This is a genomic window from Nonomuraea sp. NPDC050547, from assembly GCF_044457345.1.
In the GTDB taxonomy this organism is placed as follows: domain Bacteria; phylum Actinomycetota; class Actinomycetes; order Streptosporangiales; family Streptosporangiaceae; genus Nonomuraea.
Genome location: NZ_JBITGW010000010.1, coordinates 1 through 225,441, shown reverse-complemented (window position 1 = coordinate 225,441; position 225,441 = coordinate 1). Strand labels below are relative to the sequence as shown.

The window sequence follows — 225,441 nt, the reverse complement described above, 5'->3', positions numbered from 1 at the left end:
TCAAGCTGGGGGCCAAGATCCCGCTCAAGGCCGGCAACGGCGTGCGGGCCGCCTACGACGGCACCGGCGGCCTCGAGTTCGCCGACGGCACCGCGCTGCCCGCCTTCCCCCGCGCCGCGCTGGCCAACCGCTCCGAATACCAGCTGGCCAGCAAGTTCGCCAAGGACGTGAACCCGGCCGGCCCGCTGCCGGAGTACCCGCGGCCGCAACTCGTCCGCGAGCGCTGGCGCAGCCTCAACGGCCCCTGGCAGTTCGCCGCCGCCGAGGCGGGCGAGCAGCCGCCGGTCGGCAAGAACCTGGCCGAGCGGATCACCGTGCCCTTCCCGGTCGAGTCGGCGCTGTCCGGCATCGGCAGGACCGAGGACCGCATGTGGTACCGCAGGACCTTCGAGGTCCCGAACGGCTGGCGCGGCGAGCGGGTCATCCTCCACCTCGACGCCGTGGACTGGGAGTCCACCGTCTACGTCAACGGCACGCGCCTGGCCACCCACCGCGGCGGCTACGACCGCTTCACCGTCGACGTGACCGACGCCCTCAAGCGCCGGGGCCCCCAGGAACTGATCGTCGGCGTCTACGACCCCACCGACAAGGGCAACTACCCCACCGGCAAGCAGCGCCTGACCCCGGGCAGCATCTGGTACACGCCCAGCTCGGGCATCTGGCAGACCGTCTGGATGGAGCCCGCGCCGCGCAACCGGATCCTGTCGGTCGACTCCGTGCCCGACCTCAAGGGCCAGAGGCTGAAGGTGACCGTCAACGCCGGCCTCGCCGGCACGCGGGTCAGCCTGGTGGCGCGGGACGGCTCGAAGGTCGTCGGCCGCGTGAGCGGGCGCTCGGGCACCGAGCTGAGCCTGCCGGTTCCCCAGCCCAAGGCGTGGACCCCGGACACCCCCTTCCTGTACGACCTGTCCGTCTCGACCGGCGACGACGGCGTGCGCTCCTACTTCGGCATGCGGGAGATCTCGATCGGCCAGGTCGCCGGCAAGACCCGGATGCTGCTGAACGGCCGGCCCGTCTTCCAGCTCGGCCCGCTCGATCAGGGTTTCTGGCCCGACGGCCTCTACACCGCCCCCACGGACGCCGCGCTGCGCTACGACCTGGAGGTCACCAAGCAGGCCGGGTTCAACACGGTGCGCAAACACGTCAAGGTCGAGTCCGACCGCTGGTACCACCACGCCGACAAGCTCGGCCTGCTCGTCTGGCAGGACATGCCCTCGACCTCGGGCAACACCAACCAGGCCCAGTTCGAGACCGAGTTCCGGCGCATCGTCGACCAGCACCGCTCCAGCCCCTCGATCGTCATGTGGGTGCCGTTCAACGAGAGCTGGGGCCAGTACGAGGTGGCCAGGGTCGCCGACCTGGTCAAGAGCTGGGACCCCTCGCGCCTGGTCGACAACCAGAGCGGCGTCAACTGCTGCGGCGCCCAGGACGGCGGCAACGGCGACGTCATCGACTGGCACATGTACCCGGGCCCCGCACCGGTCTCGCCGCCGAGCGCGACCAGGGCCTCGGTCCTCGGCGAGTACGGCGGGCTCGGCCTGCTCGTCATCGGCCACACCTGGTCGGGCGGCGGCTGGGGCTACCGCGTCGAACCCGACGCCGAGACCCTCACCACCCGCTACGTCGAGATGGACCAGACGCTGCGGCGGCTGCACGCCTGCGAGGGCCTCAGCGCCGCGATCTACACCCAGACCACGGACGTGGAGGTGGAGCTCAACGGGCTCATGACCTACGACCGGGCGGTCATCAAGCCCGACCTCGCCAGGGTCCGGGCCGCCAACCGGGCGCTCGTCGACGAGATCTCGCCCGCCTGCTAGGAAAGGAACCACCATGTCCCGCACCGCGATCCTGGCGATGGCCGTCCTCGTGACCGTGGCCGGCTGTGCCAAGGGCGAGGAACCGCAGACGGCGGCCGCGCCGTCCTCCACGGCCGGTCAGCAGGTCGTCAAGACGCCCACCGGCACCGCCGAAGGACCGACCTGCACCCTGGAACGCTTCGGCGGCGCCGCCTTCGACCTGAAGAGCGCCACGGTCGGCTTCTCCCAGTCGGAGAAGGAGGCCAACCCGTTCCGCATCGCCGAGACCAAGTCGATCAAGGACGAGGCGGCGAAGGTCGGCATCACCAACCTGAAGGTGACCAACGCCCAGTCGCAGTTCTCCAAGCAGATCACCGACGTGGAGCAGCTCATCGCGCAGGGCGCCAAGCTCCTGGTGATCGCGCCCCTGAACTCCGACGGCTGGGAGCCGGTGCTGCAGCAGGCGGCGGCCAAGAAGGTCCCGATCATCACGGTCGACCGGAAGATCAACGCCAAGGCCTGCACCGACTACCTGACCTTCATCGGCTCGGACTTCTACGAGCAGGGCAAGCGGGCCGCCGACAAGATGATCGAGGCGGTCGGCGGCAAGGGCAAGGTGGCCATCCTGCTCGGCGCGCCCGGCAACAACGTCACCACCGAGCGCACCAACGGCTTCAAGGACCGGGTCAAGGAGAAGGCCCCCGGCATCACGATCAGCTTCGAGCAGACCGGCGAGTTCGCGCGGGAGAAGGGCCAGCAGGTCACCGAGCAGCTCATCCAGTCCAACCCCGACATCAACGGCATCTACGCGGAGAACGACGAGATGGCGCTCGGCGCCGTGACCGCGCTGAAGGGCGCGGGCAAGCAGCCGGGCGACATCAAGATCGTCTCCATCGACGGGACCAGGAGCGCGGTCCAGGCCATCGTCGACGGCTGGCTGCACTCGGTGATCGAGTCGAACCCCCGCTTCGGCCCGCTCGCCTTCGAGACCGCCGCGAAGTTCCTCGGCGGCGAGGGCATCGCCGAGAAAGTGATCATCTCCGATCGCGAATACGACCAGGCCAACGCCAAGGACTCGCTCGGTGAAGCGTACTGAACCCATGCTGGAAGCTCGGGGGATCACTAAACGCTTTCCCGGCGTGGTGGCGCTCGACGACGTGCATCTCGCCCTCGGGGCCGGCGAGGTGCACGCCCTCGTGGGCGAGAACGGCGCCGGCAAGTCCACCCTCATCAAGGTCTTCACCGGCGTCTACCGGCCCGACGGCGGCGAACTGCGCTACAACGGAGCACCGGCCGGCTTCGCCTCCCCCCTGGAGGCGCAGCGGGCCGGGATCTCCACCATCTACCAGGAGGTCAACCTCGTCCCGATGATGAGCGTCGCGCGCAACCTCCTGCTCGGCCGCGAGCCCCGCGGCCGGCTGGGGGTGATCGACACCGCCAGGCTGTACGGCCACGCCCGCGCCGTCCTGCGCGGTTTCGGCCTCGACACCGACGTCAGGCGCCCGCTGCGCAGCCTCGGCGTCGGCGCCCAGCAGATGGTCGCCCTGGCCAGGGCGGTCTCCGTCGACGCCAAGGTGGTCATCATGGACGAGCCCACCTCGTCGCTGGAGCCGCGCGAGGTCGAGACGCTGTTCGGCGTCATCGGCCGGCTGCGCGCGTCCGGCATCGCCGTCATCTACGTCAGCCACCGCCTCGACGAGCTCTACCGGGTCTGCGACAACGTGACCGTGCTGCGCGACGGCCGCGTGGCGCACACCGGGCCGCTGGCGGGCCTGGACCGGCTCAAGCTCATCTCCCTCATGCTCGGCCGCGACCTGGCCGAGGTGAAGAGCGGCGGGCTCACCCGCTTCAACCGCGACCAGGGCGCCGTGAACGGCACGCCCGTCGTCGAGGCCCGCGGGCTGACCCGGCGGCACGTGCTGTCCGACGTCACCGTCTCGGTCCGGCCCGGCGAAGTGGTCGGGCTCGGCGGGCTGCTGGGCGCCGGCCGTACGGAAACCGCGAAGGCCATCGTCGGCGCGCTGCCCCTGGACGGCGGGCAGGTGCTCGTGGCGGGGGCGCCGCTGCCCCGCGGCGGGACCAAGGCGGCGATCGGCGCCGGCGTGAGCATGCTGCCCGAGGACCGCAAGGCCGAGGGCATCATCCCCGGCCTGTCGGTACGCGACAACATCGCGCTGGCCGCCCTGCCCTCGCTGGCCCGCGCGGGCGTCGTGTCCGACTCCCGGATCGACCGGGTGGTGGAGATCTTCATGCGGCGGCTGCGGATCAAGGCGTCCTCGCCGCACCAGGCCGTGTCGGAGCTGTCGGGCGGCAACCAGCAGAAGGTGCTGCTGGCCCGGTGGCTGGCGGTGCGGCCGAAGGTCCTGCTCCTGGACGAGCCCACCCGCGGCGTCGACGTCGGCGCCAAGGCGGAGGTGCAGGCCCTCATCGACGAGCTCGCCCGGGAGGGCCTGGGCGTGCTGCTCATCTCCTCGGACCTGGAGGAACTGGTCGAGGGCGCCGACCGGATCCTCGTCCTGCGCGAGGGCGCGGTGGTCGGCGAACTGTCCGGCGAGAACGTGACCGAGGAGAAGATCATGGCGGCCATCGCGGAGCGCGCCGATGACTAGGTGGATCCGCGACTACGGCGTCTACGCCGCGGTGCTCGCGCTGCTGCTGTTCAACGTGCTGTTCACGCCGTACTTCCTCGACGCGGCCAACTTCCGCACCCAGCTCGTCCAGGTCTCCCCCATCGTGATCATCTCGCTGGGCATGGCGCTGGTGATCGGCACGAAGGGCATCGACCTGTCCGTGGGCTCGGTGATGGCGATGGCCGCCGCCCTGACCGCCCTCTATCTGGGGTACGGCGCGGCGGCCGCCCTCGTGGTCGCGCTGGCCGGCGGCGCCGTCGCGGGCGCGGCGGGCGGCACGCTCGTCGCCTACGTGGGCATCCAGCCGATCGTGGCGACCCTGGCCCTGCTCGTCGGCGTCCGCGGGCTGGCCAACGTGCTCGTGCCGCAGCTGGTCGAGTTCCGCAATCCCGACCTCATCGCCCTCGGCAGCAGCTCGCTGTTCGGCGTCCCGCTCATCGTGATCATCGCCGCCGTGCTGACGCTCGTCGTGGCCTTCCTGGTGCGCAGGACCACGTTCGGGCGGCAGGTGGTGGCGATCGGCGGCAACCGGGCCGCCTCGGAGCTGTCCGGGCTGCCGGTGAAACGGGTCCTCGTGCTCGTCTATGTGATCTCCGGGCTGCTCGCGGCGCTGGCCGGGGTGCTGGCGACCGCCCGGCTGCAGGCCAGCGACCCCACCTCGCTCGGGATGTTCATCGAACTGTCGGCGATCACCGCGGTCGTCGTGGGCGGCACGCCCTTGTCGGGCGGGCGGATCAGGGTCGCCAGCACCGTGATGGGCGCCCTGCTGATGCAGTTGCTGTCGGCCACGCTCATCAAGCACAACCTGCCCCAGTCGTGGACGCAGATGGTCCAGGCGGTCATCATCCTCGCCGCCGTGTATGTGACGAGGGAGCGTGTCAGGCGATGACGACCGTCACCCGCAGGGAAGAGATAGGCCGGGTGCTCCAGCAGCACGGCGCGCTGATGGTGCTCGGGGTGCTGATCGTCGTCGGCACGCTGGCCTTCGACTCCTTCGCCACCGTGGGCAACGCCGCCAGCGTCGTGGTCTCCTCCTCGTTCCTGGCCGTCGTCGCGATCGGCATGACCTTCGTGATCATCGGCGGCGGCATCGACCTGTCCGTCGGTTCGCTGTTCGTGCTCGGCGGGGTGCTCGCCGCCGCCGGCTCACGGTACGGCTTCGCCGCCGCGCTGCTCCTGCCGCTGGCCGTCTGCGGCCTGGTCGGCCTGGTCCAGGGCCTGATCATCGCCAGAACCGGCCTCGCGCCCTTCATCGTCACGCTGGCCGGCCTGCTCGGCGTACGCGGGCTCATGCTGGCCATCTCCGACGAGGGCGCCACCACCTACCTGGTCTCCGATCCGGCGTTCGCGGCGCTCGGCCAGGGTGAGCTGCTCGGGCTCACCTATCCGGTCTACGTCACGGTCGTGCTCGTGCTGGCGGCGATGGTGCTGCTGCAGCGGACCGGGTTCGGGCAGAACGTCTACGCCATCGGCGGCAACGAGCAGGCGGCGGCGCTCATGGGGGTGCCCGTCGCCCGGACGAAGGTCCTGGTGTATCTGATGTCCGGGCTGCTGGCGGGCCTGGCGGGGGCGCTCAACGCCGCCCGGCTGTCATCCGGCGTGACCATTCTCGGCATCGGCATGGAACTCGACGCCATCGCCGCGGTGGTCATCGGCGGGACGCTGCTGACGGGCGGGGCCGGTGGCGTCACCGGGACGGTGGCCGGGGTGCTGCTGCTCGGTGTGATCCAGAGCCTGATCAACCAGGTCGGCAACCTCACCTCCTCCTTCCAGCAGGTGGTCAGCGGGGCGTTCCTGGCGCTGGTCGTGGTCGCGCAGCGGCTGCTCAGCAGGGCGCAGCGGCTGAACTGACGTTTGACCTGGAGTGAACTCCAGGTCCTAGCGTCGGAGCATGACGACACGGCAACGCAAGATCGGCTCAGGTTTCGGCGCCACGAGCACCACCGGCGATGTCCTGCGCGGAATCGACCTCGGCGGGCGGCTCGCGATCGTCACCGGCGGCGCCTCCGGCCTCGGCCTGGAGACGACCCGGGCCCTCGCGGAGGCGGGGGCGCACGTCGTCGCCCTCGCGCGGCGGCCCGAGGAGGCCGAGGAAGCGGTCAAGGGCATCGACGGCGTGGAGGTCGGGGAGCTGGACCTCGCCGACCTGGACAGCGTGCGCGGCTTCGCCGAGCGGTTCCTGGCCTCGGGCCGCGCGGTCAATCTGATGGTCAACAACGCCGGGGTGATGGCCTGCCCGCCGGCGCGCGTCGGTCCCGGGTGGGAGGCCCAGTTCGCCATCAATCACCTCGGCCACTACGCGCTGGTCAACCTGCTCTGGCCGGCGATCGCGGACGGCGCGGCCCGGGTGGTGTCCCTGTCCTCCAGGGGCCACCAGCTCTCCGGCATCCGCTGGCCCGACGTGCACTTCACCGGCGGCTACGACAAGTGGCAGGCCTACGGCCAGGCCAAGACCGCCAACGCGCTGTTCGCCGTGCACCTGGACGCGCTCGGCGAGGACGCGGGCGTGCGCGCCTTCTCGGTGCACCCCGGCGTCGTCGCCACCTCACTGGCCCGCCACATCCCCAGGGAGGAGATGATCGCCAACGGCTGGATGGACGAGGAGGGCGCCATCGACCCCTCCGCGTTCAAGACCGTCGCGCAGGGCGCGGCGACCCAGGTGTGGGCGGCCACCTCCCCCAGCCTGGCCGGGATGGGCGGCCTGTACTGCGAGGACGGCGACGTCGCCCCGCCCGCTCCGCCCGCCCCGGCCGACGGCGCGCTGACCGAGGGCGTGCGCGAGCACGCGTGCGACCCGGACCAGGCGGCCCGCCTCTGGGCGCTCTCGGCCGGACTCACCGGCCTCGACGCCTTCGCCTGATCGACGATCCTCACTGAGAGCGTGCGCCGCCTTGACGGGAAGGCTTGCAATATCCCACACATTTGGTAGGAAAAAGGGGGTACAGCCTAAGGAGCGACCATGCCCCTGCCGGACTTCCTCGTCATCGGCGCCCCCAAGACCGGGACGACCGCCCTGCACGCCGCGCTCCAGCGCCACCCGGACCTCTTCCTGTCCGCGGTCAAGGAGCCCAAGCACTTCCTCACCGGCGGTCCGCCGCCCACGCAGGGCGGTCCCGGCGACGCCGCGACCTACCGCGAGCACGTGTGGCGGCGCCAGGACTACGAGGCGCTGTTCGCCGGGGCGCCGCCGGGCGCGCTGCGCGGGGAGGCGACGCCGTTCTATCTCTATGACCTGGCCGCGCAGCGGCGCATCCACGCGGCCCTCCCCCAGGCCCGGCTCATCGCGATCCTGCGCGATCCGGTCGAGCGGGCGCATTCCAACTGGGTCCACCTGTGGTCGGCGGGGCTGGAACCGCTCGACGACGTCGTACACGCGTGCGCCGACGAGCCGCGGCGGATCGCGGCGGGCTGGGCGCACTTCTGGCACTACACCGGTCTGGGCAGGTACGGCGAGCAGCTCGCCCACCTGTTCACCTTGTTCCCGCGCGAGCAGGTGCTGACCTTCCGCTACCGTGACCTGCTCGACCGCCCGGCCGAGACACTCGACCGGATCTGCGCCTTCCTCGGCGTCGCCGAGGGCCTGCTCACCGAGGTGCCCAGGGAGAACGTCACCGCCCACCCCGGCCGGCGCCCCTCGTTGCTGTCGGCGTTCCGGCGGCGGCTGCGCGGCGAGCTGGCCGACCGCGTCGAGACCCGGCTGCAGCGCGACGGCCTGGCCCGGCGGCCGCTGACGTGGGAGCAGCGCCGTGAGCTGATCACCTACTTCGCCGCCGACATCCTGCTCCTGCAGCAGGTCACCGGCGAGGACTTCAGCGACTGGCTCGGTCCCAAGGAACGCTCCGGCGGGCTGGTCGGCCCACGCCCGCCGGGCCAGCGCCAGGCCAGGAACGGCCGCCCCGCCTGATCGGCCGGGCCTGGCCGATCAGGCGGCGCGGCCGATCAGCGGAGTTCCGTGCGGAGCTCGTGGGCGCCGTCCGGCCTCGTGTACTCGTAGTACAGCCGGGTGCCGCCCCCGGGCAGGTCGAGGATGTCCAGGTAGCGCAGGCCGCCCCCGTGGTGCGGGGAGGCCGCGGCGGGTTGCGTGCCGACCGGCGTCATCGAGGCGGGCTCGTCGCCCCGCGCGACCCCGGTCCGCTCCTCGTAGTTCTCCGTCGCGCTGGCCCGGCCGTCGTAGAAGGCCACGACCCCCTCGCCCTCGAAGCGGACGGCGCTGACGCGCACCCCGCGGGCGTCCCAGAGGCCGGGGCGGCCGCTCAGCGCCGTTCCGTGCCAGGTCCAGTCGAGGCCGTCGGCACTGGTGGCGTAGTCGGTGACCATCTGGTCGGCCTCGTCGGGGTCGGCCAGCGGATGGCAGGAGGCCCACAGGTGCCATTGGCCGCCCCGCCGTACGATGACCGGGTCCTTCACGCCCGTCTTCGGGTCGCCCGGCAGGACGGTACGCCGCGCGGCCGGGTCGAACCCGGACGGGTCGGCGGCTTCGAGCACCTCCACCCGCCAGTGCTTGGTGCCGGGGGTCGCGCAGCTCAGGTAGAGCCGCCAGCGTCCCTCGGGGGTGCGGACCAGGGCGGGCCGTTCCAGCGACTCGGCGGCCATCCGCTCGCGCGTGATCGTCACCAGCGGCTCGAAGCGCTCGCCGTCGGCGGAGCGGGCGACCACGATCGCGTAGCCCCGCCCCTCTCCCACGGGACGGCGCAGCCGGTAGGCGAGGTAGATCAGGCCGTCACCGGCCACCGCGCTGGGCGCGCCCGCCCAGTACCCCTCGCCGGACACCGGGGGGCCGATCGCCACCACCGATCGGCCGGGGTCGGGAAGCATTTCCTGGATATCGATCGACATGGACATGACAGTAGGGCCCGGTCCCAGGCTGCACATGGGGCTTCACCTTCACTTGGAATATTCATGTATTTCCTATTTATTTTATAGGGAATACGGCGGGCGTGTCACGGCCCCGCCGGGCGAACGAGGCCGCTCTCGTAGGCGAAGACCACGACCTGGGTACGGTCGCGCAGCCCCAGCTTCACCAGGACCCGGCTGAGGTGCGTCTTCACGGTGGCCTCCGCCAGGCACAGGGCGGCGGCGACCTCGGCGTTGGACAGCCCGCGCGCCACCTGGACCAATACCTCCCGTTCGCGGGAGGTGAGTTCGGCCAGCCGTTCGTCCTGCTCGGGAGCGCCCGGCATGAGCTGCGGCGCGAACCTCTCCAGCAGGCGGCGCGTGACGCGCGGCGACACCGCGGCCTCGCCCGCCGCGACGTTGCGGATCGCGGTCAGCAGGTCCTCGGGGCGCGTGTTCTTCGGCAGGAAGCCCGCCGCCCCGGCCTTCAGCCCGGCGAAGGCGTACTCGTCCAGGTCGAACGTGGTCAGGATGAGCACGCGCGCCCCCGGGGTGTCCCTCGCGATCCTGCGGGTGGCCTCGATACCGTCGACGCCGGGCATGCGCACGTCCATCAGCACGACGTCGGGGCGCAGCCGCCTGGCCAGCCGCGCGGCCTCCTCGCCGTCGCCCGCCTCGCCCGCCACCACCATGTCCGGCTCGGCCTCGAACACCATGCGGAACGCCATGCGCAGCAACGACTCGTCATCGGCCAGCAACAGCCGGATCGTCATGCCGCGCCCCTGCCCGCCAGGCCGGCCGCGAGGTCGAGCCGCGCCGACACCCGCCATCCCCCGCCGGGCACCGGCCCGGCCTCGAAGCTCCCGCCGTAGGCGGCGACCCGTTCCCGCATCCCGGCCAGCCCCCGCCGGTCGCCGGCTCCGGGCGCCCTCCCGGCCGCGGCCCCCGGCGCCCGGCCGGTGGGCGCGTCGTTGGTGATCTCGACGGTGGCCTGCCCCGGTGTCAGGGCGAGCGTGACCACGGCCGTCGCGCCCGGGGCGTGCCCGAGGACGTTCGTCAGCGCCTCCTGGGCGAGCCGGTAGACGGTGAGCTGGGCGGCGGCCGGGATCGCGGCGGGGTCGCCGCTCATCTCCAGGCGGGTCGGCAGCCCGGCCGCGCGCATCCTGCCGGCGAGGGCGTCGAGCTGGGCGATCCCCGGCGCCGGGTGCAGCGGCTCGGCCACCTCGCCGAGGGCGCGGCGCATGTCGGCCAGGGCCTGCCGCCCGGTGTCGGCGATCTGGTCGACGGCGGCGTCCGCGCGCTCGGGAGCGCGCCGGCGCACGTACGCGGCGCTGTCGGCCAGCGCCACCATGACCGACAGGTTGTGCGTGACGATGTCGTGCAGGTCGCGGGTCATGCGGGCGCGCTCCTCCGCGACGGCGAGCCGGGCGCGCCGCTCGCGGTCGTGCTCCAGCGACAGCACGTACGCCCGCCGTTCCCGCGCCCACAACCCCGTCGTGAGGGCGGCGGCGACCAGTGCCGTCAGAGCCGCGGCCGTGAACGGGAACTGGCCGGGCGGCGCCCACCGGGCCGCGGCCAGCAGCGCTCCGGCCTCCAGCGTCACCCCGGCCGCCGCCGTCCACCACCAGGTGCCGCGCGCGGCGACGGTGTAGAGCGCGACCAGCAAGGACACGTCGGCGGGCAACTGCACCCCGGCCACCCACTGAACGGCCGCGGCCACCGCGATCGCGAAGAACACCGTCACCGGCGCCCGCCGCCGCCACACCAGCGGCGCCACCAGGGCGACCTGCAGCGGGACCAGCTCCGCCCGGGCCGTCACCTGGCCCGGCCCGAGCGTGACCACGAAGATCGCAGCCGCCAGCAGCCCGTCGACCGGCAGGGACGAGCGTCGGGCGAGTGCCATGAGAGCGGCCGGTTTCATGGCGTTCACCCTAGTTGTCCTGCGGGTTCGCTCCCCATCCTCCTCCGGGATGAACATCCGGGCGGGTCATCCAGAAGTCGCAGGCGGGGATCAGCCGTTCGCCGCTGGGCCCGGCCCGCGCCCCGCTGCGAGCCTGTCGGGACGTTTCCGATGAGGAGTCCGCATGACCTTCACCATGATCCCCGCGGCGCTCGCCGCGCTGACGCTCGCCACCTCCGCCGCCTCAGGCGCGCAGCCCGTGACGGTGGACCTGCCCGCGCCGGGCGGGCCGTACCGCGTGGGAACCGTCGCGGTGCGGCTGGTCGACAGCTCGCGTCCCGATCCGCTGGTCCGCTCGAAGCCCTACCGGGAGCTGATGGTCAGCCTGTGGTACCCGGCCAAGGAGAGCGGCGCGCCCGTCGCCCCGCACATGGCGCCCCTCGCCGCGGCCGACTGGGACCGTCACTCCGCCCCGCCCATGGGCATCAAGGCGGGCGCCGTGAACTGGGCCGCCACGGCCACCCACGCGCGCACCGGCGCACCCGTGGATCCCCGGGCGGGCAAGCTGCCCGTGGTGCTGTTCGGCTCAGGGGACGGCGGCCCGCGCACCCTCGGCACCACGCTGGTGCAGGACCTGGCCTCGCGCGGCTACCTGGTCGTCACCGTGGACCACACCTACGAGGCCGACCAGGTGGAGTTCCCCGGCGGGCGGGTCGTGCGGGCGCTGCCCCTGCCGTCGAAGCTGACGCCGCGCGTGATCGCCAAGCTGCTGGCGCGCCACTCGCAGGCGCGGCTGGCGGACATGCGGTTCGTCCTCGGCCGGGTCGCCGCGCTGGCCGGCGGTGGAAAGCTGGGGACCGAGGCGCGGCTGCCCGACGGCCTGCGCGGGGCGCCGGACCTGTCGCGGGTGGGGGCGCTCGGGCAGTCGCTCGGCGGGTCGGTGGCCGCGCAGCTCGTCCACGACGACCGGCGGGTGGACGCGGGGGTGAACCTCGACGGCGGCTACGTCGGCCGGGTGGCCACGACGGGGGTCGGCCGGCCGTTCCTGCAGCTCGCGGCCGAGGCGCACACCCGGGAGAACGAACCGAGCTGGAAGTCCTTCTGGCGGGCCTCGACCGGCTGGAAGCGGGAGCTGCGCTTCGCGGGGGCCGCGCACGGCTCCTTCACCGATCTGCAGGCGATGCTGCCGAAGATCGCCGAGACGGTGCCGAAGGTTCCGGTCGCCGACTTCGTGGGCACCATCGACCCCCGGCGGTCGGTCGCGGCGCAGCGGGCGTACGTGGCGGCCTTCTTCGACCTGCACCTGAAGAACCGGCCCACCCGGCTGTTCGACGCGCCCAGCCCCCAGCACCCCGACGTGTCGATCATCCCCTGACCCCGTGCCGGTCCGGCCGGGAGAGAACTTCCCGGCCGGACCGGCGCCACGCGGAGGTCAGCGGATGCGGCGGGCCGCTCTGCCGCCCAGATGCAGGAAGGAGATCTCGCCCGCGTCGTCGCGCAGGAACCGGCCCACGGCCCGCTGCGGGTCGGCGGCGAGCGTCACGTCGTCACCGCCCTCGACCAGGGCCAGCGCCATGTCGGGCATCCCCTCCACCCCGGCCGCCACCAGCTCGGGCGTCAGCACGAACCGGGCCACCAGGTTCTCGTCCACCTCGAAGACCCACTGGCCGGCGTCATAGCCGCCGGCGTACTCGGGGGCGGGCTCGCGCAGCGTCAGCCGTACCTCGTCGTGCTTGGCGTCGAGCAGGTGCTCCAGGCACCAGTCGGTCACCCGCTTGCCCAGGACCTTGCCCGGCCCGGAGTTGGTGAGCGTGGTGACGGCGAAGCCGCGCTCGGGGGCCAGGACGAACGTGGACAGCTGCACGTTGCCGATGTTGCCGCCGTGGGTGACCAGGCGGACGCCGCCCTGCTCCTCCAGCAGCCACGGCAGGCCGACCCCGGACCACGGCACGCCGACGGCGACGTGCTCGGAGCGCATCAGCTCCCTGGTGGCGGCGTTGACCGGCCGTTCGCCGCCCAGGCCCAGGTGGAAGGCGGCGTAGCGGAGCTGGTCGCGGACCGACGAGGCGAGACCGCCCTCGGCCATGGCGTCGCGGAACAGGCCCCAGGTGTGCGAGACGTGCGCGCCGTCCTCGCGCACGACGTGGCCGACGGCGTGCGGGCGGGTGGCGGCGACCCAGGGGAAGAAGAAGCTGTCGCGCATGCCCAGCGGCTGGAGCACGACCCGCTCGACGACGCTCTCGTACGGCTCGCCGCACACGACCTCGATGACGCGCCCGAGCAGCCGGAACCCGGCGTTGCTGTAGGAGGCGAGCGTGCCGGGGGCGAAGAGCTGGGGCAGCCGCTCGTAGACCTTGATCGCCTCGGCCAGCGCGTCGTCGCCCCAGCTCTGGCCGTCGTCGATGTCGCCGAGGAACCCGCCGGTGTGGGTGAGCAGGTGCCGGATGGTCACCTCCTGCGCGGCGGTCTCGTCGGCGAGCCGGAACTCGGGCAGGTACGTGCGTACCCGCCCGTCGAGGTCGAGCCGGCCCTCCTCGATGAGATGCATGATCACGGTCGCGGTGACCGTCTTGGTGGTCGACCCGATCTGGAACAACGTGTCGGCCGTCACGGGCGCCGGCGCGTCGACGCTGGTGACGCCGGTGGTGAGCACGTGTTCCGCGCCGTCGAACAGCACGCCCACGGCGGCTCCGGGGACGTGCAGGGAAGTCGCCTCGCTGTCGAGCAGGCTCTGCAGGTGGGTGAGGTCAGCCATTCGCTCATCCTGCTGCCCGGCCTCGGCCCGGGGCTTCGTCGCCACGCACCATTTCCGCCCGGCCGTTCGTGCGGCAGCGGTCCCTTGTGCTCCGGCCACAAACGAACCCGCCGCCTTGTCGCCGCGTCACCTTGGCCTGGGGTGGCACGGGCGGCGATAGTCGTGCCGTGCGCCACAACCCTGACTACCTGCTCGACGACCACACCCGCATCCGCGCGCTGATCCGCGAGAACCCGTGGGCGACGCTGGTCAGCGACGGTCTGACCGCCTCTCACCTGCCCGTCCTGCTGGAGGACGGCCCCGGATTGTCGGTGGTGAGCCATCTCGGCCGCCCCGACGACGAGCTGCACCGGCTCGGCGAACGCGAGGCGCTGCTGATCGTCGCGGGCCCCAACGGCTACATCTCCCCCGGCTGGTACGGCACCGGCCCGGCCGTGCCCACCTGGAACTACCTGGCCGTCCACCTCTACGGCCGCCCCGAGGTCCTGAGCCCGGAGGAGACCTTCCAGGTCCTGGTGGACACGGTGGACCGGTTCGAGCACGTGCTGCCCGAGCCGTACCGGATGGACGAGTCCTACGCGCGCAGGATCGCGCCCGGCGTCGCGGGATTCCGGCTGCGGGCCGAACGCGTCGAGGGCAAGGCGAAGCTCAGCCAGGACAAGTCACCGGAGATCGCACACAACATCATCCGCGCGCTCGACGCGGACCCCTCATACGCCAATCCCGCGCTCGCGCGCGAGATGCGCGAGGTCTGGACCCTGGAGGAGACTCGATGACCACCACGACGACCCTGCTGCGCGGCGCGCGGACCGGCCCCACCGGCCCTCTTCGCGACGTGCTCGTCTCCGGAGGACGCGTCGCGACCATCGCCGAGCGCCTCCCGGCCGAGCCCGGCTGGGAGGTGGTGGAACTGGCCGGCCGTACCGTGCTGCCGGGGCTGTGGGACCACCACGTGCACTTCGACCAGTGGATCATGGCCAGGCAGCGGCTGGACCTGTCGGGCGCGGGCTCGGCCGCCGAGGCGGTCGCCCTCGTGGCGGAGCGCCTGCGCACCCGGCCGCCGGAGCCCGGTCTGCCCCTGGTGGGCTACGGCTTCCGCGACGCCCTCTGGCCGGACCCGCCGCACCGCGACCTCCTGGACGCCGCCGCGCCGGAGGCGGCGCACGTGCCCGTGATCCTGATGAGCGGCGACCTGCACTGCTGCTGGATCAACTCGGCGGCCGCGGAGCGTTACGGCTGGTCGGAGCATCCGACCGGGATCCTGCGCGAGTCGGAGTGGCAGGCCATCCAGCAGGACATCACCAACGTCCCCGCTCCCCTGCTGGACGGCTGGGCCGAGGTGGCCACCGCCGAGGCGGCGGCCCGTGGCGTCGTCGGCGTGGTCGAGCTGGAGGCGCCCTGGCGGCTGGACGCCTGGACGCGGCGGGTGCGGGCGGGCAACCGGGCGCTGCGCGTGGTGTGCGGGGTCTGGCCGGCGTTGCTGGAGGAGGCGGTGGCGCGCGGGCTGCGTACCGGGGAGGTGATCGACGGGACCGGCGGCCTGGTCGAGATGGGCCCGTTCAAGGTGATCACCGATGGTTCGCTCAACACCCGCACCGCCTACTGCCACGACCCCTACCCCGGTCTTGAGAACGGCGCGCACCCGCACGGCATGCTGCTCGTGCCGCCGGACGAGCTGGTGCCGATGATGGAGAAGGCGTGGGCGGCCGGGCTGCGTCCGGCGGTGCACGCGATCGGCGACTGGGCCAACAACCTGGCGCTCGACGCCTTCGAGCGGGTGGGCGCGCAGGGGGCGATCGAGCACGCGCAGCTCCTGGACGACGCCGACCTCGGCCGGTTCGCCGCGCTGGGCGTGGTGGCCAGCGTGCAGCCCGAGCACGCCATGGACGATCGCGACGTGGCCGACCGCATCTGGGCCGGGCGCACCGGCCGGGCGTTCGCGTTCGGCGCGCTGCTGGCCGCCGGTGCGCGGCTCGCGCTGGGCTCGGACGCGCCGGTCTCGCCGCTGGACCCGTGGATCACGATGGCCGCGGCGGTGGACCGCGGCCGGGACGGCAGGCAGCCCTGGCACCCCGAGCAGGCGATCCCGATCGAGGCGGCCATCGCGGCCTCGACCAGGACCGGCCGGGCGAGCCTGGAGGCGGGCGACGAGGCCGACCTCGTGGTGACGGGCGCCGACCCGTTCACCGCCTCGGGCACGGACCTGCGCGCCATGCCCGTGGCCGCGACGATGCTCGGCGGCCGATGGACCTGGCGTGAGGCCGTCTGACCTTGCCGGGCAACCACGGCCCGTGACGGCGTACGCCCGCCGTCACGGGCCTTCTAGGCGTTGAGCAGCCGGACCCGGCACGCCAGTTGCAGGGCGAAGCGGGTGTCCGGGTCGGCCAGGTCGGCGCCGAGCGCCTCGGTGATCCACCGGATCCGGTAGGCGACCGCGTTCGGGTGCAGGTGCAGCGTCTCGGCGGTGCGTGTGGGCGAGCTCTGCGCGTCCAGGTAGGCCGACAGCGTCGTGACGCCGACCTTGGCCCGCGCCGCCCCCATGGCGTCCAGCGGGCCCAGCATCTCGGCCAGCAGGTCACGGCTCAGCGGCGAGGACGACAGCCCCGCCAGGATCCTGCGCAGGCCGGTGGCGTCGGTCTCGGCCAGCGTTCCGTGACGGCCCGCCGCTCGCGCCGAGTCCGCCGCCACACGCGCCTCCGCGGCCGACTGCCGCAGCCCGTCGGGCCCCGCCTGCGGGGTGCCGATCCCGCCGGTGATGACGACGTCGCCCCGCCCGGTCAGCGCCTCGATCAGCCGCTGCACCTCGGCTCGCGCCCGGCGGTGCAGATCGGTCCCGGCCGGCCCGGTGCAGACGACCACCAGGTCGCCGCCGAGCGTGGCCACGTGCCAGTCGCCCGGCTTGGAGTGGAGCACCTGCAGCGCCGACAGCTCCGCCTCGTCGAGCAGCTGACGGGCCCGGTCCAGCGACGCCTCGCCGCGGGCGGCGGCGTCCTCGAGCTTGAGCCAGGCGGCCACGTGCGTCTGCTCCACCGGAAGGTCGAGCTGGAAGGCCTGCTCCACCAGCTGCGGCAGCTGGGCCCGGTCGCACAGCACGATCTGCACGATCAGCCCGGCGCGGGTGAGCGCGGGCGCGAAGCGGCGGTTGAGTTCACGCTGCCGCAGCCGTGAGACGAGCGCGGCGATCGCCGGGAGGGCGACCCTGGTCGCGTCGTCGTCCAGATCGGCCACCACGCGGGCGACCGCCTGCCTGCCCACCACGACCGCGCCCGGATCGGACTCGCCGACCGGCATGGTCTCGTCCAGGCGCACCCGGCAGCCCAGCGCCTCCGCCGCGTGGCCGAGCAGCGTCCGCACCGCCTCGGCGCCGCCCTCCTCCGCCGCCTGCTGCGCGAGCCGGATGGCGCTCTCCGCGCGCGCGAGCGCGTCCGACGCGCCGCCCCTGACGAAGCGGTCGATGTCCAGCAGGAGCCCGGCCCCGTCGCGGGCCCTGTCCGGGGCGAGCACGGGCAGCTGCGCCCGGTCGGCCAGCCGCGTGGCGGTGATCGGCAGCCGCATCGGCGCCGCGAACACCAGCCCGGTCAGCCCCCGCGAGGTCGCCTGCCGGATCGCCACGTCGATCTCGTACCCGGAGATGGACTCCGCGCCCAGGACCACGATCAGGCTGTCGGCCGGAACCCGCTCGATGGCGGCCAGCGTGTCGGCGCCCGCGACGTGCCGGATGGGCACCTCCGCCGCGGGCCCGGCGATCAGCGTGAGCCCGAACCTTGACTGGCGGCGCAACATCTCGGCGATCGTCTGTGGCATGGCCACAGATTAGGGCGGAACCTTGTGATTGCGCCATATGGGATGCGGAGGGGCCGGTGGCCATACTCGTCCCATGCAGCTGACCGAGAGTGACCTTCCAGCGCTGGCGCGTGGCTGCGCCGTCTTGGGGACCGGTGGCGGCGGCTCGGTGGAGACCGCCATCCCCAGCGCCCTGCAGGCGCTGCGCGAGCACGGCCCCGTCCCGCTGGTACCGCTGGCCGACCTCGACGACGACGCGCTCATCGTCCCGATGTCCAGCATCGGCGCCCCGACCGTCGGGCACGAGATGCTCGCCAGCGCCGAACAGCCCAAGCGGCTGCGCGAGGAGGTCGAGCGCATCGCCGGGCGCCCGATCTCCGCGATCATGGCCGGCGAGATCGGCGGCAGCAACGGCGTCGAGCCGCTCGCCTGGGCGGCGCAACTCGGCCTGCCGATGCTCGACGCCGACGGCATGGGCCGCGCCTTCCCCGAACTTCAGATGGTCTCCATGCACGTGGCGGGCCTGACCTCCGACCTGGTGATCCTGGCCGACGTCGTCGGCAACGTGGCCGCGCTGCGCCCGATCGACGCGATCTGGTCCGAACGGCAGGCCAGGGCGCTGTGCGTGGCCAGCGGCGCGAGCACGATGATGGCCAACTACCTGATGTCCGGGGCCCAGGCCAGGGGCGCGGTCATCGAGGGCAGCGTCTCGGCCGCGCTCGACATCGGGCGCGCCACCATCGGCCAGGCCGACCCGGTCGCCGCCCTCACCGAACGGCTGGCCGCCCGCCGCCTGCTCGACGGCAAGATCGTCGAGGTCGAGCGGAACACCGGCGGCGGCTTCGTCCGCGGCGCCGTCGTCGTCGACGGCACCGGCTCGTACGCGGGCCGCATGGTGCGCATCGAGATCCAGAACGAGAACCTCGTCGTCTTCGAGTCCGGCGAGGTGCTGGCCAGCGTCCCCGACCTGATCACCGTGGTCGACACCCAGACCGCCGAGGCGGTCTCGACCGAGACGCTGCGCTACGGCCAGCGGGTCAGCGTCCTGGCCTGGGCCTGCGACCCGCTCTGGCGTACCCCGGGGGGCATGGCCGTCGTGGGCCCGCGCGCCTTCGGCTACCACATCGACTACAGACCTGTTGAGGAGCACGTGCATGTCGGCTGATCCCAAGCGCGATCTGAAGATCGGCATCGACGTCGGCGGCACGAACACCGACGCCGTCGTGCTCGACCGGTCGGACGCCATCGTGGCCAGGACCAAGCAGCCGACCACGCGGGACGTCACCGACGGCATCCGCAGCGCGCTGGCGGTGGTGCTCGGCGAGCTCGGCGAGCGCGAGCGGCAGGTGGGCCGGATCATGCTCGGCACCACCCACGCCACCAACGCCGTCCTGCAGCGCCGGGGGCTGAGCCGGGTGGCGGTGATCCGTCTCGGGGCGCCCGCCGCCACCGCCGTGGCGCCGCTGACGACCTGGCCGGCGGATCTGCGCGAGGCGGTCGAGGCGGGGTCGGTGATGCTGGGCGGCGGCCACTTCGTCGACGGCTGGCCGATCGCCCCGCTCGACCGCGACGGCATCCGCCGCTTCCTGGGATCGGTGGCGGACCGGACGGAGGCGGTGGCGGTCACCGGCATCTTCAGCCCGGCCTCCGGCGAGCAGGAGCAGCACGTCGCCGAGATCGTCCGCGAGGAGCTCGGCGCCGACGTGGCGCTGTCGCTCAGCCACGAGATCGGCTCGCTCGGCCTGCTGGAGCGGGAGAACGCGACCGTGCTGAACGCCGCGCTCTACCGCGCGGCGGGCGAGGTGACCCGGGCCCTGGACGCGGTGCTCGCCGAGCGCGGCCTGGACGCGGCGGCCTTCTTCGCCCAGAACGACGGCACGCTGATGGCCCTGGAGTACGCCTCCCGCTACCCGGTGCTGACCATCGGTTCCGGCCCGGCCAACTCGATCAGGGGCGCGGCGTTCCTGTCCGGGGTGGACGAGGCCATCGTGGTCGACGTCGGCGGCACCTCCACCGACCTCGGCGTGCTGGTACGCGGCTTCCCCCGCGAGTCGTCGTTCGCCACCGACATCGGCGGCGTGCGCACCAACTTCCGCATGCCGGACATCCTCAGCGTGGCCGTCGGCGGCGGCACCATCGTCGGCGGCACCCCCGAGGAGCCGGTCGTCGGGCCGGTCTCGGTCGGCTTCCGCATCACCTCCGAAGGACTGTCCTTCGGCGGAGGCACACCGACGCTGAGCGACGCCGGATCCCTGGCGGGCCGGGTCGCGCTGGGCGACGGGCTCCGGCCCCCGGCGCGTACCCGGGCCCTGCTGGACTCCGCGCTGCGGGTGGCCGACGCGGTCATCAGCGACGCGGTGGACCAGATGTCGCTGGGCCGGCGCGACCGGCCCGTCGTCGCGGTCGGCGGGGGCGCGTTCCTCGTGCCGGACGTCGTGACCGGCGCCGCCAAGGTGCTGCGTCCCGACAACGCCGACGTGGCCAATGCCGTGGGCGCGGCCATCGCCCTGGTCAGCGGCCGGTGGGAAACGCTGGCCCCGGCCGGCGAAGGCCGTAAGCAGGCCATCGAAGAGGCAAGTGAGAAGGCGGTCCACCGGGCCGTCCAGGCGGGGGCCGACCCCGCCACGGTGCAGGTGGTCGAGATCACCGAGACACCCCTGTCGTACCTGCACGAGCCGGCGGTCCGCGTCAACGTCAAGGCCGCGGGCCGGCTGGGCTGGTTGTGAACCGGACTTTAGGGATCGAGCTTTAGGGATCGGAAAGGAATGCCATGTCCAAATCTCGTCGCCGGCGTGCGGCTCAGGTGTGGTGTGCCGTAACAGTGCTGGCCGCGGTGGCCACCGGGTGCGGCGCGGACACCAAGCCCGCGGCGTCATCCCCCGCCACCAGCGGCATCCTGAGCGTCGGCGTCACCGCCTCACTGGGCCGGATGACCTCGCTCAACCCCCTGGCCGACAACCTCTACGGTTCGTGGATCGCCCGGCAGCTGATCTATCCCGCGCTCGTCCAGCTCAACGGCACCAAGCTGGAGCCGTCATGGGCGAGCAAGTGGGACGTCTCCGAGGGCGGCCGCGTCTACACCTTCCACCTGCAGCCCGGCACCTGGTCCGACGGCAAGCCCCTCACCGCGCACGACGCCGCATGGACGGCGAACTTCGAGCTGAAGCACGCCAGTGACGCAGCCGGTCTGGTCTCCTTCGCCCTCGAAGGGGTGAAGAGCGTCAAGGCCACCGACGACAAGACCTTGGTCGTCACCTACGCCGAGGCGATGCCCGAGAGCGTGCTGACCCTGCTGGCCAACTTCCACGTGCTGCCCAAGCACGTCTACGAGCCGCACGCGGGGGGCGACGGCTCGAAGATCCTGGCCTTCCGCCCCGAGGACAAGCTCCCCGCGGTCTCGGGCGGGCCGTTCACGGTGACCGAGTTCGCCGGCGACGGCACCACGATCTTCGAGCCCAACAAGGGCTACTTCGGCACCCCGCCGAAGGTCGGCGCCGTCGGCCTGCAGGTCTTCCAGAACGACGAGGGCCTGGCCCAGGCCCTGCGCGCCGGGACCGTCGCCTGGGGCTACGGCGGCGGCTCCGCGGTGGCCGCCTCGGTCAAGGGCGCCGCGGGCCTGAAGGTGGCCGCCTCCCCCTCCCAGGAGGTCGCCATGCTCAACGTCAACACCAACCCCAAGAAGCGGGACAACCCCGAGCTGAAGCAGGTCCAGGTCCGCGAGGCGATGTCCCTCGCGCTCGACCGCGCCGAGCTCGTCGAGGTCGTGCTCAACGGGTACGGCAGGCCCGGCCGCAGCGTCCTGGCCCCCTTCCAGGACGAGTGGATCCCCAAGGACCTGCAGGCCGACCCGCACGACCCGGCCAAGGCCAACGGCATCCTCGACGGTCTCGGCTACAAGCGCGGCGCCGACGGCATCCGCGTGACCCCGGCCGGCGACCGCATGTCCTACTCCGTCGTGGTCTGGAAGGAGATCAGCCGCGTGGCCGAGATCCTGCAGAAGAACCTGGCGGAGGTCGGCATCGAGCTGAAGCCGGACATCGCCGCCGACTACACGGCCGCGGTCACCAAGCCCGACGGCAAGTACCTGGACTTCGACCTGGCCTACTCCTACTGGACGCTCTCCCCCGATCCGGGCGGCACGCTGAGGGTCTACAGCTGCGACAGCTGGGGCAGCGTCAACTTCGCCGGATTCTGTGACAAGGACTACGACACGCTGCTCACCAAGCAGCGCGGCATGCTCGACCCGGCCGAGCGGACCGCGGCCGTCGGCACGCTGCAGAAGACGCTCCTGCGCGACACGCGGGCCGTCCTGCCGCTCTACCACGCCGAGACCGTGCACGTCGTACGCCAGGACTGGGCCGGCATCGAGACCCAGCGCTTCGGACCGGGTCTCTGGACCCAGATCCACCGCGTGTCATGAACCGGGGCGGTTACCTGGTCCGGCGCCTCGCCTCGGCCCTCGCCACCGTCGCGGCGGCGGCTGTGATCAACTTCGTGCTCTTCCGGGCCGCGCCGGGCGACGCGGCCACGCAGTACCAGATGTGCCGGACCTGCAGCGCCGAGTTCCGCGACTACCTGCGCGCGGAGCTCGGCCTGGACCGGCCGCTGCTGGAGCAGTTCTGGCTGTACGTCTCCGCGCTGCTGCGCGGGGACCTCGGCCACTCCTTCCAGACGCGGCGGCCGGTGTGGGACGAGCTGGCGGGGCCGCTGGCCAACACGCTGCCGATGGTGGGGCTGGGGCTGGCCTTCGGGCTCGCGCTCGGCCTGGTCATCGGAGTCGTCGCCGCCTGGCGGCGGGGCACGGCGGCCGACTGGGCGCCGCTGTCGGCCTCGATGTTCCTGTCGGTGCTGCCCATCCAGTGGATCGGGCTGATGTTGCTGCTGCTGTTCGGCGGCGCGCTGCCGACCGGCGGCATCTCCGACCCGTACCTGCGCTTCAGCGATCCGTCGTGGTGGCAGGTGCTGGGCGACCGGCTGGAGCACCTGGCGCTGCCGTCGCTGGCGATCGGGCTGGCGTGGTGCGGCTCGTGGGCGCTGATCGCGCGCTCGGCGCTGGTCGGGTCGCTCGGCGAGGACTACATCCTCACCGCGCGCGCCAAGGGCCTGACGAGCTGGCGGATCGTGCGCCGCTACGCGCTGCCGAACTCGCTGCTGCCGATCACCACGCTGATCTTCCTCACGTTCGGCTACATCGTGGCCGGGTCGTTGCTGGTGGAGACCGTGTTCTCCTATCCGGGCATCGGGCTGGCCCTCTACCAGGCGGTCCAGAACCGCGACTACGCCGTGCTCCAGGGCGGGTTCCTGCTCCTGACGGCGGCGATCGTGGTCGCGAACCTGCTGGCCGACCTGCTCTATCTCAAGCTCGATCCGAGGATCAGGACATGAACGTGCTGCGCAGGTATCCGGGCGGCGCGCTCGGGGCGGCCATGCTCGCCGCGATCGTCGTCCTGGCCGTGCTCGCCCCGTGGATCGCGCCCTACGCGAGCCACGAGAAGGTCGGCGCGGTCTACCAGCCGCCCTCGGCGGCGCATCCGCTCGGCCTGGACGACGCCGGCGTCGACATGGTGACGCTCCTGCTGTGGGGCGCCCGCACGTCGCTGCTGGTCGGGTTCGCCGCCGCGCTCATCGCCGTCGTGGTCGGCGGCGCGATCGGCCTGGCCGCGGGGTACGCGGGCGGGCGCACCGACGCCGTGCTGATGCGGCTGACCGACTACATGCTGGTGATCCCCGACATCCCGCTGCTGCTGATCGTCGCGGCGGTGTGGGGGCGCAGCATGACCGGCGTCGTGGCCATCATCGGGCTGCTGTCGTGGCCCCGGCTGGCGCGGGTGGTGCGCGCGGAGGCGCTGAGCGTGCGCGAACGCGCGTACGTGAAACGGGCGCTGACCATCGGCGCGGGGAACCTGCGGATCGTGGCGACCCACGTGCTCCCGCACGTCGTGCCGCTGCTGCTGACGCTGGCGATCTTCGCGGTGGGCAACGCCATCCTGGTCGAGACGGCCATCGCCTTCCTCGGCCTCGGCGACCCGTCGGCCCTGTCCTGGGGGCGGCTCATCCAGAACGCCTTCGCCGGGCAGGCCGTCTCCCGCGACGCCTGGTGGGCGATCGTGCCGCCCGGTCTGGCGGTCGGCTGCCTGATCCTGGCGTGCACGCTGATCGGCCGGGCGCTGGAGGACCACCTCAACCCCCGGCTGCGCGCCGGGCACCTGTCGGTGCGGACCTTCCGCCTGGCTCCGGTTCCGTCGGGAGGTGAGCGCTGATGTCCGCTCCGCTGCTGGAGGTCCGCGACCTGCACGTCTGGTTCGACCTGCCCCGGGGCAGGGTGCACGCGCTGCGCGGCCTGGACGTCACGGTCGGCGCGGGCGAGGGCCTGGGCCTGGTCGGCGAGTCGGGCTGCGGCAAGACGACCGCGATCCTGGCCATGATGGGACTGCTGCCGCCGTCGGCCACGGTCGCCGGGCAGGTCCTGCTCAACGGCGAGAACATCCTGGCCAGGGGCGAGGCGAGCGTACGCCGGCACCGCTGGACCGACCTGGCCATGGTCTTCCAGGGCGCCATGAACGCCTTCAGCCCGGTCGCCACCGTCGGCGCCCAGATCGCCGAGCCGATGCGCCTGCATCGTGTGGCCGAGGGCAAGCAGGCCACGCTCCGCGTACGCGAGCTGCTGGAACTCGTCGGCATCCACCCCGACAAGGCGAGCCGCTACCCGCACGAGTTCTCCGGCGGCATGCGCCAGCGCGCGGCCATCGCGATGGCGCTGGCCTGTGAGCCGAAGGTGCTGCTCGCCGACGAGCCCACCACCGCCCTGGACGTGATCGTGCAGGCCCAGGTGCTCGACCTGCTGGACCGGCTGCGCACGGAGCTGGGGCTGGCGGTCGTCCTGGTCACCCACGACCTGCCCGTGGTCGGCCGCGTGTGCGGGCGGGCCGCGGTCATGTACGCGGGCCGGGTGGCCGAGAACGCCGACATCGGCGACCTGCACCTGCGCCCCGGCCACCCCTACAGCCGCGCGCTGTTCTCCGGCGGCGCCATCGCCGGAGCGCCCCCGCGCCTGGACGAGGAGTGGCCGGGCTGCGCGTTCGCGCCGCGCTGCGAGCACGCCGAGGACCGCTGCCGCACCCAGGCGCCGCGGCTGGTCCCGCTCGGCGCGCGACAGTCCAGCGCCTGCCATCTCGCCGCATCGATCGCCGGAGGTACGGCATGAGCCTGCTCGAAGTCGACGGCCTGGCCACGCACTTCCGCCTGCGCGGACGGCCGCGCCGGGTGGTGCGCGCGGTGGACGGCGTCTCCTTCACCGTCGGGCCCGGGGAACTGCTGGCCCTGGTGGGCGAGTCCGGGTCGGGCAAGACGACCACCGCCCAGTCGGTGCTGCGGATGGCCGATCCCACCGCGGGCACGGTCAGGTTCGCCGGCCAGGACATCACCGGCCTGAGCAGGCGCCGGCTCAAGCCGGTGCGCCGCCGCATGCAGGTCGTCTTCCAGGACCCCTACGAGTCGCTGGATCCGCGCTTCCGCATCGGCCGCTCGGTGGCCGAGCCGCTGGCCGTCCACGGCGTCGGCACCCGCGCCGAGCGCCGCGACCTGGTCCTGGCCGCCCTCGAACGCGCCGGCCTGTCACCGGCCGCCGCCTTCGCCGACCGCTTCCCGCACGAGCTGTCCGGCGGCCAGCGGCAGCGGGCGGCCATCGCCGCCGCCCTGGTCCTGGAGCCCGACCTGCTCGTCGCCGACGAGCCCGTCTCGATGCTCGACGTGTCGGTACGCGCCGGCGTGCTGGCGTTGTTCGACGAGCTGCGGGCCGCCGGCCTGGGCATCCTGATGATCACGCACGACCTGTCCACCACAGCCGCGCACGCCGACCGGATCGCGGTCATGTACCTGGGCCGCATCGTCGAGGAAGGACCCGCGGCCGAGGTCATCGCCAACCCGGTCCACCCCTACACGCGCGCGCTGGTCGCCGCCGTCCCCCGTGCGGGCGAGGAACGCCGCCCGATCCCCATCAAGGCCGGTGAGCCGCCGGACCCGGCCGCCATCCCCGCCGGGTGCCGCTTCCATCCGCGCTGCCCGCTCGCGCGGGAGGAGTGCCGCCGCGACGATCCGGCCCTGGCCGTGGTCTCCGGCGCGCATCGTGCCGCGTGCCCGGTGAACCTGCCGCCTGCCGTACCGACCGAGGAGGAGCAGTGCGCCCCGTCCCGTCCCCGATGAACCCGCCTTCCGTCCTCGCCGCCGACGTCGACGAGATCGTGGTGTCCGCGCTGGCCCGCCACCGGGTTCCCGGCTGCTCGGTCGCGATCGCGCACGGCGGGCGGCACTGGACCGGCGCGTACGGCCTGGCCAGGACCGACCCCGAGCAGCCGTTCCTGCCGCAGACGCGGATCCCGGTCGCCTCGATGACCAAGCCGTTCACCGCCACGGCGGTCCTGGCGCTGGCCGAGGCCGGCGCCGTCGACCTGGATCAGCCGGTACGCCGCTACCTGCCCGGTTTCCGCGTCGCCGACGGGTCCGCCACCGCGTCGGCGACGGTGCGGCACCTGCTCACCCATCTGACGGGCTGGCTGGGCGACGAGCCCGAGTTCGTCACCGACCGGGGGGACGGCGCGCTGGCCGCGCAGGTGGCCGCCTTCTCCGCGCTGCCGCAGTTCCTGCCGCCCGGCACGACCTTCTCCTACTGCAACACCGGCCTGGACGTGGCCGGGCGGCTGGTCGAGGTGGTGAGCGGGCAGAGCTACGAGTCGTTCGTCGAGGACCGCGTCCTGACGCCGCTCGGCATGACCGGCTCGACCTTCTTCGCCGAACGCGTGGTCTCCCAGCCCGCCGCCGCCGGCCACACCCGCGAGGACGACGGCGCCCCGCACCCGGTCCAGGACGCGTGGCTGCTGCCCCGCGGCGTCAACCCCTCCGGCGGCCTGATCTCCACGGCCGGCGACCAGCTGCTCTGGATGCGCTGGTGGCTGGGCGAGCTGGACGTGGCCGGGCCGCTGTCTCCGGAGACACGCGCGGCGATGATCTCCGACCCGGTGCCCGTGCGGGCGGGACAGGCCGCGACCGGGCTCGGCTGGCACCTCGACTACCTGCCGCGCGGTGCGACGCGGGTGAGCGCCGTCTACCACGAGGGCAGCCTGCACGGCACCGCGACCGTCTGCCGTTTCGTGCCCGAGGCCGGCCTCGCGGTGGTGGTGCTCACCAACGCCGACGACGGGCAGCTGGCCTACCGGGAGATTGGCGACGCGCTCCTGGCCGAGCTGGCCGGGATCGGCAAGCCGGACCGGAAGGTCTTCCGGGACACCGGTGAGCAGGATCTCGCCCCCTACGCGGGCGCCTACAGCACCCCCGAGCGGCAGGACATGTCCTCGCGCGTCGAGGTCACCGTCCGGCCGGGCACCCTGGGCCTGCGGGTGACGACCGTCCACTACGACCGGCCGCTGGAGATGGGCGCGGGCCGGGTCGAGGCCGACGAGTTCGCGCTCCTGGACGGCCCGTGGCGCGACGAGCCCCTCGCGTTCCTGCGCGAACCCACCGGCGAGCTGCTCGGGCTCCGCATCGCCGGCCGTGTCTTTCTCTACCAAGGAGGTACCGCGTGAAGCGCCGCCTGACGCTCGACGACCTGTGGGACTTCGCGATCCCCAGCTCCCCCGCCCTGTCCCCCGACGGCTCGCGCGTCGTCTACGCGCTGCGCACCGCCGAGCGCGAGCCCGACCGCAACGTGCGCGCGCTGTGGATCGTCGAGACCGCCGGTACGGCGGGGCCGCGCCGGCTGACCCACGGCCCGTCCGACGGCGCGCCGGCCTGGTCGCCGGACGGCTCCCGGCTGGCGTTCCTGCGCGAGGGGCAGCTGTTCACGCTGCGCCTCGACGGCGGCGAGCCGGAGCGGCTCACCGACCTGCCGCTCGGCGCCGGAGCGCCCCGCTGGAGCCCGGACGGCGAACGGATCGCCTTCTCCGCGGCGGTACGCGTGGCCGAATCCTGGCCGGGCGGCCCCATGGTCATCGACCGGCTCGGCTACAAGGCCGACGGCGCCGGGCTGCGCGCCACCGTCCGCCGCCAGGTGCACGTTCTCGACGTGGGCACCGGCGAGGTGCGCCAGGTCACCTCCGGCGACTGGGACGCCGGCGAGCCCGCCTGGTCACCGGACGGGACCCGGCTGGCCTACACCTCGGGGGCCGGGGACAACGCCGACCTGACGCTGACGGCGGCGCCGTACGTGGTGGACCTCGACGGCGGGCGGCCGCGGCCGGTCGGCGACGAGAAGGGCTGGTTCGGCGGCGTCCACTGGTACCCGGACGGCTCCGCGCTGCTGGCGGTCGGCCTGCCCGAGGTGCGCATCGGGCACACGCGGCTGGTGAAGCTCCCCCTGGACGGCGGCCCGCCCGTCGACCTGACCCGGGACCTGGATCGCAACGTGATGCCGGGCGGCCCGGAGTGGCCGGGCGGCGCCCCGCGCTTCACCCGCGACGGCGCGCACGTGCTCTTCTGCGCCCGCGAGCGCGGCAGCACCCTGCTGTACCGGGTGCCCGCGGACGGCGGACGTCCTGAGCCGGTCCTGACCGGCAGCGTCTCCGGGCTGAGCACCTCACCCGGCGACGTGACCGCGGTCGTCACCGTCACCACGCGCTCCCACGGCGAGATCGCGCTGGCCGACCTGGAGACCGGGCAGGTGCGCGAGCTGACCGCGCACACCGCGAGCGCGCTGCCGGACGTGGAGTTCATCCAGCCGCAGGAGCGGGAGTTCACGATCGGCGACGGGAGCACCGTCCACGGCTGGATCCTGCGCGAGCCCGGCGCCACCGGCGCGGGACCGCTCCTGCTGGACGCGCACGGCGGCCCGCACCTGGCCTGGGCGCCCCACCTCGAACCCGCCCACCCCTACCACCAGCTGCTGGCCGCCCAGGGCTGGACCGTACTCCTGCTCAACCCGCGCGCCAGCGACGGCTACGGCGAGGACTTCTACGCCGCCAGCGTCGGCCACTGGGGCCGAGGCGACGAACGCGACTTCCTCGACCCCGTGGAGCAGTTGGTCGACGAGGGCGTGGCCGACCCCGACCGGCTGACGATCTGCGGCTACAGCTACGGCGGCTTCACCACCTGCCACCTGACCACGCGTACCGACCGCTTCGCCGCCGCCGTGGCCGGCGGGCCGGTGACGAACCTGCTCAGCATGTCCGGCAGCTCCGACGACAGCCACGTCTTCGCCGCGCTGGAGTTCGGCGGCGACGTCTACTCCGGGGGCGAGCTCCTGCGGGCGCAGTCGCCCATCGAGCGCGTACGGCACGTGCGCACCCCGACCCTGCTCGTGCACGCGATCAACGACGACCGCTGCCCGGTGGGCCAGTCGGAGGAATGGTTCACGGCGCTGCGCACACTCGGCGTCCCCACCGAAATGGTCCTCTACCCGGACGAGTCCCACCAGTTCCTGGTCGACGGCCGCCCCTCGAACCGGGTCGACTACAGCCGCCAGATCGTCCGCTGGCTCACCACCCACGTCCACTGACCCTTCAGGCCCGGCGGAGACGTACGCCAGGTGCGTCCGTTCTCGTTCGCCGAGCTCAGCCGGGCCGGGCGCGCACGCCGATGAGGCCGACCGCCCGCCCGGCACCGCCTCCCCCGCGACCCCCCGCGTCAGCCCGCTCGCGAGGTGCCGCCCCGGTCATTCGGCCGGTTGGCTCGACTCCGGTGTGGGCTCGTCGGTGGGCTGCTGGGTGCCCTGTCCGCTGACCATGACGTAGGTGGCGTCACCCTTGAGGTTCTGGTGGATCACCAGGGTCGCCGAGCCGCTCGATCCGGTGCTCGCCGGAGCGAACCACACCTTGAGCGTGCACTCGTCATCGGCGTCGAGAGCCTGGCCGGCGCAGGCGTTGTCGTGCTGGAAATCGCCGGGGTTGTCGCCCTCGAACTCGATGCCGGCGATTTTCAGCGTGGCCGTTCCCGTGCTCAGCACGCGCACTTCCTGCGCGCAGTCGCCGCCCTCGCAGGAAAAGGTCAGGGATTTCGGAGTCACGGCGATTCCAGGGGCTTTTTTCGGACCGCCTGGAACGCTCTCCCGAATCGTTTCGCGTTGCGTTTCCGAGCTTCCCCCGTCGCCGGAGGCCCAGGGCAGCGGCACCTGACGGGACGTGATCAGTGCGCCGGTGATCGTCGCCGCGGCGGCGATCAATGCCGCGGCGATCGCCACACCTCGGGTCGACATGATGCCCCTCCGAACGTCGCCACGAATCCGGCGGATTCAGTTTTCCGTCGTCGGCGGCGCGACGTCCGCAGGTTTGCCCGGCCGCGCCTCGATCGCATTCTCGCTTTTCGCCGGGGCCCGCGAATGAGTAGGCCCTACTCATTCCGCCGGGGACGCGCTTCGCGGTGGCGGGCGAACCACGCGCGCGACGACGGCGGCACGAAGAGCAGGACGATGACGGCGGCGCCGGCCAGCGCCATGACGGACGCGCCCGCGAGCACGGCGGGCGGCGCGCCCGTGCCCGTCAGCGCGTCGGCCAGCGTGGTGCCCCCGTAGAGGACGACGAAGGCGCCGAAGAAGGCGGCCAGGACGCGGGGGCCACGCCATCCCGGCCACAGCCCGCGCGCGATCGCCGCGCCGAGGAGGCCGAAGGCCCCCGGCAGTACGGCGCTGCGCGGCAGGCCGCCCGCGATCAGGAGGGCGCCGGTGCCGAGGAGCAGCGCGGCGACGACGCCGACGGCGACCACCGCGCCGATCACGGGCGCCGGGGGCATGGGTTCGCTCGTGACACCAACATGGCCGGGACGGGCAGGGGTGAAACCTGTTTCATGACCTGCTCCAGAACGAATGTTTACTCATGGAGTTGATCTTGTTAGTATCGGGTTTCTTATCGGTGATGATGGATTTTGACACCATAGACAGAATCCTCGGCGCGCCGCCCGCATATCCGGCATGGCGGGTGGCGCATATGGCCGCGAAGGCGGGGATATTGGCGACCTGGTTGTCCTCGGCGCAGGCCCGGGACATCGAGCTCACCGGCGCGGCGACGGCCTATCTGGAACGGGCCCGCCGCCGGGTCGCCGAGCTGGCCAGAGTGGGTGAGGAGCAGGCGGCGGCGCACGGGCTGACCGTGCTCAAAGGGCGCAGGATCGCCGTTCACATGCCCGGATGGATGCTGCGCCAATCCGGGGACGCCGACCTGGTCGCGCCCGACGAGGAGGCGCTGTGGCGCTGCGTCCTGGACCTGTCGGCGCGTTACGGCGCCCTCCCGCAGGGTGTCAGTGTCATGGACGGAGAATTCGGACGGCATATCTGCGTGGCCATGAAGTGGCCGGCCGAGGAGCCACATCTCGACAAACCGATGGGCGCCGACGTCTCCACCTGTGCGTTCACCGGCGACCTGAAGGGAGTTCCGGTAAGGGCCGTTCCACCTGAACACGATGATTTATGCGGGCTGTTCGCCGTGGCCGAGGAAAGGTTCCAGCGCAAATTCCGAATTAAGGACCTCCTCGACTTTTCCGTGCTCGCCGGCCTCGCCGAGCGACGCCTGGGCGACGCGCTGGTGAGCGTGGTCCGCGAGCACGCCGAGGCGCTCGCGCTCGCCCCCGAGCTGCGCGCGCTCATCAAGAAGACCGGCCCCTGGTCACCCCTCTCGCCGCGCTGGCGCGCGACCCTGGACGAACTGGGACCACCGGCCAAGGCCGAGAAGGCGCGCAGGCGGCCCGGCCGGGCGGGGGTCGCGCGGGTGCGGTACGGCTTCCCGCTGGACACCGTGCCGAGCCGCGCGATGAGGGCCACCGTCCACCGCGGGCCGGGCGGCGACGTGGCCACCACCCCGCTCGGCAGCTGCCTGCTCGTCGAGACCCCCGTGCTCACCGAGGACGTCGTGGCCGAAGCCCTCGGCCACGCACGGACACTCGCAGCAGAAGGAGGTGAATCCCATGCGTCACATCGTGACCGCTGAATTCAAGATCATGACCACCGGCACGGTCAAGCCCGGCAAGTAGCGCAACGGCGGGACGCTCCTCGGGCCGCTGGGGAGCGACCGCTCATCGTCACCCCTGGAGATCACGCATGACGGCAGGCTCCTACCCCTTCGGCCCACCCGACCTGCTGCGCCTGCACCCCCGTTTCGCGCAGTTGCGCGAAAGCGAGCCGCTCTCGCGGGTCCGGATGCCCTACGGCCGCGAAGGCTGGCTCGCGACCCGCTACGAGGACGTGCGCGCGATCATCTCCGACCCCCGCTTCAGCCGGGCGCGGGCGGCCGGCGCCGACGTGCCGCGCATGACGCCCCTGCCCGGTGGGGCCGGCTCCATGGCGATGATGGACGCCCCCGAGCACACCCGGATGCGCCGCCTGGTCTCCAAGGCGTTCTCCCTGCGGCGGATCGAGGAGCTGAGGCCCTCGGTGACCGCCCGCGCCGAGACGCTCCTGCGCGACCTGCGCCCACCCGCCGACCTCATGCGGGACTTCGGCGCGCCGCTGGCGCTGATGACGATCTGCGACATGCTCGGCGTCCCGTACGGCGAGCGCGACCGGTTCGGCGGCTGGGCGGAGGTCGTGGTGACCACCACCGCCTACACCGCCGAGGAGGTCGAGCGCGTCCTGGGCGAGTTCGCCCAATACCTGCTGGAACTGGTCGAGCGGCGGCGCGCCGTACCGAGGGACGACCTGCTGAGCGCGCTCGTGCACGCCCGCGACAGCGAGCGGCGGCTCAGCGAGCAGGAGCTGGTCACCTTCCTCGGCAGCTCGCTGACCACCGGCCAGGACAACGTGGCCAAGCAGGTCGGCAACATGGCCTACACGCTGCTGACCGAGCCCGGCCTCTACCGGAGCCTGGTCGAACGGCCCGGGGCGATCCCGGGGGCGGTCGAGGAACTGCTGCGCTACCTGGTCATCAGCCCCGGTCTCGGCATCGCCAGGATCGCCACCGAGGACGTCGAGATCGGCGGGCGGACCATCCGCGAGGGCGAGGCGGTGCTCGTCTCCTTCGCCTCGGCCAACCGCGACCCCGGCGCCTTCCCCGATCCCGATCAGATCGACGTGGAGCGCGAGGGCAGCGCGCACCTGACGTTCGGGCCGGGGCTGCACCACTGCCTGGCCGCCTCGCTGGTGCGGATGGAACTGCAGGAGGCGGTGCGGGCGCTCGTGCGCGGCTGTCCCGGTCTGCGGCTGGCCGTACCGGAGGAGGAGGTCGAGTGGCTGACCACGGCGATCACGATCGGACCGGTGCGGCTGCCGGTGCGGTGGTGAGCCTCTGGCGGCACGCCGACTTCGTGCGGCTGTGGTCGGCGAACACCGTCAGCCAGCTCGGCAGCCGCGCCGGCGCGATCGCCGTCCCGCTGGTGGCGGTCACCGCGCTGGCGGCCACGCCCCTGGAGATGGGGCTGCTCAACGCCGCGGGCACGGTCGGCGCGCTGCTGTTCGGGCTGCCCGCGGGCGCGTGGGTGGACCGGATGCGACGCCGGCGCGTCCTGCTCACCGCCGACGTCACGCGGGCGCTGCTGCTCCTGTCGATCCCCCTCGGGTACGCCGCCGGGGTGCTCACCGTCTGGCAGCTTCTGGCCGTCGCCCTGCTGGTGAGCATCGGGACGATCTTCTTCGACGTGGCCCATCTGGCGTACGTGCCGGCACTGGTCGAGCGCGAGCGGCTCATCGAGGCCAACGCCAAGCTGCAGGCCAGCTACTCCGTCGCGGTGGTGACCGGGCCCAGCCTCGGCGGCCTGATCGCCGGGCTGGCCGGCGCGGCCGCCACGGTGTCGGTCACCGCGGTGACGTTCCTGGCCTCGGCCGGGCTGCTGCGCCGTATCCGCACGCCCGACCCCGCGCCGGCGGGGGCGAGCAAGCGGGGGACGCCGGCCGACATCGGCGAGGGGCTGCGCTTCCTGCTGCGCGACCCGGCGCTGCGCGCGATCGGCTTCTGCACCGGCAGCGTCAACCTGTTCATGTCGATGGTCGCCGCGCTGCTGGTGCTGTTCCTGACGCGCGAGCTGGGGCTTTCGCCGGTGATGACCGGTCTGGTGGCCGCCGCGTCCGGCGCGGGCGGGGTGCTCGCGGCCGTGACCGTCAAGCGGTGGACGCGCGCGTTCGGCCCCACCCGCACGATCGTGCTGTCGCTGCTGCTCACCGAGCCGCTCGGCGTGCTGATGGCGCTGTCCTCGCGCGGCTGGGGGGTCGCGCTGTTCGTCTGCGGCTGGTTCGCCTGCGGGTACGGCGGGACGCTCTACAACATCGTCCAGGTCAGCTACCGCCAGAGCGCCTGCCCGGATCATCTGCTCGGCCGGGTGCAGGCGGCCAACCGGTTCCTGGCCTTCGCCATGGCCCCGGCCGGCGGGCTGCTGGGCGGCGCGCTGGGCACGTGGCTGGGCGTGCGGCCCACCATCCTGATCGGCGTCCTGGGCGCGGTCGCCTCGACGCTGTGGCTGATCCTGTCGCCGCTGCGGCGGGCGAGCGGCGCGCCGTCGGCCGCCTGAGACGGCTCACACGGCCGCGTCGCCGCCGTCCAGGACCAGGTCGGCGCCGGTCATCCAGGACGACTCGTCCGAGGCCAGGAAGACGGCGGCGCCGGCGAAGTCGGCCGGGCGTCCTGGCCGGCCCAGCGGGATGTCCTTGCTGCGCTCGTGCCACAGGTCGGGGTCGTCACGCCACTGCGGGGAGTTGGCCTTGGTGGCGGTCAGGCCGGGAGAGATCGTGTTGACCCGGATGCCGTACCGCGCCAGCTCGTACGCGGTGCTGCGCGTCAGCATCGACAGCCCGGCCTTGCTGGACTGGTAGTGGGCCATCGCGCTGACCGCCTTGAAGGCGCTGATCGAGCTGATGTTGATGACGCTGCCCGGTGCGCCCTCCTCGCGCAGCCGCGCGGCGAAGGCCTGGGTGGCGAAGAACGGGAAGCGCAGGTTGACCGCCATCACCCGCTCGTACTCCTCCGGCGTGAGGTCCAGGAACCCGGTCCTGGTCATCGTGGCGGCGTTGTTCACCAGGACGTCGGCGACCCCCAGCGCGCGGCCCGCCGCCTCCATCAGCTTCCGGACGCCGTCGGGGTCGGCGCCGTCCAGCAGCATGTAGTGCGCCCGCACGCCGTACCCGCGCAGCTCGGCGAGGGTGTCACGGGCCGCGTCCTCGTCGCGCAGGGCGGTGAGGAACACCTCGCAGCCCTCGCGGGCGAAGGCCACGGCGATGGCCCGCCCGATGCCGTTGGCGCCGCCGGTGACGATGGCCCGCCGCCCCTTCAACCTGTCCATGTGCCCGCCCATCCGCTGTAGAAGATCGTTTGACGACACCCTAGCCGTCCGGAACCCCGACAACAAGAATTGTCTTGACAAAAGTTTTTGTCGGCGAAATGCTCGGGGACATGAACAGAACCCTTCTGATGTGCGGCGTCCTGGCCGGTCCCCTCTACGTCCTGGTCTCCCTGGCCCAGGCCCTCACCCGCGAGCCGTTCGACCTCACCCGCCACGCCGCCAGCCTGCTGAGCAACGGCGACCTCGGCTGGATCCAGATCGCCAACTTCGTGATCACGGGGGTGCTCGTCATCGCCTTCTCGTACGCGCTCGAGCGGCCCTGGGCCCCCTGGCTCATCCGCGCCTACGGCCTCGGCCTCATCGGCGCCGGAGCGTTCGCCGCCGACCCCGCGCTCGGCTTCCCCGCCGGCACCCCCGACGGCCCGCCCGCCGCCATCACCTGGCACGGCATGCTGCACTTCGTCGCGGGCGGCGTCGGCTTCCTGTGCATGATCGCCGCCTGCCTGCTCCACGCCCGCCGCCACGCCGCCGAACGCCGGACCGGCTGGGCCCTCTTCTCCGCGCTGACCGGCGTGCTGTTCCTCGCCGCCTTCGCCGGCATCGCCTCCGGCAACTCCTCCGCCCTGGTCAACGTGGCCTTCGCGCTGGCCGTGGTGCTGTCGTGGTCCTGGATCGCCGCCACCGGCCTGCGCTTCCTGCGCGAGGCCCGGTGAGCCCCGCCGCGCCACCGGCACGGCGGGGCTCCGGGGGTCAGACCGAGTACCTGCAGAGCAGCGCCTGGCTCACCCCCTGGGAGTAGCCGATGAAGTTCCACGTCGGGTGGAAGTACACGCAGGCCTGGCTCGGGTTGCCCGCCCCCGTGAAGACCAGGCCCGGCGTGCCGAAGCGGTAGCAGTTCAGCCAGCCGTTGTAGAAGCCGATGCCCGAGGTGGGGTTGACCTGGGCGGCGCAGTACCCGCCAAGGGTCAGCGGGCTGAAGACGTCCTCGACGACGGCGGTGGCGTGGGCCTGGGCGGGGGCGGCGGACAGGGCGAGAAGCGCTGCGGAGGCGAGCACGGCGAGACGACGGAGCATGGAACCTCCATGTACCAGGGGGATGGTGCTTGATCGCAGTATTAAATAGGAAACTTTCCTATGCAATAGAGGATTTTCCGGATGCACCGGCGCCTCGGCACGACCTCGACCAGAATGGGACACCGGGCGTTCACGGACGGTGTCTACTCTCGGGTTTCGACACCCCCGGCCAGGAAAGGGTCACACCGATGAAGAGACGCAACTTCCTGCGTGCCTCGGTTCTCGGCGCCGGCGCCATGGCGCTGCCCTTCACCCTCTGGGAAGGCACGGCGCTGGCCGCGCCCGCCCAGAACGCGCCCAGCCCCTACGGCCCGCTGGGCTCCGCGGACGCCAACGGCATCCTGCTGCCCGCCGGCTTCACCGGCCAGGTGATCGCCCGCTCCGGCCAGACGGTCCCCGGTACGTCCTTGACCTGGCACAACGCCCCCGACGGCGGCGCCTGCTTCGCCGACGGCGCGGGCTGGATCTACGTCTCCAACTCCGAGATCAACCCCGGCGGCGGCGCGTCGGCCATCCGCTTCACCTCCTCCGGAGCCGTGCAGTCGGCCCAGCGCATCCTCACCGGCACCCGGCAGAACTGCGCGGGCGGCAAGACGCCGTGGAACACCTGGCTGTCGTGCGAGGAGGTGAGCCGCGGGTTCGTCTACGAGACCTATCCCTTCGGCGGCGCCGCCGTACAGCGGGCCGCCATGGGGCGGTTCAAGCACGAGGCCGCCGCCGCCGACCCGGTCCGCCGGGTGATCTACCTGACCGAGGACGAGAGCAACGGCAGGTTCTACCGCTTCGTCCCCTCGACCTGGGGCGACCTGTCCGGCGGCACCCTGCAGGTGCTCGTCGCCGGCTCTTCCACCTCGGGCTCCTTCAGCTGGGCGAACGTCCCCGACCCCGACGGCTCCCCCACCGCCACCCGCAGCCAGGTCTCCGGCTCCAAGTCCTTCAACGGCGGCGAAGGCTGCCACTACGCCGACGACACCGTCTGGTTCACCACCAAGGGCGACAACCGGCTCTGGCAGCTCAACCTGGCGAACAACACCTACGAGCTGGCCTACGACGACAGCCTGGTCAGCCCCGGCAGCCCGCCCCTGACCGGCGTCGACAACGTGACCGGCTCGACCGGCGGCGACCTGTACGTGGCCGAGGACGGCGGCAACATGGAGATCTGCATGATCACCCCGAACGACCAGATCTCGGTGTTCCTGCGCATCAGCGGCCAGGGCTCGTCGGAGATCACCGGCCCGGCGTTCAACCCCGCGGGCGACCGCCTGTACTTCTCCTCCCAGCGCGGCACCAGCGGCTCCTCCTCCGGCGGCATCACCTACTGCGTGACCGGCCCGTTCCGCCCCTGACCCGTCTTCGGCGCTCACCCGGACGATGACGCGGCCGATGTGCCGGCCGAACGGCACATCGGCCGCGCCGGTCGAACGGCAAGCCGCGGCGGTCGATCCGCCGCAACTGCCCGCTCCTGCCCGCGACCCCTTCAGAGCCCTTCCGCGCCGCGGGTTCAGTCGTCCATGGCCTCGGACAGGGCGGGGTCCAGAGTTTCGAGCCGTTCGCGCAGGTAGAGCGGCACTCCGGTGAGCCGCAACTCGGTACGCTGCCGCAGCGTGACCAGGGCGGCCAGCCCGTCGGAGTCCCACGGACCGGCCTCGGTCAGGTCCAGCACGAGGCTCGGCAGGCTCCGCGCCCGCTCCAGCAGTTCCAGCGCCGCGCCGTGGTCGAACAGGCCGGACAGGCGCAGCACCGCGCGTCCGTGGTCATGCTCCGGCAGGATCGTCGCGGGACGCTCGGCGGCCTCGCCGGGAAGCGCCATGGCGATGGTGGTGTGCGTTCCGCCGGGGCCCGTGGACACCGTCTGCTCGTCAGCCAGCGTGCGCACGATCCAGAGCCCGTGGCCGTGCCTGCGGGGCCACGGCTCGCCGGGCAGGTCGTCCTCGCCCCGGCCGGGGTCGCCGACCCGGCACCACACCATCCCGTCCCGTGCCCAGAGCGTCACCGTGCCGTGCCCGGATCCGTGGCGCACGGCGTTCATGGCCAGTTCGTGCACGGCGATGACCAGGTCGGCGGCGCGGCCGTGCGGCAGCCCCACGTCGGTGGCGTGCGCCTCCACACTGGCTCTGAGCGCGTAGAGGGAGCCGCCGTCGAAATCCATCGCGAGCAGGATCTCACCGCCGCCGGGCGGATCGACGGCGGGATCGGTGCGGGGCGGCCGCTCCGCACCGGTGGGCGGGTCCAGGGGCTGGTCACCGTTCATCGGCGGTTTCCACCGTAGCACCGGCGATGTCCGAAGCGCCGAGCAGCACGAAGCGCGCGGTGATCGCCGGATGGCAGCGCAGCACCACCTTGCGGTCCGGGCAGATGCTGCGCGCGCAGTCGAGGATCATCCGCGTGCAGGCGACGTCGATGAAGGTCAGCTCGGCCATGTTGACGGTGACGTCGGCGTCGCCGCGGATGACCTCCGCCAGCGCCAGGGCCAGGGACTCCCCCGCCGTGGAGTCGATCTGCCCGGCCAGCCGGATGCCCGGCGGCGCGTACTGCCGGCAGATGCGCAGCAGCGGATCGTCGTGGTAGGTGGCGGCGGCGACCGAGCGTGTGTGGAAGGCCGACACCGACGCGAGCGTGACCGGGTCGAAGCGCTCGCGGTCGTACTGGCACAGCACCGACACGCGGGTGCCCGCCAGCGTCTCGGCGATCTGCCGCTCGAAGGCGGGCAGCTGCTCGACGCCCTGGATCGGGCTCAGCGCCCAGCCCATGTCGATCGCCACGCGCAGGCCGCGATGCGCCCGCTCGGCCTCGTCGCGCTGGGCGCGCAGCCACCGCATGGCGTCCTCCAGCGCGAACTGCCGGCCGGACAGCAGCCCGTCCTGCCAGGCCACGATCCGCATCCGCCCGCTCTCGCCGGTGTGCCGGACCGCGAGGCCGCGCCGGTCGAGCTCGGCGCGGGCCGCCTGCGGCTCCTCGCTCAGCCACACCACCCGCAGCCCTTCCGCCAGCCCGTCGCGGATGTAGGCGGCGGTCAGGTCGAGGTACTCCTCGCGCTCGCCGAACGTGAGGCACGCGTGGTCGTCCAGTGTCAGATCCGTGATCTGCGAGTCCGCGTCTATCGACCCCACCCACTCCTGTCGGGGCGCGTGCCGCGCATGCCACGCGGACGTGCCGGGCTCAGCCTAGGGCAAGGCCGGACCGGGGCCCGTCACGCCGGGCCCCGGTCCGGTGGCGGGAGGTGCGGTCACCAGCGGTCGGTGCCGTCAGGCTCCCCCTCCACGTCGCCGTCCGCCTCGATGCGCTCCTTGCGCACCTGGCCGGAGACGGTCTCGTCCTCGGTGACCTCCTCCTTGGCCAGCCGTACCCGCTCGACCGGGACGGCCTCGGTGTCCACGACGGCCCGCTCGGCGTGCAGCGTGACCTCGTGCTCGGCCTCGGTGATGTCCTGGCCGCGCATCGCCGCGTCGCGATTGGCCTCGGTGATGGGCTCGCGCTCGACGCGGACCTCCTCGTGGCTGACCGGCACGGTCACCTGCTCCTCCTGGGTGACGACGTACTTGCGCAGCCGGGCGTGGCCGCTCTCGTAGCGCTCGGTGCCCACCCGCAGGTGCTCCTCCGAGCGGGTCATCGCGTCCTCGGACGCCATGTCCGTGTGGGCGTCCACGTCGGAGCGGGCGCCCATGTCCGTGCGGGCGGCTGTGTCGGTGCGGGCGTCGGGGCTGCCGGGCTGCCCGGGTACGAGCGGCGGGCGCCGGCCGTCGCCCCACTCGACGCCGTAGTGGCGGTAGAGCTCGCGTTCCTCCCCCTCTGACAACCGGCCGCCGGCCTCGACGTCGACCCTCGGCGCGTCCTTGATCTGGTCCTTGCCGAATCCCGCTTCGACCCGGTCACCGATCATTCTGACCGCGCGCAGCGGTACGAACGACTCGTGCATGCCGAACCACCCGGTCTTGACCGTGAGCCACTCCGGGTCTCCGGACGTGTCGTCCACATAGATGGTCTTCACCTCCCCCACGCGGTCGCCGTCGCTGTCGTAGAGCGTGTGTCCGATCAGGTCGTGGATCTGCTCTTGCGTAATCACGTGAGAAACCCCCGATTCGCTTTTCTGGTTCGCTGCCCGCAGCCGGGGGGCCTATCGGGGGTTGCCCGAATGCCGAACCAACCCTTACCGGGGCTCACATCACGCGAACCGGGCGAACGGCCCCCCACAGCGCCGACCGCGGCACTCTCGCCCCAGGCGTCTCACATACCTGGTCAGGAGGCCGGCATGACCGTCGCTTGCACCAGGCGCCGATTGCATGGAAAGCGGCCGAATGTGGATCTACCCCGCCCCCCGGAGGACGGCGGCGCGCGCAGTTGCGCCCGGTGACTTGACCTGACCCCTTCCCAGCATTCATGATAATCCCGACCGATATAGCAGGAAAAGCGGGAAAGGCGGATGCGGTGCGATCACTCATCCTGCTGGGCCTGGTCGGCCTGGCCGCGCAGCTCGTCGACGGCAGCCTGGGCATGGCCTACGGCGTCACCTCCACCACATTGCTGCTGGCCATCGGCACCAACGCCGCCGCCGCGTCAGCGACCGTCCACCTGGCCGAGATCGGTACCACGCTGGCCTCCGGCATCTCTCACTGGCGCTTCGGCAACGTCGACTGGAAGGTCGTCGCCAAGATCGGCATCCCGGGCGCGATCGGCGCCTTCGCCGGAGCCACGTTCCTGTCGAGCCTGTCCACCGAGCTCGCCGCCCCGATCATGTCGGTCATCCTGCTGACGCTCGGCGTCTACATCCTCATCCGCTTCACCGCGTTCGGCCTGCCGCGCGGCAACCTGGGCAAGCCGCTGCGCAAGCGCTTCCTCGGCCCGCTCGGCCTGGTCGCCGGGTTCGTGGACGCCACCGGCGGCGGCGGCTGGGGACCCGTCGGCACCCCCGCGATCCTGGCCAGCGGCCGCATCCCGCCGCGCAAGGTGATCGGCTCGATCGACGCCAGCGAGTTCCTGGTCGCCATCGCGGCCAGCATCGGCTTCCTGGTCGGCATCGGCTCGGAGAACATCAACTTCGCCTGGGTCGGCGTCCTGCTGCTCGGCGGCGTGATCGCCGCACCCATCGCCGCCTGGCTGGTGCGCCACATCCCGCCGCGCATCCTGGGCTCGGCGGTCGGCGGTGTGATCATCCTGACGAACGTGCGTACCCTGCTGCGCAGCGACTGGATCGACGCGCCCGGCAACGTCCAGGCCATCGCCTACGTCCTCATCGCGCTGCTCTGGGTCGGCGCCATCGTCTACTCGGTACGCGAGTACCGCCGCGACAAGGCGAACGAGTCGGTGGAAGCCGTCGACTCCGAGCTGGACCGGCAGGAGGAGCCCACCCCGGCCTGAGCCGCCCGTGAATCGCCTGCGATGCCCCCGGCCGCGAGCCGGGGGCATCGCGCTTTTCCGAAGGAGTGTCCCCTTGAGAGCAGCTCACCGCCGCGGGGAACGCTGATGCGGATCTCCGCCAGAACCCAGTACGCGCTGCGCGCCATGTGCGCCCTGGCCACCGCCCCGGCCCCGGTGCACGCCCACCAGATCGCCGCCGGCCAGGACATCCCGCGCCGCTTCTGCGACAGCATCCTGCTGCACCTGCGCCGGGCCGGGCTCATCCGCAGCCGGCGCGGCCCCGAGGGCGGCTACTGGCTGGCCCGCCCGGCCGGGGACATCACTCTGGCCGACGTGATCGCCGTGACGGAGGGGGCCGAGCCGCCCGCCGCCCGCTTCCCCGGCGCCGCCGCCCCGCTGGCCGAGGTGTGGAAGCGGCTGGACGGCTACGAGGCGGCGCTGCTGGGCGAGGTCACGCTGGCCGACGTCACCACGCGGCCTTCCCGCTCCTGACGTACGGCCGGATCTTGACGAAGTACACCACCGCGCCCCAGGCCAGGGCCAGCAGCAGGAAGATCAGCGCGATCCGGCCGTTGCCCGACGCCGCCGACTCGCTCCTGGCGACGTACTCGGCGGCGGTGTAGACGGGCTTGCCGTCGACCACGGCCCCGACCGCGTGGATCCGGTTGGTCCCGTCGGGGTAGCGGGTGGCCGAGGTGAAGGCCTCCTCGGCGTCCTCGAGGATCTCCAGGCGTACGCGCATGCCCGCCGTGACCCCGCCCGCCGGAGTCGTGTCCAACCGGAACGAGACGTTCTGCGGGCGGCCGGTCAGCGTGAGCAGGTAGTCGACGCGGGTGGACTGGCGGTTGCCGGTGCCGGTCTGGGTCCTGGAGACGTCGAAGGCGGCGACGGTTCCCTCGATCACGTTGACCTCGGCCATGGTGAAGTCCGGTTCGCTCTTGCCGCCCCTGTCGTTGAAGAAGATCGCGAAGCCCAGCAGGACCAGAGCGGGCATGACCCACCGGATGATCGCTTTCACCGGCTGACTATCTCACATCCGCGAACATCCGCTCGATCCCATCCAAAGCGATCGTCAGCTTGCCGGCGAACCACTCCTCATGGCCGGGACCGGCGGCCCGGGTGATGACCTCCAGCACCCGGGGGTCGAAGTTGCCGGTCCAGGCGCGCGGCGGCTCGCGGTCGCCCTCCAACGCGCCGGCCAGCATGAAGTCCCGCGACAGGACGGTGTTGCAGGCCAGGTCCAGGACGAAGTCGACGGCGAGCGTGGCCTTGTCCGGCGACAGCCCCTGCTTGATCAGGTCGAGGCACAGCCGGTTGAACGCGACGATGAGCTCGTCGTTGGCCAGCAGGCGCCTGCCCGCCGCCATCATGAGGCCCGGGTTGTCGCGCAGGATGCCCCAGACCGTCCAGGCGGCGCCTTCCAGCAGGTCGCGCCAGTGCGCGCCCCCGGCCGGCCAGGCGGCCTGCCTGATCAGCAGCGTCACGCCGGTGTCGACGAGGTCGTCCTGGCCGCCGATGTGACGGTAGAGGGTCGCCTGGTTGACCCCGAGCCGCTGGGCGATCGCGCTCACGGACAGCTCGACGAACCCGTGCTCGACGACGGCCCTGGCCACGGCCTCCCGGTCGACCACCCGGGGGCGGCCGCCCTTTCTGGTCGGTTCGCGCATGGGTCCAGTATGGCGGTTTTGCGAATGCCGTTGCAAAACAGCGTGAGCCGCCACTACGGTAAGGCTTACCTAAGTCCTCCGAGGAGTGCCATGGCGCGGCTACGCGTGCTCTACCTGAGCGTCTTCATCATCTTCCTGGGCCAGCAGACCCTGAACCCGCTGATCGCGCCGCTGGCCCGCGAGGTCGGCCTGGCCGACTGGCAGGTCGGCGTCATGATCAGCACCTCGGCCGTCGTCGTCGTGCTCACCAGCCAGTTCTGGGGCCGCAAGTCCGCCCAGTGGGGCCGCAAGCCGGTGCTGGTCGGCGCCCTGACCGGGGCAACGGCGGCGATGCTGGCCTTCGCCGTCCTCGCGCACCTCGGGATCGCCGCGCTGCTCTCGGGCGCGCTGCTGTTCGGCCTGTTCGTGCTGACCAGGGGGGTGCTGTTCGGCGTCGCGTTCGCCGCGGTGCCGCCCACCGCCCAGGCGTACGCCGCCGACGCCACCGAGACCGAGCGCGACCGCCTGGCCGCGATGGCGGCGATCGGGGCCGCCCAGGGCATCGCGATGATCGCGGGAGCGGGCGTGGGCGGGCTGCTCGGCGGCTTCGGGATGCTGACCCCGCTCTACGCCGTCCCGCTGATCCTCGCGGTGGGCGCCGTGCTCGTCGCGGTGCTGGTCAAGCCGCAGGACGCCCGCGAGCTCGTGGCCGCGCCGCCCCGCGTGCGCCCGCTGGACCGGCGGGTGTGGCCGTACCTGCTGACAGGGTTCGGGATGTTCACCGCGCTCGGTTTCGTGCAGATCCTCATCGGCTTCCTGCTCCAGGACCGCAACGGCCTGTCGGCCACCCAGACCGCGGGCGCCACGGGCGGCACCCTGCTCGCGGCGGGGGTCGGCATGCTGCTCGCGCAGGTGGTCATCGTGCCCAGGGTCGGCTGGCCCGCGCGGCGGCTGATGCGCGCCGGCGCCCTGGTCGCGCTGGGCGGCCTGGTGCTGCTGCTGCCGGACCTCGGCCTGCCGGTGTTCGTCGCGGCCGTGCTGATCATCGGACTCGGGCTCGGGCTGGCCATCCCCGGCTACACGGCGGGCCCGACGTTCGCGATGACGAAGGAGGAGCAGGGCGGCCTGGCCGGGGTGGTGGCCGCGAACAACGCGCTCACGTTCGTCCTCGCGCCCACCCTCGCCACCTCCCTGTACGCGCTGTCGCCCCTGGTCCCGCTCGTCACCGCCGTCGCCATCATGGGCCTGGTGATCGTGCTGCTCTACACCCACCCGCTCCTGCGGCGGGACGGCGCCCGGCCCGAGCGGCCCGCCGAGGCGCGGCAGGGATAGGGTGGCTGGCCGACGACCGGGAGTGAGGGGACACGGTGGCTCGGACCAGGCCGGCGGGACAGCGGCGCGCGCAGTTGCTCGACGCGGCGGAGGCGCTCGTGCTCAGGGCCGGAGTCGAGTCGCTGACGGTCGATGACGTCACCGCCGGGGCCGGAGTCGCGAAGGGCACCTTCTACCTGCACTTCTCCAGCAAGGACGACCTGGTCGGCGCGCTCAGGGACCGGTACGTGGAGCGGTTCGCCGCCCGGCAGATCCAGATCGCGGGCTCGGCGGACGGGGTCGAGCGGGTCGAGCGGTGGATGCTGGCCGGCATCGCGGAGTATCTCGGCGACCTCCGGCTGCACGACGTGCTGTTCCACAGCTCCGCCCGGCCGGAGCGGCCCGGACCCAACCCGGCCGTCGACGCGATCGTCGCGCTGCTGGCCGAGGCCGGCGTGGCCGTGCCCGATCCGGGGGCGACGGCGATCGTGCTCTACCACGTGATGCACGGCAGTGCCGACCACGTCTACCACTTCCCCGCCGACCGGGACCGGCTGATGGCCGAGGCCGCGCGCCTGTGCCGCGCCCTCGTCACGATCTAGGCCTTCACCGGCGCGACGCGCGGGGGCGAGGTGTCCGCTGTTGGCCAGGTGACGGTGGTTGACGGACGGTCCGGACGGGAAAAGGTCGCTGGGTGGGCTTCCCCGGTCCCGGATCGGGTGCTCCAGCAGGCCGCCGTCATCGCTGGGTCCACCGACGGTCTCGTCCTGCCTGGAGGTATCTATGCTCCGTCATCCGTTACCGGTGCTCGCCGGCGTGGTCGCGCTGGTGTCGGCGGTGCTGGCCGCGCCCGCCCACGCCGCCTTCCCCGGCGGCAACGGCCCCATCTACTTCGTCGACCAGACGACCGACCCGGACAAGGAGATCTACCGGATCGACCCGGACGGCGGCGGCCTGACCAAGCTCACCGACAACGACGTCGCCGACTCCAACGCCGCGGCCAACGCCGACAACACGCGCGTGGCCTTCACCCGCTTCGCCGACGGCTCCCACCGGCTCTGGACGATGAACCCGGACGGCACCGGGCAGACCCAGGTGGACACCGGCGGCCCCGTCGTGGACGCGCCCGTCGACTGGTCGCCGGACGGCACGAAGATCATCTACCGGGCGGGCGACAGCACCCTGACCGTGGTCGGCCCGGACGGCTCCGGCCGTACCTCGCTCGGCGTGTTCGGCGACGCCCCCGCGTGGTCGCCGAACGGCGACAGGATCGCCTTCCGCGACCCCACCCGCAACATCTCCGTCATGAACGCCGACGGCTCCGGCGAGACCCAGCTCACCGGCTACAGCGGCAACGACGGCGCCGGACTACCCGACTGGTCGCCCGACGGCACCAAGATCACCTACGGCTGGACGCGCTTCGCGCCCAACCGCGCCCAGATCCACGTGATGAACGCCGACGGCAGCGGCCAGGCCAACCTCTCCAACGACGCCACCTTCAGCAGCGCGCCCCGCTGGTCGCCCGACGGCACCAAGATCGCCTACACCTCCGACAACGACCTGTTCACCATGAACACCGACGGCACCGGCAAGAGCGCGCTGGCCGTCATCCCCGGCTTCCAGTTCACGATCGACTGGGCCCCGGCCGGCGCCACCGACGTGGCCGTGGACCTGGCCGCGCAACCGCGCCTCGGCCTGCTCGTCCCCTACCTGAGCTACCGCATGACCGCGCGCAACGCCGGTCCCGGCCCGCTCACCTCGGCCACGCTGACCGCGACGCTGCCGCCCGGCAGGACCGCCACCAACCTCTCCCCCGGCTGCACGTCGGTCCCCGGCACCGTCACCTGCGCCTACACCGCGCTCTCGGCCGGCGCCTCGGCGAGCGCCACCTTCCGGCTCCCGCTCGGCCTGCTCAGCCTCGGCAACGTGACCGTCACCGCGACCCGCACCGCCTCGTCCCCCGCCGACCCCAACCCGGCCAACGACAGCGACGACGCCCCCTGCACCGTCGTCACCGTCCTGCTCGCCACCTGCGCCTGACCCCTTTGTCTCCGGTACGGCTCCCGCGCGCGGGAGCCGTCAAGGGGCGTCGCGCTGGATCCGGGCGCCGATCTGGACCCGGGAGGAGATGGCGAGCTTGGTGAGGATGTTCTCCATGTGGGTGTCCACGGTGCGTTTGGCGATGCCGAGCCGTTCGGCGATCTGCCGGTTGGTCAGGCCCTGGGACACCAGCCGGGCGATCTCGTACTCGCGTTTGGTCAGCGGCTCCGGCACGCTCCGCCCGGGTGCCGGCGGGTCGGTTTCGGCGAGGATGCCGGCCAGGGTGCGTTCGAGGCCGACCTCGTGGCCGATGCGGCGCTGGGCGTCGAAGGCCTCCTCGCCCAGCGCGTCCCTGCACTGCTGCTCCATGATCTCCCTGATGAGCGTGTGCTGGGGGCCGAACATGGAGATGCCGCTGACGGTGCGCGCGTCCTCGACGGAGCCGATCAGGCGCGCGGCCGCTTCCGGTGTGCCGAGGTTGAGCAGGCAGCCGCCGTAGAACTCCAGGGCGAGGGCGATGCCGAGCATGTCGTCGAGGTCGTGCTTGACACGCAGGGCCTCGCGCAGCCGCAGCAGGCCCGCCGACGGTTCCCCGCTGAGCATGAGCGTCATGCCCCACACCGCCTCGGCGTAGGAGCGGGCCCACAGCTCACCGGCCTCCGCCCCCGCCGTCACGACCGCGGCGGCCTGCTCGACGGCACCGTCGAAGTCGCCCTGCAGGGCGGCGACCACCGCGATGAACACCGGCCCGAGCGGGACGAGGACGTCGCGGGTGTCCAGGCGCGCGTGGATCGCGCTGCCTTCCTCCAGCCGGGTACGCGCCTCGGCCAGCTGACCGGCGAACAGGCCGGCGATGCCGTCGACCAGGGCGATGTAGCCCTTGAGCGGCTCGTCGCCGGTCGACTCGGCGAGGGCGGCCGCCCGGTCGAGCAGCGGCCGGGCCGCGTCGGCCTCGTCGTGCATGACGATGAACAGCGCGTGCATCGTCAGGCCCTCGCCGGAGGCGGTGGTGCCGGGGAAGGCCCGCCCGGCCCAGTAGCGGGCCTCGCCGATGAGCCCGTGCATCGCGATGAGCCGGGCGACGGTGAGGAACACCTCCTCGTGCCGGCCGCCGCGCAGCAGGTGGTCGCAGGCCTCGCGGATCTGGTGCTGCTCCCGTGCGTACCAGTCCAGCCAGCCCACCTGCGCGCCGGTCGGCAGGTCGCGCCGGGCCCGTGCGGCGTTCTCGACCAGCCAGCCGGCGATCCTGGTGCGCAGCGTGTCGCGCTCGCCGCGCCGTTCGAGCTCGCGGGCGCCGAACTCCCTGACGGTGTCCAGCAGACGGAAGCGGGCGTCGTCCTGGCTGCCGGTGCGCAGCACGATGGACTGGTCGACGAGGCTGGACAGCGTCGCGACGACGTCGTGGCGCGGCAGGTGCTCGTCGGCGCAGACGCGTTCGACGATGTCGAGGTCGAAGTCGCCGGTCAGCGCGGACAGCCGGGCCCACAGGAGCTTCTCCCGGGGCGAGCACAGCTCGAAGCTCCAGCCGATCGTGGCGTCGAGGGTCTGGTGGCGGCCGCGGCGGCCGCGCCTGCCGGGCACCTCCAGGATCCGGTGGTCGAGCCTGGCCAGGATCTGCTCGGCCGACAGGGTGCGTACGTGGGCGGCGGCCAGTTCGAGGGCGAGCGGGATGCCGTCGAGGCGCTCGCAGAGCCGGTGCACGGGCTGCAGGTTGGTGGTGGTCAGCCGCCAGTCGTGGGCGACGGCGGTGGCGCGGTCGGCGAACAGCCTGGCCGCCTCCGACAGCTCGGGCTCGTCGTCGGCCGCGGGAGGCACGCAGGTCAGCGGGCCGATGCCGAGGACGTGCTCGCCGGGGATGTTCAGCGGGATGCGGGTGGTGGTCAGGATGGTCAGGCGGGGGGCGGCGCGCAGGAGGCTCTCGGTGAGGTCGGCGCAGGCGTCGACCAGGTGCTCGCAGGTGTCGAGGATCAGGAGCAGGTGCCGGCCGGCCAGGTACTCGACCAGGATCGTGCCGGGGGCGCCGACATTCTGCGCGCTCAGGCCCAGCGACTCGCAGACCGTGGCGGCGATCAGGTCGGCCTCGTGCAGGGCGCCGAGGTCGATGAAGCAGATGCCGTCGGCGTAGTTGTCGGCCGTCTGCGCGACCGCCTGGATCGCCAGCCGCGTTTTGCCGACTCCACCCGGTCCGGCCAGCGTAATCAGCCGGGATTGACCGAACAGTCGCAGAATCTCGCGCAGCTCGGCATTTCTGCCGATGAAGCTCGTGAATTCCGCAGGCAGCCGCCCCATTCGCCGCTCTGTCGCCGAAATCATCACTCCGGGATCGTAACCGGCCGGTCACGGGCCGGATAGGGTATCGAACAGCTCCGAATGGGAACGCCGAATTTCCCGATGAACCTTCAGTGAATCGCCCGGTGAACGTCGCCTTTGGTTGACATATCTGTATTTTTCGGGATATCGGCGATTAATCCTGATAGTTTTCTGGGCGCATGGGGGCAATTCTTACCCGGGGGAGAAGAATGTGGCGCCTGGTCGCGGCTACTGCCGTGCTCATGGCGCTCGGCTACGGCACGGTCGCCGGGGACGACGACCTTTTCCCTTTCGGGCCGATGGTGCAGTACGCGTTCAGCATCCCGCCCGACGGCGAGATCAGATCGCTGATCATGGAGGCCGACACCGCCGCGGGCACGCGCGTGGAGATCCCGATCGAGCCGTATTACGTCGGCATCCGCCGCGCCGAGCTCGAAGGCCAGCTCGGACGCTACGTGGCCGAACCGTCGCTGCTGCAGGAACTGGCCGCCAACCACGCCAGGATCCGCCCGGAGGACCCGCGGCTGACCAGGATCTACGTGATCACCAAGGTCATCACGCTGAAGGACCGGCGCCCGGCGTCGACGCACCACGTGGAGAGGGTGACATGGCAGGTCCGCTGACCAGGTGGTGGTTCCCGCAGGAGCCGCTGCGGCGGGTCCGTCTCCTGGGGGTCATCGTCTATCTGTTCCTGCCGGTGGACATGATGCTGTTCACCGGCGGGGTGTGGGGGCACGCGCACGGCTCGTCCATCTACCGGCCGGTCCTGGTGGCGCGCCTGCTCCACCTGCCCGGGGCCGGTACGGCGCTGGTGTACACGCTGTTCGCGCTCGTCGTGCTCGCCGCGCTCACCGCCGCCGCCGGCCGGCTGCCGAGAGTGGCGGGCTACGTGGCCGCGCTCGGCTACACCTACTGGGCCGTGCTCGCGATGTCGTACGGCAAGGTCGACCACGACCACCTGGCCCTGATCGTCACCCTGTTCGTCCTGCCCACCGTGGGGCGTACCGCCGGGGCGCCGCGGAGCGGGCAGGCGGCGGGGTGGGCGTTGCGGTGCGTGCAGATCGCCGTCGTGGCCACCTATTTCCTGTCCGCCTACGCGAAGATCCGGCACGGCGGGTGGGAGTGGCCCAACGGCGCCACCTTCCAGTGGGCGGTCACCCGGCGCGGCACGTTCTTCGGGCACTTCGTGGCGGGCATACCCGGCGCGCTGCTCATCGGCCAGTGGGTGGTGCTGCTGGCCGAGACGGCCTCACCGATCCTGCTGTTCCTGCGCGGCAGGGCGCTGTACGCCGGGGTGGGGTTCTTTCTCGCCTTCCACTTCTTCACCTGGGCGGCCATCACGATCCACTTCCTGCCGCACGTGATCTGCCTGGCCGCGTTCCTACCTCTTGAGCGGATCTTCCAGCGCGCACGCCGCGGTGCCGCCGGGCAGCCGGTGCCGGTTGCCCGCGACAAGGCGGTAGACACCATGGGCTAGCCAGCGGATCGGCGGCAGCCGCAGGATCGCGCCGAGCGGGCTCCAGGGCAGGCCCGCGTGGAGGAGGAGCTTGGCCACCGCCTGGGCACCGCCGTACACGCCGGTTCCGGACACCCACAGCAGCTCGTAGCGCGCCCGCTCCTCCGTCACGCCGAGGGCGGCCAGGTCGGCCGCCTGCCAGGAGGTGATCCGCGGCCGGACGCGCATGCGCCGCTCGATGAAGCGCACGCACGTCGTGCAGAACCCGCAGTCTCCGTCGTAGACGAGCACGGCTGTCATGGATCCAACCTAACCCGTGCCGGACCGGGCGCGGCACAGGCGGGCGGCGTCAAGGAGGTCCTGGGTGTAGGGGTGGGCGGGGGCGGTGATGATCTGGTCGGTGGGGCCGCACTCCACGATGGCGCCCTGGTACATGACGGCGATGTGGTCGCTGACGTACCGGACGACGGCCAGGTTGTGGGAGATGAACAGCATCGTGAGCTTCAACTCCTGGCGCAGGTCCCTGATCGTGTTGAGGATCGCGCCCTGCACCGAGACGTCGAGGGCGGAGGTGATCTCGTCGGCGATGACGACCTTGGGGCGGCCGGCGAGGGCGCGGGCCAGCGCGACGCGCTGACGCTGGCCGCCCGACAGCTGGCCGGGCAGCATGGACGCGCGGCCGGGGTCGAGGCTGACCCGCGCGAGCAGGTCGGCGACGGCGGCGCGCCTGGCCGCGGCACCCTTGCGGGCCTCGCGTGGCATGGGCTCGGCGATGGACTCGCCGATGGTCATCCGGGGGTTGAGCGCGGAGTAGGGGTCCTGGAAGACCATTTGTAGCGGGCGCCGGCGGGTGGAGGTCACGTCGGCGCCGTCCAGGAGGACGCGGCCGGAGGTGATCGGCGACAGGCCGACAGCGGCACGGGCGAGGGTGGACTTGCCGGAGCCGGACTCGCCGACCAGGCCGACGGTCGTGCCGGACGGCACCGCGAGCGTGACCCCGTGCACGGCGCGGGCGGCGCCGAAGTGGACGGTCACGTCGTCGAAGAGCAGGTCACTCATGGGGCGGCTCCGGGTTCCAGCAGGCGAGGAAGTGGCCGGGCGCCGTCCGGGCCAGGGCGGGATCCTCGTGTACGCACCGCTCGGCGGCGAGGGCGCAGCGCGGCGCGAAGGCGCAGCCCGCCGGGACCTCGTGCGGGCTGGGCGGGCGGCCGGGGATGGTCGCCAGCGGCTGGTCCAGGTCAGTGTCCAGGTCGGGGACGGTGGCGAGCAGGGCCCGGGTGTAGGGGTGGCGCGGAGTGGCGGTGACGGGCAGATCCTCGACCACGCGGCCGGCGTACATGACCAGCAGCCGCGAGCAGGTCTTCCTGACCACGGAGATGTCGTGGCTGATCAGCAGTACGGCGGCGCCGTCCGCCCGGATGCGCGACAGCAGGCGGAGCACCTCGCGCTGGACCCTGACGTCCAGGGCGGTGGTGGGTTCGTCGGCCACGACCAGGCGCGGCCGCGCCATCAGCCCCATGCCGATCATCGCGCGCTGCCGCATTCCGCCGGAGAACTCGTGCGGGTACTGGCGGGCGCGCCGTTCCGGCTCTCCCACGTGGACGGCGCGCAGCCGGTCGACGGCGCGTTCCATGGCGGCCCGCCGCGACAGCCCCTGGTGGGCCTCGGCCACCTCGGCGAGCTGGCGGCCGATCCGCTGGGCCGGGTTGAAGGAGGTCATCGGGTCCTGGAAGACCATGGACAGGGAGGGGCCGAGGAGCGTACGCAACTCTCCCGGGCGGGCCGACAGCAGGGGGACGCCGAGGAAGTCGAGGCGGCTCGCCCGCACCACGCCGGGCGCCTCGATCAGGTTGGAGACGGCCAGCGCGGTCAGGCTCTTGCCGGAGCCCGACTCCCCCACGATGCCGACCGCCTCACCGGGGGCGATGGTGAAGCTGACGCCGCGGACGGGGGTGACGCCGGGGAAGGCGACCTCGAGGTTCTCGGCCACGAGCAGTTCGTCCTCGCCGCGGGCGGTCTTCGCCGGGGCGGGCGGCGGCCGTTTCCGAACCCGGGTCCTGGGCACGCGGATGCCGATCACGGCGGCGGCCGTCTCGCCGAAGAGGTTGAACGCCAGCCCGATGACCACGACGGCGATCCCGGGCGCCAGGGCGGCGGCGGGGTTGGTGTAGATGCGGTCGAGTCCTTCGCCGAGCAGCCGGCCCCAGTCGTATGCGGGCGCCTGTACGCCGATGCCGAGGAAGGAGAGGCCGGCGAAGGCGAGCAGGGCGGCGCCGGCGCCGATGGTGGCGTTGACGACGAGGGGTTCGCCGATGTTCGGCAGGATGTGCCGGGTCATGAGCCGGATCCTGCCGACCCCGGCCACCTTGGCGGCCGAGACGAAGTCGCGGCCGGAGACGGAGGCGGCCAGGGTCTGGGTGAGGCGGGCGAAGGCCGGGGCGCCGGCCAGGCCGATGGCGAGCACGGCGCCCTTGACGCCGACCCCGAAGATGACGGCGAGGAACAGGGCGAGCAGGAGGGCGGGGAAGGCGACGGCGATGTCGACGGCGGCGGTGACCAGGCGTCCGGCCCGCCGGGGCAGTACCGACGGCGCCAGACCCAGGATCACGCCGGCGACCAGGCCGATGGCGGTGGAGGCGAGCGCGAGCGAGACCGACAGCCGGGTGGCGACGACGACGCGCAGGAACAGGTCGCGGCCCAGGGAGTCGGTGCCCAGCAGGTGGCCGGCGGAGGGGCCCTGTTTGATGGCGGTGGTGTCGGTGAGCTCCGCGGCCTCGCCCCAGAGGATGGGCGCGAGGACGGCGAGCGCGCCGACGAGGACCAGCAGGACGGCCGAGCAGGCTCCGATCGGGGTGCGGACGGCGGCGAGCCATTTGCGGGCCATCAGCCCTCCTTGATCGCGGATCGGGGGTCGAGCGCCGCGAGGAGCACGTCGACCAGCAGGTTCACCAGCAGCACTCCGGCCCCGTAGACGAGGACGACGCCCTGGACCATCGGGTAGTCCTTGCTCAGGATCGACTCGACGATCGTGGAGCCCATCCCCGGCCAGGCGAAGACGTTCTCCACGAGCACGGTGCCGACGACCATCCCGGTCAGCGTGAGTCCGGCGACGGTGAGGGTGGCGGTGAGCGCGTTCGGCAGCGCGTGCCGGAGGTAGACCAGGCGGGCGGTCAGGCGCTTGGCGCGGGCCGTACGGATGTAGTCGTCGCCCAGGACCGACAGCAGCTCGACCCGCACGATCCTGGCCAGGATGGCCGCGGGCGCGATCGCGAGGGCGAGCACGGGCAGGACGTAGGAGATGAGCCCGTCCCGCCCGGCCACGGGAAACCACGGCAACTGTACGGCGAAGGCGTAGACGAGCCCCACGGCCAGCAGAAACTCGGGGATGGCGGCAAGGAAGACACTGGCGGAGGTGAAGGCCAGCTCCCCCGCACGGCGCCGCCCGCCCCTGGTGAGGACGGCCATGACGAGGCCGGCGGGGATGGCCGCCGCCAGTACCAGGGCGAACGCGGGCAGCGCGAGCTTGACGGTCTCGGGCAGCCGCTCGCCGATGGTCTGGGTCACGGGCATGTTGCTCACCATCGACGTGCCGAGGTCGCCGGTCACCAGGCCGCGCAGGAAGTCCAGGTACTGGGCCCAGAGCGGGTCGTCCAGGCCGAGGGCGGCGCGCCGTTCGCGGATGAGCTCGACCGGCGCGGTCAGCCCGAGCGCGCCGCGCACCGGGTCGCCGGGAATGAGGTGGATCATGAGGAACGCGGCGGTGACGAGGACCCAGAGCGAGACGGCGAACCGGCGGGTCCTGCGCAGCGCGAACGCCACCCAGGGGCTCCTCACCGCAGCACCCTGATGCTGGTCGGGATCGGCTGCTGCAGCCAGCCCTCCGTCGCGGCCTTGGCCTTGTGGAAGTAGTAGGGCTGCTGGGCGATGGAGATCGGGACGACGTCGGCCGCCTTGAACAGGGCCCGCTCGGCCTCGTTCCACAGCGCGCAGCCCGCGGCGCCGGTGGTGGCGGCGGCCTTGGCGGCCAGCCTGACGAAGTCGGGATTGTCGATGCCGGCGAAGTTCTGGCCCTTGGGCGGGACCTCGCCGGAGGCCCAGGGCAGGATGTGGCTGGGCAGGTCGAACTTGAACCCGGCCCAATAGGCGTCGAAGTCGCCGCTCTCGAACATGGTCCTGGACAGCGCCGCCGGATCGTCGGCGGTGAGCTTCACGGTGACGCCGACCGCCTGCCAGCGTTTGGCCACGAGTTCGGTGGCGGCCACGCTGCCCTCGCCCTCGCTGGGGCTGTAGTGCAGGTCCATGAGGAGCTTCCTGCCGTTCTTGGCGCGTGTGCCGTCGGCGCCCTTGGCCCATCCGGCCTGGTCGAGCAGGGTGGCGGCGCGGCCGGGATCGGCGGCGGGCAGGTGGCCGGTCGCGGAGTCGGCGGCGCACGGCTGGGCGAGGTTGGCCACCAGGCTGCCCGCCCGTCTGCCGGTGCCGGTGGTGGAGACCCTCGTCAGTTCGTCGAGGTCGAGGGCGGCGGTGAGCGCCTGGCGGACGAGCGGGTCGGCGCCGGGGCGGCCGTCGCGCTGGTTGTACCAGAGCTCGCCGAGGATGGTCGACACGTCGTAGCGTTCCAGTTTGCGGGCCTGGAGACGGTCGCGGTCGGGTCCGCCGACGCCGGCCATGTTGATCTCGCCGGACAGCAGCAGGTTGGCGCGGGTGGTCTCGTTCGGGATGACCTTGACCACGATCGTGGCGGGGGTGCCGGGGGCGTCGTTGGCGGCGCCGTCCGGGCCCCAGGTGTTGCCGTCGCGGCGGGTGAAGGTGTAGTGGTCGCCGCGGACGACCTTGGTGAGGACGAAGGGGCCGCTGCCGGCCGAGGTCGTCTCCAGGAGTTTGGGGTTGTCCAGGCCCCTGTCGCAGACGATGGGCACGCGGCCCAGTGTCTCGGCCAGGAGGGCGAAGGGCTTCTTCATCGTCACCTTCACCGTTCCCGCGGCGTCGTCGGCGCTGACCTCGAAGGGCGTGGCCGGCACCAGCAGGCCGTACATCGGCGACTGGTTCTTCGGGTCCTTGAGGAAGCCGAAGACCCGTGCGACGGTCCTCGGGGTGAGCGGGGATCCGTCGGAGCAGGTGATGCCCTTCCTCAGCGTGAAGGTGGCGGTCTGGGCGTCGGCCTTCCAGGAGGTCGCCAGCCCGGAGACGACCGTCCCCTCCGGGGTGACATTGACGAGCGCGTCGTAGGCCAGGCTGCCCATCTCCCCGAGCGGGAGCAGGTTGCGGTAGGGGTCGAGGATGCCCTGGTCGGCGGGGATGGCGAAGGTGAAGGTGCCGTCCTTGGCCAAGGTGTGCCCGCCGCCGCCCGGCGGTGACGCACCGGCGCAACCGGTGGCCAGGGCGGTGGAGACAAGGAGGATGAGCGGTTTGCGCATGGGTGGTTCCAATCGGCCGGCGTCCCCCGGTCTGAGCTGGTTGCGGCTCAGTTTCATACAGGGGAGGCCGCCGTCCTAACGACAGCAGTCGCAAGAATGAACCCGGCGCTTCGGCAGATTGTCGGAAGTCTCAGAGGTGGTGGCGCAGGCCCATCAGGCGGGCGATCTTCAGTCCGAGGTGGAGGGCCAGGCGGTCCTCGCCGTTGGCCAGGTGCGCGCCGGTGTACTCCTCGATCCGCTGCAGCCGGTAGTACAGCGTGGTGCGGTGCACGTACAGCTGCTCGGCGGCGGTCTGCACGTCGCCCGCGTGGTCGAGGAAGGCTTCGAGGGTGTCGGCGAGCTGTTCGCCCTTGGCCCCGGCGTCCAGCAGACGCCGCAGGCCCGGCGGGAGCGCCTGGGGAGTGAGCTCGTCGAGCGGAATGCGCACCAGCAGGCCGTAGACGCCCAGCCGGTCGAAGCCGGCGACCCGGCCGAACCCCTCCACCAGGCGGGTGACCCGGGCGGCCCGCCGGGCCTGGCCGTAGGACTGGAAGAAGGCCGACAGCTCGGTCACGGGCTCGCCGATCCCGGCGGCCACGTCGGCGCCCGACAGGTCGCGGTCGAGGTGGTCGAGGAGCTCTTCCGCGAGGTGGCGTTTGGCGTCACCACTGACCAGCGGGTCCTTGTCCGACAGCAGGAGCAGCCCGTGATCGCGGCGGACCAGGCTGATGTGGCGGCGGTCGGACAGGCGGCCGCTGACGCGTTCGAGCCAGCCCTCCAGCGTGGAGCGCTCGGTGTCGGTCAGCGCCTGCTCGCCGGCGTGGACGGTGACGACCATGGCCACGACGGGCTCGGCGGCCACGAAGAGGTCGGCGTCGATCAGCTCCTCCGCGGTGTGCTCGCGCAGCCGGGCGTCGTCGGCCACGACCAGGGCGCGCACGAGTTCCCTGGCCCGGCTCCGGTACAGCTCCTGGGCGAGCTGGTCGCGCTGGATGACGATGGCGATCGTGTCGAGCGTGGCCAGCACGCTGCCGAGCTCCTCCTCCGACAGCGGGCCGTCGCCTTCCAGGACCCAGATGAACCCCAGAAGCGCGCCCTCCTGCCGGATCGGCACGCACAGCCGCTGGATCGTGGCGCCGATCTCGGGCGCCACCGGCGGGCGGAAGGGCCCCGGCGCGGAGCGGGCGCCGGCGCCGAACGTCCACTCCAGCGCCCCGTCCGGGACGTCGCGCCGGAAGATGGACTGCTCGCGCAGCCGGTCGATCTCGCCGTACTCGTGCGAGGAGAAGGCCAGTTGCCGCAGCCGCCGGTCATCGACCGTGACGTTGCGCTGCAGCCGCCGGCCCAAGCCGTCCACGAGACGCTGCAACTCGCTGGTCACAGCGGTGAGCCTATAACCCGAAACACCACTGTCAGCCGGAAGTACGCTCATTTCCGCACGATACGCGCACCGGCCCCCCGTTTCCTCCGCGCCAGGACGAAGCCCGCGTGGCCCGCTTTCGACGGCTGTCCAAGCAACCGCCGCCCGTCGCAACCGGGCCCCGCTCTTTCCTGCGTCCGTCCGTCGAGCGGCGGGCCCGCGCGAGCCGACGATGGGCGGCATGACTCACAGGTTCCTGGCCAGCGGTTCGACATCGGGTCAGCCCGTCGCCTGCGCCGACCTCACCTCGATCGCCCACGGGGCCGGCTCGATGGCCGGGGTCGGGGCGGCGCTCGGCCCGGCTCTGGAGGAGGTGCGCGCACAGTTCTTCACCGCGATGGCGGGCGATCCGGGCGCGATCGTGGCGGTGGTGACCCGGCCGCCGCGTCCCGACGCCGACGACGGGCTGCTGTTCGTGGCGGCGGACGGGCCGCTCGGCGGATGCGGAGAGGCGTCGATGTTCGCCGGGGCGGTACGCTCCCCCGGCGACGGGGCCACGGTCGTCTTCGACACGGCGGGCGGGCTGATCCGCGCCACCGACCGGGGTGACGGCACGGTGACGCTGCGCATGCCGCCTGCGGCCCGGCCGCCGGGCACGTACGTGGTCGAGGTGGGCGGGCGGCCGTACACGGTGCGGGCGGTGAGCGTCGCGGGCAACTCCTTCCTCGCGCTGCCCGCCGCCGCGGCGGGCCTGGACCTCGACCGCCCGGACGAGCTGGCGGGGCCCGGCGACGCGTTCCTGCGCGAGGCGGGCGCGGCGCTGGCCGCGCGGACCGGTGCGCGGCCCGGCCTGCTGTTGCTGACCGAGCCCGTCGTGGACGGCGCCACCCGCAGCGCGGTCGTCTGGGGCGAGCGCATCGTCAACGTCGGCCCGTGCGGCACCGGCACCTGCGCCCGTCTCGTCCTCGCGCTCACCGACGGAGAGCTGGCCGAGGGCGAGACACTACGTCACTTCAGCCCGTACGGCAGCGCCTTCGAGGCCCGGCTGGACCGGGCCTCCGGCTGGGGCATCCTGCTGCGCGGCCGGGTGGACCTCAGCCGTTGACCGCCTCGAACACCCGCAGGAAGTTCTCCCCGATGATGCCGCGGACCTGGTCGTCGTCGTAGCCGCGCGAGACCAGGCCGCGGGTGAGGTTGACCAGGTCGCGGTAGTCGCGGAAGCCGTCCAGCGTCCTGGTCACCTTGTCGATGCCGTGCTCGGGCCGGAACCCGAAGTCGGCCTGCCTGCCGCCGAAGGCGGCCTCCATCACGTGATGGGGCAGCGCCAGCGGCCAGTCCGTGCCGATGGCCACGTGCTCCCAGCCGACGAGGTCGCTGATGTGGTCGACGTGGTCGAGGAACAGCTCGATGGTCGGGTCCGGGTCGTCCGGCGCGGCCAGGAAGAACGGCACGACGTAGACGCCGATCACCCCGCCCGTCCCCGCGATCGCGCGCAGTTCCTCGTCGCTCTTGGCCCGGTCGTGGGCGAAGACGGCGTTGGCGGAGGTGTGGGTGGCGATGACCGGCTTGCGGGAGGCGGCGCAGGCGTCGAGGGTGGTCTGGCGGCCCGAGTGCGCGGTGTCGACGATCACGCCGACGTCGTCGCAGCGGCGCACGAACTGGAGCCCGAAGTGGCTCAGCCCGGAGTCATAGCGCTCGGTGCAGCCGGCGCCGATGAAGTTCATGCTGTTGTAGGCGCAGTCGACGGTGTTGAGCACGCCCAGGTCGTGGGCGATGTCGATGAGGTCGAGGTCTCCTGGGGCGAGCATGTTCGTCTGGACCAGGCCCCAGACCGCCTGGCCGCCGGCGGCGTGCGCGGCCCGGATGTCGCCCGCCGTCCGGGCGCGGCGCATCCACGGGAAGGCCTCCAGCGCCCGGGCGGCCAGGTGCGCGGCGTCCAGGATCGACGCCTTGTCCCTGAGCACGTAGCCGCCGGTGGCAGGGGCGGTGACCCCGGAGGCGTCCATCAGTTCCTTGTACCTCGGGAACTGCCCGGCCAGTGCCTTCTTCTCCAGGAAGAAGGCGACGGTGAATAGGTCGTCGGAGCCGAGCGCGTCCAGCTCGGCGATGAGCTCGGCGGTCCAGACGTCGGGTGAGCAGGGGCCCTGGTAGAGCAGGTCGACGACGACGCCGTCGCGGTGCAGCCGCCGTGCCCGCTCCTCCTGCTCCGGCGTCAGGCCGAAGTCGAAGCGGCCGTACACGTGTTCCTCAGAGGCCATCACGCCTCCACTCCACCAAGGCCGGCCGGGGTTCGATGCCCGGCTTCAGCCGCGGGTCGGGGACCAGGGTGGTCGCGGACACCCGCAGGAGCACCTCGCCCGCCCACACGTCCAGGTCGTAGTCGCCGGCCCGGTCCATCGGCGGGCCGGTGCGCACCTTGGCCGAGCACTCCAGCAGCGGCACCGCCAGCACACGCGTGCTGTTCAGCTCGGCGTCGGTCAGCGGGCGCAGCTCCGGGATGCGGCCCGGCGCGATCCGCTCCACCAGCGCGTGCATCGCCTCCAGCTTCTCCTGCCGCTCCAGCACCTCGTGGGCGGCGCCGAGCACCACCACGGAGCGGTAGTTCATGGAGTTCTCCATCACCGAGCGGCCAAGCACCAGCGAGTCGACCACCGTCGCCTCGACGCAGATGGGCTCGCCCAGCATGCGCCCCAGCATCCGGTTGCGCTGGGAGCCGTGGAAGTAGAGCAGGTCACCGACGCGCGTGTGCAGGGTCGGCAGCACGTACGGCTGCCCGCCGTCGGCGAAGGCGACCCGGCACATCAGCGCGTCGTCGAGGATCCGCCGCACCAACGCCGGATCGTAGGATCCCCGATCCGCCTTGCGCCGGACCCGTACTCTCGGGCTCGCCGGTCCGGGAACCTCGTCGTTGCTCGTCACGGGCCTTCCTTTCTCCATCAGTGACCTGCCGCGCTACCGAGCCGGCGCGGATCGGCGACTCCGTGCAAGGTGCCGTCCTCGTCGATGGCGACGGCCTGGCAGCTGCCCATCTCCACCTCCCACGGCGAGACGCGGGTGACGCCGATCCCCCGCCGTTCCACCTCGGCGATGACGTCCTCGCCGATCGTGGCCTCCACCATCGGCCGCCTGCTCGGGTACATCGACGCGCCGAACATCGGCCGCAGCACCGACTCCCCGGGCGACATGCCGTGTTGCAGCACGTTCGCCGAGTTCTGGAAGACGTTCTGCAGCGCGGAGATGCTCGGCGAGGCCGCCGCGTACACCGGCCGCCCGTCGCGCAGGGCCAGCAGGGACGTCGACCAGCCGTCCGGGATCGGCACCACCGGGTCCGCGCACAGGAACATCGGGCGCGGCACGATCACCCCGTCCACGGTCAGCCCGGCGCCGAACGGGGTCGAGGTCGCCGAATGCGTGCCGTGCGCGATCATGCCACGCTCGTCGACGGCGACGATGGCGTTGGTGCCCAGGTTCATGGCCTCGAACGGCCTCGGCTCCCCCTTGAGCACCTGGGGCAGCAGGCGTTCCGCCGTCTCGGGTGAGACCGCCCCGGCCAGGTCGGCGGGCTCGCGTACGCGGTAGCCCGCCGAGACGTCGGCCAGGCCGTGGTGCCAGGCCTCCTCGACGATGCGCATCCGCGTGTACAGGTCGTCGGTGCCGGCCAGCTCCGACAGGCTGAGCAGGAGGGCGTACAGCGGGCCGCTGGTGTGCAGCTCCAGCCCGCCGGCCACCGGCAGCGGTGTCAGGTCGCCCTCGGTGACCGTGCTTCCGGCCATGTCGTCGAGCGTGATCCGGCCGCCGGCCCCTCTGGCCGTCTCCACGTACCTCCTGGCGAACTCGCCCTCGTAGATGTAGCCGGGCCCCTGCTCGGCGAGCCGCTCGATGGTGCGGGCCAGCGCGGGCTGACGCAGCACCTCGCCCACCCGGAAGAGCCGGCCACCCGGGAACCAGATGTCGCGCCCGGCCTCGAAGCGGCCCGCCGCCCGCCGGAACTCGAAGGCCCATCCCCACAGGAGCTCGTCGGCCACGAACCCCTCGCGTGCCGCCACCTGCGCGTCGCCGAACAGGTCCGCCCACGGCAGCCGGCCCCACCGCGACCACGCCGCGTGCGCGGCGCCGGGCCATCCGGGGGCCACCACGGTCCGGCCCGACAGGCGGGCCGCCTCGTCCAGGTCGCCGTCCTCGGCCGCCGGGATCGTGCCCAGATGTCCGAGGAAGCGGCTGCGGCCGTCGGCCGGGTCGAAGACCGAGATGAACATCGTGCCCGCGAGCGTCGTCATCGTGGGCTCGACCACCGTCTGCACGGCCGCCGCCGCCAAGTAGGCGTCGACGGCGCTGCCGCCTCTTCGCAGCGCCGCCAGGCCCGCCCGCGTCGCCGCCGGATGCGACGTCGAGATCATCCCATGACGGCCCGTGGCGGAGATGTGCTCCGGATCGGGTAGCGCGGGACGCGCCGGAACCCCACTCATCTGGTCTCCTCCTCAAGCTCGGTGCTGTCCGAGTCTGATTCGGCCGCGGTGCGGTTCCGATGGACGGTGGTCGGAAATCAGGCCCGCGATCTGCTACACCTGCCGATGCCGCCCCCGGCGGGCGTCCGCGTAGCCTCGGCCGAAATCCCACCGGCCGAGGAGATTCCCCCATGGACGCCATGGCCCTGCACCGGCAAGCCACCGTCGCCGACACCCACAACGACCTGATCCTCCTCGTCGACCACCACGACCGGCGCGGCGAGCGGGACCACTTCGCCGAGTACTGGCTGCCCCAGTTGCGGGCCGGTGGGGTGAACGTCCAGGTGCTGCCCATCTGCGTCGAGGAGCAGTTCCAGTCGGAGGGGGCACTGCGCCGTACCCTGTTGCTGATCGAGCGGATCCACGAACTCGCCGAGGAGCACCACGACGAGGTCGCCGTCTGCCTGACCGGCGCCGACGTCGACGCGGCGGTCGCCGCGGGCAGGATCGCGCTGATCATCGCGCTGGAGGGCGCGCACGCCATCGGCCAGGACCCGCGGCTGATCAACGCCCTGGCCAGGACCGGGGTACGCGTCGTCTCCCTGGCCCACTACGGCCGCACCTTCCTGGCCGACGGCAGCGGCCTGGACGACAGCTCCGGCAGCAGGCTGACCCCGCAGGGCGTCGACGTGCTGCGCGAGATGGAACGGCTCGGCGTCGTCTTCGACATCAGCCACCTCGGCGTCAACGGCGTGGACGAGGTGCTGGACGTGCTCACGCGCCCGTTCCTGGCCACCCACTCCGCCTGCCTGGAGATCACCAAGATTCATCGCAACCTCGGCGACTCCCAGCTGCGGGCCATCGCCGCACGCGGCGGCGTCATCAGCGTCGCGGCGGCGATCCCCATGTTCATCGACCCCGCCGACTCCAGCGCCGAGCGGGTCGTCGACCACATCGAACACCTGGTGAACGTGGCCGGCGCCGACCACGTCGGCCTCGGCCCCGACTTCATCGAGGACTACTTCCGGCAGGTCTTCGGCGGCTGGCCCGCGCAGACGCCCGGCGTCCGGGACGGCTTCGCCCCCGCCGAGATCGAACGCCCCGCCGACCTGCCCAAGATCACCGAGACGATGGTGCGCCGGGGCTTCGCCGAGGCCGACATCAGGAAGATCCTCGGCGAGAACGTCCTGCGGGTCCTGCGCGAGGTGATGGGGCGCCCGCTCTGATCGGGGTCAGCGCGCGCCGTTCATGCCGGTGTGGTCCTCGTCGACGATGTCGGCCGCGGAGATCACGATACGCGGGTCGGGGGTCTTGACCACGCTCTCGTCCTTGTCCTCGTAGTCGAACAGGCTCAGGACGTGGCGCATCGCCTCCGTCCTGGCGCGCTTCTTGTCGTTGCTCTTGATCACCGTCCAGGGCGCGACCTCGGTGTCGGTGTGCAGGAACATGTCCTCCTTGGCGGCTGTGTACTCGTTCCACCGGTCCAGCGACTCCAGGTCCATGGGCGAGAGCTTCCACTGCCGGACCGGGTCGACCTGCCGGATGATGAACCGGGTGCGCTGCTCGGCGCGCGAGACCGAGAACCACAGCTTGACCAGGTGAATCCCCGACTCGACCAGCATCCGCTCGAACAACGGCGCCTGCTCGACGAACTCGAGGTACTGCTCGTCCGTGCAGAACCCCATCACCCGCTCCACCCCGGCGCGGTTGTACCAGGAGCGGTCGAACAGCACGATCTCCCCCGCGGAGGGCAGGTGGGCGACGTAGCGCTGGAAGTACCACTGGGTCCGCTCGCGCTCGCTCGGCTTCTCCAGGGCGACGACCGTGGCGCCGCGCGGGTTGAGGTGCTCGGTGAACCTCTTGATCGTGCCGCCCTTGCCCGCGGCGTCGCGCCCCTCGAACAGGATCACCAGCCGCCCGCCGGTGTGCTTGATCCAGTACTGGAGCTTGAGCAGCTCGATCTGCAGCAGCCGCTTGTCGTGGTCGTAGCGCGCGCGGTCCATCCGCTCGGCGTACGGATAGTGCTCGCGCCAGGTGGACACCGCCTGGCCGTCGGGGCGGATCAGGACCGGGTCGTCGTCGTCGGAGCTGTCCACGCTCAGCCCGGGGGTGATCGCCAGCAGATGGCTGTCCTCGGCGGCGGCCTGCGGATCGACGACTCCTTCTCCGGCGGCCTCAGTGTTTCCCATGACACCCAGGTACCCGCGCACGCCCAAGACCTTCCGGCGAACCAGGCGAACGTTGGGCAAACACCGCTCAGGCCTCGCGGGGTGGCGCGGGCACCTCGCTGTAGTCGACCTCCGGCAGCTTGGTGATGGCCCCGGCCCCCACGCGCACGTGGACCACGCCCTCGCCTTGGGCTCCGGCGCCGGGCGGCACCGCCAGGAAGCCCTCCCAGTGGTCCGTCCCGCGCCGCCAGGCCAGCAGGAACGCCGGGTCACCGCCCTTGACCAGCACCATCGGCGGCATCCGCAACGGCCGCGGCTCCGTCTCGCCGGGGCCGGGGCGCGGCACGGCCGAGTAGTCGACGCGGGGCAGGTTGTTCAGCTCCCCGGCCGGCGCCCAGCGGTAGTTGAGCCCGTGCACCGGTTCGCCGCGTACGTCGACCCGCGACTGCGGGACGGCCAGCCGGGCCTCCCAGTGGTCCGTGCCGCGTCGCCAGGCGAGCAGGAACGCGGGAGTCTTGCCCTGGTAAAGAACCATCGGCGGCATCTGGAGCGGTTCGACAGCATCCACACCCGGAGAGTAGCCGGGCCCGGCGACAAAAATGACCCCCTCCCGGGGGTCAGGCCGCGCAGGTGGAGCCCAGCTTGGAGACCCCGCCGGTCGGCTTGGGCCTCTTGGTGACTCCGGCCGAGGGCGACGGCGTGGCCGTGCTCGTGGACGACGGTGTGGGCCGGGTCGTGGTGCCGCCGGTGGTGGCGGTCCGTACGGCCCTGCGGATGCGCGGGAAGTCCGGGTAGGCCGGGTTGTAGGCGGGCGGCACGAAGTTCATCGTCGAGACCCGGCCCGACTTGACCCGGTCGGCCAGCGGGACGAGCTCGCCCAGCAGGTCGCGGGGGATGTCGGTGACGAACGTGCTCTTGGCCGCGCGGGCCAGCGCGTTGAACTTCAGCAGCACGTTGGCCGGCTGGAGCTGGCTGAGCATCGCGTTCATGACGCACTGCTGGCGCTTCATCCGGGTGCTGTTGTCGCCTCCGGCGCAGGTGCTGCCGGGGTGGTCGCGGGCCCTGCCGTACCAGAGGGCCTGCTCGCCGTTGAGCTTGTGGGTGCCGGCCTTGACCACGCCGCCGTCGCTGCGGCCGACGCCGTAGCAGATGTCGCGCTCGACGTTGATGGTGACGCCGCCCAGCGCGTCGATCAGCCGGGCCACGCCCCACATGTTGACCATCATGTAGTAGTCGACCTTGAGGCCGAGGATCTGGCCGAGCGCGCCCTTGAGCGCGTCTCCGGCGCGGGTGCGGGCGTGGCCGGCGACCTCCGGGTGGGCGTCGGCGTACGCCCACACGCTGTTGAGCAGGTCGGCGCTGCCCCGGCCCTGGCCGGGGGGCAGCCAGAAGTTCTTGGGCGGCGGGAACCGCTTGGCCATGGCGCTTCCCGGCGGGAACGGGGCGTTCTCCATCTCCCTGGGCAGCGCGAACAGGACCGAGTTCCCGGTCTTCACGTCGATGCTGACGACGTTGATGCTGTCGGTCCTGATGCCCACGCCCTGCCGGGAGGCGGCGCCGTCGCCGCCGAGCAGGGCGATGTTGAGGCGCCGGCGCCCGTCGAAGGGGTCCTTGGGGTCGATCGGCTTGGTGGCGGTCTCCTTGAACACCTCGCCGATCGCCTCGTTGGAGGTGCGCGCGGTCGCCGCCACGAAGGTGAACGGCACCGCCACCGCCACGGCCAGCACCCCGGCGACCGCCCCGGTGGCGGCCTGCGCCCGGCGCGGCAGGCTGCCCGGCCGCATCGCCACGTACGAGGCGACCACCACGGCCGACCAGGCCAGTCCCCCGGCCACGCAGCCGACGATCAGGGCGGTCAGCAGCGACGGGTCCGCCACCAGTCCGGCGAGCTGCTTGCCGTTGACCAGGACGACCGTCGTCAGCGTCGCGAGCAGCAGGACGTAGAGTGCGAGGATCACGATTCCGGTGCGCCGCCTGCCGGCGCGCAGGTGCGCGGCGCCGGGCACGAGGACGGACAGCAGCGTCCAGCCGATCACTGACAGAATGCTCGACTTGCCCACGCCGCCTCGGCTTCCCCGACAAAAGCGCTTCCCCGACAAAAGCACAGATATGGGCAAATAACGTAGCAGGGGTTTCACCCTCTACGAGACGACGGTTCCGGCTCCTTCCCGCCCGAGGGTGGAGGCACGGGGGTGCAGGCCGACCGGGATGAGGCGGGGGCCGGCGGGCTCACCGTTCTCGATGCGGCGGACGAGCAGGTCGACGGCCTCCCTGGCGGTGCGGGCGGGGTCGAGGTCGACGGCGGTGAGCGGCGGTTCGCTGGTGCGGGCGAGGTGGCTGTCGACGCCGACCGAGACGAGCAGGTCGCCGGGCACGCGTACGCCGCGTTCGCGCGCCGCGCGCAGCAGCCCGGTCGCCAGCCATTGCGGCGGCGCGTAGACCGCGTCGGGACGCAGGTCGAGCAGCGCGTTCGCGGCCTCGGCGGCGCTGCCCGGGAGCTTGTCGGGCTTGGCGAGCACGAGCAGCGGATCGCGCCCGCGCGCCCGCGACCACTCGGCGTAGGCGCGTTCCGCGTCGGTGAACCACGACCACTCGATGTCGACGGAGAGCATCGCGACGCGCTCGGCCCCGGCCTCGGCGAGGTGGTCGAGCACCGCCGTGGTGCTGGCCACGCTGTCGGCCGCCACCCACCACGGGTCCCCGGGGCGGGCGATGTCCCTGCCGATGGTGACCACCGGCACGTTGAGCTGGTGGAACATGGCCACCCGCGGATCCTGCGGCACGGGGTCCACGACGATCCCGCCGTCGATGCTGAACCTGCGCAGGTCGCCGAGCTCGCGCAGCGGGGGCAGTTGCAGCAGGGCCTGGTCGCGGTCGAAGGCGGCTTCCACGCAGTTCATGGTGAGGGAGAGGTAGAAGTCCACGGCGAGGATGTGGTGGCTGTTGGTGGTGTCCACGCCGACCGGCAGCAGCAGCGCGATCGTGTCGGTGCGCCCGGAGCGCAGGCTCTTGGCGTTGCTGTTGGGCCGGTAGCCGAGCCGCCCGGCCACCTCCGCCACCTTGGCCCGCGTCGCGGCGTCGACCCTTCCCTTGTTGTTGAGCACGTGGGAGACCGTCGTCTCCGACACACCCGCCGCCTCGGCGACGTCACGGATCCTCGGGCGTGCCCTTGAGGTCTTCATGGGGCCACCTTAAGCCCTTCTGCCAAATCGATTTGTCATCGGCCCTTGTGATGCCAAATCGATTTGGCCTAGAGTCCCCGTCATGCATCAGTTGGAACGAGCGGCCAGGCGTCTCGACGAGCTGTGCGAGGCCCAGGATTTCGTCACGGGCTGGTCGCTCATCGGCCTCGACGAGAGCGCGGGGGCCGCCTCACGGCACGGGTCCCGGCTGTTCCCCGCGGCCAGCACCCGCAAGGTCGCGGTCATGATGACGGTCCTGCGCGCGGTCCACCGGGGCGAGCTGGACCTGGAGGACCGCGTCGTCATCGACGGGCGCTACCGCGACCGCGTGTTCACCGGCCTTCTGCAACACCTGGACGCCGGGCTGTCCCTGTCGCTGCGCGACACGGTCACCCTCATGATCATCCTCAGCGACAACCTGTCCACCGCGCACGTCCTGGACCGGATCGGGCTCGACGCGGTCAACCAATGGTGCGAGACGGCCGGGCTCACCGCCACCCGCCACCGGCACGCGCTCATCCCCCCGCTCGCGCCCGACCATCCGGTGGAGGCGACGAACACGACGACGCCGGACGACCAGGCGCGCCTGCTGGAGCTCATCGCGCGCGGCGCCGCCGGGGAGGAGGCGGCCGCCGAACGCCTCGGGTGCCCGCCCGGCCTGTGCGCGTTCGCGCTCGACGTACTGCGCCGCCAGCAGTTCAGGGACGCGCTGCCGGCGCTGCTGCCGTACGGCACGCCGGTCGCGCACAAAAGCGGCGCCGGCTGGCGGGACGTCAGCGACGCCGGTGTCTTCTTCGCGGGCGGGGAGCCCCGCTACGTCCTGGCGGTCTACACCGACGAGGTACCCGCGATCCTGCCCGGCGGGCTGCCGGGAGTCGCGGGGGCACGGGGCCACATTGCCAATCTCAGCCGTGCGTGCTGGGAGGAGTTGCATCCGTAAGGAGGCTCAGATGTCACGTCTGACCGGCCGCGTCGCAGCGGCCTCCCTGGCCGTGCTCACCGCCTGCGCCCTTGGCGCGGGATGTGCGCGCGGCGGCGGGGAACCCGCCCGCTCCACCGCGGGCGGCGGCGGGGTCCTGCGCTTCGCCTACACCGCCTTCCCCTCGACCCTCGACCCGCACAAGGCCTCCACCGCCTGGGACGAGCTCTACCTCTTCCCCATCTACGACCGCCTGGTCACGGTCGCCCCCGACGGCCGGATCGGCCCCATGGTGGCCGAGTCCTGGAGCCGCAAGGGCAAGAAGACGACCTTCACGCTCCGCTCCGGCGCCCGCTTCCACGACGGGAGCGCCCTGGACGCCGAGGCCGTGCGGGCGAACCTGGAGCGCGCCAGGAACGCCCAGGGCTCCACGGCCAAGGCGCTGCTCAAGATGATCACCGAGGTCGCGGTCGCGGACGGCAAGGTGACCGTCTCCTTCACCGGCGCCGAGAGCGCCCTGCTGAACGCCCTCGCCCATCGCGGCGGCGCGCTCATCAGCCCCGCGGCCTTCGACAAGCCGGATCTGGACCGGGCCCCGGTGGGCTCGGGCCCGTACCGCGTCACCGCCTACCGGCGCGACGACCGCGTGGTCTACCAGCCGTTCACCGGCTACTACGACCCCGCCGCCCAGCGCATGAAGGGCCTGGAGATGTCGTTCGTCAACGAGGACGACACCCGGCTGAACGGCGTGCGCTCCGGCCAGTACGACGCCACGCTCATCCGCCCGGAACAGGTGGACACCGCCCGCGAGTCCGGGCTGAAGGTGAACGAGTTCCTGACCGGGCTGGTCTACCAGATCAACATCAACACCGCCCGCTCCAAGTTCGGCGACCCCCGCGTACGGCAGGCGCTCAACCACGCCGTCGACCGCCGCACCATCGCCGAGAAGCTCCTGCTGAACTCCTGCCTGCCCACCGTGCAGCCCGCCCCCGCCGGACACTGGGCGCACGAGGCGGCCCTCGACGGCGCCTACCCCTACGACCCGGACAAGGCCAGGAGGCTGCTGGCCGAGGCGGGCCTGGCCGGCGGTTTCTCCTTCACCGCGCTGGTGTGGAACAACACCGCGTACGTGCAGGTGGGCGAGGCCGTACAGGATCAGTTCAAGCAGGTCGGCGTCGACATGAAGCTGCGGCCGATGAGCGCCGACCAGTCCATCGACCTCTACCAGAACCGCGGCGAGGCCGACGCCCTGCTCAGCCAGATCGGCGCCGCCGCACCCGACCCCGGCCTCATCACCCAGCAGGACTACCTGAAGGGCGGGCTCAACAACCCGGGCGACCTGAGCGTCGCGCGCATCGAGGAGCTCGCCGAGCGGGCGCGGGCGGCGACCGAGCCCGCCGAGCGGGAGAGCGGCTACCGGGAGATCGTCAAGCTCGCGTCGGAGCACGCCTACAACGTCCCCATCTGCAATCGCAAGCTGTACTTCGCCACCAACGACAAGGTGCGCGACTTCGAGCGGCTGCTGACCGGATACGACGACATCCGCGTCGTCGGCATGGGCTGAGCCGTCATGCCCGTCTTCCTGCTCAAGCGGCTCGCCGGCGCGGCGGTGGTGCTGTTCGTGGTCTCGATCATCACCTTCGGCCTGTCGCTGCTGGTGCCCGGCGATCCGGCCATCCACATCGCCGGTGAGCACGCCACGCGCGAGGAGATCGCCGCCGTCCGCGCCGGGATGGGGCTCGACCAGCCGGTGGCCGTGCGGTACGTGAGCTGGGCCGCGGCGGCGCTCTCCGGCGACCTCGGCACCTCGCTGTACAACTCGCAGCCGGTCACCGAGATCCTCGCCGAGCGGCTGCCGGTGACGCTCTCGCTGGCCCTCGCCGCGATGGCCGTCGCCGTGCTGATCTCCGTCCCGCTGGGCACGCTGGCGGCGCTGCGGCCCGGCGGCCGGCTCGACCGGGCCATCTCCTCCGGCACCGCGCTGGCCGTGGCGACGCCGTCGTTCTGGCTGGGGCTGCTGCTGATCCTCGCCCTCGCGATCACCTATCCGCTCTTCCCCGCCACGGGCTACCGGCCGATCGGCGACGGGTTCGGCGCGTTCTCCGCGCATCTGGCGCTGCCCGCGCTGACGCTGGGGCTGGCCGCCGCGGTCGAGCCGACCCGCCAGCTCCGGGCGGCGCTGGCCGACGTGCTGGAGACCGACTACGTGCGGACGGCGCGGGCCAAGGGCCTGCTCGCGGTCACCGTGCTGCGCAAGCACGCGCTGCGCAACGCGGCCGTGCCGTACGTGACGGTGATCGGGCTGGAGACGGGCCAGCTGCTCGGCGGCGCGGTCGTGGTGGAGACGGTGTTCGGGCTGCCGGGCCTCGGAACGCTGGCCGAGTCCACCGTGACCCGCCAGGACCTGCCCGTGCTGCAGGGCATCGTGATCGCGAGCACGCTGGTCGTGGTCGCCGCCAACCTCGCGGTCGACCTCGCCTACCGCTGGCTCACCCCCGGGGAGGCGGCATGACCGTGTGGCGGCGCCTGTCCGGGCGCGCGGACGTCATGCTCGCCGTGGCCGCGCTGGCGGTGTTCGTGCTGGTCGCCGTGGCCGCGCCGTTCATCGCCCCCTACGATCCGGTCGACCAGGACCTGCTGCGCCGGCTGGAGGGGCCGAGCGCCGCGCACTGGCTCGGCACCGACGAGTCCGGCCGCGACGTGCTCAGCAGGCTCATGTACGGCACTCGCGTCTCGCTGGGCGCCTCCCTGCTGGCCGTCACCGTGGCCGCGGTGGGCGGAGTGCCCCTGGGCCTGCTCGCCGGCTACCTGGGAGGCGGCTTCGACCTGGTCGTCTCCCGCGTGGCCGACGCGGTGCTGTCGATCCCCGGCCTGGTGCTGGCCATCGCCATCGCCACCGCGCTCGGGCCCAGCCTCACCAACGCGATGCTGGCCGTCGGCGTGGTCTACGCGCCGGGCTTCTACCGGGTGGTCAGGGGCTCGGCGCTGGCCGTACGCGGCCAGACCTACGTCCAGGCGGCCATCGTCGGCGGATGCTCGACGCCGCGGATCATCCTGCGGCACGTGCTGCCCAACGTGAGCACGCCGCTCATCGTCAAGGTCTTCCTCACCTTCGGCTACGCCATCCTCGCCGAGGCCGGCCTGAGCTTCCTCGGCCTCGGCGTGCAGCCGCCGCTGGCCAGCTGGGGCTCGATGCTCAAGCGGGCGGTACGCCACCTGGAACAGGCGCCGCTGCTGGTCATCCTGCCCGGCGTGGTCATCCTCGTGGCGGTGCTGGCGTTCAACACAGTCGGCGACGGCCTGCGCGACGCGCTGGCCCGCCGGGATCGGGAGCACGTATGAGCACGCTGCTGGAGGTCGAGGGCCTGTCCATCGCCGCGCGCTCGGGCGGCGGGAGCGTCCCGCTGGTGCGCGAGGTGTCCTTCCGGCTGGAGGCGGGCGAGGCGGCCGGGCTCGTCGGCGAGTCGGGGTCCGGCAAGTCGATGACCGCGCTCGCGCTGCTCGGCCTGCTGCCGCGCGGCGTCACCGTCACCGCAGGCTCGGTCCGCCTGGACGGGACCGACCTCCTCTCCGCCGATCCCCGGACGCTGGCCGGCATCCGCGGCCGCCGGATCGCCATGGTCTTCCAGGACCCGATGGCCAGCCTCAACCCCGCGATCACGGTGGGCGAGCAGGTCGCCGAGGTGCTCCGGCGCCACCTCGGCCTCGCGCGGGGGCCGGCGGCGCGGCGGGCGGTCGAACTGCTCGGTGCGGTGGGCATCAAGGAGCCCGGCCGGCGCGCCGCCGAGTACCCGCACACCTTCAGCGGCGGCATGCGACAGCGCGTGATGATCGCCATGGCGGTGGCCTGCGAGCCGGCCGTCCTGATCGCCGACGAGCCGACCACCGCGCTGGACGTGACCGTGCAGGCCCGCATCCTCGACCTGCTGGTCCGCATGCAGGAAGAACTCGGCATGGCGCTGCTGCTGGTCACCCACGACCTCGGCGTGGTGGCGGGCACCTGTCACCGCCTCGCGGTGATGTACGCGGGCTGCCTCGTCGAGGAGGGCGAGGTGGGCGAGGTGTTCGACGCGCCGCGCCACCCGTACACCGCGGCGCTGCTGGCGGCCGCGCCGGAGAACGCCATGCACGGCCGCCCGCCCGAGGCCATCCCCGGGGTGGTGCCGGCGCCGGGCGCGCTCCCGTCCGGCTGCGCGTTCAGCCCGCGCTGCGCGCACACCAGGCCCGGGGTCTGCGACGGAACACCCGTCGAGGTCGAGGTCACCGGGTCCCGGCGGGTGCGCTGCGCCCGCAGCCGGGAGCTCACGCTGGCGGGGGTGCGCCGATGAGTGTTCTTGAAGCTCGGGGGCTGGTCAAGGCGTTCCGGGGCAAGCCCGCTGTGCGGGAGGTCTCGTTCGCGGTGGCGGCGGGCGAGACGCTCGCGATCGTCGGCGAGAGCGGGTCGGGCAAGTCCACCACGGCCCGCATGCTGGCCGGCCTGCTGCGGCCGGACCGCGGCCAGGTCCTGCTGGACGGCGCCGACCTGGCCCGGCTGCGCGGCCGCGCGCTGCGGGCCAGGCGCCGCGACCTGCAGATGGTCTTCCAGGACCCGCTCGGCTCGCTGAACCCGATGATGCGGGTCGGCGCGAGCATCGCCGAGCCGCTGCTCCTGCACACCGGCCTCGACGCGGCCGGTCGCCGCGAGCGGGTGGCCGGCCTGCTCACTCAGGTGGGGCTGCGCCCCGAGCACGCCGAACGGCTGCCGCGGGAGTTCTCCGGCGGCCAGCGGCAACGGCTGGCCATCGCCCGCGCGATCGCCTGCCGCCCGCGCGCGCTGATCTGCGACGAGCCGGTCTCCGCCCTCGACGTCTCCACCCAGGCGCAGATCCTCGGCCTGCTGGCCGAGCTGCGCGCGAGCACCGGCTTCGGCTGCGTGTTCATCTCCCACGACCTCGCCGTGGTCCGGCTCATCGCCGACCGGATCGGCGTGATGTGCGGCGGGGAGCTGGTCGAGCTCGGCCCGGCCGAGCAGATCTACTCCGACCCCCGCCACGACTACACCCGCGAGCTGGTCTCGGCCGTGCCCTCGTTGCACGCCAGGCGCAGCCCCGTCAGGAAGGAGGTGGGCGGGTGAGCACTCCCGTCCGGCTGATCGAGGTCGAGGTTCCCGGCGACGGCCGGGCCGCCGGCCAGGCGTACGGCGAGGCCGTACGCGATCTGGTGCGGCGCCACCACGAGATGATCGTCCGCGACCTGGACCCGGCCGCCGCCCGCGGGCACGCGCTGGCCGTCCGTGAGGTCACCGCCGCGGTCGCGCCGGAGCTGGCCGCCGAGGTGGACGGCGTGGGCGAGGGCGCCGGCCTGAGCGCGGCCGACGGCTGGATCCTGCAACTGCGCGCCGAGCTGACCGGCTGGAACACCGCCGCGCCCGAATGCAGCTCGCTGGCGCTGGTCGGCCCGTCGCGTCCCGGCGGGCCGATCGCCGCGCAGAACGCCGACCTGCCGCCGGAGACCGCTCCCCTGTTCGTCGCGCTGCGCCGCCGGCCCGCCGGCGGACCGGCGCTGCTCACCGTCACCCCCGCCGGGCAGCTCGGCCACCACGGCATGAACGAGGCCGGCGTCGCCGTCTTCGGCAACTTCCTGCGTACCGCCCAGTGGGGCACCGGCGTGCCGCGCTACCTGCTCACCCGGCTGGCGCTCGGCCAGACCGACCGGCACGGCGCCGCGCGGGCGGTCACCGCCGTGCCGCGCACCGGGCCGCGCAACCTGCTCATCGCCGACGACGACGGCGCGCTGGACATCGAGACCACGCCGTCGGGCGTGGGCCGGCTCGAACCGGCCGGGGGCACGCTCCTGCACACCAACCACTTCCTCACCGAGCGCGCCGAGGAGGAGAACGCGCCGCCGTCGTGGCTGCGCAACTCCACGGCCCGGCTGGAACGGCTGCGCGCCCTGCTGGCCGAGGCCGGCCCGCACGCCGGCCCCCGGGAGCTGGCCGCGGTCCTCGCCGACCGCGACGGAGCGCCGGACGCCCTGTGCCACCACGCCGCCGACGCGCCCGGCATCGACATCGCGACCGTGATCTCCACGATCGCCGAGATCCGCGCCCGGCGGCTGCACGTCTGCGCCGGACCACCCGACCAGGGCGCCTATGCCGTCTACGACCTGAAGGAGAACCGGTGAGCGAACTGGCCTATCTGCCGGCCACCGACGCGCTGGCGAGGTTCGCGGCCCGCGAGCTGTCGCCCGTCGAACTGCTGGAGGCCGTCCTCGCGCGGGCCGAGCGAGCCGAGCCGCAGGTGAACGCGTTCGCCGAGCGGTGGTTCGAGCAGGCCATGGAGCAGGCCGGGCAGGCCGCGGACCGCTACCTGCGCGGAACCGCCAGGCCGCTGGAAGGACTGCCCGTGGCGCTGAAGGAGGAGCAGCCCATCGCCGGGCGCCCCCTGCGCGACGGCTCGCTGCTGCTGCGCGACAACGTCGCCGACGTCACGCACCCCATCGTCGATCGCATCGTCGCCGCCGGCGGCATCGTGCACGCGCGCACCACCACGCCGGAGTTCTGCGCGGCCGGGTTCACCCACAGCGACCTGTGGGGCGTCACCCGCAACCCGTGGAGCCTGGAGCACTCCAGCGGCGGCTCCTCCGGCGGCTCCGGCGCCGCGCTCGCGGCGGGGACGGCGGTGCTCGCGACCGGTTCCGACATCGGCGGCTCGATCCGCATCCCCGCCTCCTTCAACGGGGTCGTCGGGTACAAGCCGCCTTATGGCCGGGTGCCCGCGCTGCCGCCGTACAACCTCGATCATTACTGCCACGACGGGCCCATGGCCAGGACCGTCGCCGACTGCGCGCTGCTGCAGAACGTGATCGCCGGCCAGGACCCGCGCGACCACGTCTCGCTGCCCGCGCCGCCGCCGATCCCGCCCTACTCGGGATCGCTGGCGGGGCGGCGCGTGGCCGTCTGCGTCCGGCTGGGGGACTACGCCGTCGAACCCGAGGTGGTCGCCGCCACCTGGGACGCCGCGCGCGCCCTCACCGAGGCGGGAGCCGTCGTCGAGGAGGTCGAACTGCCCTGGACGCGGGCCGAGATCATGCGCGCGGCGTGGGCCCACTACGGGGCGATCTTCGGTCCCATCGTGGCCGAGGAGGTGGCCGCCCACGGCGACGGCCTCACCCGCTACGCCCGCGACTTCATGGAGCGCAGCCTGAAGGCGGCCGCCGAGACCGGCTTCTACGGCGCGCTGAAGATCGAGGCGCGCGTGCACGAGGACCTGGCCGCGATCTTCCGGCGCTTCGACGCGCTCCTGTGCCCCGCCTCCGGCACGCCCGCGCTCCTGGCCGGGGAGGACTACCTCGGCACGCCGCTCGTGGTCGACGGGGTCGTCCTGGACCACAACCTGGAGGCGCCGCTCACGGTGCCGTTCAACCTCGCCAGCCGGTGCCCGGTGCTCAGCGTGCCCTCCGGCCGCTCGGAGCTGGGGGTTCCCACCGGGGTGCAGGTGGTCGGCCGGCCGTACGACGACGCCACGGTGTTCGAGGTCGGCGCGGCCGTGACCGCCGCCCTGCCCTGGTACGCGGACGCGGCGTGGAGGCCGCAGCTGTGACCGCGCCCCGCCGCCACGGCATCGAGCTGAGCTACTACGACCTCGGGTACACCCCCTTCTTCGCCTGCGCGGCCGACCAGCGCTTCTCCTACTGCCTGTACGTGCCGGAGGACTACGACGAGGCCGGTGAGCGGCGCTACGACCTCGTGGTCGTCGTCCACGGCACCGACCGCACCGCGGCCGAGTACCGCGACCGGTTCGCCGCGTTCTGCCGGGAGCACGGCTGCGTCGTGCTGGCGCCGCTCTTCCCCGCCGGCATCGGGCGGCGCGACGAGCTGCACGACTACAAGTTCCTGGACCACGGCGGCATCCGGTTCGACCGGGTGCTGCTGTCGATGGTGGACGAGGTGGCCGCCAAGTACCGCGTGGACGGCTCCCGGATGCTGATGCACGGCTTCTCCGGCGGCGGCCAGTTCGCGCACCGCTTCTTCTATCTGCACCCCCGGCGGCTGCGCGCGGTGTCGATCGGCGCGCCCGGCCTGGTCACGCTGCTCGACCCGCGGTGGCCGTGGTGGGCGGGCACGAAGGACTTCACCCGGCGTTTCGGCGCCGGGCCCGACCTGGAGGCGATGCGCGAGGTGGCCGTGCAGATGGTCATCGGCGCGGAGGACACCGACACCTGGGAGATCACCGTGACCGAGCGGGACGAGCTGTGGGTGCGGGGAGCCGACGCCGCCGGGCCGACCCGGATCGACCGGCTGAACAGCCTGCACCGCGGCTTCGCGGAGGCGGGCATCGACGCCCGGCTCGACGTCGTGCCGGGGGCGGCGCACAACGGATACCAGGTGCTGCCCGCCGTACAGGACTTCTTCGGTGAGACGATGGGAGACGGGCCGTGCCGTTCCTGGTGAAGCTGGGGGTTCTCGAGCTGACCGTGGGGGTCCTGACGGGCTGGTTCATGGTCTACATCACCCGCACCCCGCGTGCCGAACGGCTGCGCCGCGGCCTGCGCGACCCCCGCCGGATCCGGCAGGGCCACATCGAACTGCTCATGATGGGCACGATCCTCATCGCGCTCGGCGCCGCCGTCCCCGACCCGCCCGCGGTGGCCCTGGCGCTCATCGCGTTCTTCTCCTGGCTCGCCCCGCTCTCCTTCTTCCCCGCCGCCGTCCGCCCCGACCTGGCCGACAGCCGGGGCATGCGCTGGGTGGACACGATCACCTTCCTCGGCCTGTCCACCGGGTACGTGGTGCTCGCCGTGGCCGTCCTCCTGCGCTGACGCGTCTCCACGCGCTTTCGGAACGGCGCCGGGGTCGCCCGCGGCTCCACGATCCCCTGCTGATCGCCGGTACGGCGGAGCCGCTTCCCCGGCCATGGGCGGCTCCGCCGTGGCGGATGGTTCTCAGTGGGCGTCGGCGAGGACGCGGTCCAGGGTGCGGCGGCCCATCTCGCTCATCCCCGGGTTGCTGTCCAGGTAGTACCAGACCAGGCCGATCGCCTGGATGAAGGCCCACGCCCTGCCCCGCGCCCACTCCAGGTCGCCGCCGCCGACCCGCTCGCGCAGCACCGCCCGCGGCCCGGACTCCAGCAGGTGCCAGGCGCCCACGAGGTCGAGGGCGGGGTCGGCCGGTCCGAAGCCGCCCACGTCGAGGACCCCGGCCAGCCGGCCGGCCGAGACGAGGACGTTGCCGGGGATCAGGTCGCCGTGGTTCATGACGTCGGCGGCCTCGCGCGGCAGGGTCCGCAGGGCGGTCCACGTGGCGCGCAGCCGGGGCACGTCCAGCAGGTGCTCGCTCTCGCGCAGGCACCTGTCCACCCACGCGTCGTGCGTCGTCAGATCGCCGCCCCTGCCGCCCCCGGTGAACCGGCGGCCGCGCGTTTCCACCGCGCGCAGCCCGGCGATGAGCTCGGCCAGGTCGCGCGCGAAGGCCACCGACTCCCCCGGGTCCTCGTCGGTGGCCACGGCGCCCGGCAGCCAGGTCTGCACCGACCACGGCAGCGGGTAGCCCTCCCCCGGCTCGCCGAGCGCGATCGGCGCCGGGGTGCGGAACCGGGTGGCGTCCAGCAGTTCGCGGGCCGCGGCCGCCTCGGCCTCCAGCCATCGCCGCGCCGCGCCGGGCTCGCGCGCCTCAAGTGGGAACCTGGCCGCGAGATCCTCGCCGATGCGGAAGATGGCGTTGACCGTGCCCTGGCCGGCGACCCGCCTGACCGGCAGGTCCTTCCACTCGGGGAACTGCCCGGCGACCAGCGCGCGGACCGTGTCGAGGGGGACGGCCAGTTCGTCGGCGTGCATCTTCATCGGAAGACCCTACGCTGTGGCGTGATCAGGCTCTGACAAGGAAGGCCAGGTGCAACGCATGATCGCGCGAACGTGGCGAGGATGGGCCGGCAAGGCGACGGCCGACGACTACCAGCGGCACTACGCGGCGGAGGTGGCCGTGAACCTGCGGAAGATCGACGGCTTCCGCGGCGCCCGGCTGCTGCGGCAGGACGACGGGGACGAGGTGCTGTTCACCTCGATCGCGTACTTCACCGGCATGGACGAGATCCGCGCCTTCGCCGGCGAGGACCCCGGGCAGGCCGTACTCGCGGACGTGGCCCGCCGCGCCCTGACCCGGTGGGACGAGCGCGTCACCCACCACGAGGTCGCCGTGGACCTGCCGGTCCACGACTCCTGACCGTTCCTCGGTCAGGCCGCCGGGGGCGGGCCGTCCAGCGGCGCGCCCGTCCCCGCAGGCCGTCCACCCGGGCACGCCCGCGCCCGCAGGCTGTCTGGTTGGTACACCCATCCGCAGGCCGTCCACCGTGACCGGCCGCTGCGCCCCGCCGGCGCGGCGACTACCTCAGGTGGCGGACGCGGACGGTGGTGCGGACGTCGTGCTCGTCGACGTACTCGGCGACCTCGGCGTAGCCGTGCCCGGCGTAGACGCGGCCGAGTACCGGGCTGCCGGCCCAGTGGTCCAGGGCCAGGGCGGGGGCGTCGTGCGCTCTGGCCAGGCGCTCGGCCTCCGCCATGAGGGCCGGGCCGACGCCCCGTCCGGCGGGCCCGCGGTCGGTCATCACGGTGTGGATGAACATCGAGCCGCCGGGGACGGCGGCGGGCGGGATGCGCGGCGGGGTCGACGGGGCCGCGGCCAGCATGCCGACCTGACGGCCGTCGCGTTCGGCCAGGGTGACGACGCCGAGGCCGGTCCACTCGGCCACCCGGCCGGGGAAGCCGGGGATGGCGGAGAAGGGCACCGTTCCCCACTGCTCGGGCAGGTCCTGGGCGATGAGCCAGGCGTGGACGGAGTCCATCAGGGCCAGCAGGGCCGGTACGTCGCCGGGCGTCGCGGGTCGCAGGTGGACGGGAAGGGTCGCCATCATGGCCTCCTGGTGGGTTAGACTCCGGTCACGCCCCATTGATTCAATAATCTAAGGATTAGATTGTCAAAGCAATCCAGGATCGAGGCCGTGGCCAGGGCCGTACAGGATCTGCAGGACGCGACCGACCTCATCGACGAGCTGGCGGCGCGGCGGCTCGGCGTCAACCGGACCGACGTGCGCTGCCTGAGCCGCCTGACCGCGCGCGGCCCGCTCACGGCGAGCGAGCTGGCGGCCGGAGCGGGCCTGACCGGCGGCGCGGCCACCACCGCCATCGACCGGCTGGAGCGGGCGGGGCTGGCCGAGCGGGTACGCGACACCGCCGACCGGCGCCGGGTCCTGGTGCACCTGAGCGAGCGGGGCCGGGAGGCCGTCGAGGAGGTCTGGGGGCCGATCGCCGCCGAGGCGCGGGCCGGGCTGCGCCGTTACACCGTCGCCGAACTCGACGTGGTCGAGACGTTCCTGCGGCTCGCGCTGCTCAACCAGACCCGGCACGCCGAACGGCTGCGCGGGGGCGACGCAGAGGAATGACCGGTTTCCCGCTCGACACGGAAATAGCCCAGCGGATCACCCGCGAAGGCTACACCGGCTGACGAATCGCTTGCCGCAGGACAGAAGAACACTGACAGTGCCTTTGCGCATCAATCCCGGCCTGCCCCTCTTGTATCGATGATCCTTTCATTGATACGGAGGGGGAGGAATTGAAGAAGAGTGTGCGCCTTTTCCTGGCGAGCCTGCTGATGACCGTTATGGGCGCGGTCCTGCCGGCCGAGGCAACAATGTCCAGGCTTATCGAGCATGTGCATTTCATGCATTTCCTCGCACATGAGGATGACGACCTCCTCTTTCTCAATCCCGACATCCATCAGACCATTCGCGCCGGTTATCCGATTGCGTCCGTTTTCATCACCGCGGGCGAGGCGCAGGAGGGCTTCGCCTACGCCGAGGGCAGGCGGGAGGGCTCGCGGGCCGCGTACGCGCGCATGGCGGGCGTGGACGCGCCGGTCTGGGACAGCGAGGCCCTGCGGGTCGGCACGCAGGTCATCGAGCACAACCACCTGCGCGGCACCGGGGTCCACCTGCTGTTCCTGCGCCTGTCCGACGGCGGGAACAAGCGCCGCCAGGACGCGCGGGGGCGCGGCGCGCTGGTCCGGCTCTGGGACGACCAGGGGAAGGCGGGCTGCCTGCCGACGTTCACCGAGCGCGGCTCGCCGTACGAACAGTGCTATACCTACGGCGGGCTCGTCGGCACGCTGCGCAGGCTCATGGAGATGTTCACCCCGCACGCGATCCGCACGCAGGACCCGCAGCCGGACCTCTACCGCACGCACGACCACCCCGACCACGTCCAGACGGCGCGCTTCACCGCCGAGGCCGCCCGCCAGCACCGTGACGCGAACCCGCGGCTGGTCGAGATCAACTTCCGCGACTACTTCATCCAGGACGTGCCCGCCAACCTGGGCCCGGCCGAGCGGGACATGAAGAAGGACGTCTTCGACGCGTACGCCCCTCACGACCCGCTGGCCAGGGACTCCGACCTCAACTATCCGGCCTACGTCTGGCGGATGAACCGGATGGTCTACCGCTGGACCGGCGAGCTGCTGCGCGTGGCCACCAACGCCGACAAGCGGCTGAGTGTCCTGTCCGTGCAGGGGCGCCGCGTGGTCTCCTGGGACCAGGGCGCCGACGGCCGCTGGCGGGGGCCCAGCTCGCTCGGGTACGCCGGTTCGTGGCTCGCCCCCGGCGTCGCCGTCGAGCGCGACCGTGACGGCAGGCTGCGCGCCTTCGCCATCCGGCTGCGCGAGAACGGGCTGACCGACGCGATCGTCACGACCGCGCAGCGCACCCCCGGCGGCCCCTGGACCGGCCGGTGGACCGACCTCGGCCGCCCGCCGTACGGGGGCAACCGCACCGGCACCCCCGCGCTCGCGCTGGACCAGCTGGGCCGGATCAACGTCTTCGTCCAGACCGGCACCCACCAGATCAGCTACCGGACCCACTACGGCAACGGCAGGTGGTCGCCGTGGTGGACGCTGTCGGAGCGGGGGCTGCGCAGCGGCATCACCGCCATGCGCGACCGGTTCGGGCGGATCGAGCTGTTCGCCACGTTGTGCGCCCGCGCGGATCCGGCCAGGACCCGGTGCGACTCCGCGCGCATCCTGCGCTGGCGGCAGACCAAGCCCAACGGCGGCTTCCGCTCGGCTCCCATCGGCTCCACCACACCCGGCAGCCCGCCCACGCTCGTGCTCAACGCGGACGCGCGCCTGGAGCTCCTCTACCGCCAGGGCGATCTCGACACCGGTACGGTCACCGTCGGCGACGTCGTCAGAGCCCGGCAGGAGCCGCCCTCCTACGGATGGGCCCCGGCCTCGACCCTCCCGGCTCCCGGCGGCGTGGGCAACGTCCAGGCCGCCCGCGGGCCGAACGCCTCCGTCCCCTCCTCCCGGGTGGTGCTGGCCGTCCGCAACCCGGCGATGGGCGTCTCGGTGGCCGTGCAACAGGCGGCGAACGGCGCCTACGGCCCCTGGCAGGACCTCGGCGGGAAGATCATCGGTGTGCCCGCCGTGTCCGCCGACCGCTCCGGCCGCGTCATGGTCTTCAGCCTCGGCGTCAAGGGCCAGCTGTTCGCGTGCTGGCAGGAGGAGGTGGGCGGCGCGCGGTTCACGCCGTGGCGGATCCTGGGGTGGTGAGCGCGCGCCGTTCGGTGAGGTCGAGGTAGTCGTGGAGGACCTGCCGGGTGCCGACCAGCGCGTCGATGCTCTCGTCGAGCCTGGTCAGGCGCTCGCGCAGGCCGTCCACCAGCTCGGGGCAGGGCTCCAGATCCGGTCGCTCGCCGCTGGCGCAGGGCAGCACGTAGCCGATCTCCCGGGTCGACAGCCCGGCCGCGAGCAGCTTCCTGATCTGGGTCACGGTCAGCACGGCGGCGTCGGCGTACTCGCGGTAGCCGTTGGCGCCGCGGTGTGGCTCCAGCAGGCCCTGCGACTCGTAGTAGCGCAGCTGGTGCGTGTTGACCCCGGTCCGCCGGCTCAGTTCACCGATGTGCACGGTCACGGCTCCTTGACATTCATATCGGTGTGAACGTTGAGGATTCTGCCATGAACAGCAACCGGCAGTACGCCGTGACGGTCCTCGGCCTCGGGCTGATGGGCGAAGCCCTGGCCCGCGCCTTCGTGCGCGCCGGCCACCCCACGACCGTGTGGAACCGTTCGCCGGGCAAGGCGGACCGCCTCGTCGCCGAGGGGGCGCGGCTCGCCGGCTCGGCGGCCGAGGCGGTCGCCGCGAGCCCGCTCGTGGTCGTCTGCCTCACCGGGTACGACGCCGTCCACGACCTGCTCGGCCCGCTGGAGAAGATCCTTGACGGCCGGGTCCTGGTGAACCTGACCTCCGGCACCTCCGGGGCCGCGCGCGAGACCGCCGCCTGGGCCGGGAGCCGGGGCGCCGGCTACCTCGACGGCGCGATCCTGGCCGTGCCCCAGACGATCGGCACCGCCGACGGCCTCATCCTCTACAGCGGGCCCCGGCCGGTCTTCGACCGGTACGAGCCCGTGCTGGACCGCCTCGGCGCGAAAGCCACGTACCTCGGCACGGACCCCGGGCTGTCCTCGCTCTACGACGTGGCCTCGCTGAGCCTGTCGTGGAGCGTCCTGAACGGCTTCCTGCAGGGCGTCGCGCTGCTGGGCACCGCGGGGGTGGACGCCGCGACGTTCGCCGCGTTCGCGAAGGAGGGCCTCGGCGCCGTGGCCGGCTGGCTGGAGGGGTACGCGCGGCAGATCGACGACGGCGTGTACCCGGCGCTCGACGCCACCATCGACACCCAGCGGGCGGCGATGGCGCACATCGTCCACGAGAGCGAGTCGCTCGGCGTCAGCGCCGAACTGCCGAGGTTCGTCAAGGCCCTGGCCGACCGGGCCGCGGCCGCGGGCCACGGCGGCAGCGGCTACGCGGCGATGATCGAGCAGTTCCGCACGCCGCCTCAGGAGACAAGGTGACGCGGCAGGACGTCGCCGGCGTGGAGGCGAGGCCGCGGACGATCAGGCGGCCCAAGACGGGCCTCTCTCGCAGAGAGTGATGCTCAGGGAAGTGTGAAGGATTCACGACCGCCGCGGCACGGGTACTCCTGAGCGAGGGAGAAAACCGGCCGGGCCGGGGTGTCGATTTCGCCGCGGCCCGTTTGTCTATGACGTGACCCTTCCCGAGAACCCAGGAGGACACGATGAAGTACATGCTGCTGATCAGCCACGGCGATCCTGCCGCGTGGGAGAACCTGCCGGAGGAGGAGCAGAAGGCGCTGCCCGCGGCGTACCAGGCGATCGAGAACACCCCGGGGGTGACGCCGGGGCAGTGGATGCAGGCGCCGGACACGGCCACCACGGTGCGGGTGCAGGACGGCAGGACACTGACGACCGACGGCCCGTTCGTGGAGATGAAGGAGGCGATCGGCGGCTACCTGTTCTACGAGGCCGACGACCTCGACGCGGCGATCGAGCTGGCCGGGCGGATCCCGGCGGCCCGCATGGGCGGCGCGGTCGAGATACGCCCGCTGCACCGGTGACCGAGGTGCTGGAGCGGGTCTTCCGCGAGCAGTGGGGACGTGTTCTGGCCGCGCTGATCGGCTTCCTCGGCGACTTCGACCTCGCCGAGGAAGCCGCGCAGGAGGCCTTCGCGATCGCCGCCGACCGGTGGCCGCGCGACGGGACGCCGGCCCATCCCGGCGCCTGGCTGATCACGACGGCGCGCAACCGGGCGCTCAACCGCGTCCGCCGCGACCGCACACTGGCCGAGAAGACCCGCCTGCTCGCGGCGCGGCGGTCCTGGGAGGACGAGATGGACGACGCCGTGATCCGCGACGAGCGGCTCGAACTCATCTTCACCTGCTGCCATCCGGCGCTGTCCATGGAGGCGCAGGTCGCCCTGACGCTGCGGGCGCTCGGCGGGCTCAGCACCGGCGACATCGCGCACGCGTTCCTGGTGCCGGAGCCGACGATGGCGCAGCGCCTGGTGCGGGCCAAGCGGAAGATCAGGGTGTCCGGGATCCCGTTCCGGGTGCCGGCCGACCATCTGCTGCCCGACCGGCTGGCGGCGGTGCTCGCGGTGGCGTACCTGATCTTCAACGAGGGGTACACGGGGCGGGTGGACCTGGCGGGCGAGGCGATCCGGCTCGGGCGGGCCCTGGTCGAGCTCATGCCCGACGAGGCCGAGACGCACGGGCTGCTGGCCCTCATGCTGCTGCACGACTCGCGCCGCCGGGCCCGCTTCCGCGACGGCGAGCTGGTGCTGCTGGCCGAGCAGGACCGGTCGTCGTGGGACGCCGCCATGATCGCCGACGGGCGCCGTACGCTGGCGCGGGCGCTGGCTCTGCACGGGCGCGGGCCGTACGTCGTCCAGGCGGCGATCGCCGCCCTGCACACCGAGGAGGCGGCCGACTGGCCGCAGATCGCCCTGCTGTACGGCGAGCTCGCCCGGCTGACCGGTTCCCCGGTGGTCGAGCTGAACCGCGCCATCGCGATCGCCCAGACGCGGGGTCCGGAGGCCGGGCTCGAGATCATCGACCGGCTGCCGCTCCAGGACTTCCACTACCTGCACGCCGCCCGTGGCGAGCTGCTGGATCGCGCCGGCCGTACCGGGGAGGCGCGCGCCGCCTACGAGCGCGCGCTCGCCCTCGTCCACGACGACGCGGAACGGCGGCTGCTCCGGCGGCGGCTGGATCGGCTCGTCCAGCCTTGATTTATTGGATGGAAGGCGCTTTCTCCCCGCTTGTACAGTGACCCCCAGCCGACCGGGGGAGGGATCATGCGCGTGCACTATCCGCGTACCCCTCACCTGCCCTGGTCGCCGGGCGTGAGCCCGGACGACGTGCGCGCGGGCGACCTGTCCGGGCTGCGCGGGCGCGAGGTCGTGGTGACGGAGAAGCTCGACGGGGAGAACACGACCCTGTACCCGGACGGCCTGCACGCCCGGTCTCTGGACTCCGCCCATCATCCTTCACGGGCCTGGGTGAAGGGGCTGCAGGGGCGGATCGGGGCGCGGATTCCGGCGGGGCTGCGGGTGTGCGGGGAGAACGTGTACGCCCGGCACTCCATCGCCTACGAGGAGCTGGAGAGCTGGTTCTACGGGTTCTCCGTGTGGGACGGCGAGCGGTGCCTGGGCTGGGATCGCACGGTCGCCTTTCTGCGTGAGCTGGGGATTCCCGTCCCTCCCGTGCTGTGGCGCGGGGTCTTCGACGAGCGGGCGCTGCGGGGGGTGCGGCTGGACCCGGAGCGGCAGGAGGGCTACGTGGTGCGGGCCGCCGAGGGGTTCGCCCTGGCGGACTTCGCGGGGCGGGTGGCGAAGTGGGTGCGCCGGAACCACGTGCGGACGAACACGCACTGGATGCACGCGCCGGTGGTGCCGAACGGGCTCGGTCCCGGTGCGGCGTTGTGGTCGGTGCGCTCGGGCGCGCAGGCGGACGTCACGGCGCTGCTGACGGCGGTGAATCTCGGGCCTGAGCCCAGGGACGGCGCGGCCCCGGCGGCGGTGGATCTCGGGGCGGAGGCGGTGGAGGGCTCGGCCGCCGAGGAGGTGGCCGAGGTGGCGGGTCGGCTGGACGCGATCGGCCGGGGCGGGGACGCGCGGCTGGCCGGGGTGCTGGCCGTGGCGTTGCGTCCGGCGCCCCGGGCCGTGCTGGCGGCGCGGCTGGCCCGGCCCTTGGGCATGCCTCTGGCCCGGCGGATCGCGGACCTGGCCGGGCTGCGGGACGCGTTGCGGCGGCCGTTTCCCGACGAGGAGCGGCGGGCCGGTCTCGGCCGGATGGCGCTGGCCGCCGACCTGGGCGTGCTGCACGCCGTCGCCGCGGTGACGCCGGCCGGGTCGGCGGAGGAGGCCCGCGAGCAGGTCGCCTGGTCGGCCCTGCACGCCGAGGACGCCGGGCTGCTCGGACCGGATCCGCTGGAGCCGTTGCGGACCGGGCTGCGTGCGGGATTGGCCGGGCTCGACGGCGAGGCCGCCGGCCGGTGCTGGGCCGAGGCCCGCGCCGCCTGGGCGGCGGGACGGATCGCCACGCCCGAGGAGGCCGTGGCCGCGACGTGGCGGTGGCGGGCGGGGACCTTCCCCCGGCTGGTGCATCTGGTCGGGCCGTCGGGCAGCGGGAAGAGCACGTTCGCCGCCGGGCTGACGGACACCGTTCACGTGTCGCTGGACGAGCTTCGCGCCGCGCGGGGGTCGCGGGCCGGCCGGCGGGACGACGGGGCCGTGCTCGGGGAGGGGCTGGATCGGCTTGACGCCGCCCTGGCCGCGGGCGGGACGGTCGTGTGGGACGCCACCTCGCTCAACCACCACCAGCGGAGCCTGGTCCACGCCGTGGCGCGCCGCCGCGACGCGCTGACGACACACGTGGTCGTCCTGCTGGAGCAGGACGAGCTGCGCCGGCGCAACGCCGCCCGCGCCGCCGCGGTGCCCGCGCACGTGCTGGACGCGCAGGTGCGGCGCTACGTCCCGCCGTATCCGGGCCAGGCCCATCGCACCTGGTACGTCGGCGAGCGCGGGACCGTGGACGACAGGGACGGGGACCTGTGATGCGTACCAGTGAGGAGATCTATCACCGGGTCCGCTGGGATCCGCGCTTCGACCCGTCCCGCTTCGTCCTGGGCGTCGGCCAGCGCGACGCAGCGCCCAAGCGGGTCGCGCTGGCCGCGTTCACGCCGGGCGGCGAGATCCCCTGGCACCGGGTGCTGTTCGTCGAGGCGGACGGCGAGCTGGTCTGGGACCGGGCCACGGGCCTGGACCGCCTCGACACGTGCGAGGCCGGCCGGGCGCGCGACCCGCGCCGCCTGCGCGCGCCGTTCTTCACCGCCAGAACGCCGTACGCGTGGGATCCGGCGGGGGAATGGCTGCCCGCCGCCGGGCGACCCGGCTCCGGACCTCACGACGGGGTGGTGCGCGTGCTGACGTGGAACACGCTGTGGGACCGCTACGACAGCGACCGCATCGACACCGCCCGCCGCCGGGCCCTGCTTCTGCGCGCCCTTGAGGAGGCCGGCGCGGACGTCCTGGCGCTGCAGGAGGTCGAGCCCGCGCTGGTGTCGATGCTGCTGGCCGCCCCCTGGGTACGCGCCGCCTACACCCTCGGCACCGACCCCCGCGGACCGGACGTCGGCGACGGCGGCCTCCTGCTGCTCAGCCGGCTGCCCGTACGCGAGGCGGCCGTCCACGAACTCGGCCCGCACAAGTCGGTGGCCGCCGTCGTCGCCGACACCGCCGCCGGGCCGCTCGTCGTCGCCGTCACCCATCTGACCAGCGACCATTCCGCCGACGGCGCGGGCAGGCGGCGCGCCGAACTGGCCCGGATCGCCGAGGGGCTGTCCGGCCTGGACGGCGACCTGGTCCTGATGGGCGACTTCAACGACGGCACCGGCACCCCGGAGTCCGCGCTCGGCCTGCGCGACGCCTGGACCGAGGCGCACGGCGCCGACCAGACCCCCACCTTCGACCCCGGCGTCAACCCGCTGGCCGCGCTCTCCTCCCGGTCCGGCCGCGCGGCGCGCCTGGACCGCGTTCTGCTCCGCGGACGCCCCCGGGTGGTCTCGGCAGCCCTGCGCGGCGACACGCCCGGCCCCGGCGGGCTGTACGTCTCCGACCACTACGGGGTCGAGGCGGTCCTCGACGTCTCCGGCGCCGAGGACGGCGGGGCGCTGGACGTGCCGCCGACGGCGCGTACGGCGGTGGCGTGGATACCGCCGCCCGAGCTGTGGCCGCCGATCCAGGAGGTCAGGCGCGCGCACGATCCGCAGCTCGACCGCTGGCCGCCGCATGTCAACCTGCTGTTCGGGTTCGTGCCGGAGGCGGAGTTCGAGGCGGCGGCGCCGTTGGTGGCCGCGGCGGCGGCCGAGACGGAGCCGTTCACCGCCCGGCTGGAGGGGGTGCGCACGTTCCGTCACCGCACCCACACGACCTCCTGGCTCGACCCCGCCGCCGCCGGCCCCGCGCCCTGGGCCGGGCTGCGCCGTTCACTCGAACGGCGTTTCCCGCGCTGCGAGGGCCGCCGAGAGGGGTTCACCCCGCACCTGACGCTCGGCCGCACCGACGCCGCGATCCGCCTCGCCGCGATGACGGCGCCGGTCGGCGAGCTGGTACTGCTGTCGCGCCGCGCCGAGGAGCCCATGCGCCCGCGCGCCCGGATCACCCTGGGCACCGGCGAGATCCACTGGCTCCCCGACCTGCCGTCCCCCACACCACAGACGACCGGCGCACCCGAGCGGCCCGGCCAAGCGGCCAGGGGACCGAAGCGACCTGACCGAGCGGTCGCCGGCGAACCGGCGGGTGGACGTGATCGTCGCGATCCGGCGGCGGTGGCCGGGCAGGTGGTGCGGCGGCTGGAGGAGGCGCTGGAGCCGGGGGTCGTGCACGTCGCGGGGTCGCGGCGCATGGGCTGTGAGCTGCCCGGCGCGGACCTGGACCTGGTGGCGGTGCTGCCCGGCGCGACCGGCGCCGAGTCCCTGGTACGCGCCGCGCTGCCCGAGGCGACCCGGCTGCGCCAGGTGATCGGCGCCCGGGTGCCCGGCCTGCGTTTCCACACCGGCGGACTGGACGTGGACCTGACCGTGGTGCCCGCCGGCGCCCTCCCGCCGGACCAGGCGCTCGCCCGCCGGGCCGAGCTGGGTGAGCGGGCGGCCATCGCGCTCAGCGCCGTCACCGACGCACAGGCCCTCCGCGCCGCCACCGACCCCACAGCCCCCGGCCTCACCGGTGACGGGCATGCCCGCTTCGCCCGCCTGGCCAGGCAGGTGAAGGCGTGGGCACGGGCGCGTGGCCTGGACTCCGCGCCGTTCGGCGGCCTGCCCGGCCTGGCCTGGGCGGTCATGGCCGCGCGTACCGTGCGCGAGAGCGGGCCCGGCGACGACCCGCTGAGCGTGTTCTTCAGCACGTGGGCCGCCTGGGACTGGCGCGACCCGATCGCCCTCGACCCCGCCGCGGCCGCCCGGGAACCGGCCCACGTCACGGTGCTGACGCCCAGCGACCCGGTACGCAACTGCGCCCGCCAGGTCGGCCCCGGCGGCCTGGACCTGCTCACCCAGGAGCTCTACCTGGCCTGGGAGCTCACGGAGAACGGCCGGGGCGCCGAACTCCTGTCCACGCCGCCCCTGCACCGCAGGCACAGGGCCTGGGCGGTGGTGAGCGTCGGCTCGCCGGAGGAGCTCGGCCGCGTCAGAGGACGGATGCTGGACCTGCTGGCCGCCCTGGCCGAGGCGGGGGCGGCGGACGCGCATGCCTGGCCGCGCCCGTTCGAGAGCGGCCCGCGGCGCACCCGCTACGCGATCGGCCTGGGCCGCACTCCCCCGCCGGCCGGGCGGCTGGGCGAGATCGCCGGCCGGTGGGCCGGAGATCTGGCGGGCGTCTCGGTCGAGCACGCCGAGGGCGGGGCCGTACCGACCTTGATATGAATGCCGGGTGAGCGGACGGGTGCGGCTGAGGGCGGCACGGCCGGACGAGGCCGGGCCGCTGAGCGAGCTGGCGATGCGGTCCAAGGCGTCCTGGGGGTATGACGAGGCGTTCCTGGAAGCCTGCCGGGAGGAGTTACGGCTGCGCGACGTCGTCGGCCGCAGGACCGTGGTGGCCGAGCGGGACGGCGGCGTGGTGGGGTTCGCCACCCTGGACGGCGACCGGCCGCACGGCGAGCTGGGCATGCTGTTCGTGGAGCCGGAGGCGATCGGCCAGGGCGTGGGCGGGCTTCTCTACCGGCGGGTGCTCGAGGAGGCGGGTCGGATCGGGTTCACCCGGCTGTCGATCGCCTCCGACCCGCACGCCGAGGGCTTCTATCTGGCGATGGGCGCGCGGCGGCACGGAACCTCCGGCGTGCTGCCGCTGCTGGTCGCCTGGCCGCCGGGACCGGAGCCGGCGTGGGTGGACGCGTGGACCGGCGGGCGGCCGGCGGTGCACGTGGGCAACGTCGCCGAGTTCAACCGGACGTTCAGCCCGATCCCGGCGGGGCGCGACCACTACTCCTGCCTCGCGGTGTTCGCGAGCCCGCGTCCCGCGGTCGTGATCCTGCCGGAGCCGGTGGACGGGGCGTGGATCCGGGATCTGGCGGACGTGCTCGGCTGGGGCGAGGTGGAGGTCCACGGCGGCGTCGCCGCGGACGGCGGGGTGTCGGCGGCGATCGCCTCCAGGCCGGACCTCACGGAGTGCCTGGGCCGGGGCCGCGTGCTGCCCTGGGGGCGTACCGCGGAGTTCGAGCGGATCGTCCCGTCGGCGGGCGGCGTCCTCCGGGCCGTCGAGAGGTTCGAGTCCAAGCGCGGCGCGCACGAGCTGTTCCGGGCGCTGGCCCCCGGGCATCCGGGAATCCTCATCCCGCGGCAGCGGCCGGTCGGCTCCCGGCGGGACCTGCTGCGCGAGCTGGCCCGGGGAGAACCGCTGGTGCTGAAGACCGACTACGGCGTCGGCGGGTCCGGCACGCTGGTCGTGACCGGCGCCACGCCGCGGATCGGGGCACTGGCGCGACGATGGGCGCGCGAGGGCGGGCTGATGGAGGAGTACGTGGACGGCTCGGGCCCGTTCCGCGCCCCGACCTTCGACGCCGTCGTCGACGACGCCGGTGAGGTCCACCCGGTCGGGACGGGCGCGATGGTGATGGACGGCACCCGCTACCGGGGGGTCACCGTCGGCCCCGGCGTGCTGCCCGCGGCGCTCGAAGAGACGGCCGCGCGGTTCGGCGGCGCGGTGGGACAGGCGCTGGCCGAGCACGGATACCGGGGGTGGTTCGACGTGGACTACGTCACCGGCCCGACCGGCCGCCTGTCCCCGACCGAGATCAACCTGCGGCTCACCGGCCCGGCGGCGGCGTTCTGCGTCCAGGCCCGGCTGGACCGGCTCCACGGCGGCCGCCACTTCGTGCGCACCCTGGACTACCTGCCGCTCGGCGCCCGCCTGCCCCCGGCCGCGCTGCGCGCCCATGTCGCGCGGGCGGCCGAGGAGTGCCGGGGGCTCGGGGCGACGCTCCTGGTCACGGTGCCGACGGCGGCCGTGGAGGCGGAGCCGTACCTCGGCGTGGCGATCGCCGCGCGCACGGCCCGCGCCCTCGACGAGGCGGAAGCCGCGCTGCGCGGCGCGAACGAGGCGCTCGGCGCCATCTTCACCGCCTCGGCACGACCACGAAGAGGACGAGCACGGCCGCGGCGATCATGAGGGTGATGTTGAACCCGTAGACCAGCGCGGCCTGGCGCGGCCAGTCCGTCTTGGCGGCGAGCCGGTAGAAGTTGTCCTGCGGCCACCACGCGACCAGCAGCCAGGTGATCGCCAGTTGCGCGAGCGTCGTCAGCCACGCCGGGCGGCCCAGCCGGGCCAGGAACGACCGGCCGGACACCAGGAACATGACGCCCAGCCCGAACGACACGTACTCGGCGGCGTAGAGCCCGCGGAAGAACCCCGCCCACGGCTGGGGCACACCGGTCAGATCCGTCGAGTACGGCCAGAACACGTCCGTCAGCGCGAACGCCACCATCCCCGCCGCCACGGCGACCAGCACCCGGACGGGCACCATGCTTCCGGGGTCACCGCCCCACCCGCCCGCCTTCCCGCCGCCGCTCCTGTTCGGCCCGGCCCGCACGGGCAGCGGCAGGCTCCCGTGCTCGATCTCGCCCTCCGGCGTGCGCGGCAGCACGGGCACCACCGCGACCAGGTCGGGCACCTGCCGCTCCGGCAGCCGCCCGCGCAGGAAGGAGGCGAGCTCCCGTCCCCGCGTCCCGCCGGGCGCGACGACGTAGGCGATCAGCGTCGTGCCGTCCCTGACGACGGCGCAGTCGGCCACCTTCGGGTGCGCGCGTAACTCCCTTTCGATGACGCTGAGGCGGTCCGGCATACACGGCCCCCATCTCCAGTCGATGATCGTCGTCCCCCGAGGTTGTACCCAGCCCTTGCGGAGCCGTCGCGCTCGCGGTCATGCTCGATCTTCGAGCACAAGTCGATGTCGGGAGGCGCGGTGCGCACACGCCGGAGCGGCCCATGACGGTGACGGTGACGGCGAGGCCCCCGGCCCGGCGCGAAAGATCGGTCTCCGGGCGGGTGCGGCTGCTGTCCGGGCTGGCCCTGCTGGCGCTGACGCTGCTGCTGGGCGCGTTCGTGGCCGGGGCGGCGAGCACCGGCACGGGCCTGCGCACCATCGGGCACGACGCCGGCCCCCAGGTGCTCGCCACCACGGGCCTGTACCGGCAGATGTCGGAGATGGACGCGCTGGTGGCCGAGACCCTGCTGCTCGGCAGAGAGTACGGCCCGCAGCAGCAGGCCGACCTGACCGGCTACGACCAGCGGCGGCTGGAGATCTCCGAGAGCCTGCTCAAGGCCTACCGGCTCGCCCTGGACAACCCCGCCGAGCAGCGCACGGTCGAGTCGCTGATCGAGGGCCTGGGCCGCTACGAACGGCTGGCCGCCCACGCCCGCCTGCTGGACACCCAGTCCGGGCACACCGCGGGCGCGCCACCCGACGACGTGGTCGCCGCCTACCAGCGGGCCACCGACCTCATGCACCGCGAACTGCTCCCCCAGGCCTACAACCTGACGCTGGAGACCGGGACGATCGTGCGGCGCGCGCACGACGCCGAACGCTCGGCCACCTCGCTGGCCCGCACCGCGGTCATCGTCACCGGGCTGCTCGCGCTGGGCTGCCTGCTGGCGTTGCAGGCGTACCTGACCCGCAGGTTCCGGCGGGTCTTCGCCCCGGCCCTGGTGGTGGCCACCGTGCTCACCGCGGCCGGCCTGGTGAGCGGCCTGGCCCTGCTCAACCAGCAGGGCCGGGCGCTGGAGGAGGCCAAGGCCCGCGGGTTCGACTCGGTGCTGACCCTGACCAGGACGCGGGCGATCAGCAAGAGCATGCACGGCGACCAGAGCCGCTACCTGCTCGACCGCTTCCGCAAGGACACCTACGAGCACACCTTCCTGGACAAGGCGCGCACGATCGTCGCCGTCGAGTCGACCAGCCTGCCCGACTACCAGAGCAAGCTGCACCGCGGCTTCCAGGGGGTGCTCGGCGGCCTGGCCGGGCGCGACCGCGACCGGCTCTTCGCCGTCTACCAGCGCTTCCAGCAGGCCGACGCGCGGATGCGGACCATGTCGGGCGAGGCGGCGATCAAGTTCTGGGACGGCGAGCTCACCCAGGCCTACGAGGGCTACGACCAGGTGCTGGAGGAACTCGTCCGGCGGCACGAGTCGGACTTCGAGCGGGCCATCGACAGCGGCGACGGCGCTCTGGAGACGCTGTGGCGGTGGATCCCGGCGGGGCTGGCCGCCGGCGCCCTGTTCATCCTGGCCGGCATCCGGCCCCGGCTGAGGGAGTACCGGTGAGAAGACTGCTGATCTGCCTCGTCCTGATGCTCACCGCCTGCGGCACCACCCGGCCGGAAACCTTCGTGGACAAGGACGAGCTGATCGTCGCCATCCGCTCCGACGTGCCGCTGATCAGCTTCAAGGGGGCGGACGGCGCCTATCAAGGCTTCAACATCGACGTCGCCCAGGACCTCATCTCCCGGCTGGGCAAGCGGATCCGCTGGCTGGAGATCAAGGCCGGCGACCAGCTCAACGTGCTCACCGACGGGCGGGCCGACGTGGTCTTCGCCCACATGTCGGTCACACCCGAGCGCAAGAAGCTGATCGACTTCGCCGGGCCGTACCACGTCGACTTCCAGGACATCGCGGTACGGCCCGCCGACAAGGGCGTCATCCGCGACGTCCGCGACCTCGAAGGCCGCAAGATCTGCTTGGTGAAAGGCACGAACATCGCCCAGCGGATCGTGGACGAGCGCCGCGTCGAGGCGGAGCCGGTCGAGGCGCCCGACTACAACGTGTGCCTCGACATGATCAAGGACGGCCGGATCGACGCCATCTCCACCAACAGCCAGATCCTCGCGGGGCTGCTCACCAAACCGGGCGTCGACCTGCACCTGGTCGGCGCGACGTTCAACGAGCAGCGCACCTCGATCGGCGTGCGCAAGGGCGACGTCGACGGCTGCGAGGAGCTGAACCGGGCCATCACCCGCATGTACCAGGACGGGACGGCGCACATGCTGCTGGACAAGTGGTTCGGCAAGTCGGGCATCGACCTGTCGGTGGTCTCGGTGCCGCAGTTCGAGGGCTGCTCCTAGGCGGGCGGCCCGGCGACCTCCGCGCCGAACCTGGTGACGAGCTCCTGCTTGGCCCGCCCGGCGGCCTCCACGTCGTAGGGGACCAGCTTGACCGTCGCCGGGTCGGCCGCCTTGGAGTGCGGCGGCACCCGCGTGTTGGTGGGCAGGGCGTAGAACTTCACCAGCGGCCCGAGCCGCTGGGAGGCCCCGCTCAGCGCCCAGTCGACGTAGGTGCGCGCGCTGCCCGGATTGTGCGCCCCGGCCAGGACGGCCAGCCCGCCCAGCTCGTAGCCGGTTCCCTCCTGCGGGAAGGTCACCTCCAGGTCCGGATAGCCCTGTTCCTGGGCGGCGACGCAGTCGTGGGAGAACACGACGCCGACCGCCGCCTCCCCCTTGGCCGCCTGCACGGCGGCCTCGCTGCCGGAGGTGTTGTACCGCAGCACGTTCTGGTGAAGGCCGCGCATGTAGCCGAGCGCCGCGCCGGTGTCGCGGCCGTTCAGCTCCGCCTGGGTCCACAGCGCGGTGTAGGCGGTGCCCGAGGTGGCCGGATGGGCGATGGCGACGCCGCCGCCGCGCAGCCTCTTGTCCAGCAGTTCGCCCCAGGAGCGGATCGGCTTCATGCCGCGCTCGGCCAGCTTCTTGGTGTTGTTGCAGAACGACAGCACCCCGGCGTAGATCCCGCTCCAGGCGCCGTCGCGGTCGGCCCAGCCCGGCCGGATCTCCCCGGACACCTCCGACCGGTAGGGCTCCAGCAGCCCCTGCCCCTTGGCCGCCACGTAGGCGTCGGCCGGGCCGCCGTGCCAGACGTCGAACTCCTGGCGCTCCCTGGCCCCCTTGATCCGTTCCAGCGCCTCCCCGCTGGACAGCCGCACGTAGTCGGCCTCCACGCCGGTGGCGTCGGCGAACCGCTTGACCATCATCGCGCACCACCGCTCGCTCGCCCCGCACGCGACCGTGATCTTGTCCCGTCTCGGTGACGCACAGCCCGCGGCGACGAGGACCACTACCAGCACGGCGGCCAACGGCCTCATTGCCTCTCCCAGGGGGTCGCCCAGATGTGATCTCATTCGACACTCCGCCGCGCGGCTCACGCAACGGGGTACCCGGGTACTCCTCGCCGAAGTACCCCGGTACCTGCCGAAGATCCGCCTGGATGCGGAGGATCCGCGCCCCTGCCGCCGGGAGCCTGGAAAGGACAGGCACCACCTTTCAGGGAGGCTCTCTTGCTGTGGCTGGCATGGCGGACGGTACGCCGGCATCCGGGCAGCGTGCTGGGCGCGCTGATCACGCTCATCCTGGCCGCCACCGTGGTCGGCGCGATGTGGTTCGTGGTCGACTCGGCCGAGCGGCAACGGCCCGTGGTCGAGCGTTACGCCGGGGTCCCGCTCGTGGTCGGCGCCGGCGGCATCGCGGGGGCGTTGCCGCCCGGCCTGGTGCGCGCGCTCGGCGCGCTGCCCGAGGTGGCGCGGACCGTGCCGGACCTCACGTTCATCGCACCGCTGGCCGTGCGCGGGACGACGGTGAGCGTCCCGGGCGACCAGTACCCGAGCCCGGCCGGGCACGGGTGGGGCAGCGCCGCGCTGACGCCGTTCCGGATCGAGCGCGGCCGGCCGCCGGGCGCGCCGGGCGAGGTGGTGATGGACGCGCGGCTGGCCGGGGCGGCGGGGGCCGCCGTGGGCGAGCGGGTCGAGGTGGCGGTGTCCGGGGTCTTCCGGCCGTACGAGGTGGTCGGAGTGGCGGTGGCCGCGGGGGCCTGGCGCCACCAGTCGGCGTTGTTCTTCACCGACGATCACGCGGCGGAGCTGGCCGGGCGGCGTGGCGGCGTCGACGCCGTCGGCGTCTTCCCGGCCGTCGGCGTCGATCCGGAGCGGCTGGGGCGGGCGGTCGGCCGGGTGCTGGAGCCGTACAACCGGCTGACCGCGCATCCGATGCGGGTCTCCACCGGCGACGCTCGCGGCCTGGCCGAGGGCAACGTCGTCACGAGTTCCGGCGGGGGGTTCAACACCCTGTGGTTCCTGGTGTACATGACCGGGCTGGTCGCGGTCGGCATGGTGTCGGCGGTCATGGGGCTGTCGCTGCGGCGCAGGGGCAGGGAACTGGCGGTGCTGCGGGCCGTCGGCGCGCGTCCCGGTCAGCTGCGGGTGATGCTGGTCGCGGAGGCGGTCCTGCTCGCCCTGGCCGCGGGCGCGGTGGCGGTGCCGCTGGGCGCGCTGCTCGCGCCGGTGGTGGCCGGCCGCCTGCGCGGGTTCCGCGTGCTGAACGCCGCGTTCGAGGTGCGCCACACGCCGCTGCCCGCGCTCTGGACGGTCCTGTTCGGCGTGGCCGTCGCGCTGGTGGCGAGCATGCTGGCGGTACGGCGGGCCATGCGCATCCGCCCCGGCGACGCGCTGGCCGAGGCCCCGGCCGAAGGCGCCCGGCTGGGCCGTGGCCGGCTGGTCACGGGGCTGGCGATGTTCGCGCTGGCCGTGGCGCTCACGGTCGTCCTGCTCGGGAACCTGGTCGCGCTGCCGGAGCCGCTGGGGCCGATGATCGCGCAGTTCGCGATCGTGGTGGCGCTGGTCTCCGGCGTGGGGCTGGTGGCCCCGTGGTTCATCCTGCTCACCGGCCGGCTGCTGCGGCCGGTGGCGGCGCGGGCCGGCCGCGCGGGCGTCTTCCTGGCCACGGCCGGCGTGGTCTTCAACCACCGCCGCTTCGCGGGGGCCGTCGGCTCGCTCACGCTGGGCATCACTCTCGCCGGCGTGATCATCGGCACGCAGCTCTTCTACGACTGGCGCGCGGCCCACCGGGCCACGGCCGAGGTCGTCGCGGACCACGTGCTCACGCCCTCGCCGATCGGCAACGCCGTGGGCGAGGACCTGCGCCGCGGCCTGGGCGACGGGGCGGTGGGCGTCCGGATGCTGCCCATCACCGTCCTTCCTGAGGGGCGGGCGCCGGTCGCGATGACCGCCTCTCTGGTCACCGGCGATCTCACCCGGGTGCTGAGCCTTCCGGTGCGGGGCGGCCCGCTCGGCGGCCTGAAGGCCGGGCAGGTCGCGATGAGCGAGGGACTGGCCGCGAAGCACGGTGCCGGCGTCGGGTCGCGGATCCGGATCCGGCTGCCGGGGACTCTCGACCATGCGAGCGTCACCGTGGCGGCCGTCTACGCCGGCACCACCGAGCTCGGGCAGGTGCTGCTGCCCTCGGCCGGCCCGCTGCAGGCGCAGCCGTACGCGGCGATCTATGTGCGGGGGCCGCTCGGACGGGAGGTCTCCTCCGCGGCGGTCGTCTCCCACGACCGGCGGGAGTACGTGGAGAGCAAGGCGCGCGAAAGTGCCGAGCGCAACCGCGTCATGCCCTATGTCTCGATGCTCATCGGGGTCTTCTGCCTGGTGGCGGCGGTCAACAGCCTGTGCCTGGCGGTCGTGGACCGCAGGCGGGAGTTCGGGGCCATGCGGCGGCTGGGGATGCGCCGTCGTCAGGTGATGGGGATGGCCGCGTGGGAGAGCGTGCTCACCGTGCTGCCCGTGGTGGTGTTGTCGCTGGCCGCCGTCGCCGCCCTGGCGGCCGTGCACGCGGTGAGCTCAGGCGGGCCCGCCTCGCCGGTGTCCTTCATCCCCTTCGCGTGGCTGGCCCCGCTGGCGGGCGGCGCCCTACTGGGAGCGTCGGCGGGTTCGGTCCTGGTCGTCCGTGCGGTCATGAAGAACGAGAGGTAGGCAGAGATGACCATCACGCGTGAGCCCGCGGTCCTTCTCAACGGACTCGGGAAGATCTACGGCTCGGGGGCCTCGGCCGTCACCGCGCTCCACGACGTCACCTACGGCTTCGCCCGGGGGTCGTTCACCGCGGTCATGGGGCAGTCGGGGTCGGGCAAGACGACGCTGCTGCAGTGCGCGGCGGGGCTCGTCCACCCCACGTCGGGCAGCGTGCGCGTGGGCGGCGCCGACCTTACCGGGCTGCGGGAGCGCGAGCTCGCCTCCATGCGGCGCGAGCGGGTCGGCTTCGTCTTCCAGTCGTTCAACCTGCTCCCGGCGCTGAGCGCGCTGGAGAACATCGAGCTGCCGCTGCGCCTGGCGGGGCGGCGGCCCGACCCGGACTGGGTGCGGGAGCTGGTGGGCAGGACCGGCATCGCCGAGCACGTACGGCGGCGCCCGCACGAGCTGTCCGGCGGCCAGCAGCAGCGGGTGGCCATCTGCCGCGCGCTGGCCGCCGGGCCCGAGGTCGTCTTCGCCGACGAGCCGACGGGCAATCTCGACACCGCCTCGGGGCAGGAGATCCTGGCCATGCTCCGGCAGGTCGTCGACGCGCTGGGCCAGACGGTCGTCCTGGTCACCCACGACCCGGCCGCCGCCGCGCACGCCGACCGGGTGCTGTTCCTCAGCGACGGACGACTGGTGGACGTCCTGACGGAGCCGACGCCCGAGCGGGTCGCCGCGGGAGTTCAGCGGTCCTCCCCCGGCCTCACCAGACCGGCCTCGTAGGCGGCGATCACCGCCTGCGCGCGGTCGCGGACGCCGAGCTTGGCGAACAGCTCGCTCACCCGGTTCTTCACCGTCGACAGCGACAGGTTCGTCTCCTGCGCGATCTGCCCGTTGGACAGGCCGTGCGCGATGAGTTCGAGTACCCGCCGCTCGCGTTCGGTCAGCGCGGACAGCTCGGACGGCACCTCGGGCGCGCGGCGGCGGGCGGGGCGGACGAAGGTGCCGATCAGCCCGATGAGCAGCCGGGGCGCGACCGCCGCCTCGCCTCTGTGCACGATCCTGATGCCCTCGATCAGCTCCTCCGGCGAGGCGTCCTTGGGCAGGAAGCCGGACGCGCCCGCGCGCAGCGCCGTCACGACGTGCTCCTCCAGGTCGAAGGTGCTCAGCGCGAGCACCTTCGTCCCGGGGAGTTCGGCGACGATGCGCTCGGTGGCCGCGATGCCGTCCATGCCGGGCATGTGCAGGTCCATGAGGACCACGTCCGGACGCAGTTCGTGGCCGCGCCGCACGGCCTCCAGGCCGTCGCCCGCCTCGCCCACCACCAGCAGGCCGGTTCCGGTCTCCAGCAGCAGCCGCAGCCCCGCCCGGACCAGGACCTGGTCGTCGACGACCAGCACTTTGATCATGTCCGCTCCGGCAGGGGTATGCGGGCGCGCACGAGGAAGCCTCCTGCCGGTGCGGGACCCGCCTTGAGCTCGCCCCCGACCAGCGAGACGCGCTCGGCCATGCCCGCCAGGCCGAGCCCCAGGCCGGGGCCGCCGGACGCGCCACGCCCGTCGTCGCTCACCTCGACCTCGACCCGGCCGGGCAGGTACGCCAGCCGTACGCGGGAGGCGGCGCCGGCGGCGTGCTTGCGGGTGTTGGTCAGCGCCTCCTGGACGATGCGGTAGACCGCGTGGTCCACGGGCGCGGGCAGCGTGACCACCTCGCCGGTGACCTCCAGGGCGGCGTTGCCCGACTCCCCGACCAGCGCGGGCAGGCCGGCGGCGCCGACGCTCGCGAGGCCCTCGGCCTTCTCGCCGTCGGTGCGCAGCACCTCCAGCAGGTGGCGCATCTCCGTCATCGCCTGCCTGGCGGCGTCCTCGCCGGTGAGCAGGGCCTGCCGGGCGCGATCGCCGTCGGTGGGGATCAGCCGCCTGGCCGCGCCCATGTACAGGCTCACCACGCTGACGTGGTGGGCGATGACGTCGTGCAGTTCGCGGGCGATGCGGCGGCGTTCCTCGCGGACGGCGCGCTCGGCCGCCTGCTCCCTGCCGCGGCGGGCCATCTCCGCGCGCAGGGCGGCGACGTGCCCGGCCGTGGCCGGGAGCATCGGGAACAGCGTCATCGTCACGCCGGTCAGCGGATGGCTCAGCACGAAGTCCGCGGTGAGCACTCCGGAGACGGCCGCCGCGCCCAGCGCCACGGTCGCCGCGGCGGGGGCGGGCGCGTGGCGGCCCGCCAGGAACAGAGCGATGATCATGGCGCTGTTCGGGGTGTCGTAGCCGGGCGGCATGGTCCCCAGCAGGTAGAGCACGCCCACGAGCGCGACCACGGGAACCGGGTGCCGCCTGCCCAGCGCGACGAGCCCGGCGCAGGCCAGCGTGATCAGCAGGCTCTTGACGGAGCCCGCCCCGGGCAGCTCGGCCGCCAGGACCACCGCCGCGAGGGCGAGGTCGCCGAGCCAAGGCCGGCTCCGCACCCCGTCGATCACCGCCCCAATCTACGCGAATCGCGCGCCCGTCAGCCGGCGGCGGCGGTGCGGTAGGCGGTGGGGCTCTTGCCGAGGACCCGCTTGAACGCCGCGCTGAAGCCGAACGCGTCGGCGTAGCCGACCTTGCGGGCCACCGAGGCGACGGTCGCGGCGGGTTCGGTGAGCATGTCGGCGGCCAGCGCCATCCGCCAGCCCGTCAGGTACGCCAGCGGCGGCTCCCCCACCAGCTCCGTGAACCGTTTCGCCAGCGTGGTACGGGAGACCGACGCCGCCTCCGCCAGGGAGGCGAGGGTCCAGGGCTCGGCGGGCGAGCCGTGGATGGCGCGCAGCGCGGGTCCGACCACGTCGTCGCCCAGCGCCGCGTACCAGCCGGGCACGACCGCCTCCGGCCGGGCGAACCACTCGCGCAGCGTGCACACCAGCAGCCAGTCGAGCAGCCGGTCCAGCACGAGCTGATGGCCGGGGCGCCCGCTCAGGAGCTGGAACTCCAGGTACTCGGCCATGGTGGAGCAGCCGTGCTCGTCGGAGACCACCAGCATCGGCGGCAGCACCCGGACCAGGCGGCGTGCGACCTCGCCGCCGATCTCGTAGGAGCCGGTCAGGAGCACGGTCCGCTCGCCCGGCCCCGTGCCGGCGGCCGGGCCGCGCTCCGGGCTGTCGGCGAACACGAACGGCTCGGGGCCGGTCACGACGGCCGCTTCACCGGCGCGTACCCGATGGGCCTGCTCGCCCCTGACCAGCCAGCCCTCGCCGCGCAGCGGGCAGCACAGCGTCAGCGGCGCGCCCGTGCCGATCCGCGCCGTGCAGGGCGGCGACAGCACCGACGCGTCGAACACGGCTCCCTGGCCGCGCACACCTCTGAGCAGATCATCCAGCGGGTCCACCGTGCCACGATATCCGGACGATCGGACAACTCCCCCGTACGCTCACCCATGTCCGGACCACGCCGTCGCCGGTTGGCTGGACCCATGAGTGAGATTCTGATTCTGGGCGCGAGCGGCAAGACCGGCCGCCGGTTGGTGCGACGGTTGCGGGCGGCGGGCGAGAACGTACGGCCAGCGTCCCGCTCCAGCCAGGTCCGGTTCGACTGGTCCGACCCCGGCACGTGGGACGAGACGCTGCGCGGGGCCCACGCCGTCTACCTGGTGGCCCCCGACGGCCCCGGCCCGGTCCACGAGTTCGTGCAGCGGGCGGCGGACGTCAGGAAGTACGTGGTGCTGTCGGGCCGTGGCGCCGACAAGCTCGACGCGGCCTTCTCCCGGAGCATGCTGGACGCCGAGGAGGCGGCGCGCGACTCCGGCGCGGAGTGGACGGTGCTCCGGGCCAACAACTTCAACCAGAACTTCGACGAGTTCGTGTGGCGCGACGGCGTGATGGCCGGGCTGCTCACGCTGCCTCTCGGGCGGACACCGGAGCCGTTCGTCGACGTCGAGGACATCGCCGAGGTGGCCGCCGAGGTGCTGACCGGCGACGGGCACTCCGGGCGTACCTATGAGCTGTCGGGGCCGCGCGGGCTGACCTTCGAGGAGGCGGTCGCGATCATCGCGCGGGCCTCGGGACGCTCCATCCGGTACGAGGAGGTGACGCCGGAGGCGTACCGGGCGCAACTGGTGGCCGAGGGCTGGGGCGAGGAGGACGCCGACGGGGTCCTGGCCATGTTCGCCTACATGCGCGAAGGACACGTGGCCGAGCCCGCCGGCGGGGTCCGGCAGGTGCTCGGCCGCGAGGCGGCCTCGTTCGAGGACTACGCGAGGCGCGTCTGGTCCTAGCCTCCGGGCGATGACATCGGCCGGTTGTCCGCCCGGACGAACCGGGCCCCGACCTGATGTCCTCACCGACCATCTACGGGACCCGATCGGTTGCGACCATGGCCGTCGTGACCGATCTCATCAGCGACCGTCGCGAGTCCCCGGCCGCCGAGGCCGCCCGCGCGGCGGCCTCGGCGGCCGCGCGCGGCGCGGGCGTCGACATCCGCCCCCTGGACAGCGTCGGCGAGCTTGAGGCCGTCCGCCGCCTGTACGAGCGCATCTGGCGCACCGGCGAGAACAACCCTCCGGTGACGGCCGACCTGCTGCGCGCGATGTGGAAGGCGGGCAGCTACGTGAGCGGCGCCTTCGACGGGGGCGAGATGGTCGGCGCCTGCTTCGGCTTCTTCTCCCCGCCCGCCCGCGCCACCCTGCACAGTCACATCGCCGGAGTCCTGGCCCGCACGCAGGGACGCAACGTCGGTTTCGCGCTGAAGCTGCACCAGCGCGCCTGGGCGATGCCGCGCGGGGTCGGCGAGGTCGCCTGGACCTACGACCCGCTGATCCGGCGCAACGCCTACTTCAACATCACCAAGCTGGCCGCCGATCCGGCCGAGTACCTGCCGAACTTCTACGGCCCGATGGACGACGACATCAACCGCAGCGACGACACCGACCGCGTCCTGGTCCGGTGGCGGCTGGAGTCGCCCGAGGTCGAGGCGGCCTGCGCCGGCCGGCCCCGGCCGGTCGGGGTGACGGCCGCGCACATGGGCGTCGCGCTGGGCGTCGCCCCCTCCGGCGGGCCGCTGAGCGGCCGCGCCGACGCCCCCACCGTGCTCGTCGGCGTCCCCGCCGACATCGAGACCATGCGCGAGAAGGATCCGGCCCGCGCCGCCGAGTGGCGCAAGGCGCTGCGCGAGGTCCTGGGCGGGCTGCTCGCCGAGGGCGCGCGGGTACGCGGGTTCGACCGCGCCGGCTGGTACATCGTCGACAGGCAGGAGAAGCCGTGAAACTCACCGGAGTCGAGATCCGCACCATCCAGGTGCCGCTCGTGTCACCGTTCAGGACGTCGTTCGGCACGGAGACCGTACGCGAGGCGCTGGTGCTGCGCGCCGTCACCGACGAGGCCGAGGGGTGGGGCGAATGCGGCGCGGGCACGGCGCCGCTGTACTCGCCGGAGTACACGCACGCCGCCGCCGACGTGCTGACCCGTCACCTGGTCCCGGCGCTGGCCGGGGTGGCGGAGCTGGACGCGCACCGGGTCGCCCCGGCGCTGGCCGCGTTCAAGGGCCACCGGATGGCCAAGGCCGCGCTGGAGACGGCGATCCTGGACGCGGAGCTGCGCGCCCGCGGCGTCTCCTTCGGCCAGGCGCTCGGCGCCGTGCGCACGGCGGTGCCGTGCGGGGTGTCCGTGGGGATCACCGAGTCGATCCCCGAGCTGCTGGACACGGTCGCCGGCTATCTGGAGGCGGGCTACCTGCGGATCAAGCTCAAGATCGAACCCGGCTGGGACGTCGAGCCGGTCCGTGCCGTGCGCGAGCGGTTCGGTGACATCCTGCTGCAGGTCGACGCCAACACCGCCTACCGGCGCGGCGACGCCGGGCACCTGGCCGGGCTCGACCCGTTCGGCCTGCTGCTGATGGAGCAGCCGCTGGACGAGGACGACCTCATCGGGCACGCGGAGCTGGCCAAGCGGATCACGACGCCGATCTGCCTGGACGAGTCGATCGTCTCGGCGCGGGCCGCCGCCGACGCGATCGCGCTCGGGGCGTGCCGGATCGTGAACATCAAGCCGGGCCGCGTGGGCGGCTACCTGGAGGCCCGGCGGATCCACGACGTGTGCGCGGCCAACGACGTGCCCGTGTGGTGCGGCGGCATGCTGGAGACCGGGCTGGGCCGCGCCGCCAACGTCGCGCTGGCCGCGCTGCCCGGGTTCCTGCTGCCCGGCGACACCTCGGCCTCGGATCGCTACTACCGCACCGACATCACGCCGCCGTTCCGCCTGGTGGACGGGCACCTCGAGGTGCCGGCGGGGCCGGGGCTCGGCATCAGCCCGATCCCCGACGTGCTGGACGCGGTCACGGTCGCGACGAGCTGGGTGCCCGTAAGCGCGCCATGACGGTTGTCCCGCCGGACGAACGGGATGGCATCATTTCGTCATGGCGACCCAACGACCCCGCACCCGCGCTGAGCTAGCTTCAACCGTGTGCTCGACCCCATGAGCGGCCTTCCGCGAGCCGGCCTCGCCCGTGTGCTGGAGGAACTCGGCTCCACGCTGCTCGACGTCGTCTGCGGCGACGTCGAGCCGGCCCGCGACGTCGGCGGCGTGGTCATCCACGACCCGCTCGACGAGCCGGAGCTGCCGGGCAACGCGCTCGTGCTGGGCGTCGGCCTGCACGATCCCGCCGAGATCGCGCGGGTCGTCACCCAGGTGGGCAAGCGGGGGGCCGCCGGGCTCGTGGTGCGCGCACCCGTCGTACCGGACGAGGAGCTGGTCGCGGCGGCGCGCGAGTCGGGGGTCGCGGTGCTGGCGTTCGCGCGCGGCGCGTCGTGGACGCACCTGACCGGGATGCTGCGGACGCTGACCGCGGACGGCGGCCTGGACGACGCCGACGCGTTCGCGCTCGGCCGGGTCCGGTCGGGTGATCTCTTCGCGGTCGCCAACGCCATCGCGGCGCTGCTCGACGCGCCCGTCACCATCGAGGACCGCAACTCACGCCTGCTGGCCTTCTCCAGCCGGCAGGAGGAGGCCGACCCGTCGCGGGTCCGGACGATCCTCGGCCGTCAGGTCCCCCGTCACTACACCCAGATCCTCGAAGAGCGCGGGGTGTTCCAGGCGCTCTACCGCAGCGGCAGACCCGTCTTCGTGGCGCCGCTGCCCGAGAGCGGCGAGCTGCCGCGGGCGGCCATCGCGGTGCGCGCCGGGGACGAGATCCTCGGCACGATCTGGGTGGTCGCGCCGGAAGCGCTGAACGAGGAGCGCAGCGAGGCGCTCTTCGAGGCGTCCAAGCTGGTCGCGATGCACATGGTGTGGCAGCGGGCGGACGAGGACAGGGAGCGGCGGCTGCGGGCGGAGCTGCTGAGCACCGCGCTGGAAAGCGCGCCGGGGTCGCTGGAGGCGGTGCGCCGCCTCGGGCTGAAGGACGAGCCGGCGGTCGTCCTCGCGCTCACGGTCGTCGCCCCGGCGGCGGCGCATCCGCTGCCCGCGCAGCTGGCCACCGAGCGCAAGCGGCTGGCCGACGCGTTCTCCATGCACCTGTCGGCCGTGCACCCGCGCGCCGCCGCGGCGCTGATCGGCGATGTCGCGTACGGCATCCTGCCGCTGCCGCAGAGCGGCCAGGACGCCGAGGAACGCGCCGCCCTGATCGCCACGGAGTTCCTGGCCCGTGTCGGCTCCCGCCTGCGTCCGCTGGTCGGGGTGGGGCAGCTCGCCCTGGACGCGTCGGCGCTGGCCCGATCCCGCTCCGGGGCGGAACGCGCGCTGCGCGTCCTGCGCGCCGGGGTCCTGGCCGGCCGGCAGGTGGCCCGGCTGGACGACGTCCACGTGGAGGCGCTGCTGCTGGAGCTGGCCGACCTGGTTCCGCGCGGCGACCTGCCGAGCGGAACGATCGCGCGCGTGGCCGCCTACGACAAGGAGCACCAGACCAGCCTCGTCGAGACGCTGCGCGCCTGGCTGGACGCCTTCGGCGACGTCGCGGTGGCCTCGTCGGCCATGTACGTGCACCCCAACACGTTCCGCTACCGGCTGCGGCGCGCGGCCGAGGTGGGCCGCGTCGACCTCACCGATCCGGGCGCGCGCCTGTCGGCCATGCTGCAGCTGCGCCTGATGTCGATCAGGTCGGCCCCGGACGGCTGAGCGGGCCCCGCAGGCCGAGCGTGCCGATCAGGAACGCCAGCCACTCCGCGTCCTGCGCCAGCGCGACGTCGTGCGGGGTCGCCGCGCCGTGGCCCGCGTTGTCGAAGACGTGCAGCAGGATCGGCGCGTCGCCCCGCTGGGCGGCCTGCATCCGGGCGGCGAACTTGCGCGCGTGCCAGGGCCGGCACCGCGGGTCGTTCGCCCCCGCCTGGATGTAGACCGCGGGAAAGTCACCGGGACCGGCCAGCTGGTACGGCGACAGCCGCAGGAGCCGGCGCACCTCCTCCGGGTCGTCCGGGTCCGCCCAGGCCTTGCGGATGACGAAGTCGAGGTAGGGGTCGCGGGTGCCGCCGACGAGATCGAGCAGCGGCTCCCTCGGCAGGACGGCCCGCCACAGGTCCGGCCGCGTGGTGACGGCGACCCCGCACATGAGGCCGCCGTCGGACCCGCCGGTCAGCGCGAGCCGCCCCGGATCCGTGACACCCTCGGCGATGAGGTGCTCGGCGACCGCGACGAGGTCGGCGTCGCGCACGTGCTTGTTCTCCCGGTGCGCGGCCAGGTACCAGTCCCGGCCGAACTCGCCGCCGCCGCGCAGGTACGCCTGGACCAGGACGCCGCCGGCGGCGACGAAGGCGGCCAGGTCGGGCTGGTACTGGGGCAGGAGGGGCACGTTGGCGGCGCCGTACGCGGAGATCAGGACCGGCGCGGGACGCGCGGGGTCGCTCCCGGCCGGGCGCACCACGTGGTACGGCACCGCCACCCCGTCGGCGGCGACGGCGTGCCCCGTCTCCAGCGAGGCGTCCAGGGTGAGCGCGGGGGCCGACAGCGTCTCCAGCCCCGCCCGGCCGGGACGGTGCCGGTAGACGCCCCAGGAGCTGGTCAGCGTGGAGAAGGCGAAGACGAAGTCGTCGGCGGGCGGGCCGGCGGCCAGAGCGGTCATCGCGAAGAACGGGGCGGCGAGCGCGCCGCGCCCGGGGAGCGGGACCTCACCGGTGACGGCGCCCGTGTGGTCGAGGACACGGACCCTGGCGAAGGTCCGGTCGAACTCGCTGAGGTAGAGCCGCCCGCCGACCGGCTGGAGGGAGCGCAGCACCGTCTCGCCCTCCGGGACGAGTTCGGTCCAGCCCTCCGGGTCGCCGGGGTCGTCAGCGTCCAGCGGGATGGAGACCACGCGCCCGCGGGCGGCGCCGACGTCGGTCACCGCGATGTAGTGGTCGCCGACGACGTGGCCGGCGATGGTCCCGGAGCACGCGGTGACGAAGGGGCGCCACACGGTGCCGGGCCGGGACAGGTCGCGGACCGCGACCGGGATCGGGCTGCCCACGCGATGGCTGGCGACGGCCCACCGGCTGCCCGGCGCCATCTGGACGAGCGTGTACTCCCGGGAGCCCGCGCCGACCGGGATGGGTTCGAGGGTGGTCCTGCCGTGGCGGTGGAGGAAGACCGCCTGCCGGAAGTCCTGGGGCGAGCCGGTGAGGGCGAAGAAGTAGAAGCCGCTGCCATCGGGCAGCCACGAGACGCCGCCGGCCCACGCGCTGTGCAGGACCTGTTCCGGCGCGCCGTCGAGCAGCCGTCCCGTGTCCACCTCGACGAGGCGGATGGTGTTGTGCTCGCTGCCGTCGGCGCAGACGCCCAGGGCCAGGACGCGGCCGTCGGGTGACGGTGCCAGCCAGGACAGGACGGCCGGGTCGCCCGCGTCGCCGAGCCCGGCCAGCTCGATCAGCGGGCGGCCGGGGCCGAGCGGCTCGCCGGACACGACCACCGAGGAGCCCACCGCGCGAAACCACCGCCCGGCCGCGTACTTGGGCAGGGCCGGACGGGACCCGGCGTCGTGGGCCAGGACCAGTGCCCGGACGTCGCCGGGGTCCTGGCCGTCGTAGACGACCGCGGTGGCGAGCTCGGCCTGGCGCCGCTGCCAGAGCCGCACCTCGGGGGTCTCCTCCTCCAGCCAGCGGTACGGGTCGGGCGCGCGGACGCCGGCGACGTCCTCGAAGACCTCGACGGTGCGCGCGGGCGGGTAGGGCAGGGTCATGTCGCCTCCAGTTCGGCGCGCAGCCGCTCGAACGCGCCGGGAATCCGGGTGACCCGGCGCAGGTGGATGAGGGCGTCGAAGGCGGCGGGGAAGTCCTCGACGAGGTCGAGGCCGCCGCCGGCGAGCGTGCCGTCGACGCCGTCGAAGAACGTCGTGGGCGCGCGGCGCAGGTCGACGGCGGTGACGGCCCGCCCGATGCGGTCCAGCCGCGCCTCGACGGAGTTCGGCGGCGCGACCCGGGCCTCCAGGAAGACGTCGCAGTCGAACGGCCGCGGCGAGCGCTGCGCGAACCGGACCTCCGGGCCGGAGCCGTAGGTCATCCCGACGACGACCAGCCCGTCTCCGAGCGCGGCGTCGAGCATGCCGCCCATCGTCGGCCGGTTCAGGAACGGCGTGCGCCGCACGTGCGCGTTGTGCGCGCTCACCACGACGCGTTCCTCCCGCTCCAGGATCCAGCGCACGGTCTCGGCCATGAACACCTCGCGCGGGTACGGCCCGGCCGCGGGCGGATCCAGCTCGGCGGCGAAGGCGTGGAGCGAGGCGGCGCACCGGCGGGCGACCTCGTCGCCGTCGGCGGCGGCACGCTCCCGCAGCTCGCGCAGGCCGCCGAGCAGCCGGGCCCGTCCCGCCTCGGACATGGCCGCGTAGCCGAGCGCCGCCTCGGTGCGGCCGCCCAGGTCGCTCAGCTGAACGAGCTCCCGGTCGCCGGGGCGGCCCGGGATCCGGTCGAGGATCGCGCGTACGGCGGGGCCGGGTGAGGTGGAGGAGCCGGGCAGGTCCATCCCGTAGAAGCTCACCCGGGCCGGGCCTCCGGAGTTGCGCGCGCGCATCCAGCGCAGTTGCCCGCGCATCGGCTCGCATTCGCCGAACCGGTAGGTGATGCCGTCGCGGGCGACGTCCTCGGCCCGGCCGGGGCCGCCGTGGATCCAGGCGTCGACGGCCAGGCCCTCGGCGAAGCCGGACTCCATCACGAAGGCGGAGAAGCCGAGCTCCTCGGCGAGGGTGCGGAACAGCCGGTCCTTGAGCTCGTAGAACTCGGTGATGTTGTGCGCCCCCTCGCCGATGGCGACCACCCTCGCGTCGCCGGCCAGTTCACGCACCGACGCGGCGTCGCCGGGGTCGATCATCATGGGCGGGTGCCGGCCGCGTCGTGGAAGTACCACAGCTCCGGGGTGTAGAGGAAGCTGATCAGGGCGTTGAACGACGACTGCGGGCCGGACAACGTGTTCTTCCACACGACGAGCGTGTGCGGGGTCGGCAGGAAGAGCACGGGCAGGTCCTCGGCCAGGCCGTTCACCTCGGCCGACAGCGACTTCTCGTCCGAGCCGAACGTGGAGGCGTTGATCAGCTTGTCGATCGCGGCGTTGCGGTAGCTGCCCAGGTTGAAGCTGCCCTCCGTGTTGAGCACCGTGTTGCTGCTCGGGTAGCCGGCCGCCAGGTAGAGCGGCCCGTAGTCCTGCATCGCCCACTCGTTCTTGGTGGCGGGGGCGTAGGTGTTGCCGTAGTTGGCGTACATGTAGTTGAGCGACTTGGTCACGATCTTGACGTCGATGCCGAGCTTCTTGGCCGCCGAGGCGAAGGCGACGTCGCGGGCGCCGACGAAGGCCGGGGCGTTGGCGGAGGCCAGGGTGAAGCTGATCGTCTGTCCGCGCGGGATGCCGGCGCCGCACTGGCCGGGGCCGGTGCCGGGGCGTTCGCAGGTGGTGGAGCCGTTCGGCGTCACCTTCCAGCCGTTGTCGGTCAGCAGCTTCCCGGCGGCGGCGGGGTCGTAGGGGTAGGGCGGCCGGTCGCCGAACGCGGGCGGGTAGGGCGAGCCGTGCCCGGCCGTGCTGTAGTTCGGGGAACCGGCGCCGTTGTAGACGCCCCTGCTGGTGATGTAGCCCTGCTGGTCGATCAGGCGCTGGAGGGCCTGGCGGGCGTACCTCTGCGTGATGATCTTGTCGAAGTTGTTGACGGTGTTCTTGAAGTTGATGACCAGCGAGTCGAGGCGGGCGGGGGCGGGGGCGCCGTAGACGTTGTACCCCTTGGCCTTCAGATCGGCGATCTGGGTGACGAAGCTGGAGTCGAGCGTGCCGACGGTCAGGTTGCCGGCCTTGAACTGGTTGAGCACCGCGGCGGCGGAGGTGAAGGCCTTGAAGTCGATCTGGTCGAGCCGCGACTCCCCGGGACCGCTGTAGGCCGTGTTCGGCGTCAGGGAGAACGAGCCGGTCGTCGAGTCGAAGCTCTTGAGCAGGTACGGCCCGTTGACCACCTTCCAGAGCGGGTTGCCGGCGAAGGTGGACTGCGACTCCGACTCCTTCGTCAGGTACTTGTAGATCGCCTTCGCGTGTTTCGGCTGCTTGTAATCCAGGTGCGGGCCGCCGGTGCGGGCGATGTTCCACTCCGCCGACGGCATCACGTACAGCAGCGTGAGCATCGACAGGAGGTACGACGGGTTGTACGCGGTCTCCAGCCTGAGCGTGAGCGTGTCCGGCGCGGCCGCCTCCGCCGTGACTCCGTCGGGGAACTGGCCGGGGGTGTAGAAGCTCCAGTTGGCCGGGCTCTCCGCGAGCGCGGCCTTGAGCAGCGCCATGGAGAAGACGACGTCATCGGCGGTGACCGGGGTGCCGTTGGACCACTTGTAGTCCTTCATCTTGATGGTCACGGTCTTGCGGTCCGGGCTGTAGGCGGGCGGCTCGGCCAGGCTCAGCTCGGCGTCGGCGATCTGGTCGCCTTCCCCGCTGGGCCGGTAGAGGGAACGCCACAGCAGCCCGCGGGCGACGACGGTCCCGTTGGCGGCGGCCGGCGGGTAGGGGTAGATGTAGTTGGGGCTGAGTCCCGGGGTCAGCGCGACCGTGGCGGTCCCGCCGTCCTTGGGGGTGCCCGTCTGCTTCGGCTGGGCGCTGTAGCCGCCGGTGACGTCCTTCGTCGCGCCCCCGCCGCCGGTGCACGCCGTGGCGAGCACCGCGGCCACGGCGAGCGCCGCGGACAGCCGCTTACCGGACACATAGGTCATGGATGGCTCCCTGCTGGTGAAGTGGATCGAAGATCGCGGCGGACGGGGGCTTCAGTCGGCCCGCCGCCCGACGGTGTCGCGGAGCGTGTCGGCGAGCAGGTTGAGCGCCAGCACCGTGACGATGATGCAGCCGCCGACCGGGTAGATCAGCCACCAGTAGTCGGCGGAGATGTAGGTGACGCCGCTGGCCAGCTGGCTGCCCCAGTCCGCGGTGGGATAGGTCAGGCCGAAGCCCAGGAATCCCAGGGCGGCGACGACGAGGACGGCGTCGGCGACCTGGAAGGTGATGTTGACGATGATCACGCCGAGCGCGTTCGGGATCAGGTGGGTGAAGATGATCCGCCGGCGCGAGGCCCCCATCACCCGCGCGGCCAGCACGAACTCGCGCACCCGCAGGGTCAGCACCTCGCCGCGGACGAGCCGGGCGGACACGAGCCAGGAGAACGCGCCGATGACCAGGCTCAGCGACAGGGCGTTGGCGTGGAAGCGGGCCGAAAGGATCAGCACGAAGAACAGGAAGGGGATGGACAGCATGACGTCGACCACCCGCATCATGAACCCGTCGACCACTCCCCCGGCGAGCCCGGCCACGGCGCCGTACACGGTGCCGATGGTGGTCGCGAAGAGCGCGGCGAGCAGCCCGATCTGCAGCGACACCTGTCCGCCCGCCATCAGCCTGCCGAGCACGTCGAACCCGTTCGTGTCGGTGCCGAGCGGGTGTCCCGGGCCCGGGGGCAGGGCCGCGTTGATCAGGTCCACGTCGGTCTGGTTCGTCGGGTAGACCAGCGGCCCGAGGAAGCAGAACGCGGCGATGAGCACCAGGAGCAGCCCGCCGGTGAGGCCGAGCGGGTGCCGGCGCAGCCCGCGCAGCGCCGAGATCCGCCGCGGCGGGGCGCTCACGTCCAGTGTGGTCATTTTCTCAGCTCGATTCGGCGGTCGGCGGCCGCGACCACGATGTCGGCGATGAAGTTGCCGGCCACGGTCAGCACGCCGCCGATGAGGGTGTAGGCCAGCAGCACCGGATAGTCCTCGCGCTGCAGGCTGTTGAGGAACAGCAGGCCAAGGCCGGGATAGTTGAACAGCGACTCGACGATCAGGTTGCCCGCCAGGAGGGTGGGGACGAGCGTGCCGACCAGCATGACCAGCGGCAGGCAGGCGTTGCGCAGCAGGTGGCGCACCAGGATCAGCCGCTCCGGCAGCCCTTTGGCCCGCGCGACCCTGATGTAGTCCTGGCCGAGCTGGTCGAGGGCGGAGGAGCGCTGGTACTGGGCGAAGACCGCGACGCTGGTGACGGCGAGCGTGATGACGGGCAGTGCCATGGCCCGCGGGTCGGTGAAGACGACCCAGGGCGAGTGCGACTGCGACGCCTCGGCCGGGAAGATCGGCAGCGCCTGGCTGAAGACGGCGATCAGGACCAGCCCGAGCAGGAACGACGGCGTCGCGTACAGCACGTACGACACGGTCGTGGCGACCCGGTCGGCGACGCTGTTGCGCTTGACCGCCTGCAGGACGCCGAGCGGGACCGCGATCAGCAGGGCCAGCACCAGCCCGGTCAGCGAGAGCATCGCGCTGCGCCCGGCGTTCTGCCCCAGCAGCGTCGCCACGTTCTCGTTCAGCTTGTAGGACCGGCCCAGGTCGCCGTGCAGGAGCTGGCCGAGGTAGCCGACGTACTGCACCACCACGGGCCGGTCGAAGCCGTGCTGACGGTTGAAGTCCGCCACCGCCTCCAGCGAGGCGCGCTGGCCCAGGACCACGCGCCCCGGGCTGTCGGACACCAGGTGCAGCAGGAAGAAGGTGACGGCGGAGATGCCGAGCAGGACGAACAGGGAGATCGCCAGGCGTCGGACCACGTACCAGGTCATGCGGGCGAGTCCTCTCCGCGCAGGGGGTGGTGGCAGGCCACCCGGTGGGTACCGGTGACCGGGCTCAACGGGGGTTCCGTCGCGGCGCACAGCTCGGTCGCCAGCGCGCACCGGGTGCGGAAACGGCAGCCGCTGGGCGGGTCGACGGGGCTCGGCGGTTCGCCGTGCACCCGCGCGCCGTTCTCCCGGCCCCGCGTGCGCGGGTCCGCCTCGGGCACCGCGGCGAGCAGCCCGGCGGTGTAGGGGTGGGCGGCGGCGCCGTACACCTCTTCGGTGGTGCCGGTCTCGACCAGCTTGCCGAGGTACATGACGCCGACCCGGTCGGCCAGGTAGCGCACGACCGCGAGGTCGTGGGAGATCACCACGCTGCTGAGCCCGCGCTCGATCTGGACGCGGCGCATCAGGTTGAGCACCTGGGAGCGGATGGAGACGTCGAGCGCGCTGACCGGCTCGTCGGCCACCAGCACCTTCGGGTCCAGCGCCAGCGCGCGGGCCAGGCCGACGCGCTGGCGCTGGCCGCCGGACAGCTCGTAGGGGTAGCGCTCCATGACGTTCGCCGGCAGTCCCACGTCCCGCAGCAGCTCGCGCACGCGGGCGGTGCGCTGGGCGCCGCTGCCGCCGCCCTGGATCGCCAGCGGTTCGCGCAGGATCGTGCCGATGCGCATGCGCGGGTCGAGGGAGGCGTTGGAGTCCTGGAACATCATCTGCAGCTGGGTACGGCGCGGCCCGAGCGCCCGGGCGCTCATCCGGGTGACCGGCTCCCCGTCGAAGATCACCTCGCCGGAGGTGGGCCGGTCCAGGGCCACGAGCATCCTGCCCAGGGAGGACTTGCCACAGCCCGACTCGCCGACCAGCCCGAACGTCTCGCCGGCCGCCACGTCGAAGCTCACGCCGGAGACCGCCTTCACGGTACGGCGCCCGCCGAACAGGCCCCCGCCGCCCGCTGGATACTCCCGCCGGAGATCGACGACGCGCAGCCGGGGGGCGGAGCCGATCGGGGCCGGAGCCTCGAACCGGGCGCGGGCCCTGACCGCCCGGTCCTCGGCCGGGTGCCAGCACGCGTGGGCGTGGCCGTCCGCCTCCGGGGTCAGGGCCGGGGTCTCCTCCCGGCACCGGTCGGTCGCGGCCTCGCACCGGGGCGCGAAGGGGCAGCCCGGCCGGGCCGAGGTCAGGTCCGGCGGGGCTCCGGGGATGCTGTAGAGCTCCTCGCCGCGGTCGTGGGTGAGCGACGGGATCGAGGACAGCAGCGCGTGCGTGTAGCGGTGGCGCGTCCTGGTGAAGAGCGTGGAGGTCGGGCCGGTCTCGGCGACGCGCCCGCCGTACATCACCCCGACACGGTCGGCATGCCGGGCGATCACCCCCATGTCATGGGTGATGAGGATCATCGACATGCCCAGCCGGGACTTGAGGTCGTCCAGGAGGTCGAGGATCTCCGCCTGGATCGTGACGTCGAGCGCGGTGGTCGGCTCGTCGGCGATGACGACCCGGGGCTGGCAGACCAGCGCCATCGCGATCATCACGCGTTGCCGCATGCCGCCGGAGAGCTGGTGGGGGTGGTCGTCCAGCCGTTCCGCCGGGCGCGGCAGCCCGACCAGGGCGAGCATCTCCTCGGCCCGCCCGCGCGCCGCGCGCTTCGACAGGCCGTGGTGCAGGCGCACCGGTTCCGCGACCTGCTCGCCGATGCGCCGGGTCGGGTTCAGCGCCGTCATCGAGTCCTGGAACACCATCGCGACGTCGTTGCCGCGGATGGCCCGGTAGCGCGCGGCGGACAGGCCGACGAGCTCCTCGCCGCCCAGGTCGATCGACCCTCCGCTCACCCGGCCGCCGGCCGGCAGCATGCCCATGACCGCGAGGCCGGTCATGGACTTGCCCGACCCGGTCTCGCCGACGATGCCCAGGGTCTCGCCGCGGTTCAGCACCAGGTTGACGCCCGAGACGGGGCGTACGACCCGCTCGCCGCGCCGGATCTCCACCGACAGGTCGGCGATCGTCAGCACACGATCGCCGCCGGCGGGGCCGCGCGTCTTCCGGGAACCATCGGCCGTGCTCACGGCAGTGCTCTCCAAATCCACCCTGCGATAGTGGGACGCGAAGCCCCTCGCGGTGTTTGTCGCGGTCATCGAATGTTCATGGTCGAAATGGTCCGCTCCGACGAACTGATCGTCGTGAGGTCAGCGCGTCACGCGGCGGTCGGCCCGGCCGGTGTGCAGGTACGCCGCGTGGCCCCGGCCGTCGTCGCCCAGGAAGGCCAGCGGGGCGCGTACACCGTGCTCGGGTTCGACCGGGATGAGCGTGTCGCCACGCCAGGTCACCAGCTCCGTGCGGTACGGCAGCTCGTCCAGCTCGGCGGTGACGCCGATGGGCAGGCGCTCCAGCCACAGGCGGCCCTGCTCGTCCTGGCTCACCGTGGTCTCACTGGTGCTGGAGGCGTAGGTGCCGGTGTAGCGGGCGGCGTCCGGCGCGGGCGCGAGCGCGGGGTCGGGCATCGGCGTCGCGGGCGGCTCGACGCCGCCGAGCTCGCGCAGCACGCGCCGCTCGATCTGGCGGAACACCCGCTTCGGCGAGCCGCCGTTGGTGACGAGCGCCAGCGCCACGTCCTTCCCCGGCACCACGCGCAGGAACGCCGACTGGCCGACGGTGTTGCCGTCGTGGCCGAAGACCGTGTCGCCGGACAGGTCGAACAGCTCCCAGCCGAGGCCCCAGGCGGCGCCCTGGTCGATGTCGGGCTGCGTGATCTGGGGCACCCGCATCGCCGCCACGCTCCGCGGGCTCAGCACCCGGGCGCCGTCCGGGCCCACGCCGCCGTCGAGGTGCATGCGGACGAAGGTCAGCAGGTCGCGGGCGCGCATCGCCAGCATCGACCCGGCGGGCGCGTTGGAGCGTGCCAGCGCCCAGACCGGAGCCGGCTGAGGGGCGGCGCCCGGCGCCGGTTCGATGTGGCCCACGGCGGCGCGGTGGAGGATGGCCTCGTACGGATCGCCGGCCGCGTGGGTCAGGCCCAGGGGCGCGAACAGGTGGGCCCGCATGCAGGCGTCGAACGGGGCGCCGCGCACGACCTCGATGATCCGGCCCAGCACGCAGAAGCCGGCGTTGTTGTAGGAGAACATCGCGCCGGGTTCGAACAGCTGGGGCACCTCGCGCAGGACGTCCACGTACTTCTCGACGCAGTCGTCGCCCTTGCCGGTGTCGGTGAAGATGTCGCCCTCGAACCCGGCGACGTGGGACAGCAGTTGCCGGACGGTGATGCGCGCGGCGGCCCGTTCGTCGGCGATCCGGAACTCCGGCAGGTACCGGCGCACAGGGGCGTCGAGGTCCAGCTCACCCTCGTCGACGAGCTGCATGGCCAGCGTCGCGGTCAGCACCTTGGTGATCGAGCCGATCTGGAAGATGGAGTCGGCCGTGGCCTCGACGCCGGTGGCCGTGTTCAGCACGCCCGCGGCGACGTCGACGGTCCGCTCGCCGTGGCCGACCGCCACCACGGCTCCCGGTACCCGGCTCTCCGCGAGCAGATCCGGCAGCCGGTCCCGCAGCCACGTGCCGATCTCATCCAGTTTCGTCATCGGTGTACCTCCCGCGTTCACTGCGCAGGAGCTTAGGATCGGCGTGACCAGCGGTGTTCGTCTGCTCCGACCATCGGCGGCGGGCCGATTCGTGGGGTCGGCCAAGCCTGCTCGGTCAACGGCCGAGCCTGTCCGGGCAGCGGCCCAGCCTGCTCGGTCAGCGGCCGAAGAGGTCGTCGCGGACCGTTGCCAAGGCGAGGTCCATGGCGCCGGCGAGGACGGGGTTGCCGGCCAGCTCCGATCCGCGGACCGCGGGCCGGGTGGGGAGCAGGACGTGGAGCTCGCGCTCCACGAGGTCGCGCAGCCGTTCGCCGCCCGCCTCCATGACGCCCCCGGCCAGCACGATCAGCCCGGGGTCGACCACCGAGGCGATGGCGGCGAGACCGACGGCCAGCCGCCCGGCCACGAGCCGCAGGCCCGCCGCCGCGTCCTGGGCCGCACGGCCGGACTCCTCCGCGATGGCCACGGCGGCGCGCACGGACTGCCGGAAGTCCGGGTGGTCGATCCCGTAGGTGGCGAGCAGGTCGCGGATCGCGCCGCCGCCGCCCACCGACTGGAATCCGTGGCTGCCGTGCCGCCCGCCGTCGCGGGCGGTCACCGTGCCGGAGATCGGCATGTGGCAGATCTCCCCCGCGGCGCCGAAGAAGCCGCGGTGCAGGCGGCCGCCGATCACCAGCGCCGCGCCCAGGCCGTCGTCGGCCCACAGCAGGACGAAGTCGGGGCAGCCGGCGGCGGCGCCCCTCGCCTGTTCGGCCAGCGCGACGAGGTTGACGTCGTTCTCCACGCTCACCTCGGCGCCGAGCGCCGCGCTGAGCGTGGGCACGAGGCCGGGCAGGTGCCAGCCGGGCATGTCCGCTTCCGCGACGTGGCCGAGGCGGCCGGTGGCCGGGTCGACGGCGGCCCGCACGCCGATGACCACCCTGCTCAGCGGTCCCGGCGGGGCCGCGCCGTCCAGCGCCGCGCGCAGCCGCTCGACCGGCGGGCCGCCGGCCGGATCCGGGGTGGGCAGCACGAACGCGCCCACGGCGGCGCCGGTGATGTCGGCCACCCGGACCTCGATGGCGCCGGGGGTGACGCCGATGGCCGCCACGTGGGCGGCGGCCGGGTTGATCCGGTACGTCTCCGCGTTGCGCCCGGCCAGGCCGGAGCGCATCCCGTCGCTGACCACCAGGCCCGCGGCCTGAAGGCGGGCCAGGAGCTGGAAGGCGGTCGGTTTGGACAGGCCGGTGAACTCGCCGAGTTCGGGACGCGTCAGCGGGCCGCGCTCCAGCAGGACCCTGAGCGCGATGCGCTCGTTGATGGCCCGCATCAAGCTTGGAGTCCCGGGTTGTGAGGGGTTCACGGCTTCAGAGCGTATCCGAGTCGCCGCTCAAATTTCTTTAGTTAATAAATTTTCCTAACCCCCAGTTCGGGGGCACCTTGACTCTCGACAAGCCTCTCGGAGGGAAACCCGCTGTTCAGATATGTGAATGCGGAGAGCTGCGCGCGCTGACTTTCAGTAAAGTTGGGGCTTGCATCTGCCGCCATGGCCTCCTACGCTCCGCAATAGTTAGGAATATTTCTTAACTATCGGTTGCGCGACCGGACTTCTCACCCCCCGAGATTCTGTCAGGAGCCACTGATGCAAGGTGTGATCCCCTTACGACACCGTCTCGCCACGGCAACGGCCCTGTTCGCCCTCGCCGCGCTACCCCTGCCGGCACTGCCCGCGCAGGCCGCGCAGACCGCGCAGGCCGGGCAGGCCGCCGGCGCGGTCGCCATCCCCGATCTGACCAGCGCGAACCGCCGGGCGCCCATCACCGGCCTGCCCGACTGGAGCAAGGCGGGCTTTCGCGGCGGCGCCGCCCTGCCGGGGCCCGGCGCCATGAACCCGGACGCGGCCTGCCACATCACCCCGCAGGAACTGGCCGGCCAGTACGGCGTACGCCCGGACGGGAGCGACGCCACCACGGGCCTGCAGGCGGCCATCGACGCCATCAGGACCACGTGCACGCCGAGCGCCGGATACACGAAGCTGTCGTCGATCACCCTGCCCGCCGGCCGGTTCGTGGTCACCAGGCAGCTCGGCCTGGACGCCGACTACCTGGTGCTCAAGGGCGCGGGCATGGGCCAGACGGTCCTGTCCTTCCGCCCGGACGCCAACACCCGCTACGACACGCTCACCGAGGACGGCAGCGACTGGGACGAGGACGGCGCCACCCACGGCGCCGGCAAGGGCGGCTGGACCTGGCCGGGCCGCGGTCTGCTGCGCGTGCAGACCCGCGAGGTCCACAGCAAGTACGCCGGCGACCACTCCTCCGCCCCCGCCAACCGCAAGGACATCTTCGAGGGCAGCGTCAACCAGCACTGGGCGGCCGGCGTGCCGCTGCGCGCCGCCTCGGTCACCGGAGAGACCCAGATCAGGCTGGCGAGCAACGCGGACATGGCCCGCTTCAAGGCCGGCGCGCACCTGTGGGTCGGCGCCGCCAACAGCGTGAAGTTCTACCAGCTGCAGACGGTCACCGACACCTCCAAGTACATGAACCTGCACATGCGCCAGCAGATCTTCACGATCACCGCCGTGGACGCCGCGGGCAGGAACCTCACGATCGACAAGCCGCTGGAGTACGACCTGCCGGTGAACTCCACCTCAGACGGCTCCTCCGCGATCGGCGGGACCGTCTACCCGAGCCGGGTCACCCCGCTGAAGGTCGTGCAGGGCGTCGGCATCGAGGACCTGACCCTCACCCAGGACATGGCCGGCATGCCCAAGCTGGGCGGCGGCACGTACAACCTCGACCGGGCCGACGCCCGCTTCAACTACGGCAACATGGCGCCCGAGTACGCCCAGCACGGCATCGTGCTCAAGTGGGCGGCCAACGTCTGGATCCGCCGGGTCGGCACCGAGATGACCGGCTCCCACGCGGTCGTCACCGAGAGCGCCAAGAACATCCAGGTCCAGGAGTCGAGCTTCGACGGCTCGTGGAACAAGGGCAAGGGCGGCAACGGCTACTTCCGCGGCTCGCGCGTCTGGGACTCCCTGTACGCCTATAACACCTCGCGCGACCTGCGGCACTTCACCTTCCAGTGGTCGGCGTCGAACAACGTGGCGATCGGCAACGACTTCGACTCCGACCTGAACGTGCACGGCGGCTGGGAGCGGCGCAATCTGTTCGAGAACAACAAGGTGCGCGTGCCGTTCGAGCACGCCTCGAAGAACTGCCGCGCCAACTGCGGCGACGAGGGCGGCGGCGGTCCCGACAACTCGACCTGGTGGCCCATCTGGTGGGCGGCGGGGCCGAAGGCGGCCAAGTGGTCGGGCTCCAGCGGGCCGCAGAACGTGATCTACAACAACGAGATGAGCAAGCAGACGGCGGAGGGCGGGCCGTACCAGGGCTACTATCCGGACCGGCAGCGGCTCTACCAGTTCGGCAGCTCGGCCAGTGACGCGGCGAAGTTCCAGCACCTGGCGGTCAACGGGACCACGATCGCCGACTGGGCGGGCAACGAGAGCGCCGACTTCACGGGTTCGGGCGTCAACGCCTCGCGGACCGACGCCTCGGGCTCGCTCTTCCTGAAGGGCCAAAGCGGCGGCGAGGACACCACCCCGCCGAGCGCGCCCGGCAACCTCCGCTCCACCGCCACCACTTCCACCAGCGCCTCCCTGACGTGGGACGCCGCCACCGACAACATCGGGGTCAGCGGCTACGACGTCTACCGGGGCGGCACTCTGGTCAACACCGTCACCGGAACAGCATTCACCGACACCGGCCTGACCGCGAGCACGAGCTACACCTACACCGTCAGAGCCCGCGACGCCGCCGGGAACACCTCCCCCGCGAGCAACACGGTCACCGCCACCACCCAGCAGGGCGGCGGCACCGAGACGCTGCTGTCCCGCGGCAGGCCCGCCACCGCCTCGTCCGTCGAAGGCGCCGGATTCGAGGCGGCCAAGGCCGTGGACGGCGGCACGAGCACCCGCTGGGCCAGCGCCGAAGGCAACGACCCCGAGTGGATCACCATCGACCTCGGGGCCACGGCCGACATCTCCCGCGTGAAGCTGAACTGGGAAGCCGCCTACGGCAAGTCGTACAAAATCCAGACTTCGCCCAACGGCTCTACCTGGACCGACGTCTACTCCACCACCACCGGAGACGGCGGCATCGACGAGGTGACGCTGTCGGGCGGCGGACGCTACATCCGCATGTACGGCGCGGCGCGCGGCACCACCTACGGCTACTCCCTCTGGGAGTTCGAGGTCTACGGCTCCTTCACGGGCGGTGGCGACGACACCACCCCGCCGAGCACCCCGTCAGGCCTGCGCTCCACCGGCACCACCTCGAACACGGTGTCACTGGCCTGGAACGCCGCCACCGACAACGTCGGCGTCACCGGCTATGAGGTCTACCGGGGCGGCACCCTGGTCAACACCGTCACCGGGACGACCTTCACCGACACCGGCCTGACCCCGTCAACCGCCTACACCTACACCGTCAAGGCCCGCGACGCCGCCGGCAACACCTCCCCCGCGAGCAACGCGGTCACCGCCACCACCCAGCTCGGCGGCGGCTCGATCGTGGACGTCTCCACCGCGGCCCAGCTGATCAGCGCCCTGGCCGGCGCCCAGCCCGGCCAGACGATCCGCCTCGCCGCGGGCGAGTACCGGGGGGCGTTCCTCACCCAGAGGGCCGGGACCGCCTCCGCCCCCATCACGCTGACCGGCCCGGCCGGAGCCGTCCTGGTCAACGACGGCCCGTCGGGGACCGCCCCGTCGTGCCCCGCCCCCGGCGGCGGATGGGACTCCGGGTACGGGCTGTGGTTGTCCGGCGCGCCGTACTGGAAGCTGACCGGCTTCACCGTCAAGGACTCCAAGAAGGGCATCGTCCTCGACGACTCCCACCACGTGACCATCGACGGCGTCCACGTGCACCACACCGACGAGGAAGGCGTGCACTTCCGGCGCTCCTCCGCCGACGGCGTGATCCAGAACTCCACGATCAGCCACGCCGGGCTGGTTCAGCCCGGCTACGGCGAGGGCGTCTACATCGGCTCGGCCGGTTCCAACTGGAGCTGCCACGGAAACTCCGGCGGCGTCGACCGCTCCGACCGGGTCAAGGTGCTCGACAACGACTTCGGGCCCGGCATCGCCGCCGAGCACATCGACATCAAGGAAGGCACCACCGGCGGCGTGATCCGCGGCAACTCCTTCAACGGCACCGGCATCTCCGGCCAGAACTCCGGCGACTCCTGGGTCGACGCGAAGGGCGTCGGCTACGTGATCGAGAACAACACCGGCACGTTCTCCGCGCCCGGCACCTTCGCCAACGGCTACGAGACACACAACCCGTCCACGTCACCGTCGTTCGCCAACGGCTGCGGGAACGTCTGGCGCGGCAACCGCTCCGACCTGGGCGGAACCGGCAAGTACGCCATCTACGTCTCCTCCACCTCCAAGTGCGCGAGCAACCCGAATGTCGTCCACGCCTCCAACACCGTGAGCAACGCCCGCACCGGCCTGACCAACATCCCGGTCACGCCGTAACCCCCCGAAGAGAAAGACGAACGCCAAGATGAGACCACGAACACTCGCGGCCTTAGCCGCGGTGCTGGCCCTCCCCCTCACCCTCCTGAGCACACCGGTCTCCCAGGCGGTGGCCGTGACGGCGACCGCGTCCTCGACGGAAGGCTCCGGCTTCGAGGCGTCCCAGGCCGCCGACGGCGACGGCGCCACGCGCTGGGCCTCGGAGGAGGGCGTGGACCCGCAGTGGATCCGGCTCGACCTGGGCGCCGCCGGCACGATCAGCGGGGTCACGCTCACCTGGGAGGCGGCCTACGCCAAGTCCTACAAAATCCAGACCTCGCCCGACGGCACGTCCTGGACCGACGTCTACTCCACCACCACCGGCGACGGCGGCACGGACCAGCTGACCCTGTCGGGCAGCGGGCGCTATGTCCGCATGTACGGCACGCAGCGCGGCACCGCCTACGGCTACTCCCTCTGGGAGTTCGAGGTGCAGACCTCCTCCGGCGGCGACACCACACCACCGAGCACGCCCGGCAACCTGCGCTCCACCGCCACCACCGCGAGCTCGGTGTCGCTGGCCTGGAACGCCTCGACCGACAACGCCGGCGTCACCGGCTACGAGGTCCACCGGGGCGGCACCCTGGTCAACACCGTCACCGGAACCACCTTCACCGACACCGGCCTGACCCCGGCCACCGCCTACACCTACACCGTCAAGGCCCGCGACGCCGCGGGCAACACCTCCCCCGCGAGCGCCCCGGTCACCGCCACCACCCAGCAGGGCGGCGGCACCGAGACCCTGCTCTCCCAGGGCAGGCCCGCCACCGCCTCGTCCGTCGAAGGCGCCGGGTTCGAGGCGGCCAAGGCCGTGGACGGTGACACCACCGGCACCCGCTGGGCCTCCGAGGAGGGCGTGGACCCGCAGTGGATCCAGGCCGACCTCGGCGCCAACGCCACCGTTTCCCGCGTCAAGCTGACCTGGGAGGCGGCCTACGGCAAGGCGTACAAGATACAGACCTCCGCGAACGGCACGAGCTGGACCGACGTCCACAGCACCACGACCGGCGACGGCGGCACCGACGACGTCGCCGTGACCGGCAGCGGGCGCTTCGTCCGCGTCCACGGCACCCAGCGCGGCACCGCCTACGGCTACTCCCTGTTCGAGCTGCAGGTCTACGGCACCGCCGGAAGCGGCGGCGACACCACCCCGCCGAGCACGCCCGGCAACCTGCGCTCCACCGCCACCACCGCGAGCTCGGTGTCGCTGGCCTGGAACGCCTCGACCGACAACGCCGGCGTCACCGGCTACGACGTCTACCGGGGCGGCACCCTGGTCAACACCGTCACCGGAACGACCTTCACCGACACCGGCCTGGCCGCGAGCACGAGCTACACCTACACCGTCAGAGCCCGCGACGCCGCCGGGAACACCTCCCCCGCGAGCAACACGGTCACCGCCACCACGCAGCCGCCCACCGGCGGCGGCACCCCGGTCGAGGCCAACGGCCGGCTCAGGGTCTGCGGGGTCAAGCTCTGCAACGAGAACGGCAAGCAGATCCAGCTGCGCGGCATGAGCTCGCACGGCCTGCAGTGGTACTCCCAGTGCCTCAACACCGCCTCGCTCGACGCCCTGGCCACCGACTGGAAGGCCGACGTCCTGCGGATCTCGATGTACATCCAGGAGGACGGCTACGAGACCAACCCGCGCCTGTTCACCGACCGGGTGCACAACCTCATCGAGCAGGCCACGGCGCGCGGCATGTACGCCATCGTCGACTGGCACATGCTCACGCCCGGCGACCCGATGTACAACCTGTCCAGGGCCAAGACGTTCTTCACCGAGATCGCCCAGCGGCACAACAGCAAGAAGAACCTCTTCTACGAGATCGCCAACGAGCCCAACGGCGTCTCCTGGTCGACCGTCAAGAGCTACGCCGAGCAGCTGATCCCGGTGATCCGCGCCATCGACGCCGACACGCCCATCCTCGTCGGCACCCGCGCCTGGTCCTCGCTCGGCGTCTCCGACGGCGCCAGTGAGACCGAGGTGACCGGCAACCCGGTCAACGCGACCAACATCATGTACACCTTCCACTTCTACGCCGCCTCGCACGGGAGCAACTACCTCAACACGCTGTCCCGCGCGGCCGACCGGATCCCGATGTTCGTCACCGAGTTCGGCACGCAGACCGCCTCGGGCGGCGGTGGCAACAACTTCGGGATGTCGCAGCAGTACCTCGACCTGATGGCCCAGAAGAAGATCAGCTGGGTCAACTGGAACTACTCCGACGACGGCCTGTCCGGCGCCGTCTTCACCGGCGGCACCTGCCCGAACGGCCCGTTCACCGGAACGAGCCGGCTCAAGGAGGCCGGGGTGTGGATCCGCGAGCGGGTCCGTACTCCTGACGACTTCTGAGCCACCGGCCCCGCCCGCTCCCCTGCGCGGGCGGGGCCGTCCCTCAGTCGCGCAGCGCCTCGAAGTACGGCTTCATCGCGGGGTAGTAGTCGTCGAAATCCGGCTGGGGCGATCCTTCGCGGGCGGCCACGAGCATGTCGAGGTAGTACTCCCAGCCGGGACCGACGTCGCCGATGCCGTCGAGGCTGTCGAAGTGCTGCACGAACTCCAGCCGCGTGGTGCCGCCGCTCTCCGACAGCAGCAGGTCGATCCGCCACTCGCCGTGCTCGTCGGTGGCCGAGACCGTCAGTCGCTCCGGTGGCTCGCAGGCGTCGATGCGCAGGTCCATCCACGGGGACTGGTCCTCGTACGCCATCTGGACCTTGATCGTCCGGCCGGGCCCCGGGTCGCCTTCCCACGGCCCGAACCAGCGGGCGGTGCGCTCGGACTCGGTGACGCTGGCCCACACGTCCTCGATGGGCGCGCGGAAGGTACGGATGAGCACGAGATCGTTCTCGGCGTCCTTGCGCAGGAGTCGCGCGGTGGGGCGGGGTGTCATGCGGTGTCCTCCTTGACCTCTTCTGCCGCGCCGCTCGTGCGGTGTTCGCGGCGGGTTCGGTAAACCTCGGTCTCCAGCGCGTCCAGGCGTCCTTCCCAGGCGGGCCGCCCGGCGAAGAACTGATCGAGCCACCCGGCCAGCTCGTGGAGCCGCCCGGTGTCGAGCTCGTAGAGGCGCTGCCTGCCGACGAGCTCGTCGTGGACCAGCCCGCCTTCCCTGAGCACGCGCAGGTGGCGGCTCACGGCGGGTCTGCTGATCTGGAAGCGCCCGGCGATCTGACCGGCCGACATCCGTCCTTCGCGCAGCATGACCAGGATCTCCCTGCGCACCGGGTCGGCGATCGCGCCTGCCACCTCATCCACGGACAGAAGCGTAACACACTGGTTACGCGTTAACCACGCCGTCACCGTCGCCGGTCGCGTTCCGTGTCCCCGGCCGGTCTATCGCCGGTCGCAGCCGCAGCTGCGGCGCGCGAGGAGGGTGGCTCGCGAGGCGGGCGCCGGGGCCGCGCGGTCGAACAGGAGGGCGACCGCCTGTCCGGCCATGGCGGCGAGGGGCTGCCGGGTGACGGTCAGGGCGGGGGCGGTGTGGGCGCTGTCGGAGGTGCCGTCCAGGCTGATCACCGCCAGGTCGTCCGGTACGGCCAGGCCCGCGGCACAGGCGCCGGACAGCACGCCGACGGCCTGCTCGTCGGTCGCCGTGATCAGCGCCCGGGGCATGGTTCCGGCGGCGATCAGGTGGCGGGTCAGGGCGTCGGCGTCGGCCCGGGAATAGGCGGAGCGCAGCGGGACGGCGCCGGGCGCGGCGCCATCCTGCCAGGTCCGCCGGCGGAGTCCGACCGGGCCGGTGTCGTGGGGCCCGGCGAGGAAGGCGGGGTCGTGGTGCCCGTGCGCGCGCAGGTGGGCGACCGCCTCGCGCACCGCGTGCTCGTTGTCGGCGGCGACCAGGGGCGCGCTGTCGGCAGCCGGGCCGTTGTGCAGGTAGACGGCCGGCACCCCGGCCCGCGCCGCGTGCCGGGCGACGTCGTCCGCGGCGTCGGCCGAGACGATCACCAGGGCGTCGACCTGGGCGGCCAGGAAACGCTCGACGAGATGGCGCTGGCGTTCGGCGGAGTAGCCGGCGTTGCCGATGAGCATGAGGCGGTCGTGCTCGGTGAGCGCCCGTTCGACGTGTTCCGCCAGGGCGCCGAAGTAGGGGTTGAGCGCGTCGGCCAGGATCAGGCCGACCACGCCGGTGGTGCGTGAGCGCAGCGCGCGGGCGATGCGGTTGGGGCGGTAGCCGAGCTCGGCGGCCGCGGCCAGCACCCGTTCGCGGGTGGCGGCGGCCACGGGGCGGGGACCGTCGTTGATCACGTAGCTGACCACGGCGGTGGAGGTGCCGGCGCGGCGGGCTACGTCGGCCAGGGTGATCGGCTTGTTCATGGCGGTTTACAGTCTCGCAGCTAATCGTTTAGATTTCGCCAGTCTAAACGATTAGATTCCGAGGTGCGCATGATCATCGACACCGACACCGGTTCCGACGACGCCGTGGCGCTGCTGCTCGCGCTCGCCGCGCCCGGCGAGGTCCGCGCCGTCACCACGGTGGCCGGCAACGTGCCGCTCGCCACGGGCACGCGCAACGCGCTGGTCACCCTGCGGCTGGCCGGGCGCGCCGACGTGCCCGTCCACGCCGGGTGCGAACGTCCGCTCGTCCGCCCCGTGTCCACCGCCCAGCACGTGCACGGACACGACGGCATGGGCGGCCACGACCTGCCGGACCCCGTGCGCGGCCCCGAACCGGACCACGCGGTGGACGTCCTGCTGTCGGCGCCCCGCCGCCGTCCCGGCGAGCTGACGCTCGTCACGCTGGGCCCGCTCACCAACCTCGCCGCCGCGCTGCTGCGCGACCGGGCGCTGCTGTCCCGATTTCGCCACGTGTACTGCATGGCCGGCGCCGCCGACCTGCGCGGCAACATCTCCCCCACCGCGGAGTTCAACGTCTGGGCCGACCCCGAGGCCGCCCGCGTGGTTCTTCAGCAGGCCACGCCCGAGACCGTGACCTGGATCGGCTGGGACGTCTCCCGCCGGGACGCCGTCATGACCCCCGCCGACCAGCGCCGCCTGGAAGAGCTCGGCACCCCGCTGGCCTTGTTCGCCCATCGCATCAACAGGACCGTGGCCGACTGGGCCCGCGACGTCACCGGGCTGGCCGGCTACGACCTGCCCGACCCCATCGCCATGGCCGTCGCCCTGCGCCCCGACCTGGTCCTGGAGCGGGAGACCGTACACGCCGACGTCGCCCTCGGCGACGAGACCCGCGGCCAGCTCATCATCGACCGCCGCCGCACCGCTCCCCCACCCAACCTCACGCTGGTACGCCGTGTCGACGAGCGGGGCTTCAAGCACATGCTCTTCGACGCCTGCGCCCGGGAGGCCCGCCCGTGAACAGCCGCCACGAGCTCCACTGTCACCTGGACGGCTCGCTGCGTCCCGCCACGGTCGCCGACCTGGCCCGCCGGCAGGGCCTCGCCCTGGACCGCCCCGTGCGGGACCTGGTCGTGGCGCCCGCCGGCTGCGGCAGCCTGAGTCGCTACCTCACCTACTTCGACCTGCCGCTCCAGGTCCTGCAGAGCCCGGACGCCCTGCGCCGCGCGGCCCGCGAGCTGGTCGAGGACTGGCGCGCCGACGGCGTGGTCCACGGCGAGGCCAGGTTCGCTCCGCAACTGCACGGCCGCCAGGGCATGACGCTGGACGAGGCGGTCACCGCCGTGGCCGAGGGCCTGGCGGAAGGCCGCGCGACGACGGGCGTGCGCACCGGCCTGCTGCTGTGCTGCCTGCGGCACCAGAGCCCGGAGGAGAGCATGGCCGTGGCCGAGACGGCGGTCCGGCGGCGCGAGGTGGTCAGTGGCCTCGACCTGGCCGGCGACGAGCGCCTGTACCCGGCCGCGCCGCACAAGGCCGCCTTCGACCTCGCCCACCGGGCGGATCTGCCGTGCACGGTCCACGCCGGCGAGGCCGCCGGTCCGGCCAGTGTGTGGGAGGCCATCGAGGTGCTCGGCGCCCGCCGGATCGGGCACGGCGTGCGGTGCGCCGAGGACGGCGCGCTGCTCGAACGGCTCCGCGCCGACCACATCGCGCTGGAGATGTGCCCGACCAGCAACGTGCAGACCGGCGCCGCCCCCAGCCTCGCCGGGCACCCGGCGACGCGGCTGCTGGCGGCGGGCCTCGCCGTGACGATCAGCACGGACGCCCGCACCACCTCGGACACCAGCCTGGGCCTCGAGTTCGCCCGCCTGCGCGAGACGGCCGGATGGGACGAACGGCAGGAAAACCTGGCCCAGGACCACGCCCGCGCCGCCGCCTTCGACGGCGGGTGAGTCAGACGCTGCGCAGGACGCTCACCACGATGCCCAGCACCGCGGCGCCGTCGCCGTCGATGACGTCGTAGGCGGGGTTGCGGGGTTCGAGGTAGACGTGCCCGCCCCGCCTCCTGAACACCTTGACGGTGGCCTCGCCGTCGATCATCGCGGCGACGATCTGGCCCGTGTGGGCCTCGGCCTGCTGACGTACCACGACGAGGTCGCCGTCGCAGATCGCGGCGTCGATCATCGAGTCGCCCCGGACGCGCAGGCCGAACACGGTGCCCCGCCCGGTGAGGTCGCGGGGCAGGGTCAGCGTGTCGTCCACGTGCTCGTCGGCCGGGATGGGCGTGCCCGCGGCGATGTCGCCGACCACGGGCACGCTCACCAGGCCCGTGTCCCGCTGCGGCGCCGCGCCCGGCAGGAACGGCCGCAGGTCGACGGGCCGGGTCATCGAGTCGCTCCGGCGCAGGAAACCCTTGTCCTCCAGGCTCTTCAGGTGCTTCGACACCGACGACGACGACCGGAGCCCGACCGCCTGGCCGATCTCGCGGGCGCTCGGCGGGTAGCCGTGCCGGATCGCCCAGTCCCGGATCGTGGCCAGGATCCGCTGCTGACGCTGCGGCAGGCCGGAGAAGTCCAGGTACGCGAACGCGTCGTCGTCGTAGGAGGTCACCTGGACATGCTAGAGGCCGGATGGCCGGCGTCTGCCGCGCGTTTCTTGAAGACCTCGTATACCGCGAGGTAGTTCTGCCCGCCGCGGCCCTGCGCGACGGCCCGCTCGGCGAGCTCCAGCATCAGCCGCGGCTGCTCGGCCGGGACACCCTGCTCGGCGCTCGTGCGGGTGATGTGCTCCAGGGCGTTGATGTTCATCTCCAGCGTGCCGAAGTCGCCGGGGTAGCTGCCCTCCGCCAGCGCGGCCGCCTGCCCGGCCGTGGACGGGCCGAACATCATCGGCACGAACCAGCCGAACGCCAGCTCGGCGAAGTCCCCGACCGGGAGACCCGCCGCGTCGATCAGCGCCGAGGCGTGCAGCCAGCCGTTCATGGTGGCGTACATCATCTCCAGCAGGCCCGTGTTGTAGAGCACCGCCAGCTCGACGCCCGCGCCGAGGTAGCGGGGGTCGCCCACGCCGGCCAGCGTGGCCCGGTGCTCGTCGAAGACCTCGCGCGGGCCGCTGTAGAGGAACACGGAGCCGGGCTCGCCGACCAGCGTCGGCGGCACCATGATCGCGCCGTCGAGGTAACGCGCGCCACGCTCACCGGCCCACGCCGCCATCTCGCGCGCCTCCGACGGCGTCCCCGACGTCAGATTCACCACGGTACGGCCCCGCAGTCCGTCCCCCACCGGCCCGAGAATCCGCGCCGTGGACGCGTAGTCGTTCAGGCAGACGATCGTGACGTCGGCCGCGGCCACCGCCTCCTCCACGCTCGCCGCGAGCCGGGCGCCGCGGGCCACGAGCGGCTCGGCCTTGGCGGCGGTGCGGTTCCATACGGTCGTGGGGTGCCCACGGTTCAGGTAGACCTCGGCCAGCACCCGTCCCATGGGCCCGAGTCCGAGGATCGCCACGTTGGCCCTGTCATGTCCGGTTTCAAGATGATCAGTCATGACGGCTAAGCTAAACCCTCACGTCCACGTGAGAGTCAAAGGTTGGTGACGGAGGTCACATGCGCATCGGAGAACTGGCCCGCCGCACCGGGGTCAGCATCCGCGCCCTGCGCTACTACGAGGAGCAGGGCCTGCTGCGCCCCCACCGGCGCTCCAGCGGCTATCGCGAGTACGCCGACACCGACGTGCGCGCCGTCGCCCGCATCAGGACGCTGCTGTCCGCCGGGCTCGGCACCGCCGTCATCGCCGAGGTGCTGCCCTGCATGGTCGACAGCGGCGAGATCCTCGCCCCCGGCTGCCCGGAACTGGTCGACGTCCTGGCCGAGGAGCGCGACCGCATCACCGGCGCCATCGACGAGCTCCAGTCCGCCCGCGCCATGCTGAACGGCATCATCGCCGCCACCCCATGAGGGCGTCAGGCACGTTCCGGGAAAAGGGCCAGGTTAGGGCAGATATCGACACAATGCACTGATCAAAATGGTTTCGGTGTGCATCATGCACATGGTGGCGGTATGTCCGGTTCTTACTCTGTCGAGATGAGCACCGATGCCTCCCCAAGTCCGGTGACGTATCCCGTGCCGTAGGTGCGGAAGCACCAAGACCATTAGGAAGTGCCATGTGCCAGCACTGCCCTCCACCCGCCCGGCCGAGCCTTGCGAGCGTCAGGTGTCCGGCATGGAAACGCTGACGACGCCCGAGGAGTCCACGATCGCGTCGTGGTCTCTGCCGCCCCACTTCCGCTCGGCCGCCGAGGCGCGTCGCCACACGGCCGGCTACCTCAACAGCTGGGGCTTCCACGACACCGACATCGGCGTGCTGCTGGTCAGCGAGCTGGTGACCAACGCTCTGCGGTACGCCCCCGGCCCGGTGACACTCACCGTCTGGCTCATCGACGGCCTGATGCGCTGCGAGGTCGAGGACACCAGCGCGCAGCCGCCCGCATGGCACGAGCCGGCCGTCCACGCCGAGGGCCACCGAGGGCTCTACCTCCTGGACGCGCTCGCCTGCTGCTGGGGCTTCGTCCGCACCGGCGAGGGAAAGGCCGTGTGGTTCGAGCTGCCCGTGTCCGGAGAGCACGATGCGTAAGATCGTGCTGCCCCGGCCGCGTCCGCGCCCGCCGCGCCAGGACCAGGATCTGCGCACCCCTTCCGGGCGCAAGCTCCCCTACTGACACCGGACCCGTCGGCGTCCCGCGGCCTTCAGGACGGGAAGGACCTGGGTGCCCCGGCCGCGCCGCCCTCACGAGCCGGACACGGCGAGCGAGCCGGGGACACCTCGCGCCGGCGGCGCAGCATGCGTGAGCCGGGGCGGGCCGTGGAGGCGGCTGGTCAGGCCTTGACGGCGCCGCTGGTCAGGCCGCCGACGATGTAGCGCTGGAGGAACTGGAAGAGGATCAGCACCGGCAGCGCCCCGATGAGGGCGCCGGCGGCGAAGACGCCCCAGCTCTGCCCGAGCTGGTAGGAGACGAGCTGGTACAGGCCGACGGCGAGCGTCTGCTGATCGGGGTCGGTCAGGACGAGGCCGGCGATGACGAAGTCGTTCATCGTGGCCACGAAGGAGAACAGCGCCACGACGACCAGGATGGGCCGCACGAGCGGCAGCAGGATCAGGAAGAAGACCTGGGCGTGCGAGGCGCCGTCCATCTGGGCCGACTCGTCGAGCTCGCGCGGGATGGAGTCGAAGAAACCCTTCATGAGGTAGGTGTTCACGCCGAGCGCGCCGCCCAGGTAGACCATGATCAGGCCCAGCGTGCTGCCCAGCCCCAGCGGGGGAAACACCTCCTTGAAGGCCGACAGAAGCAGAAAGATCGCGACGTAGGCCAGCACCTGGGGGAACATCTGGATGAAGACCAGGCCGACCAGGCCGCTCTCACGGCCGCGGAAGCGGAACCTCGAGAAGGCGTACGCGGCGCAGGCGCCCATGAACACCGACCCGGCCGCCGTCGAGACCCCGATCACCAGCGAGTTCACGAACCAGCGGGGAAACGGGTGCAGCGCGTCGGTGAACAGCGTCGCGTAGTGCCGCCAGGTCACCTCGGCGAACAAGTCGTTCGAGCCGGTCAGCGTCCCGCTCGGGTTGAGCGAGGCGGCCAGGACGAACACCAGCGGGAACAACGCGACCACCGAGGCCAGCACGCCGACCAGGTGCCTCCAGACCCTCATGCGGCAGCCTCCAGCCGCCTGGCCCGCCGGAATCCGGCCAGCGACACCGCCGCGATCACCGCGAAGATCAGGATCGAGACCGCGCAGGCCAGGCCGTAGTTGCGTGAGGTCCCGCCGAAGGCCAGCTTGTACACCAGCGAGATCAGCAGGTCCGTCGAGCCCACGTCGATCGGCGCCCCGGTGTCGCGGGGGCCGCCGCCGGTGAGCATGTAGATGACGTTGAAGTTGTTGAAGTTGAATGCGAACGTGGCCACCAGCGCGGGCGCCGTCGAGGCCAGCAGGAGCGGCAGCCGTACCGACGCCAGGACCCGCCACGGACCCGCCCCGTCGACCTGGGCCGCCTCGGCGAGCTGGCGTGGCACCGCCTGCAGCGCCCCGGTGCAGATCAGGAACATGTACGGGAACCCGATCCACACGTTGACCGCCAGCACGCTCAGCCTGGCCAGCCAGGGATCGGACAGCCACGGCACGGTGGCGCCGCCCAGCAGCACCTCGTTGACGAACCCGTGGTCGGTGTTGAGCAGCCCCTGCCACAGCAGCGCCGCCATGAACGCGGGGAACGCGTAGGGGAAGACCAGCAGCGAGCGGTAGACGCGGTAGCCGTCCAGGATCAGCGCGAGCACCAGCCCGAAGCCGAAGCTCAGCGCGACCGACAGCGCGGCGAACACGAACGTCCAGACCAGCACGCCCAGGAACGGCCCGCGGATCTCGGCGTTGGTGAGCACGCCGGTGAAGTTCTCGGTGCCGACGAAGACCTTCCAGCCGGGACTCAGCGAGCGCCCTGCGGCCGAGGTGAAGGCGCCGCGTCCGTCGTCGCGGTAGACGGTTCCCGCCCGGTCGGTGAAAGCGCCGCCGGAGTAGGTCAAGGTGGGCCGGTAGAGCGCGGCCGTCACCCCGTCCGCGGTCTTCAGGACGCCGCCCTCGGCCGGGACCCGCAGCTTGACGATCTCCGCCTGCCTGGCCACGATCTCCGCGTACGGCAGCGCCCGCCACCCCGGCCCGCTCCCAAAGCCCAGCTCGCCGTCCTTCTCCGCCACCCGGATCGGCCGGCTCTCGCCGGTCTTGACCTCGCTGGCGGCCAGGATCGCCGCGACCGCGTCGGCCTTGGTGGCGTTGTGGCCGTCGCCGTAGTTGGTGAAGGCGGCGTAGCCGGTGTAGAGCACCACGTACACCTGGTAGATCAGCAGCAGCACGACCCCCGGCGCCAGGTACTTGGCGGGGACCGCCCGCTTGCTCAGGTAGACCGCGTTGACGGCCACCGTCCCGGCCAGCAGCAGCGCGAACATCCACCACGAGCGCTGCCCGCCGAGCGCCACCAGTCCGTAGACGGCCAGCGCGTCGGCGACGGCGAGCGGCAGAAAGCGAAGCGCGCGCATCAGGATCCGATCTTCGCGCGGATGCGCTCCGCGGCCTTCCTGGTCAGCTCGGCGGGCTCGCCACGGCCGGTGATGATCGCGAGCTGGGACAGTCCCCAGTCGGCCCAGACGGCGTCCATCTGGGGCACGTTCGGCGTCGGCACGCCGTCGGCGGCGGCCGCGGCGAACCCGGCCAGGACCGGGTCAGCGGCCAGTTCCTCGCGCACCGAGGTCATCGCCGGAGGCCGCCCGCCCGCCGCGTGCAGCGCCTTCTGCGCCTGCGGCGTGGCCAGGTAGTTGACGAGGAAGTCGTTGGCCAGGATCGGACTGGCGCTCTTGGCACTGACGAAGAAGCCCTGCACGCCGGCGAACGGCCGCGCCTTCTCCCCGCCCGCGGGGGGCACCGGGTCCACCGCGAACGGCACGCCCGCCTTGGCCAGCGCGGGCGCGTCCCACGGACCGGTGACCAGGAACGGCGTCTCGCCCTTGACGAAGGCGTTGGTCGCGATGTCGCCGGTCAGCGAGGTCGAGACGGCCTTGTCCGCGGCCAGCCGCTTCAGGTAGGCCGCGAACTTCAGCCCGCCCGGGTTGTCGATCTCCAGCTTGCCGTCCGGGCCGAAGACCTGAGAGCCGAAGGAGGTCTGCAGCGCGTACAGGTGGAAGGGCGAGCCCGCCTTGGGGTCGACGGGCAGCCCGACCGGGTACGTGCTCTTGCCCGCCTTCACCAGGCTCTTCCCGCGCGCCACCAGTTCGTCGAAGGTGGCGGGCGCGGCAGGGACGAGCTTGGTGTTGCGCAGCACGGCCACGCTCTCGATCGCGTACGGCAGGCCGTACGTCTGCCCGTCGTAGGTCATCGCCCGCATGGCCGCCTCGGAGAACAGCGCCGCCTTGGCCGACAGGTCAAGCGGCGCGACGACGCCGTTCTGCACCAGCTTGCCCAGCCAGTCGTGCGGGCCGACGATGACGTCGGGGCCCTGGCCGGAGGGCGCCTGGGAGACGAAGTCGTCGCGCAGGTTGCCCATGGCCTTCTGCACGATCTTGACCTGGACGCCGCGGTCCTTCTCGAACGCCGCGGCGATCTGCCGCAACGGCGCGGCCCGGCTGTCGTCGGCCCAGACGGTGAGCGTGGCGGGGGGCGGGGCCGCGGTCTTCTCGGCGGCGCAGCCCGCCACGAGCAGAGTGGTGGCCGCGAGTGCGGTGAGCTTGCGCATGGTCGCTCCTCAGGATCCGGCGTGCGGGTCGTTCTGGGCCGGATCGCTCCAGCTCGCGACGCGTACCCACACGCGCCGGTCCGCGTCGTGCCTCAGGGGGGTTCGGATGGGGAAGCCGTCGGTGTCGAGGCCGTCGCGGCGCCAGCCGCGCCCGACGGTGCCGTTCAGGCCGACGCCGCGCGGCAGCCGCCAGACGCCGTGGTGGACGCCGGGCGCGACCTTGGTGGTGACCAGGCCGGAGAAGTAGACGGGCGAGTCGTCAGGGGTGCCGAGCGGGACCACGACCGTGACGTCGAGCAGCGCGTCGGGGGCGCCGTCGACGACCGTGACCCGTTCGCTCACCTCCAGCTCGCCGGTGCGGGCGACGACCTGCGCGGCGCCGGGTTCGACGCCTTCGAGCAGGGCGTGGCCGACGCTCTTGAGCGGTCCTGCCGGCTGCCAGGTCACCTGCGCGCCGAGGGCCGAGTACACGCAGCCGTCGGCGCGTTCGGCGACGGGCGCGACGTCGAGATCCTGGCCGGTGGCGGTCTCGCCGCCGGTGCCCGACAGCAGGACGGGCGGGCCCGCCGTACCGAAGAGATGCAGGAGCGCGCTGCCGGCGCGCGCCGCCCAGGCGTCCTCGTGGTGCGGCGCGGACGGCTCGTGCAGGTAGCGCAGCTCCTCGTCGGGCGTGTACCCGAGGTCGAGCAGGTGCTCCGCGAGCTCGCGGACCGGCCTGACCATGATCAGGCCCTCCATGCCGCCGATGTCCAGCCAGACCCGGCGCGGGCCGCGGGCCTCGAAGCGCCGGTAGACGGGGGTCTCTTCGAGCGTGCGCGGGTCCACGAAGACGAGGAACGGCGAGAGCGCCGCGGTCAGGCCGAACACCTCCGGCCGCCGGAAGGCCAGGTGGTAGCTGACCAGCCCGCCCATCGACGAGCCCATGACGGCGGTGGCGGCCGGGTCGGCGGTGACCGCGTAGCGCTCGCGCAGCACCGGCAGCAGTTCCCCGATCAGGAACTCCTCGTACAGCTCGCCCTTGCACACGCCGTCCGGGTCGCGCGGGTAGGGCGCCACGTGCGAGTACTCGTTGCCGCGCTGGTCACCGGCGTTGGAGACGCCGACGGCGACGAGCGGCGGCAGCAGCCCGCGCCCGATCAGGTCGTCGAGCGTCTCGTCCACCCGCCAGCTCGGGCTCAGGCCCGCTCCGGCGAACACGTGCTGCCCGTCCTGCAGGATCACCACGGGGTACGGCCCCGCCGCCGGGTCGTGGCCGGGCGGCAGGTAGACGAAGACGTCGCGGGAGTTGCCCAGCGCCCGCGAGCGTACGCCGGTCAGGGTTTCGATCATCGTGCGGTCTCCCAGATGTGGAAGGCGGGCCCGTCGGCGGGCATGGGCTCGCCCGGTGCGAGGTCGGGGGCGCCGAGCAGGCCGGCGAGCGCGGTGGGCGCGGGCATCGGGGGGTGGGCGTTCCTGCTGACCTGGATCAGCAGCGTCTCCCCCGGCGCCGCCCGCTCGAAGAGCACCACGTCCCGCTCGGCGCGCAGCCAGCGCAGCCCGCCGCGGCGCAGCGCCTCCCGGCCGCGGCGCAGCGCGATCAGCTCGCGGTAGAGGCGGTGGGTGCCGTGGTCCTGGGCGGCCGGGTCCCAGGGGAAGGGGCGGCGGCCGTCCTCCAGATGCACGCCCTCGACTCCGACCTCGTCGCCGGCGAAGACCATGGGCAGTCCGGGCAGCGTGAACAGCAGGGCGGCGCCCAGGTGCTGGTGGTCGCGGCCGGCGATCGAGCGGAAGCGCGCGGTGTCGTGCGAGTCGAGCAGCGTGAGGTTGTGCGCGTGGGAGCGCCAGGGGATGCGGGCGGCGTACGCGCGCATCACGGCCGCCAGGTCATGGCCGCCGTAGGCCGGGATGGGGCCCGGTGTGCCCCAGAACTCGGTGGAACGTTCCCTCGCCAGCCACGACCACACCGGCCGGGCGAAGCCCGCGTAGGCCATGGTCCCGTGCCAGCCGTCGCCGCGCAGCGCGGACGCGGCGTCGAACTGGTTCTCCGCCAGCAGCAGCCTGTCCTCGCCGAGCGCCGCCCTGGTGGCGGTCGCGACCTGGGCGTTCAGCTCGACCGCGCCGTGGCGTCCGGCCGACTGGGCGACGTCGACGCGCCAGCCGTCCAGGCCGTACTCCTCGGGATAGCGGGCGATCACGGCGTCCAGGCGGCGGCGCAGCTCCGGCGAGCGGTGGTCGAACTTGGGCAGGGTCTTCACCCCGGCGAAGGTGGCGTAGTCGTCGCCGTCGAAGTAGTAGAAGTCCCGTTCCCGGCTGGCGTGGTCGTTCCTGGCCTTCACGAACCAGTCGTGGGCGTCGCCGGAGTGGTTGAGCGTGATGTCGCCGATGACCCGCATGCCGCGGGCGTGGGCCTGGGCGGTGAGCGACCTCAGCGCCTCGTCGCCGCCCAGCAGCGGGTCGACGTGGTCGAAGGTGCTGGCGTCGTAGCGGTGGTTGGAGCGGGCGGGGAAGAACGGGGTGAGGTAGACGAGGTTCGCGCCCAGGGTCTCGATGTGGTCGAGGCGCTCGGCCACGCCCCACAGGTCGCCGCCGTAGATCTGCTGGAGGGCGTGCGGCCTGCCGTACGGGATGGGGTCGTCCCATGCGGCGGGGCGCGCCCACGACGGGAGGGGGCCGCGCGGCCGCTCGGAACGGGCGAACCGGTCGGGGAAGATCTGGTAGATCACCGCGTCGGCGGCCCAGGCGGGCGGCGGCGGGTGGGCGGTGAGGGTGAAGTCGGCGGCGTCGGTGACCTCGGTGCGCGAGAGACCGGCGGCGCTCAGCCACAGCGGTCCCGAGTCGGTGTGCAGCAGGAAGCGGTAGCCGCACTCGGGGTTGACCACCCGCAGCGTGGCCCGCCACCAGGTCTCCTCCGGGGTGACGCGGTCGGCCATCGCCTCGGTGAACGCCGGCTCGCCGTCGGGCGCGCTGCGGACGAAGACGCGCCGGGTTCCCAGCGTGCCGGCCGTGCGGGCGAACACCTCGACCCGGTCGCCCAGTCCGGGCGAGGGGTCGGAGACATACAGCGGCGAACCGTCGTGATGTGCCACTGTGTTGCAAAGTGTTTCCGACTGGACCATGCTGTTAACGCTCCCTTTACCTGCTTTGATGGTCAGGAGCCTAAGCAGCCTCCCTCAGGTGCGGCAACGTCGCGCAACATGTTTCAACGGTTTCTGGAGTTCCCGTGGCACGACTGTCGGTTCGCACGATCGCCAAGCGCGTCGGCGTCAGCGCGGCGACGGTCAGCCGCGTGCTCAACGACCGTCCCGGGGTCGCGGAGGAGACCCGCGCCCGGGTGCTGCAGGCTATGCGCGAGCAGGGGATGGTCGCGCCCGCGCCGGTGTCGCAGCCGTTCGTCGGCATCATCGTGCCGGAGCTGGACAACCCCGTCTTCCCGTTGCTGGCCGGAGCCATCGAGACCAAGCTCGGCGGGCACGGCGTCACCGCGCTGATCGGCAGCTCGACCAAGCAGGGGCCGACCGAGCTCGACTACATCGCCTCCCTGGTCAGACAGCGCATCCAGGGGCTCGTCCTGGTCTCGGGGCGGCACGCGAACCCCTCGGCCGACCACGGCTTCTACTGGCAGCTGCACCAGCAGCAGCTGCCGATGGTGCTGGTCGGCGGGCACGTTCCCGACCTGCCCGTCTCGACCGTCACCACCGACGAGGCGGCAGGGGCCGCGATGGCCGTCGCCCACCTGCGCGCGCTCGGTCACACCCGCATCGGCCTCGCGGGCGGCCAAGGCTACCTGCGCCCCTCCCAGAACCGCCTGCGCGGCTACGGCAGGGAGATGCGCCGCTGGTTCGGCTCCGTGGACGACGCCCTCTACGCCGAGACCGACTACTCGCTGACCGGCGGGCACGCCGCGGGCCTGCGCCTCATCGAGGCGGGCGTCACGGCGGTCATCGCCGGCAGCGACCTCATGGCGCTCGGCGTCCTGGCCGCCGCCCGGCAGGCGGGGCTGTCGGTGCCCGGCGACCTGTCGGTGGTCGGCTACGACGACACCTACCTCGCCGCGCACAGCAACCCGCCGCTCACCACCGTCCGCCAGCCGGTGGAGCAGATGGCCGGTGCCGTGGCCACCGCGCTGTGGGAACGCCTGCAGGGCTACCACACCCCGCACGTCGACCATGTCTTCCCGCCCGCCCTCGTGGCACGCGGCTCCACGGGCCCGCCCGCCTGACCTCACCCCTCCCCCGCACTCAGCGGAAAGGTGGCGCGGACCACGAAGCCGCCGGTCAGCAGGGGTCCGGCGCTCAGCGAGCCGTGGTACAGCTTCACCCGCTCGGTCATCCCGATCAGCCCGTGCCCGTCCGGTCCCGGCGGCGGGGCGCCGGGGCTGCCGTCGTTGCGCACGCTCACGCTCAGCGTGTCGCCGGAGTACAGCAGCGACACCTCGGCCCGCGCCCCCGGCGCGTGCTTGATGACGTTGGTGAGCGCCTCCTGGATGATGCGATACACGCACAGGCTCATGCCCGAGGAGAGCGCCCGCCGCTCACCGCCCGACGTCACCTCCGTCTCGACACCGGCCGCCCGCACGCGTTGCACCAGGCCGTCGAGGTGGTCAAGACTCGGCGCCGCGCTGTACGGCTCGGCGGTGCCGTCGTCCACCTCGATGCGCAGCACCGACAGCAGGCGGCGCATCTCGGCCAGCGCCTCGCCGCTGGTCTCGGCGATGGTGCGCAGCGTGTCCTCGGCCGTGGCCGGGTCCGACCGGATGACGTAGTGGCCGAGCCCGGCCTGAACGGAGACCACCGACATGTGGTGGGCGACGACGTCGTGAAGTTCCCGCGCGATGCGCACCCGTTCCTCGGTGACCGCCTGCCTGGCCGCCACCGCCTTCTCCCTGCGCAACTGGTCGGCCAGGTCGGCGAGCTGGGCGTTGCGCACCTTGAGCGTGCGCATGCCGAACGCGAACGCGACGGTCCAGCCGATGACGATGGTGGAGTACCAGGCGGCCGCCCACGCCTGTCCCGGCAGCGCGTTGGCGTAGATCCACTCGGTCAGCACGAGCGCGCCCGCGGGCAGGGCGGCCCGCCGGGAGTGGTGGACGACGACGGAGTACAGCGCGAGCAGCGGGCCCATCGAGTTCGCCCCGTAGTGGAAGCCCAGGGCATGGTAGGCGAACGCGGCGGCGCAGGAGACCACCAGCACCGGCGCCGGGCACCGCCTGCGCCAGGTCAGCGGAAGGTTGACCAGGGCGCAGAGCAGCAGCGCGAGCGCGTCGGGACGGCGGTCGAGCGGATGCGGGGCGAGCACCGGCCACACCCAGGATCCCCAGGTCAGCGTCATGCCGAGCAGGCCGTCGACGAGCGTGGGGCGTTTCCTGGCGAAGGCGACGAGGGCCGCGGGCGGGGGCATGGATCGCATCGTCACCGTTCGGCTTGATCGCACTGTGCTGACATGTCACGCTTTGCTGGAAGATCATGGTTTGCTGGTAGACCCACGTAGGCCCCGCGGTGGACGACTGGCTGGTGACGTTTATGATCAAGGTGCTGGTCGCCGACGATCAGGTCCTGATCCGCGCCGGGCTGGCCGCCCTCATCCGCGCCGCTCCCGGCCTGGAGGTCGTCGGCGAGGCGAGCGACGGCGAGGAAGCCGTGGCCCTGGCCGTCTCCACCCGGCCCGACGTCATCCTCATGGACATCCGGATGCCCGTCTCGGACGGCATCAGCGCGACCCGGCAGATCCTGGCCACCGCCGAGCAGCCGCCGCCCCAAGTCCTCATCCTGACCACCTTCGACATCGACGAGTACGTCTACCAGGCGCTGCGCGCCGGAGCGTGCGGCTTCCTGCTGAAGGAGACGCAGCCGGAGCGCCTGCTGGCCGCCATCCGCACCGTGGCCGCCGGCGACAGCCTCCTTTCTCCCGGTCTCATCCAGCGCCTCATCGAGACCTTCCAGCCCGAGCCCGACGCCGCCGGGCCCATCCCGGACCTGGCCCCGCTCACCGGCCGCGAGACCGAGGTGCTCACGCTCGTGGGCCGCGCCCTGTCCAACGGCGAGATCGCCGCCCGGCTGATCGTGAGCGAGGCCACCGTCAAGACCCATCTCAACCGGGCGATGGCCAAGCTGGGGCTGTCCAGCCGCGCCCAGGCGGTCGCCTTCGCCTACGAGTGCGGCCTGGTGGCGCCCCGGCGTCAGTGACGGGCGCGCCGCCGCCGTGACCGAAGCAGCCGGCCCCGCCCCCGTGCGGGCCGCCGAGCGCGCGCGTCACGTCGTGGCCGCGGACGGTCTCCGGTGCTGAGGCCCGCCGCGGCGATCCAGACGCACACGAGGCTACGAGGACGCCGCTTCCCCGCCCATACCGCGGAAGATCGAACTTCTCCCTGCGACTTCGGCGGTACGCGGGTCAACCGTCCGCGGCAGGCCGGGCGAGCTCAACACGCGCTCAACAATTCTTCAACCCGCCGCGCCCTACCTTCCTGCCATCGATCTCCGAACGAGCACGAAGGGGCGCAACATGACACACACCAAGAAGCTGGCGGCGGCCTTCCTGACCGCGGCCGTCCTGAGCATCGGCGCACCGGCCACCGCGCACGCGGCCTCGGCCGCCGCGCGGCCGGTGCCCGTCTCGGCCGCCGCCGTCATGTCCGGGAGCTCGGCGGAACTGGCCGCCCTGGGCGCCTGCAGCCGGGCCAAGGGCTGGAAGATGCGCCTGGCCTGCGAGGCCCTGGTACGCGCCGGCGGCCTGTGGGTGTGGAAGAAGCTGGAGCAGGGCGCGCGCGGCGGCTGGAAGACCTACTCCGACATCTTCGAGAACGACGTCCCGTACGTCTACAAGAAGATCATCAAGAAGCTCAAGCGGCCCATCTACTGCGCGCTCTCCCGCTCCTGCTAGTCCGCCAGGACCCCGCCGGCGGCGGCGACCTCCGTGATCGCCGCCGCCCGGCACCCGTTTCACCGGCGGCTCACCACCGCCATCGCCAGGTACGGCACCGCCGGCAGTGAGACCAGCACCCACGGCGGCGCCCACCCCGATCCGAGCCCGTAGAACGCGAACACCCCGAGCGCCGCCACCTCCGATCCCAGCCCGGCCATCGAGGTCACGGTCGCCCGCGCCTCGTCGCCGATCGTGTCCTGCAGGCGCGCGTCCAGCACCGCGACAGCCCAGGAGAAGGCCGCGAACGCCGCCGCGATCGCCACGAACCCCGCCCAGAGCCCGGCCGCGGAGCCACCGGTCCCCACGGTCCCGCTCAGGGCCGCGCCGCCGCCGAGTGCCAGGGCCCCGGCCGCCAGGACCAGGGGCAGCAGCCGGGCGCCGTACCCGGCCAGCCAGCCGCCCGCCGCGATGCCCGCGATCACCAGCCCGACCAGCAACGGGATCACCGGCGTCGTGGCCCCGCCGGCGGTGGCCAGGAGCGGCAGGTACTCATCGACCGAGGTCAGCCCGGTCACCACCGCCAGGACCACCAGCACCCGGCCGACGGCCGGCGCCCGCCGTACCTCGGAAAGGCCGGTGCGCAGGACGGACAGGGAGGACTCCTCGGCTCGCTCGGCGGCGGGCGGGCGCGACTCGGGCAGCAGGCCACCGGTGAGGGCGCCCAGCAGGCCGACCGCGACGCTGGCCAGGCCCACCGCCGGATAGCCGCCGGCGGCGAGGACGGGCGCGGCCAGCAGGCTGGCCGCGACGGCGGCGACCGAGGCGAGCGCCTCGGAGCGCCCGATCAGCCGCGCGTAGTCACCGGCCCGGCCGAGGCGGCCGAGCTCCTCGTAGACCAGCGCCTGCAACGTGCCCGACTGCATGGCCGCCCCCGCGCCCCACAGCACGAACCCGGCGGCGAACGCCCAGTACGACGGCACGAACGTCCAGAGCGCGAACCCGGCCGAGGTCACCAGCGGCGCGAGTACCAGCAGGCGCCGGCGCGAGAACCGGTCGGCCCACACGCTGGAGGGAATCTCCAGCAGGAACCCGGCCACCGACCAGATCGCGAACAGCGAGGAGACCTCGGCGGCCGACAGGCCGGTCTGGGTGAAGTACACCGCGTAGACCGGGTAGAAGAGCACGAACTCCGCGGTGAAGGTGTAGGCGTAGAGCCTCGGTTCAGGTCAATGTCGCCAACTCATGTCACCACGGTACAGAAATATTCGCGCGATCGGCCAGGATGTGTCGGAGCGGGCCGCTTGGCTCCGACGTCCCGGGTGAGAGGCGCCGCGGCGGCGCCGGTCACGAAAGAGGGAAAACCATGAAGTACATGATCATGCTCTACGCGTCCCAGCAGGACTTCGACGCCCTGGCCGGCAAGGGCAGCGAGGGCAACCCCGGATGGAGCGCCGAGGACTTCGCCGCGATGACCGCGTTCATGGGGGCCTGGAACCAGGAGCTCGTCGAGTCCGGCGAGTTCGTCGACGCGCGCGGCCTGGCCGCCCCTGCCCACACCCGGCGGGTCGGCAACAAGGACGGCGTGCCGTTCGTCACCGACGGGCCCTACGCCGAGACCACCGAGGTGCTGGCCGGCTACACCATCGTCGAGTGCGCGAGCTTCGACCGGGCCACCGAGCTCGCCGCCCGGCTGGCCGACTGCCCGGCGCCGGGTGACGCGCGCGCCAGGGCGTACGCCGACATCCGCCCGATCGTCGACGGCGCCGACGACCACCTGGCCTAGTGGCGGGCATCCCGGCCGAGGACCTGCTGCGCGAGCTGGCGCCGCGGGTCCTCGGCGCGCTCGTGCGCCGCTACGGCCACTTCGACCTGGCCGAGGACGCCGTCCAGGAGGCCCTCATCGCGGCCGCGCAACAGTGGCCGCGGGAGGGGCAGCCGGACAACCCGCGCGCCTGGCTGATCACCGTCGCCTCGCGGCGGCTGACCGACCTGTTGCGCAGCGAGCAGGCCAGGCAGCGGCGCGAGGACGAGGTCGCCACCCAGGCGCTGCCCGAGGACTGGCAGTCCCCCGCGGCCGACCGGCGGACCGCCGACGGCGACGACACGCTGATCCTGCTGTTCCTGTGCTGCCACCCGGCTCTCGCGCCGAACCTCCAGGTCGCGCTCACCCTGCGCACGGTCGGCGGCCTGACCACACGGGAGATCGCCCGCGCGTTCTTCGTCCCGGAGCCGGTGATGGGCCGGCGCATCACCCGCGCCAAGCAGCGCGTCAAGGCCAGCGGCCTGCCCTTCCGGCTGCCCGCCGCGGCCGAGCGCGACGAACGGCTGGCCGCGGTCCTACGCGTGCTCTACCTGATCTTCACCGAGGGGTACGCGAGCACGTCGGGGCCGAACCTGGTCAGAGCCGACCTGGTGGCAGAGGCCATCCGGCTGGCCAGGATCGTGCACCGGCTGCTGCCCGGCGACGGCGAGGTGGCCGGGCTGCTGGCGCTGATGCTGCTGACCGACGCCAGGACGCCCGCGCGCGACGGGCCCGGCGGCGAACTGGTGCCGCTGGCCGAGCAGGACCGGACGCTGTGGCGCAGGGACTTCATCGAGGAGGGGGTGGCGCTGGTCAGCGGGGCGCTGCCCAAGGGGCCGGCGGGGCCGTACCAGGTGCAGGCGGCGATCGCCGCGCTCCACGACGAGGCGCCGAGCGAGCGCGAGACCGACTGGCCGCAGATCGCCGCCCTGTACGGGGTGCTGATGGAGCTGTCCGGCAACCCGATGGCCGCGCTCAACCACGCCGTCGCCGTCGCCATGTGCCGGGGCCCGCGCGCGGGTCTCGACCTGCTGGAGGAGCTGGGCGCCGATCCGCGCGTCTCGGGCCATCATCGGCTGCACGCCGTACGGGCGCATCTGCTGGAGATGGCGGGCGAGCGCGAGGCCGCGCGGGCCGGTTACGAGCTCGCCGCCGCCCGCACCACCAGCCTTCAGGAACGGCGTTACCTGTACGGCAGGGCCGCCCGCCTGACCGGCTAACCCCAGTGATCGGGCCGGATCAGCGCGCCGGACAGCGTGGTCGCGGCGTCACCGGCGGCGGCGTTGACCTGGAACTGGGTCAGGAACAGGCTGCCGGCCAGCCGCGCGCCCCTGACGTCGGCGCCCCGCAGGTCCGCGCCGATGAGGTCGGCCTGGCGCAGGTCGGCGCCCCGCAGGTCGGCGCCGATGAGGTAGGCGCCGCGCAGGTCGGCCCCGCGCAGGTCGGCGCCCCTGAGCTTGGCGCCCATGAGGTCGGCGCCGCGGCGGTTCTTCCGCTTGCCCCCGCTCCCGGCGCGCACGAGCTCGCTGACGCGCAGCAGCAGCGTGTTGACCTCGCCGCGCACCTGTGTCACGTCCAGCTCCAGCAGGTGCTCCGGCCGCCGCCGGGTGAGGCCGTCGACGTGGTCGAGCGCCTTGCGCAGCTCCTCGTGCACCGGCTCGGCGGCGGGGTGGCCGAGCGACTCGGCGAGGTACCACAGCAGCTCGTGGAGCTGGCGCATCACCGGGAAGACGGCGAACATCTGCCCGGCCGACTCCTGCCGCCAGTCGACCCCGCCAAAGGTGACCTGCGCGACCTTCTGCCCGGCGCCGAAGCAGTCGTAGACCGTGCAGCCGGTGAAGCCCTTCTGCCGCAGCCGCGCGTGGATGCCGCAGCCGAAATCCCCGCCCAGGTTCGGGCAGGGCCGGCCGGCCTCCTTGTCGATGGCGAAGTCCGCCGAGCGGGCGAACGGCAGGGCCACGCAGCACAGGCCGAAACAGTTGGCGCAATCGGCGCGCAGAGAGTCGTCGAGCATGATGCCACGAGGATATCGCGCGGGTTCAGCGGGCGCGGGACTCCAGATAGCGGCGTTCCGGCAGGCTGAGGGTGCGCCGGGCGGCGAGCCGGTACTCCTCCCGGGCCGCCTCGTGCTCGCCGGCCAGGTCGAGCAGATGGGCGCGGACGGCGTGCAGGCGGTGGTGTCCCGACAGCTCCGCCTCCACCTCGGCCAGGCGCTCAAGCCCGGCGCGCGGGCCGTGGACCATGGCCAGCGCCACGATCCGGTTGAGCGTCACCATCGGGCCCGGGGCCAGCGTGGCCAGCAGGTCGTACAGGGTGAGGATCTGCGGCCAGTCGGTCGCCCCCGTGCTGGGCGCCTCGTCGTGGAGCGCGGCGATGGCCGCCTGCACCTGGTAGGGGCCGATCGGGGCGCCGGTCAGGGCCTCGGTGACCAGCGCCACGCCCTCCGCGATGTGGTCGGCGCGCCAGAGCGTACGGTCCTGCTCGGCCAGCGGGATCAGCTCGCCGTCCCGGCCGTCGCGGGCGGGACGGCGGGCGTCGGTCAGCAGCATGAGCGCCAGCAGCCCGGCCACCTCGGTGTCCGCGGGCAGCAGCGCGCGCAGCTGCCTGGTCAGCCGGATCGCCTCGCCGGACAGCTCCACCCGCTGCAGGTGCTCGCCTGAGCTGGCCGTGTGGCCCTCGTTGAAGATCAGGTAGAGGACGTGGCGTACCGCGGCGAGGCGCTCGCCGTACTCGCCTTCCGGCGGCAGGACGAACGCGGCGCCCTTGATGCGCTGCTTGGCACGGCTGATGCGCTGGGCCACCGTGCTCTCGGGCACCAGCAGCGCGCGCCCGATCTCCGCGGTGGTCAGGCCGCCGACCGCGCGCAGCGTCAGCGCGACCTGCGAGGTCGTGGTGAGCGCGGGGTGGCAGCACAACATGAGCAACGTCAGCGCGTCGTCCGCCGAGGGCGCCTGCGGCGGTTCCGGCGGCTCCAGCGCCGCCGCGTTCTCCTCCCGCCGCCGCCGCGCCGACTCCGAGCGCAGCACCTCGATCCGCCGCCGCGAGGCGACCGTGATCAGCCAGCCCTTGGGGTGGTCGGGCAACCCCTCTTCCGGCCACTGGACGGCCGCCGCCAGCAGCGCCTCCTGGACCGCGTCCTCGCAGGCGTCGAAGTCGCCGTAGCGCCGCACGACCGCGCCCAGAACCTGGGGCGCCAGCTCGCGCAGCAGCTCGTTCACAGGAAGTCGCTCAGCTCGATGACCGGGCGGACCTCGATGCGCATGACCTGCGCCTCCGGCACCCGTGCCGCCGCCTCGATCGCCCGTTCCTCGCTCTCGCACTCGATCAGGTAGATCCCGGCCAGGTACTCCTTGACCTCGGCGAACGGCCCATCGCTGACGACGACCTCGCCCTGGCTGACCGTCACCGTCTTGGCCGCCGACGGCTGGGCGAGCGCGGCGTTGGCGATCAGTTCACCGGAGGCGGCCAGGTCGCCGGTGAGCTTGGCGTAGGCGTCCAGTCCTACCGAGCGCTGCTCCACCGGGAGCGTGTCCCACACCTGGCGGGTCTCGGGGTTGCTGTAGATCAGGATCAGATACTTCACCCTGCCGAGGGTAGTCTCGCTGGCGCTACTCACCGGTCAGGCGGAGACTGGACCGGTGATGACCGCACGCAGCGAGCCACTCTCGACGTCGCGGCCGGAACGGCGCACCGCCCTGGACGCCCTGCGGGCCATGGTCGTCGTCGGGCTGGTGTTCTTCCACTCCTCCCTCGTCTTCGACGAAGGCAGCGACTTCTACGTCAAGAACGCCGACACCACCGGCGTCACGATGATCTTCGCGGGGCTGGCGGTCGTGTGGGCGATGCCGCTGCTCTTCCTCATCGCCGGCGTGGGGTCGTGGCACTCGCTGGCCAAGCGGGGGGCGGGCGGGTTCGCGCGGGAGCGGCTGCAGCGGCTGGGCGTCCCGCTGGTCTTCGCCATGGTCACGCTGCTGCCGATCCCCCAGTGGCTGCGGTTACGCTCGCACCCTGGCTACCACGAGTCGTATTGGCAGTTCCTCCCCGACTTCTTCACGATCCACCTGGAGTGGGGCAGGTTCCCCTTCGTGCTGCAGGGCCGCTACTTCGAGACCGGGCACCTGTGGTTCGTCCTGCTGCTGCTGACGTTCGCGCTGCTGCTGGCGCCTCTGGTCCGCTGGGTGCCGGCCGCGCGGGCGCGCGCCGCCTGCGAGCGGATGGCCGCGCTGACCGGCCGGCGCGGGACCATCCTGCTGCCCGCCCTGCTGCTGGGCGCCGCCTGCGCGCTGCTCGGCATCGAGCAGGAGTACGGCGGCTGGCACCACTGGACGTACCTGCTCTTCTTCGCCTGCGGGTTCGTGATCGCCGCCGACGGCCGCTTCCGCGAGGCGATGCGGCGCGACGCCAGACTCGCGCTGACCGCGGGCGTCGTCTTCTTCGTCGCGGGCTCACCCGCGTTCATCGTCGCGGGTGACGAGATGTTCTCGGCCATGACGCCGTTCGCGATGGGCGCCAGAGTCCTGTACGGCGCGGCGGGCTGGTCCTGCGTCGTCGCCATCATGGGCCTGCTCGACCGCCCCCGCGCCCCTTCTCCGCAGGCAGGAGGCGGCAGCCGGTTCTACGCCTACCTGGCGCCCGCCGTACTGCCGCTGTACGTGCTCCACCAGCCGATCGTGGTCGTCGTCGCGTTCTTCGTGGTGTCGTGGCACCTGCCGGTGGCGGTGAAGCTGGCCGTGGTGGTGCTGGCCTCGCTGGCGATCATCTTCACCGTGTACGACGTGGTCGTCCGCCGTACCAAGCTCACCCGGTTCCTGTTCGGCATGCGCGTCTAGCCACGAGCTCTATGATCAGGTTCGTCCTGATCGCTGAGCTACGGAGTAGTTGTCGATCTCATGCGCCGTGCCATGGTCGTTCTGGGTGGCGTCGCCCTCGCCGTCGGCGCGCTCGCCCTCTTCTACCGGGGCCCTGGACAGCCGTTCGTCCGCGGTTACGTGAGCGACGTCGGCGCCACCATGCTGGTCTACGCGTTCCTGGGGCTGCTGTGGCGCACCACCGCCGCACGCCGCGCCCTGGCCACGGCCGCGATCGCCGCCGCGGTCGAGGTCTACCAGGTGGTCGGCCTGATCCCGCCGGGCGTCGGCGGTGTCCTGGTGGGCGCGTTCCCCGACCCCTGGGACCTGGTCGCCTATGCCGTCGGGGTGGTCATGGCCCTGGCCTGGGATCGCCGGTCGGTCCGATCCGGCGATCAGACCGGCTGACTCTACCCCCGCTACGGGCGTGAGCGTCTCGGCTGGGGAGCCTTCGCCCTCGTGAAGCGCTGACGGCGAGCGCGCGCCCCACCCTGTCGGCCTCGCCGTCCGCACGCCCGTCACGGGTCGCCGCTCCCGGGGGATTGACTCATCCTGCCCATCATCCTACGTTATTACGAAATATCGGAATATTGGAGGAACAGATGGAAGATCGCCTGGCGGCGCTGGAACGCCGGGTCGACCGCCTGGAACGTCAGGCCGAGCGCCCTCCCGCCAACCCCCCGCAGGCGCCCCACGGCGCCTCCGCCCTGAACCTCGCCCAGCACTTCCGCGAACGCGCCACCGAGAACGGAACCTCGGGCACCGTGGCCTACCAGGGGGCCGTCCACCTCGACGATCTGGAGTACGCGTGGGCCGGGCAGCGCGAGGTCGACGACCTCATGGCGGCCGACTGGGCGCACGCCGCCGCCGTGCTGGAGGCGATGGGCAGCCCGCACCGGCTGGCCCTCCTCGGCAGCCTCGCCGGCGGCACGCGTACCTCCGCCGAGTTGCAGGAGACGCTCGGCGGGGAGACCTCCACCGGGCAGCTGTACCACCACCTGCGCGAGCTGCAGAGAGCCGGGCTGATCACCCAGCGGAAGCGAGGGGCGTACGAGGTGTATCCGCAGGCCGTCATCCCCCTGCTGGCGATCCTGGCCGCCGCGGTCGATCTCAGCGCGGGCGACCCGGCCGCGGGCATGTCCCCCGACCTCGGGCCGGGCGATCCCGGCACGGTCACGACCGGGCCGGAGCAGCCATGACGCCGCTCCGTCCGGGAACGGCCCCCGCCCGTACCGCATGGAGGGCCGGCGACATCGACCGGGCAGCGCGGCTCGCCGCCGCGGCCGGGGACGAGCGGTTGCCGCTCCTGGCCGATCTCGTGCGCGGACGGCTGACGGAGGCACTGAGCCGCTACGACCGCCTGAGCCGCCCGCCCCGCGCGCTGGACCTGCCGATCGCCGACGCCTGGCTGCACCTCGACCAGCCCGGCCAGGCATGTGCGCACCTGCGCCGCAGACACCGCCGCATCCCGCCGAACCTGGCCTTACGCCGCGATCACCCGATGACGGTGAAGGCCGCGGGACCGGTCGAGCTGCCGTTCGCCGACCACCCGCTGACCCCGTACCTGCCGGCCGTCGAGGCCACGCTCAACGGCCGCCGCACGCTCCTTCACCTCGACACCGGCGGCACGTTCCTGGTGATGGGCTCCGAGCGGGCGGCCGCGGCGGGCGTCGAATCGGTGCCGAGCGGGCGTCGCTTCCACGGCGTCACCTCCGGGCCCGCCCGCGCGGGCGTCGCCGGCGAGCTGAACCTGGGCGGGACCGTGCTCACCAACGTCCCCGTGGACATCCTGCCGACGCTCACCGGCCCGCAGGACCTCGTGATCATGGGCACGTGCCTGCTGCGGCGGTTCCTGGCCACCATCGACACCCCGGCGGCCCGGCTGCTGCTGGCCCCGCGCGGATCGGCCGTCCCGCCCGGCGGCACGCGGATGCCGTTCCATCTGTGGGGCGATCACTTCATGTTCGCCGCAGGCGGCTACGGCGAGCTCGACCTGACCTTCTTCGTCGACTCCGGGCTGGTCCAGCTCCTGGAGGACGGCGGCACGCAGCGCCAGGCCGCCGTCTTCGCCACCAGGAGCCAGTACCGGTCCTGGGGCGTCGCGCCCGGCGAGCTGTCCGGCACCCACCTCAGGGCCACGCGCCCGCTGCGGCTCGGCTCGCTGGAGCAGGACGGGCACCTGCTGTCGATCGCGCCGGGCCGGCGGCTGCCCTGGTCGCAGCTGGGCGGGGTGAGGGTGGACGGCCTGCTCTCGCAGGCGTTCCTCGCCCGGTACGCCTGGACGCTCGACTTCGACCGCCACGAGTACACCTTCAGACCGGGATCACCGCCCTGAGCGGATCCATCCTGGTGCGGACCCCGCCCCGCCGGCCGCGGTCACCGGCCGGAGGCGAGGAGCCCTTCCACCTCGTCGGCGGCCGCCGTCGCGCCGCCGGCGGCGGTCAGTTCGCCGCGCATCCAGTCGAGGCGTTCGCGGATTCGTTCGTCGCCCGCGACCCGTTCCACCGCCGTCCACAGCGCGGTGGCGTCGATCTGGGCGGGCTGGAGTGAGGTGCCCAGTCCGAGTTCGGCGATGCGGTCGGCGTTGGCCCGCTGTTCGGCCATCTGCGGCACCGCCACCATCGGCACCCGGCTGTGCAGGCTCTCCATCGTGCTGCCCATGCCCGCGTGGGTGACGAAGACGCGCGCGTGCTCCAGCACCGCCAGTTGCGGCACGTGCTCGCGCACGTCGACGTTGGGCGGGATCGGGCCGAGCTGGGCCGGGTCCGCCCCGCCCACGGACAGCACCACCTGCCACGGGCGACCCCTGGCCGAGTCCAGCACCATGCGGTAGAAATCGGGCCGGTCGTTGTAGGCGGTGCCGAGGGACACCAGCACCACGGGCAGGTCGCCCGACGGGCGCCACCCGCCCTGATAGGCCCGTCCGGTCAGCGCCGGGCCCACGAAGGCGTAGCCGTCGCCGAAGGTGGCGCCCGCGTACTGGAAGGCACGCGGCAGCATGACCAGCCGCACCCCCGCCTCGCCACCCTCCATGAAGCTCCGCACGTCGGCGAACCCCTCCCTGCGCAGGAAGCCGGCGATCGGCACGACGGCGAACAGGAAGCGCAGGCTCCGGGGATTGAACGTCGTGTACTTCTCGGCCATCGACCAGTGCTCGTTGCCGACCAGGTTGGGCCAGACCTCCGCGGAGGGAACCTGCCAGCGCCTGGCCATGATCCGCCCCCACCAGCCGAGCGGCCCGTCGTGGACCACCAGATCGGGACGTTCGTCCTGCGGCAGCTGCGCCAGCGTCGCCTTGGTCTCCTCGAACAGCATGCGCATGGCCCGGATCAACTCCTTGCCGTGCATCTGCGGCGCCCGCGCGCCGTCGAGCGACTCCCACAGTGAGGTGACCGGCACCACCTCGGCGCCGGTCTCGGCCACGCGCCCGGCGAACGCGGCCGTGGTGGCGAAGGTGAGGCGATGACCTCGCCGAACGAGCTCCGCGGCGAGGCCGAGCATGGGGTTGACGTGCCCCGCGGCAGAAGGGGCGAAGAACGAGATGGTCGCCATACCGCTGTATTATAATACGTAGGTATGAGAATGGAGCGCCGTGCCGAAATGGGTTGACCACGACGAACGGCGGCGCCACATCGCCGAGGCGGTGCTGAGCATCGCGGGCCGCGACGGGCTGGACCGGGCCACCCTGCGCGACGTGGCGCACGAGGCCCGCATCTCGCTCGGATCGGTGCAGCACTACTTCCACACCAAGGACGACATGCTCCGCTACGTGGTCGGCTACCTGGGTGAGCAGGTCACCGCGCGGATCGTGGCCGGGACGGATTTCGGGGCGGAAGACCGTCCGGTCCTGGCGTTCCTGCGCTCGCTGGCCGCGGAGATCCTTCCCCTGGACGCCCGGCGCACGTCTGAACGCCGGACCGGCCAGGCGCTGGCCGCACGGGCGCCCGGCGCTCCGGAGCTGGTCGAGGTCCTGCGCGAGAACAGCGCCTGGCTCCACGCCCGGGTGGCCGAGCTGATCACACGCGCGCAGCTGGACGGCCAGACCCCTGCCCACCTCGACGCCGAGCAGGAGTCGATCGTGCTGCTCGCCCTGCTGGAAGGGCTCGCCGCCGACATCCTGCACGGCGTACGCGAGCCCGGACAGGCGCTGGCGAGCGCCCACTACCACCTGGACCGCCTGTTCACGACGGGATGAGGGGCCGGGGTCAGAACTGCCAGGTGTCGTCGCGCAGCAGCACCACGTTTCGGCCGGGTGCCAGGCCGGTGACGGTGACGTCCGGGCCGCCGACCATGAAGTCGACGTGCACGCGGGAGGTGTTCACGCCGGCCTCGTCCAGTCGCTCGGGGACATCCGTGCGCAGGTGGGCCGGTACGCCGGGAGGCAGCCCCGCGCCCCAGGCCAGGTGGCAGGTGGCGTTCTCGTCCAGGAGGGTCTCCATGTACGTGAGGCCGCTTTCGCCCACGCGCGAGGAGCGGTCGACCAGGGCCAGTTCGCCCAGGCGGGCCGCCCCCGCGTCGGTGGCCTGGTGGGTGCGGACGACGTCGGCTCCGGCACGGGCCTTGACCTCGGTCACGACGCCGCCGGCGAAGGTCAGTTCGAGGTCGTGGATGACGGTGCCGTCCAGGGACAGCGGCCGGGTCGCGCGGACGGTGCCATCGACGCGCCGGTAGTCGGGGGTGGTGAACACCTCCTCGGTCGGCAGGTTGGCCTGGAACGGGCGGCCTTCGACGTCCTGCAGACGGGCGGCGGTCCAGTGGGCGCCGGGGAGCAGGCCGATGGTCAGGTCGGTGCCGGGGCCCTCGAAGCGCACGGCGTCCAGGCGCATCTCGGTGAGTTGGGCGGCGCGGTCGAGCAGGTCGTCGATGCGCTGCCGCCAGGCGGCGCGCGGGTCGGGCTCGTCGAGGCGCAGGATGCGGCGCAGGTGCCGCCACAGCCGGTCCTGGTCGGGTTCTCCGAAGACGGTGCGGGCCCACTCGGGAGTAGGGCAGGGGATGATCGTCCAGCGGACCAGGTTGTTGAGCTGGAGTCGCTGGCGGGAGGTCAGGGACGGCATGCGGTCCAGCCCCGTGCGTACCGGATCGAGCCCTGCCAGGAGGTCGGGCGCGGCTTCGCCGCGGAGGTTGACCAGGACGCCGCCGTGCCGTTCGAGGTCGTCGTTGCGGGCGTCGAGCCATGAGGGGACCTCGGCCAGCGTCGCGGGGTCCGCGTGCCGGATGCGCGAGCCCTTGGCGTGCGGGTCGAAGTACCAGATGTCGACGTAGCGGGCGCCCCTGGCGTAGGCGGCCTCGACCAGCGCGCGGGCGAGCGGGGCATGCTCGATCTCGGCGTTGATCAGCACCCTGTCGCCGGCCAGCAGGGGCACGGCCACGTCGAACACGACGTCGGCGTAGCGGGACAGGTCAGCGGCGGGAAGTGTCACGAGATGCTCCTTGGTGTTCGTCGTGGCGGAGAAGAGGCAGGAACAGCAGCGCGCCCGCGGCGGACACGGCGCCGGCGAGGACGAAGCCGCCGCTCAGGCCGAAGTGGCCGGCGAGGGCGCCGAGGGTCAGGGCCGCGCTGAGGAACCCGATGTCGAAGAAGGCCGTCGTGGTGGCCACGGCGGATCCACGTTCGCCGGCCGGCACGCCGTACACCGCCATCCTGAGGAAGGCGGGCAGCCCCAGCCCCTGCCCGGCGCCCGTCAGCGCGATCGCGCACCAGGTTCCGGCAGGCGAGGGCCAGGCGGCGAGCAGGAGTGATCCCGCCCCGGTCAGCAGGAGGGAGGCGACGGCCAGGCGGGCTGGAGGGGCCGTGGCGAGCAGGCGCTGCCCGGCCAGCCGTACGGCCAGGAGAACGATCCCGTAGGCGAGGAAGTACAGGCCGCCGGAGCCCGCCCCGAGCGCGGCCAGGTGCAGAGGCAGGAAGGCGCTGACGACGGTGTAGCCCCAGACGGAGGCCAGGTAGCCGAAGCCGGCTCGCAGCGCGGACCTGGGGCGGCGGGACGGAACCTGCCGGTCGCCGGGGTCGGGGCCGGGTGGACTCGTGGCCTTCGGCACGGTGGCGCCGACGATCGCCGGCACCAGCGCCGAGACCGCGGCCGCGATCCAGACGGCGGTGAACCCGGCGGCGGCGAACAGCGTCTCGGCGACGGCCGGCCCCATGAGCAGACCGGCGTTGACCGCGACGGAGAAGTGGTTGATCGCGGTGCCGGGGCGCCGATGGTCGCTGGCCAGGGCGGCGAGACCGACGTAGACCAGCGCTTCACCGACGCCGGCGACGCCGCGCAGGAGGAGAAAGAGCGGCAGATCCCGAGCCATCAGCAGGGCCAGGGACGAGCCGGACAGTAACAACCCGCCCGCGCACACGGCCGCCCGGCGTCCCGACCGATCGGCCACCCACCCGGCCGGCGGGCGGGCGAGCAACCCGGCCGCCGCGGTGACGGCCAGCGAGACGCCCACCCAGCCCGTCTGCGCGTCCAACGGGCCGGTGACATAGCGGGGCACCGCCGGGATGAGCAGCCCGATCGACAGGAACGCACCAGCCGTGCCGAGGAGAAGGCGACCGGTCATCGCTCATCACGGAGCTCGAGCAGGAGCGCCGTCATGCTGACTTTGACGCCTTCCCGCGGCGGGCCGGCGTTGTCGTGCACGAGTGCCACGGCCTGGTCGATCAGTCCGACGACCTCCTCCCAGACGGGCCTGGCCAGCCACACCTCGGCATCGGTGGAGACGCGCTGGCGATCGGTCTCGGCCAGGCGCCTGCCCAGGTCGGCACTCATCGCCTGGTGAAGGAGCTGGCGCCCCTCCGATCGATCGATGCGGTCGCCGCTGGACACGTCGTACCGGTAGCGCCGCCGCGGGCGTCCCCTTCCGGCCGCGGGCCGCTCATCCGTCTGTCGCAGGAAGCCCGCCTTGGCCAGCTGCCGCAGGTGGTAGCTGGCCGAGGCGTGCGCGATGCCGAGCTCGTCGGCGACCTCGGTGGCCGACATCGACGTGCCCGTCAGCAGCGACACGATGCGGATACGCAACGGGTTGGCCAGCGCGCGCAGCGGCACCAGGCCGTCCCGCTTTTCCAAAGACATGTTGGGATTATGACTTACCCAACAACTGTTTGGAAAGTGGGCAGGCCTTCGACGTGATCAGCAGGCGACCGGTCGTCGGCCAGGATGGACCGGCCCGCTGTTCGCCCGCCCGCAGGCGACACCGGAAGAGATCGGGAACGTCATGCCGGCGGGCTTCATCGGCATGGAGGAGACCCAGGTTGGCGCCGGCCTCGGGGTGCGAGGATCAGCGTGATGACGTTTCCGCCACGCCGGCCGGCGAGCGAGAGTATTCGCCTCGGGTCACCGCCGCGAAAGGCGGGACCCCGGCATCACGTCAGGACGGTTCGAACCGGACGGACCTGAATGTCGACAGGCCGCCGTCGTAGGTTTCGTTCGGGATGAGCGCATGGTGCAGGTGGTCTTCGTTGCAGGTGAACGTCGTGTAAAGAAGGGCCTTGAAATTGGTCTTGTTGTGCGCGAAGGTGGCATCCGCTTGGAGGTCGTAGCATCCCTCCTTCGGGTCCTGGATCGTGGTCCAGGAAGAGTCGGAGACGGCGCGGTAATGAAAAGCCGAGCTCATATGAATCACCTCTCATGATGCCGCGTAATGGGCCGGCGATACGGTCGCGGCTATGTGCGCGTTGACCGTGCAGGAAATCTGACATGCCTGCGCACCCTCAAGTACCCTCCTGGATCGCCCACACCCTGAGATTGAAGCAATCGTTGCCGAAAGCGATCACCACCTTGGGCCATCCGCGTCTCTCGCAGGTCAGAGCGAAGACCCTGTCAGGCACGGCGGCTGCGGGCGACGTTTCGACCGCTCGCGCAAGAGCCCGCCGGCGAAGGCTCCGGCTTGCGGAGGATCTTCCCGCTCTTCGGCCGGGCGTTCGCGCGCTCACCGCGACCGCGGAACCGGACGTGGGCGCGCAACCCGCTCGGCCACCGGTCCGACCAGGACCCGAAGAACGGCACCCCACGGCGGTGCGGCGGTGGGGTGTCGCGGGACGTGTCAGGTCCTTTCTCCGTGCGGCGCTTCAGCCGCAGCAGCTACCGCCCTCGGCCGGCACCGTGGCGGTGGCGAGAGGGAGCGGGGTGGCGAGCAGGCCGCCGCTGATGCCGGTGGCCAGGCCGACGCGCTGTTCCTGGGCTTCGGCGAGGCTGGAGGAGCAGACGCCGGTTTCGGGCAGGTCGAGCTGGACGTCGCGGGCGGCTTCCCAGTCGCCGGCCAGCGCGGCGGCGATGGAGCGGGCCTGTTCGTAGCCGGTGGCCATGAGGAAGGTGGGGGCGCGGCCGTAGGACTTGACGCCGATGGCGTAGTAGCCGGGTTCGGGGTGGGCCAGTTCGTCGACACCGTGGGCGGGGACGGTGCCGCAGGAGTGGGCGTTGGGGTCGATGAGCGGGGCCAGGGCGCGGGTGGAGCCGAGGATCGGGTCGAGGTCGAGCCGGAGTTCGCCGGCGATGGTGTGGTCGGGGCGGTAGCCGGTGGCGGCCACGACGCGGTCCGCGGTGATCCGCCGCTCGTGGCCTGCGGGGTCGCGGCTGATGACCGTGTTGCCGTCCACGGTGTGGGTGAAGAAGCCGGTGACGAGGTGGATGCGGCCGGAGTCGACGTGCGCGCGCAGGCGGGTGCCGAGGGCGCCGCGGGCGGGGAGGGCGTCGGCCTCGCCGCCGCCGTAGGTGCGGGCGGCGGCGCCGGCGCGGATGGCCCAGGTGATGCGGGTGTCGTCCGGCAGTTGGGCGAGGGCGAGCAGGGTGGTGGCGGCTGAGTGGCCGGCGCCGATGACCAGGATGTGCTTGCCTTCGTAGTGGTCGCGCTCGGCGCCGAGGACGTCGGGCAGGGCGTGGTCGATCAGTCCGGCCGTGATGGCCTGCCGTTCGCCGTGGGCGGGCAGGCCGCTGGCGCCGAGCATGTTGGGGGTTTCGTAGGTGCCGGAGGCGTCGATGATCGCGCGGGCCTGGAGTTCTTCGCCGCCTTCGAGGCGGATGAGGAAGGGCGCGTCCTGGCGGCCGTTGGTGCGGATCCGGTCGTAGCCTGCGCGGCTGATGGCCTCGACCTTGGCGCCGAGCCGTACGTGCCGGCCGAGGAGCTTGGCCAGCGGGGCGAGGTAGTCGGCGATGAGTTCGGCGCCGGTGGGCAACCATTCGTCGTCGGGGGCGCTCCAGCCGTCGGCCTGGAGGAGGCGGCGGGCGGCGGCGTCGATGTTGTACTTCCATGGGCTGAAGACCCGCACGTGTCCCCAGCGGGCGACGGAGGCGGCGGCTTGCTCGCCCGCCTCCAGTACCAGGAAGGGCTGGCCGTGTTCGGTCAGGTGGGCGGCGGCGGCCAGGCCGACCGGGCCGGCGCCGATCACTACGACGGGCAGGCCTGTCGTGTCGGGGTTGTGCGCGATCTGCTCGTGTTCGAGGGCGGTGGTGGTGCCGCAGCAGTTGGTGCTCATGGAAGGCTCTCCTCAGGGTTGGAACGGTGTCGGGCAGGGGTTGGAGTGCCGGCCGCACCTTTGTTTAGAAGTTTGTCGAAGCAGTGCTCATAGTGCGCCCCTGTTTAGAGAGATGTCAAATTAGCTGGAACAGGCGAGTCGCTGGGCCGCCCGCCGGATCGTTCCGGGGGCCTGCGGAGCGACGGGGCACCATGGCGGCGAGCACACGGCGGGCGCCGGATCCGCCTGGGGGCAGAACGGCGGTGCGCACCCCTCGTGGGTGGCCGCCGGCAGGTTGTCGCAATGCGGTGGCGCGCATCTGTCGGCCGCCGACTGGCCGCAGGTCGGAGGCATGCAGGGGGCGGGGACGCTGGATGCCTCCCACGGCAGGGCGTGGGCCACACCCCCTCCGGCGAGCAGGCAGAAGAGGATCGCCCCGGCGGTGACGACGAGGCGGTAGGCGGTGCGCATGAAAGCTGTCCCTTCGTGGATCCGGACACTCGGACGGGCCCGGCGCGTGGTCAGCCTAGGAACCGCGCGCCGGGCCGTTCGAGGACTTTCACGCAGGCGTGAAACACCGTCCGCTACCGGTCGAAGACGACCAGCTGGCGCAGGGTGGTGCCGTCGGCCAGGTGGTCCATCGCCTCGTTGATGGACGCCAGGCCGATTCTGGCCGACACCAGCTTCTCCACCGGCAGCCTGCCCTCGCGCCACATCCGGGCGAACACCGGGATGTCGCGGGCGGGCAGGGCCGAGCCCAGGTAGCTGCCGACGATGCTGCGCCCCTCGGCCACCAGGGCGAGCGGGGAGATGGCGGCGCGGGCACCGGGGGCGGGCAGGCCCACGCTGACGGTGCGGCCACCGGGGGCGGTCGCGGTCACCGCGGTCTCGAACGCCCGGACGCTGCCCGCCGCCTCCACCACGACTTCGGCCCTGGCCGGCAGGTCGGCCGGGCCGTACACCTCGTGCGCGCCGAGCTCGCGGGCGGCGGCGAGCTTGGCCGGGTTGGCGTCCACGCCGATGACCTTGACGTCGTCGAGGGCCAGCGCGGTGAGCAGGGCCGCCATGCCGACGCCGCCCAGCCCGACGACCGTGACGGTCTGCCCGGGGCGCGGCCGGCCGGCGTTGAGGACCGCGCCGCCGCCGGTCAGGACGGCGCAGCCGAGCAGGGCGGCCACCTCGGGCGGTACGTCGTCGCCGACCGGGACGACCGAGCGGTGGTCGACCACCGTGTGCGTGGCGAACGCGGACACCCCGAGATGGTGCAGCACCGGCGTCCCGTCCCTGTGCTGGCGGACCGCGCCGCTCAGCAGGGTGCCGCCGTTGTTGGCGGCGCTGCCCGGGACGCAGGGCGTGATGCCGTCGGTGGCGCAGCCGTCGCAGCCGCCGCACCTGGGCAGGAACGTCATGACGACGCGCTGCCCGGGAGCGAGGCCGGGGACGCCGGGGCCCGTCCGCTCCACCACGCCCGCCGCCTCGTGGCCGAGGAGCATGGGCAGCGGCCGTACCCGGGTGCCGTCGACCACCGACAGGTCCGAGTGGCACACGCCCGCGGCCTCGATCCTCACGAGCAGTTCGCCCGGCCCCGGCGGATCAAGCTCAAGATCACAAACCGACAAGGGCCGAGATTCGGCGTACGGCCGCGCCCGGCCGATCTCTTCCAGGACAGCTCCGCGAATCCGCATCAGATCGCCCTTCGTGTCGAGAGGTTGGCCAGCAGCACCCCGCAGCCGCCCAGGACGAGCCCGGCGACCGCGAGCGGGGACAGCGGCTGCCCGGCGAGCGACCAGGCCAGCACCGCGGTGACCGCGGGGGTCAGGAAGAACAGGGTGCTCACCCGGCTGGCCGGCGCGCGCAGCAGCATCCGGTTGAGGAGGATGAACGCCGCGATGGAGTTGACCAGCGCCATCCAGCCCACCGACAGCCCGAAGGCGGTCCAGTCGGACACCGCGATCGGCCCGGTCGCCACCCACGCCAGCCCGGCGACGGGCGCGCTGACGAGCAGCTGGACGGCGGTGCCGCTCAGCGCGTCCATGCGGGGCACGTACCGCTGCTGGTAGAGGGTGCCCGCGCTGAGCCCGGCCAGGCCGAGCAGGCACAGCGCCACCCCGGAGGCGGACAGGCTGACGCGGTCGGCGACCGCCAGCACCACCCCGGCCAGGCCGAGCCCGAACCCGAGCCACTGCCCGGTGCCGATCCGCTCCCCCAGGAAGCGCGCGGCCAGCACGATGACCACCGGGTTCAGCCCCTGCACCAGGGAGACGACCGCGGCCGGCAGGCCCGTGCCGAGCGCGCTGAAGAAGGCGCCGAACTGCACGGCCTGGATCAGCAGCCCGGCGACGGCCACGTGTGCCAGGGCCCGTCCACGCGGCCAGGGCACCCGCCGGATCAGCGCGTACGCGCCCAGCAACAACCCGGCGACGGCGAACCGGGCGAACATCAGCAGCAGGGGCGGCGCCGCCTTCACCCCGGGGATGCCGGCGATGAACGCGCTGCTCCACAGCACGACGAACACGGCGGGCGCCGGCGACCACCCGGAAGGCCACCGGACCCGCCGTGCGGGCGCGGCCTCCCGCACGGGGGCAGAGGTCATCGCAGCAGTCCTTCCACGAAGCACGGAAGCGGTTCTCAGGAGGCGCGCAGCGAGGAGCGGCGCAGGTCCCACAGCTCCTGGTCGGAGGTGCACACGCCGACGGCCCCGTGCTTCAGCGCCGCCACCACGTCGTCCGCGCTCTGCACGAACCCCGCGGCCAGGCACGGCACCCCGACCTCCCTGATCTGCCGCTCGACGTGCCGCAGCACCATGGCCGGCATGACCTGCACCAGGTCGGGCTGCGAACGGGTGATGGACTGCAGGCTGCGCCGCAGGTTCGACCGGTCGGTCACGAACACCTTCTGCATGGTCAGCAGCCCCATCCCGGTGGCCCGCTCGATCATCGCCTGCCGGGTGGAGCAGATCCCGACCGCCCCGATCCCCTGCAGGTACGCCAGCGCCCCCGGGTCGTGCCCCAGCCCCGGCGTCGAGTCGATGTTGACGAACCCGATCTTCCCGGCCTCCACGGTCAGCCCGACCGTCGCCGCCAGGTCGCCGAGCGGGATCGAGGCCAGGATGCCGAGCGGCGTGGCGGTGGAGGAGGTGAACCGCTCGGCCATCTCCACGCCGACCAGCGACGCCATGACGGGATGCTCGGCCAGGGCGGCGAGCAGGCGCCGGTCCATGGGGCGCTTGTGGCGGGAGTTCACCGCATCCACCTTAGTGCGCCGGGTTTTCGAAGGGTCCGGGCAGGCCCAGCTTGCCGGGGTTCATGATGCCGCGCGGGTCGAGCGCCCGCTTGACCGCGACCAGGGTGGCGTGGCCCTCGCCCAGCGCGTCCCGCATGTACGGCGAGCGCAGCAGGCCGACGCCGTGGTGGTGGCTGATCGCCGCGCCGTGCTTGATGAGCACCTCGGCGGCGGCGTCCCAGGCGGCCCGGTACCAGGCCCGCCGCCGGTCGCGTTCGACGTCGCCGCGCAGCGAGAAGTACAGGCAGGCGCCGTCGGTGTAGGCGTGCGACTGGTGCGCGGAGGCGCGCAGCGTGCCGGGCACGGCCTCGATGGCGGCCACGACCTCGTCGTACAGGGTGGGCAGCGCGGCCCACGGCCCGGCGATCTCGCAGGTGTCGGAGACGAACCCGGGTCCTCTGGCGAAGCCGTCGGCGGCCTTGCCGACGATCATCCGCTCGTCCAGCCAGCGGGCGAGGATCGCGTCGCCGTCCAGGGTGACCGACGCGCGTTCCGCGCAGACCTCCTCTGCCACGGCCATGACGGCGTCGACCAGCAGCGGGTCGCCCTCGTCCGCGATCAGCAGGAGGTTGGTTTCCGGATGGCCGAAATGGGTGCCGCTCTCGTGCGCGTCGTACAGGCGCAGCGCTGCCGGGGTGGCGCCGCGCTGCAGGATCTCCCGGCACGCGTCGAGCCCGGCGGCGAAGGTGTCGAATCCGTAGGCGATGCCCGCGGCGTAGTCCGGCAGCCGGTGGGTGCGCAGCCGCAGCCGGGTGATGACGCCCAGCGTGCCCTCCGAGCCGATGAACAACTGCCGCAGGTCGGGCCCGACCGCGGCGCGCGGATAGGTGCCGTAGCTGGCTGTGGTGCCGTCGGGCAGGACCACGTCCAGGCCCACCACCATGTCCTCGATCTTGCCGTACCGGGTGGAGAGCTGGCCCGCGCCGCGGCAGGCGGCCCAGCCGCCGACGGTGGAGATGGCGAACGCCGACGGCCAGTGCCCGGTGGTGGCGCCGTGGGTCTCCTGCAGTTCCTTCTCGAACAGGTCGCCGAACATGCCCGCCTGCACCTCGACGATCATGGATTCCGCGTCGAAGGACAGGATGCGGTTGAGCCGGCACACGTCCAGCACCACACCGCCGAACACGGGCAGCGCGGCGCCCAGGACGTTGCTGCGGCCGGCCGAGACGGTCAGCGGGATGCGGTGCTCGTGGCAGATCCTGACCACGGCGGCCACCTGCTCCTCCGCGTCCACCTCGACCACGACCGCCTCCGGGGTGGCCGGGCGGCCGTCGGTCTCGCCGATGGAGGTGCCCGCCCACCAGTCGCGGGTGCGCAGGATCACCTCGTCCCTGTCCGTGTGCACGGCCGCGCCGACCGCCCGCAGCTCCGCCACCACGCTCCCGGGAACCGGCACCACCCGGTCCTGCAGGCTGGCCGGACCCGTCCCCGGCGGGCAGTCGGCGGCCCAGCGCGGCGGGGTGGGCGCGCCGACCACGTAGTCGCCCCGGTTGAACGGGTGGGTGACGGTCTGCCTGCTGATCATGAAAGTCCCTCCATCAGTACGCTCTTCTCGCGGTCCACGCCGCGCACGTAGTCCTCGACCTGCCTGGCCACCTCGTCGTCGGACAGGCCCAGTTCGCGCTGGAGCAGCCGGCCCACCTCGGGCGCCGCCTTGACCGACAGGTCGCGGGCGAAGATCCGCATCCGGGTGCGCCGCGACAGCACGTCGTCCACGTTCCTGGCCAGCTCGTACCTGGCCGCGTAGACCACCTCGGCGCGCAGGTACGCGCTGCCCTCGATGAGCGGTCCGGCCAGCGACGGGTCCTCGGCGATCAGGTCGGCGACGAAGCGCGCCTCGGTGCCGTACCGCTCGCCCAGGTGGGCGCCGAGCCCGCCGGTCGCGGTCGTGGCCTCGGCGTCGTAGCCGGCGCCGCCGAGCAGCGGCAGCTTGGCGGTACGGCAGCGCGCCTGGCGGCCGAGAACCTTCAGCGCCCGGTCGACCACCAGTTCGCCCATGTGCCTGCTGGTGGTCAGCTTGCCGCCGGTGACCGTGACCAGGCCGAAGGAGTCGGTGGTGATCTGGTGGTCGCGGCTCATGTCGAGCGTGGCGCCCTCCTTGGAGCCGACCAGCGGGCGCAGCCCGGCGATGGAGCCGACCACGTCGTCCGGGGTGAGCTCGGCGTCGAAGGCGGTGTTGGCGCCGTCGAGCAGGTACCGCATCTCCTCGCGGGTGCACAGCACCTCGTCGGGCGAGCCGTCGTAGTCGGTGTCGGTGGTGCCGACCACGACCACGTCGCCCCAGCGGGTGCAGGTGGCGCGGCGGGCCCGGCCGGGCACCGGTACGGTCACGGTGCCGTCGATCGGCAGCCGGGTCCACGGCACCACGATGTGCACGCCCTTGGCCGGACGCACCCGCGCCCGGTGCGCCGGGTCGGACAGGGCGTCCAGGGTGTCGGACCACACGCCGGTGGCGTTGACGACCACCCCGGCGCGCACCTCGACCGCGCGGCCGTCCACCTCGACGCGGGCGCCGCGCACCCGGCCGCCCTCTTTGACCAGCTCGCGGCAGGTGGCGCCGTTCAGCACGGTGGCGCCGAAGTGGGCGGCGGTCCTGGCGATGGTCAGGGTCAGGCGGGCGTCGTCGGTGCGGCTGTCGTAGTAGAGCAGCCCGCCCTTGAGCCGGTCGGCGCGCAGCCTCGGGGCCCTGGCCAGCACCTCGGCCACGCTGAGCCGCTGGTGCAGCCGGCCGATGCGCCAGCCGCCCGCCAGGTCGTAGGTCCACAGCAGGCCTTCGAAGGCCTTGGCGACGCGCGCGTCGAACACGCCGTCCTGGGTGAGGATCGGCAGCACGAACGGCAGCCGCCTGACCAGGTGCGGCGCGTTGCGGCGGAAGCGCTGGCGCTCCAGCAGCGAGCGGCGTACCAGCGGCAGGTTGCCCTGCTCGATGTAGCGCAGGCCGCCGTGCACCATCTTGGAGGACTTGGAGGAGGTGCCCGAGGCGAAGTCGTCGCGTTCCACCAACGCCACGCTCAGCCCGCGGGTGACGGCGTCCAGCGCGGCGTAGCAGCCGGTGATGCCGCCGCCGACGACGAGCACGTCCACCGGCGTGGCGGCCAGCCGCTCGATCTGCGCCTGGCGGTCCAGCCGCAGCGGGGTGCGCCGGATGGCGCTCCTGGTCTCCGATCGGGGCTTGCGTCCTGGAAGCCGGATCACGAGGGGGACTCCTCCTGTACGTACGAGATGTGCCGGGTGAGCAGGTCGCGCCAGCCGGCGCGGGCCTCCTCGCGGGCGGCGTCGGGCAGCGTGGGCTCGAAGACGGGGACGTCGCCGAGCCCGGCGAGTGCGGCGGGCAGGTCGGGCCAGAGCTGGGCACGCACGCCGCCGAGGTAGGCGGCGCCGCGCAGGCTGGCCGTCTCGTTGGCGCGGGCGCGGCGCACCGGCCGCCCGATGAGGTCGGCCTGGCCGGCCATCAGTACGTCGCTGCTGGCCAGCCCGCCGCCGCAGAACAGATCGGTCACCGGCTCGCCCAGCGCCCGCTCCACCCCGTCGAGCAGGTCGCACACCGAGTGCGCGATGCCCTCCAGGACGCCGCGGGCCAGTTCGGCCCTGGTCGTGGACAGGCTCAGCCCGGTCAGCGCGCCGGTGGCCTCGGGCGACCAGACCGGGGTACGCAGGCCGGCCAGCGCGGGCAGGAAACGTACCCGGCTGGGCCCGGGATGCTCGCGGGCGAGCGCGGCCAGCTGGGCGGGCGAGTCGAACAGCCCGATCTCCTCGCACAGCCAGCGCACCGCGGAACCGGTCGTCGCGGCGTAACCCTCCAGGCTGAACACCGCGGAGCCGCGCGAACGCCAGCCGACGAGCGTCAGCACCCCCGGCACCGTCCGGCGGTGCGCGGGCGGCCGGTCACCGGCGACGGCGTCCAGGAACGTTCCCGTGCCGTGCACGCACATGGCCTGGCCCGGCCGGTGCGCGCCGAGCGCGATCATCGCCGCGTGCTGGTCGCCCATCACCGACAGCACCGGCAGTCGCACGCCGAGCACCGACGGTTCGGTGTGGCCGTAGTCGCCGTCCTCGTCGAGGATCCGGGGCAGGACCTCGCGCGGGCAGCCGAGGAAGCCGGCCCATGGCTCGTACCAGCCGCCGGTCCGCAGGTCGTAGGCGCCGGCGGCGACCGCGTTGGTGGCGGACATGACGTGCCGGGCGCCGCCGGTGAGCCGCCATACCAGCCAGGTGTCGATCGACCCGAACGCCACGCGGCCCGCGTCGTGCGCCCGGCGGACGGCCGGGTCGTCGCGGATGACCTCGGCGGCCCACAGCAGCGGGGCGCGCGAGCCGACCGGCCTGCCGGTGTGCTCGATCAGGCGGGCGTCCCAGGCGGGTTCCCACTCGCGCAGCCGGGCGGCGTAACGGCGGTCCTGCCAGACCACGGCCGGGGTGAGCGGCTCGCCGGTGACGGTGTCCCACAGCAGCACGGTGGCGCGCTGGGTGGCGATCGACACGCCGGTGACCTCCACTCCGTGGGCCCGCGCCCAGTCCAGGGCCTCCAGGCAGACCTCGGCGGTCTTCTCCCAGATCTCCATGGCGTCCTGCTCGACCCGCAGGTGGTCGGGGGAATGGACGGAGATGGGCCGGTACGCGGGCGGGGCGGCGCTGCCGTCGTCCAGGACGACGGCGGCACGGGTGCCCGTGGTGCCCTCGTCGACGCTGAGGACGCCGCGCCGGGGTCCGCCGGTCATCGGCCCCCGCCTCCGGTCGGCAACGCGATCGCCTCCTCTTCCAGGTTGATCTGCACCCGGGTGGGGTCCCACTTGATCAGCAGGCAGGTGATCAGGCCGGCCAGCGGCACCACCGACAGCACCATGAGGCTGGCGCCCACCCCGATGCCCGCCTGCAGCTGCGGGAACAGGTACAGGCCCGCGACCGAGCCGAAGCTGCCCAGCATTCCGGTCACGCCGGTGCCCAGGGTGCGGACGTCGCTGCGGTAGGACAGCGCGGCGATCGACTTGCCGTTCGGGCCCGGCCCGGCGGAGTGGAAGAAGATGAACAGCGCGGGAAGCACCGCTGCCAGCGCGATCGGCAGTTCCTTGAACGTCGCGCCCATCACCAGCAGGACCGCGAACACCACCGCGTAGCCGGTCATCGAGCTGACCCGCAGGCCGAGGCGGCGGCCCGCGTAGGCCGACAGGCAGCCGCCGACGATGCCGACCGCGTTGAACGCCATCGACCCGATCGTGGCCTTCTCGAACTCCCTGCCGAACAGCTCCAGGCTGATCACCGGCAGGTACCAGCCGACCGCGAAGTACTGCATGGCCTGGGTGAGGGAGATGACCGTGGACAGCACCGTGCGCGGCAGATACGGCTTGCGGAACAGCACGCCGGCGTCGCGCATCCCCACCTGCCGCGCCTGCGGGGCCGTACTCCCGGCCTGCGGAGCGTCTTCTTGTACGGCGAAGCCGTACATGTGCCGCAAGGCCGCGGCGGACTCGCGCAGCCGGCCCTTGGCGGCCAGCCACGTCGGACTCTCCACCAGGAACGTCAGCTGCAGGATCAGCAGCGCCAGGGCGAAGGCGGCCGAGGAGGCCACCGACCAGCGCCAGATGTCCGCGCCCACGTCGAAACGGTAGAACACCAGCGTGAGCAGTAGGTTCGTGGTGGTGGCGGTGTACCAGACGCCTTGCCAGAAGTTGAGCCTGCCCTTGAGCGAGGCCGGCGTGTACTCGGCCAGCAGCGCCATGGCCACCGCGAAGTCGATGCCGTAGGCGATGCCGACCAGCGCGCGTCCGGCGAAGACGGTCTGGAAGTCGGAGCCGGTGGCGGTCAGCAGCGCGCCGAGCCCGAACACCACCTTGGTCATGAGCAGCGGCTTGACCCTGCCGATGCGCGCGGCCAGCCAGCCGCCGAACGGGTTGGACACGATGGCGACGGCCGGCGCCATGGCGGTGAGCAGGCCCACCTGGCCCGGCGAGAGGCCGAGCTGCTTGACCATGGGAGACAGGCCGGCGCCCAGGGCGGCGTTGGAGTAGGCGTCCAGGAACAGGCCCGCCAGGGCGAGGAACCAGATCCAGTTCGCCCTGCGGGGCAGGCTTTTCAGGGTGTCGATGACGTCGGCCGCGTCCGCTGCGTTGCGGATGCGTGTCATCGCGGTGTTCACGGGGGCGTCGCTCATGCCCAGCCGCCTTTCAGGGGGGGTGGAGTCCCTTGCCAGCGGTCCGGAAATGACAAAAGCACAGACGAAGACCACTGACAGGGATGTCTTCGTCTGTGCCTGCCGATTGACCGGACACTATTCACCTGGTGTCCGAAATGTCAAGGAAGGGACCGTAAATCGGCCCCGCACTCGTCAGCGGATGACGTCCATCGCGGGCCGCACCTCGGCGCGGGCGGCGAACTTCGTCGCCTGGGGCGGGTGGCGTCTGTCCCGGGGCTCTTTGGCGGATCTGATAAGGCCGGGCGGGCGGGGTTTGGCGATCACTCCAAAGCCGGGCATCGGAGCCGCTTCCACACTGGTGGCGTGTTCTTGTCCGAGGTCCTGTGCATTCCCCTCCAGAAAGGAACGGGCAGCCATGCCGGCCACCAGAACCCGAGCGCTCCTGGCCCTCGTCAGCCTCACCGGGCTCCTCGTCACCGCCGCCCCCGCCACCGCGGCCACGTCGGCCGCCTCAAGAGCCGACCTGAGTGAGGCGCTGGACGCCGCCCTGGCCGAGGGCGCCGCCAAGGCGGGCGACCCGGGTGTCCAGGCGGTCATCCTGCGCGACGGCCGCCTCGTCTGGTCGGGCAGGTCCGGCAACGCCGTCGACGACCCGCCCGCCCCGGTCACCGACGACACGATGTTCGGCTTCGCGAGCTACAGCAAGCTGCTCCTGGCCTCCTACGCGCTCAGCCAGGTCGAGGCCGGCAAGCTCGCCATGGACACCCCGATCAGGGCCTACGTCGGCGACGACGTGCCCGGCTCCCGCGTGGTCACGCTGCGGATGCTGCTCACCCACACCGGGGGCTACCCCGACGTGTACGCATCACCCGAGCTGGCCCCGCTGATGCCCGGGGGCGACCGGTATCGGCCGGGCGTGCCGTACACGTGGCGGATGATCGCCCGCGGCCTGCGCGCGCCGGTGAATCCCGGCGGGAAGTACAGCTACTCCAACACCGGTTTCCTCATCCTGGCCCGTGTGCTGAGCGTGCGCGCGGGCGGGGACCGGAAGCTCACCGCCGCCGTCAACGCCTTCACCGCCCGCGCCGGCTCCGTCGTACCCGAGGACGGCAGGGTGCTGACGATGGAGCGCAAGCAGTCCGACTACGCCCGCTTCGCCCACGGTTACGAGGACTTCCCCGACCTGGGGAAGGTCGACATGTTCACCTACTACGGCGACACCGGCATCCCGGCCGACATGTTCGGCCTGCCCTGGGGCGACGGCCTGTTCGCCGGGACCGCGCTCGGCGGCGCCCAGTTCATCGACGCGCTGTACGCCGGGAAGCGGCTGCTGAGGCCGGCCACCGTACGGGAGATGACCAAGCCCACTCCGCAGTCCGTCGCGGCGAAGGAGCCCTACGGGATGGCCACGGAGATCTTCGAAGCCGGCGGCCGCTCCTGGCTCGGGCACTCGGGCGCCTATGGCGGGTTCAACACGCTGGGCGGGACGGACCGGGCCCGCGGGGTGACGCTCATGGTCGTGACCAACCGCCTGGGGACGCGTGCCGCCGACACGATCTTCAAGCGGCTGGTCAAGGCGTACGGCTCGGCCACGAGCTAGGCCGCGCTTCGACGTCAGCTCCCGCAGAACGCCCTGACGCGCATGAAGGAGTCCTCGTCGACGATGTTCCTGACGTAGACGGTCCAGGTCGTCCCGTCCGAGCTCGGGTAGGTGTCGGTGATCAGGTTGCTGCCGCGCGGGGAGGACTCGCCCCCGCCGCTCAGCACCTTCGACCCCGCCGGGCAGGTGACGGAGGTGTGCGCGCGCCCGCCCTTGGCGACCTTGACCGTGTCGCTCAGCTGAAGGGACCTGTTGACGCCGCTCGCACAGATGGTGAAGAGCGTGGTGCGCAGATCCGCGGTCAGGGAGATGTTGTGGACCGTGCTCTGCCAGTCGTCACTACCGCCCGGGTAGGAGTCGAGCAGCCTCAGCCCCTGGGGTCCGTCGCTGCCGCCGCCCACCGCCAGCGAACCCGCCGGGCAGCCGAGCGAGAACTCCTTGCGGGTACGGCCACGCGGTACGAGCTGGTCCCGCAGGAGTTCGAACTCGTGCCCGGTGATCCCGCTGCCGCAGACCGCGTGCGTGCGCAGAGTGACGGGCAGCAGCTGCGACCCGTTGTGGAAACTGGTGATCCACCCGTTGTTGTAGATATCCGGATTCGAGGAGGTGAGCTCGGCCCCGGTCGGCAGCAGCACGGTGTTCGACTCGCCGCCGCCGAGCACCACGGTTCCCGCCGGGCACCTCGCGAACGACTGCCGGCCGTCGCCCGGGGCGGCGGTGACCGGTTCACCGGTGACGACCTGGTAGGTGGCGAGGGCCCGGGTCCTCGCCTCGACCGGCGCGGACCCGGCCAGGGGGAGCACCAGGGCCATCGCGGCCGCGCCGAACCGGACACTCAGCATGGACTACCTCCTCGTGGGGGGACCCTCCAAGCATGCCCCTCACGTCGCTCCGTCACCGGGAACACCACGGGTAACGCCTGGTAGCAGTTGCCTTACCGGCGAGTCGCGAACGATCACCGAGGTTCCGGCGTCCAAGGGCGTGATGCCGAGGGCGGAAGCGACCGATGACGAGAAGACCGCTGACCGCGTCAACGTTCTTGCCGGGGACACCTTGATCAAGGAGCGGATCGTGGCCGGGCCCGCGTCGTACGAGCCGCACCTCACCTGGTACGCGGCTGACTACCGGGTGGTGTCGCCTGCGCGTATCAGGATCTCGTCGACGGCCGGCCGCGTCCGCACCGCCCGGGTCGCGGCCCCGCCTGGTCAAGTGGCGGGAAGGGGCCGGCGACAGCGGCCTGCCGGCCCCTCACCACGGCCGGCGTCGGCGGCGCGGCCGGGGACGGAGGTGTCAGGGGTTCAGGGTGCGGGCGGTCAGGGCGGCCTCCAGGAGGCGGGCCTCGGCGGGGACGGTCAGGTCCAGGCCGGTCAGGGCGGCCACCCGGTGCAGCCGGTAGTCGAGGGTGTTGCGGTGGATGTGCAGGTCCAGAGAGGTCTGGCGGCGGTTGTGCCCTCTTCTGACGTACGCGCGCAACGTCTCCAGCAGGTAAGGGTGCCCGTCCAGCGGGTCCAGTTTGGCCGCCAGGCGGGTCAGGCCGTTGCCGGGGCGGGCGAGCTGGTACTCCACCAGGACGTCGTCGAACCGGTACAGGCCGGGCGGGCGGCCGAGGCGCTGGACCAGTTCCAGGACCCCGCGGGCCTCCTCCGCCGCCTCCGGGACGCCGCCCAGGTCGGCGGCCGCGGCGGCGCTGAGCAGCGCGTCGCCGCCCACGGCCGCGGTCATCGTCTCCCACAGCGCCTCCCCCGCCGAGGGGAGCAGGGCGATGCCCTCGGCGTGGTCGGCCAGGACGAGCGTGCCGGCGTGGGCGTCCAGGGCCGACTGCACCAGTCGCGGGGGCGGCGTCGTCTGGCCGAAGGCGAAGCAGACCACCTCGTGCCCCTGCCCAAGCTCGACGCCCGCCGCGTCGGCCAGCGCCTCGTGCGGGCGGCCGCCGAGAAGGGCGGCGAGCAACGCGCGCCGTACCCTCTTGTCCTCTCCGCTGATGTCCTCGAGCGCCTGCTGGTGGGCCAGCGCGACGGCGGGCATGGCCGTGCGCAGGCAGCCGAGCAGGCCCGCGCCCGCCTCGGCCATTTCGTGCGGCTCGGCGGCCGCGCCGAGCGCGCGCCACCACGTCTCGGCGCCGATCAGGTACGCGGCCAGCGCCGCCTCCAGCGGGACCCGCTGCTCCGCCCGCCGGGCCGACCAATCGATGAGCCTGGCCAGCTCACCGGGCCCGACCGCGTCCTGGCGGCGTAAGGCCCGCAGGAGCAGGCCGAACACCGCCGTGACCGATCGGGTGACCTCGCCTTCCAGCACCTCGCGCGGCAGGTCCCGGTAGAAGGGGAGTTCGGCGGCGCAGCGGGCGACCACCTCGCCGGTGAGTTCGCGGACGCGCGGGGCCATGCGGGTGTGCAGGTCTGCCATCAGCGGATCGTCACATTGCACAAACCGCACCGTCAATGATTGCCGCATGTGCGGACTGACGGCGGGCGCCGTCGCGGCCACGATCGAGCAAACCCCCCAGCCTGGAGGACGCCGTGTTCCGCCGCCTGCTCGTCGCCTTGCTGGCGTTGACAGCCGCCATCTCCACCGCCCCCGCCCATGCCGAGGCCGCCTTCCCGTCCGCGGGCGGTGACTGGGGCGCGCCGGGGCCGTACGCGACCGCCGTGGAGATCGGCGCCGTCAACACGCTCTACTACCCGCGCGACATCGCCCGCAGCCCGCTGCGCCACCCGGTGATCGTCTGGGGCAACGGCACCGGGGCCGTGCCGCTCGTCTACCGTGAGCTGCTGCTGCACTGGGCCTCGCACGGCTTCATCGTCTCGGCCGCCAACACGCCCATGTCGAACCTCGGCATCTCGATGCGCGCCGGGATCGACAGCCTGACCGCCCGCGACGCCGACCCGTCCAGCGTCTTCCACGGCCGCGTCGCCCTCGACCGCATCGGCGCCTCCGGCCATTCCCAGGGCGGCGCCGCCGCCATCGTGGTCGGCGGGGACCCGAGGGTGGACACGATTCTGCCGATCCAGCCGGGGCCGCTGGCCGACATCGACGCCGTGCGCGGGCCCGCCTTCCTGATGGCCGGGCAGTACGACAGCATCGTCTGGCCCGCGCTCGTCAAGGCGTTCTACAACGACGCCGACCACATTCCGGCCCTGTACGGCGAGGTGAGGGGCGCCGACCACATCACGGTCGCCGGCGATCCGGGGCCGTTCGCCGCGCCGACCACGGCCTGGTTCCGCCTGCAGCTCATGGACGACCCCGAGGCGCGTCCCGTCTTCTACGGCCCGGACTGTGGCATCTGCACCGATCGCCGTACCTGGTCCGACGTCCGCCGCAACCCGCGCGTGCCGTGATCCGGCCCGGCGTCACGCGCTCTTCGTGAACGCCATGTCCATCCAGTGCGACCAGGTCGTGCCGTCTTCCGTACGTTCCCAGACGGCCGACATGGCGCCGCCGTCGCGGGCGATGCGGAGCGTGGCCCGTTCCGTCTCGCCCGCGAAGGTCCACACGCCGTCGTCGTCCACCGTGGCGCGCATCGTGCCGTAGTTCCCGGAACTGTCGAAGGCGCGCATCGGCCAGCTCCGGCTGTCCGGATCGTAGGGGCCGATCATCTCGATCGCCTCGACCTTCTCCCCACCCATCCGCACGTCGACCCGGTGCACGAGGAAGTGCCCGCCCGCCAGCCACTCGTAGGCGTCGGTCCCGCTGATCTCCACGGCGTCGTCCACGGTCGTGCCGCGTGAGTCCCAGTGACCAACCAGGGCGTCCAGCAGCTTGTTCGTCATCGCTCCCCCTATGTAAGATAGTGCTTAAATACTTACATACCTGCTGCGGGCTGCGAAAGGGGGCGGGCATGGACGAGGCGTTGCGCGCCGTCGCCGATCCCACCCGGCGGGCGATCCTCCTGCTGGTCCGCGACGGCGAGGTCGCGGCCGGCGACCTCGCCCGCCACTTTCCGGGGATCAGCCGCCCCGCGGTCTCCCAGCACCTGCGGGTGCTGATCTCGGCGGGCCTGCTCGGCGTACGCCGCGACGCCAACCGCCGCCTGTACCGGCTGCGGCGCGAGGGCCTCTCCGAGGCGGCGCGGTTCATCCAGGACATGTGGTCCGACCGGCTCGACCGGCTCAAAGAGGCCGCCGAGCTGGAGGAAAACGAACAGGAGGCACGATGATCGAGCGGACCGTGCGCATCGCCGCGCGCCGGGAGACGGTCTATCGCTTCTTCACCGATCCGGAACGGCTGGCGCGGTGGTGGGGCCGGGCCGAGGCCGACGCCCGTCCCGGCGGCGTGCTCCGGGTGGCGATGGACGGCGGGCCGCGCCCGGTGATGCTGGGCGAGTTCGTCGAGCTGGTGCCCGGCAAGCGGGTCGTGTTCACCTTCGGATGGGAGCCCGCGCCCGGGGTGCCCGGCGTGCCGCCCGGATCGTCGCGGGTCGAGGTGACGCTGGAGGAGGACGGGGACGGCACCGTGCTGACGCTCCGGCACAGCGGGCTGCCCGCCGTCCTGGGCGAGGAGACCGGCGCGGGCTGGGACCACATGCTGTGCCGACTCGGCGAAGCGTTCGGCACCACAGAATAACGCTCTCCACCACCGAACGCAGCGGTTGACAACGGTTTCCGGATTCGGACACGCTTGTTCGGTGATGACGAACGAACTGGACAAGCGCTACGAGGTCCGCAGCGTCTCGCGCGCGGTCGAGATCCTGGAGTGCCTGGCCCAGCGCGACGGCCGGACCGTGACCGAGATCTCCCGCGAGGTCGGCGGTTCCAAGAGCGCGACGTTCTCCACCCTGCAGACTCTGGAGATGCACGGCTTCGTGGCCTCCCAGGGCGAGGGCGCCTCGCGCCGCTACCGCCTCGGGCTCGCGCTGGCCCGCCTCGGCGAGAACGCCATGGCCCAGGTGTCGCTGCGCAACCTGGCCCGCCCGGTCCTCGACGACCTGACCGCCGAGACCGGCATGTCCTCGCGCGTGGCGGTTCCGGAGAACGGCTTCGCCGTCATCGTCGGCCGGGTCGACGCCCCGTCCGCGGTCCGCTTCGACCTGCACATGGGTCACCGCGAGGCGCCCCACTGCACCGGCCTCGGCAAGGCCCTGCTGGCCGAACTGCCCGAGGCCGACTCCGCGCGCATCATCGAGCAGTACGGCCTGCCCGCCCGCACCGCCCACACCATCACCGATCCGGCGGCCCTCGTCGCCGACCTGACCGAGATCCGGCGGCGCGGCTACTCCGTCGACGACGAGGAGGACGCGGAAGGCGTCTTCTGCGTCGGCTCGGCCGTGCGCGACCATCGGGGCGAGGTGGCCGGGGCGATCAGCGTGACCGGCCTCAAGCTCGACCTTCCCGTGTGGCGCATCCACCAGATCGGTGACACCGTCCGCGCGCACGCGGCCCGCCTCACCGCGCTGTACAGCGGACGCTAGGCTTACCCGGCGAACTACGTTTTGCGCTACCGAACGGAGTCGCTGTGACCCGCCGCCCTGCCCCCACCCTCCGAGAGTCGCTCGTGTTCCCGGGCCGCCGCGATGGCTGACCTCGCCGCCGCGCTGCGTGGCGCCGTCCCCGGCCTGACCGTGCTGGACGACGCCGACGTCATGGACTCCTACCGCCGCGACCAGGCGCCCGGCCTGCCCGCCGGGCTGCCGGCCGCCGTCGCCATGCCCGAGGACACCGCCCAGGTGGCCGCCGCCGTCGCCACCGCCGCCGCGTACGGCGCGCCGATCGTGGTCCGCGGCGCGGGCAGCGGCCTGGCCGGGGCGGCCAACGCCGTCGACGGCTGCCTGGTGCTGTCCACCCAGCGGATGAACCGCATCCTGAGCGTCGACCGGGCCGAGCGCCTGGCCACCGTGCAGCCCGGCGTGATCAACGCCGACCTGCGCAAGGCCGTGGCCGAGCACGGCCTGTTCTATCCGCCCGACCCGGGCAGCTACGAGATGTGCACCGTGGGCGGCAACGCCGCCACCAACGCGGGCGGTATGTGCTGCGTGAAGTACGGCGTGACCGGCGACTACGTGCGCGGCCTCGAAGCGGTGCTCGCCGACGGCTCGGTGCTGCGCACCGGCGGGCGCACGGTCAAGGGCGTCGCCGGCTACGACCTGACCAGCCTGCTGGTCGGCTCCGAGGGCACGCTGGCCGTCATCACCGAGCTCACGCTCGCGCTGCGCCCGGCTCCCGCGCCGCCGCGCACGATCGTGGCCCAGTTCGGCTCGGCCGCGGCGGCCGGGGCGGCGGTGACGGCCGTGCTGGCCTCAGGCGCCGAGCCGTCGATCCTGGAGATCATCGACGCCACGACGCTGCGCGCCATCGAGGAGTGGCAGCCGCTCGGCGTCGAGGCGGGCACCGCGGCGATGGTCATCGCCCAGTCCGACTCGCCGCACGAGGAGGACCTGCGGCTCATCGAGGCCGCGTGCGCGGGGGCGAGCGAGGTCATCGTGGCCGACGACGCCGCGGAGTCCGAGATGCTCATGCAGGCCCGCAGGCTCGCCTACCCGGCGCTGGAGCGCCTGGGCGCGACGCTGCTCGACGACGTGGCGGTGCCGCTGCCGAAGCTGGTGGAGCTGATCGAGGGCGTCGAGGCCATCGCGAAGGACCGGGACATGACCGTGGGCCTGTTCGGCCACGCCGGCGACGGCAACATGCACCCGACGGTCGTCTACCCGCACGGCGACGCCGGCGCCGAGGTCCGGGCCTTCCAGGTCTTCGACGAGATCGTCGCCCTGGCGCTGCGGCTCGGCGGCACGGTCACCGGCGAGCACGGGGTCGGCCTGCTCAAGCGGTCCTGGCTGGAGCGGGAGCTGGGCGAGCCGGCCCGCCGTACCCAGCGGGCGATCAAGGCGGCGCTGGACCCGCACGACCTGCTCAATCCCGGCAAGGCGATCGCGTAGGGAAGGGGGCCGGCCGCGCGCCGGCCCCCTTCCGCGGTTCAGGCGGCCCACTCCTGTTTGCGCGAGAGCGTGAACGCCACCGCCGCGCCGCCCAGCGTGAGCGCGCTGACGACCAGCAGCCCCCACACGGCTGTGCCCGTGGTCTCGCTGATCCACCCGATGGCGTACGGCCCGGCGAACCCGGCCAGGTTGCCCACCGAGTTGATGAACGCCAGCCCGGCCGCGGCAGCCGTACCGGTGAGGAATTTCGGCGGCAGGCTCCAGAACAGCGGGGTCGTGGAGAACAGCGCCGCCAGCCCGACGCTGATCGCGGCCAGCGCCAGCCAGGGCACGTCGCGGGCGGCGACGGCGGCCAGCAGCGCGATCGCCGTGACGGTCAGCGTGATGCCGGCCTGGCGCGGGATGTTGCCCCGGCGCCGGGCGAAGCGTTCCCAGGGCAGCATGACCAGCGCGGCGAACAGGTTCGGGATCATGACCAGCCAGCCGGTGACCGTCGAGGAGTAGCCGCCCATGCCCTTGACGATCGTGGGCAGCCACAGGCCCAGGCCGTAGGCGCCGAAGACGACGCCGAAGAACAGGAAGATCAGGCTCCACAGCCGCCCGTTCCTGAACACCGCGCCCACGCCGAGGCGGCCGTGGCGCCTCTCGGTGGCCGCCCGCTCCTCCGCCAGGGTAGTGGTGATCCAGGTGCGCTCGGCGTCGTCCAGCCAGCGCGCGTCCTGCGGCCGGTCGGGCAGCCACCGGTAGGTGGCGAAGGCCAGCAGGACGGCGGGGATGCCCTCCAGGACGAAGACGAGCTGCCAGCCTTGGAGCCCCCACAGGCCGTGCAGGTCCATGATCCAGCCGGAGATGGGCGCGCTGATCGCGTTGGCCAGCGGGTTGGAGACGGCGAAGATCGCCAGGATCGTGGTGCGGTACTGCTGCGGGAACCAGAACGTGATGTACAGCAGCACGCCGGGGAAGAAGCCCGCCTCGGCCACGCCGAGAATGAAGCGCGCGACGGTGAACTGGGTGGCGTCGGTCACGAACGCGGTCGCCACCGCGACGATCCCCCAGCTCACCATGATGCGGGCGATCCACTTGCGGGCGCCGAAGCGCTGCAGCATCAGGTTGCTCGGCACCTCGAACAGCAGGTAGCCGATGAAGAAGATGCCGGCCGCCAGCCCGAAGGCCGACTCGGTGATGCCGAGCGCCGTGGTCATCTCCAGCTTGGCGAAGCCCGCGTTGTTCCGGTCGATGTAGGCGATGAGGTACAGCAGGCCGAGGAAGGGCCCGAGGCGCCACATCGCTTTGCGCATGGCGCTCGCGGCGACGTCTGTGGTGGTCGTCATGTGATGCACTTCCCCACTTGTTCGGTATGACCGAACGCTGTTCTGTGTTAGACGTATGCTCGTAGAACAGCAGGTGAACCGTCAAGAGCTACCGCGAGAGTTTCAGGCGTGTACCGCGAAAGCTTCGGGCGCGGTCAACCCCCTGGTAGATGTGCGCGACAAGGCCACGAACCTAGCCTTCCGTGATGTCGGGCGCGGCCCACCCGCCGCGCCGGTTCCTCTCGGAAAGGAGTCACTGGTGAGCGTTACCAGGGTGATCGGGGCACTGGCCGTGGCGGCGGGGCTCGCGACCGTGACGCTGCCCGCGGGTCAGGCGGGCGCCGCCGTTTCCGTGGAAGCCGTGGAGTCGGCCGCCCGTCCGTTGCCTTGCGGGGGCGGTTACGCGCGGATGGCCGCGCCGTGGCGGAGCGGGGCGTACATCAAGATCTCCACGATCGCGCATTGCGACCGCTACACCGGGCCCATCGGGCGCAGCGGGTACATCGACGCCCGGCTCGACCAGTACCGGGGCCTGGGAGTCTGGCGGAACAAGGCGTACACGCGCCGCCACTTCACCCGTGCGGCCGTCACCTTCACCATGCAGCCGGCCTGGAGATGCTCGGGCGGCAACCAGCTCTACCGCAACCACACCAAGGGCTGGATCGCCCAGGGCGGCAGCGGCACCCGGTCGTTCGGCTACACCGAGCAGCGCCGGATCTCCTGCTGACCCCCGCCGGGGTGCGGCCCGCACCCCGGCACCACTCTCGTGGAGGAGCGCATGGACGCGCGTGTCGTCCTCGGCGTCGCCATCCTCGTGGCCGCGGCGCTGCCGCCGTCCTCGCAGGACACCCTGGCCGCCAAACGGCGCTACGTCGCCGCGGCCGAGGCCGCCTGCCTGGCGGCCGGGCGGCAGACCGACCCCGGGCGGTATCCGGTGAGCACGGAGCAGGAGGACGTCGAGGAACTGGAACGCGCGGCGCGGGTCATGCGGGCCACGGTGGAGCGCATCGCGGCGATCCGGCCGCCGCAGGCGGACGCCGCGATGCTGCGAGCCCGGTTCGTCGAGCCGGGCAGGCGGCTGGCCGGGCGGCTCGGCGGCCACGCCACGCGGGCGCGCGCGGCGCTGGCCGCCGGGGACGCGGGAACGGTCCGGCGCCTGGTCGAGGCGTCGCTGCGGCCCGATCCCACGGAGGTCTCGATGCGTTCCTTCGCCCTCTCCTACGGCTTCGCCATCTGCGCCGGAGAGCAGCCCTGACCGTGCGGGTTAGGCTGTAGGAACGTAGGCGGGAAGGATTCGATCACCATCAGCGACTCCTTGCCCCTGCCGGACCGGCCCCCGCGGCCGCGGCGCCGCCGCGTCGTGGAGTCGGCGGTTCTGGGTGAGCGCGAGCAGAGCCGGGCGGAGGCCGCGCGGTGGACCTGCCCGCACGGCCGCCACGCCGGGCGCGGCTGCGTCGCCTGCTACGAGGACTCGGCCGAGGACGACCAGGCTCTGCACCTGTGGGAGGTCGCGGCGTGGTTCACCACCGTGCGCCCGATCCCCATCAAGACCCTCCAGGACATCCACCGCCACGGCCGCGGCTTCGGGATCGCGCAGCCGTCCACGCCGCTCGTCTACCTGCTGAGCGGGCAGGTCCGGGCGGCTCTGGCCGCGCAGGCGGTGGCGGGCGTGATCGGGTTCCTGCTGCAGAACCGGCACGTCGTCGACGCCTTCACCGTGACCGAGATCCGCGCCACCCACTCCTAGACGCTCGGGCGGAAAAACGCTGGACACCACGGCGTTCACGCTGTTAACGTGCCGCGAACCGTGAAAGGCCCCAAGGAGGTGACACCCATGAACACTGCATCGATGTGGGTGCTCCCTCTCGCTGTCACGGTCGAGCGGCTGACGTAGGTGTCGCCGGGAGCGCCCCGACTGGGCGATCCCGAAAGGCGACAACCAATGAACTCCACCTCAGGCATGAGCAAGCATGCCGTTACCATCCATCGGGTCGCGCCGACGCAGTGGCACGCCGTGGAGGACGACCTGACGGTCGGCCGCGGCCACACCTCGCGCAGACCCGACGGGCGGATGTTCCTCAGCATCGACGCGTGGCACGACGCCGCCTTCGACCGGCTCGCCGCGGCCATGCTGGCGGACCTTCCGAGACCGCTGTTCACGGTGGTCGACGAGCCTGACCTCGACCTGGCGTCCCGGTGGGAGCGAGCCGGCTTCACGATCCGGCGCCGCGAGTGGGAGTGTCTCGTGCCCACCGACCCGCGCGTCACGGGACTCGGCACGGCGCTGCCGCCGTCGGACGTGACGATCGTGCCCGTCGGCCGGGCGCAGGAGGGCCCGCTGCGCACGCTGGACCGCGTGATTCGCGATGAGGTCGAGGCCACCATCGGCTGGCGGGAGATGCCCGCCGAGGTACCGCCCCGCCCGGACGGCGTCGCCGCGATGAACCCGTCGGAATACGCGGTGGCGGTACGGGCAGACGCGTACGTGGGGATGGTCCGGGTGACGACCGCGGCCCGGCGGCCCCAGTGCAGGCGGATCGGGCTGATCGCGACCCGGGCCGGCCAGCGGCGCCGCGGCATCGCCAGAGCGCTGCTCGCCCATGTGCTGGGTTCGCTGCACCGGTGCGGGATCGAAACGGCGTCAGCCGACGTGAACGAGTCCAACACGGCGGCCGTCGCGCTGATCGAGGGCATCGGCGCCCGGCGCGTGAACAGCAACCTCGAATGGGTCCTGCGCTGACGCCGTCATCGCGGACCGGACAAGGATGAGAACGTGGCAAGAACAGCAGGTGGCATCGAAGTCGAAGGCACCGTCGTCGAATGCCTGCGCAACGCCACCTTCCGGGTGGAGCTCGAGAACGGGCACAAGGTGCTGGCGCACATCAGCGGGAAGATCAGGAAGAACTACATCAAGATCTTGCCGTTCGACCGGGTGCTCGTAGAGCTCAGCCCGTACGACCTCAACCGCGGCAGGATCCTCTACCGCTACAGGACATAGGAGGCACCCCCCAAGCTGACGAAGCAGAGCCGGACGGGTTTCCGCACTCTCACGCGCAGCGGGCGTCGATCCAGGCGGCCGCCCGATCGATGAGGTCACGCTGGTTGTGCGGATCCTCCAAGCCATGGCCCTCGTCGGGATAGATCAGAAATCGCGCGTCGACGCCTCGCCGTGTCATCGACGCGGCGAGGTAGCAGGCGGCGCGAATCGGCCGGCCAGGCGAGCCGTACCGGATCCTCCCTGCGCCGCCCATGACGCTCGACCAGCCACCGGCTCGTCGCCGCCCTTCTCCCCCTGCCTGGCCGGCCTGCCGAAGGTCACCGGCGGCCCGAGCTCCATCGTCCCCGTGTCACTCGTCATGGCTTCATTCTGATCATGAACGAGGCGTGTCCGCCCGGCGGCCGTTATCCTTAGGGTGTAAAGAGATCTTGGGTGAGGGAGTCCGGATGACCGTTTACGCAGGTCAGGGCGATGCCCGCCGTACCATGGCGTTGTTGTGGGGCACCGAGGAGCGTAAGGAGGCGCGGCCGGGCCCCAAGCCGGGGCTGAGCGTCGGGGTGATCGTCGCGGCCGGGATCGAGGTCGCGGACGCCGACGGCATGGCGGCGCTGTCGATGCGGGCGGTCGGCGAGCGGCTGGGGCGGACCGCGATGGCGCTCTACACCTATGTGCCGAGCAAGACCGAATTGGTCGACCTCATGTACGACCGGGCGCTGGGCGAGTTGCCCACCTCCTATCCGGCGGACGAGGGGTGGCGGAGCGCCGCCGTCGCCTGGGCGCATGACCTGCGGGAGTTCTTCGTCCGGCATCCCTGGGTGCTGCAGGTGTCGCAGGCGCGGCCGGTGCTGGGGCCGAACGAGTTCGCGATGATCGACACCGTGACCGGGATCCTGCGCGGGACCGGGCTGCCGCCGGAGCGGCTGCGGGGGGTGGTGGCCGCGCTCATGGACGTGGTGCGCGGGGCGGCCAGGACCGTCGCCGAGACCCGGCAGGCGCCTTCGGCCACGGGGGTGTCCGACGAGGAGTGGTGGCGGGCGCGCTCCGCGCTGCTGCTGGAGGTCGCGCCCGACTTCGCCGGCCGCTTCCCGTCGGTGTCGTGGCTGGAGCGGGGCGACGCCGTACCCGCCGAGGAGGGGGATGTGCCCTATCTGGAGCAGGTGGCGCGGCGGACGTTCGCCACCAGCCTCGGCACGCTGCTTGACGGCGTCACAGCCCGGTGACGCGCATGGTGATGTTGAGCCGTCCGCGCAGGCCGACGGCGGGATCGGCGGTGCCCGGGTAGACCTTGGGCACGCCGTGGTAGGCGAAGCGCGAGGGCCCGCCGAAGACGAACAGGTCGCCCGACTCCAGCCTGACGTCCGTGTACGGCCGGCCGCGCGTCTCGGTGTTCCCGAACCGGAACAGGCATGCGTCGCCGATGCTCAGCGAGACCACGGGGGCGTCGGAGCGTTCGTCCTTGTCCTGGTGCATGCCCATCCTGGCCTGGTCGTCGTAGAAGTTGATCAGCGCGGTGTCAGGCGTGTAACCGGCGGCGAGCTCCGGCAGGCCGGCGCCGGTGAGGGCGCGGCGGCCCAGTTCCACCATCCAGGCGGGGAATTCGGCCACCCGGCGGCCGTTCACGTCGTCGGCGGTGCGCGTGTACCGGTACGGCTGCCAGTGCCAGCCCACGCACACCGTGCGCACCGACATGACGCCGCCTCTGGGCAGCACCGTGTGCCGGAGGGGGACCGGGCCCCTGGCCCACTCGCGGCAGGCGCGCACCAGCGCGCGCTGCTCCTCCAGCGCCAGCCAGCCGGGCACGTGCACGGCGCCGGGGGCCACCTCGCGCGGCGGGAGCGGCATCATCGCAGGTGCGCCAGGGTCTCGCGGAGTTCCCGCTCCAGGATGGCGCCGGCGGCGCCGGCGTCCCCGCCCGCGACGGCCTCGACCAGGGCGGCGTGGGCCTCGTCGCCGTGGCCGTGCTCGTGGGCGTGGACGTCCAGCAGGCCGAGCAGGTCGATCAGGCCCTCGCGCAGCGCGGGGACGAACTCGGCGAACAGGTCGGTGAGCACCGGATTGTGCGCGGCGGCGACCACGGCCGCGTGCAGGGCGATGTCGGCGTCGATGAACCGGGCGTCCAGCTCCGCCCCGGCCGCGGCGACCACCTCCCGGCGGCTGGTCAAGGCCGCTCTCAGAGCGGTGATGTCGGCGTCGGTGCGGCGGGCGGCCGCGAGCCGTGCCGCCTGTACTTCGACGAGCATGCGCACCTCGTAGATGTCTCCGATGGCCGCCCGCCGCAGCCGGGCCGGCCAGTCCTCCTGTGCCTCTGTCGCCAGGACGAACACCCCCGACCCCTGCCGGGGTTGCACCAGCCCGGCTCCGGCCAGCGCGCGGAGGGCTTCGCGCACGGTCGAGCGGCCCACGCCGAGCTGGGCGGCGAGCGTGGTCTCGCCCGGGAGCCTGGTGCCCACGGGCCAGCGGCCGGCGGCGATCTCCTCGCGCAGCGCCTGGGCGGCCTGCTCCACGAGGGGGCTCGGGCGGAGGGCGCCGAGCGGCATCGTTCACCTCTCAGGTTGTCTGAGGAGTTGGTTATGTGCCACTATACCCGGCATGTCGCACACCGGGCTTCTTCTCGGCTGCCGCGGCGGGGCTTGATCCGGACCGGCACCCCGCCGCGGGGTGCCGTGCTGCCGGTCTCTCCCTGGCAGAACGACGACAGAGGACGAAACCCTGTGAATCCGCAACGCCCGAGCGGCATGCCGTACCGGAAATACCGGCCTGTTCAGGAGCGGGTCGAGGTGCCGCTGACCGAGCGCCGCTGGCCCGCGAACCGGATCGAGACCGCGCCGCTGTGGGTCCCCGTGGACCTGCGCGACGGCAACCAGGCGCTGGCCGAGCCCATGGACACCCCGCGCAAACGCCGCATGTTCGACCTGCTGACCGGCATGGGCTACAAGGAGATCGAGGTCGGCTACCCCTCGGCCAGCCAGACGGACTTCGACTTCGTGCGGCATCTGGCCGAGGAAGGGAACGTTCCCGGCGACGTGACGGTCGTGGTCTTCACCCCGGCCAGGCAGGACCTGATCGAGCGGACGTTCGCCTCGATCGAGGGGCTGCCGCGCACGGTCGTGCACCTGTACACCGCCACCGCGCCGGTCTGGCGGGACGTGGTGCTCGGGCGCGGGCGCGAGGAGGTGCACGCGATGATCCGGCGGGCGGCGACGCTGATGGCGCGGCTGGCGGGCGACACGACCCGGTTCCAGTTCTCGCCCGAGGTGTTCAACCTGACCGAGCCCGACTTCGTGCTGGAGATCTGCGACGGGCTGACCGGGCTGTGGGACGCCTCGCCCGACCGGCCGGTGATCCACAACCTGCCGGCGACGGTCGAGGCGGCCACCCCGAACGTGTACGCCGACCAGATCGAGTACATGCACCGCAACCTGTCCAGGCGCGACTCGGTGATCCTGTCGGTGCATCCGCACAACGACCGCGGCACCGGCGTGGCCTGCGCGGAGCTGGCGGTGCTGGCCGGGGCCCAGCGGGTGGAGGGGTGCCTGTTCGGCAACGGCGAGCGTACCGGGAACGTGGACCTGGTCACGCTCGCGCTCAACCTGTACGCCCAGGGCGTGGACCCGATGATCGACTTTTCCGACATCGACCGGATCCGCGAGGTCGTGGAGCACTGCAACCGCATCCCGGTCCACCCCCGCCACCCCTACGGCGGCGAGCTCGTCTACACCGCCTTCTCCGGCACCCACCAGGACGCCATCAGCAAGGGCCTGGCCCGCCACGCGGGCGGGCACTGGGAGGTGCCCTACCTGCCGATCGACCCGGCCGACGTCGGCCGCACGTACGAGGCGGTGATCCGGGTCAACAGCCAGTCCGGCAAGGGCGGCGTCGCCCATCTGCTCAGGACCGGCTACGGCCTGGACCTGCCCGCCCGGCTGCGCGCCGACTTCTCACAGGTGGTGCAGCGCGCCACCGACGCCAGCGGGCGCGAGGCCACGCCGGAGGACCTGTGGGAGCTGTTCGCCGCCACCTACCTCACGCCGGGCCGCACCGGCTCGCCCGGCGACAGCGTGGACGGCCTCCTCCGCGAGCTGGCAGCAGCCGGGATCAAGGCCGAGATCCTGGAACTCACCACCCAGGACGAAGCCGCCTACGCCGAGTGCCGGGTGAACGGCGCCACCTGGTGGGGGGCGAGCCGGGACACCCCCGTGCGGGCCGTGCTGTCCGCGGTCAACCGGGCCCTCGCGTCCGTTCGGCCCGCTCCGTGAGATAGCGCTGCTCGGGCAGGCTGGTGGTACGGCGGGCCGCCTCGCGATAGGCGTCGTGGGCCGCCGCCACCTCCCCCGCCAGCTCCAGCAGGTGCGCCCGCACCGCGTACAGCCGGTGGTTGGCGGCCAGCGGCGCGGCCAGCGCGTCCACGAGCTCCAGGCCGGCCCGAGGCCCGCGGACCATGGCGACCGCGACCGCGTGGTTGAGCCGCACGACGGGGTTGTCCGACACCCCGGCGAGCAGTTCGTACAGGGCGAGGATCTGCGGCCAGTCGGTGTCCTCGGCCTTGGGCACCTCGTCGTGGACGGCGGCGATCGCGGCCTGCAGCTGGTAGGGCCCGAGAGCGGTCCCGGCCAGGGCGGTGCTGACCAGGTCGACGCCTTCGGCGATCATCGCCCGGTCCCACAGCGAGCGGTCCTGCTCGGCCAGCGGGATCAGGCGGCCGCCGGCGTCGGCGCGGGCCGGCCGCCTGGCGTCGGTGAGCAGCATGAGGGCCAGCAGCCCGGCGACCTCCCCGTCGGCGGGCAGCAGGCGGCGCACCGCGCGGGTCAGCCGGACGGCCTCGGCGGTCAGGTCGGTGCGGTGCAGGTCGGGGCCGGAGCTGGCGGTGTAGCCCTCGTTGAAGATCAGGTAGAGCACGTGCAGGACGACGCGGAGCCGTTCGGCCCGCTCGCCTTCCGGCGGCAGCGTGAACTGCGCGCCGGCCGTCCTGATGCTCTGCTTGGCGCGGCTGATGCGCTGGGCCATCGTGGCCTCGGGCACCAGGAAGGCGCGGGCGATCTCGGCGGTGGTGAGGCCGCCGACGGCGCGCAGCGTGAGCGCGAGCTGCGAGGGGGCCGACAGCGCCGGGTGGCAGCACAGGAACAGCAGCGTGAGCGTGTCGTCCCGGTCGGGGATCGGTTCGTCCGGCTCTGGGCCGGCCCAGGCGGAGACCGTCTCCTCCCTGCGGCGCCGGGACGCGTCGCTGCGTACCTGGTCGATGAGGCGGCGCGAGGCGACCGTGACGAGCCAGGCGCGCGGGTTGTCGGGCAGGCCGCGCTCGGGCCACTGGACCGCGGCGTCCAGCAGCGCCTCCTGGACGGCGTCCTCGCACGCGTCGAACTGCTCGTGGCGGCGTACGAGGACGCCGAGGACCTGAGGCGCGAGCTCGCGCAGCAGGTCCTCGACGGGCCTCACCTACTCGACCTCGCCGATGACCGGGCGGATCTCCATGGCGCACAGCGCGGCGTCCGGCCAGCGGGCGGCGATCTCGGTCGCGCGCTCCATGCTGTCGACGTCGACGGTGATGTACCCGGCCATGAGCTCCTTGGCCTCCAGGAACGGCCCGTCGGTGACGACCGGCACGCCGTCCCTCACCTTGACCGTGCGCGAGCCCTCGGACAGCGCCATGCCGCCGACGAACTCGCCGGACTCCTGCAGCTCGCTCATGATCTCGTCGACCTTGGCCATGACGGTGTCCATGTCCGCGTCGATGGCCTTGCGCGACTCGGCGTTGTTGTAGATCAGCAGCATGTATTTCATGCACGTGCTCCTCTCGTGTCACCCCTGAGTCGGAGCGAAGCCGCGGGTCTCTACATCCACCAGGGAGAATACTCAAAGATCATGGCTGGGCTTTGACGAGACGCGCCTCGCGCAGGGTGTGCGCCCACCAGCTGAGCCGCTCCAGCATGTGGTTCAGCTCGGCGTTGCAGGTCGCGGTGGCCTTGGGCCAGGTGCCGTCGGCGGCGAAGAGCTCCCAGTAGCAGGGCAGGGTGACCGCCTCGCGGATGCCCACCGCGTCGAGTTCGGTGAAGACCTGGCGCAGCTGGCTGATCGCGTGGTGCCCGCCGGACTCTCGGCCGTAGCCGACGAAGGCGACGGGCTTGGCGCGCCACTCCTCGTAGTACCAGTCGATCGCGGTCTTCAGCGGCGCGGGGAAGCTCCGGTTGTACTCGGGGGTGACGACGGCGAAGGCGTCGGCGGCGGCCAGGCGCGGGGCCAGGGCGGCGACCCGCGGCGGCAGGGGCTCGTCGGGGTCGGTGAGGTCCTGCGGCAGGCGGGTCTCGGCCAGGTCGACGAGGTCGATCACCAGGTCGGCGCGGCGCCTGGCCTTGGCGGTCAGCCAGGCGGCGACGGTCGGGCCGAAGCGGCCGTGCCGGGTGCTGGCGACGATGACGGCGAGCCGGATCACGGCTGGATGTTGAGGTTGAGGCGGAACATGTTGCCCGGGTCCCAGGCGCGCTTGACCTCGCGCAGCCGGCCCAGGTTCGCCGCGGTGTAGGCGTTCGCGGTGCGCGCCGGGTCGTTCGCGAAGTTGAGGAAGGACCTTCCGACGGCGTACGGCAGCGCCACGGGCTTGGTGACGATCACGGAGAACTCGGTGTCGCGGTGGCCGGCCGGCCCGGCGCCGGGCCCCGGGGTGGCGATCGCCCCGCCCCAGTGGCGCACCTCCACGGCGGCGCCGTCCACGTCCGCGGCGGTCTCCAGGACCTCGTCCGGCAGGCTCTTGTACAGCTCCAGCGTGACCGCGGGGTTGCCGCCCATGGCCGCCGAGGCGAAGGGGATGACCCGCAGGTCGTCCTGGACGACCGTGCCCATGCGGCGCAGCAGCGGCTCGACCGCCGCCCGGTCCGGGCCCATGGCCTTGATCACGAGGGTGCGCTCCCTGGTCAGGACGGCCGCGGTGCTCAGCTCCTGCGGCGCGGCGGCGGCCCAGTCGCGGTAGGCGGCCAGCTGGGCGGCGGCGTCGGTGACGGCGAAGGTGACGGCGCCGGCGCAGACCTCGGCGACCGGGTACAGCCGGAACTCCAGCGAGGTCACCACGCCGAAGTTGCCGCCGCCGCCGCGCAGGGCCCACAACAGCTCGGGGTTGTGCTCGGTGTCGGCGGTGACGATCCGGCCGTCGGCGGTGACGACCTGGGCGCTCAGCACGCTGTCGGCGGCGAAGCCGTACCTGCGGGCCAGCCAGCCGAGGCCGCCGCCCAGGGTGTAGCCGGTGACGCCGACCGTCGGGGAGGAGCCGGACAGCGGCGCCAGCCCGTACGGCGAGGCGGCGGCGAGCACGTCGGCCCAGACGGCGCCGGGCCCGACGGTGGCGGTGCGGCGGTGCGGGTCGACCGTGACGGTGTTCATGTCGGTGGTCTTCAGCAGCAGTCCGCCGTCGGAGGCGACGTGGGTGCCGTGGCCGGTCGCCTGGACCGCCAGCGGGAGCCCGCGCTCGCCGGCCGCCAGCACCGCCATGCGGACGTCGTGCGCGGTGAAGGCACGGGCCACGAGGGCGGGACGGGCGTCCATGTCCGGCCTGAACGGCTGGCTGCGCTGCTCGTCGTAGCCGCTCTGGCCGGGCAGGTAGGCGGTGAAACCGAGGTCGGTGGTGAACGTCTGCTGCGTCATGGCCTTACTGTGCGCCCCGGCGTTTACGGAATCTTTCTCATCCACTTACGGTGGCCCTTATGCGTTTCGGCATTCTGGGACCCCTGACCGTTTGGACCTCCGGCGGCCGGCCCGTCAGCGTGCCGGGACTCAAGGTGAGAGGCCTGCTCAGCGACCTTCTCGTGCACGCGGGGCGGCCGGTCCCCGCCGACCGGCTCGTGGACGACCTGTGGAGCGACGACGAACTGCCCGGCAACCCGCCGGCCGCGCTGTCCGTGAAGGTGTCGCAGCTGCGGAGGATCCTGGAGGACGCCGAGCCCGGCGGGCGCGACCTCATCGCGAACACCCCCGCGGGCTACGTGCTCAGGGGCGAGTGCGACGCGGCGTCCTTCGAGTCGCTGCTGGCCGAGGCGGCGGCCGCCGAGGAGCCCAGGGCCCGCGCCAAGCACCTGGCCGAGGCGCTGGCGTTGTGGCGGGGCCCGGCCTTCGCCGACTTCGCCGACCACGACTTCACCCGCGCCGCCGCCGCGCGCCTGCACGAACTGCGGCTGACCGCCCGCGAGGACCAGGCGGAGGTACGGCTCGCGCTCGGCGAGCACGCGGCGCTCGCCGCCGAACTGGGCGACCTGCTGACCGAGCACCCGCTGCGCGAACGGCTGCGCGCGGCCCACATGCGCGCCCTGTACCGCTCCGGCCGCCAGAGCGAGGCGCTGGCCAGCTACGAGACGCACCGCGAGGTGCTGGCCGAGGAACTGGGCCTGGATCCGGGCCCGGACCTGGCCGCGCTGCAGCGGTCCGTACTGGTGCAGGATCCTGCGCTGGCCGCCCCGGCGGCGAGTGCGACGGCGGGCCCCGCCCGGCCGAAGGGCAACGTCCCGGCCCCGCTGGGCGCGCTCATCGGCCGCGAGGAGGCCGTCGCGGAGATCCTGGCCAGGGCCGGCGAGGAACGTCTTGTCACGCTCACCGGCCCCGGCGGCGTCGGCAAGACGCGGCTGGCCGTCGAGGTGGCGGGCCGGATGTCGGCGCCCGACGGGGTCTGGCTGGTGGAGCTGGCCGCCGTGGACCGTCCGGGCGACGCCGACGCGGTCGCCAGGCTGGCCGAGGCGATCGGCGTCGTGCTGAGCCTGCAGGGAGCCGGTGACCCGGTGGAACGCCTGGCCGAGACGCTGCGCTCGCGCCAGGCCGTCCTGGTGCTGGACAACTGCGAGCACGTGATCGATCCGATCGCCGAGCTGGCCGGGCGGCTGCTGTCCCGCTCACCCGGCCTGCGGCTGCTCGCCACCAGCCAGGAGCCGCTCGGCCTCGCCGGTGAGCTGGTGTGGAGCGTGCCGCCGCTGCGCGTGCCCGGCCCCGGCGAGGCTGCCGGACGCGTACGGCAGGCCGCCGCGGTCCGCCTGTTCGTGGAGCGGGCCGCCGCCGCCGACCGGCGCTTCACCCTCGACGACGAGGACGCCGCGGCGGCCGCGGTGCTGTGCCGGCGGCTCGACGGGATCCCGCTGGCCCTGGAGCTGGCCGCCACCCGGGTGCGGGCCCTCGGGGTGAGCGGGGTCGTGGAGCGTCTGGACGACCGGTTCCGGCTGCTGGCCACCGGGCACCGGGGCGCGCCGCCGCGGCAGCAGACGCTCATGGCGATGATCGACTGGAGCTGGGAGCTGCTCGGCGAGGAGGAGCGGGCGGTGCTGCGGCGGCTGGCCGTGCACGCGGACGGCTGTTCGATGGAGGCGGCCGAGGAGGTGGGCGGCTCGGGCGGGCTCGACGTGCTCGACCTGCTCGCCCGGCTGATCGACCGGTCGCTGGTGAGCGCGCACGAGGGACGCTACCGGCTGCTGGAGTCGGTGGCCGCCTACTGCGTGGAGCGGCTGCGGGAGGCGGGCGAGCTGGAGGAGATGCAGGCCCGGCATCACCGCTACTACACCGGGCTGGCGGTGCGGGCGGAGCCGTACCTGCGCGGGGGCGAGCAGCGGCGGTGGCTGCGGCGGCTGGACGCCGACGCCGCCAACCTGCGCGCGGCGCTCGGCCACGCGGTCAGGAACGGCGCGGCCGGCGACGCGCTCGCGCTGGCCGGGGCGCTCGGCTGGTACTGGTTCCTGCGGGGCCGGCTGTCGGAGGGCGTGCGCTCGCTGACGGCGGCCCTGGCCCTGCCCGGCGGCGAGCCCCGGCAGCGGGCCGTCGCGCTGGCCTGGAAGACGGGCCTGGAGTTCTTGCACCGGCCGGAGGCCTCGGGCGAGGCGGCGGCCGGGCGCGCGGCGCTGCGGGCGGCGGCGCTCGACGCCTTCGGCGCGGACGGGCCGGAGAAGGCGCGGGCTCAGTGGTTTCTGGCCTACACCTCGGTAGACCTGGGCGACATGGCCGCGGCGGAGGAACTGGCCGCGGCGGCGCTGCCGGTCTTCGAGGCCCACGGCGACGCGTGGGGCACGGCGGCCGTGCGCGCCTTGCGGGCCAAGCTCGCGCACGTGCGCGGCGACGTCGCCGGGATCGAACGCGACGCCGAGATCAGCCGGGCGGCCTTCACCCGGCTGGGCGACCGCTGGGGGCTGATGGAGGCCAACGGCTGGCTCGGCGGCGCGGCCGAGTTCCGCGGCGAGGCGCGCGAGGCGGAACGGCTGCAGCGCGAGGGACTGCGCATGGCCGAGGAACTGGAGCTGTGGGTCGAGGTCGCCGGGCGGATGGGCTGGGTCGGCTGGCTGGCCCACCAGCGCGGCGACTACGACGAGGCCGTCGCGATGTGCGAGCGGGGTTTGGAGCTGGCCAAGCTGCAGGGCCACCACCCCTCGCAGGTGCTGGCCGCCATGTCGCTGGCCTTCGCCGCCCGCCGGCGCGGCGAGCTGGAGCGGGCCGACGCGCTGCTGCGTGAGATCCGGGCGCTGGCCTCTCCCGAGGACGAGGTCGCCGAGCCGCCGCCGTACCTGCCGCTCGTGCTGGCCGAGCAGGCGTTCGTGGCCGAGGGCCTCGGCGAGGCCCGGCGGGCGCTGCGGCTGAGCCTGGCCGCGCTCGACGCCTCCGAGGCCCTGCGCGACGAGCTCGGCTTCCCCCTCGGGCAGCTGGCCCTGGCCACCGCGCTGGCCGCCTGCGGGCGCCCCGAGCAGGCGGCGGGTCTGGTGGCGATCCACGACGAGCTGCGCGAGGGCACCCCGGTGAGCGCGGCCGAGCAGCGGGACCACGACCGCCTCGCCGAGCGGCTGCTGGCCGAGCTGGGCGAGGAGCGCTACAAGGCGGCGCGGGCCGCGGACCAGACGAGAGAAGATCTGATCAATGCGGCACGAACCATGCCGCAATAAGCTCTAACGTGGGGTTTCATGAAGGAACTTTCGTGGCCTGAGGTCAGTGCGCGGCGGCTGTTGCGTCAGGGACTGGCCGACCCGGTCAAGGACGCCTCCCCGGCCGACCTCGCCTCGGCGATGGCCGGCGTCCACGCCCAGGTGCTGTCGGCGGGCGAGCACTCGCTGGCCCTGCGCCTGGACGGGGCGACCAGGACCGACGTGCAGAAGGCCCTGTGGCAGGACGGCGGCCTGGTCAAGACCTACGGGCCGCGCGGCACCGTGCACCTGCTGGCCACCCGCGACCTGCCCATGTGGGTGGGCGCGATGTCCACGATCCCGGCCGTGCACAACACCTTCCCCGACGGGATACGGCTGACGCCCGGCCAGACCGAGGAGGTCGTCGAGGCGCTGCGCCGGGTGCTGACCGGTGCCGTGCTGACGATGGACGAGCTCAGCGAGGCGGTCGTGGCGGAGACGGGCCCGTGGGCCGGTGACAAGGTCATGCCCGCCTTCCAGGACATGTGGCCGCGCTGGCGGCAGGCGGTGGCCCACGCCGCCCACCGCGGCGCGTTGTGTTTCGGCCCGAACCGGGGCAGGAAGGTCACCTTCACCGCCCCGCCCGCCTTCGAGCCCGCCCCCGGCGGCGGAGCGCTGGCCGCGGCGTACCTGCACGCGTACGGCCCGGCCACGCCGCAGCAGTTCGCCCGCTGGCTGGGCACGCCGGTCGGCTGGGCGAGCCAGGCGTTCGGCGAGCTGGAGCTGGAGGAGGTGGCCTACGAAGGAGGCAGGGCGTGGGTACTGGCCGGTGACACCTCGGCCCCTGCCGCTCCGGCGCAGGGGGTGCGGCTGCTGCCGTACTTCGACGCGTACACGATCGCCGGGCAGCCGCGTGAGCTGCTCTTTCCCGGCCGGGCGTTCGAGCGGGCGCTGGCCAGGGGGCAGGCGGGCAACTACCCGCTGGTCCTGCTCGACGGGGTCGTCGGCGGGGTGTGGCACCAGAAGCGCTCGGGCAGGAGGATCGCGGTCACCGTGGAGACGCTCGAACCCCTCTCCCCCGCCCACCGCGACGAGCTCGACGAGCAGGTCGCCCGGCTCGGCGAGATCATGGAGGGCACGCCCGCGCTGACGCTCGGCCAGGTCAGCGTGGGCCCGCACGCATAACCTGGACGCCATGGACTCCATGATCCGGGTCAGGGACGCCCGCGAGCACAACCTGCGCCACGTCGACCTCGACGCCCCTCGCGACGAGATCGTGGTGTTCACCGGCGTGTCCGGCTCGGGCAAGTCGTCGCTGGCGTTCGGCACCGTCTACGCCGAGGCCCAGCGCCGCTACCTGGAGTCCGTCGCCCCCTACGCGCGCCGCCTCATCGAGCAGGCCGGCGCGCCGCAGGTGGGCGACATCACCGGCCTGCCGCCCGCGGTCGCGCTCCAGCAGGCGCGCGGCGGCGGCAGCACCCGCTCATCGGTCGGCACCGTCACCCACCTGTCGAACGTGCTGCGCATGCTGTTCTCCCGCGCGGGCGAGTATCCGCCGGGAGCCGCGCCGCTCGACTCCGACGCCTTCTCCCCCAACACCCCGGCCGGCGCCTGCCCCCACTGCCACGGGCTCGGCACCGTGCAGGAGGTCACGGAGGAGAGCCTGGTCCCCGACCCGTCTCTGAGCGTGCGCGAGGGCGCGATCGCCGCCTGGCCGGGCGCCTGGCAGGGCAAGAACTACCGCGACATCCTCGCCGAGCTGGGCTTCGACGTGGACCGCCCGTGGCGGGAGCTGCCGGCCGAGCAGCGCGAGTGGATCCTCATGACCGACGAGCAGCCCGTCGTCACCATCCACCCGGTCCGCGACGCCTCCCGGATCACCCGCCCCTACCAGGGAACCTTCGCCAGCGCCAAGCGCTACGTGCTGCACACCTACGCCACGACGAAGAGCGCCGCGCTGCGGGCCAGGGCCGAGCGGCACCTGGTGTCCTCACCGTGCCCGGTCTGCGCGGGGCGGCGCCTGCGGCCGGAGGCGCTGGCCGTACGGTTCGGCGGAAAGGACATCACGCAGCTGGCCGCGCTGCCGCTCACCGACCTCGCCGAGGCCCTCGCCGCCGACCCCGGCCTGGACGGCGCGCGGGCGCAGGCCGCGCACGCCCTGGCCGAGAACCTGCGCGGCCGCGTCGAGACCATGGCCGAGCTGGGCCTCGGCTACCTCAGCGCCGACCGCACGACCACCACGCTGTCGGCGGGCGAGCTGCAGCGGCTGCGGCTGGCGACGCAACTGCGCTCCGGCCTGTTCGGCGTGCTGTACGTGCTCGACGAACCCTCCGCCGGCCTGCACCCGGCCGACACCCGCGCGCTGGTCGCGGCCCTGCACCGGCTGCGCGCGGCGGGCAACTCGCTGTTCGTGGTGGAACACGACCTCGAGGTGGTACGGCAGGCCGGCTGGATCGTCGACGTCGGCCCCGGCCCCGGTGAGCACGGCGGCCGGGTGCTGTACTCGGGCGACGTGCCGGGCCTGGCCGGCGTCGAGGAGTCGGTCACCCGCCGCTACCTGTTCGGCCGTCCCCCGGCCTCCAGGACGCCGCGTGTGCCGTCGGGCTGGCTGGAGCTGCGCGGCGTCACCCTGCACAACCTGCGCGAGGTGGACGCGAGCTTCCCGCTCGGCACGTTCACCGCGGTGACCGGCGTGTCGGGTTCCGGCAAGACGACCCTGGTGACGCACGTGCTGACCGACGCGGTGGAGACCTACCTGGCCGGCGAGGTGCCGGCGGTGAAGGCGAGCGGCCTGGAGCAGGTGGCCCGCCTGGTACGCGTGGACCAGAAGCCGATCGGCCGCACGCCGCGTTCGAACCTGGCGACGTACACGGGCCTGTTCGACGCGGTGCGCAAGATGTTCGCCGCGGCTCCGGCGGCGCGCGAGCGCGGCTACGACGCCGGCCGCTTCTCCTTCAACGTGCAGGGCGGGCGCTGCGAGAACTGCCAGGGCGAGGGCGAGATCTCCATCGAGATGCTGTTCCTGCCGGGGGCCGTCGCGCCGTGCCCGGTCTGCCACGGCCGCCGCTACAACGCCGAGACGCTGGAGGTGCGCGTCGACGGCCGGTCCATCGCCGACGTGCTCGATCTCACCGTGGACGCGGCCCGCGAGGCGCTGTCCGGTCTGCCCGCCGCCGCCCGCAGCCTGGACACGCTGGCCGAGGTGGGCCTCGGCTACCTGAGGCTCGGGCAGCCGGCCACCACACTGTCCGGCGGCGAGGCGCAGCGGGTGAAGCTGGCGGGCGAACTGCAGCGCGTACGCCGCGACCACACCCTGTACGTGCTGGACGAGCCGACCTCCGGCCTGCATCCGGCCGACGTGGACCGGCTGATGGCCCAGCTCGACGGGCTGGTGTCGGCGGGCAACACGGTGGTGCTGGTAGAGCACGACATGGACGTGGTCGCCCGCGCCGACTGGGTCGTCGACCTCGGCCCCGGCGGAGGCGCGGCGGGCGGGCGGGTGGTGGCCGCGGGTCCGCCGCGCTCGGTCGCCGGCTCCGAGGCCTCCGTCACGGCCCCGTTCCTGGCGGCGCGGCTGCGGCCCGCTCCGGATGCCGCTGCCGGGCAGGGGTGAGCAACGCCGCGGCGGCGATCGCCAGGCAGCTGACCCCGGCGAAGACGAACACCGGCGTCGAACCGAACCGGCCCGCGCCCCAGGTCAGCGCCGCCGCGCCCAGCGGCCCCAGCGAGTAGTGGATGGTCCAGAACGCCGAGGTGACCCTGCCGAGCAGATGGCTGGGCGTGACCTGCTGGCGCAGCGACAGGCTGCAGATCCCGGCCACGCTCACGCAGGCCAGGTAGAGCCCCATGGCGGTGCCGATCCCCCATACGGTGCCGATGAACCCGATGGCGCCGATCGCCAGCCCGGCGGCGGCCAGCGCGCTGACCCACGTGGGCCCGAACCCGAGCCGCCCGCGCAGCCGGGTCACCAGTGTCGCCCCGATCATCGTCCCGACCGCCCCGATGCCGAGGACGACGCCGATGACGGCGTCCGGCTGGCCCAGGTCGTGCTTCAACCGGAAGATCACGATGTCGGTGAGCCCGAGCGTCAGGAAGATGAAGAACGACAGCAGCACCGTCAGCGCCCGCAGCACCGGCTGCCGCCACAGGAACACCGCCCCTGCCACCAGTTCCCGCCAGGGCGCGCCGTGGACGGCGGGCCTTTCGTGCCGGGCGAGCCTGACCATGTAGACGCCGACCGCGGACAGGGCGAAGCCGACGGCGTTGATGCCGATCGCGGCCGTGGGCCCGAGCCAGCCGGCCACGACGCCGGCCAGCATCGGGCCGAGCACGCTGGCGGCGGCGGCCGTGGCGTACAGCTTGCCGTTGGCCTCGGTGACCCGGTCCTCACCGACCAGGGTGGGCACGGAGGAGACGTACGCCACCTGGAAGACCATGCCTACCGCGGCGGCCAGCGGCAGGACGGCGTACAGGAGCCAGACCTTGGGTCCGCTCAGCCAGGCCAGCGGGATGGTGGCGTACAGGACGCACCGCACGATGTCGCAGCCGATGAGCAGCTTGCGGCGGTCGAAGCGGTCGACGGCCACACCGGCGAAGATCCCGGCGACGACGCCGGCGGCGCCGGAGACGCCGGTCAGCAGGCCCATCTGGGCGACGGAGCCGGTGACGTTGAGGATGAGCAGCGGGACGGCGATGATCGCGAAGGAGTCTCCCGCGACGGACAGCGTCTGGGCGCCCCAGAAGACCGTGAAGTCGCGCTGACGCCATAAGGGCCGCCGGTCCGCCTGGGTGTCCTGGTGCATGAGGCTCCTACAGGTCGAACTGGTACTGGTGCGTGCTGCGGTAGGCCCGGTAGCCCAGGCGCTCGTTGACCGCCGGCATGTGGACGTCGTCCTCGGCGGTATCGGTCTCGACCTCGGTCAGGCCGGGATGCTCGGCGCGTAACCTGCGTACCATCGTGGCCTTGAGCCAGAGCCCCAGGCCGTGGCCGCGATGCACGGGCACCACCGCGGTGCCGTACTGCGCGGCCCGGCGGCGCTCCCCCGCGCTGATCACGATCTCGGTGTATCCGGCCATCGTCTCGCCGTGCAGCGCGGCGAGGGTCAGCAGGGTGTCGCCGCGATCGGCCATCACCTTGGCCATCTCCCTGACGGCGGCGGCGTCCCAGCGCCGGACGCCGTGGCCCATCTCGCCGGTGGGCATGTCGTTCACGGCGTTCCTGGCCTCGGCGAAGGCGCCGGCCAGGCCGTCGGGGACGGTGCCGGTCCAGAACGCCAGGTCGTAGCCGGGCCGCGCGGTGTCGGCCTCCCGGCAGTCGGCCTGGGCCAGGTCGAGCAGCAGGTGCCGGAGCGTCAGCACGCGCCGCAGGCCGCGGGCCGCGCAGAAGGCGTCCCCGGGACCGTCCGCGGCCACCGCCGTGATCATCGCCCGCCGCCGCTCGGCCCGCGCGGCCGACACCGCCGCCGCCAGCAGCAGCGACCCGGCGCCGCCGCGCCGCCGCTCGGGCCGCACGTGCAAGTCGAGCTCGCTCAGATGGTCCATGCCCGGCGCGTCGAACAACCGCAGCGCCGCCACCCCGGCCACCGGCCCGCCGGGCTCGGCCGCCATCCAGACCAACCGGCGGCTCTGTAAGGGCGGCACGGTCAGCTGGGCCCGGGTGGGCACCGGCCGACCCGGAAGATCGTGCCCCAGCGACGCGGCCATCACCCCGTGCCACGCCTCGGCCTGCTCCGCCGACACCTCCGCCGACGGTGTTCCCTTGATCGTGTACGGCATGCCGACCACCCTAGGCGGCGCCCCCGTCAGGTGGTGGCCACGGGGGCGAGAGCGGGGCGTTTGGCGGTGCGGCCGTCGCCGGAGGACCGGCCGCGCAGCCGGCGGCCGATCCAGGGCCCGACGAAGCCGGCCAGCCAGCGCGCCTCCGCCGCGACCACCCGCCACGCGGCGGGCGCGGGCAGCGGCGGCAGGGGGTGCGTCCAGGTGTCGTCGCTGCCCGGCAGCTCCAGCACCTGGGCGAAACCGGCGGCGAAGCGGGTGTGGCCCTCGGGGCTGGCGTGGATGCGGTCGTGACTCCACATCCGCCGGTCGGTGACGAACGCGAACGCGTGAGCGTCGAGGACGGTGACGCCGTGGCGGGCGGCGGCCGTGCGGACCCGGTCGTTGAAGTCGAGCACGCGCGGGGCCAGCCGGCGGACGAGCGGCGAGAGCTTGCCCAGGTCGGGGTAGGTGACGGTGACGACGCGGGCGCCGGAGGCGGTCAGGGTGGCGAACATGTCCTCCAGCACCGCGGCGGTCGCGGCCGCGCTGAAGCCGGGCCGGATGAGGTCGTTCATGCCCGCGACGACGGTGACCAGGTCGGGGCGCAGCTCCAGCGCCGCGGGCACCTGCTCGTCGCGGACCTGGGCGGCCAGCCGGCCGCGTACGGCGAGGTTGGCGTAGAGCAGGCCGGGATTGTGGCGGGCGAGGTGTTCGGCCAGGCGGTCCGCGACCCCGCGGTGGCCGCCCAGGCCGTCGTCGTCGCCGACGCCTTCGGTCATGCTGTCGCCGAGCGCGACATAGCGCTGGTACGTGCTCACCCCCCGACCGTATCCCTGACCGCGGCCAGCACAGCGTGAAGGGTACGCAGAAAGCCCATTGCATAGGAAGGTTTCCTAATTAATACTGCGATCAACGCAGCTCAGAGCCCCCTGGAGGTTTGTATGCCCCGTCGCGCGCTCGCTCTCACCACGGCCGCGCTGGCCTGTCTCGGCGCGCTCGCCGTGAGCACCGCCCCCGCACAGGCCGCGGGCCCGATCGACGTCGTCATGAGCCCGCTCTCCCTCGGCGAGTACTGCGCCGCCAAGGTCAACTCCAGCTCCATCGTCGGCTTCTACAACGGCAGCCTCGGCTGCTACCGGTACGCCTCCAACCTGATCTACCTCGGCAGCGGCAGCCCCTCGGCCGCCTGTCAGTACTACAACCCCACCTACACCTACCTCGGCTACGCCCAGGGCGGCGCCCAGTCCCTGGTCTGCAAGTACTCGGTCTAGGGCCTCACGACTCCGCGTTCAGGTAGCGGCCCGGCGAGGTCCCCACGGTGCGGCGGAAGGCGGCGAGGAACGCGCTTGCCGTCGCATACCCCACCGCCCGCGCCACCGCGGAGACGGGCCGCCCTTCCGCGAGCAGCGGGAGGGCGGCCCGCAACCGCAGATGCGTCCGCCAGCGCTCGAAGCTCATCCCGGTGTCCTGGACGAACAACCGCGTGAGCGTGCGCCGGCTCACCCCCGCGGCCCGCGCGTGGGCCTCCAGGCCGCGCGCGTCGGCCGGATCGGCGATCAGCGCGTCGGCCACGGCGCGTACCCGCTCCTCACGCGGGCGCGGCACGTCGATGGGCAGGGCGGGCAGCGGCCGCAGCAGGTCGAGCACGACCGCCTCGGCCCGCAGCCGGGGGCCGTCGGCCAGGTCGTCGCGCCCCAGGTACGTGAACAGATGGGCCAGCAGCCCGTCCACCCCCACCGGCGTCGGCTCCGGCCAGTCCAGCGCGCAGCGCTCCGGGGCCAGGTAGAGGCCGCACAACACCGCGTCACGGGTCGCCCCGGTGCGGTGCTCCACCCCGGCCGGTATCCACAGCGCGACGGTCGGCGGCAGCACCCAGTAGGAGTCGCCCACGGCCACTCCGACCACCCCGCGCCGCGTCCACGCGATCTGGTGGTGCGTGTGGGTGTGCGGCGGGATCCACTCCCCCGACGACAGCGGGAAGTGCCCGACCACGATCGCGCCGACGCCGGGCGGCACCTCGGTCTTCATGCGGACCAGCCTATGTCCTCAGCGCGATATCACCTGGCCCCATCGCGGATTGCGGCCATCGGCGGCCCGCGCCTAGCGTCGTCGGGTGACGAAGAAAACCCCCGCACTGGCGGTTCTGTGCGCCGTGCAGTTCATGCTTGTCCTCGACGACACCGTGGTGAACGTCGCCCTGCCCGCCATCCGCGGCGAACTCGGCTTCACCGCCGCCGGGTTGTCCTGGGTGGTCAACGCCTACTTCCTCGCCTTCGGCGGCTTCCTGCTGCTGTCGGGGCGGGCCGCCGACCTGCTGGGCAGGCGGCGGGCGTTCCTCATCGGAGTGGCCGCGTTCGGCGTGGCCAGCCTGGTCTGCGGCATCGCCCAGGAGCCGTGGCAGCTGGTGGCGGCCAGGTTCGCGCAGGGCATGGGCTCCGCGCTGGCCAGCCCGGCCGCGCTGTCGCTGATCACGTTGATCTTCCCCGGCGAGGGCGAACGCGCCAGGGCGGTCGGCGTCTGGGGCGCCATCGCGGCCCTGGGCGGCACGATGGGGCTGGTGATCTCGGGCGTGCTGACCGATCTGACGTCGTGGCGCTGGATCTTCCTGATCAACCTGCCCGTGGCGGCTCTGGCCCTGGTGCTCGTCCCCCGCCTGGTCGGCGAGAGCCGGGCCGCGCGCGGGGCCCGGCTGGACGTCCCGGGCGCGCTGCTGGGCACCGCGGCGGTCCTCGCGCTGGTCTACGGGTTGCTCCAGGCCGAGCACGCGGGCTGGGTCTCGGCGGCGGTCCTGCTCCCGCTGCTGCTGGCCGTGTTGCTGGCGGCGGCCTTCCTGGCGGTCGAGTCCCGTACGGCACAGCCACTCGTGCCACTGGCGTTCCTGGCGGTCCGCATCCGGGCCGTGGCCAACCTCTCGACCCTGCTGTTCTCGGCCGCCTTCTACGCGATGGCCTTCCTGCTGATGATCCACCTGCAGACGCGGCTCGGGTACAGCGCGCTGGTGGCCGGCGTGGCGTACCTGCCCTATGGGGCTGGGATCCTGGCCGGGATGTGGCTGTCGTCCCGCGCGGTGGCCCGGCTCGGGACGCGGCCCGCGCTCCTGGTCGCGTTGACGGTCAGCGCGGCGGGGCTGCTGCTGTTGTCCGGGGTGGCGCCCGGAGACGCCTATGTGAGCGGCGTCCTGCCCGGGATGCTGGTCACCAGCCTCGGCTGCGGCCTGAGCCTGCCCGCGCTGACCACCGCCGCCGTCACGGGCACCACCTCGGAGGACGCCGGGGTCGGCTCGGCCGTCCTCACCTCGGTGCAGCAGGTCGGCGGGGCGGTGGGCGTGGCGCTGCTGGTCACGCTGGCCGCCCAGCACGGCTACGCGTTCGCCCTGGTCGTCTGTGCCGCCCTGGTCGTGCTCGCCGCCGTCCTCGTCGCCACCGCCCTGCGCCCCAGCCGGTACGGCCGGCCCGCGAAAACCCCCGGGCACCCCGGCCTCCGCTGACCGCCACCGGGGCGAAGCCGTTGGGGACCGGTGTGGTGCCGTCCGGCGCGGGTGGCGGCCGCCGGGCGCGGGAGTTCGACCGCCGGGCGCAACCGGCCGGATCGGGTCGGCCGGGCGGGGACCGGTCCGCGTACAGGTGGCCGAATCGCACACCACTCCAGCGAGGGGGACGAGATGATCGAACTGAGCACGTTCAGCCTGCCGGAGGCCGTCACCGGGACGCGGGCGGACCTGGAGCTCGGCCGTACCATGATCGCGGCGTGGCGCAGGGACGGCATCTTCCAGGTCGCCGCCACCACACCCCAGCACGAGACGGCGCTCGCGGCGTTCGAGGCGAGCAGGGAGTTCTTCTCGCTGTCACTGCCGGAGAAGTCCAGCCATGTCAGCGACCTGAGCTACAGCGGCTACGTCGCCTCAGGCGAGGAGGTCACCGCGGGCGAGACCGACTACTCCGAGATCTTCACCGTCTGCCCGGACGTGCCGGTGCACGACGCGCGGGTGCGCGAGCGCTGGCCCTGTCACGGCCCCGTGCCCTGGCCGGGCCCGCACTACCAGCGGCGGATGGAGGCGTTCACGGCCGCGCTCGGCTCGATCGGCGAGCGGCTGCTGCGGCTGGCGGCCCTGGGTCTCGGGCTGGGTGGGCCGGACGCGCTGACCGGGCACACCACGGACGGCTGGCACCACATGCGCGTGCTGCGCTTCCCGCCGCGCTCCGCGCGGACCGCGCGCGGCATCGGCGCCCACACCGACTACGGGCTGCTGGTGATCGCCGCGCAGGACGAGGTCGGCGGCCTGTACGTCCGGCCGCCGGTCGAGGGCGAGAAGCGGCCGCGCAACTGGCTGGAGGCGGAGAGCACCGCCGGCCTGTACGAGGACGAGCCGCCGTGGATCTTCGTCCGCCCGGTGCCGCGGGTGTTCACCGTCTTTCCCGGCGACATCCTGCAGTTCCTGACCGGCGGCTACCTGCTGTCCACGCCGCACAAGGTGGCGCTGGCCGATCGCGAGCGGTTCGCGGTGGCGTACTTCCACGAGCCGAGCTTCGGCCGATCGCTCGACGACCCGTGCGGCGGCCCGCCGCTGCACTACGGGACGCACTTCACGAACATGTTCATGCGCTGCTACCCCGAACGCGCCGCCACCCGGCGCATCCACGAGGAGGGACGGCTGGCGATGTTGCGTGAGCCGTATCAGCGCTGAGGCGGACGGCCCGCGCTACGGCGTGAGCACGATCTTCCCGGCGACGGTGCCGGACTCCGCCAGCCGCAGGGCCTCGGCGACACGGGCGAGGGGCAGCTGGGCGGCGATCCGGGCGGTGATGTCACCACGCTGGAACGCGGCGAAGACCTGGGTGAGGTCGGCGCGCAGCCGCGCCCGGAACCGGTCCTTGGCCAGGGCGTGTCCCGCCCACGCGTTGTAGAAGTAGGCGCGGCGCCGGTTGGGCAGGGCGTTCCACAGCCAGACCCGGCCGAGCAGCTTGAGCACGGGCCACTGCTTGGACCCCTCGTCGTCGCGGGTGGAGGCGCTGCCGTAGGAGACGAGCGTGCCGCCGGGGGCGAGCAGCCTCCAGGAGCCGACGATGCCGCGCCCGCCGACGTGGTCGAAGACGGCGTCCACCCCGCCGGGGGCGAGTTCGCGCACGCGCGCGGCGACGTCGCCGCCGCGGTAGTCGACGGGCACGACGCCCTGGGCCCGCAGGGCGTCGTGGTGGCGGGCGGAAGCGGTGCCGATGACGTGGACGCCCGCGGCTTGGGCGAGCTGGACGAGCACCGAGCCGACGCCGCCGTTGGCGCCGTGCACGAGGATGGTCTGCCCGGCGCGGACGCGGGCCTTGCGGTGCAGCATCTGCCAGGCGGTGATGCCGTTGACGACGAGGGTCTCCGCCTGCGCCGCGCCGATCCCGTCGGGCACCGGCACCACGTCCGCGGCGTCCACGAGCACGTGGCTGGCCCAGCCCCCGACCTTGACCAGCGCCGCGACCCGGGCGCCGGCAAGGCCGGGCTCCACTCCCTCGCCGGTGCCCACCACGGTGCCGACCAGGTCGTAGCCGGGTACGAACGGGAACGCCGGCTGGTCGTAGTAGCGCCCGCGGCGCATCTGCTGCTCGGCGAAGGAGACGCCGGTCGCCTCCATCCGGATCAGAACCTGACCGGGTCCGGCGACGGGCACCTCCCCGTGCCTGATCCGCAGCCCCTCCGGCTCGACCTTGCCCGGCAGAACGACCTCGACGAGTTCCTCGGCGCCCATCACAACCTCCGCTACTAGCTCTCATGTCTGTTATAGCCTATAACAGCACATAGGGAGGACATGCGTCAACCAGGCCCTCCGCGGTCAGGCCAGGGCCGGGATCTCGATCTTGGTGCGGTCGGCGGGGGCCGTCAGGCAGGCAAGCACGGCGTCGCCTCGCTCCAGGCGTTCGCCCATGGACGAGGTGAGCCGGGCCGTGCGCTCGATCTCGTACGGGTCGCCGGTCCGCGGCGTCACCCGGAGCCGGAGCAGCCAGACGTAGCGGCCGTTGTGCTTGTTGGACATCTCCTCCGCCCCCAGGACCGCCGCGTCGCACGGCACCGCCACCGCGCGCTCCTCCGGCGTGAAGGTCACCAGCGCGGCCGACTCCAGGCTCGCGAACGAGATGGAGCCCATGGTGAGCACCCCCGCGCCCAGGAAGAGGATCGTCGCGCTGACGTACGCCCCCACCCGGGTCTGCGGCTTCCGCCGCAACCTGACGAACAAGATGACGCCGACGATCGCGGCGATGGCGGCGCATGTGCCGAAGACGACCGATCCCAATGCTCTTCCTCCCGTTCCGACGCCGCCAGTCGATCACTCGGCACTTGCACGGCGGCTGCAGCGCGCTCTCAGCCGCCCAGGGCCGCGGCGCGCCGGGCGTCCAGTTCGCGCTGGAGGCGGTCCACGTCGCGGGCGTACGGGCGGTAGAGGAGCGTGAGGTACGCCCCGTTGGCCAGCATCAGCAGAACCAGAACCCACAGGAAGACCTGCTTGAGCCCGAAGACGTCGCCGAGGAAGCCGGCGCCGAGGCTGAAGGCGGCCCAGCCGATCGCCTCGAAGATCGAGATGTAGACGGCGAAGGCCGCGCCTCTCAGCTCGGGAGGCGTGATCGCCATGACCATCGGCCGGTTGATGCCGGGGTTGACGCCCTGCGTGGCGCCCATCAGCCCGAAGAACGCCGCGAACGGCACGATGGACGCGAACGCGATCTGGGTGCCGAGGAAGGCCGCCGCGGCGAAGCCGAACTGGGCGGCCTGCAGTACGGCGACCAGGCCGTAGCGAGGGCTGCGCCGGGCGGCCCAGTCACCCAGGAAGCCGCCGGCCACGTTGCCCAGGAAGTAGCCGACGCCGAACGGCAGCAGCACGATGGAGGCCACGGCGGTGCTGAAGCCGTACACGTCGACGAGGAAGACCACGCCGAACGCCCCCACGAGCAGGTGGCCCGACAGCAGCCGGGAGCCGAGCAGGATGCCGAAGCTGGGGATGCGCAGCAGCGCCAGCGCCTTGGTCCAGGTGAGCTCGGACTGGGCGGCGCGCACCTCGGGGTCGAGGTCGGCGAGCTGCCGCTCGGCGGCTCCGATGCCCGGGTCGCGAAACCACAGCCAGATGCCGATGCCGAGCAGCACGTTGAACGCGCCGATGCCCCACAGACCCCAGCGCCAGCCGTCGTCGACGTTGGCCAGCTGGCCCTTGACGGGACCGAGGACCGATCCGGCCAGCGCGATCACACCGTAGAGCAGCCCGACGGCCTTTCCGCGGACGGAGCCGTCGAACAGGTCGCCGATGATCTCGGTGATGATCGGGTGCGCGGCGGCGTACCCGGCGGCGAGGATGGTGTAGAAGATCAGCAGCTGGGCGAAGTTCTGGGAGAAACCGGCGGCGATGCCCCACACGCCCCACAGCCCCGTGGCCACGACGAGGACGTTCTTGCGCGACCAGCGGCGGGCGGCCCACACCCACAGCGGCCCGGTGAACACCCCGACGATCTTCCCGGCGGCGGTGAGGATGCCGAGCGCGCCGAGCGAGAGCCCCAGCGACTGCCTGATCACCGGGAAGAGGCTGTTGACCAAGCTGGCTTCGGTGCTGTCGACGAGCATCGCGCCGCCCAGCAGCGACAGCTGACGCCATCGTCCGCGGATCTCGGCGGGCGCTTGTTGGGTAGCCTGAGACATCACGCCACCTCTTTCTGCGAGGAGGAGGAAAGGTGTTCGCCGGTGACGGGGTGGCCGCCCCGTCACCGGCTCAGAGCTCGGCGAGCTCTTCCGCGATCGCGCGGAGTCTGGGGGGTGGGAGCAGCCCGCCGGCCATCGCCGCGACGTCGATCAGCGGGGTGGCGCCGAGCATCTGCAGCAGCTCGGAGTCGACGATGCCGGGCACGTGCCTGCGCAGGACCTCGACGGCGACCGGGTCGGCGATCAGCGCCTTGACCGGCGTGCGCAGCGACAGCCTGCCCTCGGGGTAGTCCTCGGGCCGCGGGAGGGGGGCGGCGCTCTGTTCGGCCCGGTCGAGCTGGGCGCGTACCAGGAGGTGTTCCTCCGTGACCGCGCCGGTGACGGGGAGCCCGAGCCGCTCGAACTGGCCGGGCGGCGCGTCGTTGGCCCGCATCAGCTCGACCAGCAGACCGGCCATGCGCAGCTCGGCCGCGTCGTCGACGACGGGCGCGCGCTGCTCGGGGTCGGTCTCCAGGTCGTACAGGAGCGTGCCGAAGTGGTAGGCGTTGACGAAGGTACGGCCCGCCACCCGGATCGTGCGCACCCCCTTGGTGAAGGCGAACGACTCCGCCAGCTCGATGCCCGCCAGCTCGGCGGGCGAGAAGCGGCCGCGCATGTGCGTGGGCATGAGGGTGTGCTCGTGCAGGGGCTCGTTGGCGGCCGAGGCGGGCGCGCGCATGTAGACGTAGCGGCCGTCGGTGACGTTGACGTGCCCGCCGTGGATGCCGAAGAGGCCGGCCTGCCTGGTGGCCCCGGAGTTCAGGGGGATGCCCTGCATGTCGGCGGGCCGGTCGAGGCCGAAGTACTCCAGCAGCGTGGGCGCCAGGTCGATGGTCTGCACGAGCGCCTCGCGCCGCTCGCCCGCGGCGGCCGCGCGGGGATCCCACACGAACAGCGGCAGGTGGACCAGCTCGTTGTACCAGGGCTGCACGGACTTGCCCCACCAGCCCTTCTCCCCCAGCAGCAGACCGTGGTCGGTGCAGACGATCAGCAGCGTGTCCTCCCACAGGCCCAGGTCGTCCATGGTGTCCAGCACCCGGCCCAGGGAGTGGTCGCACATCGACAGCAGAGCCGCGTACTCGTAGCGGGCGTGGTCCACCTGCCGCGGCGTCTCGGTCACCCGCTTGTAGTCGGGCCAGTCGAAGTGCGGGCCGTCGTAGTCGTGCGGGTAGAGGTCCTTGTACTGCTTATGGGTGAAGAAGGGCTCGTGCGGGTCGAAGGTCTCGATCTGGACGAACCAGCGGTCCTGCGCGGCGTTGGTCCTGACGAACTCCAGCCCGGCGTCGAAGGTCAGTGTCTGGGGGTGCTTCGCCTCGGTGTCCATGTACGGGCGGTTGACCCAGTCCTGCCGGTAGATCGTGTGACGCATGCGCTTGAGGTCCTCGGGCATCTCCGGGTCGGCCACCCGGCCCTTCCACGGATCGCCCTCCTGGCCGCGGAAGAACTCCCAGGTGTTGTAGCGGCCGTGATAGGTGGCGCCGCCGTCCTCCCAGTAGTGCGGGTGGTCGCTGACCAGGTGCGTGTAGACGCCGTTCTGCTTGAGCAGCTCCGGCATCGAGTCGTCGAACGGCTCCAGCGGGCCCCAGCCGCGGTGCAGGAAGTTGTAGCGGCCGGTGTGGATCTCGCGGCGGGCCGGCATGCACGGCATCGAACCGGCGTAGCAGTGCTCGAACGTGGTCGCGCGGCCGGCCAGCCGGGCGAAGTTCGGCGCGTGCGTCCAGTCCCCGCCGTAGGGCGGCAGCATGTGCCGGTTCAGGCTGTCGAACATCACCATGATCGCTTTCATCGGGCCTCCAGCCACGTCCGCGTCTCCTCCAGCCACGCCACCCACGCGTCCATGGCGGCGGCGCCGTAGTCGTGCATGCGGTCGAAGACCTCCTGCGCGCTCGCCTGATCGAGGCCGGGCAGCGCGTTCTCGAAGCGCAGGGTCCTGTCGCGGTGACGGCTGCGGGCGATCTGCTCGTACCGGTAGGCCAGCTCGACGTGGAGCATCTCCAGCGCCGCCTGCCGGTCGAGCGCCACGGCGAAGCCGAACCGGGCGGTGAAGTCCGCGTCCTGGAAACGGCTCGACGGCTCGTAGGGCGAGCGGACCCACTCCAGCAGCACCTGCTCGCCGTGGGGGGTCAGCCGGTAGACCTTCGCGTCGGGCCGTCCCTCCCTCGGGTCGACCTCGAACTCCACCCACCCGTCGGCGACCATCCGGGCCAGCAGCCGGTAGATCTGGCTGTGGTGGGCGCGCGAGCGGACGAACTGCCCCTCCACCTCCAGCCACTTGCGCAGGTCGTAGCCACTGAACGGGCGGCCGGCCAGCAACGCCAGCAGGACGTACTCAAACCTCAACGTGTCTCCTATGTGCACATGCACTTATGTGAGTTGATTCATATACTCCTCCCATGGAGCCGTCAATGCCCTGTTGCACGCCGGTGGCCGGACAGACCACGAACCCGCGCGCCCTCCCGGCCCCCTCGCCGGTCCCGATCGATCACGACGACGTGGCGCTCCCCGGCGGCACCTTCCTCATGGGCGACGCCTTCGGCGAGGGCTATCCCGCCGACGGGGAGACCCCCGTGCATCCGGTACGGCTCGCGCCCTTCCCGATGGACGCCACCGCGGTCACCGTCGCCATGTTCGAGGCGTTCACCCGGGCCAGCGGTTATCGCACCGACGCCGAGCGGGCCGGCCACTCCGCGGTCTTCCGCCTGGCCGTCGCCGCCACCCGCGCCGACATCCTCGGCTTCGACCCGTCGGTTCCCTGGTGGGCGACGGTCGCCGGGGCCGACTGGCGCCACCCCTTCGGGCCGCTGTCAGAAGCCGAGTCCGCCCACCCCGTCGTCCACGTCTCCTGGAACGACGCCGCCGCCTACTGCGCGTGGGCGGGAAGACGCCTGCCGACCGAGGCCCAGTGGGAGTACGCCGCCCGCGGCGGCCTGTCCCGGCAGCGGTTCGCCTGGGGCCGGGACCTGACGCCCGGCGGCCGGTGGATGTGCAACATCTGGCAGGGCTCGTTCCCGCACGACAACACCGGCGAGGACGGCTGGCTGGCGACCGCCCCCGTGCGCTCCTACCCCGCCAACGGGTACGGGCTGTACGAGATGGCGGGGAACGTGTGGGAATGGTGCGCCGACTGGTTCTCCCCCACGTCCTACGCCGATTCCGCACGGGCGGACCCGCAAGGCCCGCCCGCCGGCGAGCGGAAGGTGATCAGGGGCGGGTCGTACCTGTGCCACGGCTCCTACTGCCACCGCTACCGCGTCGCCGCCCGCTCCGCCAACGTGCCCGGCTCCAGCAGCGGCAACTGCGGATTCCGCACGATAGGCCCGTCGTAGACCCGACCGGCATCGAACCGAACTTCCGCCCGGCCACGGCACTCCAACCCTGGGCACGGCACGCGACCGGAAGGAAGAACGCCATGAAGATACTCCTCGCGGCTCTGGCCGGCGGGGCGCTGCTGCTCTCGGGCACGCCCGCGCTCGCCTCCGGGCCCACCCTCGGACCGTACGGCGTCGGCACGCTCAAGCTCGGAATGAGCGCCAAGCGGGCCAAGGCCACCGGGAAGATCGTTCTCAAGCGGAGCGCCCCGCACGGCGGCTGCTCCGGCTGGGACCTGAAGACCCATCCGACCGGCAAGAACAGCGTCGGGCTCTACATCTCCAAGAAGCGCGGCGTGGCCGTGGTGTTCGCGGGCAAGGGCATGAGAACGCCGGAAGGCATCGGGATCGGCGCCACGATGCGGCAGATCAAGCGGGCCTACCCGAAGGTGAGAACCCCGCACGGGTTGAACCCGTACGTCCGCGTGCCCGGCAACCCCAAGGCGTACTACACCTTCTTCGTCGGCAAGAAGAGGCTCGAACAACTGTCGATCGCCGTGATGGGGCAGGACTGCGTGAGCTAGTACTGCAACCTGGATGCGTGATGCTTGGGCCGGCGTCGCCGGTAGTGGCTGCTGCGGGCGCGGGCTTGGGCGTGGCGGCGCGGGGTCTGGTGACCGCAGTGATCGGGTGTCCGACCGTGTGAGGCTGGATAGGCCCCATCGGGGCTGTGATCATGGCGTGATCCGCATTTGCGAGTCTGGCTCCTTCGGCATGGCGGCGGAAGTACCGCACTCACCCATAGGAGAACGTCACCTCATGAGGCGATGGACAACGGTCGTGGTCTTCGCGTTGGCCGGATCCGCCCTCCATGCCGTTCCCGCTCCCAGCGTGGCCGCGGCCGGCACGGCGGTCGATCCGATCGCCGCGATCCAGCGGCAGATGGTCAAAGGTCGTGGAGTGCGGGTCGTCGAATACAGCACCTTCAACAACGGCGACGGGTGGGACCGCTTCAAACCGACCAAGGGCGTCATCGGGTTCGGCGACGGCAAGGTCGTGGCGACCGACCTCGTGCACCACCAGATTCGGAATGAGCGCGACATCTGCATCGGCAAACGCCAGTGGGTACACGACCCGTCGAAGAAGCATCCCAAGGGCAAGAAGTGGGTGACCTGGCCAGTAACTTTCGCGTGGCAGTGCGAGCTACGCCTAGAGGCAGGAAATCTGCGGCTGGACAAGCCTGACATGTTCGCGGCCGTGCTGGCCACCACCACATCCGAACAGCCTTCCGAGACCTATGACGGCGTGTCCACTACCCTCCGCCAAGGAGTGATGACGTTCGGCCAGTTGTGGGCGGTCCGGCCGGAACTGCGTCCGAAGCAGGAGTACGGAAACAGCGAGTGGCCGATCCAGTGGCGTCTGTGGATCGGCGAGGACGGACTGGTACGCCGCGTCTGGGTCAAGTGGAAGGAACCCGAGTACGAGCAGCTCAAGGGTGCCACCGGCGGGCAGGGGTGGTTCGGCTACGTCGACGACATCCGCTATTCGGACTGGGGTATGAAGCTCACCATCAAGCCCCCGCCGCCCGCCCAGACGCGCGCGCTGAAAATTCCGAAGTCATAGCGCCTGCTCCGCTCCTCGGCCGCCGGCGGTAACCGAAGACCCGCTGAACGGGCAACACCGCGGTGTGGCGGGAGTTCGACGGTGCGCGGCTGGCTCGCCGAGGACGGTTGCCCGCGGGATCCTCGCCGGGCCGTCAAGTCAGCTCTGGCACCACAACCTGATCTTGTGACTGTTGTTCAGGAGGGTGGAGCCTCGTCGTCGGGCGCGGGCGTAGGTGACGGGGTCGCCCGAGCCGGTGGAGCGGAAGAACGGGTGGCAGCTTGCTGAGGCTGCCGGTGATGGTGGGCTGCTCCCTACAGGCCCAAAGCCATGAGGGCCCGGCCGGAGCCGGGCCCTCGCGGGACTACATGGGCTGCCAGAGCGCGAAGAGGTTGGTGGGCTCCCAGCCGACCTGGGAGGTGTGCCCCTGCCTGCACCGGTAGGTGATGCCCTGGTAGCGCACCATGGCACCGGTCTGGTAGCTGACGCCGGGCGCCCACTCCGGTGTGCCGCCGGTGTAGGTCACGCTCGGTGTGGGCGTGGCCGTCGGCGTGGGGGTCGCCGTCGGAGTCGGGGTGGGCGTCGGTGTGGGAGTGACCGTCTGCGTGGGGGTGGCCGTCGCGGTCGGGGTGCCGGCGCAGGCGCCCAGGTCGCGCCACACGTCGTTGGTGCCGGGCTGGTTGCCCTGCGTCCACCAGCGGGCCTCATAGGTACGGCCGTTGTGGGAGACGCGCTGGCCGCCGTTGTACACCTTCCCGGCCTCCCACGCCGGATCGGTGCACGTGCCGCCGGTCGGGGTGACCGTGGGGGTCGGCGACGGGGTCACCACGCCCCCGCCGCGGGCCAGGTCCTGGACGACGCCGTAGCTCTTGCCGCCGAAGGTGACGGTGAAGTTGTTCGGGCCCGGCGCGGGCAGGTAGTAGACGTAGTCCATGGTCACCGAGGCGCCGGGGGCGAGCGTCTGCCAGCTGGGCAGCTTCACCGAGACGCGGTGGTAGTCGCCCTTGAGCCCGCCGATGTTGTTGGCCCCGGTGTGCTCGCTGCTGATCACCCGCAGCCCGAACCCGGACTGGTCCTTGGCGTTCGGCGGCGAGGCGGTCGCGTAGTCCCACTGGAACTCGGTGCCGCCGGGCAGCGTGAACGCCGACCTGTTGGTGATCTTGAGCTTGGGGCTGATCGGGTAGTTGCTGTCGCCGACGGGGAACTGCTCAGCGGCGAAGCCCACGTCGATCTTCTCCGCGGGCAGCGCCGTCTTCGCCCTGGTCGCGGTGTACGGCGCCGCGGTCTTGAGCGTGTCGTGCACCAGCGTGGTCAGCGTGTCGCCCATGAAGTACTCGCTGCCGGTCCACTTGTAGTCGCCGGCCAGCTCCCAGATCATGATGCCGCCGAGGCCCCTGTCCCTGACGTACTCGGCCTTGGCCTTGAGCGACTGCTCGTCCTCGGTGGACAGGAACACCTTCTTGCCGCTGTTCCAGAGCCACGGGGCGACGAGCGTGCCGTCGTAGTTGCGGGTGTAGGTGCCGGTGATGCCCTCGGTGACGCCGTACGCGCCGAGGTAGGAGCCGGCGATGCCGCGTTCGAGGTTCTTGGCGTGCCACATCGGGTTGGACCCGGCGCCCACCTCGCGGCCGTTCTCCTTGTCGTGCCACAGGTTGTCGATGCCGGTGGCGCCGTCGCCGCAGGTGGTCAGGCCGGTCGGGCAGGTGGTGCCGACCGACTTGCCCCACAGGCCGCCGGTGCCGCCGGTGACGTTCTTCCAGCCGCGGGTGTAGTACGGCACGCCGATGTTGATCCGGCCGGGCGGCAGGGCGCCGCGGTAGTAGTGGTAGGACCAGTCGGTGTTGAGGTAGCCGATGCCGCCGTACTGGGAGGTGGTGTAGACGCCCCACTTGGCCAGTTCGGCGTCCTTGCCGTCGTCGTAGAGCGCGGCGTTCGGGCCGACGAACTCGTTCCAGGCGCCGTGCAGGTCGTAGGACATGATGTTGAGGAAGTCCAGGTACTGGGTGACCTGGAAGGTCTCCATGCCGCGCAGCAGGTACCCGGAGGCGGGCACGGCCGCGGTGAGCTGGTAGTACTTCCCGTCGGCGGCGGCGGCCCTGTCCAGCCGGTCGCGCAGCGTCTTCATGAGCGCCGCGTATCCCTGCATGAGCCGGCCGCGCCGGGCGTTGGCGATCTGCCAGTCGGCCGGGTTGCCGGCGTCCTTCATCGAGGTGGGGTACTCGTAGTCGATGTCGACCCCGTTGAAGCCGTACTTCCTGATGAAGGCGACGGCGGAGTCGGCGAACGTGTCGATCGCGGCCTGGCTGTCGGTCATCGTGTAGAAGCCGCCGGAGGCCACCCGGTTGCCGTTCGCGTCGAGGTACCCGCCCGTCTCGGCCCATCCGCCGACGCTGATCAGCGTCTTGACGTGCGGGTTGGCCCTCTTGAGCGTGGTGAGCGCGTTGAAGTGTCCCTTGTACGGCAGGGCCGGGTCGTTGCCCGCCAGGTCCAGCCCGGTGGCAGGGTTGCTCGCCGAGTCGGCGCCCACCGAGATCTTGTTGTCCGCGCCCACGTGGGCGAAGGCGTAGTTGATGTGCGTGATCTTCGACCAGGGGATGTTCTGGGCGAGGTAGGCGGGCTGCCCGTTCCCGCCGTGGCGCCAGCCGGTGAAGTAGCCGATCACGCGGCGCGGATGGTCCGCGCCCATGCTCTCGCGGCCCTGCTCGTCGTAGGCGGAGCAGTAGGGGACGCTGACGCCGGACGTTCGGTGGAGCCCGTCGGGGCGGCAGGTCTCGTGGTCGACGGCCGCGGCGGCGGATCCGGCGAGGGTCGCCGCGACCAGGGCCATCGAGGCCGCCACGGCGGCTAAGGACAGACGCGCTCGCTTACGCATGGTTCGCCATCCAAGGGGGGTGATAATGCGCTCTTGTGCGCGAAGGTAGGCGCTCTCACCAGGTGCGTCAACGCTTTCTTTTAGGAAAGTTTCCAAATAGTTCAGCGGTCAGCAGCGCCCGAGCCACCACCATCCGCCGGCCAGCTCGAAGGACGGGCACAGGCTCGCGCCGAACCCGTTGTAGGGACCCGCCTCCGGCCGCCCGGTGAAGTGCCCGTAACCGACGGCGTCGTCCGGAACGCCGATCCAGTCGGGCACGAACCGCACCGGCCGCCCGCCGCTGGTTCCGATCACCGCGACGCGGCAGTTGGCCGAGACGAAGCAGGCCCAGCCCGGCAGTTCTGCCCCGTAGTACTGCCCCTCCGGGACGCGCGTCCCGGCGGCGACCGCGAACGCCGGCCGTTCCACCCAGAACCGCGCCCGGGCCCGCGCCTGCGGCTCCAGATGCAGGAAGAGCCCGCCGCCCAGACCGGCCAGCGCCAGCACGGCCGTGGCCACCACCGGCCAGCGGCGCGTGTCCCGCCCGGCCCGCCAGATCGCCAGGCCGAACAGCGTCACCAGCACTACGAAGATCAGCAGCAGCAGCGGCAGGGCCAGGATCCAGAGCCGCGTCACCAGCCAGCCGGTGTGCAGCGCGACGCCGAGCGCGATCACGGCCAGGGGGACGGCCGCCAGAACGGGTTTGGAGATCACCGGCCCACCTTAGAGCGGCCGCGTGCAGGACTCAGCGGGAAAATGTGCGGATCGCGCGCACGTGGAACCCCGGGCGGCGGCTGCGGTCGCCACCCGGGGAAGCCTCACCCGGCGCGCACCGGACGTCTACGAGGCCCTCGGTCCCGTTTCGTCGATGAGCGCGAACACGGCCCCGGAGACGTCGGCCACCAGACCCATCCGCCCCGTGGAGACATCGAGGGGATCGCCGATCACCGATCCGCCGAGGTCGGTCACGCGCACCACCGTCGCGTCCGTCCCCACGGCCGGATCGACCGCGAAGTACACGAGCCAGTACGGCAGGACGTAGGACTTGTCCGCGTGCCGGCCCAGCCGGGTCTGCCCGCCGGCCGACCAGACCGTATAGTCGAAGTGCCGCCCGTCGCCGATCTGCCGCTGCTCGTAACCGAACAGCCGCCCGTAGAACGCGTCGATGCGCCCGCCGTCGATGGTACGCAGCTCCGCCCAGGTCAGCGTGCCCGGCCTGCCCACGCCGAAGCCGCCGGGCACGTCGGCGCGCCACAGGCCGAAGACCGCGCCCGCCGGGTCGGCGGCGACGAGAGCCTCCCCCTGCCCGGGATCCTGGTACGGGCCGAAGACGATCTGCCCGCCCGCCTCCTCGATGCTCTTGGCCGCCGTCTCCACGGCGTCGGCGTGCACGTAGAGCGTCCATGCGGCCTGCTCGCCGTCGCGGACGCCGGCCACGACGTCGCCGTCGAGTTCGGCGTAGACGTAGTCGCCCGCCGACGAATAGGTCCAGCCGAAGAGACCGGAATAGAAGTCGCAGGTCGCCGCGCGGTTCGCGGTGGCGATGTCCACCAATGCGGGTGCGCCGGAAATGACCGGACTAAGCACGCGTACCCCTCCTCATTCCTCTGGATCGGCGACTCCGAGTAGTGCGCGGAGCTGCCGCAGAACGACGATGCGCAACCGGCCGGCGTCGAAGTAGTCATGGTCGAGGACACGCGGGATGACCAGCCCGTCGAGGAGCGCGATGAGCGCCGTCACCACGTCCTCGACGTCATCGGCCACGCGGAACTCGCCTTGTTCGACGCCGTCGCGGATGGCCTCGGCGAACGGCCGCCGGTAGCGCTGCTGCAGGCTCACGCTGTGCGAGCGAAGCTCGGGATCGTGCACCGCCGCGTGCCAGAACTCCATCAGCATGCGCCAGGTGCCGATCGGCAGCGGCGCCAGCCCGCCGTCCACGAGCGCGACCAGGCGCCGCCACGGCGTCGGCTCCTGATCGCCCGCCTGCTCCAGCCGGGCGACCTCCCGTTCGGTGGAGTGGTGCAGCGCCTCGACGAGCATGTCGTCGCGCGAGCCGAAGTAGAACTGCAACGTGCTCACCGCCACCCCCGCCACCTTGGCGACGTCGGTGAAACGCGTGTGCTCGTAACCGCGCTCGGACAGGACGGCGACGACCACGTCGAGCACCTCTGCCCTGCGGCCACCGCCGACTCTGCGGCGGCGCGAGGGGACGGATGTTGACCTCACGCCGCGATCGTATCTCCGTACGGTACTGCTCACCAGTACGTGAAAACGTACGGCTGTACGGCTTACCCGCTCAGACCACCTCGAAGGTGCTCATCATGGCCATGTCCTCATGCTCCAGGTTGTGGCAGTGCATGACGTACCGGCCGCGGTAGCCGGTGAAGCGGGTGATGATCTCCACGGTCTGCGTCTCGCGCAGCTCGACCGTGTCCTTCCAGGCCGACGGGCCCTCGGGGCGCTCGCCTCCGGCCGACAGCACCTGGAAGGGCGCCAGGTGCAGGTGCACCGGGTGGGAGACGTCGCTGGTCAGCCGCCAGATCTCGACCTGGCCGAGCTTGGGCCTGGCATCGACGCGGCGTACGTCGAAGGGCTTGTCGTTGATCATCCAGCCGGTGTGGCCGTGCAGGCTGCCGCTGGTGAAGGAGAAATCGCGGGTCACCGCGGCCGTGGCCGGGTCGAGCCGCTCGATCCGGGAGAGCGTCTGGGGGATCGCGGAGTCGTCGCGGGCCTCGCGGGCGACCGTGAACCGCATCACCCGCGACTGCGGGCCCTCCTCGCCGAGGAGGTTGCGCAGCTCGACGTGCTCGCCCACACGGTAGGCGGCGAAGTCCACCACCACGTCGGCCCGCTCGCCCGGCGCCAGCCGTACCTGCTCGACGGGGTGAGGGGCGGCCAGCAGGCCGCCGTCGCTCGCGATCACCACCATCGTGCCGCCGGGCGGCAGGGCGAGCTCGTAGGTGCGGGCGTTGGAGCCGTTGAGCAGCCGCAGCCGGTAGCGGGCCCGGTCGACCGCGAGATCCGGCCACGGGGCGCCGTTGACCAGGATGACGTCGCCGAGCAGGCCGCCCATGAACGCCTCGCGGGCGCCGGGCCCGTTGTCGCGCACCGGGTAGGGCATGGTGCCGTCGGTGTGGAAGGCCCGGTCGCAGATCATCAGCGGCACGTCCCGCTCGCCGGAGGGCAGCGGCAGCGCCGCCTCCTCCTCGTCGCCCACCAGGAAGAACCCGGCCAGGCCCCGCCAGACCTGCGGGCCGGTGTAGTCCATGCGGTGGTCGTGGTACCAGAGCGTCGCCGCCCGCTGCTCCAGCGGGAAGACGTAGTCCCGCTGCGTGCCCGGCGCCACCAGGTCGGTCGGGAAGCCGTCGGACTCCGGCGGGGTGTGCCCGCCGTGCAGGTGGGTGACGGTCGGCGCGCCCAGCGTGTTGCGCACGCGCACGACGGTCCGCCGGCCGCTGCGCGCCCGGACGGTGGGGCCGGGGAACTTCCCGTCGTAGCCCCAGATCGGGGTGCGCAGACCGGGCAGGATGTCCGCCTCGGCCGCGCGCTGGACGAGCTCGTAGTAGTCGGTGGTGCCGTCGCTGCGGTACGGCTTCGCCACCGGCGGCAGCGGCAGCGGCACGGCGAAGGGCCGGGGCAGCGGGGCCGTACTGGCGAGAAGCTTGGGCAACGGGGTGCGCCCGGTCAGCGAGCAGCCGGGGACGCCCAGCGCCGCGACCGCCCCCAGCCCGAGCAGCCCCAGCGCCCGCCGCCGTGAGACGTTCACGCCGCCGCCGCGGCGGCGTGGCGGCGCTCGGCCCAGATCTGTGCGGTCTGCACCAGGCTGCCGCCGAACATCAGCACGCCGACCGGCACGTGCAGCGTCTTCATGTGGGCCATGCCGAGCGCCATCTGGGCCAGGGTCAGCACCAGCATGCCGACGGCGGGCCCGATGGCGGCGCGCCGGCGCGCGACGAGGGCGGCGACCAGGTTGACCAGCACGACGACCGCCACCGCGATGGCCGTGACGCTGTGCGCGGCCCGCCCGCCGGGAGAGGACAGCAACATGCCGGCGGTGACCGCCTGGAGCAGCAGGACCAGGGTCTGCAGGGTGAGTGTGATGCGCAGGAACCTCATGCCGGAAATCTTCGTCCAGCCCGTGGCGCGCGGACGTCCCACCAGCGGTGATGACGCGTCTACTCCCCCGGTACGACTCCCGGCCGGCCCGCTACGGCCGGAGCGGTACGCCCGGAACCTCCGGCCGGGCGTGGGTGACCCGGCCGGAGGCCGGTGGTGGCCCCGCCGGGCTGGGGAGCGGGATCCGGCAGGGCCTTCTGACGACCCGACCGGCAGGGTGTGGGTGACCCCGCCGGTCGGGATGGGCGGCCCGGCCGGGCGGGTGGGGGTGACCCGGCCGGGCGTTCGAGGGCCCAGCCGGGCGCTGAGCTCGCCCGGCCGGGCGTTCAGGTGAGCCAGTCGTCGGCGATCTGCCCGCCGACCAGCTCCAGGAGCGTGCCGGCGCGCCGCATCGAGCGCCGGCCGTCCGGTTCCAGGGCGCTGAGCGGGTAGACGCGGTCGAGGCCGAGCCGTTCGATCGCCGCGGGCGGCAGGAGCGAGCGCCCGGCCACGGCGACGACCGGCGTGCCAGCGGCGACCGCCATCGCGGCGACCCCGGCGGGCGCCTTGCCGCGGGCGGTCTGGTGGTCGAGCGAGCCCTCCCCGGTGACGACGAGCTTCGCCGCCGCCAGGTGCGCGGGGAAGCCGACGAGGTCCAGGACCAGCTCGATGCCGGAGCGGAGCGTGCCGCGCAGGATGGTCAGGCCCGCGTAGCCGACGCCGCCCGCGGCCCCCGCGCCGGGGACGCAGGCGGCCTCGACGCCGGTGGCCGCGGCGACCGCCCGGGACCAGCGGGCCAGCGCGGTCTCCAGGTCGGCCACGTCGCGTGGTGTGGCGCCCTTCTGCGGCCCGTAGACGGCGGCGGCGCCGTACGGGCCGAGCAAGGGGTTGTCCACGTCGATGGCGATGTCGATCTCCACCTCGGCCAGGCGGGGATGCAGCCGCGACAGGTCGAGCCGGTCGATGGCGGCCAGGGCCGCGCCGCCGCGCCCGGTGACGCCCTCCAGCCGGGCGCCCAGTGCCTCGGCCAGGCCGGCGCCGCCGTCGGTGCAGGCGCTGCCGCCCAGGCCGAGCACGATCCGGCGGCAGCCGCCGTCCAGCGCGGCCCGGATGACCTGGCCGGTGCCGTAACTGGTGGCGGTACGGGGAGCGGGCGGCCCGGTCAGGCGGCCCAGCCCGGACACGTCGGCCAGCTCGATCACCGCGACGCCGTCGCGCTCGGCGTAGGAGGTCGCGACCGGCCGCGCGTCAGGCCCCTCGGCCCGGACGGCGACCCGGCGGAACCCGGCGGCCAGCGCGGCCTCCAGCGTGCCCTCGCCGCCGTCGGCCACCGGCAGCGCGGCGACCGGGGTGCCGGGGGCGCGCCCGGTGATCCCGGCCGCCAGGTGCTCGCAGACCTCACGGGCCGTCAGCGAGCCCTTGAACTTGTCGGGCGCGATCAGCACGGACATGGCCGCTCACCCCCGCGACAGGATCTCGGCGTCGGCGACCTCCTCGAACTCCGTGATGGCGTCGAGGTCGGCGCCCATCGCGATGTTGGTGACCCGTTCGAGTATCACCTCGACCACGACCGGCACGCGCAGGTCCTCCATGATCTTCCGCGCCTCCTCGAAGGCCCCGGCCAGTTCCCCGGGCTCGTGCACGCGGATGGCCTTGCAGCCCAGCCCCTCGACCACCTTGACGTGGTCGACGCCGTAGCCGCCCAGCTCGGGCGCGTTGACGTTGTCGAAGGCCAGGCTGACCTGGAAGTCCATGTCGAACGCCCGCTGCGCCTGCCGGATCAGCCCCAGGTAGGAGTTGTTGACCAGCACCTGGAGGAAGGGGATGTTGAACTGCGCGCCGACCGCCAGCTCCTCGATCATGAACTGGAAGTCGTAGTCGCCCGACAGCGCCACCACGGTGGCCTCCGGGTCGGCCACGGCCACGCCCAGCGCGGCGGGCACCGTCCAGCCTAGCGGCCCGGCCTGGCCGCAGTTGATCCAGTGCCGCGGCTTGTAGACGTGCAGGAACTGCCCGCCGGCGATCTGCGACAGGCCGATCGTGGAGACGTAGCGCACGTCCTTGCCGAAGGCGAGGTTCATCTCCTGGTAGACGCGCTGCGGCTTGATCGGGACGTTGTCGAAGTCGGTGCGCCGGTGCAGGGTGCGCTTGCGCTCCTGGCACTCCTTCGCCCACACGCCCCGGTCCGGCGGCAGCGTGGCGCGGGCCGCCTCGACGAGCTGGATCAGCGCCGCCCCGGCGTCGGAGACGACGCCGTAGTCGGGCGCGAAGACCCTGCCGATCTGGGTGGGCTCGATGTCGATGTGCACGAAGGTACGGCCGCGCCGGTAGACCTCGAGCCCGCCGGTGTGGCGGTTGGCCCACCGGTTGCCGATGCCGAGCACGAAGTCGGCGGCCAGCAGGGTGGCGTTGCCGTAGCGGTGGGCGGTCTGCAGGCCGGCCATGCCGGCCATCAGCGGGTGGTCGTCGGGGATGCCGCCCCAGCCCATGAGCGTGGGGATGACCGGCACCCCGAGCAGTTCGGCCAGCTCGACCAGCAGGTCGCTGGCGTCGGCGTTGATGACGCCGCCGCCGGCGACGATGACCGGGCGCTCGGCCCCCGCCATCATGGCCAGCACCTTCTCCGCCTGCGCCCGGGTGGCCGCCGGCCGGTGGACGGGCAGCGGCTCGTAGGTCTCGATGTCGAAGTCGATCTCGGTGAGCTGCACGTCGAGCGGCAGGTCGATGAGGACGGGGCCGGGCCGTCCCGAGCGCATGAGGTGGAAGGCCTGCTGGAAGGCGCCCGGCACCTGGGCGCCCTCCATGACGGTGTACGCCATCTTGGTGAGGGGCGCGGCGATCGCGGCGATGTCGACGGCCTGGAAGTCCTCCTTGTGCAGGCGGGCGACCGGCGCCTGGCCGGTGACGCAGAGGATGGGGATGGAGTCGGCGGCGGCGGAGTACAGGCCGGTGATCATGTCGGTGCCCGCGGGGCCCGAGGTGCCGACGCACACGCCGATGTTGCCGGCGCGGGCGCGGGTGTAGCCCTCGGCCATGTGCGCGGCGCCTTCGACGTGCCTGGCCAGGACGTGTTTGATCCCGCCGTGCGCGCGCATCGCGGAGTAGAACGGGTTGATGGCCGCGCCGGGCACCCCGAAGGTCTGGGTGGCGTTCTCACGCTCCAGGATCAGGACCGCGGCGTCGACGGCTCGCATGCGTGCCATGGGTTCGCTCCTCGCGCTCAGCGGCCCGAGAGCTGCTCGACGAGCAGCAGCAGGGCGGTGTGGTCGAGCTGCCCGTGGCCCTGGGCCCGCGCGGCGCCCATCAGCTGGGCCAGGACCGCCCCGACCGGGATGGCCACGCCCGCCTGCCGGGCGGCCGCGGTGACGATGCCGAGGTCCTTGTGGTGCAGGTCGATGCGGAAGCCCGGCTGGAAGGTACGGCTCAGCATGCCCTCGGCCTTGCGCTCCAGGATGCGGTTGCCCGCCAGGCCCGCCGACAGGACCTTGACCGCGGCCTCCATCTCGACGCCGTAGGCCTCCAGGAACACGATCGCCTCGGCGACCAGCTCGATGGTGCCGGCGACGATGAGCTGGTTGGCGGCCTTGACCGTCTGCCCGGACCCGGCGGGGCCGACGTGCACGACGGTGGAGCCCACCGCTTCCAGGACGGGCCGGGCCGCCTCGACGTCGGCGGGGGCGCCGCCGACCATGATGGACAGGCTGGCGTCGATCGCGCCCTGCTCGCCGCCGGAGACGGGCGCGTCCACCGCGCGCAGCCCGGCCTCGGCCGCCTGGGCGGCCATGCGGGCGGCGGCGTCGGGCCTGATGCTGCTGGCGTCGATCCACAGCGTGCCCTCGCGGGCGTGGTCCACGATGTCGGCGGCGACGAGTTCGACGTCGGGGGTGTCGGGGAGCATGGTCACGACGACGTCGGCGTCGCGCACGCCTTCCGCGATGCTGCCCGCGCCGTGGCCGCCCAGCTCGATCAGCCGCTCGACCTTCTCCGGTTCCTTGTTGACGCCGGTGACGGTGTATCCGGCCTTGAGGAGGTTGGCGGCCATCGGGGCGCCCATGATGCCCAGGCCGATGACGGTCACGTTGCTCACGGCAGTTCCTTGTGGTCGGAGGTGAGCCAGGCGAAGGGGTCCTCGCCCGGGTTGGCTTTGTGTTCCAGGCCGATCCAGCCGTCGTATCCGGTCCGGCCGAGCTCGGTCAGCCAGGCGCCCAGCGGCAGGTCGCCGGTGCCGGGCGCGCCTCTGCCCGGCGCGTCGGCGATCTGGACGTGGCCGATGCGGTCCGGGTCGCCGCGCAGGAGCGCGTCCACGTCGTCGCCGTTGACGGCCAGGTGGTAGAGGTCGGCGAGCAGCTTCAGCCCCGGGACGGCGGCCACGACGGCCAGCGCCTCGGCGGCGGTCCTGAGCGGGTAGGCCGGGGCGCCGCTGAGCGCCTCGATCAGGACGACGCCGTCCACGACCTCCTGGGCCAGCGCCAGGTTGGCGAGGGCGGTCTCGTCCTGGAGTTCTTCCCGGACGTCGTCAAGGCGGTTGCCGTACAGGGCGTTGAAGGAGCGGCAGCCGAGCGTGCGGCCGATCGCGGCCACGATCGGCACGTTGTCGCGGAACTCGGCGGCGCGGTGCGGGTGCGACAGCAGGCCGCGTTCGCCTCCGGGCATGTCGCCGGCGGCGAAGTTGATCCCGGTCAGCTGGACCCCGGCGTCGCGGACGGCGCGTACGAACGAGTCGACCTGCGCGTCGGCGGGCACGGCGGTCTCGAACGGCCACCAGAACTCCACGGCCTCGAAGCCGGCCTTGCGGGCGGCCTCCGGGCGTTCCAGCACGGGCAGGTCGGTGAAGAGGATGGAGCAGTTGACGGTGTAGCGCATCTGGCCTGCCTCCTATCGGACGGTGTTGCTCAGGACGCCCACGCCCGCGATGTCCACCGCGACCTCGTCGCCGGCGGCCAGGGGGCCGACGCCGTCGGGGCTGCCGGTCAGCAGGACGTCTCCGGGGTTGAGGGTGATCCAGCGGGTGACGTAGGCGAGGAGTTCGTCGACGCCGAAGAGCATCGCGGCGGTGGGACTGTCCTGGACGACGAGCCCGTTGACGCGGGTGCGGATGTGCAGTCCGGCCGGGTCGTCGATGTCGGTCTCGATCCAGGGACCGAGCGGGCAGAAGGTGTCGGCGCTCTTGGCCCTGACCCACTGGCCGTCGTTGCGCCAGTCGTCGGCGGTGATGTCGTTGGCGCAGGTGTAGCCGAGGACGTAGTCGCGGAAGTGGCGTTTGGGCACCTGGTGGGCGGTGCGGCCGATGACCACGGCCAGCTCGCCCTCGTACTCCAGCCTGCGCAGCCCGTGCGGGCGGCGTACCTCGGCGCCGGGGCCGGTGACGGCGTTGGCGGCCTTGAGGAACAGCCGTGGTTTGCGGAGTTTTCCCGGTGCGCCGTAGTTGCGGCCGGCGCAGACGATCACGCGTGGATCGCAGGGCGCCAGCAGCGTCACCTCCTCCAGCGCCGCCACCGGCCCCTGCCCGGGGGCAGGGTGGATGTCGTGGCCGACGAGCACGCCGGTGCGTACCTCGTCCTTGTGGGTGTAGCGGACGAGTCTCATGACGCAACCACCGCCTCACGCAGGAGTTCGATCGGGTGCCAGGCCTGGCGGGCCGAGCCGTGGAAGATCTGCTGGCGGCAGGAGACGCCGGTGGCGGCCACCACGGTCTCGGCCGGTTCCGCGGCCAGGGCGGGGAAGAGCCGGTCGGAGCCGACGGTCATGGACAGCTCGTAGTGCTCGGCCTCGAAGCCGAAGGAGCCGGCCATGCCGCAGCATCCGGTGTCGAGCTCCACGACCTCCACGCCGGGGATGAGCCGGAGCATGGCCATCGTGGCGGCCGTGCCGACCTCGGCCTTCTGGTGGCAGTGGCCGTGGAAGACGACCCTCTTGCCCGCGAGCCATGAGTCGGCGCGCAGCGTCAGCCTGCCCGCGCCGACGGCCTCGGTGAGCAGTTCCTCCACCTGCTTGACCCGGGCGGCGACCGCGTCCACGCGTTCGTCGCCGGCCAGCATCGCCCGGTGCTCGTCGCGCAGGGTGAACAGGCAGGACGGCTCGCAGCCGACGATCGGGCCCTCGGTGGCGGCCAGGTGGGCGACCAGCGCGCCCGCCTGCGCCTTGGCCTGGTCGAGCAGGCCCTTGGACAGGCTGGAGCGGCCGCAGCAGCCGGTGGCGGCCAGCTCGACCGTCCAGCCCGCGCGCTCCAGCAGCTCGATCGCCGCCTTGCCGATGTGCGGCTCGGTGTAGGTGGTGAAGGAGTCGGCCAGGAACGTCAGCGTCTCGCGGCCGGTGCGCTCGCGGCCCTTGTGCCCTTGGTGCCAGCGGATGAGGTTGCCGCGCTGGAAGCGGGGCAGCTGCCGGGCGGCGGTGATCCCGACCGTGCGTTCCAGCAGCCGCCGGACGAGCGGGATCCGGGTGGGCAGGTTCGACAGCGGCGCGGTGGCCGAGCCGAGCCGGTTGAGCGAGCGGATGGCGCCGAAGATCCGCGAGCGCAGGGGCACGCCGTGCTGGTCATGGTGGTGCGACAGCGCTTCGGCCTTGAGCGTGGCCATGTCCACGCTCATCGGGCACTCGCTCTTGCAGGCCTTGCACATCAGGCACAGGTCGAGGATCTCGTGCAGCCGCTCGTCGCCGAAGGCCGTCTTGGGGTCGGCCGACGACAGCGCCTTGACCAGAGCGTTGGCCCGGCCCCGGGTGGAGTGCTCCTCCTGACGGGTGGCGACGTAGGACGGGCACATGACGCCGGGCCCGCTCTTGCGGCACAGCCCGATGTTCATGCACCGGTCGGCGGCGCCGCGCATGCCGCCGACCACCTCGAACGACAGCCGGGTGCGCAGCGGCCCGGCGGGGGGCAGGGCCGCGTCGCGCAGGTTGTCGGTCATGGGCGGCGCGTCGACGATCTTGCCGGGGTTCAGGACGTTCCCGGGGTCGAACAGGTGCTTGACCGAGCGCATCGCCTCGTACAGCTCCGGGCCGAAGATCTCCCGGTTGAACTCGCTGCGGGCCAGGCCGTCGCCGTGCTCGCTGGAGTTGACGCCGCCGTACTCGGCAACCAGGTCCTTGATCTCCACGGCCACCGCGCGCATGGTCGTCACCTGCTCGGGGTCGGCCAGGTCGACGAACGGGCGGATGTGCAGGCAGCCGACCGAGCAGTGGCCGTAGAATCCGGCCGTCAGGCCGTGCCTGTCGAGCACGCCGCGGAAACGGTCGGTGTACTCGGCCAAATGCTTGGGGTCGACGGCGGTGTCCTCGACGAAGGCCAGCGGCCTGCGGGTGCCCTCGCCGGCCGCCATGAGCAGGCCGAGACTCGACTTGCGCACCTTGAGCAGCGCCGTCTGCTCGGCGGGTGTGACGGCGAGCAGGGTGTGGTAGCCGTGGCCGTTGCGCTTCCACGACCGGCTGACCTCGTCGAGTTTGGCGGTCAGGTGGTCGCGGTCGTCGCCGCTGAAGGAGACGAACAGCAGCGCGGCCAGGTCGCCTTTGAGGATGTCGCCGAGACCGGCGTACTCGATCTTCTGCCGGGACAGGTCCAGGATCGTCTTGTCCATGAGCTCGACCTGGGCGGGGTCGCAGGCCAGGGCGTCCTCGGTGGCGGCGATGGCGGCGGCGGTGGTGTCGAAGTGGCCCACGGCGTAGACGGTGTGGCGGGGTTTGGGCACGAGGTCGACCAGCGCGTGCGTCGCCACGACCAGCGTGCCCTCGGCCCCGACCACGAACTTCGCCAGATCGAACTCCCCCGACCCGGCCAGCCGGTCCAGCCGGTACCCGCAGGCGCGCCGCCAGAACGGCGGGAAGCCGGTGGCGATCGCCTCGGCGTTGTCGCGGACGAGTGCGGGCAGCTCACGGTAGAGCGCGCCCTCCAGGGTCGGCTCCGCGGCGCGCCGGGCCCGCTCCTGCTCGCTGACCGGTTCCAGCCGCGCGGTCGAGCCGTCGGCCAGGACCACGTCCAGGGCCCTGACGTGGTCGATGGTCATCCCGAAGGTGAGCGAGCCGCTGCCGGCGGAGTTGTTGCCGATCATCCCGCCGATGGTGGCGCGGTTGCTGGTGGAGGTGTCGGGGCCGAACATCAGCCCGTACGGCGCGGCCGCCTGGTTGAGCTGGTCCTGCACCACCCCCACCTCGACCAGCGCGGTCCGCGCCTCCGGGTCGAGGTCGACGATCTGGTTCATGTGCCGGGAGAAGTCGAGGACCAGGCCGGGCCCGACCGTCTGCCCGGCCAGGCTGGTGCCGGCGCCACGCGGCACCACGGGCACGCCCTCCCGCCCGGCCGCCTTGACCGCCTCGGCGACGTCCCCGGCGTGCCGGGGGAAGACCACGCCGACCGGCATGATCGCGTACATGCTCGCGTCGCGGGAGAACAGGTGGCGGGTGTAGTCGTCGAAGGCCACCTCGCCCTCGACGGCCGCGCTGAGCGCGCGCAGCAGGTCGCCCGTCTCCGGAAGGGTGGCCGTCATGGCGCCTGCAGGCGCTCGAGCGCGTCGTTGAGTCCGCGCGGGTCGATGGGCACGCCGGCCAGGGTGAGTCCCATCTGGACACCGGCCAGGGTGCCGGCGAGGGTGAGGTCGTTGAAGTCGCCCAGGTGGCCGATGCGGAAGACGCGGCCGCTGAGCTTGCCGAGCCCGGAGCCGAGTGACATGTCGTAGCGGTCGAGGATGATCGCTCTGATCTTGTCGGCGTCGTATCCCTCGGGAACGATCACGGCGGTCAGGGCCGCGGAGTGCTCGCGTTCGTCGGCGCAGAGCACTTCGAGTCCCCATCCGCGTACGGCCGCGCGGGTGGCCTCGGCGTGGCGGATGTGGCGGGCGAAGACGGCGTCGAGTCCTTCGTCGTAGAGCAGGCGGAGGGCTTCGCGCAGGCCGTAGAGCAGGTTGGTGGCGGGAGTGTAGGGGAAGAAGCCGCGTTCGTTGGCGGCCAGGATCGGCGCCCAGTCCCAGAACGACCTGGCCAGGGTCGCGGTGCGTGAGGCGTGCAGGGCCTTGTCGCTGACGGCGTTGAAGCTCAGGCCGGGCGGGAGCATGAGCCCCTTCTGCGAGCCGGCGACGGTGACGTCGACGCCCCACTCGTCGTGGCGGTAGTCGATCGAGCCGAGTGAGGAGATGGTGTCGACCAGCAGCAGGGCGGGGTGGCCCGCGGCGTCGATGGCGGCGCGCACGTCGGGGACGCGGCTGGTGACGCCGGTGGAGGTCTCGTTGTGGACCACGCAGACGGCCTTGATGGTGTGGCCGGTGTCGGCGGACAGGCGTTCGCGGACGGCGTCGGGGTCGGCGCCCCTGCGCCAGTCGCCGGGCACGAACGCGACGTCCAGCCCGAGCCGTCCGGCCATCTCCTGCCAGAGGGTGGCGAAGTGGCCGGTCTCGAAGCACAGGACCTTGTCGCCCGCGCTCAACGTGTTGACCAGGGCGGCCTCCCACGCTCCGGTGCCCGAGGCCGGGTAGATCACGACCGGTCCTTCGGTGCCGAAGACCGGCTTGATGTCGCGCAGCACCTCCAGGCCGAGTGCGGCGAACTCGGGACCCCGGTGGTCGATGGTCGGCGCCGACATGGCCCGCAGCACGCTGTCGGGCACGTTCGTGGGGCCGGGGATCTGCAGGAAGTGCCTGCTCATGAGGACCTCGCTCGAAATATCCACGATGCGGAAAAGTTATCTCGCTATACGGAAGATATGCCTTCCCGGGGGAGATGAAAAGTCTTGACGGCCAATGTGAGCCAGGTCATACTCTCGCTAAGCGGAAACTATTTTCCGCATTATGGAAAACCTGCTGGAGTCCGTATGTCGGTTCAGATCATCACGATCGTCGTCCTGGCCGTCGTCTTCCTGGTCGCCACCGTGCTGCCCGTTCACATGGGGGCGCTGGCGTTCGTCGCCGCCTTCATGGTCGGCGCCTTCGTGCTCGGCGAAGGCAAGGACGACATCGTCGCGGGGTTTCCCGGCGACCTGTTCGTCATCCTCGTCGGGGTCACCTACCTGTTCGCGATGGCCAAGGCCAACGGGACGGTCGACTGGCTGGTCCAGGCCGCGGTACGCCTCGTACGTGGCAAGATCGCGCTCATTCCCTGGATGATGTTCCTGGTCACGGCGTTGCTCACGGCCGTGGGCGCGGTCGTGCCCGCCGCCGTCGCCATCATCGCCCCGGTCGCCATGGGCTTCGCCCTGCGCTACCGCATCAACCCCATGCTCATGGGCCTGCTGGTCATCAACGGAGCGAGCGCGGGCGGCTTCTCGCCCATCAGCATCTTCGGCAGCATCGTCAACGGCGTGGTCACCCGCAACAACCTGCCGGGCGATCCCGGGATGCTGTTCATCAGCTCCTTCGCCTT

At 72.6% G+C, this 225,441-nt stretch carries 204 protein-coding genes (1 of these 204 only partly in view); 99 read left to right on the top strand and 105 right to left on the bottom strand.

All coding sequences use genetic code 11. The features are described 5' to 3' along the window. From ACIBHY_RS25765 to ACIBHY_RS25735, 7 genes are all read left to right on the top strand, one after another. A protein-coding gene (locus tag ACIBHY_RS25765; RefSeq protein WP_397307915.1) for a PA14 domain-containing protein crosses the window boundary here: on the top strand, nt 1–1,817 show its 3' portion. 703 nt of this gene lie to the left of the window's left edge; only the last 1,817 of its 2,520 coding nucleotides appear in the window; its start codon lies off the left edge, out of view; it ends in the stop codon at nt 1,815–1,817. 13 nt (nt 1,818–1,830) lie between these two features. Then, nucleotides 1,831–2,892 carry an ABC transporter substrate-binding protein gene (locus ACIBHY_RS25760; RefSeq protein WP_397307914.1) on the top strand — a complete coding sequence of 354 codons (1,062 nt, stop codon included), beginning with the start codon at nt 1,831–1,833 and terminating at the stop codon, nt 2,890–2,892. Next, on the top strand, nt 2,879–4,405 hold the full coding sequence (locus ACIBHY_RS25755; RefSeq protein WP_397307913.1) for a sugar ABC transporter ATP-binding protein: 1,527 nt from the start codon (nt 2,879–2,881) through the stop codon (nt 4,403–4,405). The genes ACIBHY_RS25760 and ACIBHY_RS25755 overlap by 14 nt, the downstream gene beginning before the upstream one ends. After that, on the top strand, nt 4,398–5,315 hold the full coding sequence (locus tag ACIBHY_RS25750; protein WP_397251092.1) for an ABC transporter permease: 918 nt from the start codon (nt 4,398–4,400) through the stop codon (nt 5,313–5,315). The genes ACIBHY_RS25755 and ACIBHY_RS25750 overlap by 8 nt, the downstream gene beginning before the upstream one ends. Continuing rightward, complete coding sequence (locus ACIBHY_RS25745) at nt 5,312–6,277, top strand: ABC transporter permease (protein WP_397307912.1); 966 nt, start codon at nt 5,312–5,314, stop codon at nt 6,275–6,277. Before ACIBHY_RS25750 ends, ACIBHY_RS25745 begins: the two co-directional genes overlap by 4 nt. A 40-nt stretch (nt 6,278–6,317) precedes the next feature. Further along, nucleotides 6,318–7,286 carry an SDR family NAD(P)-dependent oxidoreductase gene (locus ACIBHY_RS25740; protein WP_397307911.1) on the top strand — a complete coding sequence of 323 codons (969 nt, stop codon included), beginning with the start codon at nt 6,318–6,320 and terminating at the stop codon, nt 7,284–7,286. 99 nt (nt 7,287–7,385) lie between these two features. Then, entirely contained in the window at nt 7,386–8,330 is a 945-nt protein-coding gene (locus ACIBHY_RS25735) for a sulfotransferase family protein (protein ID WP_397307910.1), read from the top strand. 35 nt (nt 8,331–8,365) lie between these two features. On the opposite strand, the gene ACIBHY_RS25730 is transcribed toward ACIBHY_RS25735, so the two are convergent. The 3 genes from ACIBHY_RS25730 to ACIBHY_RS25720 form a co-directional block, all read right to left on the bottom strand. After that, nucleotides 8,366–9,262 carry a hypothetical protein gene (locus tag ACIBHY_RS25730; RefSeq protein WP_397307909.1) on the bottom strand — a complete coding sequence of 299 codons (897 nt, stop codon included), beginning with the start codon at nt 9,260–9,262 and terminating at the stop codon, nt 8,366–8,368. A gap of 104 nt (nt 9,263–9,366) precedes the next feature. Further along, nucleotides 9,367–10,032 (bottom strand): response regulator, encoded by a 666-nt coding sequence (locus ACIBHY_RS25725; protein ID WP_397251102.1) that lies wholly within the window; start codon nt 10,030–10,032, stop codon nt 9,367–9,369. After that, complete coding sequence (locus tag ACIBHY_RS25720) at nt 10,029–11,180, bottom strand: sensor histidine kinase (protein WP_397307908.1); 1,152 nt, start codon at nt 11,178–11,180, stop codon at nt 10,029–10,031. Before ACIBHY_RS25720 ends, ACIBHY_RS25725 begins: the two co-directional genes overlap by 4 nt. A gap of 163 nt (nt 11,181–11,343) precedes the next feature. On the opposite strand from ACIBHY_RS25720, the gene ACIBHY_RS25715 reads away from it, so the two are divergent. After that, on the top strand, nt 11,344–12,534 hold the full coding sequence (locus ACIBHY_RS25715; RefSeq protein ID WP_397307907.1) for an alpha/beta hydrolase family protein: 1,191 nt from the start codon (nt 11,344–11,346) through the stop codon (nt 12,532–12,534). Between the two features lie 57 nt (nt 12,535–12,591). Here ACIBHY_RS25715 and ACIBHY_RS25710 read toward each other — a convergent pair whose 3' ends face one another. Then, on the bottom strand, nt 12,592–13,914 hold the full coding sequence (locus ACIBHY_RS25710) for a serine hydrolase domain-containing protein (protein ID WP_397251108.1): 1,323 nt from the start codon (nt 13,912–13,914) through the stop codon (nt 12,592–12,594). A 167-nt stretch (nt 13,915–14,081) separates the two neighbouring features. On the opposite strand from ACIBHY_RS25710, the gene ACIBHY_RS25705 reads away from it, so the two are divergent. Then, on the top strand, nt 14,082–14,690 hold the full coding sequence (locus tag ACIBHY_RS25705) for an FMN-binding negative transcriptional regulator (protein WP_397251110.1): 609 nt from the start codon (nt 14,082–14,084) through the stop codon (nt 14,688–14,690). Further along, nucleotides 14,687–16,183 (top strand): amidohydrolase, encoded by a 1,497-nt coding sequence (locus ACIBHY_RS25700; RefSeq protein ID WP_397307906.1) that lies wholly within the window; start codon nt 14,687–14,689, stop codon nt 16,181–16,183. The genes ACIBHY_RS25705 and ACIBHY_RS25700 overlap by 4 nt, the downstream gene beginning before the upstream one ends. Nucleotides 16,184–16,236: 53 nt before the next feature. On the opposite strand, the gene ACIBHY_RS25695 is transcribed toward ACIBHY_RS25700, so the two are convergent. Further along, nucleotides 16,237–17,718, bottom strand: coding sequence for a helix-turn-helix domain-containing protein (locus ACIBHY_RS25695; protein ID WP_397251114.1), 1,482 nt, complete (start codon nt 17,716–17,718; stop codon nt 16,237–16,239). A gap of 73 nt (nt 17,719–17,791) precedes the next feature. On the opposite strand from ACIBHY_RS25695, the gene ACIBHY_RS25690 reads away from it, so the two are divergent. From ACIBHY_RS25690 to ACIBHY_RS25650, 9 genes are read left to right on the top strand one after another with little or no spacing between them, the layout of a single operon-like run. After that, nucleotides 17,792–18,862, top strand: a complete 1,071-nt coding sequence (locus tag ACIBHY_RS25690; RefSeq protein WP_397251116.1) for a DUF917 domain-containing protein — start codon at nt 17,792–17,794, stop codon at nt 18,860–18,862. After that, a complete protein-coding gene (locus tag ACIBHY_RS25685) occupies nt 18,852–20,423 on the top strand; it encodes a hydantoinase/oxoprolinase N-terminal domain-containing protein (protein ID WP_397251118.1) in 1,572 nt (523 codons plus the stop codon). The genes ACIBHY_RS25690 and ACIBHY_RS25685 overlap by 11 nt, the downstream gene beginning before the upstream one ends. A 44-nt stretch (nt 20,424–20,467) precedes the next feature. Beyond that, on the top strand, nt 20,468–22,117 hold the full coding sequence (locus tag ACIBHY_RS25680) for an ABC transporter substrate-binding protein (protein ID WP_397251120.1): 1,650 nt from the start codon (nt 20,468–20,470) through the stop codon (nt 22,115–22,117). Then, nucleotides 22,114–23,082: an ABC transporter permease gene (locus ACIBHY_RS25675; RefSeq protein WP_397251122.1), complete on the top strand. Its 969-nt coding sequence runs from the start codon at nt 22,114–22,116 to the stop codon at nt 23,080–23,082. The genes ACIBHY_RS25680 and ACIBHY_RS25675 overlap by 4 nt, the downstream gene beginning before the upstream one ends. Further along, the gene (locus ACIBHY_RS25670; protein ID WP_397307905.1) at nt 23,079–23,957 is read left to right on the top strand and encodes an ABC transporter permease; all 879 of its coding nucleotides are present in this window, start codon (nt 23,079–23,081) and stop codon (nt 23,955–23,957) included. Before ACIBHY_RS25675 ends, ACIBHY_RS25670 begins: the two co-directional genes overlap by 4 nt. Continuing rightward, complete coding sequence (locus tag ACIBHY_RS25665; protein WP_397251126.1) at nt 23,957–24,901, top strand: ABC transporter ATP-binding protein; 945 nt, start codon at nt 23,957–23,959, stop codon at nt 24,899–24,901. Before ACIBHY_RS25670 ends, ACIBHY_RS25665 begins: the two co-directional genes overlap by 1 nt. After that, nucleotides 24,898–25,899: an ABC transporter ATP-binding protein gene (locus ACIBHY_RS25660; protein WP_397307904.1), complete on the top strand. Its 1,002-nt coding sequence runs from the start codon at nt 24,898–24,900 to the stop codon at nt 25,897–25,899. The genes ACIBHY_RS25665 and ACIBHY_RS25660 overlap by 4 nt, the downstream gene beginning before the upstream one ends. Further along, entirely contained in the window at nt 25,875–27,275 is a 1,401-nt protein-coding gene (locus ACIBHY_RS25655) for a serine hydrolase domain-containing protein (protein WP_397307902.1), read from the top strand. Before ACIBHY_RS25660 ends, ACIBHY_RS25655 begins: the two co-directional genes overlap by 25 nt. Next, nucleotides 27,272–29,182 (top strand): S9 family peptidase, encoded by a 1,911-nt coding sequence (locus ACIBHY_RS25650; protein ID WP_397251132.1) that lies wholly within the window; start codon nt 27,272–27,274, stop codon nt 29,180–29,182. The genes ACIBHY_RS25655 and ACIBHY_RS25650 overlap by 4 nt, the downstream gene beginning before the upstream one ends. Nucleotides 29,183–29,338: 156 nt before the next feature. On the opposite strand, the gene ACIBHY_RS25645 is transcribed toward ACIBHY_RS25650, so the two are convergent. Further along, the gene (locus ACIBHY_RS25645) at nt 29,339–29,863 is read right to left on the bottom strand and encodes a choice-of-anchor D domain-containing protein (protein ID WP_397251134.1); all 525 of its coding nucleotides are present in this window, start codon (nt 29,861–29,863) and stop codon (nt 29,339–29,341) included. Between the two features lie 149 nt (nt 29,864–30,012). Beyond that, entirely contained in the window at nt 30,013–30,411 is a 399-nt protein-coding gene (locus ACIBHY_RS25640) for a hypothetical protein (RefSeq protein ID WP_397307901.1), read from the bottom strand. 83 nt (nt 30,412–30,494) lie between these two features. Between ACIBHY_RS25640 and ACIBHY_RS25635 the strand changes: the two genes are divergently transcribed. The 3 genes from ACIBHY_RS25635 to ACIBHY_RS25625 all read left to right on the top strand — a co-directional run bounded on the left by ACIBHY_RS25635 (nt 30,495) and on the right by ACIBHY_RS25625 (nt 34,110). Beyond that, on the top strand, nt 30,495–31,601 hold the full coding sequence (locus ACIBHY_RS25635; RefSeq protein WP_397307900.1) for a hypothetical protein: 1,107 nt from the start codon (nt 30,495–30,497) through the stop codon (nt 31,599–31,601). A 110-nt stretch (nt 31,602–31,711) separates the two neighbouring features. Beyond that, nucleotides 31,712–32,890, top strand: a complete 1,179-nt coding sequence (locus ACIBHY_RS25630; RefSeq protein ID WP_397251140.1) for a cytochrome P450 — start codon at nt 31,712–31,714, stop codon at nt 32,888–32,890. Further along, nucleotides 32,887–34,110 (top strand): MFS transporter, encoded by a 1,224-nt coding sequence (locus ACIBHY_RS25625; RefSeq protein ID WP_397307899.1) that lies wholly within the window; start codon nt 32,887–32,889, stop codon nt 34,108–34,110. The genes ACIBHY_RS25630 and ACIBHY_RS25625 overlap by 4 nt, the downstream gene beginning before the upstream one ends. A 6-nt stretch (nt 34,111–34,116) precedes the next feature. Here ACIBHY_RS25625 and ACIBHY_RS25620 read toward each other — a convergent pair whose 3' ends face one another. Continuing rightward, nucleotides 34,117–34,878 carry an SDR family NAD(P)-dependent oxidoreductase gene (locus ACIBHY_RS25620; protein ID WP_397307898.1) on the bottom strand — a complete coding sequence of 254 codons (762 nt, stop codon included), beginning with the start codon at nt 34,876–34,878 and terminating at the stop codon, nt 34,117–34,119. A gap of 110 nt (nt 34,879–34,988) precedes the next feature. Here ACIBHY_RS25620 and ACIBHY_RS25615 point away from each other — a divergent pair, with 110 nt between their 5' ends. Next, complete coding sequence (locus ACIBHY_RS25615; RefSeq protein WP_397307897.1) at nt 34,989–35,591, top strand: DUF998 domain-containing protein; 603 nt, start codon at nt 34,989–34,991, stop codon at nt 35,589–35,591. Between the two features lie 37 nt (nt 35,592–35,628). Here ACIBHY_RS25615 and ACIBHY_RS25610 read toward each other — a convergent pair whose 3' ends face one another. Beyond that, nucleotides 35,629–35,952 carry a hypothetical protein gene (locus ACIBHY_RS25610; protein ID WP_397251148.1) on the bottom strand — a complete coding sequence of 108 codons (324 nt, stop codon included), beginning with the start codon at nt 35,950–35,952 and terminating at the stop codon, nt 35,629–35,631. 188 nt (nt 35,953–36,140) lie between these two features. On the opposite strand from ACIBHY_RS25610, the gene ACIBHY_RS25605 reads away from it, so the two are divergent. Beyond that, nucleotides 36,141–37,298 (top strand): alkaline phosphatase PhoX, encoded by a 1,158-nt coding sequence (locus ACIBHY_RS25605; protein WP_397307896.1) that lies wholly within the window; start codon nt 36,141–36,143, stop codon nt 37,296–37,298. Between the two features lie 155 nt (nt 37,299–37,453). On the opposite strand, the gene ACIBHY_RS25600 is transcribed toward ACIBHY_RS25605, so the two are convergent. The 3 genes from ACIBHY_RS25600 to ACIBHY_RS25590 all read right to left on the bottom strand — a co-directional run bounded on the left by ACIBHY_RS25600 (nt 37,454) and on the right by ACIBHY_RS25590 (nt 40,015). Next, nucleotides 37,454–38,203: an ATP-binding protein gene (locus tag ACIBHY_RS25600; protein ID WP_397251152.1), complete on the bottom strand. Its 750-nt coding sequence runs from the start codon at nt 38,201–38,203 to the stop codon at nt 37,454–37,456. Then, nucleotides 38,193–39,062 carry an MEDS domain-containing protein gene (locus tag ACIBHY_RS25595; protein WP_397251154.1) on the bottom strand — a complete coding sequence of 290 codons (870 nt, stop codon included), beginning with the start codon at nt 39,060–39,062 and terminating at the stop codon, nt 38,193–38,195. The genes ACIBHY_RS25600 and ACIBHY_RS25595 overlap by 11 nt, the downstream gene beginning before the upstream one ends. Before the next feature lie 116 nt (nt 39,063–39,178). Beyond that, nucleotides 39,179–40,015 (bottom strand): PRC and DUF2382 domain-containing protein, encoded by an 837-nt coding sequence (locus ACIBHY_RS25590; RefSeq protein WP_397307895.1) that lies wholly within the window; start codon nt 40,013–40,015, stop codon nt 39,179–39,181. A 362-nt stretch (nt 40,016–40,377) separates the two neighbouring features. Between ACIBHY_RS25590 and ACIBHY_RS25585 the strand changes: the two genes are divergently transcribed. Beyond that, nucleotides 40,378–41,307, top strand: coding sequence for a sulfite exporter TauE/SafE family protein (locus ACIBHY_RS25585; RefSeq protein ID WP_397307894.1), 930 nt, complete (start codon nt 40,378–40,380; stop codon nt 41,305–41,307). A 105-nt stretch (nt 41,308–41,412) separates the two neighbouring features. Next, a complete protein-coding gene (locus ACIBHY_RS25580) occupies nt 41,413–41,799 on the top strand; it encodes an RrF2 family transcriptional regulator (protein ID WP_397307893.1) in 387 nt (128 codons plus the stop codon). On the opposite strand, the gene ACIBHY_RS25575 is transcribed toward ACIBHY_RS25580, so the two are convergent. Both ACIBHY_RS25575 and ACIBHY_RS25570 read right to left on the bottom strand, forming a co-directional pair. Then, on the bottom strand, nt 41,774–42,325 hold the full coding sequence (locus ACIBHY_RS25575; protein WP_397307892.1) for a hypothetical protein: 552 nt from the start codon (nt 42,323–42,325) through the stop codon (nt 41,774–41,776). The two genes, ACIBHY_RS25580 and ACIBHY_RS25575, sit on opposite strands and share 26 nt — an antisense overlap. 7 nt (nt 42,326–42,332) lie before the next feature. Continuing rightward, nucleotides 42,333–42,974 carry a TetR/AcrR family transcriptional regulator gene (locus tag ACIBHY_RS25570; protein WP_397307891.1) on the bottom strand — a complete coding sequence of 214 codons (642 nt, stop codon included), beginning with the start codon at nt 42,972–42,974 and terminating at the stop codon, nt 42,333–42,335. A gap of 90 nt (nt 42,975–43,064) precedes the next feature. Here ACIBHY_RS25570 and ACIBHY_RS25565 point away from each other — a divergent pair, with 90 nt between their 5' ends. The 3 genes from ACIBHY_RS25565 (at nt 43,065) to ACIBHY_RS25555 (ending at nt 46,304) form a co-directional block, all read left to right on the top strand. Continuing rightward, nucleotides 43,065–44,285: an MFS transporter gene (locus ACIBHY_RS25565; RefSeq protein ID WP_397307890.1), complete on the top strand. Its 1,221-nt coding sequence runs from the start codon at nt 43,065–43,067 to the stop codon at nt 44,283–44,285. A gap of 35 nt (nt 44,286–44,320) precedes the next feature. Then, nucleotides 44,321–44,866, top strand: coding sequence for a TetR/AcrR family transcriptional regulator (locus ACIBHY_RS25560; protein WP_397251168.1), 546 nt, complete (start codon nt 44,321–44,323; stop codon nt 44,864–44,866). Between the two features lie 181 nt (nt 44,867–45,047). Beyond that, nucleotides 45,048–46,304 (top strand): hypothetical protein, encoded by a 1,257-nt coding sequence (locus tag ACIBHY_RS25555; RefSeq protein WP_397307889.1) that lies wholly within the window; start codon nt 45,048–45,050, stop codon nt 46,302–46,304. 39 nt (nt 46,305–46,343) lie between these two features. Here ACIBHY_RS25555 and ACIBHY_RS25550 read toward each other — a convergent pair whose 3' ends face one another. Further along, on the bottom strand, nt 46,344–48,593 hold the full coding sequence (locus tag ACIBHY_RS25550) for a LuxR C-terminal-related transcriptional regulator (RefSeq protein WP_397251172.1): 2,250 nt from the start codon (nt 48,591–48,593) through the stop codon (nt 46,344–46,346). Between the two features lie 230 nt (nt 48,594–48,823). On the opposite strand from ACIBHY_RS25550, the gene ACIBHY_RS25545 reads away from it, so the two are divergent. Continuing rightward, nucleotides 48,824–49,237, top strand: a complete 414-nt coding sequence (locus tag ACIBHY_RS25545; protein WP_397251174.1) for a hypothetical protein — start codon at nt 48,824–48,826, stop codon at nt 49,235–49,237. Then, nucleotides 49,222–50,091 (top strand): hypothetical protein, encoded by an 870-nt coding sequence (locus tag ACIBHY_RS25540; protein WP_397251176.1) that lies wholly within the window; start codon nt 49,222–49,224, stop codon nt 50,089–50,091. Before ACIBHY_RS25545 ends, ACIBHY_RS25540 begins: the two co-directional genes overlap by 16 nt. Here ACIBHY_RS25540 and ACIBHY_RS25535 read toward each other — a convergent pair. From ACIBHY_RS25535 to ACIBHY_RS25510, 6 genes are all read right to left on the bottom strand, one after another. Then, nucleotides 49,996–50,370 carry a thiol-disulfide oxidoreductase DCC family protein gene (locus ACIBHY_RS25535; RefSeq protein WP_397251178.1) on the bottom strand — a complete coding sequence of 125 codons (375 nt, stop codon included), beginning with the start codon at nt 50,368–50,370 and terminating at the stop codon, nt 49,996–49,998. The two genes, ACIBHY_RS25540 and ACIBHY_RS25535, sit on opposite strands and share 96 nt — an antisense overlap. Before the next feature lie 9 nt (nt 50,371–50,379). Next, on the bottom strand, nt 50,380–51,129 hold the full coding sequence (locus ACIBHY_RS25530; RefSeq protein WP_397307888.1) for an ABC transporter ATP-binding protein: 750 nt from the start codon (nt 51,127–51,129) through the stop codon (nt 50,380–50,382). Next, complete coding sequence (locus ACIBHY_RS25525) at nt 51,122–52,954, bottom strand: dipeptide/oligopeptide/nickel ABC transporter permease/ATP-binding protein (protein WP_397307887.1); 1,833 nt, start codon at nt 52,952–52,954, stop codon at nt 51,122–51,124. Before ACIBHY_RS25525 ends, ACIBHY_RS25530 begins: the two co-directional genes overlap by 8 nt. After that, a complete protein-coding gene (locus tag ACIBHY_RS25520) occupies nt 52,954–53,904 on the bottom strand; it encodes an ABC transporter permease (RefSeq protein ID WP_397307886.1) in 951 nt (316 codons plus the stop codon). Before ACIBHY_RS25520 ends, ACIBHY_RS25525 begins: the two co-directional genes overlap by 1 nt. Next, nucleotides 53,901–55,484 carry an ABC transporter substrate-binding protein gene (locus ACIBHY_RS25515; protein ID WP_397307885.1) on the bottom strand — a complete coding sequence of 528 codons (1,584 nt, stop codon included), beginning with the start codon at nt 55,482–55,484 and terminating at the stop codon, nt 53,901–53,903. Before ACIBHY_RS25515 ends, ACIBHY_RS25520 begins: the two co-directional genes overlap by 4 nt. A 130-nt stretch (nt 55,485–55,614) precedes the next feature. Continuing rightward, a complete protein-coding gene (locus ACIBHY_RS25510) occupies nt 55,615–56,844 on the bottom strand; it encodes a PucR family transcriptional regulator (protein WP_397307884.1) in 1,230 nt (409 codons plus the stop codon). A 220-nt stretch (nt 56,845–57,064) separates the two neighbouring features. Between ACIBHY_RS25510 and ACIBHY_RS25505 the strand changes: the two genes are divergently transcribed. Beyond that, nucleotides 57,065–57,928: a proline racemase family protein gene (locus ACIBHY_RS25505; protein ID WP_397307883.1), complete on the top strand. Its 864-nt coding sequence runs from the start codon at nt 57,065–57,067 to the stop codon at nt 57,926–57,928. Here ACIBHY_RS25505 and ACIBHY_RS25500 read toward each other — a convergent pair. The 3 genes from ACIBHY_RS25500 to ACIBHY_RS25490 are packed head-to-tail and all read right to left on the bottom strand — an operon-like array spanning nt 57,918 to nt 61,289. After that, complete coding sequence (locus ACIBHY_RS25500; RefSeq protein ID WP_397307882.1) at nt 57,918–59,081, bottom strand: dipeptidase; 1,164 nt, start codon at nt 59,079–59,081, stop codon at nt 57,918–57,920. The genes ACIBHY_RS25505 and ACIBHY_RS25500 overlap by 11 nt on opposite strands. Further along, a complete protein-coding gene (locus ACIBHY_RS25495; protein WP_397307881.1) occupies nt 59,071–59,742 on the bottom strand; it encodes a pyridoxamine 5'-phosphate oxidase family protein in 672 nt (223 codons plus the stop codon). The genes ACIBHY_RS25500 and ACIBHY_RS25495 overlap by 11 nt, the downstream gene beginning before the upstream one ends. A 17-nt stretch (nt 59,743–59,759) precedes the next feature. Continuing rightward, the gene (locus tag ACIBHY_RS25490; RefSeq protein WP_397307880.1) at nt 59,760–61,289 is read right to left on the bottom strand and encodes a gamma-glutamyltransferase; all 1,530 of its coding nucleotides are present in this window, start codon (nt 61,287–61,289) and stop codon (nt 59,760–59,762) included. A gap of 170 nt (nt 61,290–61,459) precedes the next feature. Here ACIBHY_RS25490 and ACIBHY_RS25485 point away from each other — a divergent pair, with 170 nt between their 5' ends. Beyond that, the gene (locus ACIBHY_RS25485) at nt 61,460–62,494 is read left to right on the top strand and encodes a dipeptidase (RefSeq protein ID WP_397307879.1); all 1,035 of its coding nucleotides are present in this window, start codon (nt 61,460–61,462) and stop codon (nt 62,492–62,494) included. 6 nt (nt 62,495–62,500) lie between these two features. Here the strand turns inward: ACIBHY_RS25485 and ppk2 are convergent, their stop codons facing one another. The 4 genes from ppk2 to ACIBHY_RS25465 form a co-directional block, all read right to left on the bottom strand. After that, a complete protein-coding gene (gene ppk2 / locus ACIBHY_RS25480) occupies nt 62,501–63,457 on the bottom strand; it encodes a polyphosphate kinase 2 (protein WP_397251180.1) in 957 nt (318 codons plus the stop codon). A 67-nt stretch (nt 63,458–63,524) separates the two neighbouring features. Continuing rightward, nucleotides 63,525–64,004, bottom strand: coding sequence for a hypothetical protein (locus tag ACIBHY_RS25475; protein WP_397307878.1), 480 nt, complete (start codon nt 64,002–64,004; stop codon nt 63,525–63,527). A 49-nt stretch (nt 64,005–64,053) separates the two neighbouring features. Continuing rightward, the gene (locus ACIBHY_RS25470) at nt 64,054–65,472 is read right to left on the bottom strand and encodes an LCP family protein (RefSeq protein WP_397307877.1); all 1,419 of its coding nucleotides are present in this window, start codon (nt 65,470–65,472) and stop codon (nt 64,054–64,056) included. A 105-nt stretch (nt 65,473–65,577) separates the two neighbouring features. After that, complete coding sequence (locus ACIBHY_RS25465) at nt 65,578–66,618, bottom strand: LacI family DNA-binding transcriptional regulator (RefSeq protein ID WP_397307876.1); 1,041 nt, start codon at nt 66,616–66,618, stop codon at nt 65,578–65,580. 82 nt (nt 66,619–66,700) lie between these two features. Here ACIBHY_RS25465 and ACIBHY_RS25460 point away from each other — a divergent pair, with 82 nt between their 5' ends. From ACIBHY_RS25460 to ACIBHY_RS25415, 10 genes are read left to right on the top strand one after another with little or no spacing between them, the layout of a single operon-like run. Further along, nucleotides 66,701–67,558 (top strand): serine hydrolase, encoded by an 858-nt coding sequence (locus ACIBHY_RS25460; protein WP_397251188.1) that lies wholly within the window; start codon nt 66,701–66,703, stop codon nt 67,556–67,558. A 10-nt stretch (nt 67,559–67,568) separates the two neighbouring features. After that, nucleotides 67,569–69,101: an ABC transporter substrate-binding protein gene (locus ACIBHY_RS25455; RefSeq protein ID WP_397307875.1), complete on the top strand. Its 1,533-nt coding sequence runs from the start codon at nt 67,569–67,571 to the stop codon at nt 69,099–69,101. Nucleotides 69,102–69,107: 6 nt separating this feature from the next. Further along, a complete protein-coding gene (locus ACIBHY_RS25450) occupies nt 69,108–70,049 on the top strand; it encodes an ABC transporter permease (protein ID WP_397251192.1) in 942 nt (313 codons plus the stop codon). Beyond that, on the top strand, nt 70,046–70,879 hold the full coding sequence (locus tag ACIBHY_RS25445) for an ABC transporter permease (RefSeq protein ID WP_397307874.1): 834 nt from the start codon (nt 70,046–70,048) through the stop codon (nt 70,877–70,879). Before ACIBHY_RS25450 ends, ACIBHY_RS25445 begins: the two co-directional genes overlap by 4 nt. Next, on the top strand, nt 70,876–71,865 hold the full coding sequence (locus ACIBHY_RS25440; protein WP_397251195.1) for an ABC transporter ATP-binding protein: 990 nt from the start codon (nt 70,876–70,878) through the stop codon (nt 71,863–71,865). Before ACIBHY_RS25445 ends, ACIBHY_RS25440 begins: the two co-directional genes overlap by 4 nt. Continuing rightward, nucleotides 71,862–72,650: an ATP-binding cassette domain-containing protein gene (locus ACIBHY_RS25435; RefSeq protein ID WP_397251197.1), complete on the top strand. Its 789-nt coding sequence runs from the start codon at nt 71,862–71,864 to the stop codon at nt 72,648–72,650. The genes ACIBHY_RS25440 and ACIBHY_RS25435 overlap by 4 nt, the downstream gene beginning before the upstream one ends. Next, on the top strand, nt 72,647–73,699 hold the full coding sequence (locus ACIBHY_RS25430) for a C45 family autoproteolytic acyltransferase/hydolase (protein ID WP_397251198.1): 1,053 nt from the start codon (nt 72,647–72,649) through the stop codon (nt 73,697–73,699). Before ACIBHY_RS25435 ends, ACIBHY_RS25430 begins: the two co-directional genes overlap by 4 nt. Further along, nucleotides 73,696–75,117 (top strand): amidase, encoded by a 1,422-nt coding sequence (locus ACIBHY_RS25425; RefSeq protein WP_397251200.1) that lies wholly within the window; start codon nt 73,696–73,698, stop codon nt 75,115–75,117. Before ACIBHY_RS25430 ends, ACIBHY_RS25425 begins: the two co-directional genes overlap by 4 nt. Next, nucleotides 75,114–75,968 carry a hypothetical protein gene (locus tag ACIBHY_RS25420; protein ID WP_397307873.1) on the top strand — a complete coding sequence of 285 codons (855 nt, stop codon included), beginning with the start codon at nt 75,114–75,116 and terminating at the stop codon, nt 75,966–75,968. The genes ACIBHY_RS25425 and ACIBHY_RS25420 overlap by 4 nt, the downstream gene beginning before the upstream one ends. Further along, complete coding sequence (locus ACIBHY_RS25415; RefSeq protein ID WP_379624864.1) at nt 75,953–76,336, top strand: hypothetical protein; 384 nt, start codon at nt 75,953–75,955, stop codon at nt 76,334–76,336. Before ACIBHY_RS25420 ends, ACIBHY_RS25415 begins: the two co-directional genes overlap by 16 nt. Before the next feature lie 123 nt (nt 76,337–76,459). Here ACIBHY_RS25415 and ACIBHY_RS25410 read toward each other — a convergent pair whose 3' ends face one another. Beyond that, nucleotides 76,460–77,356, bottom strand: a complete 897-nt coding sequence (locus tag ACIBHY_RS25410; RefSeq protein WP_397251203.1) for a phosphotransferase — start codon at nt 77,354–77,356, stop codon at nt 76,460–76,462. 58 nt (nt 77,357–77,414) lie between these two features. Between ACIBHY_RS25410 and ACIBHY_RS25405 the strand changes: the two genes are divergently transcribed. After that, the gene (locus tag ACIBHY_RS25405; RefSeq protein ID WP_397251205.1) at nt 77,415–77,735 is read left to right on the top strand and encodes an antibiotic biosynthesis monooxygenase family protein; all 321 of its coding nucleotides are present in this window, start codon (nt 77,415–77,417) and stop codon (nt 77,733–77,735) included. 160 nt (nt 77,736–77,895) lie between these two features. On the opposite strand, the gene ACIBHY_RS25400 is transcribed toward ACIBHY_RS25405, so the two are convergent. Then, on the bottom strand, nt 77,896–78,423 hold the full coding sequence (locus tag ACIBHY_RS25400) for a GNAT family N-acetyltransferase (RefSeq protein WP_397251207.1): 528 nt from the start codon (nt 78,421–78,423) through the stop codon (nt 77,896–77,898). 60 nt (nt 78,424–78,483) lie between these two features. Between ACIBHY_RS25400 and ACIBHY_RS25395 the strand changes: the two genes are divergently transcribed. Both ACIBHY_RS25395 and ACIBHY_RS25390 read left to right on the top strand, forming a co-directional pair. Beyond that, on the top strand, nt 78,484–78,951 hold the full coding sequence (locus ACIBHY_RS25395; protein ID WP_397251208.1) for a MarR family winged helix-turn-helix transcriptional regulator: 468 nt from the start codon (nt 78,484–78,486) through the stop codon (nt 78,949–78,951). 278 nt (nt 78,952–79,229) lie between these two features. Further along, nucleotides 79,230–81,110, top strand: coding sequence for a PIG-L family deacetylase (locus ACIBHY_RS25390; protein ID WP_397307872.1), 1,881 nt, complete (start codon nt 79,230–79,232; stop codon nt 81,108–81,110). On the opposite strand, the gene ACIBHY_RS25385 is transcribed toward ACIBHY_RS25390, so the two are convergent. Further along, the gene (locus ACIBHY_RS25385; protein WP_397251212.1) at nt 81,082–81,471 is read right to left on the bottom strand and encodes a MerR family transcriptional regulator; all 390 of its coding nucleotides are present in this window, start codon (nt 81,469–81,471) and stop codon (nt 81,082–81,084) included. The two genes, ACIBHY_RS25390 and ACIBHY_RS25385, sit on opposite strands and share 29 nt — an antisense overlap. Nucleotides 81,472–81,515: 44 nt before the next feature. On the opposite strand from ACIBHY_RS25385, the gene ACIBHY_RS25380 reads away from it, so the two are divergent. From ACIBHY_RS25380 to ACIBHY_RS25355, 6 genes are all read left to right on the top strand, one after another. Further along, nucleotides 81,516–82,409 (top strand): NAD(P)-dependent oxidoreductase, encoded by an 894-nt coding sequence (locus ACIBHY_RS25380; protein WP_397251214.1) that lies wholly within the window; start codon nt 81,516–81,518, stop codon nt 82,407–82,409. A 224-nt stretch (nt 82,410–82,633) separates the two neighbouring features. Then, a complete protein-coding gene (locus ACIBHY_RS25375) occupies nt 82,634–82,972 on the top strand; it encodes a YciI family protein (protein ID WP_397307871.1) in 339 nt (112 codons plus the stop codon). Then, nucleotides 82,969–84,144 (top strand): RNA polymerase sigma factor, encoded by a 1,176-nt coding sequence (locus ACIBHY_RS25370; RefSeq protein WP_397307870.1) that lies wholly within the window; start codon nt 82,969–82,971, stop codon nt 84,142–84,144. The genes ACIBHY_RS25375 and ACIBHY_RS25370 overlap by 4 nt, the downstream gene beginning before the upstream one ends. A 66-nt stretch (nt 84,145–84,210) precedes the next feature. Beyond that, complete coding sequence (locus tag ACIBHY_RS25365) at nt 84,211–85,971, top strand: RNA ligase family protein (RefSeq protein ID WP_397307869.1); 1,761 nt, start codon at nt 84,211–84,213, stop codon at nt 85,969–85,971. Further along, nucleotides 85,971–88,835 carry a poly(A) polymerase gene (locus tag ACIBHY_RS25360; RefSeq protein ID WP_397307868.1) on the top strand — a complete coding sequence of 955 codons (2,865 nt, stop codon included), beginning with the start codon at nt 85,971–85,973 and terminating at the stop codon, nt 88,833–88,835. The genes ACIBHY_RS25365 and ACIBHY_RS25360 overlap by 1 nt, the downstream gene beginning before the upstream one ends. Nucleotides 88,836–88,842: 7 nt before the next feature. Continuing rightward, complete coding sequence (locus ACIBHY_RS25355; RefSeq protein WP_397307867.1) at nt 88,843–90,576, top strand: GNAT family N-acetyltransferase; 1,734 nt, start codon at nt 88,843–88,845, stop codon at nt 90,574–90,576. Here ACIBHY_RS25355 and ACIBHY_RS25350 read toward each other — a convergent pair. Further along, nucleotides 90,524–91,249: a hypothetical protein gene (locus ACIBHY_RS25350; RefSeq protein ID WP_397251226.1), complete on the bottom strand. Its 726-nt coding sequence runs from the start codon at nt 91,247–91,249 to the stop codon at nt 90,524–90,526. The two genes, ACIBHY_RS25355 and ACIBHY_RS25350, sit on opposite strands and share 53 nt — an antisense overlap. 143 nt (nt 91,250–91,392) lie before the next feature. On the opposite strand from ACIBHY_RS25350, the gene ACIBHY_RS25345 reads away from it, so the two are divergent. After that, on the top strand, nt 91,393–92,727 hold the full coding sequence (locus tag ACIBHY_RS25345) for a hypothetical protein (protein WP_397251228.1): 1,335 nt from the start codon (nt 91,393–91,395) through the stop codon (nt 92,725–92,727). Beyond that, nucleotides 92,724–93,524 (top strand): substrate-binding periplasmic protein, encoded by an 801-nt coding sequence (locus tag ACIBHY_RS25340; protein ID WP_397307866.1) that lies wholly within the window; start codon nt 92,724–92,726, stop codon nt 93,522–93,524. Before ACIBHY_RS25345 ends, ACIBHY_RS25340 begins: the two co-directional genes overlap by 4 nt. On the opposite strand, the gene ACIBHY_RS25335 is transcribed toward ACIBHY_RS25340, so the two are convergent. Then, entirely contained in the window at nt 93,521–94,534 is a 1,014-nt protein-coding gene (locus tag ACIBHY_RS25335) for an ABC transporter substrate-binding protein (protein WP_397251232.1), read from the bottom strand. The genes ACIBHY_RS25340 and ACIBHY_RS25335 overlap by 4 nt on opposite strands. 192 nt (nt 94,535–94,726) lie before the next feature. On the opposite strand from ACIBHY_RS25335, the gene ACIBHY_RS25330 reads away from it, so the two are divergent. After that, a complete protein-coding gene (locus tag ACIBHY_RS25330) occupies nt 94,727–97,195 on the top strand; it encodes an FtsX-like permease family protein (RefSeq protein ID WP_397307865.1) in 2,469 nt (822 codons plus the stop codon). 6 nt (nt 97,196–97,201) lie between these two features. Next, the gene (locus tag ACIBHY_RS25325) at nt 97,202–97,960 is read left to right on the top strand and encodes an ABC transporter ATP-binding protein (RefSeq protein WP_397251236.1); all 759 of its coding nucleotides are present in this window, start codon (nt 97,202–97,204) and stop codon (nt 97,958–97,960) included. Here ACIBHY_RS25325 and ACIBHY_RS25320 read toward each other — a convergent pair. The 3 genes from ACIBHY_RS25320 to ACIBHY_RS25310 are packed head-to-tail and all read right to left on the bottom strand — an operon-like array spanning nt 97,921 to nt 100,537. Then, nucleotides 97,921–98,586 (bottom strand): response regulator, encoded by a 666-nt coding sequence (locus ACIBHY_RS25320; protein WP_397251238.1) that lies wholly within the window; start codon nt 98,584–98,586, stop codon nt 97,921–97,923. The two genes, ACIBHY_RS25325 and ACIBHY_RS25320, sit on opposite strands and share 40 nt — an antisense overlap. Continuing rightward, entirely contained in the window at nt 98,583–99,653 is a 1,071-nt protein-coding gene (locus ACIBHY_RS25315) for a sensor histidine kinase (protein ID WP_397251240.1), read from the bottom strand. Before ACIBHY_RS25315 ends, ACIBHY_RS25320 begins: the two co-directional genes overlap by 4 nt. Before the next feature lie 29 nt (nt 99,654–99,682). After that, on the bottom strand, nt 99,683–100,537 hold the full coding sequence (locus ACIBHY_RS25310) for an AraC family transcriptional regulator (RefSeq protein WP_397251242.1): 855 nt from the start codon (nt 100,535–100,537) through the stop codon (nt 99,683–99,685). Nucleotides 100,538–100,621: 84 nt separating this feature from the next. Here ACIBHY_RS25310 and ACIBHY_RS25305 point away from each other — a divergent pair, with 84 nt between their 5' ends. The 4 genes from ACIBHY_RS25305 (at nt 100,622) to ACIBHY_RS25290 (ending at nt 105,254) form a co-directional block, all read left to right on the top strand. Then, nucleotides 100,622–101,422, top strand: a complete 801-nt coding sequence (locus ACIBHY_RS25305) for an NAD(P)H-binding protein (protein WP_397307864.1) — start codon at nt 100,622–100,624, stop codon at nt 101,420–101,422. 107 nt (nt 101,423–101,529) lie between these two features. Further along, nucleotides 101,530–102,408, top strand: coding sequence for a GNAT family N-acetyltransferase (locus tag ACIBHY_RS25300; protein WP_397307863.1), 879 nt, complete (start codon nt 101,530–101,532; stop codon nt 102,406–102,408). Further along, entirely contained in the window at nt 102,405–103,517 is a 1,113-nt protein-coding gene (gene menC / locus ACIBHY_RS25295; RefSeq protein WP_397307862.1) for an o-succinylbenzoate synthase, read from the top strand. The genes ACIBHY_RS25300 and menC overlap by 4 nt, the downstream gene beginning before the upstream one ends. Nucleotides 103,518–103,616: 99 nt before the next feature. Then, a complete protein-coding gene (locus ACIBHY_RS25290; RefSeq protein ID WP_397251250.1) occupies nt 103,617–105,254 on the top strand; it encodes a helix-turn-helix domain-containing protein in 1,638 nt (545 codons plus the stop codon). Here ACIBHY_RS25290 and ACIBHY_RS25285 read toward each other — a convergent pair. From ACIBHY_RS25285 to ACIBHY_RS25250, 8 genes are all read right to left on the bottom strand, one after another. Next, nucleotides 105,232–107,286 carry a prolyl oligopeptidase family serine peptidase gene (locus ACIBHY_RS25285; protein ID WP_397251252.1) on the bottom strand — a complete coding sequence of 685 codons (2,055 nt, stop codon included), beginning with the start codon at nt 107,284–107,286 and terminating at the stop codon, nt 105,232–105,234. The genes ACIBHY_RS25290 and ACIBHY_RS25285 overlap by 23 nt on opposite strands. Beyond that, the gene (locus tag ACIBHY_RS25280) at nt 107,283–108,416 is read right to left on the bottom strand and encodes an erythromycin esterase family protein (RefSeq protein ID WP_397251254.1); all 1,134 of its coding nucleotides are present in this window, start codon (nt 108,414–108,416) and stop codon (nt 107,283–107,285) included. The genes ACIBHY_RS25285 and ACIBHY_RS25280 overlap by 4 nt, the downstream gene beginning before the upstream one ends. After that, nucleotides 108,413–110,281, bottom strand: coding sequence for an ABC transporter substrate-binding protein (locus ACIBHY_RS25275; RefSeq protein WP_397251256.1), 1,869 nt, complete (start codon nt 110,279–110,281; stop codon nt 108,413–108,415). The genes ACIBHY_RS25280 and ACIBHY_RS25275 overlap by 4 nt, the downstream gene beginning before the upstream one ends. Nucleotides 110,282–110,332: 51 nt before the next feature. After that, the gene (locus ACIBHY_RS25270) at nt 110,333–111,196 is read right to left on the bottom strand and encodes an ABC transporter permease (RefSeq protein WP_397307861.1); all 864 of its coding nucleotides are present in this window, start codon (nt 111,194–111,196) and stop codon (nt 110,333–110,335) included. Then, nucleotides 111,193–112,143: an ABC transporter permease gene (locus tag ACIBHY_RS25265; protein WP_397251260.1), complete on the bottom strand. Its 951-nt coding sequence runs from the start codon at nt 112,141–112,143 to the stop codon at nt 111,193–111,195. The genes ACIBHY_RS25270 and ACIBHY_RS25265 overlap by 4 nt, the downstream gene beginning before the upstream one ends. Continuing rightward, nucleotides 112,140–114,194 carry a dipeptide ABC transporter ATP-binding protein gene (locus ACIBHY_RS25260; protein ID WP_397307859.1) on the bottom strand — a complete coding sequence of 685 codons (2,055 nt, stop codon included), beginning with the start codon at nt 114,192–114,194 and terminating at the stop codon, nt 112,140–112,142. The genes ACIBHY_RS25265 and ACIBHY_RS25260 overlap by 4 nt, the downstream gene beginning before the upstream one ends. Before the next feature lie 120 nt (nt 114,195–114,314). Further along, nucleotides 114,315–115,703 (bottom strand): serine hydrolase domain-containing protein, encoded by a 1,389-nt coding sequence (locus ACIBHY_RS25255; RefSeq protein WP_397307858.1) that lies wholly within the window; start codon nt 115,701–115,703, stop codon nt 114,315–114,317. Between the two features lie 157 nt (nt 115,704–115,860). Further along, complete coding sequence (locus ACIBHY_RS25250; protein ID WP_397251265.1) at nt 115,861–117,012, bottom strand: ROK family transcriptional regulator; 1,152 nt, start codon at nt 117,010–117,012, stop codon at nt 115,861–115,863. 312 nt (nt 117,013–117,324) lie between these two features. Here ACIBHY_RS25250 and ACIBHY_RS25245 point away from each other — a divergent pair, with 312 nt between their 5' ends. Both ACIBHY_RS25245 and ACIBHY_RS25240 read left to right on the top strand, forming a co-directional pair. Further along, nucleotides 117,325–121,224, top strand: a complete 3,900-nt coding sequence (locus tag ACIBHY_RS25245) for a discoidin domain-containing protein (RefSeq protein WP_397307857.1) — start codon at nt 117,325–117,327, stop codon at nt 121,222–121,224. Nucleotides 121,225–121,252: 28 nt separating this feature from the next. Continuing rightward, complete coding sequence (locus ACIBHY_RS25240) at nt 121,253–123,619, top strand: cellulase family glycosylhydrolase (protein ID WP_397307856.1); 2,367 nt, start codon at nt 121,253–121,255, stop codon at nt 123,617–123,619. Between the two features lie 43 nt (nt 123,620–123,662). On the opposite strand, the gene ACIBHY_RS25235 is transcribed toward ACIBHY_RS25240, so the two are convergent. The 3 genes from ACIBHY_RS25235 to ACIBHY_RS25225 form a co-directional block, all read right to left on the bottom strand. Next, nucleotides 123,663–124,157, bottom strand: coding sequence for an SRPBCC family protein (locus ACIBHY_RS25235; protein WP_397251271.1), 495 nt, complete (start codon nt 124,155–124,157; stop codon nt 123,663–123,665). Next, nucleotides 124,154–124,519 carry a metalloregulator ArsR/SmtB family transcription factor gene (locus ACIBHY_RS25230; protein WP_397251273.1) on the bottom strand — a complete coding sequence of 122 codons (366 nt, stop codon included), beginning with the start codon at nt 124,517–124,519 and terminating at the stop codon, nt 124,154–124,156. The genes ACIBHY_RS25235 and ACIBHY_RS25230 overlap by 4 nt, the downstream gene beginning before the upstream one ends. 78 nt (nt 124,520–124,597) lie before the next feature. Continuing rightward, a complete protein-coding gene (locus ACIBHY_RS25225; RefSeq protein ID WP_397307855.1) occupies nt 124,598–125,578 on the bottom strand; it encodes a LacI family DNA-binding transcriptional regulator in 981 nt (326 codons plus the stop codon). A gap of 69 nt (nt 125,579–125,647) precedes the next feature. Between ACIBHY_RS25225 and ACIBHY_RS25220 the strand changes: the two genes are divergently transcribed. Both ACIBHY_RS25220 and add read left to right on the top strand, forming a co-directional pair. Further along, nucleotides 125,648–126,580 carry a nucleoside hydrolase gene (locus tag ACIBHY_RS25220; RefSeq protein WP_397307854.1) on the top strand — a complete coding sequence of 311 codons (933 nt, stop codon included), beginning with the start codon at nt 125,648–125,650 and terminating at the stop codon, nt 126,578–126,580. Further along, nucleotides 126,577–127,512, top strand: coding sequence for an adenosine deaminase (gene add, locus ACIBHY_RS25215; RefSeq protein WP_397307853.1), 936 nt, complete (start codon nt 126,577–126,579; stop codon nt 127,510–127,512). Before ACIBHY_RS25220 ends, add begins: the two co-directional genes overlap by 4 nt. Before the next feature lies 1 nt (nt 127,513). Here add and lexA read toward each other — a convergent pair whose 3' ends face one another. Both lexA and ACIBHY_RS25205 read right to left on the bottom strand, forming a co-directional pair. Continuing rightward, nucleotides 127,514–128,122: a transcriptional repressor LexA gene (gene lexA / locus ACIBHY_RS25210; protein WP_397251323.1), complete on the bottom strand. Its 609-nt coding sequence runs from the start codon at nt 128,120–128,122 to the stop codon at nt 127,514–127,516. Nucleotides 128,123–128,166: 44 nt separating this feature from the next. Then, nucleotides 128,167–129,102 carry an NAD(P)-dependent oxidoreductase gene (locus tag ACIBHY_RS25205; RefSeq protein ID WP_397307852.1) on the bottom strand — a complete coding sequence of 312 codons (936 nt, stop codon included), beginning with the start codon at nt 129,100–129,102 and terminating at the stop codon, nt 128,167–128,169. Nucleotides 129,103–129,161: 59 nt separating this feature from the next. On the opposite strand from ACIBHY_RS25205, the gene ACIBHY_RS25200 reads away from it, so the two are divergent. Together ACIBHY_RS25200 and ACIBHY_RS25195 are read left to right on the top strand one after the other, a co-directional pair. Next, on the top strand, nt 129,162–129,512 hold the full coding sequence (locus tag ACIBHY_RS25200) for a MerR family transcriptional regulator (protein ID WP_397251281.1): 351 nt from the start codon (nt 129,162–129,164) through the stop codon (nt 129,510–129,512). Nucleotides 129,513–129,777: 265 nt separating this feature from the next. After that, the gene (locus ACIBHY_RS25195; RefSeq protein WP_397251283.1) at nt 129,778–130,188 is read left to right on the top strand and encodes an ATP-binding protein; all 411 of its coding nucleotides are present in this window, start codon (nt 129,778–129,780) and stop codon (nt 130,186–130,188) included. Between the two features lie 242 nt (nt 130,189–130,430). Here ACIBHY_RS25195 and ACIBHY_RS25190 read toward each other — a convergent pair whose 3' ends face one another. The 5 genes from ACIBHY_RS25190 to ACIBHY_RS25170 are packed head-to-tail and all read right to left on the bottom strand — an operon-like array spanning nt 130,431 to nt 136,895. Beyond that, the gene (locus ACIBHY_RS25190; protein WP_397251285.1) at nt 130,431–131,264 is read right to left on the bottom strand and encodes a sugar ABC transporter permease; all 834 of its coding nucleotides are present in this window, start codon (nt 131,262–131,264) and stop codon (nt 130,431–130,433) included. Next, nucleotides 131,261–132,640: an ABC transporter permease subunit gene (locus tag ACIBHY_RS25185; protein WP_397251287.1), complete on the bottom strand. Its 1,380-nt coding sequence runs from the start codon at nt 132,638–132,640 to the stop codon at nt 131,261–131,263. The genes ACIBHY_RS25190 and ACIBHY_RS25185 overlap by 4 nt, the downstream gene beginning before the upstream one ends. Next, entirely contained in the window at nt 132,640–133,830 is a 1,191-nt protein-coding gene (locus ACIBHY_RS25180) for an extracellular solute-binding protein (RefSeq protein ID WP_397307851.1), read from the bottom strand. Before ACIBHY_RS25180 ends, ACIBHY_RS25185 begins: the two co-directional genes overlap by 1 nt. A 9-nt stretch (nt 133,831–133,839) precedes the next feature. Continuing rightward, on the bottom strand, nt 133,840–135,159 hold the full coding sequence (locus ACIBHY_RS25175) for an alpha/beta hydrolase (protein ID WP_397307850.1): 1,320 nt from the start codon (nt 135,157–135,159) through the stop codon (nt 133,840–133,842). Further along, nucleotides 135,156–136,895 carry a glycoside hydrolase family 13 protein gene (locus tag ACIBHY_RS25170; RefSeq protein ID WP_397307848.1) on the bottom strand — a complete coding sequence of 580 codons (1,740 nt, stop codon included), beginning with the start codon at nt 136,893–136,895 and terminating at the stop codon, nt 135,156–135,158. The genes ACIBHY_RS25175 and ACIBHY_RS25170 overlap by 4 nt, the downstream gene beginning before the upstream one ends. 134 nt (nt 136,896–137,029) lie before the next feature. On the opposite strand from ACIBHY_RS25170, the gene ACIBHY_RS25165 reads away from it, so the two are divergent. Continuing rightward, nucleotides 137,030–138,028 (top strand): LacI family DNA-binding transcriptional regulator, encoded by a 999-nt coding sequence (locus ACIBHY_RS25165; RefSeq protein WP_397251295.1) that lies wholly within the window; start codon nt 137,030–137,032, stop codon nt 138,026–138,028. A gap of 2 nt (nt 138,029–138,030) precedes the next feature. On the opposite strand, the gene ACIBHY_RS25160 is transcribed toward ACIBHY_RS25165, so the two are convergent. Beyond that, complete coding sequence (locus ACIBHY_RS25160; protein WP_397307847.1) at nt 138,031–139,206, bottom strand: sensor histidine kinase; 1,176 nt, start codon at nt 139,204–139,206, stop codon at nt 138,031–138,033. A gap of 122 nt (nt 139,207–139,328) precedes the next feature. Between ACIBHY_RS25160 and ACIBHY_RS25155 the strand changes: the two genes are divergently transcribed. Together ACIBHY_RS25155 and ACIBHY_RS25150 are read left to right on the top strand one after the other, a co-directional pair. Further along, nucleotides 139,329–139,991 carry a response regulator gene (locus ACIBHY_RS25155; RefSeq protein WP_397307846.1) on the top strand — a complete coding sequence of 221 codons (663 nt, stop codon included), beginning with the start codon at nt 139,329–139,331 and terminating at the stop codon, nt 139,989–139,991. A 316-nt stretch (nt 139,992–140,307) separates the two neighbouring features. Next, a complete protein-coding gene (locus ACIBHY_RS25150; RefSeq protein ID WP_397307845.1) occupies nt 140,308–140,685 on the top strand; it encodes a hypothetical protein in 378 nt (125 codons plus the stop codon). 59 nt (nt 140,686–140,744) lie between these two features. Here the strand turns inward: ACIBHY_RS25150 and ACIBHY_RS25145 are convergent, their stop codons facing one another. Further along, on the bottom strand, nt 140,745–141,851 hold the full coding sequence (locus tag ACIBHY_RS25145; protein ID WP_397307844.1) for an MFS transporter: 1,107 nt from the start codon (nt 141,849–141,851) through the stop codon (nt 140,745–140,747). A 179-nt stretch (nt 141,852–142,030) separates the two neighbouring features. On the opposite strand from ACIBHY_RS25145, the gene ACIBHY_RS25140 reads away from it, so the two are divergent. Together ACIBHY_RS25140 and ACIBHY_RS25135 are read left to right on the top strand one after the other, a co-directional pair. Beyond that, complete coding sequence (locus ACIBHY_RS25140) at nt 142,031–142,450, top strand: YciI family protein (RefSeq protein WP_397251306.1); 420 nt, start codon at nt 142,031–142,033, stop codon at nt 142,448–142,450. Beyond that, nucleotides 142,450–143,688, top strand: a complete 1,239-nt coding sequence (locus ACIBHY_RS25135) for an RNA polymerase sigma factor (protein ID WP_397307843.1) — start codon at nt 142,450–142,452, stop codon at nt 143,686–143,688. The genes ACIBHY_RS25140 and ACIBHY_RS25135 overlap by 1 nt, the downstream gene beginning before the upstream one ends. Here the strand turns inward: ACIBHY_RS25135 and ACIBHY_RS25130 are convergent. The 3 genes from ACIBHY_RS25130 to ACIBHY_RS25120 are packed head-to-tail and all read right to left on the bottom strand — an operon-like array spanning nt 143,685 to nt 146,051. Continuing rightward, entirely contained in the window at nt 143,685–144,482 is a 798-nt protein-coding gene (locus tag ACIBHY_RS25130) for a pentapeptide repeat-containing protein (RefSeq protein WP_397258467.1), read from the bottom strand. The genes ACIBHY_RS25135 and ACIBHY_RS25130 overlap by 4 nt on opposite strands. A 25-nt stretch (nt 144,483–144,507) precedes the next feature. Then, nucleotides 144,508–145,686, bottom strand: a complete 1,179-nt coding sequence (locus ACIBHY_RS25125; protein WP_397258469.1) for an RNA polymerase sigma factor — start codon at nt 145,684–145,686, stop codon at nt 144,508–144,510. Next, nucleotides 145,683–146,051 carry a YciI family protein gene (locus ACIBHY_RS25120; RefSeq protein WP_397258471.1) on the bottom strand — a complete coding sequence of 123 codons (369 nt, stop codon included), beginning with the start codon at nt 146,049–146,051 and terminating at the stop codon, nt 145,683–145,685. The genes ACIBHY_RS25125 and ACIBHY_RS25120 overlap by 4 nt, the downstream gene beginning before the upstream one ends. 58 nt (nt 146,052–146,109) lie before the next feature. Here ACIBHY_RS25120 and ACIBHY_RS25115 point away from each other — a divergent pair, with 58 nt between their 5' ends. The 4 genes from ACIBHY_RS25115 to ACIBHY_RS25100 all read left to right on the top strand — a co-directional run bounded on the left by ACIBHY_RS25115 (nt 146,110) and on the right by ACIBHY_RS25100 (nt 149,650). Further along, nucleotides 146,110–147,297 carry an acyltransferase family protein gene (locus ACIBHY_RS25115; protein WP_397307842.1) on the top strand — a complete coding sequence of 396 codons (1,188 nt, stop codon included), beginning with the start codon at nt 146,110–146,112 and terminating at the stop codon, nt 147,295–147,297. Nucleotides 147,298–147,369: 72 nt separating this feature from the next. After that, nucleotides 147,370–147,723 (top strand): DUF2809 domain-containing protein, encoded by a 354-nt coding sequence (locus tag ACIBHY_RS25110; RefSeq protein ID WP_397307841.1) that lies wholly within the window; start codon nt 147,370–147,372, stop codon nt 147,721–147,723. Between the two features lie 194 nt (nt 147,724–147,917). Continuing rightward, nucleotides 147,918–148,514 (top strand): ArsR/SmtB family transcription factor, encoded by a 597-nt coding sequence (locus ACIBHY_RS25105; RefSeq protein WP_397307840.1) that lies wholly within the window; start codon nt 147,918–147,920, stop codon nt 148,512–148,514. Further along, the gene (locus ACIBHY_RS25100; RefSeq protein ID WP_397307839.1) at nt 148,511–149,650 is read left to right on the top strand and encodes a retropepsin-like aspartic protease; all 1,140 of its coding nucleotides are present in this window, start codon (nt 148,511–148,513) and stop codon (nt 149,648–149,650) included. Before ACIBHY_RS25105 ends, ACIBHY_RS25100 begins: the two co-directional genes overlap by 4 nt. Nucleotides 149,651–149,691: 41 nt before the next feature. Here ACIBHY_RS25100 and ACIBHY_RS25095 read toward each other — a convergent pair whose 3' ends face one another. After that, nucleotides 149,692–150,867, bottom strand: coding sequence for a macrolide family glycosyltransferase (locus tag ACIBHY_RS25095; RefSeq protein ID WP_397307838.1), 1,176 nt, complete (start codon nt 150,865–150,867; stop codon nt 149,692–149,694). Between the two features lie 40 nt (nt 150,868–150,907). Here ACIBHY_RS25095 and ACIBHY_RS25090 point away from each other — a divergent pair, with 40 nt between their 5' ends. Then, nucleotides 150,908–151,510: a TetR/AcrR family transcriptional regulator gene (locus ACIBHY_RS25090; RefSeq protein WP_397307837.1), complete on the top strand. Its 603-nt coding sequence runs from the start codon at nt 150,908–150,910 to the stop codon at nt 151,508–151,510. Between the two features lie 10 nt (nt 151,511–151,520). Here the strand turns inward: ACIBHY_RS25090 and ACIBHY_RS25085 are convergent, their stop codons facing one another. The 12 genes from ACIBHY_RS25085 to ACIBHY_RS25030 form a co-directional block, all read right to left on the bottom strand. After that, complete coding sequence (locus ACIBHY_RS25085) at nt 151,521–152,735, bottom strand: aminopeptidase (protein ID WP_397258486.1); 1,215 nt, start codon at nt 152,733–152,735, stop codon at nt 151,521–151,523. Continuing rightward, a complete protein-coding gene (locus ACIBHY_RS25080; RefSeq protein WP_397307836.1) occupies nt 152,716–153,864 on the bottom strand; it encodes an MFS transporter in 1,149 nt (382 codons plus the stop codon). The genes ACIBHY_RS25085 and ACIBHY_RS25080 overlap by 20 nt, the downstream gene beginning before the upstream one ends. Then, nucleotides 153,861–154,376, bottom strand: a complete 516-nt coding sequence (locus ACIBHY_RS25075; RefSeq protein WP_397258490.1) for an ArsR/SmtB family transcription factor — start codon at nt 154,374–154,376, stop codon at nt 153,861–153,863. Before ACIBHY_RS25075 ends, ACIBHY_RS25080 begins: the two co-directional genes overlap by 4 nt. 295 nt (nt 154,377–154,671) lie before the next feature. After that, a complete protein-coding gene (locus ACIBHY_RS25070; protein WP_397258492.1) occupies nt 154,672–154,917 on the bottom strand; it encodes a hypothetical protein in 246 nt (81 codons plus the stop codon). Between the two features lie 454 nt (nt 154,918–155,371). Then, the gene (locus tag ACIBHY_RS25065) at nt 155,372–156,775 is read right to left on the bottom strand and encodes an FAD-dependent oxidoreductase (protein WP_397307835.1); all 1,404 of its coding nucleotides are present in this window, start codon (nt 156,773–156,775) and stop codon (nt 155,372–155,374) included. Nucleotides 156,776–157,338: 563 nt separating this feature from the next. Then, nucleotides 157,339–158,439, bottom strand: a complete 1,101-nt coding sequence (locus tag ACIBHY_RS25060) for an alcohol dehydrogenase catalytic domain-containing protein (protein WP_397307834.1) — start codon at nt 158,437–158,439, stop codon at nt 157,339–157,341. Next, entirely contained in the window at nt 158,439–159,347 is a 909-nt protein-coding gene (locus ACIBHY_RS25055; protein WP_397307833.1) for a DMT family transporter, read from the bottom strand. Before ACIBHY_RS25055 ends, ACIBHY_RS25060 begins: the two co-directional genes overlap by 1 nt. Nucleotides 159,348–159,382: 35 nt before the next feature. Further along, entirely contained in the window at nt 159,383–159,997 is a 615-nt protein-coding gene (locus tag ACIBHY_RS25050) for a glycerol-3-phosphate responsive antiterminator (RefSeq protein ID WP_397307832.1), read from the bottom strand. Between the two features lie 10 nt (nt 159,998–160,007). Next, nucleotides 160,008–161,561 carry an FAD-binding oxidoreductase gene (locus tag ACIBHY_RS25045; RefSeq protein ID WP_397258502.1) on the bottom strand — a complete coding sequence of 518 codons (1,554 nt, stop codon included), beginning with the start codon at nt 161,559–161,561 and terminating at the stop codon, nt 160,008–160,010. Then, nucleotides 161,558–163,231 (bottom strand): FAD-dependent oxidoreductase, encoded by a 1,674-nt coding sequence (locus tag ACIBHY_RS25040; RefSeq protein ID WP_397307831.1) that lies wholly within the window; start codon nt 163,229–163,231, stop codon nt 161,558–161,560. The genes ACIBHY_RS25045 and ACIBHY_RS25040 overlap by 4 nt, the downstream gene beginning before the upstream one ends. After that, nucleotides 163,228–164,754: an FGGY family carbohydrate kinase gene (locus ACIBHY_RS25035; protein WP_397307830.1), complete on the bottom strand. Its 1,527-nt coding sequence runs from the start codon at nt 164,752–164,754 to the stop codon at nt 163,228–163,230. Before ACIBHY_RS25035 ends, ACIBHY_RS25040 begins: the two co-directional genes overlap by 4 nt. Next, nucleotides 164,751–166,184 carry an MFS transporter gene (locus tag ACIBHY_RS25030; RefSeq protein WP_397258508.1) on the bottom strand — a complete coding sequence of 478 codons (1,434 nt, stop codon included), beginning with the start codon at nt 166,182–166,184 and terminating at the stop codon, nt 164,751–164,753. Before ACIBHY_RS25030 ends, ACIBHY_RS25035 begins: the two co-directional genes overlap by 4 nt. Nucleotides 166,185–166,581: 397 nt before the next feature. Here ACIBHY_RS25030 and ACIBHY_RS25025 point away from each other — a divergent pair, with 397 nt between their 5' ends. Beyond that, nucleotides 166,582–167,766: a serine hydrolase domain-containing protein gene (locus tag ACIBHY_RS25025; RefSeq protein WP_397258510.1), complete on the top strand. Its 1,185-nt coding sequence runs from the start codon at nt 166,582–166,584 to the stop codon at nt 167,764–167,766. A gap of 14 nt (nt 167,767–167,780) precedes the next feature. Here the strand turns inward: ACIBHY_RS25025 and ACIBHY_RS25020 are convergent, their stop codons facing one another. Together ACIBHY_RS25020 and ACIBHY_RS25015 are read right to left on the bottom strand one after the other, a co-directional pair. Further along, the gene (locus ACIBHY_RS25020) at nt 167,781–168,608 is read right to left on the bottom strand and encodes a hypothetical protein (RefSeq protein ID WP_397258512.1); all 828 of its coding nucleotides are present in this window, start codon (nt 168,606–168,608) and stop codon (nt 167,781–167,783) included. A gap of 448 nt (nt 168,609–169,056) precedes the next feature. After that, nucleotides 169,057–170,169 carry a PucR family transcriptional regulator gene (locus ACIBHY_RS25015; protein WP_397307829.1) on the bottom strand — a complete coding sequence of 371 codons (1,113 nt, stop codon included), beginning with the start codon at nt 170,167–170,169 and terminating at the stop codon, nt 169,057–169,059. 113 nt (nt 170,170–170,282) lie between these two features. Between ACIBHY_RS25015 and ACIBHY_RS25010 the strand changes: the two genes are divergently transcribed. Next, on the top strand, nt 170,283–171,101 hold the full coding sequence (locus ACIBHY_RS25010) for an alpha/beta hydrolase family protein (RefSeq protein WP_397258516.1): 819 nt from the start codon (nt 170,283–170,285) through the stop codon (nt 171,099–171,101). A gap of 12 nt (nt 171,102–171,113) precedes the next feature. On the opposite strand, the gene ACIBHY_RS25005 is transcribed toward ACIBHY_RS25010, so the two are convergent. Beyond that, nucleotides 171,114–171,533 carry a DUF1579 family protein gene (locus ACIBHY_RS25005; protein ID WP_397307828.1) on the bottom strand — a complete coding sequence of 140 codons (420 nt, stop codon included), beginning with the start codon at nt 171,531–171,533 and terminating at the stop codon, nt 171,114–171,116. Nucleotides 171,534–171,601: 68 nt separating this feature from the next. Between ACIBHY_RS25005 and ACIBHY_RS25000 the strand changes: the two genes are divergently transcribed. The 4 genes from ACIBHY_RS25000 to ACIBHY_RS24985 all read left to right on the top strand — a co-directional run bounded on the left by ACIBHY_RS25000 (nt 171,602) and on the right by ACIBHY_RS24985 (nt 174,631). Further along, the gene (locus ACIBHY_RS25000; RefSeq protein WP_397307827.1) at nt 171,602–171,919 is read left to right on the top strand and encodes an ArsR/SmtB family transcription factor; all 318 of its coding nucleotides are present in this window, start codon (nt 171,602–171,604) and stop codon (nt 171,917–171,919) included. Then, nucleotides 171,916–172,326, top strand: coding sequence for an SRPBCC domain-containing protein (locus ACIBHY_RS24995; RefSeq protein WP_397258522.1), 411 nt, complete (start codon nt 171,916–171,918; stop codon nt 172,324–172,326). Before ACIBHY_RS25000 ends, ACIBHY_RS24995 begins: the two co-directional genes overlap by 4 nt. Nucleotides 172,327–172,390: 64 nt before the next feature. Further along, nucleotides 172,391–173,170, top strand: coding sequence for an IclR family transcriptional regulator (locus ACIBHY_RS24990; protein WP_379623512.1), 780 nt, complete (start codon nt 172,391–172,393; stop codon nt 173,168–173,170). 102 nt (nt 173,171–173,272) lie between these two features. Next, nucleotides 173,273–174,631: an FAD-binding oxidoreductase gene (locus tag ACIBHY_RS24985; protein WP_397307826.1), complete on the top strand. Its 1,359-nt coding sequence runs from the start codon at nt 173,273–173,275 to the stop codon at nt 174,629–174,631. A gap of 38 nt (nt 174,632–174,669) precedes the next feature. Here the strand turns inward: ACIBHY_RS24985 and ACIBHY_RS24980 are convergent, their stop codons facing one another. Then, nucleotides 174,670–175,962 (bottom strand): MFS transporter, encoded by a 1,293-nt coding sequence (locus ACIBHY_RS24980; RefSeq protein ID WP_397258526.1) that lies wholly within the window; start codon nt 175,960–175,962, stop codon nt 174,670–174,672. A gap of 238 nt (nt 175,963–176,200) precedes the next feature. Between ACIBHY_RS24980 and ACIBHY_RS24975 the strand changes: the two genes are divergently transcribed. The 5 genes from ACIBHY_RS24975 (at nt 176,201) to infA (ending at nt 178,939) form a co-directional block, all read left to right on the top strand. After that, complete coding sequence (locus ACIBHY_RS24975; RefSeq protein WP_397307824.1) at nt 176,201–176,668, top strand: hypothetical protein; 468 nt, start codon at nt 176,201–176,203, stop codon at nt 176,666–176,668. 51 nt (nt 176,669–176,719) lie between these two features. Continuing rightward, nucleotides 176,720–177,196 carry a hypothetical protein gene (locus ACIBHY_RS24970; RefSeq protein WP_397307823.1) on the top strand — a complete coding sequence of 159 codons (477 nt, stop codon included), beginning with the start codon at nt 176,720–176,722 and terminating at the stop codon, nt 177,194–177,196. A 60-nt stretch (nt 177,197–177,256) separates the two neighbouring features. After that, nucleotides 177,257–177,688: a hypothetical protein gene (locus tag ACIBHY_RS24965; protein WP_397258532.1), complete on the top strand. Its 432-nt coding sequence runs from the start codon at nt 177,257–177,259 to the stop codon at nt 177,686–177,688. Nucleotides 177,689–177,883: 195 nt separating this feature from the next. Continuing rightward, nucleotides 177,884–178,681: a GNAT family N-acetyltransferase gene (locus tag ACIBHY_RS24960; protein ID WP_397307822.1), complete on the top strand. Its 798-nt coding sequence runs from the start codon at nt 177,884–177,886 to the stop codon at nt 178,679–178,681. A 33-nt stretch (nt 178,682–178,714) separates the two neighbouring features. After that, entirely contained in the window at nt 178,715–178,939 is a 225-nt protein-coding gene (gene infA / locus ACIBHY_RS24955; RefSeq protein ID WP_397099531.1) for a translation initiation factor IF-1, read from the top strand. A 49-nt stretch (nt 178,940–178,988) separates the two neighbouring features. Here the strand turns inward: infA and ACIBHY_RS24950 are convergent, their stop codons facing one another. Beyond that, on the bottom strand, nt 178,989–179,192 hold the full coding sequence (locus tag ACIBHY_RS24950) for a prolyl oligopeptidase family serine peptidase (RefSeq protein WP_397307821.1): 204 nt from the start codon (nt 179,190–179,192) through the stop codon (nt 178,989–178,991). 193 nt (nt 179,193–179,385) lie between these two features. On the opposite strand from ACIBHY_RS24950, the gene ACIBHY_RS24945 reads away from it, so the two are divergent. Next, the gene (locus ACIBHY_RS24945) at nt 179,386–180,159 is read left to right on the top strand and encodes a TetR/AcrR family transcriptional regulator (protein WP_397258538.1); all 774 of its coding nucleotides are present in this window, start codon (nt 179,386–179,388) and stop codon (nt 180,157–180,159) included. Here the strand turns inward: ACIBHY_RS24945 and ACIBHY_RS24940 are convergent. Together ACIBHY_RS24940 and ACIBHY_RS24935 are read right to left on the bottom strand one after the other, a co-directional pair. Further along, nucleotides 180,146–180,784, bottom strand: a complete 639-nt coding sequence (locus ACIBHY_RS24940) for an alpha-ketoglutarate-dependent dioxygenase AlkB family protein (RefSeq protein WP_397258540.1) — start codon at nt 180,782–180,784, stop codon at nt 180,146–180,148. The two genes, ACIBHY_RS24945 and ACIBHY_RS24940, sit on opposite strands and share 14 nt — an antisense overlap. Continuing rightward, on the bottom strand, nt 180,781–181,476 hold the full coding sequence (locus tag ACIBHY_RS24935; protein WP_397307820.1) for a FadR/GntR family transcriptional regulator: 696 nt from the start codon (nt 181,474–181,476) through the stop codon (nt 180,781–180,783). The genes ACIBHY_RS24940 and ACIBHY_RS24935 overlap by 4 nt, the downstream gene beginning before the upstream one ends. A 198-nt stretch (nt 181,477–181,674) precedes the next feature. Between ACIBHY_RS24935 and ACIBHY_RS24930 the strand changes: the two genes are divergently transcribed. After that, the gene (locus tag ACIBHY_RS24930) at nt 181,675–183,195 is read left to right on the top strand and encodes a 2-isopropylmalate synthase (protein ID WP_397258614.1); all 1,521 of its coding nucleotides are present in this window, start codon (nt 181,675–181,677) and stop codon (nt 183,193–183,195) included. Here the strand turns inward: ACIBHY_RS24930 and ACIBHY_RS24925 are convergent. The 4 genes from ACIBHY_RS24925 to ACIBHY_RS24910 all read right to left on the bottom strand — a co-directional run bounded on the left by ACIBHY_RS24925 (nt 183,158) and on the right by ACIBHY_RS24910 (nt 186,568). Next, nucleotides 183,158–184,372 carry an RNA polymerase sigma factor gene (locus ACIBHY_RS24925; RefSeq protein WP_397307819.1) on the bottom strand — a complete coding sequence of 405 codons (1,215 nt, stop codon included), beginning with the start codon at nt 184,370–184,372 and terminating at the stop codon, nt 183,158–183,160. The two genes, ACIBHY_RS24930 and ACIBHY_RS24925, sit on opposite strands and share 38 nt — an antisense overlap. Further along, nucleotides 184,373–184,717: a YciI family protein gene (locus tag ACIBHY_RS24920; protein ID WP_397258546.1), complete on the bottom strand. Its 345-nt coding sequence runs from the start codon at nt 184,715–184,717 to the stop codon at nt 184,373–184,375. It abuts the gene before it with no gap. 79 nt (nt 184,718–184,796) lie between these two features. Then, nucleotides 184,797–185,366, bottom strand: a complete 570-nt coding sequence (locus tag ACIBHY_RS24915) for an NADPH-dependent FMN reductase (RefSeq protein ID WP_397307818.1) — start codon at nt 185,364–185,366, stop codon at nt 184,797–184,799. Further along, nucleotides 185,363–186,568, bottom strand: a complete 1,206-nt coding sequence (locus tag ACIBHY_RS24910) for an FAD-binding oxidoreductase (protein WP_397307817.1) — start codon at nt 186,566–186,568, stop codon at nt 185,363–185,365. The genes ACIBHY_RS24915 and ACIBHY_RS24910 overlap by 4 nt, the downstream gene beginning before the upstream one ends. A 59-nt stretch (nt 186,569–186,627) precedes the next feature. Between ACIBHY_RS24910 and ACIBHY_RS24905 the strand changes: the two genes are divergently transcribed. From ACIBHY_RS24905 to uvrA, 3 genes are read left to right on the top strand one after another with little or no spacing between them, the layout of a single operon-like run. Continuing rightward, nucleotides 186,628–189,825 (top strand): BTAD domain-containing putative transcriptional regulator, encoded by a 3,198-nt coding sequence (locus tag ACIBHY_RS24905; RefSeq protein ID WP_397307816.1) that lies wholly within the window; start codon nt 186,628–186,630, stop codon nt 189,823–189,825. 18 nt (nt 189,826–189,843) lie between these two features. After that, nucleotides 189,844–190,968: a winged helix DNA-binding domain-containing protein gene (locus tag ACIBHY_RS24900; RefSeq protein WP_397258554.1), complete on the top strand. Its 1,125-nt coding sequence runs from the start codon at nt 189,844–189,846 to the stop codon at nt 190,966–190,968. Between the two features lie 10 nt (nt 190,969–190,978). Then, on the top strand, nt 190,979–193,396 hold the full coding sequence (gene uvrA / locus ACIBHY_RS24895; RefSeq protein WP_397307815.1) for an excinuclease ABC subunit UvrA: 2,418 nt from the start codon (nt 190,979–190,981) through the stop codon (nt 193,394–193,396). On the opposite strand, the gene ACIBHY_RS24890 is transcribed toward uvrA, so the two are convergent. Genes ACIBHY_RS24890 through ACIBHY_RS24880 form a run of 3 tightly spaced genes read right to left on the bottom strand, consistent with a single transcriptional unit; the run spans nt 193,332 to nt 196,358 of the window. Further along, entirely contained in the window at nt 193,332–194,585 is a 1,254-nt protein-coding gene (locus tag ACIBHY_RS24890; RefSeq protein ID WP_397307814.1) for an MFS transporter, read from the bottom strand. The two genes, uvrA and ACIBHY_RS24890, sit on opposite strands and share 65 nt — an antisense overlap. A 7-nt stretch (nt 194,586–194,592) precedes the next feature. Further along, the gene (locus ACIBHY_RS24885) at nt 194,593–195,558 is read right to left on the bottom strand and encodes a GNAT family N-acetyltransferase (protein WP_397307813.1); all 966 of its coding nucleotides are present in this window, start codon (nt 195,556–195,558) and stop codon (nt 194,593–194,595) included. A 26-nt stretch (nt 195,559–195,584) separates the two neighbouring features. Then, nucleotides 195,585–196,358, bottom strand: coding sequence for an SGNH/GDSL hydrolase family protein (locus ACIBHY_RS24880; protein WP_397307812.1), 774 nt, complete (start codon nt 196,356–196,358; stop codon nt 195,585–195,587). Between the two features lie 123 nt (nt 196,359–196,481). Between ACIBHY_RS24880 and ACIBHY_RS24875 the strand changes: the two genes are divergently transcribed. Beyond that, a complete protein-coding gene (locus ACIBHY_RS24875; RefSeq protein ID WP_397258564.1) occupies nt 196,482–196,811 on the top strand; it encodes a hypothetical protein in 330 nt (109 codons plus the stop codon). A gap of 4 nt (nt 196,812–196,815) precedes the next feature. Here ACIBHY_RS24875 and ACIBHY_RS24870 read toward each other — a convergent pair whose 3' ends face one another. Continuing rightward, a complete protein-coding gene (locus tag ACIBHY_RS24870) occupies nt 196,816–197,568 on the bottom strand; it encodes an AraC family transcriptional regulator (RefSeq protein WP_379640014.1) in 753 nt (250 codons plus the stop codon). Nucleotides 197,569–197,653: 85 nt separating this feature from the next. Here ACIBHY_RS24870 and ACIBHY_RS24865 point away from each other — a divergent pair, with 85 nt between their 5' ends. Both ACIBHY_RS24865 and ACIBHY_RS24860 read left to right on the top strand, forming a co-directional pair. Continuing rightward, nucleotides 197,654–199,027 carry an MFS transporter gene (locus tag ACIBHY_RS24865; RefSeq protein ID WP_397307811.1) on the top strand — a complete coding sequence of 458 codons (1,374 nt, stop codon included), beginning with the start codon at nt 197,654–197,656 and terminating at the stop codon, nt 199,025–199,027. A 174-nt stretch (nt 199,028–199,201) separates the two neighbouring features. After that, entirely contained in the window at nt 199,202–200,224 is a 1,023-nt protein-coding gene (locus ACIBHY_RS24860) for a 2-oxoglutarate and iron-dependent oxygenase domain-containing protein (protein WP_397307810.1), read from the top strand. 15 nt (nt 200,225–200,239) lie between these two features. Here ACIBHY_RS24860 and ACIBHY_RS24855 read toward each other — a convergent pair whose 3' ends face one another. From ACIBHY_RS24855 to ACIBHY_RS24835, 5 genes are all read right to left on the bottom strand, one after another. Further along, nucleotides 200,240–201,271, bottom strand: a complete 1,032-nt coding sequence (locus ACIBHY_RS24855) for a medium chain dehydrogenase/reductase family protein (protein ID WP_397258572.1) — start codon at nt 201,269–201,271, stop codon at nt 200,240–200,242. Nucleotides 201,272–201,355: 84 nt separating this feature from the next. After that, nucleotides 201,356–201,814 carry a hypothetical protein gene (locus ACIBHY_RS24850; RefSeq protein WP_397258574.1) on the bottom strand — a complete coding sequence of 153 codons (459 nt, stop codon included), beginning with the start codon at nt 201,812–201,814 and terminating at the stop codon, nt 201,356–201,358. Nucleotides 201,815–201,882: 68 nt separating this feature from the next. After that, on the bottom strand, nt 201,883–203,205 hold the full coding sequence (locus ACIBHY_RS24845) for an MFS transporter (RefSeq protein ID WP_397307809.1): 1,323 nt from the start codon (nt 203,203–203,205) through the stop codon (nt 201,883–201,885). Between the two features lie 70 nt (nt 203,206–203,275). Continuing rightward, nucleotides 203,276–205,030, bottom strand: a complete 1,755-nt coding sequence (locus tag ACIBHY_RS24840) for a sulfatase (RefSeq protein WP_397307808.1) — start codon at nt 205,028–205,030, stop codon at nt 203,276–203,278. Continuing rightward, a complete protein-coding gene (locus ACIBHY_RS24835) occupies nt 205,027–205,584 on the bottom strand; it encodes a PadR family transcriptional regulator (RefSeq protein ID WP_397258580.1) in 558 nt (185 codons plus the stop codon). The genes ACIBHY_RS24840 and ACIBHY_RS24835 overlap by 4 nt, the downstream gene beginning before the upstream one ends. Before the next feature lie 53 nt (nt 205,585–205,637). Between ACIBHY_RS24835 and ACIBHY_RS24830 the strand changes: the two genes are divergently transcribed. The 3 genes from ACIBHY_RS24830 (at nt 205,638) to ACIBHY_RS24820 (ending at nt 208,175) form a co-directional block, all read left to right on the top strand. Beyond that, complete coding sequence (locus tag ACIBHY_RS24830) at nt 205,638–206,570, top strand: formylglycine-generating enzyme family protein (RefSeq protein WP_397258582.1); 933 nt, start codon at nt 205,638–205,640, stop codon at nt 206,568–206,570. Nucleotides 206,571–206,653: 83 nt separating this feature from the next. Next, on the top strand, nt 206,654–207,136 hold the full coding sequence (locus ACIBHY_RS24825; protein ID WP_397258584.1) for a hypothetical protein: 483 nt from the start codon (nt 206,654–206,656) through the stop codon (nt 207,134–207,136). A 256-nt stretch (nt 207,137–207,392) separates the two neighbouring features. Then, a complete protein-coding gene (locus ACIBHY_RS24820; protein WP_397258586.1) occupies nt 207,393–208,175 on the top strand; it encodes a hypothetical protein in 783 nt (260 codons plus the stop codon). 343 nt (nt 208,176–208,518) lie between these two features. On the opposite strand, the gene ACIBHY_RS24815 is transcribed toward ACIBHY_RS24820, so the two are convergent. The 13 genes from ACIBHY_RS24815 to ACIBHY_RS24755 form a co-directional block, all read right to left on the bottom strand. After that, nucleotides 208,519–211,026, bottom strand: a complete 2,508-nt coding sequence (locus tag ACIBHY_RS24815) for a chitinase C-terminal domain-containing protein (RefSeq protein ID WP_397307807.1) — start codon at nt 211,024–211,026, stop codon at nt 208,519–208,521. A gap of 108 nt (nt 211,027–211,134) precedes the next feature. After that, entirely contained in the window at nt 211,135–211,719 is a 585-nt protein-coding gene (locus tag ACIBHY_RS24810; RefSeq protein WP_397258590.1) for a hypothetical protein, read from the bottom strand. Nucleotides 211,720–211,845: 126 nt separating this feature from the next. Further along, the gene (locus ACIBHY_RS24805) at nt 211,846–212,592 is read right to left on the bottom strand and encodes a VOC family protein (RefSeq protein WP_397258592.1); all 747 of its coding nucleotides are present in this window, start codon (nt 212,590–212,592) and stop codon (nt 211,846–211,848) included. A 12-nt stretch (nt 212,593–212,604) separates the two neighbouring features. Beyond that, nucleotides 212,605–213,231 carry a TetR/AcrR family transcriptional regulator gene (locus tag ACIBHY_RS24800; RefSeq protein WP_397258594.1) on the bottom strand — a complete coding sequence of 209 codons (627 nt, stop codon included), beginning with the start codon at nt 213,229–213,231 and terminating at the stop codon, nt 212,605–212,607. Nucleotides 213,232–213,301: 70 nt separating this feature from the next. Further along, nucleotides 213,302–214,771, bottom strand: coding sequence for a multicopper oxidase family protein (locus tag ACIBHY_RS24795; RefSeq protein WP_397307806.1), 1,470 nt, complete (start codon nt 214,769–214,771; stop codon nt 213,302–213,304). After that, nucleotides 214,768–215,121 (bottom strand): hypothetical protein, encoded by a 354-nt coding sequence (locus ACIBHY_RS24790; protein ID WP_397307805.1) that lies wholly within the window; start codon nt 215,119–215,121, stop codon nt 214,768–214,770. The genes ACIBHY_RS24795 and ACIBHY_RS24790 overlap by 4 nt, the downstream gene beginning before the upstream one ends. A 326-nt stretch (nt 215,122–215,447) precedes the next feature. Continuing rightward, the gene (locus ACIBHY_RS24785) at nt 215,448–216,551 is read right to left on the bottom strand and encodes a glycerate kinase (protein WP_397258600.1); all 1,104 of its coding nucleotides are present in this window, start codon (nt 216,549–216,551) and stop codon (nt 215,448–215,450) included. Between the two features lie 6 nt (nt 216,552–216,557). Further along, nucleotides 216,558–218,303 carry a glyoxylate carboligase gene (gene gcl, locus ACIBHY_RS24780; protein WP_397258602.1) on the bottom strand — a complete coding sequence of 582 codons (1,746 nt, stop codon included), beginning with the start codon at nt 218,301–218,303 and terminating at the stop codon, nt 216,558–216,560. A gap of 17 nt (nt 218,304–218,320) precedes the next feature. Beyond that, the gene (locus ACIBHY_RS24775; RefSeq protein ID WP_397258604.1) at nt 218,321–219,187 is read right to left on the bottom strand and encodes a 2-hydroxy-3-oxopropionate reductase; all 867 of its coding nucleotides are present in this window, start codon (nt 219,185–219,187) and stop codon (nt 218,321–218,323) included. Beyond that, complete coding sequence (locus ACIBHY_RS24770; RefSeq protein WP_397258606.1) at nt 219,184–219,963, bottom strand: hydroxypyruvate isomerase family protein; 780 nt, start codon at nt 219,961–219,963, stop codon at nt 219,184–219,186. Before ACIBHY_RS24770 ends, ACIBHY_RS24775 begins: the two co-directional genes overlap by 4 nt. A gap of 12 nt (nt 219,964–219,975) precedes the next feature. Then, nucleotides 219,976–220,686 carry a fumarylacetoacetate hydrolase family protein gene (locus tag ACIBHY_RS24765; protein ID WP_397307804.1) on the bottom strand — a complete coding sequence of 237 codons (711 nt, stop codon included), beginning with the start codon at nt 220,684–220,686 and terminating at the stop codon, nt 219,976–219,978. Next, nucleotides 220,683–223,577, bottom strand: coding sequence for an FAD-binding and (Fe-S)-binding domain-containing protein (locus tag ACIBHY_RS24760; protein WP_397307803.1), 2,895 nt, complete (start codon nt 223,575–223,577; stop codon nt 220,683–220,685). Before ACIBHY_RS24760 ends, ACIBHY_RS24765 begins: the two co-directional genes overlap by 4 nt. Further along, entirely contained in the window at nt 223,574–224,728 is a 1,155-nt protein-coding gene (locus ACIBHY_RS24755) for a pyridoxal-phosphate-dependent aminotransferase family protein (RefSeq protein WP_397258612.1), read from the bottom strand. The genes ACIBHY_RS24760 and ACIBHY_RS24755 overlap by 4 nt, the downstream gene beginning before the upstream one ends. A gap of 165 nt (nt 224,729–224,893) precedes the next feature. Here ACIBHY_RS24755 and ACIBHY_RS24750 point away from each other — a divergent pair. Continuing rightward, nucleotides 224,894–225,441 (top strand): SLC13 family permease (locus ACIBHY_RS24750; RefSeq protein WP_397307802.1); only part of this gene is annotated, 548 nt, incomplete at its 3' end.

Coding starts and splice junctions, on each gene's coding strand:
- ACIBHY_RS25760 (WP_397307914.1), top strand. CDS start 1,831: ATGTCCCGCACCGCGATCCTGGCGATGGCCGTCCTCGTGACCGTGGCC.
- ACIBHY_RS25750 (WP_397251092.1), top strand. CDS start 4,398: ATGACTAGGTGGATCCGCGACTACGGCGTCTACGCCGCGGTGCTCGCG.
- ACIBHY_RS25745 (WP_397307912.1), top strand. CDS start 5,312: ATGACGACCGTCACCCGCAGGGAAGAGATAGGCCGGGTGCTCCAGCAG.
- ACIBHY_RS25740 (WP_397307911.1), top strand. CDS start 6,318: ATGACGACACGGCAACGCAAGATCGGCTCAGGTTTCGGCGCCACGAGC.
- ACIBHY_RS25735 (WP_397307910.1), top strand. CDS start 7,386: ATGCCCCTGCCGGACTTCCTCGTCATCGGCGCCCCCAAGACCGGGACG.
- ACIBHY_RS25730 (WP_397307909.1), bottom strand. CDS start 9,262: ATGTCGATCGATATCCAGGAAATGCTTCCCGACCCCGGCCGATCGGTG.
- ACIBHY_RS25725 (WP_397251102.1), bottom strand. CDS start 10,032: ATGACGATCCGGCTGTTGCTGGCCGATGACGAGTCGTTGCTGCGCATG.
- ACIBHY_RS25720 (WP_397307908.1), bottom strand. CDS start 11,180: ATGAAACCGGCCGCTCTCATGGCACTCGCCCGACGCTCGTCCCTGCCG.
- ACIBHY_RS25715 (WP_397307907.1), top strand. CDS start 11,344: ATGACCTTCACCATGATCCCCGCGGCGCTCGCCGCGCTGACGCTCGCC.
- ACIBHY_RS25710 (WP_397251108.1), bottom strand. CDS start 13,914: ATGGCTGACCTCACCCACCTGCAGAGCCTGCTCGACAGCGAGGCGACT.
- ACIBHY_RS25700 (WP_397307906.1), top strand. CDS start 14,687: ATGACCACCACGACGACCCTGCTGCGCGGCGCGCGGACCGGCCCCACC.
- ACIBHY_RS25695 (WP_397251114.1), bottom strand. CDS start 17,718: ATGCCACAGACGATCGCCGAGATGTTGCGCCGCCAGTCAAGGTTCGGG.
- ACIBHY_RS25690 (WP_397251116.1), top strand. CDS start 17,792: ATGCAGCTGACCGAGAGTGACCTTCCAGCGCTGGCGCGTGGCTGCGCC.
- ACIBHY_RS25685 (WP_397251118.1), top strand. CDS start 18,852: ATGTCGGCTGATCCCAAGCGCGATCTGAAGATCGGCATCGACGTCGGC.
- ACIBHY_RS25680 (WP_397251120.1), top strand. CDS start 20,468: ATGTCCAAATCTCGTCGCCGGCGTGCGGCTCAGGTGTGGTGTGCCGTA.
- ACIBHY_RS25675 (WP_397251122.1), top strand. CDS start 22,114: ATGAACCGGGGCGGTTACCTGGTCCGGCGCCTCGCCTCGGCCCTCGCC.
- ACIBHY_RS25670 (WP_397307905.1), top strand. CDS start 23,079: ATGAACGTGCTGCGCAGGTATCCGGGCGGCGCGCTCGGGGCGGCCATG.
- ACIBHY_RS25665 (WP_397251126.1), top strand. CDS start 23,957: ATGTCCGCTCCGCTGCTGGAGGTCCGCGACCTGCACGTCTGGTTCGAC.
- ACIBHY_RS25660 (WP_397307904.1), top strand. CDS start 24,898: ATGAGCCTGCTCGAAGTCGACGGCCTGGCCACGCACTTCCGCCTGCGC.
- ACIBHY_RS25640 (WP_397307901.1), bottom strand. CDS start 30,411: ATGCCCCCGGCGCCCGTGATCGGCGCGGTGGTCGCCGTCGGCGTCGTC.
- ACIBHY_RS25635 (WP_397307900.1), top strand. CDS start 30,495: ATGGAGTTGATCTTGTTAGTATCGGGTTTCTTATCGGTGATGATGGAT.
- ACIBHY_RS25630 (WP_397251140.1), top strand. CDS start 31,712: ATGACGGCAGGCTCCTACCCCTTCGGCCCACCCGACCTGCTGCGCCTG.
- ACIBHY_RS25620 (WP_397307898.1), bottom strand. CDS start 34,878: ATGGACAGGTTGAAGGGGCGGCGGGCCATCGTCACCGGCGGCGCCAAC.
- ACIBHY_RS25615 (WP_397307897.1), top strand. CDS start 34,989: ATGAACAGAACCCTTCTGATGTGCGGCGTCCTGGCCGGTCCCCTCTAC.
- ACIBHY_RS25610 (WP_397251148.1), bottom strand. CDS start 35,952: ATGCTCCGTCGTCTCGCCGTGCTCGCCTCCGCAGCGCTTCTCGCCCTG.
- ACIBHY_RS25605 (WP_397307896.1), top strand. CDS start 36,141: ATGAAGAGACGCAACTTCCTGCGTGCCTCGGTTCTCGGCGCCGGCGCC.
- ACIBHY_RS25600 (WP_397251152.1), bottom strand. CDS start 38,203: ATGAACGGTGACCAGCCCCTGGACCCGCCCACCGGTGCGGAGCGGCCG.
- ACIBHY_RS25580 (WP_397307893.1), top strand. CDS start 41,413: ATGCGGATCTCCGCCAGAACCCAGTACGCGCTGCGCGCCATGTGCGCC.
- ACIBHY_RS25570 (WP_397307891.1), bottom strand. CDS start 42,974: ATGCGCGAACCGACCAGAAAGGGCGGCCGCCCCCGGGTGGTCGACCGG.
- ACIBHY_RS25565 (WP_397307890.1), top strand. CDS start 43,065: ATGGCGCGGCTACGCGTGCTCTACCTGAGCGTCTTCATCATCTTCCTG.
- ACIBHY_RS25555 (WP_397307889.1), top strand. CDS start 45,048: ATGCTCCGTCATCCGTTACCGGTGCTCGCCGGCGTGGTCGCGCTGGTG.
- ACIBHY_RS25550 (WP_397251172.1), bottom strand. CDS start 48,593: ATGGGGCGGCTGCCTGCGGAATTCACGAGCTTCATCGGCAGAAATGCC.
- ACIBHY_RS25545 (WP_397251174.1), top strand. CDS start 48,824: ATGTGGCGCCTGGTCGCGGCTACTGCCGTGCTCATGGCGCTCGGCTAC.
- ACIBHY_RS25540 (WP_397251176.1), top strand. CDS start 49,222: ATGGCAGGTCCGCTGACCAGGTGGTGGTTCCCGCAGGAGCCGCTGCGG.
- ACIBHY_RS25535 (WP_397251178.1), bottom strand. CDS start 50,370: ATGACAGCCGTGCTCGTCTACGACGGAGACTGCGGGTTCTGCACGACG.
- ACIBHY_RS25530 (WP_397307888.1), bottom strand. CDS start 51,129: ATGAGTGACCTGCTCTTCGACGACGTGACCGTCCACTTCGGCGCCGCC.
- ACIBHY_RS25525 (WP_397307887.1), bottom strand. CDS start 52,954: ATGGCCCGCAAATGGCTCGCCGCCGTCCGCACCCCGATCGGAGCCTGC.
- ACIBHY_RS25515 (WP_397307885.1), bottom strand. CDS start 55,484: ATGCGCAAACCGCTCATCCTCCTTGTCTCCACCGCCCTGGCCACCGGT.
- ACIBHY_RS25505 (WP_397307883.1), top strand. CDS start 57,065: ATGACTCACAGGTTCCTGGCCAGCGGTTCGACATCGGGTCAGCCCGTC.
- ACIBHY_RS25500 (WP_397307882.1), bottom strand. CDS start 59,081: ATGGCCTCTGAGGAACACGTGTACGGCCGCTTCGACTTCGGCCTGACG.
- ACIBHY_RS25490 (WP_397307880.1), bottom strand. CDS start 61,289: ATGAGTGGGGTTCCGGCGCGTCCCGCGCTACCCGATCCGGAGCACATC.
- ACIBHY_RS25485 (WP_397307879.1), top strand. CDS start 61,460: ATGGACGCCATGGCCCTGCACCGGCAAGCCACCGTCGCCGACACCCAC.
- ppk2 (WP_397251180.1), bottom strand. CDS start 63,457: ATGGGAAACACTGAGGCCGCCGGAGAAGGAGTCGTCGATCCGCAGGCC.
- ACIBHY_RS25465 (WP_397307876.1), bottom strand. CDS start 66,618: ATGAAGACCTCAAGGGCACGCCCGAGGATCCGTGACGTCGCCGAGGCG.
- ACIBHY_RS25460 (WP_397251188.1), top strand. CDS start 66,701: ATGCATCAGTTGGAACGAGCGGCCAGGCGTCTCGACGAGCTGTGCGAG.
- ACIBHY_RS25455 (WP_397307875.1), top strand. CDS start 67,569: ATGTCACGTCTGACCGGCCGCGTCGCAGCGGCCTCCCTGGCCGTGCTC.
- ACIBHY_RS25450 (WP_397251192.1), top strand. CDS start 69,108: ATGCCCGTCTTCCTGCTCAAGCGGCTCGCCGGCGCGGCGGTGGTGCTG.
- ACIBHY_RS25445 (WP_397307874.1), top strand. CDS start 70,046: ATGACCGTGTGGCGGCGCCTGTCCGGGCGCGCGGACGTCATGCTCGCC.
- ACIBHY_RS25440 (WP_397251195.1), top strand. CDS start 70,876: ATGAGCACGCTGCTGGAGGTCGAGGGCCTGTCCATCGCCGCGCGCTCG.
- ACIBHY_RS25435 (WP_397251197.1), top strand. CDS start 71,862: ATGAGTGTTCTTGAAGCTCGGGGGCTGGTCAAGGCGTTCCGGGGCAAG.
- ACIBHY_RS25410 (WP_397251203.1), bottom strand. CDS start 77,356: ATGAAGATGCACGCCGACGAACTGGCCGTCCCCCTCGACACGGTCCGC.
- ACIBHY_RS25405 (WP_397251205.1), top strand. CDS start 77,415: ATGATCGCGCGAACGTGGCGAGGATGGGCCGGCAAGGCGACGGCCGAC.
- ACIBHY_RS25400 (WP_397251207.1), bottom strand. CDS start 78,423: ATGATGGCGACCCTTCCCGTCCACCTGCGACCCGCGACGCCCGGCGAC.
- ACIBHY_RS25390 (WP_397307872.1), top strand. CDS start 79,230: ATGCATTTCCTCGCACATGAGGATGACGACCTCCTCTTTCTCAATCCC.
- ACIBHY_RS25380 (WP_397251214.1), top strand. CDS start 81,516: ATGAACAGCAACCGGCAGTACGCCGTGACGGTCCTCGGCCTCGGGCTG.
- ACIBHY_RS25375 (WP_397307871.1), top strand. CDS start 82,634: ATGAAGTACATGCTGCTGATCAGCCACGGCGATCCTGCCGCGTGGGAG.
- ACIBHY_RS25365 (WP_397307869.1), top strand. CDS start 84,211: ATGCGCGTGCACTATCCGCGTACCCCTCACCTGCCCTGGTCGCCGGGC.
- ACIBHY_RS25360 (WP_397307868.1), top strand. CDS start 85,971: ATGCGTACCAGTGAGGAGATCTATCACCGGGTCCGCTGGGATCCGCGC.
- ACIBHY_RS25350 (WP_397251226.1), bottom strand. CDS start 91,249: ATGCCGGACCGCCTCAGCGTCATCGAAAGGGAGTTACGCGCGCACCCG.
- ACIBHY_RS25345 (WP_397251228.1), top strand. CDS start 91,393: ATGACGGTGACGGTGACGGCGAGGCCCCCGGCCCGGCGCGAAAGATCG.
- ACIBHY_RS25335 (WP_397251232.1), bottom strand. CDS start 94,534: ATGAGGCCGTTGGCCGCCGTGCTGGTAGTGGTCCTCGTCGCCGCGGGC.
- ACIBHY_RS25325 (WP_397251236.1), top strand. CDS start 97,202: ATGACCATCACGCGTGAGCCCGCGGTCCTTCTCAACGGACTCGGGAAG.
- ACIBHY_RS25320 (WP_397251238.1), bottom strand. CDS start 98,586: ATGATCAAAGTGCTGGTCGTCGACGACCAGGTCCTGGTCCGGGCGGGG.
- ACIBHY_RS25305 (WP_397307864.1), top strand. CDS start 100,622: ATGAGTGAGATTCTGATTCTGGGCGCGAGCGGCAAGACCGGCCGCCGG.
- ACIBHY_RS25290 (WP_397251250.1), top strand. CDS start 103,617: ATGAGCGGCCTTCCGCGAGCCGGCCTCGCCCGTGTGCTGGAGGAACTC.
- ACIBHY_RS25285 (WP_397251252.1), bottom strand. CDS start 107,286: ATGACCCTGCCCTACCCGCCCGCGCGCACCGTCGAGGTCTTCGAGGAC.
- ACIBHY_RS25280 (WP_397251254.1), bottom strand. CDS start 108,416: ATGATGATCGACCCCGGCGACGCCGCGTCGGTGCGTGAACTGGCCGGC.
- ACIBHY_RS25275 (WP_397251256.1), bottom strand. CDS start 110,281: ATGACCTATGTGTCCGGTAAGCGGCTGTCCGCGGCGCTCGCCGTGGCC.
- ACIBHY_RS25270 (WP_397307861.1), bottom strand. CDS start 111,196: ATGACCACACTGGACGTGAGCGCCCCGCCGCGGCGGATCTCGGCGCTG.
- ACIBHY_RS25265 (WP_397251260.1), bottom strand. CDS start 112,143: ATGACCTGGTACGTGGTCCGACGCCTGGCGATCTCCCTGTTCGTCCTG.
- ACIBHY_RS25255 (WP_397307858.1), bottom strand. CDS start 115,703: ATGACGAAACTGGATGAGATCGGCACGTGGCTGCGGGACCGGCTGCCG.
- ACIBHY_RS25250 (WP_397251265.1), bottom strand. CDS start 117,012: ATGCGGGCCATCAACGAGCGCATCGCGCTCAGGGTCCTGCTGGAGCGC.
- ACIBHY_RS25245 (WP_397307857.1), top strand. CDS start 117,325: ATGCAAGGTGTGATCCCCTTACGACACCGTCTCGCCACGGCAACGGCC.
- ACIBHY_RS25240 (WP_397307856.1), top strand. CDS start 121,253: ATGAGACCACGAACACTCGCGGCCTTAGCCGCGGTGCTGGCCCTCCCC.
- ACIBHY_RS25235 (WP_397251271.1), bottom strand. CDS start 124,157: ATGACACCCCGCCCCACCGCGCGACTCCTGCGCAAGGACGCCGAGAAC.
- ACIBHY_RS25225 (WP_397307855.1), bottom strand. CDS start 125,578: ATGAACAAGCCGATCACCCTGGCCGACGTAGCCCGCCGCGCCGGCACC.
- ACIBHY_RS25220 (WP_397307854.1), top strand. CDS start 125,648: ATGATCATCGACACCGACACCGGTTCCGACGACGCCGTGGCGCTGCTG.
- ACIBHY_RS25205 (WP_397307852.1), bottom strand. CDS start 129,102: ATGACTGATCATCTTGAAACCGGACATGACAGGGCCAACGTGGCGATC.
- ACIBHY_RS25200 (WP_397251281.1), top strand. CDS start 129,162: ATGCGCATCGGAGAACTGGCCCGCCGCACCGGGGTCAGCATCCGCGCC.
- ACIBHY_RS25195 (WP_397251283.1), top strand. CDS start 129,778: ATGGAAACGCTGACGACGCCCGAGGAGTCCACGATCGCGTCGTGGTCT.
- ACIBHY_RS25190 (WP_397251285.1), bottom strand. CDS start 131,264: ATGAGGGTCTGGAGGCACCTGGTCGGCGTGCTGGCCTCGGTGGTCGCG.
- ACIBHY_RS25185 (WP_397251287.1), bottom strand. CDS start 132,640: ATGCGCGCGCTTCGCTTTCTGCCGCTCGCCGTCGCCGACGCGCTGGCC.
- ACIBHY_RS25180 (WP_397307851.1), bottom strand. CDS start 133,830: ATGCGCAAGCTCACCGCACTCGCGGCCACCACTCTGCTCGTGGCGGGC.
- ACIBHY_RS25175 (WP_397307850.1), bottom strand. CDS start 135,159: ATGATCGAAACCCTGACCGGCGTACGCTCGCGGGCGCTGGGCAACTCC.
- ACIBHY_RS25160 (WP_397307847.1), bottom strand. CDS start 139,206: ATGCCCCCGCCCGCGGCCCTCGTCGCCTTCGCCAGGAAACGCCCCACG.
- ACIBHY_RS25155 (WP_397307846.1), top strand. CDS start 139,329: ATGATCAAGGTGCTGGTCGCCGACGATCAGGTCCTGATCCGCGCCGGG.
- ACIBHY_RS25150 (WP_397307845.1), top strand. CDS start 140,308: ATGACACACACCAAGAAGCTGGCGGCGGCCTTCCTGACCGCGGCCGTC.
- ACIBHY_RS25140 (WP_397251306.1), top strand. CDS start 142,031: ATGAAGTACATGATCATGCTCTACGCGTCCCAGCAGGACTTCGACGCC.
- ACIBHY_RS25130 (WP_397258467.1), bottom strand. CDS start 144,482: ATGCTCGACGACTCTCTGCGCGCCGATTGCGCCAACTGTTTCGGCCTG.
- ACIBHY_RS25115 (WP_397307842.1), top strand. CDS start 146,110: ATGACCGCACGCAGCGAGCCACTCTCGACGTCGCGGCCGGAACGGCGC.
- ACIBHY_RS25110 (WP_397307841.1), top strand. CDS start 147,370: ATGGTCGTTCTGGGTGGCGTCGCCCTCGCCGTCGGCGCGCTCGCCCTC.
- ACIBHY_RS25105 (WP_397307840.1), top strand. CDS start 147,918: ATGGAAGATCGCCTGGCGGCGCTGGAACGCCGGGTCGACCGCCTGGAA.
- ACIBHY_RS25100 (WP_397307839.1), top strand. CDS start 148,511: ATGACGCCGCTCCGTCCGGGAACGGCCCCCGCCCGTACCGCATGGAGG.
- ACIBHY_RS25095 (WP_397307838.1), bottom strand. CDS start 150,867: ATGGCGACCATCTCGTTCTTCGCCCCTTCTGCCGCGGGGCACGTCAAC.
- ACIBHY_RS25080 (WP_397307836.1), bottom strand. CDS start 153,864: ATGACCGGTCGCCTTCTCCTCGGCACGGCTGGTGCGTTCCTGTCGATC.
- ACIBHY_RS25075 (WP_397258490.1), bottom strand. CDS start 154,376: ATGTCTTTGGAAAAGCGGGACGGCCTGGTGCCGCTGCGCGCGCTGGCC.
- ACIBHY_RS25070 (WP_397258492.1), bottom strand. CDS start 154,917: ATGAGCTCGGCTTTTCATTACCGCGCCGTCTCCGACTCTTCCTGGACC.
- ACIBHY_RS25065 (WP_397307835.1), bottom strand. CDS start 156,775: ATGAGCACCAACTGCTGCGGCACCACCACCGCCCTCGAACACGAGCAG.
- ACIBHY_RS25060 (WP_397307834.1), bottom strand. CDS start 158,439: ATGCGGATTCGCGGAGCTGTCCTGGAAGAGATCGGCCGGGCGCGGCCG.
- ACIBHY_RS25055 (WP_397307833.1), bottom strand. CDS start 159,347: ATGACCTCTGCCCCCGTGCGGGAGGCCGCGCCCGCACGGCGGGTCCGG.
- ACIBHY_RS25045 (WP_397258502.1), bottom strand. CDS start 161,561: ATGATCAGCAGGCAGACCGTCACCCACCCGTTCAACCGGGGCGACTAC.
- ACIBHY_RS25035 (WP_397307830.1), bottom strand. CDS start 164,754: ATGACCGGCGGACCCCGGCGCGGCGTCCTCAGCGTCGACGAGGGCACC.
- ACIBHY_RS25030 (WP_397258508.1), bottom strand. CDS start 166,184: ATGAGCGACGCCCCCGTGAACACCGCGATGACACGCATCCGCAACGCA.
- ACIBHY_RS25025 (WP_397258510.1), top strand. CDS start 166,582: ATGCCGGCCACCAGAACCCGAGCGCTCCTGGCCCTCGTCAGCCTCACC.
- ACIBHY_RS25020 (WP_397258512.1), bottom strand. CDS start 168,608: ATGCTGAGTGTCCGGTTCGGCGCGGCCGCGATGGCCCTGGTGCTCCCC.
- ACIBHY_RS25015 (WP_397307829.1), bottom strand. CDS start 170,169: ATGGCAGACCTGCACACCCGCATGGCCCCGCGCGTCCGCGAACTCACC.
- ACIBHY_RS25005 (WP_397307828.1), bottom strand. CDS start 171,533: ATGACGAACAAGCTGCTGGACGCCCTGGTTGGTCACTGGGACTCACGC.
- ACIBHY_RS25000 (WP_397307827.1), top strand. CDS start 171,602: ATGGACGAGGCGTTGCGCGCCGTCGCCGATCCCACCCGGCGGGCGATC.
- ACIBHY_RS24995 (WP_397258522.1), top strand. CDS start 171,916: ATGATCGAGCGGACCGTGCGCATCGCCGCGCGCCGGGAGACGGTCTAT.
- ACIBHY_RS24990 (WP_379623512.1), top strand. CDS start 172,391: ATGACGAACGAACTGGACAAGCGCTACGAGGTCCGCAGCGTCTCGCGC.
- ACIBHY_RS24985 (WP_397307826.1), top strand. CDS start 173,273: ATGGCTGACCTCGCCGCCGCGCTGCGTGGCGCCGTCCCCGGCCTGACC.
- ACIBHY_RS24980 (WP_397258526.1), bottom strand. CDS start 175,962: ATGACGACCACCACAGACGTCGCCGCGAGCGCCATGCGCAAAGCGATG.
- ACIBHY_RS24970 (WP_397307823.1), top strand. CDS start 176,720: ATGGACGCGCGTGTCGTCCTCGGCGTCGCCATCCTCGTGGCCGCGGCG.
- ACIBHY_RS24960 (WP_397307822.1), top strand. CDS start 177,884: ATGAACTCCACCTCAGGCATGAGCAAGCATGCCGTTACCATCCATCGG.
- ACIBHY_RS24950 (WP_397307821.1), bottom strand. CDS start 179,192: ATGGGCGGCGCAGGGAGGATCCGGTACGGCTCGCCTGGCCGGCCGATT.
- ACIBHY_RS24945 (WP_397258538.1), top strand. CDS start 179,386: ATGACCGTTTACGCAGGTCAGGGCGATGCCCGCCGTACCATGGCGTTG.
- ACIBHY_RS24940 (WP_397258540.1), bottom strand. CDS start 180,784: ATGATGCCGCTCCCGCCGCGCGAGGTGGCCCCCGGCGCCGTGCACGTG.
- ACIBHY_RS24935 (WP_397307820.1), bottom strand. CDS start 181,476: ATGCCGCTCGGCGCCCTCCGCCCGAGCCCCCTCGTGGAGCAGGCCGCC.
- ACIBHY_RS24930 (WP_397258614.1), top strand. CDS start 181,675: ATGCCGTACCGGAAATACCGGCCTGTTCAGGAGCGGGTCGAGGTGCCG.
- ACIBHY_RS24920 (WP_397258546.1), bottom strand. CDS start 184,717: ATGAAATACATGCTGCTGATCTACAACAACGCCGAGTCGCGCAAGGCC.
- ACIBHY_RS24910 (WP_397307817.1), bottom strand. CDS start 186,568: ATGACGCAGCAGACGTTCACCACCGACCTCGGTTTCACCGCCTACCTG.
- ACIBHY_RS24905 (WP_397307816.1), top strand. CDS start 186,628: ATGCGTTTCGGCATTCTGGGACCCCTGACCGTTTGGACCTCCGGCGGC.
- ACIBHY_RS24900 (WP_397258554.1), top strand. CDS start 189,844: ATGAAGGAACTTTCGTGGCCTGAGGTCAGTGCGCGGCGGCTGTTGCGT.
- uvrA (WP_397307815.1), top strand. CDS start 190,979: ATGGACTCCATGATCCGGGTCAGGGACGCCCGCGAGCACAACCTGCGC.
- ACIBHY_RS24890 (WP_397307814.1), bottom strand. CDS start 194,585: ATGCACCAGGACACCCAGGCGGACCGGCGGCCCTTATGGCGTCAGCGC.
- ACIBHY_RS24885 (WP_397307813.1), bottom strand. CDS start 195,558: ATGCCGTACACGATCAAGGGAACACCGTCGGCGGAGGTGTCGGCGGAG.
- ACIBHY_RS24875 (WP_397258564.1), top strand. CDS start 196,482: ATGCCCCGTCGCGCGCTCGCTCTCACCACGGCCGCGCTGGCCTGTCTC.
- ACIBHY_RS24870 (WP_379640014.1), bottom strand. CDS start 197,568: ATGAAGACCGAGGTGCCGCCCGGCGTCGGCGCGATCGTGGTCGGGCAC.
- ACIBHY_RS24860 (WP_397307810.1), top strand. CDS start 199,202: ATGATCGAACTGAGCACGTTCAGCCTGCCGGAGGCCGTCACCGGGACG.
- ACIBHY_RS24855 (WP_397258572.1), bottom strand. CDS start 201,271: ATGGGCGCCGAGGAACTCGTCGAGGTCGTTCTGCCGGGCAAGGTCGAG.
- ACIBHY_RS24845 (WP_397307809.1), bottom strand. CDS start 203,205: ATGTCTCAGGCTACCCAACAAGCGCCCGCCGAGATCCGCGGACGATGG.
- ACIBHY_RS24840 (WP_397307808.1), bottom strand. CDS start 205,030: ATGAAAGCGATCATGGTGATGTTCGACAGCCTGAACCGGCACATGCTG.
- ACIBHY_RS24830 (WP_397258582.1), top strand. CDS start 205,638: ATGGAGCCGTCAATGCCCTGTTGCACGCCGGTGGCCGGACAGACCACG.
- ACIBHY_RS24825 (WP_397258584.1), top strand. CDS start 206,654: ATGAAGATACTCCTCGCGGCTCTGGCCGGCGGGGCGCTGCTGCTCTCG.
- ACIBHY_RS24815 (WP_397307807.1), bottom strand. CDS start 211,026: ATGCGTAAGCGAGCGCGTCTGTCCTTAGCCGCCGTGGCGGCCTCGATG.
- ACIBHY_RS24790 (WP_397307805.1), bottom strand. CDS start 215,121: ATGAGGTTCCTGCGCATCACACTCACCCTGCAGACCCTGGTCCTGCTG.
- ACIBHY_RS24785 (WP_397258600.1), bottom strand. CDS start 216,551: ATGTCCGTGCTGATCGCGCCCGACAAGTTCAAGGGCTCGCTGACGGCC.
- gcl (WP_397258602.1), bottom strand. CDS start 218,303: ATGGCACGCATGCGAGCCGTCGACGCCGCGGTCCTGATCCTGGAGCGT.
- ACIBHY_RS24770 (WP_397258606.1), bottom strand. CDS start 219,963: ATGCGCTACACCGTCAACTGCTCCATCCTCTTCACCGACCTGCCCGTG.
- ACIBHY_RS24765 (WP_397307804.1), bottom strand. CDS start 220,686: ATGAGACTCGTCCGCTACACCCACAAGGACGAGGTACGCACCGGCGTG.
- ACIBHY_RS24760 (WP_397307803.1), bottom strand. CDS start 223,577: ATGACGGCCACCCTTCCGGAGACGGGCGACCTGCTGCGCGCGCTCAGC.
- ACIBHY_RS24755 (WP_397258612.1), bottom strand. CDS start 224,728: ATGAGCAGGCACTTCCTGCAGATCCCCGGCCCCACGAACGTGCCCGAC.